Below are 164252 nucleotides of genomic sequence, written 5' to 3' on the forward strand. Positions count from 1 at the left end.
CCGGAGAGGACCCCCTCCGGCCCTCCGGGCCACCTCCCCCAGAGGGGGAGGATCTTCAGGTTACGCGACCTTCATTTGCATCGAGCCTCGATAACGACGATCCTTGGACAACATCGTTTTCCAAGGCTCAGCTTTCCTCGTGACCGACCTCGACACCTCCGTTCCTCCCGCCCTGCAGGACGACAAGACCCTGCCGGTCGTCGTCTATGTGCTGCACCTGGCGGGCCTGGTGACCGGCGTCACGTCGGTGATCGCCGTCGTGCTGGCCTATGTCAGCCGCAAGGGCGCGCCCGAGTGGCTGCAGAGCCATTACGCGTTCCAGATCCGCACCTTCTGGCTGGCCCTGCTGTTCGCGATCGTCGCCGGCGTGCTGACGGTGGTCGGCATCGGCTTCGTGATCCTGGCGGCGACCGGCGTGTGGATCGCCGTGCGCTGCATCGTCGGCCTGTCGCTTCTCCTGAAGGGCCAGGCCTATCCCACCCCCAAGAACTGGATGCTCTGACCCATGACCGACGCCACCGCTCCCGTCGCCCGCGCCGAAGAGGACAAGGTCCTGCCGGCCGTGGTCTACGGCCTCTACCTGCTGGGCTGCATGAACGGCCTGACCATCCTGGTCGGGCTTCTGGTCGCCTACGCCAACCGCGCCACGGCCGGGCCGATCAACGAGAGCCACTACACCTTCGCCATCCGCAGCTTCTGGCTGTCGATCGGCTGGTTCCTGATCGGCCTGACGCTGTTCATCCTGGGCCTGCCGCTGTCGCTGCTGCTGGTCGGCATCCCCGTGGTGGCCGCCGGCGCCCTGATCATGGGCGCCATCGGCCTGTGGTTCATCGCGCGCTGCTGCGTCGGAATCTATTATCTGGCCAGGGGTGAAGCGCATCCTCGCCCGCGTAGCTGGTTGATTTAGAGGCGCCTTGGGCGCCCGGCGCCCGTAGGAGCGTCGTCTTTCCGCACCCACTTCCCCCACCAGTTGAGACGTCTCGACGGCGGGGGCGGGGTCGGTTTGACCTGTCGCTCCTGGCGAATGGACGTCTTGGAGGGGGCGACATGCTGGCTCGCATCGTAGGGATCATCTTGGGGCTGATCCTGGCGACGTCGGGATACGTGGTCGCGGGTTGGGGCAAGCTGGGGAGCTGGGCCGCCAATCTCGACCTGGGACCGTTCGAGCCGCATAGACCATTCGCGGGCGGGGCGGCGGCGATACTCGGGGGAGTACTGCTCGTCGCCGCCCTGACGCCGCGACCCAAGCCCAAGCGGCGCAAGACGCCCTCCACGGCCCTGGGCTTCGAATTCGACCCGGCCGCCCTGGCGCCGGTCTCGGCCGAGGCCGACGCGCGCCCGCCGATCGCCCAACCCGCGATGGTTCAGCCCGCCGTCGTCCAGCCCAGCGCGCCGCCGCCCATGGCCACGCCGGTGCTCGAGGTCCGCGCCGCGCCGTCCGCGCCGGGGGCTCCGACGCCCGAAACCTTCGCTCAACTGCGCGAGCGCATGGTCTCGCTCAGCCGCGCCGAATCCTGGGCCGACGCCGCCCGGGCCCTGATGGCCATGAAGGCCGCCGCCCGCGGCGATCGCGAGCAGGCCATCGCCCATCGCGACCTGGGCGACTTCGCGCGCGGCCAGGGCCAGATGGACGACGCCGCCGAGGCCTATGAGACCGCCGTCTCCTACGCCCGCGACGCCCTGCGCGCGTCGCCCGGCGATCCGGCCGTCCTGGAAATGCTGGCCGGGACTCTGGCCGGAGTCGGCGACGTGGCCGAGACGGAAGGGCGCCTGGACGACGCCTTGTCGGCTTTCGAGGAATCCCTCGCCCTGCGCCGCTCCAGCGGCGGCCGCGAGGCCCAGGATCCCAACGCCCAGCGCGCGCTGTCGGTGTCGCTGGAGCGCCTGGCCGACCTGCGCGAGGATCGCGGCCACCGCATGCGGGCGCTGGACCTCTATCGCGAAAGCTACGACGTCGCCGCGCGTCTGGCCGCCGCCGACCCGGCCCGCTTCGGCCCCGACCTGGCCCTGACCCGCCAGCGCCTGGCCGAGCTGGAAGCCAAGGTCGGCGTCTAGAGGCGCAGCTAGCCTCGAAGGCCGCACGGCCGCCCCTCCCCAAGCGTCAACCTTGCCGGACGCCGGCTTTCCGTTAACGTCGCTCCCTAACAGAACAACGATAATCTGAGGGAGTGAGACCATGCCGCCAGCCGATGGCGCGTCGCCGCCGCGCGACGCCTCTACCGCACCCTTCAAGCCGTTGCCGATGAAGGGCCCCGACGTCAGCGTCGAGCGACGACCCGACGGCAGCGTGATCATCACCTCCAACCACGCGCCCGGCCAGGGCCCCCGCTCGATCGCCCACCTGCTGGCCCAGAAGGCCGGCGAGCATGGCGACCGGCCTTACATCAAGCAGCGCGAGCCCGGCCATGGCCCTTGGCGCGGCGTCACCTACGGCGAGGCGCTGCGGGCGGTCGAGGGCATCGCCCAGTGGCTGCTGGACCAGGGCCTGACCGCCGACGACAGCGTGATGATCCTGTCGGGCAACTCAATCGAGCACGCCCTGATGACCTTGGGCGCCTATACCGCCGGCGTCCCGGCCGCGCCCATCAGCCCGGCCTACAGCCTGATCTCGACCGACCACGCCAAGCTCAAGCACTGTTTCGACAAGGTCGCGCCGCGCGTGGTCTTCGCCCAGAGCGGAGCGCTGTTCGACAAGGCGCTGGCGACGCTGAAGGCGGTGGATCCGACGATCCAGGTGATCACCGCCGACGGGACGGGCGAGGGCGCGATCGCCTTCGCCGACGTAGCGGGGACGGTTCCCACGGCGGCCGTGACCGCCTCCCGCGAAATGGTGGGACCGGCCACCGTGGCCAAGTATCTGTTCACCTCCGGCTCGACCGGCATGCCCAAGGCCGTGCCCCAGACCCACGGCATGATGGCGGGCGTGATCGCCGGCCAGGACGGCATCAAGCTGGACGAGCCCGAGACCGGCGAGGTTCCCCAAAGCCTGGAATGGATGCCCTGGAGCCATATCTCGGCGGGCAACATCAGCTTCAACGGCGTGCTGTGGGCCGGCGGCACCCTGCACATCGACGAGGGCAAGCCGCTGCCCGGCATGTTCGAGACCACGATCAAGAACCTGTACGAGGTCTCGCCCGTCGTGTTCGGCTCGGCCCCGATCGCGTTTTCGATGCTGGCGGAGGCCATGGAGAACGATCCGGTGCTGCGGGCGTCGTTCTTCAAGAACCTGCGCTACATGGGCTATGGCGGCGCGACGTTGTCCAACGACGTCTACACCCGCATGCAGGCCCTGGCCGTGGCCGAGACCGGCCAGCGCATCCCGCTGACCACGATGTACGGCGCGACCGAAACCCAGGGCATCACCGTCACCCACTGGATCACAGAGCGGGTCGGGCTGGTCGGCCTGCCCCTGCCGGGCATCCAGCTGAAGCTGGCCCCCAGCGGGTCCAAGTTCGAGGTGCGGGTCAAGGGCCCGACGGTCGCCAGCGGCTACCACAAGGATCCCGAGAAGACCGCGGCGGCTTTCGACGAGGACGGCTTCTATCGCCTGGGCGACGCGGCGCGGTTCGTCGATCCGGAAGACCCGGCCAAGGGCCTGGTGTTCGACGGCCGGGTGACCGAGGACTTCAAGCTCGACAGCGGCACCTGGGTCAGCGTCGGCGTGCTGCGGCCCGACCTGGTGGCCGCCTGCACCCCCTATATCCAGGACGCGGTGATCTGCGGCCAGGACAAGCCGTTCATCGGCGCCCTGTTCTGGCCCTCGCCGGTCGGGCTGATGGCCCTGGTCGCCGACGAAGGGCCGGGCACGCCGCTGGAGAAGCTGACGGCGTTCCTGAAGGACCGGCTGGCGGCGTTCAACGCCACGGCCGGCGGCTCGTCGCGCCGGGTGGGCCGGTTCACGGTCATGACCGAGCCCCCCTCGATCGACGCCGGCGAGATCACCGACAAGGGCTACGTCAACCAGCGGGCCACGCTGGAGCGACGGGCGGCGTTGGTCGAGGCGTTGTACGCGAAGGAGCCGGGCGACGGCGTTGTGACGGTCTAGGCGAGAACTCGTAGCCCACTTTAAGTTCCGTCATTCCCGCCCTTGTGGCGGGAACCCCTGGTTCAGCTGACACGTGAAGCGCAGGCGGCGTGCCTGGCACGCCGCCCCTCCCGCACCTGCGGCGGATAGAGGGGTTCCCGCCACAAGGGCGGAAATGACGGCGGAAAAAGGAAGAGAGGGGGCTAGTTGCTCGCCTCTCGCTCCCCCGCCGCCCAGCTCAGTCCCGCGCGGACGATCACCGCAGTCTTGTCCGACATGCCGGTGGCCATCAGTTCGGCGGGTTTGGAGGACGGAGGCAGGGCCTCGACCGGCCAGCCGTCGCGATATTCCATCACCGCCGCGTCGAGCTTGCCGGGGGCACCGGCGGTGAAGCTGAGGGTCACGCCGTTCGGATCGGGGGCGTGATAGGTCAGGGTCGACCAGGCGCCCGGCTTGGCGGTCAGGGTGATCGGCCGACCGTTCAGGCGCGGATCGCTGAGCGCGGTGCTGGCCTTGACCTTCAGGGTCAGGAGCTCGGCGCCGGGACCGGGAATGACGCGCACCAGCAGGCGATCGCCCGACCGCTCGACGGTCAGGACCGGCGGCGTGATCGGCACCGGACGGGTCTCGGACGCCCAGATCGGTTCGCGGGTGAAGGGCGCGAAGGCCCGCTTCTTCGGGTCCAGCCCGCCGTCGGCGATCAGCACGGCGCGCGACCAGCTGTCGAGGTCGGGCAGGCTTGAGACCCGCCAGGCCTTGCCGCTGGCCGCGTCGGCCACGTGGTGAGCCTCGGTCAGGTTGGGGCGCTCGGCCGAGGCGTTGGGCGCGGCGGCGGCGATGGTCAGGCCCAGGCCGACGACCACCAGGGCCAGGGCGCCGCGCCAGCCCCAGGGCGACTCGGCGAAGTCGAAGGTGATCGGCACCAGGCAGGGCGTGGCCAGCAGCACGAAGATCGCCAGCACGGCCGGCTCCATCAGGCCGACGCCGGCGAAGGTCCAGGCGCCCCAGGCGGTCAGCTGGGCGATGCTCAGCACGGCCAGCAGGCCCATGACCAGGGTCACGGCCAGGGCGACGCGGCGATCGCGGGTGCCGCCCATGCCGATGGCGAGGCTGGCGCCCAGGGCCGCGACCAGCAGCGGCCAGGTCAGCATCACCGTCGCGCCGGGCGCCAGGACCTGCGCGACCAGGGCCAGCAGCAGCAGGGTCTTCAGACCGCCGATCCACACGCCCAGCACGCCGACCCGCGCGCCCAGCGCCGCCCAGGTCATCGCCGCCACCGCGACGCCGAGGCCCAGGCCGATCGGATCGAAGCCGCCGACCAGGCTGCAGGCCACGCCCAGGATCAGCGCGACCAGGCTGGGCCACAACCGCCGCGCGCCCCGCGCCTGGGCGGTGACCACCAAGAGGCCTGTCGCCACGCCCAATGCGCCCGCGCCCCACAGCAGCAGGTTGAAGCGGCCCAGCAGGTCGTACAGCCGCTGGCTGTCGCCGACGTTCAGCAGCCGGCCGGCCAGGTGCAGCACCAGGGCCGTGGCCAGGGTCAGCAGCAAAGCGCCGGCGAAGCCTCGGGCGATGTCCAACACCCGGGTCATGCCGCCGGCCAGGGCGCGCAAGGTGACGAAGCCCACCATCACGGCGGCCAGGACCAGCAGCGCCCAGCCGATGGCGGTCGAATAGCTGACCAAGGTCAGGCCCAGGATGTCGGAATAGATGACGTTGGGGCTCTTGCCCGGCAGGGTCGGGGCGCTGGCCAGGGCGCGGGCGGTCGGCAGGACCTGGTCGCCGATGTGCTGCAGGCTGCCCTGGTCCAGGCGGTCGGGCGTCGACAGCGGCGTGTGATAGGCCAGCTGGTTGTCGATGATCGCGAAGTTCAGCCCCGGCAGGCCCTTCTTCACCGCGTGGGTGAAGTCGGTGTCGTTGGGCATCTTCTCATAGACGGTCGAGGCCAGGGAGTTGGCCGACGGGCGCTTGGCCGAGCGGGCCATCAGGGTCATCAGCTGGCCGTTGTCGGGACCGGTCTGGAACATCGCCGCGCGGCCGGCGTCGCCCCGCGCCTCCATGTTCAGCACCACGCCCACATGGGCCAGCATCGGGTCGCGGGCGAAGAAGGCGTCGGCGCCCAGCAGGCCGGCTTCCTCGCCGTCGGTGAACAGGAAGATCACGTCGCGGGCCGGCTGAGGCCCCGCCTTCAGGGCGCGGGCGATCTCGAGCGCCGCCGCCGCGCCCAGGGCGTCGTCGGCGGCGCCGGGCGAGTTGTGGACCGAGTCGTAGTGGCTCATCACCAGCACGGCTGGCAGCTGGCGGTCTCGGCCCGGCAGGACGCCGACCACGTTCTGCACCGCCGCCACGCCCAGCGCGCGGCCGTCCTTGGAATAGGAGACGAAGCCCTCGCCGGGCCGCACCGAGACCTCCAGGCCCAGCTCGCCGATGCGGGCCAGCAGGTGGTCGCGGACCCGGGCGATGTCGGCCGAGCCGATCGGGTGGGGACGTTGGGCGATGGCGCGGACGTCGACCATGGCCCGGGCGGCCGAGAAGGCGTCGGCCGGCGCACCGGCGGCGACGGGCGCCGGGGTCTCCTGCGTCCAGGCGCCCAGACCCAGGCCGATCGCCAGGCAGATCCAGAAGCCCAGAATGCGGATCGTCTTCATGGCGGCCTCTTGTCGCGAATCCCCCATGGCAGGGTGCGTTGCTTGGCGCGCGATCGAAAGGCCGAAAACAAAAAGGGCGACCCGGTTTCCCGGATCGCCCCCCTCATCCGAAAGCCGGGAGCGGTCGAGCCGCTCCCAGATCCCCTCCCGGTTAGAACTTGCTCCGCAGGGTCACGCCGTAGGTGCGCGGCGCGCCGAGGAAGGCGTCGTAGGTGATCGTGTCGTTGGCCGGCACATAGGTGGTGCTGGTGGCGCTGAGACCCGACGAGCCTTGCAGGAAGCCGTTGAAGCCGACCTGCGTGTACTTTTCGTTCAGCAGGTTCTGGCTCCACAGTTCGACGGTCCACTTGTCGTCGGACGAGCCGACGCCGACGCGGGCGTTCACGACGGTGTAGGCGTCCTGCATCTTCGGCGGGAACAGGTCGGAACCGGTGTTGTATTCCGACGAGTACTTGGCGCCGACATTGAAGCGGGCCTTCAGGTTGTCGCCGACCGGGTGCTCATAGGTGAGCGAGCCGGACAGCGAGTACTTGGGAGCCAGCGACAAGGTCTGGCCCGGCAGCAGGGCCAGGGCGTTGGTCGGATCGTTGGGGATCTTCTGATCGCCGTACTGAGTCTTGGCGTAGGTGAAGCCGCTCTGCACGGTCAGGCCGCGCACCGGGGTGAACCACAGGAAGTCGGCGTCGACGCCCTGCGAGGTCACTTCGGGGATCGAGCGCACCGCGAACGAGGTGCCCAGGAAGGTGTTCAGCTGGAAGTCGGTGAACTTCTGATAGAAGATCGAGGCGTTCAGCAGGACGGTGCGGTTGAACAGGGTGTTCTTCACGCCGACTTCGTAGCTGTCGACGAACTCGCCCTCGAACGAGGTGTCGTAGATCGGCAGCACGCCCTGGCCGCCGCTCTGCAGGCCGTTCGACGACTGGGTGCGATCGAGGTTATAGCCGCCGCCCTTGTAGCCGCGAGCATACGAAGCATAGCTGAACACTTCGGGCGAGAAGCGGTAGGCCGCCTTGATCGTGCCCGACCATTCCTTGTCCTCGCGCGACTGGTTGGTGCCGCGGTTGTTGAACAGCGGGTTGGCCCAGGGCAGGCAGAGGTTGCCGACGACGGTCGGGGTGGCCGCCGCGCCGACGATGCCGGCGATGCGGGCCTGACCGGCGGCCGACAGGGCGATGCCGCAGCCGACGCCGCCATCGGTGATGGTCTGGTAGGTGTCCAGTTCCTTCTTGTCGATGCTGTAGCGCAGACCGGCGGTGATGCTGAAGGCGTCGGTGAACTGGAAGGTGTTGTTGGTGAACAGCGCGACGGTCTTGGCGCGCTGGTTGTAGCTGTCACGCAGGCCTTGGCCGGGCGTGAAGGTGGTGTTCGGCGCGCGGCCGGTCAGCAGCGAGATGAAGTTGGCGATGCCGGCCGGGTTGGCGGCCGAGCGCGACAACAGGCGGCCCAGATACTGCTCGTAGTCGTTGCCGTAGAGGAAGTTGGCCTTGGTATCGAGCTTCTCGTCGGCCAGGAACGTGCCGACCAGCCAGTCCAGCTTGCCGGTCTTGCCGGCCAGGCGCAGTTCCTGGGTGTAGGTGGTGAACTCGCTGTAGTTGGTGCCGTCCTTATTGCGATAGGCCAGGTCGGCGGTGGTGAAGTCGCTGTCCTGACCGTTGTCGGTGCGCCAGTTGCGGATGGCGGTGATCGAGGTCAGCGTGCCGATCGGCAGGTCGATATTGCCTTCCAGCGAGACGCCCTTGTCCTCGATCGACGACGGCGCGCCGCGGTTCGAATAGGCGACGCGGGCATAGGGATCGGCGGTGGCGGCCAGGGCTGTGCCGCCGGCCAGGGCGTTCAGGATCGGCGCGGTCGGGCCGGTGCGGATCTGCACGGCGCCGCAGCAGTTCTCGTCGCGCTTGGTGTAGTCGCCGATCAGCTTGAAGGTGGCCTTGTCGTCCGGCACGAACAGCAGCTGGCCGCGGATCGTGTAGAAGCCCTGGTCCTGGTCCTGGTCGCGATCGGTCGGACCCTTGCCGTTGACCACGTCGTTGTAGCCGTCGCGCTCGCGGGCGGCGACATACAGGCGGCCGGCCAGGGTCTCGCTGCCGAACAGCGGGCCGGTGACCGAAGCCGCGACGCCGTGGGCGTTGTAGTTGCCGATGGTCGCTTCGGCCGTCGCGCCGAAGCCGAATTCCGGCTCCTTGGTCACGACGTTGATGACGCCGGCCGAGGTGTTCTTGCCGAACAGGGTGCCTTGCGGGCCCTTCAGCACTTCGATGCGTTCCATTTCGCCGAGATCGCCGAACGAGACGCCGTTGCGAGGACGATAGACGCCGTCGATCACGACGCCGACCGAGCTTTCCAGGCCGGGGTTGTCGCCGACCGTGCCGACGCCGCGGACGCGGGCGGTGGTCGAGGCTTCCGACGTGGTCGAGGTGACGGTCAGGCCGGGAGTGAGGATCGTCAGATCCTTGATGTCCTTGACGCCCGTGTCTTGCAGCAGCTTGGCGCCGACGGCGGTCACGACGACCGGAACGTCCTGCAGGTTCTGCTCCCGCTTCTGGGCGGTGACGACGATGCTGTCGACGGTAAGGGTTTCAGCTTCTTGGGCCTGCGCGACGCTCGCGACGGACAGACCAGCGAGCACAACGGCGGACGCCGTGCCGCAAAGCACCTGGGTAAAGCGCATTTCCTACCTCGGTTGTTATGACGCGGACGCTTGCAACGCCCACGGGGATTTTTCATTGGCCCAGCCGAACGATTGTTCGAATGGACTAGCAACGGTTACGGACCGCCAGCGATAAGGGCAAGTGAAAACCCTTATGGGTAAAAGGATCGAAAAGGCCTGTTGCGGAGATGCGACAGCGTTCTCCGAGCATTCCCGAGGCTGGAAGCGATGGATTGGACGCTTGTCAGAGCGGCCCGGCGGCCTCATCTGCGAGGGCATGACCCTCTCGACCGCCTATCGCCCCGACCCGAAGTTCATGCTGCTGGGGCGCGATTTCGCCGATCCGGTCGATCCCGCCGACTTCCCGATGACCCGCCTACGCTACCGAAACGACCGCGCTGCGGCGACCGTCGGGCTGGACGGACTGTCGGACGCCGCGTGGATCGCAGCGTTCGGACGGTTCGAGCCCCTGCCGGACAACCAGCCCCAGCCGCTGGCCATGCGCTATCACGGCCACCAGTTCCGCAGCTACAACCCCGACCTGGGCGACGGACGCGGCTTCCTGTTCGCCCAACTGCGCGAGGCGGGGACCGACCGGCTGCTGGACCTGGCGACCAAGGGCTCGGGCCAGACGCCGTGGTCGCGGCAGGGCGACGGCCGGCTGACCCTGAAGGGCGGCATGCGCGAGATTCTGGCCGCCAGCCTGTTGGAAGCCCTGGGCGTGCCGACCTCGCGGGCCTTCTCGCTGGTCGAGACAGGCGAGGAACTGCAGCGCGGCGACGAGCCCAGCCCTACGCGCTCGGCGGTGCTGACCCGGCTGTCGCACAGCCACATCCGCTTCGGGACCTTCCAGCGCCAGGCCTATTTCGAGCGGCCGGACCTGATCACCGTGCTCGTCGACCACGCGGTCGAGACCTATTATCCGCACCTGGCCGACGCGCCCGACCGTCCCGCCGCCCTGATGAACGCGGTGGTCCAGGCCAGCGCCAGGCTCCTGGCCGGCTGGATGTCGGCGGGCTTCGTCCACGGCGTGCTCAACACCGACAACATGGTCGTGACCGGCGAGAGCTTCGACTACGGCCCCTGGCGGTTCCTGCCGCGCAACGATCCCAACTTCACGGCCGCCTATTTCGATCATTCGGGGCTCTACAGCTTTGGCCGTCAGCCCGAGGCGGTGTTCTGGAACCTGCAGCAGCTAGCCGCCTGCCTGACCCTGGTCACCGACCAAGCCGGCCTGCTGGCGGCGCTGAACGGCTTCTCGGACGCCTATCGCGACGCCCTGCGCGCGGCGATGCTGCGGCGGCTGGCGCTGAAGCCGCGCGGCCCCGAGGCCGACATCGAACTGGTCAATTCCGCCTTCAAGGCCCTGGCCTCGGGCGGGGAGGCGCTGCGCTGGGAGCCGTTCTTCTTCGACTGGTTCGGCGGCCGGGCCTCGGAGGCCCGGGCCATGGCCGGTCCCCGCGCCGCGCTTTATCGCGAGGAAGCCTTCGTCGACTTCCGCCGTCATCTGGCTGACGTCGAATCAGAGCAGCCTGAACGTCTCGAGCATCCGGTCTTCGCGCGTGACGAACCCGAAGAGCTGCTGATCGAGGAGGTCGAGGCCCTGTGGGCGCCGATCGCGGCCGAAGACGATTGGTCGCCGCTTTACGCCAAGCTCGAGCGCATCGAGGCGGCGCGTGTGGCTTATGGGTTCGGGTGCGCGAAAAAAAACGACGAGGACTGAACTTTTCCGTTCGGGCCCGGAACAAATGTCAAGCTTCCGTCTTAGTCCGGATGCACAATGCCGACGTCGAAGGCCTTGCGGAGAGACCCCATGCGCTTCTTCCAACCGATCACTTTGCTCTTCCAGCCGGTGATGCTGGTCGCCGCCGTCGCCATGTCGTTCGTCGGGGCCCTGGGGATTCCCGGTTGCGCCCGCGCGATCAGCGAGTGCCTGAACGAGCGCCGCGAACTGGCCTGAGCCGGATCGGCGCCCGGTCTGCCTGTCTCGCCTCTTGAAGAGGCGGGGCTTAGGCGTTCACCCCTTCATGCGACCGCTCGAAGGCGCGCTTGTAGGCGTCGCGGTTCGTAGTACGCGCGATGTAGGCCTGTTCGACGTCGCCGAGGCTGATCCCGCAGGTCCGTTGGCCCAGAGTCAGGGCGTAGGTCACTGAGATGTCGGCGGCCGTGAACGCCTCGCCGGCGAGGTAGGGCGAGCTGGCGAGCCGCTGGCTGACCAGCTTCAACCGCTTCTGGAACGACTTCAGACACCAGCCCGCGGCCCAGTTCTCGCGCTCGGTCTCGGGCGCGATGAAGCGGCTGACGATGACCGGCATCATCAGGGTCGCCAGGCCGGCTTCGCCCAGGTGCAGAAACTGCTGATAGGCGGGGAAGGTCGGATCCTGCGGCGCGGGCGCCAGCGGCGTCGGCCCGTAGCGGGCCATCAGGTACTCCATGATGGCGATCGACTCGACCATGACGACGTCGCCGTCCTGGATCGCCGGGATGTAGTTAGCGGGATTGATCGCCAGGAACGCGGGGTCCTGCTCGGCGGCCAGCATGTCCACCTGCCGCACCTGGTAGGGCAGGCCCATCTCCTCCAGCACCCAGACGACCCGCATCGATCGCGAGGTCTGTCCGCCCCAAACGGTGATCATGCGTTGGCCCTTTCTCTGTGTGGTTAGGGGAGCCTAGCGGACCTCATGTGACTTCGGCAGCACCTAGTTGATCCAGCCGCCGTCGATGATGTGGATCTGGCCGGTGGTGAAGGCCGACTCGTCGCTGGCCAGGTACAGGGCCAGCTGGGCCAGCTCCTCGGGCTGGCCCAGGCGGCCCATCGGCTGCCTTGCCGTGAAGGCCTTGCGGGCGGCGTCGTAGTCGCCGGTGTCAGCCAGGCGCTGGTTCAGCGACGGGGTGTCGACCGTGCCCGGACAGATGGCGTTGCAGCGCACCCCCTGGGCGACGAAGTCAGCGGCGACTGCCTTGGTCAGGCCGATGACGGCCGCCTTGGTGGCGCCGTAGGCGAAGCGGCCGGGCACGCCCTTGATCGAGCTGGCGACGGACGACATGTTGACGATCGAGCCCCGGCCCGCCGCCAGCATGGCCGGCAGGAAGGCGCGGATCATCCGGTACTGGGCGGTGACATTCAGGTCGTTGGCGAAGGCCCACTCGCGCTCGTCGCAGTCGAGGATGGTGCCCGAGTGGACCACCCCGGCGCAGTTGAACAGCACGTCGATCGCGCCCAGCTCCGTCGCCAGGGCCGTGATCGCCTCGGGGTCCAGCACGTCCAGCCGACGGGCCTCGCAGCCCTCGACCTTCGCCAGCAGATCGGCGTTGATGTCGGTGGCGATCACCCGCGCGCCTTCGCGGGCGAAGAGCTCGGCGCTGGCCTTGCCGATGCCTTGGGCGGCGGCCGTCACCAGGGCGGTCTTGCCTGACAATCTTCCCATCGACGCGCCCCTTAGCTGGCCCGCCGCAGCGGCAGGCAGGCCGGACCGATCGGGTCGAAGGCCTTGTAGGTGAGGATGAATTCCTGGTGGCCCAGGGCTTCGGACACCGTCCGCTGGCCGCCCGCCACGGCCAGGACCAGGTCGTGGATCTCGTCGCCGACCTCGGCCAGCGTGCCCCGGCCCTCCATGATCCGCCCGGCGTCGACGTCCATGTCGCCGGAGAGCTTGCGATAGGTCTCGGGATTGGCGCACACCTTGATGACTGGCGAGATGGCCGAGCCGACCACCGAGCCTCGGCCAGTGGTGAACAGGATCAGGTGCGCCCCGCAGGCGATCAGCTCGACGATCTCGGCGTTGTCGGAGATGTTGGGAAAGCCGAAGCGCGGCTCGCCGTCGGGCACCACGTCCAGCAGGTAGAGGCCGCCGGTGGGCGGCTGGTCGCCGGGCTTGAGGATCCCGACGATCGGGGCCGAGCCCGACTTGGAATAGGCCCCCATCGACTTTTCTTCCTGGGTCGTCAGCCCGCCCTCGGCGTTGCCGGGCGCGAAGCTGCCGTAGCCCATGATGGTGTAATAGGCCTCGGCCTTGCGGACGCTGGCTTCCAGCTCGCGGCCCAGCTCCGGCGTGATCGCCCGGTCGGCCATGATGGTCTCGCAGCCGACCAGCTCGCCGGTCTCCTCGAAGACACAGGCCGCGCCCGCCGCGCCCAGGCGGTCGAAGGCCCGGCCGACGGCGGGATTGGCGGTGATGCCGCTGGTGCCGTCCGAGCCGCCGCAGATGGTGCCGATGACGAGTTCGGAAACGTCCATCGGCACCATCGGCGTCTGGTCGGCGATCGCCTTCAGCCGGGCGACGGCCTCCAAGCCCTTCTGGATGGTCGAGGCGGTGCCGCCGCTTTCCTGGATCACCAGCGTCTCGACCGGCCGGCCGCTGGCCTCGACGGCGGCGCGCAGGGCTTCGCGGTTGAAGCTCTCGCAGCCCAGCGAGATCAGCAACACCCCGCCGACATTGGGGTGGGTCCCGATCGCCTGCATCACCTTCAGGGCGTAGGCGTTGGGATAGCAGCCGGGGAAGCCGATCAGCTGGACGTCGGGGTCGTCGCTCCTGGCCACGATGGCGCGGGCCACGTGGTGGGCGCACTCCACCAGATAGGCCACGGCGACCACGTTGCGGACGCCCTTGCGGCCGTCGGCGCGAAGATGGCCGCGCATGGTCAGGGCTCGTCCGCGCCCACGGCCCGCCGAGTGTGGCTGGCGATGTAGTCGCTCTTCATGTTGTGCAGGTGGACGTGCTCGCCGATCGTCGCCGGGGCGGTCATCGAGCCGATCGGCGCGCCGTATTTCAGCACCCGTTCGCCGGCCGCCAGGGCGCGGCGGGCCAGCTTGTGGCCGACCTCGACATCGGCCAAGGCGGTCACGGCCGCGCCGTCGATGGTCAGAGGCTGGCCCGCCCGGACCGAGGCCGACAGCACCAGCACATTGTCGTCGGGATGCAGCAGGATCAGGCTCATGCCGCGATCCTGGCGCTCGGCGTCGGCGCGTCGGGATGCAGCAGACCCTGGGACCGCAGGTCGTCCCACAGGGCGTCGGGGATGTCGGTGGCCAGCCAGGCGGCGGCTTGCCGCGCCTGGCCGGGGCTGTCCATGCCGGGGATGACGCTGGCCACCACCGGATGGGCGAGGGGGAAATGCAACGCCGCCGCCGCCAGCGGGACGCCATGGGCGGCGCAGACCGCCTCCAGCCGGCTGACCCGGGCGATGATCTCCGGCGGGGCAGGCTTGTAATTATAATGCGGTTGCCGGCCCGCGCCCTCGACCAGCACGCCGGAATTGAACGGCCCGCCGACGATGATCGACACGCCGCGCCGGGCGCACAGCGGCAGGAAGCCGTCCAGCGCCGTCTGCTCCAGCAGGGTGTAGCGGCCGGCCAGCAGGAAGAGGTCGAAGTCGCCCAGCGCCAGGGCCTCCTCGCAGACGGCCTGCTCGTTGACGCCCAGGCCGATAGCCCCGACCGCGCCGGCGTCCTTCAGCGCGCGCATGGCCCGGTAGCCGCCCTCGAAAAACTCCCGAAAGCGGGCGGGGTGGTCCTCGCCATGGGTGCGGACGCCCAGGTCGTGGGCCAGCAGGATGTCGATGCGGTCGCGGCCCAGGCGCGCGCGGCTGTCTTCCCACGAGCGCATCACCGCGTCGTAGCCATAGTCGAACACCGGCTCGAACGGGGCGGCGTCGACGAAGCCGTGGCGCTCGCCGGGCCCCGCGTCGGTGGGGACCAGCCGCCGGCCGACCTTGCTGGAGATCAAGACGTCGTCGCGTCCGGCCAGGGCCTGGCCCAGGCGGCTCTCGCCCAGGCCAAAGCCGTAGTGCGGGGCGGTGTCGAAATAGCGGACGCCCGCCTCATAGGCCGCGTCGACGGTCTGGCGGGCCTGGGCGTCGCTGATCGGGGCGTAGAGGTTGCCGATCGACGCGCCGCCGAACCCCAGGCGGGGAGGGGCGGGGATCGTCTTTCCGGCTGGCCCGATGCTGGCTGACGCCGCGCTCACTCTGTCCGCCCTAAATTCTTATATGTGAAAAAGCTATCCCTGATAAAATCTCGAAATCGGCCGCGCGTGTCAACCGGCGGGTGGTCGCAAGCGCGACTATCGGCAGGCGACGATCGTCTGGCCGAGGTTCCGCGCCGCGCAGGCCGCGTGGCTGAGCGGGCGATGATAGGTCAGGGGCGCCTCGAACGCGAAACTGGCCAGATGCAGCGCGGCGAGGACCGCCAGTCCGCGCCGCCAGATCCTCAGCTCCGGCCAGCGCTCGCGCGCCTCGGCGAAGGCCGCGGCCGCCAGCACGAAGCCCAGCAGCAGGCCCGGGAAGTAGTGATAGAGATACATCACCCGATGCTGGGCCAGGGCCACGTGCAAGGCCAGGAAGCCCGCATAGACGACCAGCAGCATCACGGTCAGGTCGCGACGGCGGGGATCGGTCCAGCTCCGGGTGAAGGCCAGGGCGGTCGCGGCGATCAGGCCCGTCAGGCTGACGGCCCAGCCTATACGGTTGCCGGCCAGCTGCAGGTAGCTTGTCGTGAGCCCGTCGGAGTCCCAGCGGTAGTTGATCGCGCCATGGTGCAAGGGCCAGCCCAGCGGGCTGGAGCCGTTGGCGTCGGCCTTGGCCATGCCGTCATAGTCGGCGGCGACATAGCGCCGGTAGTCGTTCGTCGCCGCCAGCACCACCTGCGGCGACAGGGGACGGCGGCCGGCCAGGTAGTCCGCATGGGCCGGCGAGACGAACGCCGCGTCGCGTTGGCCCGCCGGAGTCGACGGGTCGGGCGGATGGGTGCTGACCGCGACATGGACCGTCATCACCGCGACGGCGGCGAGCAGGAAGCCCACGGTCATCAGGAGGCCGTCGCGTCCGGCGCGCAGCCAGGCGGCGGGGCCTCCGCCGGCGCGCCACAGCCGGTGCGCGGTCAGCAGGACGGCCAGCGGAACCAGGAAGACGCCGTTCAGCCGGACCATGGCCGCCAGACCGCAGGCCAGGCCCAGGGCGAAGTCCCCGGGGCCGCTGGCCTTGCCTCGCGCGATTGCGCGCACGAACAGCAGCAGCGCCGCCAGCACGGAGGTCATCTGGAAGGCGTCCAGGTGGCCGGCCCGGACCTGAACGATGAAGGCGTTCTCGAAGATGTAGAGATTGGCCAGCAGCAGGGCAGCCAGGGTGCGGCCGGTCAGGGCCAGCATCAGCGCGAAGAACAGCACCGCGCCGACGACACCGAAGGTCGCCGAGGCCAGGCGGACGCGGAGATAGGCGTAGTCGGCCGGCACGTCCTCGCCGGCGACGGCCTTGGTCGCGGCCAGGTCGTGCGCGTCGACGCCGCGATGGTCGTCGCCCAGCGCCGCGCCGGCGGCGATCAGCATCAGGCCCAGCGGCGGGTGCGAGGCGAACTGCGCCGTGCGCTCCAGATAGCGCTGGGTCGAGGTGAGATAGTAGCTCTCGTCCCAGATCGGATGGGCCGGGGCGCCCAGGCCGATGAACAGGGTCAGGCTGGAGACGACCGCCACGAGGGCGGCCGCCAACAGGTTCTGTCGACGCGGCGAGCGCGTCCTAGCGGGCGACACCGACCACGACCGTGCCGGTATAGCCGGCCGAGACGCTGCCGGTGATGGTGGGCGTCATGGCGGCGATCTGGGCGCTGGTGTTGTCGCCGAACACATTGTCGCTGGCGAGGCTGATCGCCGCCTTGTTGGCGATGCTGGCGCTGTAGCCGGTGGCCCCGGCATAGACCGTGTCGCTGACGGCGCTGGGCATGGCGAACTGCGAGACCAGGGCGCGGTTGGCGTAGCCGGTGGCGGTGGCCAGGCTGGGATAGACCTCGAAGTGGATGTGCGGCCAGCGGCCCGAATAGGTGCCCGGATAGATGGTGGTGAAGGTCACCTGGCCGTTGGCGTCGGTCACCTGGACGCCGCGCAGATAGTTCTCGCCGGTGATGCCGCTGGAATAGAGCGAGTAGTTACCGTCGCGCGTGCAGTGCCAGATGTAGATCGCATAGCCCGACAGGGCCGGGCAGCCGGCGTTGGTGTTGACCAGGGTGATGGTCAGGGTCAGCGGCACGCCGGGCGCGGTGTTGGTCGAGGTCCCGAAGCTGGAGCGGATGTCGCTGCGCACCACGCCGCTGGAGGTCAGCACGTTGGAGATCACGCCGTTGACGCTGTTGGAGCCGTCGCTGGGATAGGGGCCGTTGGTCTCGGTCGGGTCGGCGATGCAGCTGCCGACCGAAGTCGCGCTGGACGAGCTGCTGCTGGAGCTCGACGAACTGGAGCTGCTGCTGGACGAGGAGCTGGAGCTGGAGGAGCTGGTCGAGCTCGTGGAGCTGGACGAACCGCCGCCGCCGCCGCAGGCCGCCACCAGGGCCGCCGTGGCGCCCGAACCCAGCCAGCCCAGCATCCGGCGACGTTCCACCAAGCGGGCCGAGATGACCTGCAGGTCGTGCTGCAAGCCCAGGTCATGATCGTCGATATGATCGCCGTCCCGCATGTTCGCGATTCCCTTTTCGCGCCCGTCGTCGCGGGCTTGCCGATCCGCGCGGTCATCCGGCGGAGACCCGGATGCGCGAGGCCTTCCGGGACCCGGGTGTTGAAACAATTCATTTCGCTGAAATTACGCCGCGCCTGTATGAGCGGCGTATCGGCGCGGCGTTTCGCGATACATTTCAAATACAAACCGTCAAATTGGCGACGAGTTGATCCAACAATACTGCATGCATGGGTCAGCTCCGGCAAAGAACAGGCAATCTCCAGCAGCATTCCCGGGTGCTGGCGGCGACCTGTGTTTGCGTTCTCGGCGCCCAGGGTGTCGCCCGGGCCCAGGTGCTGGAGATCGGCGACGACGGAACCGCCCGCCAGATCGGCCAGGGCTGGACCGCGCCGGTCGCGGCGCCAACCAAGTCTAAGGCAGGCCCGCCGCCCGCCTTCCGCGCCGCCATCGCCGCCGCCGCCGCGCGCTATGAGCTGAGCCCCGACTTCCTGGACGCCGTGGCGCGGTCGGAGTCCGGCTATGACCCCGACATCGTCTCGCCCGCCGGGGCCATCGGCGTCATGCAGTTGATGCCGGCCACCGCCCGCCAGCTGGGCGTCGATCCGCGCGACCCGGCCCAGAACATCATGGGCGGCGCGGCCTATCTGCGCACCCAGCTCGACCGGTTCGACGGCGCCGTTGACCTGGCCCTGGCCGCCTACAACGCCGGAAGCGGCCGCGTCGTCCGGTACGGCGGCGTGCCGCCCTTCCGCGAAACCCGCGCCTATGTCGCCGCCAATCTCGACCGGCTGGCCAGCGCTTCCGCCTCCCAATCCCTGACCTCCGGAGACCTCCCATGATCCCCGCCCGCGTCCGCTATCCCCTGGCCTCGCTGCTGATGGCCATGGCCGCCACCGCGCCGGCCAGCGCCGAGCCGCAGGGCTCCCAGCCGATCGCCAACGCCGTCGGCTGGATCCAGGACACCCTGCTGGGCAATGTCGCCACCGCCGTCGCGGTGATCGCCGTGGCCATGGTCGGCTTCATGATGCTGAACGGCCGGATCAACTGGCGGATGGGCGCCACCGTCGTCCTGGGCTGCTTCATCCTGTTCGGCGCCGCCACCATCGTCGGCGGCATCCGCGCGGCGGCGGGCTGAGCCGCGAGCATGGCCGAGCTCGCCTCGACCCCGATCTTCCGGGCCCTGACCCAGCCGCAGATGTTCGCAGGCGTGACCTACAGCTTCTTCGTCATCAATGGCGTGGTCACCACCGAGGCCTTCCTGGTCACCCGCTCGTTCTGGGCCCTGGGCCTGGCGATGGCCGTCCACGGGATCGGCTATGTCGCCTGCCTGCGCGAGCCACGCATCTTCGACCTCTGGCTGACACGGGTCAGCCGCTGCCCCCGCGTGCGCAACTGGCGTCGGTGGCGGTGCAACAGCTATGCGCCGTGAGCCCCTCATGACCAACTGGACCGGTTTCGCCGCCTGGACCAAGGGCGAGCAGCGCGCGGGCGACCGCCTGCCTTACGAGCGGATGCTGGACGAGCGCACCGTACAGTTGCGCGACGGCTCGCTGATGCAGGTGCTGCACCTGGCCGGCTTTTCGTTCGAGACCGCCGACACGCAAGACCTCAACCATCGCCAGGCCATGCGCGACGCCGCCCTGCGGGCGGTGGCCAACTCACGCTACGTCGTTCACCACCACATCCTGCGGCGGCGGGTGTCGGCCGGGCTGAAGAGCGCCTTCGCCGACCCGGTCTGCGCCGCCATCGACGAACGCTGGCAGGCCCGGATGTCCAGCCGACGGCTGTTCGTCAACGACCTGTTCCTGACCATCCTGCGCCGTCCGGCCAAGGGCAAGGTGGGGCTGGTCGACCGCGCGACGCGCTTCCTCACCAACGTCGGCGACGAGGCCAAGGCCGCCGCCCTGGCCCGCGAGGCCCGCGAACTGGACGGCGCGCGAGAGGCCTTGGTCGCCGCCCTGCAGGACTATGCGCCGCGCGTGCTGGCCGGCTATGAGACTCCGGCCGGTCGATGCTCCGAGCCGCTCGAATTCCTGTCGGCGGTGTTCAACGGCGAGCTGCGGCCGATGCTGTGGTCGGCCGGCGACCTGGGCCATCACCTGCCGTATCGCCGGATCAGTTTCGGCCTCGACGCCCTGGAGCGTAGCGGCGCGGGCGACAAGGACTACGCCGCCGTGCTGTCGCTGAAGGACTATCCGCCCTCGGCCACGCCGGGGATGCTGGACGCCCTGTTGCGCCTGCCGTTCGAGATGACCCTGGCCGAGAGCTTCGGCTTCGTCGACCGCCAGATCGGCCAGGAGCGCATCGACACCGCCCTGCGCCGCTTCCGCGCCGCCGACGATGACGCCGCCACCCTGCGGCGCGGCCTGGTCGAGGCCAAGGACGATCTGTCCTCCGGCCGTTCGGCCCTGGGCGAGCACCAGCTGAGCCTGGTAGTCCGGGCTCCCAGCCTGGCGGCCCTGGACAGCGCGGCGGCCGCCTGCCTGTCGACCCTCGCCGATCTCGGCGCGGTGGCGGTGCGCGAGGACATCGGCCTGGAGCCGGCCTTCTGGGCGCAGTTCCCGGGCAATGAGAGCTACGCCGCCCGCAAGGCGCTGATCTCGACCGGGGCCTTCGCCAGCCTGGCCTCCCTGCACGGCTTCCCGACGGGCCGGGCCAGCGGCAACCATTGGGGTCCGGCGATCAGCGTACTGGAGACCACCTCGGCCACGCCGTACTTCTTCAACTTCCACAACGGCGATCTGGGCAATTTCACCGTCATCGGCCCGTCGGGCTCGGGCAAGACGGTGGTGCTGAACTTCCTGGCCGCCCAGGCCCAGAAGAACGGTCCGCGCACCATCTTCTTCGACAAGGATCGCGGGGCCGAGATCTTCCTGCGCGCCATCGGCGGCCACTATGCGGTGATCCGTCCGGGCGAGCCGACCGGCTTCAACCCGCTGCAACTGCCCGACAGTCCGGGCAATCGCGCCTTCCTGCGCCAGTGGGTGGCGCGGCTGGCCGGCGAGGACCTGTCGGCCGAGGACGAGGCGACCATCGCCGCCGCCGTCGACGCCAATTTCGACCAGGATCCGGCCTTCCGCCGCCTGCGCTATTTCCGCGAACTGCTGGGCGGACGTCGTCGTCCGCAGCCCGGCGACCTGGCCGCGCGCCTGGCGCCCTGGTGCGGCGAGGGCGACCGGGCCTGGCTGTTCGACAACGATGCGGACCGCCTGGATCTGGATCGCCGCGTTCTGGGCTTCGACATGACCCAGGTGCTGGACGAGCCCACCTTGCGCACCCCGGCCATGATGTACCTGTTTCACCGCGTCGAGGAGCGGCTGGACGGCGAGCCGACCCTGATCCTGATCGACGAGGGCTGGAAGGCGCTGGACGACGCGGTGTTCGCCGCCCGCATCCGCGACTGGATGAAGACGCTGCGCAAGCGCAACGCCATCCTGGGTTTCGGCACCCAGAGCGCCCGCGACGCCCTGGACAGCCAGGTCTCGACCGCGATCATCGAGCAGTCGGCGACCCAGATCTTCATGCCCAATCCTCGCGCCCGGGCCGAGGACTACAGCGAAGGGTTCGGCCTGACCGAACACGAGCTGGGCCTGATCCAGGCCCTGCCGGCCCATGCCCACTGCTTCCTGGTCAAGCACGGCAACCACAGCGTCGTGGCGCGGCTGGACCTGTCGGACATGCCCGACCTGTTGACCGTGCTGTCGGGCCGCGAGACCAGCGTCCGGCGCCTGGACGACCTGCGCCGCCGCAAGGGCGACCACCCGGTCTATTGGTGGCAGGACCTGACGGGCACGCCCTATCCCGGTCCTACGCCGGTCATTCCGCCGGTCGCGGGCAAGCCCGTCCTGCGGAGCGTGGCGCTTTGAACGCCTGTCCCGCCATCCTGTCGGGCGACGCGGGCCTGGCGGCCGGCATGGGCGCGCTGGACTGCCAGATCAACGCGGCGGTGACGCTCGGCTATGGCCGGCTGTTCGCGCCAGGCGGCGTCTTTGGCGTCACGCTCACCAGCCTGCTGACGCTCTATATGGCCTTCATCGCCTTCGGACTGATCACCGGCCGCACGCGCCTGACCCTGCCGTCGATGACGCCCAAGGTCCTGACCCTGGGTCTGATCCTGACCTTCGCCACCGCCTGGCCGGCCTATCAGGCAGTGGTCTATGGCCTGCTGACCAAGGGTCCCGACCAGATCGCCTCGGCCTTCCTGGGCGGACAAGGCGGCGCGGCGAGAGCCTTCGCCGACCGGCTGGACGGGCTGTTCGGCCAGATGACCGACGTCGCCGAGGCGGTCTCCTCGCAAGGCCAGGCCAACGACCCCAAGATCCAGACCGCCATCAAGCTGACCTGGGCCAGCGCGCTGACCCTGCTGATCAGTACAGCGGGCCTGTTGATCGTCAGCCGCATCGTGCTGGCCGTGTTGCTGGCCCTGGGACCGGTGTTCATCGTGCTGGCCCTGTTCCAGCGCACCCGAGGCCTGTTCGAAGGCTGGCTGAAGACCGCCACGGCCCTGGCCTTCACGCCGATGCTGCTGGTCCTGGGCGGCTCGGGCGTGCTGGCGGCGCTGTCGCCGATCATCGCCAGCATCGCCGACGACCCCGCCGCCGCCGTGCAGGAAATGCAGCCGATCCTGACCCTTTTCCTGGGCGCGGTGATCTACGCGATGTTGCTGGTGGCCCTGGTCTGGACCGCCGTCAGCCTGACGCGGGGCTGGAGCCTGAAGCTGGGCGAGCGGTCCGAGCCGGAAGCCTCGCACACCGTCCTGGCGCCCGAGTCCGCGTCGAGCATCCAGCATGTCCTGACCTCGGCCTCGACCGACAGCCGGATCTCCAGCGTCACCGCCTCGGTGCTGCGCGAGGCCAGCGCCGGCGCGGATCGCCGCATCGAGGTCGTCAGTCCCCGGAGCGAACCCGCCGCCGCGACCGCGTCCGCCGCCGCGTCCCGTCCCCGGGGCGAAGGCCTGGGCCAGACCTTCCGCGCGCCCCGCGACACCCGCGCCCTGACCGGGACCCTTGGATCATGAAGACCGCCCTCATCCCCGTGCTCGCGGTCCTGGCCGCACCAAACCTCGCCGCCGCCGACGGCCGCATCCGCCTGATCGACTACAGCGACACCACGGTGGTGCGCCTGGACGGCTGCTTCGGCTTCCAGACCATGATCGAGTTCGACCCGTCCGAGCGCATCGAGAACGTCGGCCTGGGCGACGCCGCCCAATGGCTGGTCAGCCCCAACAAGCGGGCCAACATGCTGTTCGTCAAACCAGCCTATCGCACCAGCCACAGCAACATGACGGTCTCCACCGACCGCCGCCGCTACAGCTTCGAGCTCAGCGCCAGGCCGACCGCCGCCTGCGCCAGGGGCGACGTCGTCTACGACCTGCGCTTCCGCTACCAGGACGCCCCCCTAGAGGTCGCGGCCCTGGCCGGCGCGCCGGCCGCCCCCACCGAGCCGATAATCCCGGCGCCGGAGCAGCGAAACCTCGCCTACACCTTCACCGGCGCGCGCGACAACGTGCCGATGCGGGTGTTCGACAACGGCCGGGCGACCTATTTCCGCTGGGCCGAGGGCATTTCCGCGCCCGCCGTCTACGCCGTCGCCGCCGACAAGTCCGAGACCCTGGTCAGCTTCACCAGCCAGGGCGACTGGCTGGTCGCCGACCAGATCGCACCGACGTTCGTCTTGCGCCGCGGCGCCGCCGTGGCGGTGCTGCACAACGACGCCTATCAGACCCCGACGCTGGACGCCGCCTCGCCCCAGCCGCGCGCCGAGCCGCCGAAAAAGCCGCCTGGGAAGCCAATGGGCCTGGCCTGGTTCTCCTCGTCCCGGAGCAAGACCGATGTACGCTGAAGCCGACCTGTCGGGCCGCGACCCGCGTCTTTCGATGTCCGACGCCGACCTGCGGGCGGCCTCGCTGACCGCCGCGCCCGACGTCGCCCGTCCGGCCCGCGCGGGCGACGGCCTGGGCATGGCGGTGGGCGTGCTCGGAGCCCTGGGCCTGGGAGCGGTGACGATGATCAGCCTGTCCAACGGACGGACCCACAAGGCCGCCCCGCCGCCCGTCGCGGTCGCGGCGCCGCACGCGCAGGTCGACCCGCCGCTGCCGTTCGTCGCCCCGCTGGCGCCGCCGCTCCAGACCGCGCCGCCGCCGGTGACCGCCGCCCCGCAGCCGCCGTCGCCGAATGCGGTCGACCCCAACCAGTCGCGGGCCGGGCCGATGGTGATCGACAACACTAATGTCGAGACCGCGCCCAGGTCCTCGCCGGGGCCCGCCGGCGCCGCCAAGGCCGAGGGCGGCCCGCTGAGCCAGGACGAGCAGTTCGCCGTCCGGGCCGGAAGCGACGCCCCGCCGATCGCCCGCGCCTCCAGCCTGGCCGATCCCCGGACCATGGTGGTGCAGGGCACGATCATCCCGGCGGTGCTGGAGACAGCGCTGAACTCGGACCTGCCCGGCTACGCCCGCGCCATCGTCAGCCGCGACGTACGGGGCTTCGACGGCTCCGAGGTGGTGATCCCGCGCGGCAGCCGACTGATCGGCCAGTACAAGAGCGGCGTCGCCACCGGCCAGAGCCGGGCCTTCATCGTCTGGAGCCGACTGATCCGGCCTGACGGCGTCTCGGTGCAGCTGGCCTCGCCGGTCGCCGACGCCAGCGGACAGAGCGGCCTGTCGGGCAAGGTCGACCGCCACTTCGTCCAGCGCTTCGGCTCGGCGATCCTGCTGTCGGTGGTGTCGGGTCTGGCCAGTTCGATCGGCGACGGCTCTTCGAGCACGGTCGTCATCGGCGGGTCGGCCGACGCCCAGAGCGCGGCGGGCCAGGCCCTGGCGTCCGACAGCAAGATCTCGCCGACCATCCGCGTCCCGCAGGGCACGCCGATCCAGGTGTTCACCGCCCGCGACCTCGATTTCTCCGGGTACTGATGATGTCCGAGCCGATCCTGCTCGACGGCGTCTATCTGCGCACCTACCTGCGGCCGTTCGCGCCGTGGCTGGAGCGGGGCGACGTCAACGAGATCCTGGTCAATCGCCCTGGCGAAGTGTGGATCGAGGCGGCGGGTCAGCCCGGCATGCAAAGGATCGAGGTTCCCGAAGTCGACGACCTCTTGCTGGAGCGCCTGGCCGCCCAGGTGGCCCGCTGGGCGCACCAGGCGGTCAACCGCCAGAGTCCCCTGCTGTCAGCCACCCTGCCGGGCGGCGAGCGGGTGCAGATGGTCGGGCCGCCCGCCACGCGGCGTCACTGGGCGATGGCCATCCGCCGGCATCTGGTCGCGGACCTGGACCTCGACGCCTACGACAAGGGCCCGCTGGCCCCGCCGCAGGCCGAGCGGCTGCTGGCCGATGACACGGCCGATGCGCGGCGGGACCCCATCGCCTTCCTCAAGCGGGCCGTCGCTCAGCGGCGGACGATCCTGATCGCCGGCGGCACCTCGTCGGGCAAGACCACCTTCCTCAACAGCCTGCTGAAGCTGATGCCCGACGGCGACCGCGTGCTGCTGGTCGAGGACGCGCCGGAAGTGCTGGTCCGCCAGCCCAACGCCCTGGGCCTCGTGGCCGTGAAGGGCGACCAGGGCGAGGCGCGGGTCGATGTCGACGACCTCTTGCAGGCCGCGCTGCGCCTGCGTCCCGACCGCATCATCCTGGGCGAGCTGCGGGGACGCGAGGCGGCGACGTTCCTGCGGGCGGTCAACACCGGTCACCCTGGATCGTTGACGACGGTGCATGCGAGTTCGCCCGAGGGCGCGCTGGACCAGATCGCGCTGATGGTGATGCAGGCCGGCATGACCCTCTCGCGGCGGGAGACGGTCGACTATGTGAGCTCGCTGGTCGACGTGGTGGTGCAGCTGGGCCGCGCCGGCGGCGAGCGGCGGATCACCGACATCCTGGTGCTGCGGCCGTTGGCCCTAAACTGACGTCGCCTGCGTCCTTTTGTCTCAACCTCTCGTAGCTCTCGTCGGCGCGGTGACGGACCGCGCCCTCGGGACCTTCGACGACGGTGACTTCCATGAAGCGGATGATGTTCGCGGCCACGGCCGCCGCCCTGCTGGCCAGCGGCTCGGCCCATGCCCAGATGGCGGCTCAGGACTGGAGCGGCCCCTATGTCGGCGCGGTGTTCGGCTACGCCAAGACCGACAAGACCAAGGGCGAGACCGTGGTCTTCGACAAGAACCTGGACGGTCAGTTCAACGACACCGTCACCACGGCGGCCGGCGCCAACGCCTTCTCGCCCGGCTTCTGCGATGGCTTCGCCAAGGGCCCGACGGCCGCCGGCGGCTGCGACGGCGATGATGACGACAACTGGGAGCTGGGCCTGCGCGGCGGCTATGATTTCCAGTTCGGATCGTTCGTGGTCGGCGGCGTCGCCGAGATCGAGCGCCTGCACCTGCAGGACCAGGCGACCGCGTTCTCGACCACCCCGGCCTTCTACACCTTCGACCGCGAACTGCGCTCGCTGGCGGCCTTGCGACTGCGTGGCGGCTACGCAGCCGGGCCCTATCTGGCCTACGCCACGGGCGGCGTTGCGCGCGGCCGGATCAAGCACGACTTACGCACCAGCAACACGGCCAACACCTTCACCCGCACGGGCGGCGACGACGACGCCGACGGCTACCAATGGGGCCTGGGCCTGGAGCGCCAGATCGACGGCAAGGTGCGAGTGGGCCTGGAATATCTCTACACCAACCTGGAAGATGACGATTTCACGGTTCGCGCCCAGGGACCGGCGCCGGCCACCAATCCTTTCATCCTGACCAACGCGTCGGGCACGGACATGCGTCGCACCGAGAACGACATGAAGATCCACAGCGTCCGCCTGACCGCGAGCTACCGCTTCTAGTAACGCCACCTATCCTGTCATCCCGGAAGCCTCGCGGAGGCTGTCCGGGACCCAGGGGCAAATGCAGTGCGGTGACTCCTGGGTCCCGGCTCTCCCCCCGGCTTTCGCCGGGGTCCGGCCGGGATGACAAGCTTTGTTGCTTTAGCTCCCGAGCGCTTCGCCTAGCCGCCCCGCCAGATCCCCGCTCGGCTTGACCTCGACATCCCCCAGCCCCAGCCAGCCGGCCATCAGCCGCAGCTCCGCCGCCAGTTCCGCCGGCGTTTCGGCATTGGCGGCGGGCTCGGCGTGCGCCGCCTGGACCAGCAACCGTCCCGCCTTGCGGTCGGCCTTCAGGTCGACGCGAGCGGTGATCGTCTCGCCCTGCAGGAACGGCAGCACATAGTAGCCGTGGGTGCGCAAGGGAGCGGGGGTGTAGATCTCCAGCCGGATGCGGGCGTCGAAGATCCGCTCGGTGCGCTCGCGAAACCAGATCAGGTTGTCGAAGGGCGAGAGCAGGGCGCGGGCGGCGATCTTGCGCGGACGGGCCGCGCCGTCAGCGACATAGGCCGTCTGCCCCCAGCCCTCGACCTTGGCCGGGGTCAGCACGCCTTCTTCGACCAGTTCGGCGATGCGGGCGCGGCTCTCGGCCGGGCCCATGCGAAAATAGTCGCGCAGGTCGCGCTCGGTGGCCACGCCCATCGCACGGGCGGCGCGGGCGAGCAGGGCGCGGTGGACGTCCTCGCGGCTCGGCGTGGGCGTGTTCAGGATCGCGGCCGGCAGCACCTGCTCGGGCGTGCCATAGACCCGCTCGAAACCGCCGCGCCGCGTGGCGGTGGTCAGCTCGCCGGCCCAGAACAGGCACTCGACGGCGCGCTTGGACTCGCTCCAGCCCCACCAGCCGCCCGCGCCCTTCTTGGCCCCGATCTCCAGCTCGCCGGCCGACAGCGGGCCGCGTCGGCGGATCTCGTCCAGGGCCTTGGCGATCAGGTCGGGATGGGTGTCCAGGAACTTGGCCACGCCCTTCCAGACGCCGACCCCGGTGCGGGCGTCCTCCATCCGCCAGCGGAACAGCGGGTGCAGTTCACGGGGCATCAGCGAGGCTTCGTGGCCCCAGTATTCCGCCAGGGCTGGCGTCTTGCCCCAGGCGACGTCCTCCAGCAGGGCGCGCGGATAGTCGCCCAGGCGCGAGAACAGCGGCAGGTAGTGCGAGCGCGACACCACATTGACCGAGTCGATCTGCAGCAAGCCCAAGGTCTGGATGGTCGACAGCACGTGACGGCGGCCCGGCGCGGCGGGGCGCGGCTTGCCGAATCCCTGCGCGGCCAGCGCCATGCGTCGCGCCGCCCGGGCGGAGATCGTCTCGGTCATGGCCAGGATTGAGCATCGGCCGGCCCCGTCGCGCAAGGGTGGCGGATGGGAGCGTTACCAGGCGGGACTTGCCTCGGTTCGGGAAATGACCATACCGATGCGACCATGATCGTCCTGGAAAACGGCGCGGCGCGCCTCGAAGTTTCACCCGAGGTCGGCGGCGCCGTCTCGCGGTTCACGGTCGGCGGGCGGGACGTCATGCGACCCATGCCGGCGGGCGCGACCGACGCGCTGGACACCGCCAACTTCCCGCTGGTCCCGTTCTGCAACCGCATTCCGAACGGCAGGTTCGCGTTCGGCGGCCGGGAGGTGGTTCTGCCGCCGAATCTGGGCGACCACCCCCACGCGCTGCATGGCCAGGGCTGGCGCGCGGCCTGGAGCGTCGACAAGGCCGAGCGCGGCGAGGCAGTGCTGTCCTACGATCACGCGCCGTCGGCCTGGCCGTGGGCCTATCGCGCCGAGCAGCGCTTCGTGCTGGGCGAGGCCAGCCTGGGCGTGACCCTGTCGGTGACCAATACGGGCGATGCGCCGATGCCGGCCGGCCTGGGCTTCCACCCCTATTTCCCCCGCCGCCCGGGTGAGAGGCTGAAGGCGGCCGTCGACGGCGTCTGGATGATCGACGACCAGGTGCTGCCGACGGTCCATCACGCGGGCGTCTGGGGGCCGGACTGGGCGTCCGGCGCGGCGGTCGACGGCCGCGAGACCCTGATCGACCATTGCTACACCGGCTGGAACCAGCGCGCCTACCTGACCGCGCCGGACCAGCCGACCACCATCGTCACGGCCTCGCCGACCTGCCGCTGGCTGCACGTCTATGTCCCGCCAGGCGAGGACTTCTATTGCGTGGAGCCGTGCGCCAGCCGGCCCAACCCGTTCGGCGAGGGCGAGACGGGGATCGTGGTGCTGGCGCCGGGGCAGACACACAAGGTGTGGATGGAGATCGCGACGGGGTAGGGCGGGCTTCAAAGATCCTCCCCCTTTGGGGGAGGTGGCCCAGAGGGCCGGAGGGGGTCCTCTCCGGTCTATGCCGTTGATGACCCCCTCAGTCGCTCCGCGACAGCTCCCCCAAAGGGGGAGCATCTGGTTCTTAACTAGCTCAGCCCCGCCTGGGCCTTTAGCCGCTGCACGATGTCGCTCGACAGGTACCCATCCGCCGGCAGGCCGCGGTTCTGCTGCCAGGCGCGGAGGGCTTTGCGGGTGCCCGCGCCGATCACGCCATCGGGGGCGCCGGGGTCGAAGCCCAGGCGCGAGAGGGCGATCTGGGCGGCCATGCGGTCCGACAGCGACAGCGGCGTCTCGACCGGCCAGGCCGTGACCAGAGGACCGCCGCCGCCGAAGCGGTCGGCCAGCAGGCCGATGCCCAGGGCGTAGGAGGTCGAGTTGTTGTACTTGCGGATCGCGAAGTGGTTGGGCAGCGCGAGGAACGCCGGGCCCGCATAGCCGGCCGGCAGGATCAGGCCGGCGGGCGAGGCGGCGTCGGCGGCGGTCCAGGGCAGGCCGTCGGCGCGCTTGACGCCCTTGGCTTCCCACCACGATGGAACCTCACGCGGACCTTCGGCCAGGCCATAGTCGAAATTGGCCGGGAGGATGACCTCCTTGGCCCAGCCCACGCCGTGCTGCCAGCCGCCCTTGGCCAGCAGGTTGGCGGCCGAGGCCAGGCTGTCGGCGTCAGAGCCCCAGATGTCGCGGCGGCCGTCGCCGTCGGCGTCGACGGCGGTGGTGCGGTAGTTGCTGGGCAGGAACTGGGTCTGGCCCATGGCCCCGGCCCACGAGCCCTTGAGCTGGGCGCGGGTGACCTCACCCGAATCGATGATCTTCAGGGCGGCGATCAGCTCGCCCTCGGCCCAGCCGCGTCGGCGGCCGTCGGCGGCCAGGCTGACCATCGAGCGGACGACGTCGAAATTGCCCTGCAGCTGGCCGAAGGCCGACTCCATGGCCCAGACGGCCAGCAGGATGTCGCGCGGCACGCCGTACCGGCTCTCGATGCCAGGCAGGAAGGCCAGCTGTTCGCGCTTGGCGCGGCCCACGGCCACGCGGTCGTCGCTGATCACGCCCTTGATATAGTCGCCGACCGGCTTGGAGAATTCCGGCTGGCGGCCGTCCAGGCTGATGACCTTGGGATCGGGCGTCACGCCGCCCAGCTCGCGCTCGAGAAGCTGTCGCGTCAGGCCCTGTTGCTGGGCGCGGACCATGAAGTCGGCCAGCCAGGTGTCGAAGGCCAGCTCGCCCGTCGGCACCGGCGTCGCGGGCGAGGGCGGCGGGGCGCTGGGCTGGCCCTTCGGCGGTCCGGCGGGGGCGGCCGGAGCCAGCGGCGTCAGCGGTCCCTGCGGCGAGGTGTCGGCGCAGCCGGCGAGCAGAAGCAGAAGAAAAAGGCGACGATCCATGGGGTCAGGCTAGCGGCATCCGGGTAAACTCTTCAATCACAAGCCCGACAGAGCGGTGAAGTTCCGGTTCTGGCCGTCCGGGCGTTGACTCAACCGCTCGCCTTGCCTATACGCACGCCCTCCGAAACATCCCGGATGTTCCTTTCGCCACCATGGCGGCCGCGAACCTCTCCGCTGAGTACAGAGACGGTCATGAAGGTTCGTAGCTCGCTGAAGTCGCTGAAGTCGCGTCACCGCGACTGCAAGATGGTCCGCCGCAAGGGCGTCATCTACATCATCAACAAGACCGACCCGCGCTTCAAGGCCAAGCAGGGCTGATGACGGCTGCTCGTCATCCCAGGGCGCTGCTCTGGGACGTCGGCAATGTCATCGTGCGCTGGAACCCGCGCACGCTCTTCGCGAAGATCTTCAAGGAACCGGCCGAACTCGACCGGTTCCTTTCGCATGTCTGCACCATGGATTGGCACGGCGAGACCGACCGGGGCCTGACCTTCGAAGACAACATCGCGCGGCTGACGCCGGCGCATCCCCACTATGCCGAGCAGATCGCCGCCTGGTGGGGCCGCTGGCCGGAAATGTTCTCGGGCGCGATCCCCGAGACCGAAGGCGTGATGAACGAGCTGGCCGCCAGGGGCGTCCCGCAGTTCGGCCTCACCAACATGTCCAGCCAGACCTGGCCCGACGTGCAGGCCATGAGCCCGGTGTTCGGCCACTTCCAAGACGTGATCGTCTCGGCCGAGGAAAAGGTCATCAAGCCCGAGCGGCGGATCTACGAGATCGTGCTGGAGCGGACCGGCCTGGCCGCCGAGGACCTGCTGTTCGTCGACGACAACGCCGCCAATATCGCGGCCGCCGACGCGATGGGATTCCATACACATCTGTTCACAGATCCGGCGGCCCTGCGGCCCGTGATTCAGGCTCACGGCCTGTTGTGAGGGGAGGGCGTCGCGACTATGGTCCGCGACCCGATTTCCACTCCGACTGAGAGCTTTTCCGTCATGGCCGACGACGCCGCCCCCCACGCCGACGTTCTGAACTCCACCGCCCAAGGCCAACTGAAGAGCATCGTTGATCGCGTCGAGCGTCTCGAGGTCGAAAAGACCGAGATCATGGAGCAGATCAAGGAAGTCTATAACGAGGCCAAGGGTAACGGCTTCGACGTCAAGGTGCTCAAGAAGGTGGTCCGCCTGCGCAAGCAGGACCGCGCCAAGCGCCAGGAAGAGGACGCGATCCTCGACCTCTACCTGTCCGCCATCGGCGAGATCTGAAGCCTTTATTTTTGCGGGATGCGTCTTGGCGCGCGTTCGGGGATAATCCCTGTCGATGCGCGCCAAGCCCCCTGACCCCAGAGCTCAAGCCAAGAAGGCGGCGCTGAACGCGCTGAAGCGGGCGCAGCGCATGGCCGACAAGGCCGGCGTCGAGCTTTCCGACTGGGAGGGCGAGTTCCTGACCTCCGTCGCCCAGCGCGTCGAGACCTATGGCCGGGCCTTCGGCGATCCCGAAAAGGGCGGTCGCGACCAGGCCCTGTCGGGCAACCAGACGATCAAGCTCAAGGAAATCGTCGCCAAGGCCAAGGGCGAGAAGAAGCCCATGAAGCGCGGTCGCGGCTTCGGCCGCCGCGCGCCGCCGCCCCCGCCCGCCGAGGTCGAGACAGACGACTAGGACGCGATTGGCGGAACGGCGTTCCGCGAGCTAGGCTCTCCTAAGATCTCAAGGGGGAGACGCCATGACCGACACCGCTACGCCACCAAACCGGGACCTGCAGGCCATCCTGGTCGGCGGGCTGATCGCGGCCACCTTCGACATCGTCCAGGTCACCATCTTCTACGCGGTCAAGGGCGTGGGCTGGATGCGCATTCCTCAGTCGGTGGCGTCGGGCCTGCTGGGCAAGGCCTCGTTCAGCGGCGGGATCGGCACGGCGATGCTGGGCTACGGCCTGCACTACGCCATGTCCCTGGTGATGGCCGCCGTCTACGTGCTGTCGGCGCGGCGCCTGCCCGTCCTGATCAAGCGGCCCTGGCTGATGGGCGCGCTCTACGGCCTGGGGCTTTACGTCGTGATGACCTATGTCGTCGTGCCGCTGTCGATGGCCAAGAGCGGACATTTCAACTGGCCGTCCTTCATCGACGGCATACTGGCCCACACGCTGGCGGTGGGGATTCCGATCGCCCTGGCGGCTCGCTGGTCGCGCCGAGGTAGTCCACCCGCCAACTAAGTGGCTCAATCAAGGCGTTCGGACAACGTCAGGCTGAGTTTTTTCGGGCTTTAAGTATCTAAATCTTACTAAAAAACAACGTTCAACGAACTCCGTTAAGCTCTTGGTAACCGCCCGGGAGGACATTGGCGGGGTCAGTTGTTGCCGGTCTGAAACAGATCATTGCAGCACTGAAACATTAGAACGCCTCGTCCGGTGGGGGCGACGTTCCCCTCCAGCGCGCGCGGACTCCGAGTCTGCATCGGCGCAGGAACAACGCTGACAGACACGGACGAGCGCCATGGCGACGACATACGAGTATCTATTGCGAAGAAAGGCGGACCTAGAGGTCCGCATGGTTGAGGCCCAGAGACGCGCCGCAGCGCCTTTCGAGGGCGAGCTGAAAGCGATCAACCTGGCCCTCAGCGCGATCGAGCGCGCCGGTCTCGGCGAAGGTCCGATGGTGGGGGAGCCGGCCTCGTTCGCCGGCGTCGCCGCCACGGCCGCCGCCGCGCCTGGCCGTCGCGGTCGCCGCAGCCGCACCACCGGCGACATGATCCTGATGGCGCTGGAGCGCGGCGGTTCGGGCATGGCCCCGGCCGACATCGCCCAGCAGCTGGAACGGCGCTGGAACCGGTCGGTGCCGGTCTCGGTGGTCACGCTGGAGCTGCAGAACCTCGAGGCCGAGGGGCAGGCTGTCCGGGGACCGGCGGGCTGGATCCGCAGCGCGTCGGCCGCCGACGTCGGTCAGGCGACGGCGGACGACGGCGACATCGCCCACGTCGCCTAGGCTTGAGATCAGGTCTTTGAAGGCGCCGGACGCGGCGCCTTCGAGGGCCGGATCAGGGTCTTGAGGCGCTGTTCGCGCGAGGTCGGTCGCAGAACCAGGGTCATCAGCCAGCCTCCTTCATGTCGACGTCGATGCCCTGTTCGCGCACCTTGCGATAGAGGGTCGAGCGGCCGATTCCGAGGCGGCGGGCCACTTCGCTCATATGGCCGGCATAGACGTCGATGGCGTGCTGAATAAGGTCGCGCTCGATCTCTTCCAGCGTCCGCAGGTGGCCGCGGTCGTCGAGGATGCGCACCGGCGCGTCGCCCGGCGCGCTGGCCATCACCGCGTGGGTGGCCTGCAGCACCGACGGCAGGTCGGGCTGGGGCAGGCCGGCCAGGGCGGGCAGGGCCTCGATCGGAGCCTGCAGGCCCGAGATCGCCGGGAAGTCATAGGGTTGCAGGTACGGCGCGTCGGCCAGGATGATGGCGCGATAGACCGTGTTTTCCAGCTGGCGCACATTGCCCGGCCAGTCGAAGGCGGTCAGCAGGGCCAGGGTCTCGGGCGAGGCGCCGATGACGCGCTTGCCTTCCTCGACATTGAACCGGCGGATGAAGGCCTCGACCAGGGCCGGCACGTCGTCGCGACGTTCGCGCAGGGACGGGGCCTCGATCGGGAAGACGTTCAGGCGATAATAGAGGTCCTCGCGGAACCGGCCCTGGGCCACGGCCTGGGCGACGTCGCGATTGGTCGCCGAGACGATGCGCACATCAACCTTCTGCGAGCGCTTGGAGCCGATCGGATCGATCTCGCCTTCCTGCAACGCGCGCAGCAGCTTGACCTGCATGTCCAGCGGCAGTTCGCCGACTTCGTCGAGGAACAGGGTGCCGCCGTCGGCTTCCTTGAACTTGCCCAGGTGCTTGTCGGTGGCGCCGGTGAAGGATCCCTTCTCATGGCCGAACAGGATCGACTCGACGAGGTTCTCGGGGATCGCGCCGCAGTTGACGGCCACGAAGGGCTTGCCGCCGCGGTCGGACGAGCCGTGGACGGCGCGGGCGATCAGCTCCTTGCCGACGCCGCTTTCGCCGGTGATCAGGATCGGGATGGCGCTCTTGGCGGCGCGCTCGCCCATCCGCTTGACCAGGGTCATGGCGGGCGAGGTTCCGATCAGGTCGGCAAAGGTGGTCTTGCCGCCGGCGCGCTTGGTCAGGCGCTCGACCTCGCCCTTCAGGTCGCCCATCGACAGGGCGTTGCGGATCGACACGGTGATCCGCTCAGGCGAAGCCGGCTTGATGAAGAAGTCGGTGGCGCCGGCCTGCATGGCCTTGACCACGGTGTCGACGCCGCCGCTGGCGGTCAGCACGATCACGGGCTGAACGAAGCCGCGGGCGCGCATTTCCTTCAGGGTGTCCTGGCCGTTCAGGCCGGGCATCACCAGGTCCAGCAGGACCACGTCGACGGGCGCGCCGGAGGCCAGATGGGCCATGGCCGCGTCGCCGCTTTCGGCGTGCGAGACCGCGAACCCGTCGCGTTCCAGCACGGCTTGAATCAGGCGGCGTTGAGTCGGATCGTCATCGACGACGAGAACCGTCTTGGACATGGTCAGGCACCCACATGAACCGGCCGCGTCCAACGTGGGACAGGGCTCTTGTTGGTTCAGAGTGATACAGCAGCCGGGTAAACACCGGCTTTCGGAGAGGTGTCGCGAACCTTAAGCTTCAGGCTTAACAAGGCCTTGCCAGGAAGGAGTTTGGACCATGGTCGACGACGCCGAACTGCGCGTCCTGGCGCTGTCCCTGCCTGAGGCCGAGACTGGGCCTGACCATGGCCAGGCGGCCTTCTCGGTCGGCGGCAAGGGCTTCGCCTGGGGCTACATGGCCAGGCCCGCGCCCAAGGCCAAGCGCGTGCTTGTGCCGGGCGTGATCGCGATCCGCTGCCGGATGGAGACCAAGGAGCTGCTGATCGAGGCCGCCCCGGAACGCTTCTTCGACGACGACCACTATCGCGGCTACCCGGCGGTGCTAGCGCGGCTGGCCGAGATCGAGGCGGATGAGCTGATGGGGCTGCTGCGCGAGGCGTGGAAGATCGTGGCGCCGAAGGCGGTGGCGCGGAAATACGCGCTCTGAGGGGGAGCATCCGGCGTCCGTCCAGAACCGATTGCACACCCCCGCCACCGCCGCGCTAATCGCAGCCCCGTAACAACCTTGGGGGTATGGGCATTGCGTAAGGCTTGGCTTGTGGGGCTGGCGCTTCTGGTGGCGGGCGCCGCGCCCGCCGCCGCGGCGCCAGCGACGGACAGCGTCCTGGGACGCTTCGTCGGCGAATGGACGATCGGCGGAACGACGCGCGGCAAGCCGGCGGCGACCGGCGCTGAGGTGCAATCGCAATTTGGCGGCAAGTTCGTCGAGCTTCACATCAAGGACCCGGCCGGCAAGTCGCCCTACGAGGCGCGGGTCTTCTTCGGCCAGGCCGACGACGGCGCTGTGGTGGTCCACTGGCTGGACGCCACGGGCGGCGAAACCTCGCGAACCCTGGGTTCGGGGCGCCTGTCGGGCGACACGCTGGATGCGACCTTCGCCTATCCCGCCGGCGAGATGCGCAACCACCTCGAATATGACCGCGCCCGCGACCGGTGGCGGATGCTGATCGAGATGGGCCCCAAGGACCAGCCGCGCGTGTTCTCGGACTGGTATTTCGACCGGCGGGTTCCTTAAGGCGCAGAGGCCTTCGGCTCCGTACGGCAAGCTTGTGCGAGCCTACCTCCGTCCGTCATCCCCCGCTTCATGCGGGGGACCCAAGCCGAGCTCGCCGCTGCAGTCGCTGACCCTTGGCCGACGTCCGCCTCGGCTTGGGTCGCTCGGACAAGCCGGGTGATGACGGACTTTTTTGAGTCTCGAGGGCGGGGTGAGGGACACGGCCAGGCGACGTCACGCGGTCCGAGCCCCATTGCGCGTCACCCCGCCGGGGCCATATCGGTAGGACCATGAACGCCCCCTTCAAGACCGACGCCCTTCCCGAATGGAACCTCGCCGACCTCTATGCCGGCCGCGAGGACCCGCGCATCGAGACTGACCTGGCCGCCGCCAAGACGGCCAATGACGAGCTGGCCTCGCTGGAGGGCCTCTTCCTCCAGGCTCGCGCCGAGCCCGAGCGTCTGGGCCTGCTGATCGATCGCGGGATCAAGTTGTACGAGCAGGCCACCAATGGCCTTTGGGGCGTGGGCGCCTACGCCGCCCTGGCCGCCTCGACGGCGCGCGACGATCCGGCCTGGGCCAAGTTCGAGGGCGACCTGCGGGCTCGCTCGTCGCAGATCGCCGCCGAGAGCCTGTTCTTCACCCTCGAACTCAACAAGCTGGAGGACGGCGAGCTGGACGCGGCGCTGAAGGCCCGTCCCGCCGCCGAGCGCTGGCGGCCCTGGCTGCGCCGGGTGCGTCTGTCGCGTCCGCACGAGCTGTCGCCGGACCTGGAGCGCTTCATCGTCGACAAGAGCCCGGCCGTCGCCAACTGGGTGCGCCTCTATGACGAGACCCTGGCCAAGCTGCAGGCCAAGGTCGGCGACGAGACCTTGACCTTGCCCGAGGCCCTGAACCGCCTGTCGGATTCCTCGGCCGAGCGCCGCAAGGCCGCCGCCGATGGCTTGGCCGCCGCCCTGGCCGAGCGGGTCTCGACCCAGGCCCTGGCGCTCAACACCCTGGCCTTCGAAAAGCAGGTCGAGGACCGCTGGCGGCGCTATGCCGAGCCGGCCCAGTCGCGCCACCTGGCCAACGAGGTCGACGCCGACGCGGTCAACGCCCTGGAAGCGGCCGTGGTCGAGGCCTATCCGCGCCTGTCGCATCGCTACTACGCCCTGAAGGCCAAGGTCATGGGGCTGGACGCCCTGGACTACTGGGACCGCAACGCGCCGCTGACAGCCGCCGCGCCGCGCACCTATGGCTGGGAGGAAGCCCAGGGCGTGGTGCTGGACAGCTTCACGGCCCTGGCCCCGAAGTTCGCCGACGCCGCCAAGACCTTCTTCGTACAGCCCTGGATCGACGCGCGGCCCCGGGCCGGCAAGCAGTCGGGCGCCTATTCGCATCCGGTGACGGCCGAGCGGCACCCCTATGTCTTCATGAACTACATGGGCGAGCGGCGCGACGTGCTGACCCTGGCCCATGAGCTGGGCCACGCGGTGCACCAGACCCTGTGCGCGCCGCTGGGCACCCTGCTGGCCGACACGCCCCTGACCCTGGCCGAGACCGCCTCGATCTTCGGCGAGGGCCTAGTGTTCGACCGCCTGCTGGCCGAGGCGACGCCGCAGGATCGCAAGGGCCTGCTGGCCGGCAAGATCGAGGACGGCCTCAACACCGTGGTCCGCCAGATCGCCTTCCACCGCTTCGAGCGCCGCTTCCACGAGGCCCGCCAGGAGGGCGAGCTGTCGCCCGAGCAGATCGGCGGCCTGTGGCTGGAGGTGATGGGCGAGAGCCTGGGCCCGGCCGTACGGCTGAACGCCGGCTACGAGCACTATTGGGCCTATGTCAGCCACTTCTGCCACGCGCCGTTCTACGTCTACGCCTATGCGTTCGGCGACCTCCTGGTGCGCGGCCTGATGGAAAAGCGCCGCGAGGATCCCGAGACCTTCGCCCCGCTCTACGAGGAGCTGCTCGCCGCCGGCGGCACCAAGACCTATGTCGAAGCGCTCAAGCCGTTCGGGTTGAACCCGCGCGAGAAGGCGTTCTGGGCGGCGGGCTGCGCGCAGCTGGAGCGGCTTGTGGATGAGTTCGAGGCGTTGGTGTGACCTTGAAAACTGTCATCCCGGCCAAGGGCGAAGCCCGCCGAGCCGGGACCGCCGGAAGCGCTGGCGTATGCCGTGGTCCCGGGTCTTCGCTGCGCTACGCCCGGGATGACAGGTTTTGTAGGAAGGGGATCTAGATGGCTGACGACATCAGAGACCCCGAACGCGACCGCCTCTCCGGCCGCCTGAGCCGCTTCGCCAAGGTCGGCGCGGGCCTCTCCGGCGCGGCCGTATCCTACGGCGCCAACAGCCTGTTTGGCGGCGACAGCGCCGACGCCCGCAACGCCAAGGCCCTGCGCGCGGCGCTTGGCGGCCTGAAGGGGCCGCTGATGAAGGCGGCGCAGATGTTCGCCACCGTGCCGGACCTGCTGCCGCCCGAATTCGCCGCCGAGCTGTCCGAACTCCAGACCAACGCCCCGGCCATGGGCTGGCCGTTCGTCCGTCGACGGATGGCCGCCGAGCTGGGCCCCGACTGGCAGTCCAGGTTCCAGAGCTTCGAGCATGAGGCCGCCCACGCCGCCTCGCTGGGCCAGGTTCACCGCGCCGTGGCCCCCGACGGCCGCCCCATCGCCGTGAAGCTGCAGTACCCGGACATGCAGAGCGCGGTCGAAAGCGACCTGGGCCAGCTGAAGACCCTGTTCGCCCTGTTCAAGAAGATGGACGGCTCGATCGACCCCACCCAGATGATCGTCGAGATCGGCGATCGCCTGCGCGAGGAGCTGGACTACGGCCGCGAGGCCAAGCTGATGGCGCTCTACGGCGGCTTCTTCGGCGGCCGCGACGACATCCGCGTGCCTGAACCCGTGCCTTCGCTGTCGACCGGCCGGCTGCTCAGCATGACCTGGATGGACGGCCAGGGCCTGCTGGCCTTCAAGGACGCATCCCAGGAGACCCGCGACCGCGTCGCCGCGCTGCTGTTCGAGGCCTGGTGGAGCCCGATGACCAAGCTGGGCATCATCCACGGCGATCCGCACCTGGGGAACTACACCTTCGGCGGGGGCGGCGACGGCGCGGCGCACCTGAACCTGCTGGACTTCGGCTGCATCCGCATCTTCCCGCCGCGCTTCGTGGCCGGGGTGGTGCGGCTCTATCGCGCCCTGTCCAACGACGACCGCGCCGAACAGTACGAGGCCTATCGCAGCTGGGGCTTCGCCGGCCTGAACGACGAGCTGGTCGACGTGCTCAACGTCTGGGCCCGCTTCATCTATGGTCCGCTGCTGGACGACCGGGTGCGCACCGTCGCCGACGACGTGCCGCCCGGCGAGTACGGTCGGCGCGAGGCCTTCCGCGTGCGCCAGGCGCTGAAGTCGAAGGGGCCGATCACCATCCCCCGCGAGTTCGTGTTCATGGACCGCGCCGCCATCGGCCTGGGCGCGGCCTTCCTGCACCTGGGCGCGCGTCACAACTGGAAGGCCCTGTTCGAGGCCTCGCTGGAAGGCTTCTCCGAAGAGGGCCTTGCCGCGAAACAGGCGGCGGTCCTGGCGGCGGCGGGGGTGGCCTAGCGGCCGGTTTCGGTGTGAACTCGGGCCAAACCCACGAGAGGTCCGCGTCATGACCCTGCAGTCCCAGGTCCAGCTGAAGATCCGCAAGCCGGTCGCCCAGGTGTTCGACGCGGTGGTCGATCCGCGCAAGCTCAGCGGCTATTTTCTCGAGACCGGCAGCGGCTTCCTGGCCGCCGGGGCCACGGTGATGTGGAAGTTTCCGGAGCTGGACGAGGCCTTCCCGGTCACCGTCCGCGAGGTCGTTCCGCCCGAGCGCCTGGTCCTGGAGTGGGGCTCGATGACCGGCGGCGAAAACCGGGTCGAGTTCGTCTTCAAACCGATGAACGGAGAGGAGACCATGGTCCAGGTCACCGAGTCCGGCTGGCCCGACACTCCCGAGGGCGTGAAGGCCTCGCAGGGCAACGCCGGGGGGTGGATGTTCATGCTGACGGCGCTGAAGGGGTATCTGGAGTACGGGATCAATCTGCGGGCCGGCGGGTTGTTTTAGCCGCAAAATAGCTTGTCATCCCGGCCGTAGCGCAGCGCAGAGCCGGGACCCAGGGGCGACCGCACTGCATTGGCCCCTGGGTCCCGGACAGCCTCTGCGAGGCTTCCGGGATGACAATTTATATGATGCCTACCCCTCATACTCCGCCAGCAACCCCTCCAGCCGCTCGCCCTCGGGCTTGAGCACCCAGAAATACCGTCCCGTGTTCCAGCCGACGCTGGCGACCAGGGCCACGCCGAACACCAGCAGCATCTGCCAGCTGTCGCGACCGCTGGTCTTGCCCACGTCGTGCAGCTGGTCGACGGCGAACAGCATCGGGACCATGAACACCGGCAGGCTCATCCAGAAGATCCGGCAATTGGCCCGGGCCGAACGGTTGGCCGCCAGCATGGCCGCCAGGCTGTCGCGCACCGGCGATCCGCTCGCCCCGCGCCGCCGTCGCATCAGCACCCCGACGATCAGTACGGCCGCCAGCACGCCCCAGCAGACGGCCAGCATGCCCAGCGCGCCCCATTCGCGGACCAGGCTGGTCTGGCCGATCAGGATCGACCGCAAGGCGATGGCCGTGAACAGCGTCATGGCGGCGGTCGGGATCACGAACAGCAGCAGTTCCCCGCGACGGCGGGCTTTCAGGGCGTGCATCAGTTCCTCCATCAGATAGGCCTGGGCCTTGGCGTCGGGGGTGTTGGCCTCCGATCGCCAGGCCTGTTCGAGACGATCAAAGTCCATCGTCGTGGTCCTCCACGAGGGCGGCGATCCGCTGCCGGATCCGGGTCAGGCGAGCGCCGACATTGGTTTCGCTAAGGCCCTGCAGCCGGGCGATCTGCGCATAGGCCAGGCCGTCCAGCGACATCAGGATCAGCGAGCGATCCACCGGCGGCAGGGTGCGGATGGCCGCGTAGAGCCGCTCCAGCAGACCCGCCTCCGGCTCGGCGGCGTCCAGAGCGGCGCGATGGGCCATCTCGGCCTCGACCGCCTCGCGCCGCCGCCGCCGCCGGGTCTCGCCGCGCTTCCAGGTCAGGGCCGTATTGTGCGCCACCCGATAGACGAAGGTCGCCACCGCACTGCGATCCTGGAAGCTGGGGCGAGCGCTCCAGACCGCCAGCATCAGCTCCTGCATCAGGTCATGCTGATCGGCCGGCTCGGCGAAGGCGCGGCTGATCCGGCGCAGGGCGGCGAGATGCGGCGCCAGCCAGTCGGCGAAAGCCTCGTCCTGATGTCGATCCGCGCCCATGTCCCATCCCGTGTTCGAAGAGGTTAGACGCCGCTGGCCGGCTCGTCCTTACACACTCCGTTTTCGGGGCTGTCGGGGAAGGGTTCCGCTTTGTTCAAACGCTCGTTAGGATTTGTCCATGTCCGACGATCTCACAGACGCCCAGACCGCCGCCATTCCCGAAGGCTTCCACCAGCTGAACTGGTCGCGCGGGTTCGGCCGCCAGATCGGGCCGCTGTTCGAGCAGCGCTCCGCGCCCGGCGACGCGCGCCTGGCCTTCCGGGTTGAAGAGCACCACACCAACGGCCTGGGCAACTGCCACGGCGGCATGCTGATGAGCTTCGCCGACATGGCCTGGGGCCGGATCATCTCGCTGCAGAAGTCCTACAGCTGGGTCACGGTGCGGCTGATGTGCGACTTCCTTTCGGGCGCCAAGCTGGGCGACTGGGTCGAAGGGCAGGGCGAACTGATCGGCGAAGAGGACATGGTCTTCACGGTGCGCGGCCGGATCTGGTCGGGCGACCGCACGCTGATCACCGGCACGGGCGTGTTCAAGGGACTGTCGCCGCGCAAGCCGCGTCCCGGCGAGCTGGCCTTCAAGGACGAGGGCTGAAGCCATGGCCGACGACCAGACTCCCAGCGTGGCGCCGCTGCTGGCGCCCTTCAACGGCGAGCCGCCGTCCGCGCCCAAATGGTTCGGGGACGCCCTGGCCATCGCGCCGGAACGCTCGATGATCCCGGTCGACGGCGCCGACATCGAGCTCCTGACCTGGGGCGAGGTCGGCAAGCCGGGCCTGCTGTTCCTGCACGGCAACGGCGCCCACGCCGACTGGTGGAGCTTCATCGCGCCCTTCTTCGCGAAAGACTGGCGCGTGGCGGCGATCTCGTGGGCCGGCATGGGCGGTTCGGGCTGGCGTGAGGCCTATTCGGCCCAGTCGTTCGCCGCCGAGGTGTTCGCGGCGGTCGAGGCGGCGCAGCTGGAGGCCGGCGGGGTCAAGCCGATCCTGGTCGGCCACTCGTTCGGCGGTTTCCCCACCCTCTATTGCGGCGTCGAGCACGCCGACCGGCTGCGCGGGATCGTCATGGTCGACAGCAGCATCCAGCCGCCCGAGAAGCGCTGGAAGGGGCCGCCCAACCGTCCGGGTTTCGGCAACAAGGTCTATGCCACGCTCACCGAGGCCCTGGCGCGCTTTCGCCTGGCCCCGCCGCAGGCCTGCGAGAACCTCTACATCGCCGACTATATCGCCCGGCGGTCGCTGAAGGCGGTCGAGGGCGGCTGGACCTGGAAGTTCGACCCGGCCATCTGGCAGCGGTTCTCGATGCCGGACCTGGGCAAGCTGCTGCCGCGCATCGCCTGTCCGGCGGCGCTGATGTGGGGCGAGCGGTCCAACCTTATGCACGCCGAGACCTTGGACTATATGATCGGGGAAATGCCCAAGGACGTCCTGCTCGTGCCCATCCCCGACGCCGACCACCATGTGATGATCGACCAGCCCCTGGCGTTCGTGGCCGGCCTGCGCGGCCTGCTCGCCGCCTGGACATGACCGAGCCGTCGAGCCCGCCCGCCGGAATGATCATGGTCTACATGCCCGACCGGGGCGTGGGCGACCTGATGTGGCACCTGCCGACCCTGCGGGCCATCGCCGCCCGCGCCATCAACGGCAAGGTGCTGCTGGCCGCCCGTCCGTCCAGCCGGGCCCGCGAGCTGCTGGCGGCCGAGCCCTGCGTCGAGCATGTCGACTATCTGGACTATCGCGCCGGAACCTTCCGTCACCTGGTCGAGATCGCGGACTTCTACAAACTGTGCCGCCTGCGCCGGCCGCGCGCGGTGTGGATTCTGGAAAAGATCGACCGTCCCGCCATCGGCGCCGCCTTGGCCGGCGTGCGCGAGCGGCGCGGCTTTGGCCTGGGCCACGGCCAGGAAGCCTGGCTGACCCACGGCCCCTATCTGCCGCGCGCCCTGCGTCCGGGTCACCGCATCGAGAAGCTGGCCGCCTTCGAGGAGGCCCACGGCCTGAAGGTGGCCAGTCGCGAGCCGGCGCTGATTCCCGTTCCCGCCGCACTCGAGGCGGTCGAGCAGCGCTTTGGCCATTTGCCGCGGCCATGGATCGTCTACGGCGTCGGGGCCAGCGAGCCGCGCCGCTGCTGGCCGCTGGAGAACTTCCGCCAGCTCAGCGGGCAACTGAGCGACAAGGGGGGCACGCACTTCTGGCTCGGCGGATTCGGCGACCTGGCCGCCGTCGACGCGGCCCTGGCCCGCGATCCGGTGGGCGGGGTCAATGTCTGCGACCTGAAGCTGGACGTCGGGGCGGCCCTGCTGTCGCGCGCCGACGTTTTCATCGGCAACGACTCGGGGCCGCTGAATCTGGCCGCATCGGTGGGCGTTCCGGCCGTCGGGCTGTTCGGCGACAGTCCGCCCCTCGACTATTCTCGATTTTTGCGGCCGGTTGTCGGTCCGCGAAGCGGCATGACGGCCCTGACGGTCGAAAGTGTCGCGGGCATCGCCCGCTTGAGCCTTTAGGCGCGCCGTTGTAAGCGGCGGGACGATTTTCTCTTTCCTCTGAGGACGACGACATGGCCGGCGACTACCACCGCGGTGAGATGGACATTCACGAACAAGCCGCGACCTTCGTCGCCTTCGGCAAGATGGCCAAGTGGGGCTCGCTGGCGATCTCGGTTCTGCTGCTGACCATCACCCTCTGGTTCTGCACCACGGCCGGCTTCATCGGCGGCGTGATCCCCGGAATCGTGCTGGCGATCCTTGGTGTCGTGTTCCTTCGCGAAAAGCCCGCTTCCGCTCACTGACACCGGTAGACATCGGCATATTTTCTCCCCTGCGCGCTGTTAAAGCCTCGACAAGAGGCAAGACTATCCCTTAGACAGCGGCGCAGTCTGGTGAGCGAACAACGCTCTGGGGAGGGGTATGCCGATGGCCGTCATCGCCGTGACGAAAGAAACCCGCGGGGGCGAAACGCGGGTCGCCGCCACGCCTGAAACCGTCAAGAAACTGACCGCGGCTGGCTTCTCGGTGGTGGTCGAGGCGGGCGCGGGCGTCGCGGCGTCTTATCTCGACGCCGACTACGAAGCGGCTGGCGCCAAGCTGGCCAAGACCGCCAAGGACGCGGTCAAGGACGCGGACGTGCTGTTCAAGGTGCGCGCGCCCGAAGCCGCCGAGATCGCGGCCCTGAAGAGCGGCGCGATCGTCGCCGCCGCCCTCAATCCGCACCAGGACAAGGACACGCTCGCCGCCCTGGCCAAGGCCGGCGCCAGCGCCATCGCCATGGAGTTCATCCCGCGCATCACGCGGGCCCAGGTGATGGACATGCTGTCCAGCCAGGCCAACCTCGCCGGCTATCGCGCCGTGATCGAAGGGGCCGAGGCCTACGGCAAGGCCCTGCCGATGATGATGACCGCCGCCGGCACCGTCGCCGCGGCCAAGGTGTTCATCATGGGCGTCGGCGTCGCCGGCCTGCAGGCCATCGCGACCGCTCGTCGCCTCGGCGCGGTGGTCACCGCCACCGACGTGCGTCCGGCCACCAAGGAGCAGGTCGAGTCGCTGGGCGCCAAGTTCCTGGCCGTCGAGGACGAGGAGTTCAAGAACGCCCAGACCGCCGGCGGCTACGCCAAGGAGATGTCGAAGGAATACCAGGCCAAGCAGGCCGAGCTGGTCTCCTCACACATCGCCAAGCAGGACATCGTCATCACCACGGCCCTGATTCCCGGTCGCCCGGCCCCCAAGCTGGTCAGCGCCGAGCAGGTGGCCTCGATGCGCGCGGGCTCGGTGCTGGTCGACCTGGCCATCGAGCAGGGCGGCAACGTCGTCGGCGCCAAGCTGAACGAGACCGTGGTCACCGCCAACGGCGTCAAGATCCTGGGCGCGGCCAACCTGCCGGGCCGCATCGCCACCGACGCCTCGGCGCTCTACGCCCGCAACCTGTTCGCCCTGTCGGGCCTCTTCCTGAACAAGGAGGGCGCCTTCGCCCCCGACTTCGAGGACGAGATCCTGAAGGCCGCCCTGGTCACCCAGGGGGGCGAGATCGTCCATCCGTCTCTGAAGACCGCCTAAGCGCATAGAAAGGGAGGCTCCCATGGAAGCCGTCGACCCCACCGTGTTCCGTCTGGCGATCTTCGTGCTCGCCATCTTCGTGGGCTACTACGTCGTGTGGAGCGTGACGCCCGCCCTGCACACGCCGCTGATGGCCGTGACCAACGCCATCTCGTCCGTGATCATCGTCGGCGCCCTGCTGGCGGCCGCCGCCCACGGCGGTTCGGGCGAGGCCGCCACCGGCTCGGTCTGGATCTCCAAGGGCGCCGGAGCCCTGGCCGCGGCCTTCGCGGCCGTCAACATCTTCGGCGGCTTCCTGGTCACCAACCGGATGCTGGCCATGTACAAGAAGAAGGACAAGGCCAAGTGAGCGGCCCCGCCACCCTGACCCTGGCCGCGCTGATCGTGCTGATCCTCGCCGCCGGCGTGTCGATGGTGCTGCCTCGCAAGAAACCGACCGGAAACGGCGCGGCCTTCGCACCCGCCTTTGTCCTGATCGCTCTGGGTCTCAGCTCCAACGCCGTCGGCCTGCAGGCCGGGACGAGCGCCGCCGCTGACATCCTTCGCTGGCTCTCGCCCTTCGCCGTCGGCATGGGCGTGGCTCTGCTGCTCGCCAATCTGCGCGCCGACAAGGCGCCGCCGCCGTCCGGGGGGACCTCCGAATGAACGCCAATATCGCCGCCATCCTCTACATCGTCTCGGGGGTGCTGTTCATCCTGGCCCTGCGCGGCCTCTCCAGCCCTGTGACCAGCCAGGCGGGCAACCGCAACGGCATGATCGGCATGGCCATCGCCGTGGGCACCACCCTGGCCACCCTGTGGAGCCAGGGCGCTCTGGATACGGTGACCCTGGGCCTGATCGTCGCCGGCGTCGCCGTCGGCGGCGGGGTGGGCGCGATCATCGCCCGCAAGGTCGCCATGACCTCGATGCCGCAGCTGGTCGCCGCCTTCCACAGCCTGGTCGGCATGGCCGCCTGCCTCGTGGCCGTGGCCGCCATCTACACGCCGGCCGCCTATGGCATCGTCGGCGAAGACGGCGCGATCCACCTCAACAGCCTGATCGAGCTGTCGCTGGGCCTGGCCATCGGCGCCATCACCTTCACCGGTTCGGTCATCGCCTTCGCCAAGCTGAACGGCAACATGGGCGGCGCGCCGATCATGCTGCCGGCCCGCCACCTGCTGAACATCCTGATCGCCCTGGCCATCGTCGCCCTGGTGGTCGTGCTGGTCATCACCGGCGGCGAGGCCAAGTGGGCCTTCTGGGGCATCTTCGCGCTCAGCCTGCTGATCGGCGTCACCCTGATCATCCCGATCGGCGGCGCGGACATGCCTGTCGTGGTGTCGATGCTGAACAGCTATTCCGGCTGGGCGGCGGCGGCTCTGGGCTTCACGCTCGAGAACACCACCCTGATCATCACCGGGGCCCTGGTCGGCTCGTCGGGCGCGATCCTATCCTACATCATGTGCAAGGGCATGAACCGCTCGTTCGTGTCGGTGATCCTGGGCGGCTTCGGCGCCGACGCCGCGGCCGCCGGCCCCGGCGGCAAGGTCGAGAGCCGTCCCGTCAAGCAGGGCAGCGCCGACGACGCGGCCTTCATCATGAAGAACGCGTCCAAGGTCATCATCGTCCCCGGTTACGGCATGGCCGTTTCCCAGGCCCAGCACATCCTTCGCGAGATGTGCGACAAGCTGAAGGAAGAGGGCGTGGAGGTGAAGTACGCCATTCACCCCGTCGCCGGCCGCATGCCCGGCCACATGAACGTGCTGCTGGCCGAGGCCAACGTCCCCTATGACGAGGTGTTCGAGCTGGAGGACATCAACAGCGAGTTCTCGACGGCCGACGTTGCCTTCGTGATCGGGGCCAACGACGTCACCAACCCGGCCGCCAAGACCGACCCGACCAGCGCCATCTACGGCATGCCGATCCTGGACGTCGAAAAGGCCCGCACGGTTCTCTTCATCAAGCGCGGCATGGCCTCGGGCTATGCCGGCGTCGAGAACGAGCTGTTCTTCCGCGACAACACCATGATGCTGTTCGGCGACGCCAAGAAGATGGTCGAGGGCATCGTGAAGGGTCTCTGACCTTTCGCCTGTCACGATCTGGATAAAGCAAAGGCCTCAGGTTCCCCTGAGGCCTTTGTCGTTTTCGGGTCCGGGCTGTCTGGGGATCACCGGGCGGCGACCTCGACGGCCTTTTCGGCGCGGGCGGCCACTTGCAGGGCGTGGCGCTGGTGGCTCGACAGCTGGCGGCTGACTTCGCGTTCGACTTCCGAGACGCAGACGCCGAACGGCATGTCGCGGGGGTTCATGCGGCCCTTGGCGCGGCAGATGTTCTGGGCGGCCTGGTCGACGCGGGTCTTGAAGACGGCGGCCTGGGCGGGGTTGGAGAGGTTCAGGTCGCCGACCGAAACGCGGGCTTCGATCTCGGCGGCGTTGGCGGCTTGGGTCAAGCCCAGGACCGGAACGGCGGCCAGGCTCAGGCTGGCGACGGTGGTCAGGCTCATGATGAACTTGCGCATTTGAGTAATCCCTCGGTGTTGGTTTCTGTCCGGCGCGTCCCTGCGCCCCATGTCCAGAGGTTTACTTGCGAGTTCTGACGAAGTCCCGTTACGTCTCATTCATGACGTGTAATTTAAAGAATTACAGCCAGTTCATTGAATAAAAGTTCTGTAATGTTTGGGTCGATATTTGCTCGCCGTTCGGCCGGCGACTGAGCGACTTGCGGGTGCGGCAGGGTGTCGCGGGGCGGATGGCGCGCGGCGCCAAGAGCGCGCGGCTGTCGATCGTCTCCGCGCCAAGCGCTCGATGGCAGAGTCTTGATGTCGATCCAGGTCTCACCCGGATCACGAAATCATTCCGAAGATAAGTCGAGCTTTATCGGCCGATCATTTGGAATGATCAGCGCTGAAATAGAATGAAGCGTTTCGTGTATTCATCGATATGCCCGACCTTCGATGAGTAGGATGAGATCATTTGACGTGAAAATCATTGTAACGTCGCCTTGGAAAACCCTGTTCCGCAAGCGCTGCATTGACGAATGGTTAAGCTGCGCCCTGTTTTGGCCCCAGAGAGACTGCATCCACCCCGCCGATTCATCATCACGAAAGATCGATGTGGGACCAAGAGCGCCTTCGCGCGGTCCCCAGCCAGACCGATCGTCTGACAGGAAGCGGAAATTTGACGTCTCAGACCCTTGCCGCGCGGCCGCCCTATTCCCGTGTCGCCTTCCTCGCCCTGATCGGCGTGATCGCCACGGTGGGTGCGCTGAACGCGACCACGGCCCTGCGCGCCCTGGCCGGAGAACCCTCGGTCCAGGCCTCGGCGCCCGTCGTCGAGCCCGAACCCGCCGAGGTCGAGCCGCCGCCCCCGCCGCCGCCCGCCTTCGTCTTCGACACGCCCCTGCCGGGCCGGGTGGTCAATTCGCCCTTCGGCCTGCGCCAGCTGCCCTGGGAAGAGAACGGCCGCCTGCATGAGGGCGTCGACATCGCCGCCCCGGAAGGCTCGGCGATCCGCGCCGCCACCGACGGCGTCGTCGTCCGCTCGGGCGTCAGCGGCTCGTACGGCCGCTTCGTGGAGCTGGCCCACAAGGACGGCTTCCGCACGATGTACGCTCACTTGGGCGCCACGGCGCGGGGCGTGAAGACCGGCACGTACGCCAAGCGCGGGGCGACAATCGCCTATGTCGGCAGCAGCGGCCGCTCGACCGGCGCGCATCTGCATTTTGAAATCCGCCGCAAGGGCAAGCCGCTGAACCCGTCGTTCTTCCTGGGCCAGACCTTCGCGGAAGCCGGCGACCTGCCGCTGAAGGCCGCCGCCCGCGTGTCTCGCAAGGTGCGCGTGGCCACGGTGTCGAACTGGCCCGAGGGCGTGAAGACCACCAAGACCAGCGCCGGCCGCGTCCGCACGCGGATTATCGTCGCCGACAGCTAGAGATCGACGCTCGACGCGTCACGAACCGCCGGTAAGCTAAGGGCCATGCTGAAAGTCCTTGGTCGCGGTTTCGCCGGTGTCGTCGTCTTCTTCGTTTCCTATATCGCCGTGGGCGGGATCATGAGCGCCAAGGGCGCGCCGCGTCCTCGGGGCGAGATGGTCCAGATCGAACCGGGCCGCAGCCTCCGCCTGGTCTGCGAGGGGCCCAAGAGCGATCGTCCCGTCGTCTGGCTGGAGGCCGGCGCCTTCGGCTTCGCCGCCGACTGGGGCGCGACCCAGGAAGCCCTGACCGCCGCCGGCTGGCGCTCGTGCGCCTATGACCGCGCCGGCATGGGCTATTCGCCGGTCGGCCCCGCGCCGCGCGACGGCCTGGCCATCGTCTCGGACTTCGAGAAGCTGGTCGCCGCCTCGGGCGAGCCGGGCCCCTACATCCTGGTCGGCCACTCGATGGCCGGCCTGCGCCTGCGCCAATATGCGGGTCGCAACCCCGACAAGATCGCGGGCCTGGTCCTGGTCGACGCCGCCACGCCGGAGGCCGCCAGCAATCCGCGCCTGCAGGGCTTCATCAAGGCCTTCGCCTCGGCCTCGCGCTGGGCGGCGCGCGGCGCGTCGATCGGGCTCTACAAGCCGCTGGTCCACACCGGTCTCGGCGACAAGATCGGCCTGCCCAAGGCGGCCGGCGACGAGAAGCGCTGGGCCTTCGCCAATGGCCGCCACAACCGCGTCTCGGCCGACGAGGTGGCGCTGTGGCCCCAGGCCTCCGACCAGGCCGCCCTGCAACCCGCCTTCGACCCGAAGTGGCCCGTGGCCGTGGTCACCGCCGGACCGGTGGCGGGCCGCGAGTCGTGGAAGGCGATCCAGGCCGGTCCGGCCAAGGCCTCGCAACACGGCCTGGTCGACAATGTCGAGGCCGCCACCCACACGCGGCTGCTGGGCCACGGCTTCGCCGACCACATCGTCCGCGCCGTCGTCTTCGTGGCGGACGCGACCAAGGCTGATACAACTCAAAAGAGCGATTGATTCGGGAGCGCGCATGTCGACCGCCCTCAGCCTGGACGGCGTCAGCAAGCGCTATGGCGACTTCCACGCCGTGCGCGACGTCAGCTTCTCGGTTCCGGAGGGACGCATCTGCGGCTTCCTGGGCCCCAATGGAGCGGGCAAGACCTCGACCATCCGCATGGCCCTGGGCCTGATCGCGCCCACGGCGGGCAAGATCACCGTCCTGGGCAGCGACGACGCCCGCAAGGTGCGCGACCGCATCGGCTTCCTCCCCGAGGAGCGCGGCCTCTACAAGCGCATGACCCCGATCGACGCCATCGCCTTCTTCGCCGGGCTGAAGGGCGTGGCCGACGGCGAGGCCCGCAAGCGCGCCAAGATCATGCTGGAAGGGCAGGGCCTGGGTCCCTTCATGACCAAGCCGATCCAGGCGCTGTCCAAGGGCATGGCCCAGAAGGTTCAGCTGCTATCGGCCCTGGCGCACGAGCCGGAGCTGGTGGTGCTGGACGAGCCGTTCTCGGGCCTGGATCCCGTCAACCAGCAGGCGCTGGAGGCGATGATCCGCGACATCGCCGCCCGGGGGGCGACCGTCCTCTTCTCGACCCACGTGATGCAGCATGCCGAGCGGCTGTGCGACCGGGTGGTGCTGATGGCCCGGGGCCGCAAGGTGTTCGACGGCGACGTGGCCGAGGCCCGCTGCGCCGCGCCCCGCGCCTTGGTCCTGGAAGGCGACCTGACCGCCGAGGAGGTCGCGGCCCTGCCCGGGATCGGGTCGGTGGTCTCGGAAATCCTTCCGGACGGCTGCGCGCGCTATGTCGCCACACTGGAGCCGGGCGCCGACGGCCAGGCGGCGCTGAAGGCCGCCTTCGCCCGCGACCTGGCGCTCAAGCGGTTCGAGGCCCGAGAGCCCAGCCTGCACGACGCCTTCATCGTCCTGACCGGAGGCCAGGCATGAGCCGGCTGCTGCGCATCGCCCGCCGCGAATACCTGGCCTATGTCCGCACCGCCGGCTTCTGGCTATCGATCCTGGCCCTGCCGCTGGTGATGACCGTCTCGATCAGCGCGCCGATGCTGATGATGCGCTCGGCACAGCCCGAGCGGCTGGCGATCGTCGACCTGACCGGCCAGGGGATGGGGCAGGCCCTGGCCCAGCGCCTCGACGACGAGCAGGCCCGGGCCGTGGGCCGCGCCCTGCGCGCCGCCGCCGTGGCGGCCGGCGGACCCAAGGCCGGCGACAGGGTCAAGGCGGCGCACGACCGGGGCGGCGAGGCTGCGGGCCGCGCAGCCCTGGCCAGGATCAATCCGGCCGTCGCCGCGCGCTTCAAGTCGCCCAAGCCGCCGGCCGTGCTGCAGCCCCCGCCGGCCGAGGCCCTGAAGGATCCCCGCAACGCCGGCCAGGTGGTTCGCCAGGCGATCTCCGACCGTCAGCTCGACACCGGGCTGGTGCTTCTGGGGCCGCCGGACGCCATCGTGATGGACCTGTGGAGCCGCAACCTGGCCGCGCCGGTGCTGGAGAACCAGCTGCGCAACCACGTGCGCGACATCATGCGCCAGCGGGCCCTGGCCCGGGCCGGCGTCGACGCCGCCACCCTGGCGGCCGTCGAGGACCTCAAGCCCACGCTCAACAGCCTGTCGCCCAAGGCCGCCTCGGGCGCGAAGATCTCGCTGCGCGACCGCCTGCCCACCTATGTGGGCTTGGCCATGGGCTTCCTGCTCTGGTCGATGGTGATGACCGGGGCCGGCATCCTGCTCAACAGCGTCATCGAGGAGAAGTCGACCAAGATCCTCGAGGTCCTGCTGTCCTCGGCCTCGGTGCCCGAGATCATGGGCGGCAAGATCCTGGGCGTGGCGGGGCTCACGGGCACCGTCATCGGCGTCTGGGCCGTGGCGGGGACGGTGGCCATGCTGGCCTTCGCCCCGGGCCTGGCGGGCGACCTGGGGGCCGTGCTGGTGGGCAAGGGCCTGCTGCTCTACTTCGCCGCCTATCTGATCGGCGGCTACCTGATGTACGCCTCGCTGTTCGCCGGCATCGGGGCCTTCTGCGAGAGCCAGCGCGACGCCCAGACCCTGCTGGGGCCGATCATGCTGGTGATGAGCATCCCGGTGATCTTCATGAGCCAGGCGATCCGCACGCCCGATTCCCCGATCCTGAACGCTCTGTCCTGGATCCCGCCCTTCACGCCGTTCCTGATGCCCGCCCGCATCGCCAGCGATCCGCCCTTGGCCCAGGTGATCGGCACCACAGTGCTGATGCTAGCGACCACGGCCCTGATCGTCTGGGGCTCGGGCCGGGCCTTCCGCGCCGGGGCGCTGGCCACGGGCAAGGTGGATCTGAAGGGGCTGGTGGGGCGGATGGTTCGGCGTGACGCCGGCTGAGGCTTGCCCCCTCCGCGCCTTTGGCGCTCCTCCCCCATAGGGGGAAGATAGAGGTCGGCGCTGCTCATCTTCCCCCTATGGGGAAGGACGACCGCGAAGCGGTCAGGAGGGGGTGAGTCCCCCAAACCCAACCCCAGAAACGACGAAAGCCGCGCGGATCGCCGCGCGGCTTTCGAAATCTTCACGTCAGTGAGGCTGTGAAGCCTACCGCGCGCCGACCGGCTTCTTCGGCATCGGCAGCAGACCTTCGCGCTGAGCGCGCTTGCGGGCCAGCTTACGAGCGCGACGAACGGCTTCGGCCTTTTGACGGGCGCGCTTTTCCGACGGCTTCTCATAGTGCACGTGCCGCTTCATTTCGCGGAACGAGCCTTCGCGTTGCATCTTCTTCTTCAGGGCCTTGAGGGCCTGATCGACGTTGTTGTCGCGGACGAAAATCTGGACCAGGGGTCTCTCTCCATTCGACGGCCCGACCAATGTCCCGAGTCCCTCTCAGGGGCCGGGCGGGCGAACAAAACCTGATAAACCTGGAAGGGGGGCTTCCAGGAAACGAGGGGCGGCTGATAGCAGAGTGAATGGGCTCTGTCCATGCGCGACGCGGCCTAAACCACGGTGTAGACTCGGATTCATGAGCAATTTCGCCCAGGACGAAAACAAGACGGGAAGCCGCTGGGCCGAGGAGGCCGAGCAACGCGTGCTGGACGAGGCCGTTCGCCTGGCGCCGGCCGCCGGCTGGAACGCCCGCCTGACCGAGCGCGCCGCCCAGGCCGCGGGCCTTTCGCCCGGCGAAACCCAGCTGCTGCTGCCCGAAGGGGCGCGGGACCTGGCGGCCCTGCTGTCGCGGCGCCATGACGCGGTCGCGCTTGAGAATCTGGCCATCCACGACCCCAATGCGATGAAGATTCGCCAGAAGATCCGGGCCGGCGTCGTCGCGCGGCTGGACGCCGTCGCCGCCGATTCCGAGGTGATGCGGGCCCTGGCCGCCTTCCTGGCCTTCCCGACCAACCTGGCCCTGGCCCTGCGCCTGACGTGGGAAAGCGCCGACAAGCTGTGGCGCTGGGCCGGCGATACGGCCACCGACGAGAACCACTATTCCAAGCGCGCCATCCTGTCGGGCATCCTGGTCTCGACCCTGGCCGTCGACATGGCCTCGGGCCGCGACTCGGCCTTGGCCCACCTGGACGCCCGCATCGACAACGTCATGGCCTTCGAGAAATGGAAGGCTGGCCTCAAGCCCATGGACCTGGCCAGCGAGCTGGTCACCGCCCTGGCCAAGATGCGCTACGGCCGCGGCTAGCCTCCCAAGGCTCAGCTGCCTTGCTGGCGCCTCTTTGACGTCGGATAGCCGACATCGACGTCAAAGAGGCCGCATGCTCGAACAGGACAACAGCTTGGAAGTGCGCAAGCTCGGCGATCGCTGGGCCGTCGTCTCGGGCGACGATGTGCTCTTCTATTCCGACAGCTCGGCCGCCGCCCACGCGATGTGCGCCTCGGCCCAGTCCATCCTGAACGTGGGCGAGCGTATCCGCCGCCGCGAGGACGAGGCCCGGAGCTTCTCGGGCTTCGACGAGACCTAACCCGCCAGCGACCGCTCGACCGCCGCCAGGGCGTGGAGGGTGGTGGTGTCGAACACCGGCACAGGGCTGTCGTCTTGGCCCACCAGCAGCATGATCTCGGTGCAGCCCAGGATGATCCCCTCGGCCCCGCGCGCCACCAGGCGCTCGATCACCCCGCGATAGACCTCGCGCGAGGCGTCCAGCACCTGCCCGGCCACCAGCTCGCGATAGATGATGTCGTGCACGGCCTTGCGGTCGTCGGCGTCGGGGGTGAGCACCTCTAGGCCGAAGCGCTTTTCCAGGCGACCGCGATAGAAGTCGTGCTCCATCGTGAAGGCGGTGCCCAGCAGGCCGATCCTGCGGATTCCGGCGGCCTGGATCGCCTCGCCGGTCGGATCGGCGATATGCAGCAGCGGGATATGCACGGCCGCCTCAAGCGAGTCGGCCTCGCGATGCATGGTGTTGGTGCACAGCACCAGGAACTCCGCTCCGCCGGCCTCCAGGGCCCGGGCGGCGTCGGCCAGGCGGCGGGCCAGCTCCGGCCAGCGCCCGGCGTGTTGCAGGGCCTCGATCTCGGCGAAGTCGAACGACCACATCAGGCACTGGGCCGAGGCGACGCGGCCCACGCGCTCGCGCACCGCCTCGTTGATCAGCCGATAGTATTGGGCCGAGCTTTCCCAGCTCATGCCGCCGATCAGGCCGATGATCGCGGGCACGGTCAGTCCTTCAACGGCCGGAGCCGGTTCACGTGGCCCATCTTGCGCCCCGGCCGGGCCTCGCCCTTGCCGTAGAGGTGGACGCGGGTCTCGGGCTCGCCGGCCAGCTTCTTCCAGGCCTCGACATCGGCGCCTAGCAGGTTGGTCATTTCCACGTGGGCGTGGGGCTGGGTAGGGCCCAGAGGCCAGCCGGCCACAGCGCGGATGTGCTGCTCGAACTGGTCGACCTCGCAGCCGTCCTGAGTCCAGTGGCCGGTGTTGTGGACGCGCGGGGCGAACTCGTTGACCAGCAGCTTGCCGCCGGCCAGCTCGAACAGCTCCACGCCGATGACGCCGACATAGTCGAGGGCGGTGAGGATCTTGATGGCGATGGTCTCGGCCTGGTCGCGCGTCGCGGTCGTCACCTTGGCCGGGGCCGAGGTGCGCTTGAGCACGCCGCCTTCGTGGTGGTTTTCCGACAGGGGGTAGCAGGCGATCTCGCCGTCGCGGCTGCGCGCGGCGATCACCGAAAGCTCGCGTCCGAAGTCGGCGGGGGCTTCCAGGATGGCGGCCAGCTGGCCGATCTTGGCGAAGGAGGCTTCGGCGTCGCCGGCGCGCTGGATCCAGGCCTGGCCCTTGCCGTCATAGCCTTCGCGGCGGGTCTTCAGCAGCGACGGGGCGCCGATCTTGGCCACGGCGGCGGCAAGCGTCTCGGCGTCGTTGACGGCGGCGAAGGCCACGGTGGGCACGCCGATCTCGGCCAGGAAGCTCTTTTCCACCACCCGGTCCTGGGCGGCGGCCAGGGCCTTGGCGCCCGGAGCCACCACGCAACCCAGCGCGGCCAGCTCGGCGACGGTGTCGGCGGGAACGTTCTCGAACTCGTAGGTGACGACGTCGCAGGCCTCGGCCAGGCGCTTGAGCGCCCAGCGGTCGTCATAGGCGGCGACGATCTGGCGGGCGGCGACGCGGCCGGCGGGGCTGTTTTCCTCGGGATCGAGGATCACCACGTCGAAGCCCAGGCGCGCGGCGGCCAGGGCCAGCATGCGGCCCAGCTGTCCGCCGCCCAGGATGCCGATCGTCGAGCCGGGAACGAGAGGGAAGGCGGCGTCGGTCATGCGGATCAGTCCTCGACGCTTTCGGCGACGCTGTCGGTCTGGGCCTGGCGGAAGGCGGCCAGGCGGGCGGCGAGGGCGGGATCGGACAGGGCCAGGATCTGGGCGGCCAGCAGGCCGGCGTTCTTGGCGCCCGCCTCGCCGATGGCCAGGGTGGCCACGGGGATGCCGCCCGGCATCTGGACGATCGACAGCAGGCTGTCCAGACCGCTGAGCGCCTTGGACTGCACCGGCACGCCCAGGACGGGGAGGTTGGTCATCGAGGCGGCCATGCCCGGCAGGTGGGCCGCGCCGCCGGCCCCGGCGATCACCACCTTGAAGCCCGCGGCCTCCGCGCCCTTGGCGAAGTCGAACAGGCGCTCGGGCGTGCGGTGGGCCGAGATCACCTTGGCCTCGTAGGCGACGTCCAGGCTGGCGAGCGCGTCGGCGGCGCCCTTCATGGTCGGCCAGTCCGAGCGGCTGCCCATGATGATGGCGACTTGAGGCGAGGTGGCGGGCATGGCGTCGAGGTCCCCTTGGTCGGCGGCGGGCCTGAAAGCCGCCCCGTATGCGCGTCAATCGCGCGAGCGCAAGTCCAAAACGCCATGTCCGCCTTGGAAACGGGCGCCGCGACACCCCACCTGACAGGTGTGGCCACAAGCCCCTGCGACTAAAACGCGCCTGGATTGCGCCGAACGACGTTCCCGTTAAGACTTAACCATAGCTGCGTAACCGAACGATTCCCTGAGCTCATGAAGATTTCCGGCGCCCGGACCGAACCCTTCGCCGCCATCCGCAAGCGGGCGCTCGCCCGTGCGGGGGCGCAGGTCTCTTCGCGCGAGATCGCCGCGCCCGACGCCGCGTCGTTCCTGGGCCTGACCGAGGCCGACCTGACGCCCCAGGTGCAGGAAGCCCTCTCTACCCTGATGACCGAGATCGACGATCTGCGGAATGAGGTCTCGATCCTGAAGCTGCGCCTCAACGAGGCCCAGAACCAGGCCGACCAGGACGTGCTGACCCCGGTGCTGAACCGCCGCGCCTTCCTGCGCGAGATGAAGCGCGTCGCCGCCTTCGCCCAGCGCTACGGCTCACCGGCCAGCGTGGTGTTCTTCGATCTGGACGGCTTCAAGACCGTCAATGACCGCTTCGGCCACGCGGCCGGCGACGCGGCCCTGCAGGCCGTCGCCCGCCGCCTGCTGGCCAATGTCCGCGAGAGCGACGTGGTCGGGCGCATGGGCGGCGACGAGTTCGCCGTGCTGCTGGCCCAGGCCGACAAGGAAACCGCCCTCAGCAAGGCCGCCAGCCTGGCCGCCGCGATCACCGACACCCCGGTCGAGTTCGGCGAGTGGTCCGCGCCGCTGCACATCTCGTGGGGCGTGCGCGAGATCCAGCCGGGGTCCGACCCGGAAGCCGCCCTGGCCGAGGCCGACGCGGCGATGTTCGTGCGCAAGCGCCGCCAGGCCTGATTTCTTCCTAGGTGTAGTCGCACGGGGAATCACCCCTAGGTCTTGCGACGTTTCGCGCAGGGACTCCCGCCGATGTGCGCGGTACCAAGATTAACGGCCCGTTAAACATACGAGGGCCGGTTCTGGTGCGGGACGGCACGACATGCAGCGTATTCTGATCGCCGAGGATGATCCTCTGCTGGCGACCATCTACGAGATCACGCTCAGCGAGGCGGGGTTCGAGGTCATGGTCTGCCGTGACGGCGTTGAGGCTCTCGACAGCCTGGACGCGTTCGCCCCCGACCTGGTCATCACCGACTACTACATGCCGCGCATGACCGGCGGCGAGCTGATCCGCGCCATCCGCCAGCGTCGCGGCGGCCAGACGGCCACCTTGCTGGCCTCCGCCATCGACCCCGAGCGCCTCGACGCCGACCAGCGCGCCGACGGCCGCCTGGAAAAGCCGATCACCCCGGCGCGTCTGCTCAACGGCGTGAGGTCGCTGACCGACTGCCCTTTGGCGGCGTGAAAGGCTGAGCCCTAGATCCTCCCCACAGAGGGGGAGCATCTTCAAGCGATGATGTCCGGCATCAGGCGGTCTTCCAGCCGGCCGATCTGGTCCTTCAGGGCCAGCTTCTTCTTCTTCAGGCGCGCCACCTGCAGCATGTCGGGCTGGAAGCGCTCTTCGAGCGCGCGGATCGCGTCGTCGAGATCCTTGTGTTCCTCGCGCAGGACCGCGAGCTGGCGCTCGATGGCGACATCCGACTCGTCCGACGGATCGTCGTCATTGATGGACGTGCCATCGCTCATGGATGTTCCTCGACCGGCCCTTAAGGGGAGATAGATAGCAAAGGCTGACGGGCCGTAAAGGGATTCAACCCAGCGCCGCCGCCAGCCTTTCGAGGGCTCTGGTCCGGGGCGGATCGCCCGACGCCGCGGCGGCCGCCTTCAACCCCTCCAGAACGTCCGCCGGCGGGCCCGCGGGGCCGCAAAGCGCCTCCAGACTCTCCATCAGGACGCGCTCGCCGTGCAGCTCCACGCCCTTGATCGCCTCGCGCAGACCCTCGCGCCCGTCGTCGGCGACATCGGGCCGGGCGGGTTTCAGCGCGCGGCGCACGCCCCGCAGCGGCGCGCCGACCTCGCGGTCCCAGGTCTTCATCAGGCCGGCGGCCTGCTTGAGGTCGGCCGAGCGGCCCTCGCCGGCCGCCCAGGCGGCCCACAGCAGGTAGGGCACGTTCTGGCCGTGGGCGTCCTGCAAGTGCAGGCAGGCGTCCGCGACAAGCTGTCGCGCATAGACTTCGAGCGCCCAGTCCCAGAGCCGCATGGCGTTAACCTTCACTCTTTTCCGGCGATCGGCGCGATGTCCTCGCCCCACCGTTTGACAGGCGTCCAGGTGAAGTCGAACAGGTCCAGCACCCGGCCCACCGACTGGTCGACCATCTCGCCGATCGTTCGCGGCTTGGCGTAGAACGCGGGAAGCGGCGGGGCGATCACCGCGCCCATTTCCGACAGCTTGGTCAGGGTGCGCAGGTGGCCCAGGTGCAGCGGCGTCTCGCGCACCATCAGGGCCAGGGTCTTGCGCTCCTTGAGCACCACGTCGGCGGCCCGCGTCAGCAGCGAAGACGTTACGCCGCTGGCGATTTCGCTCATCGTCCGCACCGAGCAGGGGGCGATGATCATGCCCAGGGTGCGGAACGAGCCCGAGGCGATCGCGGCGCCCACATCGGCGGCGCGGTGCACGACATCGGCCTTGGCGTTGAGGTCGGCGACCGAAAGATCGGTCTCCTGCGACAGGGTCAGGGCCGCCGATTTCGACAGGACGAGGTGGCTCTCGATCCCCAGTTCGCGGCAGGCGTCCAGGGTCCGGACGCCGTAGATAACGCCCGAAGCGCCGGAGATTCCGACGATCAGTCGGGGGCGCCCTTGGGGCCGATCATCGGTCGTGGTCAGGTCCGACATGGTGAATTTTCGTCCGTCACGGGAGGAAGCGGAGCCAAGTCAAGCGGCGCCGCGTGCAACGATATGTGATCTGACAGCCGGACGCACCGGGTGTTCACTATCCTTCTCAACAGCAAGGAGCCGACAGCCATGGCGATCGAATCCCGTATCCGCGAGCTTGGGTCCCGTCACGAGACGCTTGATCGCTCGATCCAGGAAGAGACCAAGCGTCCCGCCAGCGATGGAACCCGACTTAGGGAGCTAAAGCGGCAGAAGCTCAGGCTGAAGGAGGAGATAGAGGGACTTCGAGCACAGCTGCATTGACGCCCTTCTAAAGTAGAAAAGGCCCATTCCGTGATCGCGGAATGGGCCTTTTTCGTTCGGGGCGAGCCCGGAGGCGAGGACTAGTCCTCGTCTTCCTCGTCGTCGGCCACGTAGGTCGACTTGCCGAAGACGTCCTCGGCCTTCGGCTCGGCGCGCGAGGCGCGGTAGTCGATTTCTTCCTCTTCCTCGACAGCCTCGACGGCGCCGGTCTCGGAGGCGGGGCGCAGGGTGGGGTCTTCCGGCAGGATGCCCTTCTTCAGGTCGTCCTTGGCCTTCTTCTCGGCCGCTTTCTTGACCAGGGCGTCCAGCTCCAGCTGGCCCACTAGGCCCAGGGTCACGGGATCGACCGGCTTGATGTTGGCCGCGTTCCAGTGCGTGCGGGCGCGAACCTGCTCGATGGTCGACTTGGTGGTGCCCAAGAGCTTGGAGATCTGGGCGTCGGTCACTTCGGGGTGGTGACGCAGGAACCAGGCGATGGCGTCCGGACGGTCCTGGCGACGCGACACCGGGGTGTAGCGCGGGGCCTTCTTCTGCGGCTTCAGCAGCTCGGCGTGGCGGCTGACCTGGGCCTTCATGCGATAGGCGTCGTTGGCCTGGGCCTTGTCCAGCTCTTCGCGGGTCAGCTGGCCATTGCCGATCGGGTCGGCGCCGCGGATGTCGCGCGCCACTTCGCCGTCGGCGATGCCGCGCACTTCCAGCGGGTGCAGATTGCAGAAGTCGGCGATCTGCTCGAAGCTCAACGACGTGTTGTCCACGAGCCAGACGGCCGTCGCCTTGGGCATCAGGATGTCGGACATGCGGTCCTCCAGAAATGACGGCGCCCGGCCTTTCGGCCGGGCGGGATGTTGGTGAACGCTATAATCCGGTTCACGGAAAAAGGGAACGGGCGACGTTCCCGAGGGCCATGCATATCGACATTCAGCCGGAGGGACCGAAAACCCCGTCCTTCGACAAGCTCAGGATGAGGTTTTCTACCGAGGCGATTACCGAGGCGGCTTTGAATTCGTCCTCACCCTGAGCCTGTCGAAGGGCGAGGACGGTCCCCGGGCTTGAATGTCGATCGGGTCTAGAACTGCAGGTTTGCGCCGATGAACACCGTGCGGCCGCTGGTGGTGTAGTTCCACAGGCGGGTGGCGCCGGTCTGGCCAAAGCCGTTGTTGTAGCTGTTGACCTGCTCTTCGCGCTCGTCGCTGAGGTTGATGGCGTCCAGCGACAGGCGGATGCGCGGGCTCAGCTGATAGAAGGCCGCCGCGTCGACATAGGTGGTGGCGTTGAAGCCGCCGCTGTCGATCGTGTAGTCCGAGCGGTAGTTCGACGACACCCGCGCGCCCCACTTGGCCGTCTCGTAATAGAGGGTGACGTTGTAGTTGCGGTCCGACAGGCCGTAGATCGCGCCCTTCTGGTTCTTGCCGTTGACGAGGTTGGTCGTCTCGGAGTCGATGAAGGTGGCGTTGGCCACGACGCCCAGGTTCTTCAGCGGGCCGGGCAGGAAGAAGAAGTCGCTCTGGGCGCTCAGCTCCAGGCCGGTCAGCTTGGCGTCGTTGAGATTGACCTGGCGGGTGTAGGTCGAGACGTTGGTCGAGCCGGTGACGCCCGCATAGAGGCCCTCGGCCAGGCCCGTGCTGGCGTAGCTGACATTGGTTGTGGTCTGGCTGACGACCAGGCCGTCGATGTCCTTGTGGAACACGCCCGCCGTCAGCATGCCCACGCTGCCGAAGTACCACTCGGCCGACAGGTCGTATTCGTTGGAGGTGTAGGGATCCAGGTTCGGGTTGCCGGTCGACACCGAGATGTTGGTCCCGTCGACACTGATCGTGCCGTTCATGGCGTAGGCGCCCAGCGACGGGCGGTTGATGTTCTGGGCCGCCGCGACGCGAACCTGGAACTGGTCGGACACTTCCAGCACGGCGTTGAAGGCCGGCAGGACGCCCGAATACTTCTTTTTGGCCGTGGTCGGGGTGTTGACGCCCTTGACCGCCATCACGCCCGACGAGGTCAGCTCGGTCTCGTAGGCCCGCAGGCCGGCGTTGCCGCGCAGGGGCTTGCCGAACAGCTGGGCCTTCCAGTCCAGCTGCAGATAGCCGGCGGTGGTGTCTTCCTCGACCTCATAGATCGACTTGGGCGCGCCCAGGGTGCGGGTGACGCCGTAGGCGGCCAGGGCCTTGTCCCAGTCGACATTCACCCACGACTGGTCGTGGTGCTGGTTGAAGATCGTGTAGTAGCTGGTGACGCGGTCATCCAGCGTGCCCTTTTCCCAGGCCGTCTTGTTCACGTCGTCGTTGGTCTGGGTGTAGCCCGCGTTCGTGAAGGCGCGATACGAGGCGCCGCCCTTCAGGGTGACGTCGTCGTTGAAGGCGTAGGCCCCGTTGAGCTCGGCGTTCTTCAGCTCGGTGCTCTGATAGGTGGCCGAGAAGTCGATCTCGTGGGCGCGGTAATTGTTCGGGTCGGTGGTGTTCCACTTGTAGGTGTTCTTGCCGGTGTCGCCGCGATAGTCGGTGATCAGGCCGCCGAACGCCTCGGTGTAGAACTTGTCCGAGATCGGGATGTCGTAGTCCGAGCTCTCCTGGCCGATGTGGCCGTCCACGGTCAGCTTGTCGGTGATCTTCCATTCGCCGGTCAGCACCAACTGGTCGAAGGTGTTCTTGGTCTGCTGGCGACGGGTCTCGGTGGCGAAGACGGTGTTGTCGACGTCGGCGTAGATCACCGTGTTGTACTGGTCGTACTGGATCGAGTTCAGCACCGGCGGGGCGCTGACCAGCGTGCCCGAGTGCGGCGTGGCCGCGCCCAGGATGGTCGAGTTCAGCGTGGCGCGGGTGGCCAGGCTGTTTTCGCTGCGGTGGTTGGTGAACTTGCCGTGCAGGGCGTCCAGGGTCAGGGTGACGTTCTCGACCGGGCGCCATTGCAGCGCCGTGGTCAGGCCCAGGCGCTCCTGGTCCGAACCCCACACCGTCAGGCGGTTGCCGCGCTGGAAGATCAGCTCGCCGTTCATCGCCTTGGCCTGGTCGGCGGCGCTGAGGTTGACGACATTGGCGGCCAGGGCCTTGGTCGTCGGGGCGGCGTAGGTGTTGTAGCCCTGCTCCTCGGTCTTGCGCTTGGAATAGGCGACCGAGACCAGGACGCCGAACGTGTCGTCCCAGGTCTTGCTGAACATCGCCGCGCCGCGCGGCTGGGTGTCCTTGGTGGCGCTGTTGGTGCCGGCCTGCAGCGACAGGGCGGCCTTGGTTCCCGAATAGTCGAACGGCTTGGCGGTGTAGAGGCCGACGGTGCCGGCCATGCCGCCTTCGTCCTGCTCGGCCGAGAACGACTTGCGCACGTCGATCTTCGAGAACAGCTCCGAGGCGAAGATGTTGAAGTCGAACGCGCGGTCGCGGGACGTCTGGCCCCGGCTGTCCATCGGCGAGTCGACGTTGCCCAGCACTTCCATGCCGTTCAGCTGCACGCGGGTGAAGTCGGGGCCCAGGCCGCGCAGGCTGACGCGACGACCTTCGCCGCCTTCGCGGTTGATGGCCACGCCGGGCAGGCGCTGGAGCGATTCCGCCAGGTTCAGGTCGGGGAACTTGGCCATGTCCTCGGCGACGATCACGTCGGCGACGATGGCGCTGTCGCGCTTCATCTGGCGGGCGACGCCCAGCGACTTGCGGAAACCGGTTACCACGACGGCGTCGACGGAGTCCGCGCTGGCGTCAGCGGACGTTTCGGCGGCCGGCGCGACCTCGGCGGCCTGGGCCGCGCCGAACAAGGCCAAGGCGATGACGGTCGACGCGGCGCTCATGGCCAGCGCCTTCTTGGTGGATGACATGGAAACCCCCTGCACTTGCGCCGGAAGGAGGAGGCCCTGTCGGGCGTCCGGCGCGTGGCCGGGCGTTAGGGGCGTTCAGTGACCCTGAGCTCTCGGTTCGATAAAGAGTTTGTGACGACGCAATCTTCGCGCGAAACTTGGTGTATGCGCACCGACTTGCCTTCGGGTGTCCGGTCCCGCCAAGCCGATGCCCGTCCTCGCCCTCTCGGCGACGATCAGGCCGTCAGCACCACCTTGCCCACGTGCTCGCCGGCCTCCAGGTGCGCGTGGGCCTTGGCGGCCTCTTCCAGCGGGAAGGTCGCGTCGATGATCGGCTTGAGCTGGCCCGCCGCGATCCACGGCCAGACCACGCGCTCGATCTCGGCGGCCAGGCGGGCCTTCTCGTCGGCCGGGCGCGGGCGCAGGGTCGAGCCGGTGATCACCGCCCGCTTCTGCATGATCTTCATGACCGGGACTTCCAGCACCGCCCCGCCCAGGCTGGCGATGTAGACGATGCGGCCGCCGATGTTCAGGGCCTCGAGGTTCTTGTCGAAATAGCTGGCCCCGACCATGTCGAGCACCACGTCGACCCCGCCGGCCGCCTTGGCGATCTCGGCGAAGTCCTCGGTCTTGGCGTCGACGGCGATGTCGGCGCCCAGCTCCAGGGCCTTGGCCTTCTTGTCGGCCCCGCGGCCGGTGGCGATGACCTTGGCGCCGGCGGCCTTGGCCATGGCGATCGCCGTTGTCCCGATCCCGGACGTCGCGCCGTGGATCAGCAGGGTTTCTCCCGCCTTCAGCGCGCCATGCTCGAACACATTCGCGTAGACGGTGAAAACTGTCTCGGGGAGAGCCGCCGCATGGACCATGTCGAAGCCGGCGGGGAGGGGCAGGGCGTGGCGGGCGTCGACCACGGCGTATTGCGCATAGCCCCCGCCGCCCAGCAGGGCGCAGACCTTGTCGCCCGCCTTCCAGCGTCCGGAGCCGACCACGACCTCGCCGGCGACCTCCAGGCCCAGGGTGGCCGGCGCGCCGGGAGGCGGCGGGTAATAGCCCAGGCGCTGCAAGAGGTCGGGGCGGTTCACGCCGGCGGCGGCGACCTTGATCAGGATTTGGCCGGGGGGCGGAACCGGACGATCGGCCTGGGTGGGAAACAGCGCCTCGGCCGGCCCCTTGCCGCCCTCGACGGCGATCACGGTCATGGCGTCCGACATGGTCTGATGTCCCTCAAGCTTGCCTTGGACCCTAGGTAGGCGTCAGATGGGCGATCGAAAAGGACGTTCTCAAGCCTTTCAGGGAGCCAGTCGATGTTCGAGGAACCCGTCGAGCCGCGCGCTTTCAATCGTGGCGCACTGAGCGAGACCACGCACGAAGACCTCGAAACCTATGGCGTGGCCGAGCTGGAAGAGCGGATCGAGGCCCTGCAGGCCGAGATCGTCCGCACCAAGGCCCAGCTGGACAAGAAGCGGGCCGGGCGCGACGCGGCCAATGCGCTGTTTGGTCGCCTCGACTAAGAACTCATTTACCGTAATCACTGTTTAAGGCGGTAAGCCGCCTTTGTTCGGATCGTGTCGAAAGTTCGAAGGGGGTGGGTCGCGAAACGGGACGGCTTCGTTTGGCACGAGGGTTGCAGCCCTGTCGCCAGGCGAGATGTTCTCGCGGCCTTTCGAAGGGGCATTGAGTACCTATGACCGATCTGAACGCATCCGCGGCGGCGCCTTGGCGCGCGGGGGTCATCCAGGACTTCGCGAAGTCGGAGCTCTTCGACCGCACGTTCGATGAGGGCATGATGCTGGTCGAGGAGACCGCCGCCTATCTCGACGGGGCCGGTCGCCATGACAGCAAGATCCTTTCCCGCAACGCGGCCCTCGCCTACGCCACCGAAAGCATGCGCCTGACCACCCGCCTGATGCAGGTGGCGTCCTGGCTGCTGGTCCAGCGCGCCGTGCGCGAAGGCGAGATGGCCGCCGAGGCCGCCTGCGCGGAAAGCTACCGCCTGGCCGAGGAAGCCGCCGGCGTCGGCTCGCCCGTCGAGGAACTGCCCTTCGGCCTGGTCAACCTGCTGCAGCGCTCGGAACGCCTCTACGAGCGCGTCCGTCACCTGGACCGCCGCATGTACGTCGAGGTCGCGGCCGAGGAAGCGCCCCGTCCCGTCCAGGCCCACTTCGACCGCCTCGCGGCGGCGTTCGGGATCTAGGCTAGCTTCGATCGATCAATAAAAAGCCCGCATGGCGATCGCCATGCGGGCTTTTTGACGCCTGAGGCGTCAGACACAGAAAAAGCCGGCCCGCGAACCGCGGAGCCGGCTTTTCGTCGCCCTTACGGCGAGAACGCTTACTTCTTGGCGGTGAAGCCAGCGAACTTGGCGTTGAAGCGCGAGACGCGACCGCCGCGGTCCAGCAGCTGAGCGTTGCCGCCGGTCCAGGCCGGGTGCACGCGCGGGTCGATGTCGAGCGCCAGCGTCGCGCCTTCTTTCCCGTAGGTCGAACGGGTCTGATAGCTCGTGCCGTCCGTCAGCGTAACGGTGATGAAGTGATAGTCGGGGTGAATGTCTTGTTTCATCGGGCGATCCAACCGACTTGAGGGCGGCGTTAGAATTGTGGGTGAGCGCCGCGACGTGCGGGTGGCGCTCGAAGACGCGCGGCTATAAAGAACCCGCGCGATTTTGGCAAGGGACAGTTGATGACCGACGTGAACGGCGGGGAAGTTTCGGTCGAGGGACGCCCCGGCGCCGGCGCTGAATTGGTTCAGGGAATGGCCGAGGCGGCCAACCGCAGACCGCGCCGCAAGGACATCCGTCCGCTGGCCCATCTGCTGCCTTTCGTGCGCGCCCACGTGGCCGACGCGTTGCTGGCCGGCTTCTTCCTGCTGTTTTCCACCGGGGCAACCCTGGGCCTGACGGCGGCCTTCAAGCAGGTGATCGACAAGGGCTTCGCGGCCGGCGAGTCGGGCGCGATCAACGGCGCCTTCCTGGCCCTGGGCGCGGTGGCGCTGGTGCTGGCCGTCGCCACGGCCATGCGATTCTTCTTCGTCACGCGGCTGGGCGAGCGGGTCGTCGCCGACCTGCGTCGAGCGCTCTATGGCCACACCCTGACCCTGGACCCTGCCTATTTCCTCAAGACCCGCACCGGCGAGGTGCTGTCGCGCCTGACCACCGACGTCACCATCGTCGAGCAGTTGGTCGGCTCGTCGGCGTCGATCGCCCTGCGCAACACGCTCAGTCTGCTGGGCGGCCTGGGCTATATGGCCGTGGTCAGCCCCAAGCTGGCCGGCTTCATCGTGCTGATGGTGCCGGTGGTGCTGGCGCCGATGTTCCTGCTGGGCCGCAACGTACGCAAGCTGTCGGTGACCGCCCAGGACCGCTTCGCCGACGCCGTGGGCTATGCCGGCGAGAGCCTGGACGCGCTCGACACCGTCCAGGCCTTCGGGCGTGAGCAGGCCTCGATGGGCCGGTTCGGAGCGGCGGTGGAGACCGCCTACCAGGCCTCGGTGCGCCGCATCAGCGCCCGGGCCCGGATGACCGGCGTGGTCATCGTCCTGGCCTTCGGCGGCATCACCCTGCTGCTGTGGACCGGCGCGCACCTGGTGCTGTCGGGCGAGATGACCGCCGGCACTCTGGCCCAGTTCGCCCTGCTGGCGATCATGGCCGCCGGCTCGATCGGCGCCCTGGGCGAGGTCTGGGGCGATGTCCAGAAGGCCGCCGGGGCCATGGAGCGGATCTCCGAGTTGCTCAATTCCCAGCCCGGCATCGCCGCGCCGGAAAAGCCCTCGACCCTGCCGACGCCCGCCACCGGCGCCATCGCCTTCGACAATGTCGTGTTCTCGTATCCGGGCCGTCCGGACCTGCCGGCCCTCAACGGCTTTGATTTGACCGTCAGGCCCGGTGAGACCGTCGCGCTGGTCGGGCCCTCGGGCGCGGGCAAGAGCACCGTCCTGCGCCTTCTCCTGCGCTTCTACGACCCCCAAGGGGGCGCCATCACCCTGGACGGGGTGAACCTGCGCGACGCCGACCCCGCCGAGGTGCGCCAGCGCATGGCCCTGGTGGCCCAGGACTCGCCGCTGTTCTCGGGCTCGGCCCTGGACAACATCCGTTTCGGTCGCGAGGACGCCACCGAGCAGGAGGCGCGCGACGCCGCCGAGGCCGCCCAGGCCTCCGGCTTCCTCAACGCGCTGCCGCAGGGCTTCGACAGCCCGGTGGGCGAGCGCGCCAAGACCCTGTCGGGCGGCCAGCGCCAGCGCCTGGCCATCGCCCGGGCCCTGGTCCGCCAGGCTCCGATCCTGCTGCTGGACGAGGCCACCAGCGCGCTCGACGCCGAGAACGAACGCCTGGTCCAGCAGGCCCTGCACGCGGCCATGAGCGGCCGCACCACCCTGGTCATCGCCCACCGCCTGGCCACCGTGCTGAAGGCCGACCGCATCGTGGTCATGGAGGACGGCAAGGTGGTCGAGCAGGGCACCCACGCCGAACTCTCGGCCCGCGGCGGGCTCTATTCGCGCCTGGCCAAGCTGCAGTTCGGTGTGGAGGCGGCTTAGCAATGGGCTATGATCCCGGCTGAAGTCTGGAGCTATCCATGGACACCACCGTCCTGCAAGACTCAGCTGCCCACGCCGCTCGCCGAAAAGGTCGATCGTCTGGCCAAGCGTCTTGACCGGTCTCGCGACTGGGTGGTCGAACAGGCGCTTGACGCGTGGATCGATCGCGAGGAGCGCCATCGCGCCATGACGCTCGAAGGCATGGCCGACGTGGACGCGGGCCGGTTCATCGATCAGTCCGAGATGGAAGCCTGGGTGGATGGCCTGGAGCCCGACAAGTCGGCGGCCACGCCCCGCTGATGCGGTTGGTCTGGACCAGCAAGGCGTCTTCGGACGTTGCGCGCCTGTACGATTTTCTCTCCGAGGCCAATCCGCCCGCCGCGATCGAAGTGGCGCGCAAGCTCGTGGTCGCGCCCAAGCGGCTTGAAGCGACGCCGCGTCTTGGCGAACGGCGCTGCGATACGAAATCCGCGACGACACGATCTATGTCCTGCGCATCTGGCGCACGCTCGAAAATCGCTAGGCGACCGAAACGAATGGTTTAGGCGCTTGCGTTAGGGTTGAGTGAGGGCGGGTCTTCCGCCGTCGCGAGGACGCCATGGCCGACGTGCTGCCGCTGCTCAATCCGTTCAAGCGCCTGGACACCGAGGAAGACGCGATCACCGCCGCCCAGGCCGGCGCGGTCGGCACGTTCGTGATGGCGGCGTCGTCGATCATCGACGCGCTGGTGGCGATCTCGACCAGTGCGACCGACCCGCAGGGCGTGCTGACCGCCGGCGTGATCCGGGCGCTGGTCCTGGCCGGGGTCGGCGGGTTTCAGTGGATCCGCATGACCAAGCTGATCCCGCTGGTCCTGACCGTCCTGGCGGCCTGGAACGTGTTCGAGGCCTTCTGGGCGGTGTTCCGGCGAATGCCGTCGGAGATGCCCCTCTGGTATCAGGTGGTGGGCGTGGTCTTCAACGTCATCGCCCTGCTGCTGTTCATGGCCGGCTATCGCGGCGGCAGCGAGCTGGCCAAGGCCTGATCGCCTATTTCGCCAGGTCGGCCGGCGTCGTCGGCTCGCTGATCACCGCCTCCATCGCCTTCCAGCGCGCCGCCTGGGACTTGCCCGCGCGGTCGACATGGGCGCGGACCATGTCCTGGCCCAGGTTGTAGTTGATCACGTAGGACCGGTAGGTCTCGATGAACGACACCCGCTTCTCGGCCCCGCCGCGCGAATAGAGGCCGTACTTCATCAGCGCCAGGACGGCGTCTTCCTTGCTCATCCGACCGGCCAGGTACTCGGCCGCCACGGTGTTGCCGGCGCTGCCCAGGGCGCCCTTGGCCTCCATCAGCTCGCCATAGGCCTTGGCGCTCGCCGGATCCAGGCCCGCCAGGGGATAGAGCTTGTCGCGCTCGAAGCCGGTCTTGGCCTGGCCAGGGAAGGCCAGCTCGATGCCGAAATTGGCCGAGCCCTCGGCGATCAGCGACTGCGGCGAAAACAGCGGATAGACGCTGAACTCGATCCAGCCCTTGCCCTTGGTCAGCTTCTCTTCCAGCAGGGCGTTGAGCACATGGTGGCCCGGATAGCCCTCGTGGCAGCCCAGATCCAGGGCGCGGCTGATATAGATCGGCAGGTCGGTATTGATCTCGATCAGGCTGTGGGCGCCGCCCTGATACCAGTTGTAGCCGCTCCAGGGCTTCTTGGTGACGAACGACAGGTCGAACTTCTCCCCGGCCGGCAGCTTGATGTGCTCCTGCGTCTTCGCCTTGCAGGCGGCGATGCCGGCCTTCATCACCGGCTCGAGCTTGTCGGTCGGGATGACATAACGGTTCTGGAAGGCGTCGACGCGGGCGGCGAGATCCCCCTGGCCGGGGACCAGCTTGTCGATCTTGGCCAGGATCGGGTCGTAGCTCTTCAGCGGCTTCAGCGGCGGGCGGACGCCGAACAGGCCCTCGGCCTCGTCCTGGAAGCTGAACTTCACCCCGTCCAGCATGGCCAGCCGGGTCTGGGCCGCTCGGACCTGGCCCTTCAGGAAGGCCTTGCGACGGACCTCGTCAGACGAAAGGCCCTTGGCCGGCACGGCGGCGAGGGCGGCGGCCAGGCGGTCGGCTTCCTGGCGCAAGGCCTTGACCTCGCGCGGGTGGGCCTTGGCCGCATCGGCCAGCACCTTGGGGCCGTAATAGGCGTCGACATAGCCGTCCTCGCGCTGGCCGGCCTCCAGGGTCAGCTTCACGAAGTCGACCGCGATCTGGTTCAGCTTGCCGGTGGAGGGGCCCGCCAGGACGGGGGAGGCAGCCCCCAGCAGCAGGGTGGCGGCGCTGGCCAGGGCGAGGGCGGCGTGACGGATCTTCATGGACTTTTCCAGCGGGTCGAGGGCGGTCACGCTGCACCGCCTCGCCCCGGTTCGGCAAGTCCGTGGGAAGACTTTCCCGCGATCAGCCGCGGGCGGCGACGGCCAGGCCCGGGAAGTCGCTGAAGATCCCATCGACGCCGGCGGCGTACAGCGCCTTGAACAGCGGCGCCACGTCGCCGTGCTGGGCCAGATAGGTCGGGCTCTGGGCGTCGCCGCGGCGCAGGCTGGCGGGCAGGAAGTAGTTCTCGGCCCGCACCGTCCAGGGGTGGACCTGCAGGCCGGCCGCGTGGGCGTCCTTGACCAGGCTGGTGGCCGGCAGCAGCTTTTCGGCGTCCTGCGGGATGACCATGGTTTTTTCCGGACCCAGCGCGTCGGCATAGGCGGCGACCGCCTTCAGGCCGTCCGGCGTGACCAGGTCGGCGTATTTGACGCCCGGCAGGTCGGGCGGGCCGCCTTCGCCGGCCACCAGCAACACCAGCTTGGCGCGGGTCTTGGGACGCAGCGTCTTCAGCGGCGTGACCTCGAAGCACTGCACGAACACCGGCGCGGCGGCCGAGTTCAGGTCGTTGCGCTTTAGGGCGTCCAGCATCCGCTCTTCGACCGGCAGGCCGATCGAGGCGAAATAGCTGGGGTGCTTCATCTCGGGATAGACGCCGATCACGCGGCCGGTGCGCTTGGTGGCGGCCTTGGCGATGGCGACCACCTCGTCGAAGGTCAGGACTTGCGCCTGGCCGTCGAAGGCGGCGCTGGTCGGGCGCAACTGCGGCAGGCGCTCGCGGGCCCGAAGGGTCTTGATCTCGGCGAGGGTAAAGTCCTCGGTGAACCAACCGGTCAGGCTCTGGCCGTCGATGGTCTTGGTGGTCTTGCGGTCGGCGAATTCGGGATGGCTGGCGACATTGGTCGTGCCGCCGATCTCGTTCTCGTGGCGCACGACGAGGTGGCCGTCCTTGGTGGGGACCAGGTCGGGCTCGATGAAGTCGCAGCCCTGCTCGATGGCGCGCTCATAGGCCAGCACCGTGTGCTCGGGCCGTTCGCCGCTGCAGCCGCGATGGCCGATGACGATGGGCTTCCTGCCCTGGGCGCGGGCGAGGCCGGGCAGGAAGGTGCCGGCGAGGGCGGCGGTGGTCATGGCGCGACGGGTCAGCAGGGTCATGCCGGCGATTTAGCGCGCGGATGTGACGGTTTGGCCAGCGCCCAATCCTGTCATCCCGGGCGAAGACCCGGGACCGCAAATAGCTCAGCGCTTCCGGCGGTCCCGGCTCGGCGCTTCGCTTGGCCGGGATGACAGTTTTTAACGGATCAGGCCGCCCGCAGCTTCTCCAGCACCAGCGGGTGCAGTTCCTGGTTGGCGGCCAGGATGGAGACGCCCTGCACGGGATCGCCGTGTTCATCGATCGTGGTGACCTTGCCGCCCGATTCCTGGACCATCAGCACGCCGGCGGCGACATCCCAGCTGTTGAGGTTGCGTTCCCAGTAGCCGTCGAAGCGGCCGGCGGCGACCCAGGCCAGATCGAGGGCGGCCGAGCCGAAGCGGCGCACGCCGGCGACCTTCTGGCTGACCTGGTGCAGCTCCTTCAGGAACTGGCCGTGGCCGGGCTTGCCCAGGAACGGCACGCCGGTGGCCAGCACGCTTTCGTCGAGGTGGCGGCGGGCGGCGACGCGCAGGCGCTTCTCGGCGCCCAGGAAGGCGCCCTTGCCCTTTTCGACCCAGAACAGGTCATTGGTGATGGGGTTATAGGTGACGCCGGCCACCACTTCGCCCTCGCGCTGCAGGGCGATGTTGACCGCGAAGTGCGGGATGGCGTGCATGAAGTTGGTGGTGCCGTCCAGCGGATCGACGATCCAGGTGTGGGTCTTGTCGGTGCCCTCGATCAGGCCGCGCTCCTCGCCCAGGAAGCCATAGCCGGGGCGGGCCTTTTCCAGGATTTCGAAGATCGTCTGCTCGGCCTTGAGGTCGGCGTTGGTGACGAAATCGGCCGCGCCCTTCTTGGAAACCTGCAGCTCGGTGACTTCGCCGAAGTCGCGAGCCAGGCCGCGAGCCGCCTTGCGAGCGGCGTCGATCATCACGTTCAGGAGGGCGGAAGGCGTGGCCAAAGCGGTTTTCCTCATAGGTCCCCCTGCGCAGCGTCCTGGAGGGACGGCGGGGGATATGCGAGCGGCGGTCAGAAAGATCGGGAAATTGGGCGCGGAACCTAGTCGCGGACGCATCCGAAAGCAAGACAGGCGGATTTTCCGCGCCGCCATGTCACATCCGGCCGTCCGGTCTCGTCCTGTTCGCGAAACGATGGAGGAGGGCGATCATGGTTCGCTGGACGTGCTGGTTTCTGGTCGTGCTGTTCGGACTGAACGGCCTGGCGATGCTGCTGGGGCCCTACGGATGGTTCATGGCCGTGCCGGGGGTGGTCGAGACGGGGCCGTTCAACGACCACTTCGTGCGTGACGTCGGGGCGACCTACCTGGCCTGCGCAGTCGGCATGGCGCTTGGGGCGCGCGATCTCTCCCGCCACGCCGGGGCGGTCACCGTGGCGGCGACCTTCCAAGTCGTCCACGCCGCGATCCACCTGATCACCCCCTTATGCGGCGGCGGACTGCCGTGGCCGTTGCTGGCGCGGGATTTCCCGGGCGTCTTCCTGCCCACCCTGCTGTCGGCCTGGGTCGCGGCGGCGGCGCTGCGGGGCTATGACGGACGCGGGACCGGAAAGGCGAGGGCGGCATGACCCCGGAGGCGATGTTCGAGGCGCGGCGGCCGGCCATGACCGGCCTGGCCTATCGCATGCTGGGCTCGCGCGCCGACGCCGAGGACGTGGTGCAGGACGCCTGGCTGCGCTGGCGCAAGGTCGAGACCGCCACGGTCGACGACGGCGCGGCCTTCCTCAACCGCGTGGTCGCCCGCCTGTGCCTGGACCGGCTGAAGTCGGCCCGCGCCCGCCGCGAGATCTATGTCGGCGAATGGCTGCCCGAGCCGGTGGTCGAGGAGGATTTCGAGGCGCCGATCGACGAGGACCTGTCGGTGGCCTTCCTGCTGGCCCTGGAGCGCCTGACCCCGCTCGAGCGCGCCGCCTTCCTGCTGCACGACGTCTTCGACACGCCCTTCGCCGAGGTCTCCAAGGCCCTGGGCCGGGGCGAGGCGGCGTGCCGGCAGCTGGCCGCCCGGGCCCGCCAGCACGTGCGGTCCGAGCGCCCGCGCTACAAGCCCTCGGCCGACGAGGAGCGGACCCTGACGGCGGCGTTCCTGGCGGCGGCCCTGACCGGCGACGAGGTCTCGCTGCGCAATCTTCTGGCTCAGGACGTGGTCATGCACGCCGACGGCGGCGGCAAGGTCTCGGCCACGATGAACCCGGTCTACGGGCTGGAGAAGGCCGTGCGGCTGCTTGTGGGCATCAACAGGAAATGGCCGCCGCCCCAGGACACGACGGTGCGCCTGGCGCGCATCAACGGTCACCCCGGCATCGTGATGTCGCACGAAGGCAAGGTGTTCCAGACCATGGGGCTGGAGATCGTCGAAGGTCGCATCGCTGCGGTCTACACGATGCGCAATCCCGACAAGCTGGCGCGGATAGATGCTCCCCCTTTGGGGGAGCTGTCGCGGAGCGACTGAGGGGGCTTCTGGGCCTAAGCGGAGCTACCCCCTCCGGCCCTCCGGGCCACCTCCCCTAGAGGGGGAGGATCGCTAAGGCAGATCCGCCTTGGGCAGACTGTCCTTGGTCTCGCAGGCCAGCTTGCCCGCGCCGCCGACGGCGCCGCTGATGTCGTCGATCTTCTCGCCCTTGCGCCAGCCCTTGGCGATGGGCTGGTCGCCGTTGAAGTCCATGCCCAGGTCGATCCACTTGTTGGCCGCGCAGTCGAGGGCGAACAGCATGATCGGGCCTTTGCTGGCCGGCCAGGACTTGTAGGGACCGTTGGGCTTGCCGTCGGCGATGCGCACCACGACCAGGCCCGAGGCGTTGTCGACCCGCATGAAGTCGGCGTCGTAGAAGGTCTTGGCCTCGCCGGGCGCGGGCTTCCAGGTCTCGGCCAGGGCGTAGGTCGCCACGGACACGGCCATTACGCTAAGCACACACAGCACGAGTCGCTTTTTCACAGCGCTCCTCCCCGTAACTTATCGTTGCGGGGACGCTATGCCTGTCGCCGAAGCTCGGCAATACCGTCGCGTCAGGCGCGGGCCGCCAGGCCTTCGGCGATCGCGGCGTTGAGAGCGCCCACCGCCTCCTCGGGGCCTTGCGGATAGGCCCAGACCCCGGCCGAGACGGCCAGGAAGTCGGCGCCGGCCGTGGCCAGGGGCGCGGCGTTGGCCACGGTGATCCCCCCGATGGCCACCGACGGGACCTCCATGGTCTCCTGCCAGATCGACAGGATCTCCGGATCGGCGGTGGTCGGGGCCTCTTTCGTCGTGGTCGGATAGAAGGCCCCGAAGGCGACGTAGTCGGCCCCGGCCTCGGCGGCCTCCATGGCCAGGTGGCGGCTGTCGTGACAGGTGACGCCGACCATGCGGTCCTTGCCCATCAGCTTGCGGGCCGCCGCGAACGGCATGTCGCCCTGGCCCACATGCACGCCGTCGCAGTCGAGCTGGGCGGCCAGGTCGGGACGGTCGTTGAGGATCACGGCCACATCGTATTGACGGGCCACGGGCGCGATGGCGGCCACGGCCTCGGCGATGGCGGCGTCCGACACGTCCTTGAGGCGGATCTGCAGCGCGGCCACGTCGCCGCCGCTCAACGCCTTGGCGAGGGTCTGGCCGAACGCGGCCAAGTCGGTCAGGGCGGGCGGGGTGATCAGGTAGAGGCGGCAATCGAGAGTCATGGGTGCGGAATAGCATGATCCTCTCCCTGTGGGAGAGGTGTCGGCGCACCCGACGGAGAGGGGCTGCCATGAACAGAGGTGACTTCCCCCTCCGGTCGCTTCGTGACCACCTCCCCCTTCGGAGGGAGGATCAGCCGCGACCACTCGCCGCTGCTAACCATAGTGAGAGTCAGTTGCAAAAGACTCCGGCCTTCGCTAAATGAGAATGACAATCATTCGGGTAGGGCGTGTTTCCTTGTACGTCTGCAACTGTAACGGCATCCGCGAGCGCGAAGTCCGCGCCGCCATCGACGCGGGCGCCAGCCGTCCGGCCGAGATCTTCCGTCACAAGGGCTGCCAGGCCCAGTGCGCCAAGTGCGTTTGCGAGATGCGCCAGATGATCGACGAAAGCCGTCAGGCCCTGGCTTACGCCGCCGAATAAAGCCCGTTTCCGGTCAAATCCTGAGAACGATTTGCGCTCGCGAAGATATCCGTGAAAGCGCGAAACACTTGCAGACATTGCGGTTGAAGCCTTGGTCGGCTTGCCTCACGGTCGCGCCGACTCAATTTTTAGGAGGCGCGCCATGCAAGGCGATCCTGGCATCATCCGCCTGCTCAACGCGGTGCTCACCAACGAGCTGACCGCTGTGAACCAGTACTTCCTGCACGCCCGGATGTACGACAACTGGGGCTTCAAGCGCCTGGGCAAGATCACCTATGACGAGTCGATCGGCGAGATGAAGCACGCCGACAAGCTCATCAACCGCATCCTCTTCCTGGAAGGCCTGCCCAACCTGCAGGACCTGCACAAGCTGAAGATCGGCGAGACCGTGCCCGAATGCCTGGCCTCGGACCTGGCCGTCGAAGTGGGCGGCCGCGAGACCCTGATCCCCGGCATCATCCAGTGCGAGCAGGTCCGCGACTATGTCAGCCGCGAGCTGCTGCGCGAGATCCTCAGCGACACCGAGGAGCACATCGACTTCCTCGAAATGCAGATCGGCCTGGTCAAATCGATCGGCGAGCAGAACTACCTACAGAGCGCCATGGGCGAGCTGCCGGCTTGATCTAGCCAACTCCAAAAGCTTGTCATCCCGGCCGCAGCGAAGCGGAGAGCCGGGACCCAGGGGCAACCGCAGTGCGGTTGTCCTGGGTCCCAGACAGCCTCTGCGAGGCTTCCGGGATGACAAGGGTGGGGAGCGGAGTTCTAGACCCCCCGCCCCATGAACGCCCGCTGGCTCTCGTCCAGCCCGCGCGCCAGATGCTCGCGCCGGATGTCCAGCAGGCCCGGCGTCAGAGCCTCGTCGGAAATTTCGATAAACCCCAGCCGCCGGTAATACGGCGCGTTCCAGGGCACGTCGCGGAACGTCGACAGCGTCAGGCGTCGACGGCCGAGGCTCCGCGCTCGTTCGGCCACGGCGTCGAGCAGGGCCGCGCCGATCCGACGGCCGGCAGAGGCGGGCAGCACGTCGATCTGTTCGATATAGAGACCGTCTTCCACCGGCCGGAACATCACGAAGGCGACGGGCTGATCGGCCTCGACGGCGACCAGCAGGCCGTCCGCCGCGAGGCGCGCGGCCAGCACCTTGGCGGGCGAGGGCTCGTCGGCCGCCAGGGCGTCCATCAGGCCGACGAACCTTTGCGCCGAGGCCCGCTCGATCGCGCGGATCAGCGGGATTTCAGCCGAAAGGGCGGGGCGGAGCGGGATCATGTGGCCATGCTGGCCCGATCCCGCGCCGATCACGAGTCCGGGTCTAGAACTCTTCCCAGTCCTGGCTCGGGGCCACGGCGACGGCCGTATTGCCCGGACGGGAGAAGCTGGCGATGCGGCTGCGGGCCTGGTCGAGGGCCGGGTTGGAGGCTCGAGGCGCGGGAGCCGAAGCCGGAGCGCGGGCCGGAGCCGGGGCGGCGCGGCGCGGCGCGCCGTCGCCGACGTCGAAGGCCGAGACCCGCTGGGCCAGGTCGCGCGCCTCGGTGCGGAGGTTGGCGGCGGCGGCGGTGGTCTCTTCCACCATGGCGGCGTTGCGCTGGGTCACCTGGTCCATCTGGTTGACGGCGGTGTTGACCTGGTTGAGGCCGGTGGCCTGTTCCTGCGACGACTGCGAGATCTCGATGATCAGGATGTCGATCTCGTCGACCTTGCCGACGATGCCGGTCAGGGCCTGGCCGGTCTCGCCGACCAGCTTGACGCCGCGATCGACCTGGGCGGTCGAGTTGGCGATCAGGGTCTTGATCTCCTTGGCCGCTTCCGCCGAGCGCTGCGCCAGCGCGCGGACTTCCTGGGCGACGACCGCGAAGCCGCGACCGGCTTCGCCCGCGCGGGCCGCCTCGACGCCGGCGTTCAGGGCCAGCAGGTTGGTCTGGAAGGCGATCTCGTCGATGACGCCGATGATCTGGGTAATCTGGCCCGAGCTCTTCTCGATCTCGCCCATGGCGGCGACGGCCTCGCGGACGACCTCGCCCGAGCGGGCGGCCTCGACCTTGGCGCCGGCCGCCATCTGGGTGGCCAGCTTGGCGCCGTCGGCGCTGCGGCGGACCGTGGCGGTGATCTCGTCCAGGGCGGCGGCGGTCTCTTCCAGCGAGGCGGCCTGCTGCTCGGTGCGCTTGGACAGATCGTCCGTGGCGATCGAGATTTCGTCGGTGCTGCCCTGCACGCTGGTGGCGTTGACGGCGATGGAGGCCATGGTCTCGCGCAGGCTGTCGATGGCGACGTTGAAGTCCTGCTTGATCTGGGCATAGCGGCCTTGCATCTCGGCCACGATGCGGGCCGTCAGGTCGCCCTTGGCCAGGCGCTGCAGGCTCTCGGCCAGGATCTCGACGACGCTGTTGTCGGCGTCGGCCTTGCGGCGGATCTCCTCGTTGGCGGCCCGCTCCTGCTCGATGGCGGTGATGTCGGTGGCGAACTTGATGACCTTGCAGGGCTTGCCGGCCTTGTCGAACACCGGGTTGTAGGACGCCTGGATCCAGATCTCGGTCCCGCCCTTGCCGACGCGGCGGAACTTGTCGGCGAAGAACTCGCCGCTGTTCAGGCGCCGCCAGAACTCGCGGTACTCGCCCGACTGGCCATAGGCCTGGTCGACGAACATGCTGTGGTGTCGGCCCTGGATCTCGGTCAGGCCGTAGCCCAGGGTCTTCAGGAAGTTCTCGTTGGCGGTGATGATCGTGCCGTCGAGGCTGAATTCGATGACCGCCTGCGAGCGATGCAGCGCCGCGATGGTGGCTTCGAGCTGTTCGACGTGCGCGGAGGCCTTGTCGTCGGCGCGGGGGCGAAGGAAGGGCATGACGAACGACGGTCCTTGTCGAGGTTTCGTGCGATGACTTGAACACCACCAAGGCGGTACTTCACGCTCGGCTCGTGATCAGGTTGCGCGTCGCTGCTCAACATATCCTTAATTGGCGGCGGCCAACTCGTCGCATTAGACTTTGGTCTATGGCGGAAAAAGATCATCATATTCAAGGGTATGGCAATTTTTTGGACTCGCTGGTCTAGTTAACGTCGCGACCTGCGTTGGAATGTCGCGGCAAAATCGACGCAACCTGAAGCTGGCGTCGCGCGCCGATCCCATCCATCGTGTCGGGCAGCCGACAAGGTGGAACCAAGGCCGGCTTCGTCGGTTAAGCAGCCGTGTTAGCGAGGAGTCCGGCATGAACATCTTGAACGGCAAATCTCACCGCGCCGCGCGGGCCGGCCGTGAAGCGTTCGAGGCCGAGCTCGCCGCCGAAAGCCATCCCGCCAGCCAGATCGCGCTCGGCGCCCTGCTGGCCGGCGGCGCGATCATCGCGGCCCTGGCCATGGGGCGTCGGCACGAGTCGGTGCTGGACGACGAGATGTACGCCGTCGAGTTCGCCGAAATGCACGAGCCGGTCGCCCATCAGCCCAAGCCGCTGACCAGCCTGATCCTGCCGCCCCTGTTCATCGCCATGACGCTGTCGGGTCTGCGCACCTGGAACGCGCCGTCCAGCCCGGCCCGCACTCGCGCGCTGACCCTGTGGAGCCTGACCCAGGGCTTCAACGCCCTGTGGCTGGGCCTGGGCGCGCGTCGCCTGGGCGGACAGGCCGCCGCCGCGACCGCCTCGCTGGCTGCCTCGACCGCCTACGCCATCGAAGCCCGCAAGGTCGGCGGCGGCACCGCGCCGGACCTGGGCTGGCTCGGCGTGGCCAACGCCATCACTGCTCAACTGTGGCGGCGGGGACCGGTCGCCGGTCCGACGCTGCATTAGGGCGGATCGAGGTCAACCGACCTCACTATTTCTTTCCGTCATTCCCGCCCTTGTGGCGGGAACCCCTCTGTCCGCCGCAGGTGAGGGGCATGCGAAGCGCGACGCGCGCTTCATGTCTCAGCTGAACCAGGGGTTCCCGCCACAAGGGCGGGAATGACGGAGCGTTAAATTGAGGCGCTCTTGTTGTGACGCTCCCGAAGGGCCAGCAACAGCGGCAATCCCAGCGACACGCCGACCAGGAACACCGCCGCGGCGGTGAGCCAGAATGCGCGTCCGCCGATCCGTCGGGCCTCGACCGCCGCGAAGGTCAGCAGCACGACCGCCGAGACGATCACGTCCCAGCCGAAGAACGCGCCGATCCGCGTCGAGAACAGCTCGGCGACGAACAGCGGCAGGTCCAGGCCATGCTCACGTAGCCAGGGCAGAAAGGCGCTGTAGGGCGCCAGCAGGCCCGGGACGCAGAGCGCCCAATAGATCTGGCCGCGTGACATGTCGCCGTCTCCCTCGATCCCTCGGGGAACTAGGCTCGGCGGGCGTCGAGACGTCAACGACCCCGGGGCTCAGGCGATCTTCAGCAGGCGATCCAGGCTGAACCTGCCGCCGCCCTTGGCGAGGATCAGCAGCAGCAGCCCCGCCCAGGACAGATGGGTGCTCCAGGCGTCGGGGTAGACGAACACCTCGATCACCAGGGTCATGCCCAGGAAAGCCAGGGCCGACAGGCGCGTGAACAGGCCCAGCACCAGCAGGATCGAAAACAGGTGCTCGCTATAGGTCGCCAGGTGGGCGGCGATCTCCGAGGGGATCAGCGGCAAGGCGTATTCGTCGGCGAACAGCGCATAGGTCCCGTCGGTGATGTGCAGCAGCCCATCGACCTTGGTGCGGCCCGACAGGAAGAACACCCCCGCCACCCCCAGGCGCGCGACCAGGGTCAGGACGTCGTCGGGCAGGATCTTGCCGGCGATTTCGCCGAAGCGGTCGAAGGGCCTGAGCAGGGCGGCGGTCATGGCGGGCTTCCGGAGTTGAGGCCGCTGAAGGCGCCGTCGGCGATCAGGGCGGCGAACAGGGTGCGAAGGTCGGCCTCGGGCGCGGCTTCGGTGGCGCGGTCGATGGCCTCGGCCAGCGAGCCGCCGGCGCGGCAGGCGGTCAGGAAGGCGATGTCGGCCAGCCCGACCACGCGATGGACCACGCGATCGGCGGGGCGGACCAGCAGCAGGCCCTCGGGCGTCTCCGAAAGCTCCAGCGCCTCGGCGCCGTCGCGCGAGGCCGCCCACAGGCTGGGCGCGCCGGCTTCGAAGGCGGCGAAACGGACCGAGGGATGCAGGGCGACGCGCGTCTGCGCCAGGGTGTCCAGCGGCAGCCGCACGAAGGCGTCGGGCGCCAGCGGCTCGGCCTCGGCGGCGAACAGGGCCTCGGTCCACAGCCGGTCCAGATGGGCCATGGCCGCCAGATAGGGCATGTCCAGCGCGGGCGGGAAGCGGTCCAGCCAGCTTGGAAAATCCTCGCCATAGTCCAGCAGGGCGGCGCTGGACGGCGGCGCCTCGCGGGCGAAGAGGGCGGCGGCGGCGCGGAACCAGTCCTCGCCGACCATGGTCCGCACGGTCGGGAAGTTGGCGGCCAGGGCGTCGACGCAACCCTTGGCGATGGTGTTGCGATAGACCGCCAGCCCGGTGTCCCCAGCCTCGCGCGACGCCAGCCACGGCGACAGGGCTGAGGGCGATCCGCCCAGCGCGGCGACGAAGGCGTCCTGGAAATCCAGCAGCTCAGACATGGGCCGGCTCCGGGCGACGCAGGCCGGCCCCGTCCAGCTCGACCTGGGCGCGGTCGCGCTCGGCCATCAGGGTCGCGAAGGCGGGGATGTCGTCGTCGCGCTCGATCAAGGTGGGACGCGGACCGATGCGGTCGATCAGGCGGCGATAGAGCGTCCAGACCGGCTCGGCCACCGGCGCGCCGTGGGTGTCGATCAGCAGGCCGGAGCCTTCCCCGCCCGGGCCGCCCTCGTCGCGACCGTGGCCGGCCAGGTGGATCTCGCCGATGGCGGCGGCGGGCAGGGCGTCCAGATAGGCCTCGGCGGCATAGCCGAGATTGTTGGCGCTGACGAAGACGTTGTTGACGTCGACCAGCAGGCCGCAGCCGGTCCGCTGGACCAGGGCGTCGAGGAACGCGGTCTCGTCCAGGTCATGGCCGGTCAGGGGCATATACAGCGAGGGGTTCTCGACCAGCACCTGTCGGCCCAGGGCGTCCTGCATGCGGCCGACATTGCCGGCGATGCGGGCCAGGGCGGCGCGGGTGCGGGGGAAGGGCAGCAGGTCGGGCTGGTGGAAGCCGCGATGGGTCGACCAGGCCAGGTGCTCTGAGACCAGGAACGGCTCGAAGCGGTCGACCAGGTCCTTCAGCGCCCGCAGGTGCGCGGGGTCCGGATCGGCGTCGGCCGCCAGGGACAGGCCCACTCCGTGCAGCGACAGCGGATGGCGCTCGCGCACCGCCGCCAGGGCCGACAGGCGGGGTCCGCCGGCCGACATGTAGTTCTCGGGATGAACCTCGAACCACAGGCCCGGCGCCGTCGCGGCCAGGGCCTCGTCGTAGTGCTGCGATTTGAGGCCGAGGCCGGCGGCGGGGGTCATTTTCAGTATCCAAAAATCATTGTCATCCCGGGCGAACCCCGGCGAAAGCCGGGGGCAGGCCCGGGACCACGGCAAGCTCATCGCTTCCTGCGGTCCCGGCTCGGCGCGCTTCGCGCTTGGCCGGGATGACAGTGACAGCAGCCTACATCGCCTTCGGGGTCAGCGAGCCCATGCCCTTGGGGGTCTTGATCGTGGTGCAGGCGCCCTTGGCGACGCTCTTCCAGGCGTCGCCCTGGTAATCGACCTTCGAGGTGCCGGCGCACGAGGTGCCCGCGCCGGCCTTGCAGTCGTTCTCGCCGGCCTTGGCGACGCCGTAGCATTTTTCCGTCTCGGCCTTCTTGGCGGCCATGTTGTCGGCCAGGGCGGCGCCGGCCGAGAGGGCGAAGACGGCGGCCAGGGCGGCGGCGGAAGCGGTGCGGTTCATGGGGTGGCTCCTTGGATGGACGTTTCCGACCGGCCTCGCTTGGCCGGTTCGAGAGGAAGTACGGCGGCGGGCGGCGGAAGGTTACACCGGTCGGCGAACAAAATATCCGACCTGTGTCGAGCAACGGTTTCAGCACGGACACGGGCCGTGTAACCATCGGCCGCCCACGCGCGAATAGGGGGAGGCGTGACGGACACCGAGACCCGAATGAAGGCGCTGATGCTGCGCGGGCTGGCGGGCGACGCCCCGGCCTATCGGGAGTGTCTGTCGCTCCTCGGCGTGCGGCTCCGCGCCTATTTCGCGCGACGAATGTCCGGCGCGCCCGGCGATGTGGAGGATCTGGTGCAGGAGACGCTGCTGGCGGTGCATATCAAGCGGGCGACCTGGGACACCGCCCAGCCGTTCACCGCCTGGGCGCACGCCGTGGCGCGCTACAAGCTGATCGACCATTGGCGTCGCCGGAAAATCCGCCAGACCCTGCCGCTCGAGGATCATGCCGAGTTCCTGGCCGCGGAGGAGCACGATCCCGGCGTCGGCCTTGAGCTGGACCGCGCCCTGGCCAGCCTGCCCGACCGCCAGCGGATCCTGGTCAGCGACGTCAAGCTGGCGGGCCTGAGCCTGGCCGAGGCCGGCGCGCGGGCCGGCATTTCCGAGGGCGCGGCCAAGGTCGCCCTGCACCGGGCCCTGAAGTCCCTGGCCGAGAGGATGCGCCATGCGGACCGATGAGCTGATCGACAGCCTGGCCGCCGACGCCGGCCCCGCGCCCGGCGGCGCGCCCGCCCGCAAGCTGGCCCTGACCGTGCTGATCGGCGCGGCGATCGCCGTCGTCCTGGTGCTGGGCTGGCTGCACGCGCGCCAGGACCTGGCCGAGGCGATGGGCACGCGGTTCTTCTGGATGAAGGCCGGCTACACCGCCCTGCTGGCGGTCGCCGCCTTCTGGGCCTGCGAACGCCTGGCCCGGCCGGGCGTGTCGGGGCGCAGGGCCGGGTGGCTGGGCGGCGCGGTGCTGGTCCTCTACATCGGGATCGCCCTGGCCAAGCTGGCCGCCGCCGAGCCCGAGGCGCGCATGCCGATGCTGATGGGCGGCTCCAGCCTGCATTGCCTGGCCTATATCGTCACCCTGGGCGCGCCGGTCCTGGTGCTGGCGCTCTGGACCCTGCGCGGCCTGGCGCCGACCCGGCCGACCCTTACGGGCTTCGCGGCCGGGGTGCTGTCGGGCGCGATCTGCGCCACCGTCTACGGCCTGCATTGCGGCGAGAGCACCATGGCCTTCGTCGGGGCCTGGTACACGCTGGGCGTGGCCCTGTGCGGCGGGCTCGGCGCAATTCTTGGGCGTTGGGCGCTGCGCTGGTGAGCGCTCGCGACCGGCGGGCTTTCGCCGTGGTCACGTCTCGTTACCGTTCCCATAACGCTGATTGACAAGCGCCCGGCAAGCTCATCAAGTGCGCGCGCCCTGATTGCGATCGATACGCAGACGCGGGGTTTTCATAATCGGTTCTGACGCCTTGTGGGGAGGGTCGCCCGTGACGATAGACGACGCGCTCGCCCTCCCCGGCGAGGCGCCGACGGCCATGCCAGCCTGGTCGACCGCGACGCTCCGGACCCGCCTCCTCGAGGTGGCGGCGGCGGGCGCGCTGGCCGCCGTGCTGCTGGTGCTGGTCTGGCTCCATCTGCGGCCCGATATCGGGACCGCGACGACGACCCCGTTCTTCTGGCTCAAGGGCCTCTACACCGCCGGCCTGGCCGCGACGGCCCTGGCCGCCGCGACGGCCCTGGCGCATCCCGGCGCCTCAGTCCGGCCGGCCCTGGCCGTGGGCGCCGCCCTGGTGGCGGCCATGCTGGCCATCGCCCTGATCGAGACGCCGCGGCTGAGCCCGGCCCTGTTCGCCCATGTCTTCGAGCCCGCCGGACTGGCCGCCTGCCTGTTCAACGTCGCCTGCCTGTCGGTTCCGATGCTGGCGATCGCCGGCATCGGCCTGCGACGGGTCGAGCTGGAGCGCCCAGGGTTGATGGGCCTGTTCGTCGGCCTGTTCTGCGGCGCGGTGGCGGCGACCATCTATGGCCTGCACTGCCAGGACTCGACCTTCGTCTTCGTCGCGCTCTGGTACACCGGCGCGATCCTGCTGTGCGGCGCGGTCGGGGCGGTCGGGCTGAAGCTGCTGCACCGGGGCCCGGACCCGGCCGGCGAGCCGATCGCGATCGACTAGGGCGGCCAAGAAAAAGGCCTCCCGGATCGCTCCGGAAGGCCCTTGGATCTTCGGTGGGCGAACGCCTATTCGGCGGCGACCTTGCCGGCCGCGACGCCGAACTTGGCGTGCAATTCGCCGGACGTGTAGCGCTTGGCCATCACGGCGGTCGAGATCGGCTTGATCTTGCTGGCGTGGCCGGCCGAGCCGAACTCGACGAAGCGAGCCTCGCAGACCTTGCGCATGGCTTCCTTGGCGGGCTTGAGATAGGCGCGCGGATCGAATTCCTGCGGCTTTTCCGTCAGCAGCTTGCGGATCGCGCCGGTGATGGCCATCCGGTTGTCGGTGTCGACATTGATCTTGCGCACGCCGTGCTTGATGCCGCGCTGGATCTCTTCGACCGGCACGCCCCAGGTCTGGGGCATCTCGCCGCCGTACTGGTTGATGATGTCCTGCAGGTCCTGCGGAACGCTGGACGAGCCGTGCATCACCAGGTGGGTGTTGGGCAGGCGGCGGTGGATCTCCTCGATCACGTTCATGGCCAGGACGTCGCCGTCCGGCTTGCGCGTGAACTTGTAGGCGCCGTGGCTGGTGCCCATGGCGATGGCCAGGGCGTCGACGCCGGTCTGCTGCACGAAGTCGACCGCCTGGTCGGGATCGGTCAGCAGTTCGTCATGGCTCAGCACGCCCTCAAAGCCGTGGCCGTCCTCGGCCTCGCCCATGCCGCTTTCCAGCGAGCCCAGCACGCCCAGTTCGCCCTCGACCGACACGCCGCAGCTGTGGGCCATCTGGACCACCTTGCGGGTGACCTCGACATTGTAGTCGTACGAGGCCGGGGTCTTGGCGTCCTCCATCAGCGAGCCGTCCATCATCACCGAGGTGAAGCCGTACTGGATCGCCGTGGCGCAGGTCGCCGGGCCGTTGCCGTGGTCCTGGTGCATGCACACCGGAATGTGGGGGTAGAGCTCGACCAGACCGTCGATCAGACGGGTCAGGATGATGTCGTTGGCGTAGTTTCGCGCGCCGCGCGACGCCTGGATGATGACCGGCGAGTTGACGGCGTCGGCCGCCTCCATGATCGCCAGACCCTGTTCCATGTTGTTGATATTGAAGGCCGGCAACCCGTACTCATGCTCCGCCGCATGGTCCAGCAACTGCCTCAGCGTGATCCTCGCCACGTATGTCTCTCCTGCAAGCTTGAAAGGTTTTGGGTCGTTTCTTGTTTTTGGGGCCCGGCGCTGAAGCGCTCTTTGCCCGGTCTTCCAATTTTCCTCGGGACCGACTTGGTCGCGGTCCTTCTCCTCCCACAGATCCTGTCGTTCCGCCCGGCGAGGCCGTCCTGTCCAGGAACGGCGCCGCCCGGCGTCAGGCTCGACCTCAGCTGTCCAGGGCTGACACACCCGGCAGGGTCTTGCCTTCCATCCACTCAAGAAACGCGCCGCCGGCGGTCGACACGAACGTCATGTCGCCCACCACGCCGGCGTGGTTCAACGCCGCCACAGTATCACCGCCGCCGGCGACGGCCACGATCTTACCGGATTTCGCCAAGGTTGCGGCGTGCTTTGCCGCCGAAACAGTCGCGTCGTCGAACGGAGGGACCTCGAAAACGCCCAAAGGGCCATTCCAGATCAGGGTCTTGCTGTCGTCCATGGCCGCCAGCAGACGCTTGGCGGTCTCGGGACCGGCGTCCAGGATCAGGTCGTCGGACTCAACTTCGGAGAGCGCGCGGGTCTGGGCGTCGACGCCCGGCGCGACCTTCTTGGCCACCACAACGTCGACCGGCAGCAGCAGTTCGCAGCCGGCGGCCTTGGCCTTCTCGATGATCTGGCGGGCGGTGTCGGCCAGGTCCTTCTCGCAGAGCGAGGCGCCGACGTCGTGGCCCTGGGCGTAGAGGAAGGTGTTGGCCATGCCGCCGCCGATCGCCAGGCGATCCAGCTTGGCGACCAGGTTGTTGAGCAAATCGAGCTTGGTGGAAACCTTGGAGCCGCCGACGATGCCGATCACCGGCTTCTGCGGATTGCCCAGCGCCGAGTCGAGGGCCTCCAGCTCGCGCTGCATGGCCAGGCCCGGATAGGCTGGCAGCAGACGGGCCACGCCCTCGGTCGAGGCGTGGGCGCGGTGGGCGGCGCTGAAGGCGTCGTTGACATAGAGTTCGCCCAGCTTGGCCAGCTGCGCGGCGAAGTCCGGATCGTTCTTTTCCTCGCCGGCGTGGAAGCGCACGTTCTCCAGCAGGGCGACGCCGCCCTTTTCCAGGCCTTCGATGATCTTGGCGGCCTTGTCGCCGACGCAGTCGCTGGCGAAGGCCACCTCCTGTTCCAGCAGCTTGCCCAGCGGCTCGGCCACGAAGGAGAGGCTCATCTCGGGAACCACCTTGCCCTTGGGCCGGTCGAAGTGGGCCAGCAGCACCACCTTGGCGCCCTTCGATGACAGGTAGTGGATGGTCGGCAGGGCCGAGCGCAGGCGGGTGTCGTCGGTGATCTTGCCGCCCTCGACGGGGACGTTGAAGTCCACGCGGACCAGGGCGATCTTGCCGGCGAGATCGGCGGTGTCGAGGGTGCGGAAGGTCATGGGTGCTCGTCCGTGCGTTGGCCCTCGCCCTTCGACGGGCTCAGGGTGAGGTCCAAGAGATCAGGCGTCGAATTAGCCCTCATCCTGAGCCTGTCGAAGGACGAGGGCGGCCCCGCGAGAGGCCAAGGAAAACCCCCGCGCCTCGGAGAGGGCGGGGGTTTTGGCAGGCTTTAGAGGAACTTCGCCATCACCAGAGCGGTGTCGCTCATGCGGGTCGCGAAGCCCCATTCGTTGTCGTACCAGCTGAGCACGCGGACCAGCTTGCCCTCGATGACCTGGGTCTGGGGCAGGGCGGTCGTCGAGCTGGCGGCGATGTGGTTGAGGTCCGAGGAGACCAGCGGCTCGGTGGTGGTGAAGAGCACGCCCTTCATGTCGCCGTCGGCGGCGGCTTGCAGCGCGGCGTTGACCTCGTCGACCGTGGTGTCACGCGAGGGCACGACCTTCAGGTCGATGACCGAGACGTTCGGCGTCGGGACGCGGATCGACGAGCCGTCCAGCTTGCCCTTCAGGGCCGGCAGCACCAGGCCCAGGGCCTTGGCGGCGCCGGTCGAGGTGGGGATCATGCTCAGGGCCGCGGCGCGGGCGCGGTAGAGGTCCTTGTGCATGGTGTCCAGCGTGGGCTGGTCGCCGGTGTAGCTGTGGATCGTGGTCATGTAGCCGCGCTCGATGCCGACCAGGTCCTGCAGGACCTTGGCGACGGGGGCGAGGGCGTTGGTGGTGCACGAACCGTTCGAGACGACGATGTCGTCGGCGGTCAGGGTCTCGTGGTTGACCTTGTAGACGATGGTCTTGTCGGCGCCGTCGGCGGGGGCCGAGACCAGCACGCGCTTGGCGCCGGCTTCCAGGTGCAGGGCGGCCTTGTCGCGGGCGGTGAAGATGCCGGTGCACTCGAACGCGATGTCGACGTTCAGCTCCTTGTGCGGCAGGTCCTTCGGATCACGGATCGCCGTGACCTTGATCTTGCCCGCGCCGACGTCGATCCAGTCCTCGCCCGAGGTCACCGTGCCGGGGAAGCGGCCGTGCACGCTGTCGTAGCGCAGCAGGTGAGCGTTGGTCTCGACCGGACCCAGATCGTTGATCGCCACGACCTCGATATCGGTGCGGCCGTGCTCGGCGATCGAGCGAAGAACCAGACGTCCGATACGGCCAAAGCCGTTGATGGCGACGCGAAGAGCCATGAGGTCTTTCTCCTAACGATCGGACGCGGCCAGAGGCGACCGGCGTTCCCTGATTTTGCAGCGCGTTTTGCGGGCGGTGGCCGGGAAGTCAACCCCAGCTCGGGTAACAACGCATGACGGAATACTGCTATGGGCGATTCCTCACCCAAATCTCGCCACGCCGGGTGGCGAAGCTGCTGCTGATCTATATGTTGCACCGCATGATTGGAACCCGCCGATGACCCTGGGCGAAACCAGCGCCCTCGACCTCGCCGCGCGTCGCCTCGAGCGCGCCGTGGCGCAGTTGGAGCAACGGCTGGCCGCGCGTCAGCCCGTGGCGGCCGCCGCCTCGGCCCCGGACCTGTTCGACGGCGACAGCGCGCGCCTGAAGGCCGAGCTGGACGCCGCCCGCGAGCGTGAGCGCGCCCTTGAGGAAGCCGGCGCCCAGGCCTCGGTGGCCCTGGGCCGCGCCATCGCCGAGATCCGCGCCGCCCTGGGTGACGAGGCCGGCACGGCCAATGACGACACGCCGGAAGGCGAGCCCGACTACGATCCGGAGACGGACGAACTGTTCGACGAGCCGGGGAAGGCCTGAGCATGGCGCAACTGACCATCCAGGTGAACGGCCGCCCCTACACCGTCGGCTGCGAGGACGGCCAGGAGGCCCACCTGCTGGAGATCTCGCGCCTGTTCGACCGTCAGGTCCGCCAGGTCAGCCAGGACGTCGGCCAGCTGGGCGAGACGCGCCTGTTCCTGATGGGCGCCCTGCTGCTGGCCGACGAGATGAGCGACCTGAAGCTGCGCCTGGCCCATGCGCAGAGCGAACTGGCCAAGCTTCAGAACGAAACCACCCGCGCCGAGATCCGCGCCATCAAAGCCTTGGACGCGGCGGCGGAGAAGATCGAGAAGCTGGCGGCGGAGTAACTTGCCCCTACCTGACCGCTTCGCGGTCATCTTCCCCCTATGGGGGAGGAGCGCGAAGCGCGGAGGGGGCGAGTGCCAATCTATTCGCCTTCCGCGACACCGCGGCGCTGGCGCCGGGGCTCCCGAGCGCCTATCTTGTTCAACGGCGGGTCTTGCTGTGGCCCTCGTCGAAGATTTCTATTCCCAGGGACCTTAATCTCTCTATCGGGACCTGTTCCCTCCCGTGGCCGTGGCTGCGGGAACACGGGGCCCACCTGTAACTAACAGGTTCGAGTGGATTGAAACGTCTTCACGGTTCTTCGCGGCGCCGCCACCTCATTCCATAGAAGCTGTCATCCCGGGCAAGCGCGCAGCGCGTAGACCCGGGACCACGGCAAGCGCAGGCGCTTCCTGCCGCCCCGGCTCGGCGCGACCTTGCGGTCGTGGGGCCGGGATGACAGTTCTAGGGCATGGTCATCGCCAACGCCGCCTCCGCCAAGACCGCCCTGCGGGTCCTGATCCGCGACCGCCGCAAGGCACTGGCGCAGGAGTTTCCCGACGCCGACCAGCGGGCCGCCGACATCGGCGCCGCGACGTTGGCCAAGCGCTTCCCCAATCCCACCGGCAAGGTGGCCGCCGTCTACCAGGGCTGGGGCTCGGAGCTTTCGCCGGCGATCCTGGCCGAGGCCCTGGCGCAGGCCGGCTGGACGCTGGCCCTGCCGTCGGTGGAGGGCAAGGCCGGGGCCATGGTGTTCCGCCGCTGGGACCGCGCCGCGCCGTTGGAGCGCGACGAGATCGGCATGCGGGCCCCGCCGCGCGACGCCGAGATTCTCCAGCCCGACCTCGTGATCGTGCCACTGCTGGCCTTCGACCGCGCCGGCCGGCGGCTGGGGCAGGGCGGCGGCTATTATGACCGCGCGCTGGCGGCCCTGAAGGCGCGGGGCGAGGTGTTTGTGCTGGGCCTGGCCTATGGCGGTCAGGAGACGGCGAATTTGCCGCACGAACCGCACGATCAAGCGCTGGACGCCATCCTCACCGAAAAAGAGTATATCGCGGTGAACGATACGGGACCGAAAGGGTCCTTCTAAGGAATTTCGATGCGTTTTGCTTTCTTCGGCGATGTCGTCGGCAAGTCCGGCCGCGACGGTCTGGCCGACCATCTGCCCGCCCTGCGCCGCCAGCTCGACCTGGAATTCGTGATCATCAACGCCGAGAACGCCGCGGCCGGCTTCGGCATCACCGAGAACACCGCGCGCGAGCTGTTCGAGGCCGGCGCCGACTGCCTGACCCTGGGCAATCACAGCTGGGACCAGCGCGAGGCCCTGACCTACATCGTCCGCGAGCCGCGCCTGATCCGCCCAGCCAACTATCCGATCCTGTCGGACGCGCCGGGCAAGGGCAGCCACCTGTTCCAGACTGAGCGCGGCCGCACCATCATGGTCATCAACCTCTTGGGCCGCGTCCACATGGACGCCATGGACGACCCCTTCGCCGCCGCCGACCGCGAGCTGGACAAGGCACCGCTGGGCCAGGTGGCCGATGCGGTGGTGGTCGACATGCACTGCGAGGCGACGTCGGAGAAGATGGCCATGGGCCACTATTGCGACGGCCGCGCTTCGCTCGTCGTCGGCACCCACACCCACGTTCCGACCGCCGACGCCCAGATTCTGCCCGGCGGCACCGCCTACCAGACCGACGCCGGCGCCTGCGCCGACTATGACAGCGTCATCGGCAACCAGAAGGAAGAGCCCCTGCGGCGCTTCACCACCAAGATCAGCGGCGGCCGCTACACCCCCGCCAGCGGCCCGGCCACGGTCTGCGGCGTGTTCGTCGAGACCGACGACCGCACGGGTCTGGCGGTGCGGGTCGAGCCGATCCGGGTGGGCGGGCGGCTGAAGGAGAGCGTGCCGGCCGTCTAAGAGTCGACAAGCCCGTTCAAGCCCCGCGACGGACTGCGGCCTAAGCCTGTGTCTCCAACAGGAGCCCGGTCATGAACGCCATCACGCCCACGCCCAGCGCCGTCAACGCGCCCACCCAATATGTCGAGGTCGAGGGGCGACGCCTGGCCTATCGGTCGATCGGGGCCGGCGTGCCGCTGGTGCTGTGCGTGCGCTTTCGCGGGACGATGGACGTCTGGGACCCGGCCTTTCTCGACGCCCTGGCCGGCCAGGGTTTCCGGGTCATCGTCTTCGACTACAGCGGCATGGGCGCCTCGACCGGCGAGAAGACCCTCAACCCGTTCGCCCTGGCCAAGGACGCCGGCGACCTGATCAAGGCCCTGGGCCTGAAATCGGCGGTGCTGGGCGGATGGTCGCTGGGCGGCCTCGCGGCGCAGGCGGCCCTGGCCCTGTTCCCCGACCAGATCAGCCATGTGGTGCTGATCGGCACGGGCCCGCCCGGACCGCTGGCCAAGATGGCCGAGCAGCTGTTCTACGACACCGCCCGCAAGGACAACGACTTCGAGGATGAGGTCATCCTGTTCTTCGAGCCGAAGTCGCCGGCCAGCCGCGCCGCCGCTCGCGCCTCGCACGACCGCATCGCCGCCCGGACGACGGATCTCAGCCCGCCCGTCCCGCGCGACTGGGCCGCCGACATGCTGGGCGGCGCGCCCAAGCCCAACCCGTTTCCCGCCCAGCCGATCCTGGACCTTCTGAAGACCACCGACGTCCCGATCCTGCATGTCGGCGGCGACCACGACATCAGCTTCCCGGTCGAGAACTGGTACGCGCTGAACCCGGTCCTGCCGACCCTGCAGCTGATCACCTTCCCCCGGGCCGGCCACGGGCCGCAGCACGAGCATCCGCAGGCCAGCGCCGAGCACATCGCCACCTTCGTGCGCACGGCCTCTCGGCCCGCTTAGGTCGGAATCGACAAGCCGGAGACGCTTGCGACTGTCACGCGTTGGAGCACAGTCTTTCCTCCAACTTTGACAGGAGCGCTCCCATGACCGACGCCATCTACACCGCCCACGCCCACGCCGTGGGCGGACGCCAGGGCACGGCCAAGTCCGACGACGGCCATCTGGACGTCAAGCTGGCCTTCCCCAAGTCGATGGGCGGCGACGGCAATGGCACCAATCCCGAGCAGCTGTTCGCGGCCGGCTACAGCGCCTGTTTCCTCGGCGCGCTGGGCCTTGTGGCCCGCACCCAGGGGATCAAGCTGGGCGAGCACAGCCTGGACAGCGAGGTCGACCTGATCAAGGACGACACCAGCTTCCATGTCGGCGTGCGCCTGACCCTGAACGCCCCGGAGCTGGACCGCGAGACCGCCGAGAAGCTGCTGCACGCGGCGCATGAGGTCTGCCCCTATTCGAAGGCGACGCGCGGCAATGTGGATGTGGTGCTGACGGTCGCCTGAGGCCGCTCCAATAATTCTTGTCATCCCGGAAGCCTCGCAGAGGCTGTCCGGGACCCAGGAGCCGGCGCACTGTGGTTGCCCTGGGTCCCGGCTCTCCGCTTCGCTCCGGCCGGGATGACAAGGTTGGGTCAGCCCGGGACTCAGCCCGGGAACATGTGGAAGTAGGGCTCGGCCTCGGCCAGCACCCGCGCCACCGACGGCCGCGCCTTCAGCCGGTCCAGATAGGCCGACACCGCAGGATAGTCTTGGCCCAGCGGCTGGACCTTGTCGGCGTAGAACAGGGCCGGCAGCGCCGCGCAGTCGGCCAGGCCGAAGGCCTCGCCCGACATCCATGTGCGTCCGGCCAGTTCCGCCTCCAGCAAACCATAGGAGGCTGTCAGCTGGTCGCGCGCCTGCCGCACGCCGAACGGGTCGCGATCGGCGTCGGACGGCCGGATGCGGTCGCCGACCACCTTCTGCATCGGGATCATCACATAGAAGTCGAAGAAGCGGTCCCACAGCCGGGTGCGCCAGGCCGCGTCCGGATCGGCGGGGGTGAAGCGCGTCGGGCCTGGATAATGCAGGTCCAGATAGTCGAGGATCACGCTGCTCTCGGGCACGGTCAGGCCGCGCGCCTCGTCGCGCACGACCGGGAACTTGCCCAGCGGCCACAGCGCCAGGAAGGCGGCCCGCGAGGCCTCGTCGCCCAGATTGACCACCAGCGGCGTGAACGGGGTGTCGTTCTCGTAAAGCCCGATCAGCGCCTTCCAGCAGAAGGACGACAGCGGGTGGAAATGCAGGGTCAGGGACACCGGCGACCTCGGCCTAAAACTGAAGTGATGGCTAAACTATAATCGACCTCTCTCGCTTGGCAAGCCGTCGGCGGATCAAGCCGGGGTGACAAAACCCCGTCTCAGCGGCTAGAAGCGCCCCCACTCCACCATCGTCAGATCAGAGAAGAGCCCCGCGAATGGCCGGCCACTCGAAATTCAAGAACATCATGCACCGCAAGGGCCGCGCCGACGCCGCGCGCTCCAAGCTGTTCTCCAAGCTGTCGCGGGAGATCACCGTGGCCGCCAAGGCGGGCCTGCCCGACCCGGCCATGAACCCGCGCCTGCGCCTGGCCGTCAACAACGCCAAGGCCGAAAGCCTGCCCAAGGACGTCATCGATCGCGCGATCAAGAAGTCGCAGATGGGCGACGCGGCCGACTATTCGGAAATCCGCTACGAGGGCGTCGCCGCCGGCGGCGTCGGCATCATCGTCGAGGTGCTGACCGACAACAAGAACCGCGCCGCCGCCAATGTCCGCTCCTACTTCACCAAGATGGGCGGCAACATGGGCGCCTCGGGCTCGGTGACGTTCAACTATGATCGCGTCGGCCAGATCACCTATCCGGCCAAGGCCGCGAGCGAAGACGACATGATGGAAGCCGCCATCGAGGCCGGCGCCGACGATGTCGTCTCCGACATGGACGAGGAAGGCGAAGGCCACACCGTCTACACTGCGTTCGAGGATCTCAACGACGTGGCCGCCGCCCTGGAAGCCAAGTTCGGCGCGGCCAACAACACCAAGATCGCCTGGCGTCCGAAGATGCAGGTGCCGGTCACCGGCGAGTCGGTGGCCACGCTGATGAAGCTGCTGGACCTGCTCGACGACGACGACGACGTCCAGGCCGTCTATTCGAACGAAGAGATCAGCGACGAAGACGCCGCGGCGCTGGGTTAGCCGCTAAAACTGTCATCCCGGCCAAGCGCGCAGCGCGCCGAGCCGGGACCGCAGGAAACGCATGAGCTCGCCGTGGTCCCGGGTCTACGCTGCGCTTCGCCCGGGATGACAGATCGGGCCAGGGAGCTTCACCGCCGTCTCGCCCGTTAAGTTCGTCATGCACGGGCTGGCTCCCTCCGACTATCTCCCCATCCTCGGCGCGCTGGTCGCCGGCGGCGCCATCGGGTTCGAGCGCGAGTATCGCAGCCGGCCGGCGGGCCTGCGCACCCACATGTTGGTCGCCCTGGCCTCGGCCTTGTTGATGCTGGCCGCCGTTCACCAGGTGAAGTGGATGACCGACACTCCGATGGACGTGATGCGTATCGATCCGGTGCGCATGGCCCACGGCGTTCTCACCGGCGTCGGCTTCCTGTGCGGCGGGGTGATCTTCCAGCAGGGGGTGTCGGTGCACGGCCTGACCACGGCGGCGTCGCTGTGGATCACCTCGGCGATCGGCACCCTGTTCGGGGTCGGGCTCTATGACCTGGCCGTCGGCGGCACGCTGCTGACCGTGGCCGTGCTCAGCGCCGCCCGTCTTCTCGACAAGCACATGCCGCAGAAGAACTTCGTCGAGATCGCCGTGCGCTCGCGCCGCGAGGCCCTGATCGACGAGGCCGAACTGCGCGGCGTCCTGGGGCAGTGCGATCTCCATGGCGAGCGGCTGAACCACCGGCTGCTGGACGGCGGCGCGACGGTCGAGCTGGCCGGACCGTTCTCGGGCAAGGGCGTCCTGCGCCTGACCGACCTGGCCGAACGCCTGCGCGGCGATCCCCGGGTGGTGGAGTTCGACATCCTGCCCCGGAAGGATTGAGCGGCTAGCGAATATCCGGCCCCGGGCGGCGCGGGCGCTGCTTGGCCGCGACCGACTTGATGATCAGCCGCCCCTGGCCGTCCGCCGGCAGAGGCGGCCGCGCGATGGTTAGCGCCTGGTCGATCAGCGCCGCGATCTCGGGGCGGTCCAGGTCGTCGGCGCCGGCCAGCACGATGTGGCGCATCACCGATCCCTCGCCCTTCAGCAGGCCGTGCGGATCGTTCAGCTCGGCCCCGCGGCCGAAGAACAGGCTGACCCAGCGCGGATAGAAGGCGACCGAGAAGATGGCGCTGGAGACCTTGTCGCCGGCGGCGAAGGCCACGGCCAGGGCGTTGTAGTTGTCGTAGACGAGGCGGTCGGCCTGGGGGATGCGCCGGATCATCCCGTCCAGGATCGCGGTCCCGCGCGCGGCGACCTCCGGCGTGAACCTGGCGATGAACGCGGCGAGTTGGTCGTCGGGCGTGCTCATGCGGTGAAGCTAAGGCCTGCGGCCGGCGCGGCGTCAACCGCCCGAGCGCCCCCTCCGCAATCACGGTCTTCTCCCCGTCACATCCCTTGCTCTACACTGGGCGAATGACGCTCCGCGTTCACATCGACACCGACTGCGGCGTGGACGACGCCCTGGCCCTGGCCATGCTGGCGCGGGCCCGCGACGTGGTCGAGGTGGGCTCGGTGTCGGCGGTGTTCGGCAACACCTATGTCGACCAGGCCGCCGCCAACGCCCGCGGCGTGCTGCGCCTGGCCGGTTGCGGGGCCGAGGTCTATATCGGCGCCGGTTCGGGTCTGGCCAAGCGCCGGGTCGAGCGCATGCGGCCGGCCCATGGCGTCGACGGGCTGAACGGGGTGGGCTTCTCGCAGCGCTGGAAACTGCCGGAGCTGGATCGCGGCCACGGGACCAGCCTCCTGGCCTTCGTCGCCCGCCGCAAGATCACCGGCCTGTTCCTGGGTCCCCTGACCAATCTGGCCCAGGGCCTGCTGGAGGATCCCGCCGCCTTCCGCGACTGGCGCCCGACGATCATGGCCGGCGCCTTCGCCGTCGAGGGCAAGGCCCAGGGCGGCGCCGACTTCAACAGCTGGAGCGATCCGGAAGCCCTGCAGCGGGTGCTGGAGGCCGGGGTCAGGCCGCGTCTGGTGCCGCTGGACATCTCTAGCCAGGTGACCCTGACCAAGGCGGCGCTGGAGGCGGGTTCGACCTGCTGCGGCTCGCCGCTGTCGGCGCGCCTGACCAGGGCGGCGGGGCCCTATATGGATTTCCACGCCCAGGCCTGGGGTGTCACCGACGCCTGCCACCCGCACGACGCTGTGGCCGCCGCGACGCTGGTGGCGCCCGAGGCCTTCGTGTTCGAGCCGGCCCGGCTGCGCGTGACGGTCGACGGCGTCCGCCAGGGCCGCATCGACCGCATCGACGGCGAGCCCAACGCCGAGGTCTGCGTGGGCCTCGAGGCCGGGGTGGTCGAGCGGCTGATCCTGGCGACGTTGTTTGGGGCCAAGGCGGTGGCGGCGTAAATCCTCCCCCTTTGGGGGAGGTGGCCCAGAGGGCCGGAGGGGGTCCTCTCCGGTCCATGCCGTTGAGGACCCCCTCAGTCGCTCCGCGACAGCTCGCCCAAAGGGGGAGCATCTAGATGGCGCGGCGAGCCCCTACTTCCCGCCCGCATAGTCCTTGATCAGCCCGAACAGGAAATCCCGACCGTCATAGAGCGACTTCACGCGGATGCGCTCGTTCAGCCCGTGGATGCCGTCCCCGTCCGAACCGCCGAACAGACCCGAAACGCCATAGGTCGGGATGCCCGCCGCGTTGGTGTGCACGCCGTCCGTGGCGCCGGTCAGCAGGATCGGCACGATCGGCACGCCGGGCCACAGCTTGGCGGCTTCCTTGGTGATCGGGCCCATGATCGCCGGCGTCAGGGGCGGCGGAGGCGAGGCGGCCTTGGCCTCGTGGGCCAGGGTCACGGCGACGGCCGGATCGGCGGCCAGTTCGGTCAGCTTGGCTTTCACCTCCTCGACCGGCGTGCCCGGCAGGATGCGGCAGTTGACGTTGGCCGTCGCGCGCTGGGGCAGGGCGTTGGGCGCGTGGCCGGCGCTGACCATGGTGGCGACGCACGTGGTGCGCAGCATCGAGTTCCACATCGGGTCCTTGGTCACCACGGCGAGCGCCGCCGGGTCCTCGACATTGGCCACCAGCGCCTTCATCGCCGCCGCCTGCTCGGCCGGCACGCGCGGCTGCATCTGGGTGAAGTAGCCCTTGGTGGCGTCGTTGAAGCGGGTGGGGAACCTGTAGTCGCCGATCCGGTTCAGAGCCGCCGTCAGCTGGTAGATGGCGTTGGCCGCGACGGGACGGCTGGAGTGGCCGCCCGGATTGGTCACCGTCAGGGTGAAGTCCTGATAGACCTTCTCGCCGGCCTGGACCTCCAGCACCACGGGCTTGTCGTTCTCGTCCAGCAGGCCGTCGGCGCCCTCGTTCAGCGCGAACTCGGCGTCGACCAGGGCGCGGTGGTTCTTCACCAGGTCCTCGATGCCGTTATAGCCCTCGCTCTCCTCGCCGCAGGTCAGGGCCATCTTGATGTCGCGCTTGGGCTTGAAACCCTGTTCCTTGAGCCGGACCATGCTGTCGGCCCAGATCGCCGCCTGGGCCTTGTCGTCCGACGTGCCGCGGCCGAAGAAATAGCCGTTCTCCTCGACCAGCTTGAACGGATCGCGGGTCCAGTCGGCGCGGTTGGCCTCGACCACGTCGATGTGGGCCAGGAGCAGGATCGGCCTGGACTTGGGATCGGTCCCGTGGAGGATCGCCACCAGCGAGCCCTCCTTGGGGTGCTTGGGCTCGACCACGATCTGGATGTCGGCGTCGGGATAGCCGGCGGCCTTCAGGCGCGCGCCCATGGCCTGCGCGGCCGTCGTGCAGCTGCCGACCGACAGCGTCGTGTTGATCTCGACCAGTTCCTTGTAGAGGTCGCGGAACTTCAGCTGGTCGGGACGGACATTGGCCGGCGGCGTTGCTGTCTGGGCGTTCGCGAGCACCGGCAAGGCGAGCAGAGCCGCCGTCGTCATCCATCCGACCATACGCATTATTTTTCTCTCCCAAGGAACTGAACCGGAGGAGAGCCCGCAAAGCCGCGCTGCGCAAGGGCCGGCGTTTACGAGTCGTTAGCGATACAGGGGCTTTTCCTCGGGCGCGGAACAGGCGATGTTGCGAGAACACATGATGAACATGAATCGCACTCCGATCCGGATCCTGGGCCTCGATCCCGGCCTGCGCCGCACCGGCTGGGGCGTGCTCACGGTCGAGGGCTCGCGCATGAGCCACGTCGCCCACGGGGTGATCGCCCCGGACGAGAAGGCCGACTTCGCCCAGCGCCTGCTGCATCTCTTCGAAGGCATCTGCGCGGTGATCGAGCAGCACAGGCCCGACGAGGCGGCGGTCGAGGAGGTGTTCCTCAACACCAACGCCCAGTCGACGCTGAAGCTGGGCCACGCCCGCGCCGCCGCCCTGATCGCGCCCGCGCGCGCCGGCCTGCTGGTGGCAGAATATTCCACGCGCCTGGTCAAGAAGGCGGTGGTCGGCACCGGCGCGGCCGACAAGGCCCAGATCGGCTTCATGATCGCCCGCCTGTTGCCGACGGCCGGCAAGACCACGGCCGACTGCGCCGACGCCCTGGCCGTCGCCATCACCCACGCCAACCTGCGCGTCGCCAACCGGAGAGTGGCATGATCGGTCGCTTGAGAGGCGCCGTCGCCGAGGTCGGCGAGGAAGAAGCCCTGATCGACGTCATGGGCGTGGGCTACGTCGTCCGCTGCGGCGGCCGCACGCTGTCGCGCCTGCCGGCCCTGGGCGAGGAGACCCTGCTGCACATCGAAAGCCAGTGGAGCGAAAGCGCTGGCCTGCGCCTCTACGGCTTCGGCACGCGCGAGGACCGCAAGGCCTTCGTGCTGCTGCAGGCCATCCAGGGCGTGGGCCCCAAGGCGGCGATGGCGGTGCTCGACATCCTGTCGCCGGCCGAGCTGGCGTCCGCGGTGGCGCGCGAGGACAAGGCCGCCGTCGGGCGGGCGTCGGGCGTGGGGCCGAAACTGGCCCTGCGGATCGTCACCGAGCTTAAGGACAAGCCGATCACCGACGGGCCGGTGCTGATGACCGCGCCGACCTCAAGCTCCGCGCCGGCCAAGGCCAAGCCCGCTCCTACCGGCGACGCCGTGGCGGCGTTGATGGGCCTGGGCGTGGCGGAAGTGAACGCCCGCCGCGTGGTCGAGGCGGCGGCCGCCAAGCTGGGTGAAGAGGCCAGCGTGCAGGCGCTGATCAAGGCGGGATTGCAGGAGCTGGGGCGATGAGGGCCAGCCACTTGCCCCCTCCTGACCGCTTCGCGGTCGTCCTCCCCCATAGGGGGAAGATGGACGGCGCTTACCTCTTCTTCCCCCTATGGGGGAGGAGGGCCGCAGGCCCGGAGGGGGCAAGTTCATGACCCGCATCATCTCCGGCGAGGCCGAACCGCACGAAGCCGCGCCCTTCGCCGCCGACAAGGCCCTGCGCCCCCAGACCCTGGCCGAGTTCGTCGGTCAGGAACAGGCCAAGGGCAATCTTCGGGTCTTCATCGAGGCCGCCAAGGGCCGGGGCGAGGCCCTGGACCATGTGCTGCTGTTCGGCCCGCCCGGCTTGGGCAAGACCACCCTGGCCCAGATCGTCGCCCGCGAGCTGGGGGTGAACTTCCGCGCCACCTCGGGCCCGGTGCTGAACAAGCCCGGCGACCTGGCGGCGATCCTGACCAATCTGGAAGCCAACGACGTTCTCTTCATCGACGAGATCCACCGTCTCTCGACCAATGTCGAGGAGATCCTCTACCCGGCCATGGAGGACCATGTTCTGGACCTGGTGATCGGCGAGGGGCCGTCCGCGCGCTCGATCCGCATCGACCTGGCCCCCTTCACCCTGGTGGCGGCGACCACGCGGGCGGGCATGTTGGCCACGCCCTTGCGCGACCGCTTCGGCATTCCGATCCGGCTGGAATTCTACACCCACGCCGAGCTGAAACACGTACTGATGGGCGCGGCCCGCAAGATGGGCGCGCCGCTGTCGGAAGACGGCGCCGCCGAGATCGCCGCCCGGGCCCGGGGCACGCCCCGCGTCGCCGGCCGCCTGCTGCGCCGCGTCCGCGACTTCGCCACCGCCGACGGCGCGGCGGTGATCGACCGCAAGGCCGCCAGCCTGGCCCTTGCGAGACTTGAAGTGGACGAGGTCGGCCTCGACAGCCTGGACCGCCGCTACCTGCGCGCGCTGATCGAGCACTATGGCGGCGGCCCGGCCGGGGTCGAAACCATCGCCTACGCCATCGCCGAGGCTCGCGACGCGGTCGAGGACGTCATCGAGCCCTATCTGATGCAGCAGGGCTTCATCCAGCGCACCCCGCGCGGCCGCGTCGCCTGCGGCAAGGCCTATCTGCACCTGGGCCTGAAGGCCCCGCCGCCGCCGCAAGGACAGGCGGGGTTGTTCGGGGACGAGTAGTCTGGTCACTTGCCCCCTCCGGGCCTGCGGCCCTCCTCCCCCATAGGGGGAAGATGAGGTCGGCGCGGTTCATCTTCCCCCTATGGGGGAAGACGATCGCGAAGCGATCCGTAGGGGGCAAGTCGAAGAGAGCTTATGAGATGACCACCCCCGCCCCCACCGCCGGCGTCTTTTCCGGCCGCGAGCACCAGTTGCCCGTCCGGATCTATTACGAGGACACCGACTTCTCGGGCATCGTCTACCACGCCAACTACCTGCGCTATTTCGAGCGGGGGCGGAGCGATTTCTTCCGGCTGGTCGGGATCTCGCACACCGAATTGGCCAAGGCCGACACCGCGTTCGCGATCATCCGCATGGAACTGGACTTCAAGCGTTCGGCCCGTGTCGACGACGCCCTGCTGGTGCGCACCACCTATGACCGCGTGAAGGGGCCGCGCCTCTATGTCAGCCAGAGGATCACCCGCGGCGAGGAGCTGATCTGCCAGGCGGCGGGCGAGGCGGTGTGCATCAGCCTGGACGGCCGGCCGCGAAAACCCACGGCCGAGATGCTGGCTCAGCTGTCGCCCTGGCTGGAGGGCTAGGGTTACCCCCTGCGTCATCCCCCGCTTCACGCGGGGGACCCAAGCGGCGGCGCCGAGAGTTACCTGTCAGCTCGGCTTGGGTCCCCCGAACAAGTCGGGGGATGACTCGGTTGGGTAGACGAAAACAACATCCCCCGACGATTGTCATAGTTTCACCAAAGCGCCGCTTCATGCCAGTAAGGCGCTACACCTCAGTACTGACGCCCGATACGGAGCAGGATTCCCGCATGGACGCCGCAGCAGCCGCCCCCGCCAATTTCTCGTTCGTCGCCCTGTTCATGCAGGCCGACTGGGTCGTCAAAGGGGTGATGGTCGGCCTGATCCTCGCCTCGCTGGGCTCGTGGGCGGTGATCTTCGACAAGCTGTTCCGTTTCTCGGCCCTGAACAGCGCCGCCGATCGCTTCGAGGGCCAGGTCAGCCAGGGCCGGTCGCTGGAGGAGGTGGCCGGCGAGGCCGGCGCCAATCCGCGCCATCCGCTGCCGCGCATGCTGCAGGCGGCCCTGAAGGAATGGCGCGACGCCAAGAGCCGGGGCGTGATCAACGAGAACCAGGCCGCTTTCCTGATCCAGCGCATCGATCGGATCATGGACACCATGATCGCCCGCGAGAGCGCGAAGGTCGAAGAGGGCCTGGGCAGCCTGGCCATCGTCGCCACCGCCAGCCCGTTCATCGGCCTGTTCGGCACCGTCTGGGGCATCATGCACGCCTTCCAGAACATCGCGATCCAGAAGAACACCTCGCTGGCCGTCGTGGCCCCGTCGATCGCCGAGGCGCTGTTCGCCACCGCCATCGGCCTGGTCGCAGCCATCCCGGCCTACATCGCCTACAACAAGTTCTCGACCGACGCGGGCAAGTATTCGGGCCGCCTCGAGGGCTTCGCCGACGACCTCTCCACCGCGATCCAGCGTCGCCTGGCCGAGAAGGTCTGACCCGATGGCCATGTCCGCCAACGACGCCTTCGCCACCGGCGGCCGTCGCGGCCGTCGTCGCGGCCGCCGCGGCAAGGGCGCCCTGTCCGAGATCAACGTCACCCCGCTGGTCGACGTGATGCTGGTGCTGCTGATCATCTTCATGATCAGCGCCCCGCTGCTGACCGCCGGCGTGCCGCTGGAGCTGCCCAAGACCGAGGCCGCCGCCCTGCAGAACCAGCAGGAGCCGATCACGGTGTCGATCCGCGCCGACGGCCACATCTTCGTGGGCGAGACCGAGGTCGCGTTCGAGAACCTGGCCCCGCGCATCACCGCCATCGCCGGCGACGGCTATGACAAGCCGCTGTTCGTGCGCGCCGACGGCAAGGCCACCTACGCCATCGTCGCCCAGACCATGGCCGCCCTGTCCAACGCCGGCTTCGGCAAGATCAACCTGATCACCGAGACGGGCGGCCCGTCCTCGGGCGCGGTGCCTCGCGACGCCCAGCCCGAGGGCTCGGGCGACCTGCGGCCCGCGCAATAGGCCGCGCATGAGCCAATCCAGAGACCCCGGATTCTCGCCCGCCCTGATCGGGTCGGTCGCCTTTCACGGACTGGTGGCGGCCGCGATCCTGATCGGCTGGCCGTGGAAGACGCCCAAGCCGATCACCCTGGGCGAGAGCGTGCCTGTGACCATCGTCACCGAGGGGCCGACCAATGTCCGGCCGGCCGAGGAAGCGCCGGTCGAGCAGACGGCCCAGGTCGAGGAGCCCACGCCCGAGGCGACGCCGCAGCCGCCGGCGCCCGTTCCCGCGCCCAAGCCGACGCCCGCCCCGACGCCGCCGGCCAAGGCTCCGCCGCCGCCGACGCCCAAGCCCAGCCCGCAACCCACGCCGGCCAAGCCGACGCCCGCCAAGCCCAAGGAGGACTTCTTCGCCTCCCTGGAAGCCTCGCTGGCCAAGACCAAGAAGTCGACCGGCAAGCCCACGGCCAACGCCGCCAAGGGGCCGGCCCGGCAGGAGACCTCGGTCTCGGCCCGACCCGCCGCCGGCGCGGCCACCGGCCTGTCGGCCGCCGCGCTCGGCCGCCTGCAGGGCGAGGTCCAGGACCGCTGGAATCCCAACTGCGAGGTCGAGGGCGGCGCCAACGTCAATGTGCGGGTGGTCTTCGTGATCGGCCCGGGCGGCCGCGTGGTCGGCCAGCCGGAGTCGCCGGGCACGTCGTCGCCGGATCCCGTGGTCAAGGCCGCGTCCGATCGGGCGGTTCGCGCGTTGCTACAGGCCTCGCCGTTCGCCTATCTGCCGTCCGACCTCTACGGTCAGAAAATCGCCCTGAACTTCAACGCTAAACAGGCTTGCTCCGGATGATGTCGCCGAAAGGAAACGTGATGCGCTTGAAGGCCTTGCTCCTGATGGTGGCCGCCCTGCTCGGCGGCGCCATGGCCTCGCCCGCCGCCGCCCAGATCGAGGTCGACATCAACGCCGGCGCGGTCAAGCCGCTGCCGATCGCGGTGCCGGCCTTCTCGGGCACGCCGCGCGGCGCCGAGATCGCCCAAGTCATCACCGGCAACCTGGAGCGCTCGGGCCTGTTCCAGCCGCTGAACGTCTCGGGCGTCGCCGACAAGCTCAACGACGTCAACGTCCAGCCGCGCTTCCCCGACTGGCAGGCCACCGGGGCCCAGGCCCTGATCAACGGCCAGGTCACGGTCGGCCCCGACGGCGGCCTGCGCGTCGACTTTCGCCTGTGGGACGTGTTCAGCCAGCAGCAGCTGCTGGGCCTGCAGTTCAGCTCCACGCCCGACAACTGGCGCCGCGTGGCCCACAAGATCAGCGACGCCGTCTATGAGCGCCTGACCGGCGAGAAGGGCTATTTCGACACCCGCGTGGCCTTCGTCGCCGAGAGCGGTCCGAAGCTGGCCCGCGTCAAGCGTCTGGCGATCATGGACCAGGACGGCGCCAACCCGCAGTTCCTGACCGACGGCTCCTACATCGTCATGACCCCGCGCTTCTCGGCCACCAGCCAGGAGCTGACCTTCATGGCCCTGCGGCCGACCGGCTCGTCGATCTACCTGCTGAACCTGGAGACCGGACGCCAGGAAACGGTCGGCAAGTTCCCGGGCATGGTGTTCGCCCCGCGCTTCTCGCCCGACGGCGCCAAGGTGGCCTTCTCGGTGGAGAAGGGCGGCAACAGCGACATCTACGTGCTGGACCTGCGCAGCCGCAGCTCGACCCGCATCACCACCGACCCGGCGATCGACACCTCGCCGTCGTTCTCGCCGGACGGATCGAAGATCGTGTTCAACTCCGACCGGGGTGGTCAGGCGCAGCTCTATGTGATGAACGCCGACGGCTCGGGCGTGCGCCGCATCTCGTACGGCGGCGGCCGCTACACGACGCCGGTCTGGAGCCCGCGCGGCGACTTCATCGCCTTCACCAAGCAGACCGGCGGCCAGTTCCACATCGGCGTCATGCGCACCGACGGCAGCGACGAGCGCCTGCTGACCACCAGCTATCTGGACGAAGGTCCGACCTGGGCCCCCAACGGCCGGGTGCTGATGTATTTCCGCGAAGTCTCCAGCGGCAATCCGCGCCTTTGGACCGTGGACATCACCGGCCGCATCCTGCGCCCGGCCGCCTATCAGGGCGCAGCGTCCGATCCGGCCTGGTCGCCGCTGCTGGACTGACCGAGGAAAACGACAATCGGTCGGGATTAGGAAACCCCGGCCGTGCGTAAGCGTTGCTGTCCCTGTTCGCCTTGCTCCGTTCGCCTTGCCCGCTCGCCTGGCAAGTGAATCAAGGTCCCGACGGGGGCATCTGACGCCATTGTGAGGTTTGGTCTGGCGTTTTCATTGTGCTGTCGAGGTCATCGGCGGCTATCCATCAGGTCCGAACCGAGGTTTTGAGGAGAAACTGGATGAACTTCGACACCAAGCGCGCCGCTAGACTGGCGCTGATCGGTTTGGCGGCCGCGTCTCTCGCCGCCTGCGCTTCGCGTCCGAAGCCCGCTGGTCCCGCTCCCGTCGGCCCGACGCCGACCGGCCCGAGCACCCCCTACACCCCGCCGACCCAGCCGCCCGTCGGCTCGAACATCCTGCCCGGTTCGGTGCAGGACTTCGTCATCAACATCGGCGAGCGCATCTATTTCGACACGGACGAATACACCGTCCGCAACGACGCCCAGCCGGTGCTGGCGGCCCAGGCCCAGTGGCTGAACCGCTACCAGGCCGTCCGCGTCCGCATCGAAGGCAACGCCGACGAACGCGGCACTCGCGAGTACAACTTGGCCCTCGGCGCTCGCCGCGCCAACGCCGTCCGTGACTTCCTGGTCGCCCAGGGCGTGTCGGGCGCGCGCATCGAGACCCTGTCGTACGGCAAGGAACGCCCGATCGACGCCGGCTCGTCGGAAGACGCCTGGGCCAAGAACCGCAACGCCCGCACCGCCATCACCGACGGCGCGCGCTAAAGCAAATCTTGTCATCCCGGAAGCCTCGCAGAGGCTATCCGGGACTCAGGGGCCACTGCATTGCGGTTGCCCCTGGGTCCCGGCTCTCCGCTTCGCTGCGGCCGGGATGACAAATTATTTTGGGGCGTGATGATCGCTGCCCTCGGTTGGCGCTTTTTCGTCGCCCCACTTTTGTCCGCAATCAGGGCATAATCGCCGACATGAAGCTGAAATCCGTCCTGTTCGCCGCCCTGCTGGCCTCGGCCGCCGTTCCGGCCCTGGCCCAGACGCCCATGCCCGAGGATCCGCTGGACGATCGCTCGGCCAAGCGCATCGAGCGCATGGAGAAGGTGGTGCGCGAGCTGCGGTCGATCGTCTTCCAGGGCCGCGACACCGGCAAGCCCGTCGTCGTGCAGCCGGCCGAGACCGACGCCCAGATCGCCAGCCTCAGCGAGCGCCTGGGCGATCTGGAGCAGACGCTGCAGAAGCTGAACGGCCAGAACGAGGTCCTGACCCACGACCTGGACCAGGCCCGCAAGGCGACCGGCGACCAGAAGGCCCGCGCCGACGCGCTGGAGACCCGCCTGGCCGCGCTGGAAAAGACGCTGGCCGACATGAACGCCGCCGCCCAGGCCCAGGCCGCGCAAGCCGCCGCCACGCCCGCGCCGCCGGCCCCGCCCGCCGACCCGGCCCTGGCCTTCAAGCAGGCCCGCCAGCTGCTGCTGGACGGCGACTACGTCAACGCCGAGGCCGCCTTCTCGGCCTATGTGAACAACTATCCCGACAACGCCAGGACGCCCGAAGCCCGCTACTGGCTGGGCGAAACCCTGTTCGTGCGCGAAGCCTATGGTGACGCGGCCGGGGCCTATCTGGGCGCCGTGCGCGGCTGGCCGCAGACTAGCTGGGCGCCCGACGCCACCCTGAAGCTGTCGCGCTCGCTGGTGGCCCTGAAGAAGCCTGCCGACGCCTGCAAGGCGCTGGACGAGCTGGGCAAGCGCTATCCCAAGGCCCCGCCGGCCGTCCTGTCGCGCGCGGCCTCGACCCGCGTCGCGGCCAAGTGCGCCTAGACAGCGTCCAGGCCGCCCTCGACCGGCGGCTCGACGCTGACAGCCTCGCCCCGGTCGTCGTCGGCTTCTCCGGCGGCGGCGACTCCCTGGCCCTGCTGCGCCTGACCCTCGCCTGGGCGAGGGCGCGCAGCCGCCCCGTGCTCAGCCTGACCGTCGACCACCAGCTGCAGCCGGCCAGCGCCGCCTGGACCCGCGACGCGGTCGCCAAGGCCGCCGCGCTCGGGGCGGACGCCCGCGCCCTGGCCTGGACCGGCGACAAGCCCGCCACGGGCCTTTCCGCCGCCGCCCGCCGCGCCCGCCACGCCCTGCTGGCCACCGCCGCCCGCGAGGCCGGCGCCAGGGTGCTGCTGCTGGGCCACACCGCCGATGACCGCGCGGAGGCCGCCGCCATGCGGGCCGAGGGCTCGACGGTGTCGGATCCGCGAGACTGGGCCCCGTCGCCGGTCTGGCCCGAGGGGCGGGGCGTGATGCTGCTGCGCCCTCTGCTCGACCAGCGCCGGGCCGAGCTGCGCGCCTGGCTGGCGGGGCAGGGCGAGACCTGGCTGGACGATCCGGCCAATGACGATCCCCGCTCGGCCCGCGCCCGGGCCCGGCAGGCGCTGGCGGGATCGGCGTCGGCGGCAACGCCCACGACCCAGATCCCGCCGCCGGCCTTCGAGGGCGACCCGCTGGGCGTCATCCAGCTTCGACGCGACGTCGCCGCCGCCCATCTCGCCGCGGCCTGCCTGTGCGCGGCGGGAACCGAGCGCCCGCCGCGCGGCGAGCGGCTGGAGCGCCTCGTCGTCCGCCTGCGCGCCGGCGAGGCTTTCACCGCCACCCTGGCCGGGGCGCGGGTCGAGGCCGAGGGCGACGCCGTCCGCGTCTTCCGCGACGCTGGCGAGACGGCGCGGGACGGCTTGGCGCCGCTGGGCCTGGCCCCGGGCGAGACCGGCGTCTGGGACGGCCGCTACGAAATCCGCGCCGCAAGCGCCCCGATTTCCGTCAAACCGCTGAAGGGCCTGGCCGCCAGCCTGCCGCCCGCGCAGCGCGCCGCCTTGAAGGCCGTCCCCGCCGCCGCACGCCCGGCCTTGCCTGCGATCATCGACGAAAGCGGGGCCGTAAGCTGTCCCATGCTGGACGGCCCGGCTTTTGCTATGAGCGATGGCGGGCTTGCAGGGCCTCTCTTTCTGGATCGGTTCAAGGCCGCGACCGGCTTCATCGACCAAGAATGCGTGACCTGACGACGCACGCGTGGCGCAAGCGCTCGCGACCCCCTATCTTGGGAGGTCGAAGGCTATCGTTGGGAAGACGACGCGTATGAATTTCAGGAACCTGGCCATCTGGCTGGTGATCGTGGCGGTGCTGGTCGGCGTGTTCGTCGTGAACCAGACCTCACACACCCAAAGCGGCGGCGAGATCAGCTATTCTCAGCTGCTCAAGAAGGTCGACGCCGGCGAGATCAAATCCGCCGACATCGCCGGCTCGGTCGTTTCGGCCAAGGACAACGGCGGCAAGGTGCTGACCGTCAATGCGCCGAACAACTCCGACGAACTGGTCAACCGCCTGGTGGCGCGCGGCGCGGACGTCAAGTTCAAGGGCGGCGGCATCAGCCTGTTCGCCATCCTGGTGAACCTGCTGCCCATCCTGCTGGTCATCGGCGTGTGGGTGTTCTTCATGCGTCAGATGCAGGGCGGGGCCAAGGGCGCCATGGGCTTTGGCAAGTCCAAGGCCCGCCTGCTGACCGAGAACAAGAACCGCGTCGTGTTCGACGACGTCGCCGGCGTGGACGAGGCCAAGGAAGAACTGCAGGAGGTCGTCGACTTCCTGAAGGATCCGGCCAAGTTCCAGCGCCTGGGCGGCAAGATCCCCAAGGGCGCGCTGCTGATCGGCCCGCCCGGCACCGGCAAGACCCTGATCGCCCGCGCCGTCGCGGGTGAGGCGGGCGTGCCGTTCTTCACGATCTCGGGGTCCGACTTCGTCGAGATGTTCGTCGGCGTCGGCGCCAGCCGCGTGCGCGACATGTTCGAGCAGGCCAAGAAGAACGCCCCCTGCATCATCTTCATCGACGAAATCGACGCTGTCGGCCGCCACCGCGGCGCCGGCCTGGGCGGCGGCAACGACGAGCGCGAGCAGACCCTCAACCAGCTGCTGGTCGAGATGGACGGCTTCGAGGCCAATGAAGGCATCATCCTGATCGCGGCCACCAACCGTCCCGACGTGCTGGACCCGGCCCTGCTGCGTCCGGGCCGCTTCGACCGCCAGGTCGTGGTGCCCAATCCGGACGTCTCGGGCCGCGAGAAGATCATCCGCGTCCACATGAAGAACGTGCCGCTGTCGGCCGACGTCGACGTGCGCACCCTGGCCCGCGGCACCCCCGGCTTCTCGGGCGCCGACCTGGCCAACCTGGTCAACGAGGCGGCCCTGACCGCCGCGCGCAAGAACCGCCGCATGGTCACCATGCACGACTTCGAGCACGCCAAGGACAAGGTGATGATGGGCGCCGAGCGCCGCTCGATGGCCATGAGCGACGCCGAGAAGAAGCTGACCGCCTATCACGAGGGCGGCCACGCCCTGGTGGCCCTGCGCGTCCCCGTCGCCGATCCGGTCCACAAGGCCACGATCGTGCCGCGCGGCCGGGCCCTGGGCATGGTCATGCAGCTTCCCGAGGGCGACCGCTACTCGATGAGCTTCGACATGATGACCTCGCGCCTGGCCATCATGATGGCCGGCCGGGTCGCCGAGGAGCTGATCTTCGGCAAGGAGAAGATCACCTCGGGCGCGTCCAGCGACATCAGCGCCGCCACCAGCCTGGCCCGGAACATGGTCACCCGCTGGGGCTTCTCCGACGAGCTGGGCACCGTGGCCTATGGCGACAACCAGGACGAGGTGTTCCTGGGTCACTCCGTAGCCCGCACCCAGAACGTCTCGCCTGAGACCATGATCAAGATCGACAGCGAGGTCCGTCGCCTGGTCAAGGGCGGCGAGGACGAGGCGCGCCGCATCCTGACCGAGGAGCTGGACAACCTGCACTCGGTGGCCAAGGCCCTGCTGGAGTTCGAGACCCTGAGCGGCGACGAGATCATCGGCGTCATGAAGGGCGTCGTCCCGGTCCGCGAGGTCGAGGACGACAAGAAGCCGGCGACCTTCGCCGCCTCGGTGCCGATCTCGCCCACGGGCGTTACGGCCTAGGGCTTTCGGGCTTTTGGAATGAGAAGAGCCGGTCCCTCGCGGGGCCGGCTTTTTCTTTGGGCGGTGGGCGGTGGGACGCCCCCTCCGTCACGATGCGTATCCGCATCGCGCCACCTCCCCCGTTTCACAGGGGAGGAGGGAGGCAGCTGATCTTCTCCTCTCCTGTGAAACGGGGGAGGTGGCATGGCGCGAATACGCGACATGACGGAGGGGGCGTCCGGCCGTAGAAGAAGACCCATGATCCACAACTCCCGCCCCCGCGTCATGGGCATCGTCAATGTCACGGCCGACAGCTTCTCGGACGGCGGCCGCTTTCTCGACGGCGGGGCGGCGCTGGATCACGCCCGCAGGCTGATCGCCGACGGCGCCGACATCCTCGACCTCGGCGGCGAGAGCACCCGCCCGGGCGCGGCGCCGGTGTCGGAGGCCGAGGAGCTGGCGCGGGTGGTCCCGCTGGTCGCGGCGATCCGCGCCGAAAGCGACATCGTTCTGTCGGTCGACACCATGAAGCCGGCCGTGGCCCGCGCCGCTGTCGCGGCGGGAGCCGATATCTGGAACGACGTCGCCGCCCTGCGTTTCGCCCCCGATGCGCCCGAGACCGCCGCCGAGCTGGGCTGCGAGCTGGTGCTGATGCACATGCTGGGCGAGCCGGGGACCATGCAGGACGCCCCGCGCTATGACGACGTCGTCGCCGAGGTCGAGGCCTTCCTGCTGGCCCGGGCCTTCACGGCCATGGCGGCCGGCGTGGCCAAGGCGAAGATCTGGCTGGATCCGGGCATCGGCTTTGGCAAGACCGTCGACCACAACCTGGCCCTGTTGGCCGCCCTGCCGCGCTTCGTGGCCCTGGGCTATCCGATCCTGCTGGGCGCCAGCCGCAAACGCTTCATCGCCGGCCTCGACGCTCAGGCCGCCGACGCCGCCGATCGCCTGGGCGGCTCCCTGGCCGCGCATCTGGCCGGCGCGGCGGCGGGCGTGGCGGCGGTTCGCGTCCACGACGTGCGCGAGACGACCCAGGCGCTGACGGTGTGGGCCGCGATCGAAGGAGCGGGGCGTGCGGGAGAAGCCCTTCCCCATAGGGAGAGGGGATAGATCGCCGTGAACACCGTGCGTTTTCAAGGTGAACCCCAACGATTTCAACGCCCTGAAACTTTCTCGCATCGCGCTTTCGAACGCACTCAGAACCACCCCCATACTCGATCTCACCTGACGGCACGGGAAGGGCGTCCGGCCGGCGACTGCGACGGCTGTCAGGGGTGATCGCGCGGGAGCGAGGATGGGGGACGTAAACCCATCCATCGGGGGAAAGCTAAAGCCCCCGCCCGTCCGAAGGTTCGCTCCGGGTCCCTCCGGAATCGGCGTGCTTGCAGCTTTCGAGCTGGGTCCGTCGCGAGGAGGACAAATCCGGGTGGGGCAAAGGGTTGAACCAGACCCGCGCGCCCCGGCCAGAGGGAAAACGGTCACGCGGAGCGTCTGTCTTCGTCGAAACGGTACTCACTATCCAATCTTCCGGGCGAGGCCCGGGCGCTCCGCGACCCCTCCCATGCCTTCAGCGGCGATCCGCGTGAAGCGGCGAAGCCGCGCGTCTGCGCCACAGGAGGCCCCGCGATGAAGTTGTGCGAAACTGACGCCCTGCCTGATTCTGCGAGCCCGACATGAATCCCGTGATCATCTTCCAGCCCGGCATGGCCGGCGATCTGCTGTTCGTTCAGAAGATCGCCAAGACCTACGCCGCCCAGGGCCGCCAGGTGATCATGCCGGTGCTGAAGCAGCACGCCTGGGTCTATGACGCCCTGGTGATGCCCGACAACATCGAGACGCCCCTGCTGGAGAGCGATTTCGAGTTCAAGGACGAGGTCCTGTTCCTGGGCGACAAGATCGCCATGAGCCCGATCGAGGGGCCCAACTACACCTATCTGTCGCTATTCTTCAGCTGGCGCTACGCCCCCGAGCAGACCATGGACCTGAAGTACCAGGTGGCCGGCATGGCGATGGACGACTGGGCCGACTATGTCGAGCTGCGGCGCGATCGGGAGAAGGAAGAGACGTTGTTCCGGCTGCTGGGCCTGGACGACGGCGAGCCCTACGCCCTGATCAACGAGACCTGCAGCAAGCGCACCATCCCGTTCCCGCACAAGGCGCCGGAGAAGGAGGTGCGGCTGCGCTATGTCGAGGGCTATTCGCTGATCGACTGGAGCACGGTGGTCGAGCGGGCCGCGCGGATCGCCTCGGTCGATACGTCCCTGGTGCTGCTGGTCGAGGTGCTGAAGATCCGCGACCGGCCGCTGCACGTGGTCTCGCGCTACGAGCCGCCCAGCTTCCGCGAGCTACAGAACGTCCTGAAGCTGGACTGGCGCTTTTACTTCCTGGCCGAGCACCTGGCCTACGCCTGACGCCGGCTCGGGCGGCGCCTGGATCTGCTCCAGGGTCAGGCCGCGCAGGATGATCGGGCCGAACATCGCGCAGATGCCGCAGGCGTCGGCCAGCAGGTCGCCCCACGAGGCGTCGCGGCCGACGAAGAACTGCAAGATTTCGATGGCCGCGCCGAAGCCCAGCAGCACCACGCCGATCCGCCAGAAGCGGCTGGCGGGCAGGGCGGCCATGCCCAGGGCGGTCAGCACGTAGAAGACCAGGAAATGCTTGGCCTTGTCCCACGGGATCAGGCCCAGGCCGCCATCATCGGGCAGCAGGGCGCGCCACAGGGTGAACAGCGCCGCCGCCGTGAAGACGACGAAGGCCAGACGGTTGACCCTGCGATTGCGAAACAGATCCATGCCCAACCTTGAAAGCGCTCGTCACCCCGGGAACAGCCAGTATGCCGCCCCGGGGTGACGAAATCGCAAAGCGCCTAGAAGGTCAGCGCGCGGGCTTCCTTGACGTGCGGCAGGGCCTGGATCTTGCCCAGCAGCTCGGCCGTCGGGGCCTGGTCGACGCCGACCAGGGCGATGGCGTCCTCGTCGGCCGAGACGCGACCCAGGTTGAAGGTGGCGATGTTGACGCCCGCCTCGCCCAGCAGCATGCCCAGCGCGCCGATGAAGCCCGGCTTGTCGAGGTTGTTGACGTACAGCATGGCCGGCGAGAAGGCCGCGTCCAGCTCCATGCCCTTGACCTCGACCACGCGCGGCGCGCCGCCGATCACCGTGCCGGCGAAGGCGCGCTTGCCCTTTTCGGTGGTGATGGTGATGCGCATCAGGCTGTCATAGGTGGGGCTGACTTCCTGGCGGCTCTCCGAGACGGTGATGCCACGCTCCTTGGCCACGGCCGGCGCGGAGACCATGTTGATCTCGGCCAGCATCGGCTTGAGGATCCCCGACAGGGCGGCCGAGGTCATCGGCTTGACGTTGAGGTTGGCGACCTCGCCCTCATAGGCGATGTCGATGGCCTTGATGCCGAAGTCGACCATCTGGCCGGCCAGGGCGCCGATCTTCTCGGCCAGGGCCACGAACGGCTTCAGCTTGGGGGCTTCTTCCGCCGTGATCGACGGGCTGTTCAGCGCGTTGGTGACGGCGCCGGTCAGCAGGTAGTCGCTCATCTGCTCGGCGACCTGCAGGGCGACGTTCTCCTGAGCTTCGTTGGTGCTGGCGCCCAGGTGCGGGGTGGCCACGACCTTATCCGAGCCGAACAGCGGGTTTTCCTTGGCCGGCTCGGTGACGAACACGTCGAAGGCCGCGCCGCCGACATGACCGTCGTCCAGCAGCTGGCGCAGGGCCACTTCATCGACCAGGCCGCCGCGGGCGCAGTTGACGATCAGCACGCCCTTCTTGGTCTTGGCCAGGTTCTCGGCCGACAGGATGTTGCGGGTCTTGTCGGTCAGCGGGGTGTGCAGGGTGATGACGTCGGCGCGGGCCAGCAGCTCTTCCAGCTCGACCTTCTCGACGCCGATCTCGACGGCGCGCTCCGGCGACAGGAACGGGTCGTAGGCGACGACCTTCATCTTCAGGCCCAGGGCGCGGTCGGCGACGATGCCGCCGATGTTGCCCGCGCCGATCAGGCCAAGCGTCTTGGCGTAGAGCTCCACGCCCATGAAGCGGTTCTTCTCCCATTTCCCCGCTTGGGTGCTGGCGTCAGCCGCCGGCAGCTGGCGGGCCAGGGCGAACATCATGGCGATGGCGTGCTCGGCCGTGGTGATCGAGTTGCCGAACGGGGTGTTCATCACCACCACGCCCTTGGCGGTGGCGGCGGGGATGTCGACATTGTCGACGCCGATGCCGGCGCGGGCGATGACCTGCAGCTTGTGGGCGGCGGCGATCACGTCCTTGTCGAGCTTGGCGCCCGAGCGGATGGCGATGCCGTCATAGTCGCCGATCACGGCGATCAGCTCGTCTTTCGACAGGCCGGTCTTGATGTCGAAGTCGACGCCGCGGTTCTTGAAGATGTCGACGGCGGCGGGGCTGAGCTTGTCAGCGATGAGGACGCGGGGAGCCATGTGCGGTGTTCCTTGCGGAGAATTGGGTGTGCGCCCTCGTCCTTCGCCAAGCTCAGGATGAGGGCTGCTGAAATGCGGCAGTCTGAAATCCTCACCCTGAGCTTGTCGAAGGGCGAGGATTTCAGCCGCAATGAGGCAGGTTTAGGCGGCGACCAGCTCGGCCGAGATCGTGGCGAACGCCCAGTCCAGCCAGGGAGTCAGGGCTTCCAGATCCGAAGCCTCGACCGTGGCGCCGCACCAGATGCGCAGGCCTGCCGGGGCGTCGCGATAGCCGCCGATGTCGAGGGCCGCGCCCTCCTTCTCGAGCAGGCTGGCCAGCTTCTTTGCGAAGTCGGCCTGGGCGTCGTCCGACAGGGCCGCGATCGTAGGATCGACGACCTTGAGGCACACCGAGGTGTTGGAGCGGATGTCCGGCGTGGCCGCCAGGAAATCGACCCACGGGGTCTTGGCCACCCAGTCGGCCAGCACGGCCAGGTTCTGGTCGGCGCGCGCTTGCATGCCGTGCAAACCGCCGATGGACGAGGCCCACTTCAGGGCGTCCAGGGCGTCTTCCACGCAGAGCATGGAGGGCGTGTTGATGGTCGCGCCCTCGAAGATGTCGAGGGAAACCTTGCCGCCCTTGGTCATGCGGAAGAGCTTGGGCATCGGCCAGGCCGGCGTGTAGCTCTCGAGGCGCGCCACGGCGCGGGGCGACAGGATCAGCACGCCGTGCGCGCCCTCGCCGCCCAGGGCCTTCTGCCAGGAGAAGGTCACGACATCGAGCTTCGTCCAGTCCAGGTCCTGGGCGAAGGCGGCGCTGGTGGCGTCGCAGATGGTGATGCCTTCACGGTCGGCCGAGATGAAGTCGGCAGTCGGAACGCGGACGCCCGAGGTCGTGCCGTTCCAGGTGAAGACCAGATCCTTGGCCGGATCGACCTTGGAGGTGTCGGGCAGCTGGCCGTACGGGGCGTCGAGCACCTCGACGTTCGGCAGCTTCAGTTGCTTGGTGACGTCCGTGACCCAATCCTTGCCGAAGGACTCGAAGGCCATCAGTTGCACGGGGCGAGCGCCCAGCATCGACCACATCGCCATTTCGACGGCGCCGGTGTCCGAGCCGGCGACGATGCCGATCAGGAAGTCGGCCGGCACTTCCAGCACTTCGCGCGTCTGGTCGATGGCGGCCTTCAGGCGCGCCTTGCCCAGCTTCGAGCGGTGCGAACGGCCCAGCACGGCGTTTCTGAGATTTTCGGGGGACCAGCCGGGGCGCTTGGCGCAGGGGCCGGAAGAGAACTCGGGACGAGCCGGGCGTTGCGCCGGCTTGGCGAGGGTAGTCATAGCGATGTCTCCCATCCTTACAGATGGACAGCGCCCCGTTGGGGGGGCGTGGCCCGCCGGCGAGAAACCGCGTTTGCGATCGAAAGGCAAGGAGAGAATTGTCGCGGCGGGCGGATATTTTCGCCTCGACGGCAATTATTTTGCGGCGCGTGTCCGCTTGCGCCACGCCAGCAGCGTGCCGACCAGGATGCAGGCCAGGACGCCTAAGGTGTCGATATTGTTGATCACCGCGTAGACGTAGTCGCGAGGTAACTCGCCGACCAGATAATAGGCATGCAGGCTGAACTGGACGGCCTGGAATAGCATCGCGCCGCCTAGCCAGGGACTGGCGTAGCGCAGCGCCAGAACTAGGAACGCCGCGCCGATCGCGCCCTCCCCGGCCAGAAGCATAAAGGCCTGCAAACCCTGCGGCGCGAACATGTGGGTCAGGAAGGCGAAGGCCGCGCCCAACAGGACGATGATGACGCCGTATCGCTCGGACACGCCCCCCTTGACCCACGCCAACGCCAGAATGGCGATCAGCACGGTCCAGCCGATAATCGGGGCGAGCGAAGTATACATGAAAAAGGCCTCTAACCGAGATTAGAGGCCTTAGGTGTTAAACTATTGCAATGTTCGTCAGCTGACGCTGCGAAGGCCCGCCGTGTCCTTGGCGGAACCACGCGTTTCCGCGGGTTTATCTTCGAAGCCGATCATCTTGGTGCGAACACCGATGCGGAGCTTCACGTCGTTCAGCTCATTGTGCATCTCGACCATGGCCGAGCGCGCTTCGCCAAGCGCGGCAAGGGCTTCGACGAGCTTGGCGCTGGCGCGATCGCCGACAACCGCCGAGAGGCCGATATCCTTGCGAGCCTTCAGCATGTCCGCCATCAGTTCGGCGGCTTCAACCATAGCTGCGTCCACCGCGTTCTCCGTCGCGAACAACTTGGTCGCGACGCGTTGTGCAACGAAAACCTTTTCCACGCCCATCTCCCGTTAAGAAACTGTCAACCAAGGTAAACGAAGTCTTAAGGGGCAGGCAATGAGAAACACGTCTTAGCGTTGTTTTGTCGCGCTCGATCCGGTCCTTGGAAGCGAAGCGTTAGGGACATGCCCGCACAATGGACGCTGGATTTCACCCGGACGGCCCATGCCTGAACCGATCCGCAATTCCGACACCCCGACGCACGCGCCGCTTCAGGCGCGGATTGCGGGGGTCGCGCTCGTCACGACGGTGATCGCGCTGATCGCCGCCTGCGCCTGTTTCATGGTGCAGCAGTGGAGCGTGGCGCGTCAGGAGGCCCGCGCCAATCACCTGGTCCTGGCCCAGATGGTCGCCGCCGGCGCCGCCGCGCCGCTGGCCGCCGGCGACGTTCAGGGCGTGCGCAACGCGCTCGAGGCCGTAGCCAAGGCTCCGCACGTAGCGGGGATCCAGATCTCGGATCTGCAGGGCAAGATCATCGCCCGGGTCGGCGAGTCGCCGCGCGACGAGGGTGTCGGCAAGGCCACCCAGACCCTGAATCGCAAGATCGTCCTGGAAGGCCGCCGAATCGGCAATCTGGCCCTGGTGGCGCGCGAGCCCCGCCTGGAGCAGATCCTGGCCCGCGACCTGGCCCTGACCGGCACCCTGTTCTTCGGCTCGGCCGGCCTGGCCATCCTGTTGGCCAACAGCCTCGCCCGTCGCATGACCCGCCCGATGCAGCGCCTGACCGAGGCCATGCAGGCCGTCGCCGCCGACGGCCGCTTCAAGCCCGTCGAGCAGACCAGCGACGACGAGGTCTTCCAGAGCCTGACCGACAGCTTCAACCACCTGGTCGCCCGGCTCGAGCACAACGACCACGACCTGCGCGGCGCCATGGCCGAGCTGGTTCGGGCCCGCGACGACGCCAACGCCGCCAACGTCCTGAAGTCCCACTTCCTGGCCAATATGAGCCACGAAATCCGCACGCCGCTGAACGGGGTGCTGGCCATGGCCGAGGTCATGGCGATGGACGACCTCAAGCCCGCCCAGCGCGAGCGCCTGTCGGTGATCCGCGAATCGGGCGGCCTGCTGCTGGCCGTGCTCAACGACGTGCTGGACCTGTCGAAGATCGAGGCCGGTCGCCTGGACCTGGCCGCCGAGGACTTCGACTTGGCCAATCTCGCGGTCTCGGTCCGCGACAGCTTCTCGGCCCAGGCGCGCGACAAGGGCCTGGCCTTCGAGGTCGCCGTGGCCCCCGAGGCCCAGGGCGTCTGGCGCGGCGACGTCGATCGCCTGCGGCAGATCCTCAACAACCTGGTCTCAAACGCCCTGAAATTCACGCTGCAGGGCGCGGTGGCCGTCCGCTTCGCCTCGGCCGAGGACGGTTCGGGCCTGCGAATCGACGTGGCCGACACCGGCATCGGCATCGCGCCCGACATCCTGCCGCGCCTGTTCGACAAGTTCGTCCAGGCCGACAGCTCCACGACGCGCCAGTTCGGCGGCTCGGGCCTGGGCCTGGCGATCTGCCGGGAGCTGGCCACCCTGATGGGCGGCGGCGTCGCCGTGCAGAGCCGCGAGGGCCAGGGCTCGACCTTCACGGTCCTGCTGGCCATGCCGCGCGGCGAAGGCGCCATGCCGGTCGCCGCTCAGGCCGAGGAGCCCGTCACCGCTTCGGCTCCGAGCCTGCGCGTGCTGGCGGCCGACGACAATCCGACCAACCAGAAGGTCATCACGGCCGTGCTGGCGCCCCTCGGCGCCGAGGTCGAGCTGGTCGCCGACGGCGCGGCCTGCGTGGAGGCCTGGAAACGCGGCGGCTGCGACATCATCCTGATGGACATCCACATGCCGGTCATGGACGGCGTCGAGGCCGCCCGCAGCATCCGCGAGCTGGAGCGGGCCGAGAACCGTCCCCGCACGCCGATCGTGGCGGTCACGGCCAACGCCTTGGCCCACCAAGTCGAGGGCTATATTGCCGCCGGCATGGACGGCCATGTCGCCAAGCCGATCGAAGTGACCAAGCTCTACGCGGCGATCGAGGCGGCCATGACCGCCGCGCGCCTCGCCGACGCGGCCTGATCGACTTTCTTCAAACCTGAACGCCAGACAACGAGCGGCTCAGAACCGCTTCAGGCTGAACGTGTTCTCTTGTCTTCAACGTCGTCAAACGGGGCGACGGAATGAGTTCAAGAGGAACCGAACCGATGAAAAAGATCATCCTGTCGATCACCGCGGTCACGGCCCTGGCGGCCGCCGCTGTCCCCGCCATGGCCTCGGCCCAATCGATCAACCAGCGCCAGGACATGCTTGAGCGCCGCATCGACCAAGGCCAGCGCAACGGCTCGCTGGACCGTCGTGAAGCCGCCCGCCTGCGGTCCGAACTGCGCGAAACCGCCCGCCTGGAGTCGCGCTATCGCCGCGGCGGCCTGAGCGGCTGGGAGCGCGCCGACCTCGACCGTCGCTTCGACCGCATCAGCGCCGCGATCCGCTACGAGCGTCACGACCGCGACTACGGCTCGGGCTATGGCCGCGACCGTGACCACCGCGACGACTACCGCCCGCGCTGGTAAGCCCTGATGCGGATCAGGCCGGCTCCAACCGGAGCCGGCTCTCCACAACCGTGAAGCCGCGGCCGCGCAGCAGAGTGCGCGCGCCGCGGTTTTCGCATTCCAGGTCCCCGCCTCGGCCGGGATAGGCCTGATGGAAGTGCAGAACCTCGCGGCCCAGCTTGTCGCCGAACAGCGGCATGAGCAGGCAGTGGGCCGAGCCGGTCGTCGGATCCTCGGCGATGCCGCAGCCCGGCGCGAAGAAGCGGCTGACCACCTGATAGGGCTGGCCGGGGTCCGCCAGGGCCGCAGCGATCACCTGGCCCGGCGCGCCCGTGGCCTCGCCGCCGATCGGCAGCACCTTGGCCGTGTCCGGGGTCAGGCCGCGCACCGTCGCCTCGTCGGCCATCACCACGATCAGATAGGCCCCGGCCCAGACCTCGACCGGCTCGGCGCCGAGCGCCTCGGCGAGACCGTCGGGGATCGAGGTCCGGTGCGGCGGATCGGCGGGGAAGTCCATTTCCAGCCGCGCGCCGTCGCGGCGCACGGTCAGCTCGCCCGACATCGTCTCGAAGGTGATCAACGGCGCGTCGACCCCCATCTCATTGAACAGCGCGTGCCCCGACGCCAAAGTGGCATGGCCGCACAGCGGCACCTCGGTGGCCGGGGTGAACCAGCGCAGGTCGAAGCGGGCCGGATCGGCGGTCTTCAGCAGGAAGGCGGTCTCGGCCTGATTGTTCTCGGCCGCCAGCGCCTGCATCCAGGACGTGGACGGCCAGGCGTCGAAGGGTTCGACCACGCAAGCGGGGTTGCCCTTGAAGGGTGCGGCGGCGAAGGCGTCGATGGTCCACTGGCGCATGGCGCAGATCCTTGAAGAGACTGACGCCGAACCAGATATTGCCGATTGATATGCGGATCAAAGATTTCATTGTCATGGTGACAATGATCTTCAAGCGCCTTCGATCGTGATCTCCGGCCAGCGCGCCTTGGCCGAGGCGGTGGTGCGCTCCCAGCCGCCCGCGCCCTTCACCCGCAGGGGATTCGGCCGAAGATGCAGGGCGAACAGGTCTTCCAGCCCGAACGGCGCGAAGACGCTCAAGCTGTCGTCAGCCTCCATGCGCACGCCGACGCAGAAGGCGGTGGCCACGAAGCGCTTCAGGGCGGCGGCGCTGTTCTCCAGCGGCGGATAGGGCTCGTCGGCCCCGAACTTCTTTTCAAACCACAGGTGGACGCGGGCCTGGTTGCGGACCTCGACCAGTTCGCGCAGCGGCGGCTCGAAGGCGGCGGCCACGCGCCGGATCACCACGTCCTCGGCCTCGTACGAGGTGTCCGAGGCGTCGTGATAGGCGACGTCGTAATCCTTGATGCCGTAGTCCGGCGCGCGGCCGGTCAGGTGGTTCCAGACTGGCTGGTAGATCGCCCCGGAGAAGATCATCGCGTCGGGCAGGCCAAGGTCGCGCACCTTGCGCAGCACCTCCATGGTCGTGGGCACGCCATGGACGATGTCGATCAGGCGGGTCTCGAGCGAAGCCGTCATTTCCGCAGCATCCAGCCGTGATCCAGCGGGCCATGGCCGGCCCCGAAACCTGGCGCGCGCAGCATGGCCTCGTGGACATAGTTCCAGGCCTGAGCCACCGCCTGCTCCAGCGGCAGGCCCTGGGCCAGGCCGGTCGCACAGGCCGAGGCCAGGGTGCAGCCGGTGCCGTGGGTATGACGGGTGTCGATGCGCTCGCCCTCGAAGGTCGTCTCGCCGGCCGAGGTCATCAGCACGTCGACCACGCGGTCTCCGGTCACATGGCCGCCCTTCATCAGCACCGCCTTGGCGCCCATGGCCAGCAGGGCCTCGCCGGCCCGGCGCAGGTCGTCGGTGGTCTCGACCGGCAGGTCGGTCAGGGCCGCGGCCTCGGGGGCGTTGGGGGTCAGCAGCGCGGCGCGCGGGATCATCAGGCTCTTCACCGCGCCGATCGCGCCGGAGGACAGCAGGCTGGCCCCGCCCTTGGCCACCATCACCGGATCGACCACGACGGGCACGCCGCCCTCGCGCGACCGGTTGGCGTAGTCCAGCGCCGTCGCCACGGTCTCGACCACGTCGACATCGCCCAGCATGCCGGTCTTGATGGCGTCGGCGCCGATATCGTCCAGCACGGACCGCGCCTGGGCGGCGATGATCTCCAGCGGGATCGGATGCACGCCGGTGACGCCCAGCGTGTTCTGCACGGTGACGGCGGTGATGGCCGTGGCCGCGTAGCCGCCCAGCATGGTGACGGTCTTGATGTCGGCCTGAATGCCCGCCCCGCCGCCGGAATCCGATCCGGCGATGATCAGCACGCGGCCGCGATGTGCAGGTGCGGTCATGGTCTTCAGCTCCGTCCCGACAGGTCCCGCGCGGCGCGGAAAACCCGATCCTTCAACGCCGACCGCCGGCGGATCGTCGCCGCCTTGCCGATAGGGCGCGGACCCGGTCCTGTCCATGGGGAAAGGGCGGGACAGTCGCTGGCCGCCGCGCGTTCCGCTGGCTACCAGCTGTCGACCCGCACGGACCACGGGCGCGTCGATCCCGTCGCCGCGTCGAGACCGCCGAGGATCCAGCGGCGGGTGTCGGCCGGGTCGATGACCGCGTCGATCTCGAGGGCCGCGGCCATGCTGGCGGCCTTGCCAGCGGCATAGAGGCGGGCGACCAGCTGGTCGTAGAGCGCCTTCTGCTTTGCAGGATCGGTCTCGGCCTCCAGCTCCTTGCGGTAGCCGAGCTTGACCGCCCCTTCGAGCCCCATGCCGCCGAACTCTCCCGTCGGCCAGGCGGCGATGAAGGCCGGCGAGTGGAAGGACCCTCCCGCCATGGCTTGCGCGCCCAGGCCATAGCCCTTGCGGGTGACCACGGTGAACAGCGGTGAGCGCAACTTGGCGCCGGCGATGAACTGGCGGCTGACCCGGCGCACAGCGGCGGCGTCCTCGCTATCCGGTCCCACCATGAAGCCGGGCGTGTCGCACAAGCTCAGCACCGGCAGGGCGAAAGCGTCGCACAGTTGCAGGAACCGCGCGGCCTTCTCGGCCCCGTCGCAGTCGATGGCGCCGCCCAGATGACGCGGATCGTTGGCGATCAGCCCCATGGGTCGGCCCGCGATGCGGATCAGGCCGGTGACCATCCCGGCCGCAAAGCCGCCGCGCAGCTCCAGGAACGAGCCCGCGTCGACCAGGCCGGCGATCAGGGCGCGGACGTCGTAGACCCGCAGGCGGTTCTCCGGAATCGCATGGCGCAGCCGCCGCTGATCCGGGGCGGTCCAGTCGCTCAGCGTTCCCTGAAAATAGGACAGCGCCTGCTTGGCCAGCCGCGTGGCGTGGGCCTCGTCGTCGGCCAGGATGTCGATGACGCCGTTGGCCCACTGGTGCGCCGAGGGACCGATCTGTTCGGGCTTGAAGACGCCCAGGCCGCCGCCCTCGATCATCGCCGGACCGCTCATGCCGAGGTTGCTGTCCTTCGTGGCGATGATGATCTCCGACAGACCGGCGATGGCGGCGTTACCGGCGAAGCAGCGGCCGGCGACGACGGCGATCTTGGGCACGAGGCCCGACAACTGGGCGAAGCTCCTGAAGGTCGGCACGTCCAGCCCGGCTACCGCCGTGGTGTCGGTGTCGCCCGGCCGCCCGCCGCCGCCCTCGGCGAACCAGACGACCGGCAGCTTCTGGTCGGCGATCACCGCCATCAGCCGGTCGGACTTGCGGTGGTTCATCGCCCCCTGTGTGCCGGCCAGCACCGTGAAGTCGTAGGCCAGGGCCGCCGTCCGCGCCCTATCCGGCGGGAAGAGGGCGCCATTGACCGTGCCAATCCCGGTGATCAGCCCGTCGGCGGGGGTGTTGGCGATCAGGTCCTCGGTCGAGCGCCGCCGCTTCTGCGCGGCGATGGCCAGGGCGCCGTATTCGAGGAAGCTGCCGGGATCGACCAAGTCGTCGATGTTCTCGCGCGCCGTGCGGTGGCCGGTCTTGCGGCGCTTGGCGACGGCCTCGGGCCGAGCCTCGTCCAAGGTGAAGCGGTGGCGGGCGATGACCTCCGCCAGGTCGGGACGGATGGCGTCGAGATCCTCGACGCCGGCTTCGGCGGCGACCGCGGCTTCGATCGCGACCGGCTCCAGGAAGATCAGCGGCTGACCCTCCGCGACGGCCTGGCCCTTGACGGCGGCCACCCGCAGCACACGGCCGCCCGACGTGGTGTGGACCAGATGCTCCATCTTCATCGCCTCCAGCACGGCCAGGGCCTGGCCGGGGCGGACGAGGTCGCCTTCCGACACCTCGATCGCGCCGACCACGGCGGCCAGGGGCGCGGCGATGGCGACCGAGCCGTCCAGGGTCTCGAAGGTTTGAGCGGTGTCTTCCGAAGGCAAAGGTATCGAGGCGACCAGTTCGGCGGCGTGGTCCTCGATGAACCGTGTGCTCGGCGTCTCGGGCGCGGCGGCCAGGATCGCCCGGACCAGCGGTGCGGTGGTCGCCATGCCGGTGATCGTGAACTCGGCCAGGGCCCGGTCCAGCCGGGCTGTGGCTTCCGCCTGGGTGCGGCCCCGCGCGATGACCTTGGCCAGCAGGCTGTCATAGGCCCCGCCGACCGCCAGCCCGACCGCGCCGGCGCCGTCCACGCGGATGCCGGGCCCGCCCGGCGGCGCATAGGCGGTCAGGGCGCCGGACGACGGCTTCACCTGGCCGTCGACGGTCAGAGTTTCGGCGTTGATCCGCGCCTGGACGGCGACGCCGAAGGCGGGCGGAGCGGCGGTCACGCCCAGGGCCTTCAGGCTGGTTCCGGCCGCCAGCTCGAACTGCAGCCGCACCAAGTCCAGGCCCGTGACCTCCTCGGTCACCGTGTGCTCGACCTGCAGGCGCGGATTGACCTCCAGGAAGAAGGCCTCGCCCGTCGTCGCGTCGAGCAGGAACTCGACGGTGGCCAGCCCCCGGTAGCCGGCGCACAGGGTTCGCGCCCACCGGGCCAGTTCGGTCCGGACCGTGTCGGAGAGGTCGGGGGCGGGGGCGATCTCGACCAGTTTCTGGTTTCGCCGCTGCAGGGAGCAGTCGCGATCGCCGACCGCCAGCACGCGGGTCCCGTCGCCGACGACTTGCGCCTCGATATGACGAGCCCGGTCGATCAGCGTCTCGGCATAGAGGCCGTCGTCGCCGAACGCGGCCTGGGCCTCGCGGGCGCAGGCGGCGAAGGCGGCGTCCAGGTCGTCGGGACCTCGCACCGCACGCATGCCGCGCCCGCCGCCGCCGGCCCGGGCCTTCAGCATGATCGCGCCGTGCTGGACCAGGAAGGCGCGGGCGGCTTCCAGGTCGATGGCGCCGGTTCCCGGAATCAGCGGAACGCCCAGGCGCTCGGCCAAGGCCCGTGCGGCGGCCTTGTCGCCGAAGGTCTCCAGATGCTCGGGCGAGGGGCCGACGAAGACGATCCCGGCCGCCGCGCAGGCCCTCGCCAGGCCGGCGTTCTCCGAGAGGAAGCCGTAGCCGGGATGCAGGGCGTCGCAATCCGCGCCTTTGGCGGCCGCGACGACGGCGTCGATGTCGAGATAGGCGCGCGGGCCGGAGCCGGGCAGGGCGACCGCCTGGTCCGCCGCGCCGACATGCGGGCCGGCCGCGTCGTCCTCGGCGAACACCGCGACGGAGCCGATCCCCAACTCGGCCGCGGCCCGGGCAATGCGGATGGCGATCTCGCCGCGATTGGCGATCAGCACGCGCTTGAAGGACATGGGCTCTCCGGGCTCACGGTTCATACGACCGTTTGACGCACAATGACCGCCCCGGCTTGACTCTCCAAGCCTGCAAGATCAGAACATAAAGGGAACGAAAGGTTGGAGTGATGGCCGGATCGCGCGAGGCGCGCCTCACGGCTTTGAAGGGCCGGATCGCTGCTCTGGAAGCAGGGACTCGGACTCCGACTCCGGTCCTGAGCTTTGGGGATCCTGGCGTCGACGGCTGTTTTCCGGCCGGCGGCCTGCCCTCGGGCTGCTGGCACGAGGTGATGGGCGCGGGGCTGGAGGATGAGACCTCGGCCGCGCCCGCCGCCTTCGTCGGCCTGCTGACCCGGCCGCTCCTGAAGATCGGGGCAGTGGTCTGGGTGACGCGGCGTGACGACCTGCATGCGCCTGGATTGGCGGGGTTGGGCTTCCCGACCGACCGGCTGATCCAGGTCAAGGCCCGCGACGAGGCCGAGGTGCTGTCGGTGCTGGAGGACGCCCTGTCCACCGTCGGAGTCGCCGCCGCCATCGGCGAGGCCGAGGCTCCGGAGCTGAAGGCCGGCCGTCGCCTGCAGCTGGCCTGCGAGAAGCGCGGCTCCTTCGGAGTATTGCTGCACCGGCGGCCCTATGGCGGGCCGGTCGGCAAACCCCGGACGGTGTCGGGCTCGTCGGCCTTCAGCCGCTGGCGCATCGCCGGCGCGCCCAGCCAGCCGCCGCCCGATACGCCGGGCTTGGGCCCGTCGCGCTGGCGGGTGGAGCTGGAACGTTGCCGGGGCGGACGTCCCGGGTCCTGGATTTTCGAGCAAGAGGAGGCCGGCCATGGCCCGCATCCTTTCCGTCTGGTGTCCCAACTGGCCGATCACGACGTGGCGGCGGCGCAATCCTGGCGGAAAGTCAGTTGAGGACCCCCTCCGGCCCTCCGGGCCACCTCCCCCGAAAGGGGAGGATCTATCGGCGGGCAGATGCTCCCCCTCTGGGGGAGCTGTCGCGGAGCGACTGAGGGGGTCCTCCCCGACCTCTCCTCCCTTCGCCCTCCTCGTCTCCGAAGCCGGGACCCGCCGGCTGGCCGCCGTCGACGAAGCGGCCATGGCCCTGGGCCTGCGCGCCGGCCAGAAGGCGGCCGACGCCATGGCCCTGGTTCCCAACCTCGTCACCACCGACCATGACCCCGCCGCTGACCGCGCGGCGCTGGAGGCGCTGAGCGACTGGTGCGTGCGGTTCTCGCCGGCCGTGGCGATTGACGGCGACGACGGCCTGTTCCTGGACATCACCGGCGCCGACCACCTGTGGGGCGGCGAGGCGGCGATGTTGGCCGACCTCTTGGCGCGACTGGCGCGCTGGGGTGTGCCGGCCCAGGCGGCGATCGCCGATACGCCCGGCGCGGCCTGGGGCCTGGCTCGGTTCGGGGGATTGGGCGCGATCGCTCCGCCCGGCGGACAGCGCGCCCTGCTGGCCGCCCTGCCGGTCGCCGCCCTGCGGCTGGACGAGACGGCCATCGCCCAGCTGCCGCGCCTGGGTCTCTACCGCGTCGAGCAACTGCTGGGCCTGCCCCGCGCCCAGCTGGCCAAGCGGTTCGGCCTGGTCCTGACCCAGCGCCTGGACCAGGCCCTGGGGGCGGCGGGCGAGGCCCTGGTGTTCCGCCGCCCGGCCACGCCCTGGTTCGACCGCCTGGCCTTCGCCGAGCCGATCAGCGCGCCCGAAGACCTGGCCCGGGCGACCGGCGACGCGCTGGACCTGATCTGCAAGCGGCTGGAGGTCGAGGGGCAGGGCGCGCGACGCTTCGAGGTCGTCTTCCACCGCCTGGACGGCAAGGCCTATCCGGTGCGGGCCGGGTTGGCGCGGATCGGTCGCGACGCCCGGCGCCTGACCCGGCTGATCGTCCCCAAGCTGGATCGCGTGGATCCGGGCTTCGGCGTCGAGGTGGTCACCGTCCACGCCGCCGGCGTCGAACCCCTGGCCGCCGCCCAGGCGCGCCTTGACGCGGAAGTCGGCGCGGGTCTGGACGAGACCCTGGCCCCGCTGGTCGACCGGTTGGTCAACCGTCTGGGCGAGAACCGCGTCTGGCGCGCCGATCCGCATGAGAGCCACGTGCCCGAGCGCGCCGTGATCCGCGTCGCGCCGCTGACGCCGTCGTCCGGCAAGACCTGGGATCCGGACCGTCCCCGGCCGGTGCGGCTGTTCAAGCGGCCCGAGCCGATCAGCGCCCTGGCCGAACTGCCCGACAAGCCGCCGGTGCAGTTCACCTGGCGTGGCCGCTCGCACCGCGTGCGCCGGTCCGAAGGCCCCGAACGTATCGGCCAGGAATGGTGGCGCACGACGCTGGACGAGACCGGACCGGGCAAGATCCGCGACTATTACCGCGTCGAGGACGAGGCCGGCGGCCGGTTCTGGATCTATCGCCAGGGCCTGTTCGGGCTGGGCGAGGACCCGAAGTGGTGGATCCATGGATTGTTCGGCTGATGGCCTATGCCGAGCTCCAGACCACCAGCAACTTCTCGTTCCTGCACGGCGCCTCACACGCCAAGGAGCTAATGCCGACGGCCGAAGGCCTGGGTCTGACCGCCGTGGGGATCACTGATCGCAACACCCTGGCCGGGGTGGTGCGGGCCTGGACGGCGGCCAAGGACCTGAAGGTTCGCGCCCTGACGGGTTGTCGTCTCGACTTCGTCGACGGGACGCCGAGCCTGCTCTGCTATCCGTCCGATCGCGAGGCCTTTGCTCGTTTGACCCGGCTGCTGACCGTCGGCCAAAGGCGGGCCAAGAAGGGCGAATGCGAGCTGTCCTGGCGCGACTTCCTGGAACATTCCGAAGGCCAGCTGGGCCTGATCGTGCCGCCCGCCCAGCTGGACGAGGCCTTCGAGCGCGATCTGATCCGGATGGCGGGCGACCTGCGCGGCCGCTCATGGCTGGCCGCCAGTCGCCCCTATGCGGCCCAGGATCTCAAGCGCCTGGCGCGCCTGGACACGCTGGCCCGCGAGGCCGGCGCGCCGATGGTCGCCACCAATGACGTGCTCTACCACGCCGCCGAACGTCGCCCCCTGCAGGACGTCATCACCTGCGTGCGCGAGCACTGCACGATCCAGGAGGCGGGTTTTCGGCTGGAGGCCAACGCCGAACGCCATCTGAAACCCCCCGGCGAGATGGCTCGGCTGTTCGAGCGCTGGCCGCGCGCGATCGAGCGGACCATCGAGATCGTCGAGCGCATCGCCTTCGACCTGGGCGATCTTAGGGAGGAATATCCCGACGAGCCTGTGCCGCCGGGCAAGACCTCGATGCAGCATCTCACCGACCTGACCTGGGCGGGGGCGGCCTGGCGCTATCCCGGCGGCGTGCCGGACAAGGTCGCCGCCCAGCTGGCCGAAGAGCTGCGGTTGATCGCCAAGATGGACTATCCCAACTACTTCATCACCGTGCACGACATCGTCCGCAAGGCGCGGGAGATGGGCATCCTCTGTCAGGGGCGGGGATCGGCGGCCAATTCCTCGGTGTGCTTCTGCCTGGGCGTGACGGCGATCGACCCCACCGAGCACCGCCTGCTGTTCACCCGTTTCATCTCCGAGAACCGGGGCGAGCCGCCCGACATCGACGTCGACTTCGAGCACGAGCGGCGCGAGGAGGTGATGCAGTATGTCTACGGGCGCTACGGCCGCGACTACGCCGCCATCTGCGGAACCGTGATCCACTATCGGCCCCGCAGCGCCATCCGCGACGTCGGCAAGGCGCTGGGTCTGACCGAGGACGTCACCTCGCTGCTGGCCGGCACGGTCTGGGGCAGTTGGGGTTCGGGTCTGCCGGAGGAGCACCTGCGCAACGCGGGCCTGGACCCCGAAGCGCCGGAGATCGCCCGGGCCGTGACCCTGGCCACCGAGCTGATGGGATTTCCGCGCCACCTGTCCCAGCACGTCGGCGGCTTCGTGCTCACCAAGCGTCGGCTGGACGAGACCGTGCCGATCGGCAACGCGGCGATGAAGGACCGCACCTTCATCGAATGGGACAAGGACGATATCGACAGCCTGGGCCTGATGAAGGTCGACATCCTGGCGCTGGGCATGCTGACGGCGATCCAGCGGGCTTTCGGCATGTTGCGGGCCGATCACGACGAGGCGATCACCGATCTGGCCAACGTGCCCAAGGAGCTGTCGGGAGTCTACGACATGCTGTCGAAGGCGGATTCCGTCGGGGTGTTTCAGGTCGAGAGCCGAGCGCAGATGTCGATGCTGCCCAGGCTGAAGCCGGCCGAGTTCTATGACCTCGTCATCGAGGTGGCGATCGTCCGCCCCGGTCCGATCCAGGGTGACATGGTTCACCCCTATCTGCGACGCAGGCAGGGGCTGGAGAAGGAAGACTTTCCTGAGCCTTTGAACGAGCCGAAATGCAAAGGTGAGCTAAGGGGCATACTCGGCAAGACCTTCGGCGTACCGCTGTTCCAGGAACAGGCGATGAGCCTGGCCATCGAGGCGGCCAAGTTTACGCCCGACGAGGCCGACGGCTTGCGCAAGGCCATGGCCACTTTCCGCAATCTCGGCGATCCGGCCGAGTATCGCGACAAGTTCGTCGAGGGGATGGTGCGGCGCGGCTATGAGCGCGACTTCGCCACGCGGTGCTTCAAGCAGATCGAGGGTTTCGGGTCCTATGGGTTCCCCGAAAGCCACGCGGCCAGCTTCGCCAAGCTGGTCTATGTTTCGGCCTGGATCAAATGGGCTTGGCCGGACGTGTTCTGCGCGGCCTTGATCAACTCCCAGCCGATGGGCTTCTACCAGCCGGCCCAGCTGGTGCGGGACGCCCGCGAACATGGGGTCGAAGTGTTGCCGCCCGACGTGATGGCCAGCGATTGGGATTGCACGCTGGAGCCCATGTCCGCCAATTTTCGCGCACCGAAGATCCGTGACGACAAGATCGCCTGCCAGGACACGCGGCCCCGGTGGAAGGCGCTCCGGCTGGGGCTGCGCCAGATCAAAGGCTTCAAGGAAAAGGGCGACTGGTTGCCCTTCCAGAAGGCCCGCGACGAAGGCGCGCGCTTGCCGGTCGAGTTCGCCCAGGCCGGCGTGCCGCAGCGGGCGCTGGAACTGTTGGCCGAAGCCGACGCCTTCGCCTCGGTGGGGCTGAGCCGTCGCGAGGCCTTGTGGGCGGTCAAGGGCGTGAAGGGCGAGAACAAGGCGCCGGTCCAGGCGCCGCTGCTGGCGGGGCTGCCGCTGTTCGAGGACACGGTGGCCCTGCCGGGCATGGCGGCGACCCAGGAGGTGGCAGAGGATTACCGCACCACCAGTCTGTCGCTGAAGGCGCATCCGGTGGGTTTCTACCGCTCGATGCTGCGTGAGCGCGGGGTGATCACGGCCGACCAGCTGCCGTCGATCAAGGACGGCAAGCGGGTGGCCGTGGCGGGAATCGTGCTGATCCGCCAGCGGCCGGGCACCGCCAAGGGCGTGGTGTTCGTCACTCTGGAGGACGAGACCGGCGTGGCCAATGCGGTGGTCTGGAAGGATCGCTTCGAGGCCGACCGCAATGTGGTGATGACCGCCTCGTTCCTGGTCGTGCATGGCCGAGTGCAGGCGGCCGATGGGGTGATCCACGTGGTGGCCGAGCGCTTCACCGACCTGTCGGCGGAGCTGGGACGGCTGAAGGAGGATCCAAGCGCCCCGCCGCCGCGCGTCCGCCACCGGACGTCAGGACGCCTGCAGCGAAGCCGGGACTTCCATTAGGATGGGATCAGGCCCGCGTGCGGGTCTTGGTCGGGACGGCCAGCTCGGTTCCGCGGATGCGGTCGACCATGGCGAAGAGCTGGGTGCGCACGCCGAATTCGTCGCCGGCGATGGCCGAGGCTTCCAGGGCGGTCAGGAGCTCGGCCTCGATGACCGGCGGCGGGGTGAGCGGCGCGGCCTCGATCACGCCGGGGGCCTTGGGGCGCGCGGCCTCGTTGCAGTCGACCAGCACCTCGGTGAGCTTTTCGCCGGGGCGAAGGCCGGTGATCTGGATCTGGATGTCGCGGTCGGGAACCAGGCCTTGCAGCTCGATCATCCGGCGGGCCAGGTCGATGATCTTCACCGGCTCGCCCATTTCCAGTGTCAGAACCCCGGCCGGCGGTTCGGTCGAGCCGGCCGACAGGGCCACGGCGCGCAGAACCAGCTGCACGGCCTCGGGGATGGTCATGAAGAAGCGTTCGACATTGGCGTCGGTCAGGGTGATCGGGCCGCCCCGGGCGATCTGGTGCTGGAACACCGGCACCACTGACCCCGCCGAGCCCAGCACGTTGCCGAAGCGGACGATGCTGACCCGGGTCTCGTGGCTGGAGCCGTACTGGCGGGCCAGGGTCTCGGCCACCCGCTTGGTGGCGCCCATGACGCTGCTGGGAGCCACGGCCTTGTCGGTCGAGATCAGGGCCATGTGCGCCGCGCCGAAGGCCTTGGCGGCCATGGCGACATTGCGGGTGCCCAGCACATTGGTGCGGGCGCCCTCGCAGGGGTGGTTCTCGACCAGGGTGACGTGCTTGAGCGCGGCGGCGTGGAAGACGATCTCAGGACGCTCGGCGGCGAAGACGCGGTCGACGCGCGAGGCGTCGCGCACATCGCACAGCACCTCGCGGCGGGGCAGGGTGGGCCAGGCCTCGCCGATCTCGCGATCGATGTGGAAGAGGTTGACTTCGGAGGCGTCCAGCAGGGTCAGCTGGGCGCAGCCGCTGGCGGCGATCTGCCGGCACAGTTCCGAGCCGATGCTGCCGCCGGCTCCGGTGACCAGCACGCGACGACCCGCGACCAGGGCCCGCACGGGCTCCAGGTCCAGGCGGACGGGCGGGCGGCTGAGCAGCTCCTCGAGGCTGATCTCGCGCAGGGCGGCGGCCGAATGACCCATCTCGATCACGGCGTGGCGGCGCAGCAGGCGCACCCCCTCGCTCTTGAGCCGGCCCAGGCGCTCGGCGCCAAAGGCGGTCATCGGTCCGTCGGTCAGGAACAGGATGGCGGCCGGATAGAGCCCGCCTTCGCGCAGCTGGGCCATCACGTCGTCGAAGGCGTTGATGGAGCCCAGCACGCAGACGCCGCGCAGCTCGTCGCCGGTTTCCTTGTCCAGCGGCGAAACCACGCCGACCGGCGCATAGCGCTCGCCCAGGGTGGTGGGGGTGCGGAGGAACTCCTCGGCCTCGGCGGTGCCGCCGACGATCAGCAGGTGGGGCAGGGCGGGGTGGGCCGGAACCGGCCGCAGCCGCAGCATGGCTTCCAGCAGGCCGCGCTCATGCAGGCCCCGGCGGATGACGCGGATGCCCGACAGCAGGAAGACCTGGATCACGAAGGCGCAGGTCAGGGCGCGAAGGCCCTCGAACTTGGACGAGACGAGCGAGCTGAGAATGACGAACACCAGGGCCGTCGCCAGGGCCGAGCGCACCAGCCGCAGGATGTCGCTGGCCGCCACGAATCGCCAGGGCGTGCGCTCGACCTTGAGGACCAGTTCGACCCCCAGCGCCGCGACGGCGAACAGCGAGGCCTGGACGAGAACATGGGTGTTGATGGCCGGAACGGCGGCCAGAATCCAACCCGTCAGGAACGCCAGGAAGGCTAGCAGCACATGCGCTGCGATCTTTCCGGCGCGACCCATCAGGCGAAACCTCTACAGCAACCACCCGGGCTAAACCCGGAGTCGAACCGGGCTTAGCATGCTTGCTAGCCGCCGTCGCCCGCTCAGCCCCGACCTAGGGGTAGAACATCGACGATGTCGCCTGCAAGAGCCGCCCCCCCGCCTTTGGGCCGCCGGATGAGAGCATCCGCCCGCGAGAACACGCCGACCAGCGAAGAATCCTGGTCGGGGAATGCCGAGACGATCACTCGCCCCTCTGCGTCGATGGAAAGCGCCGCGCGCATCCAGTGTTCGCGAGGGCCGGTGGGCGACAAAGGCGCGGCCAGCCGTGCGGCGATCAGGGGCAGGGCGGGGTCGCGTCCGATCAGGGCGGCCAGCAGCGGGCGCAGGAAAAGCTCGGCGCAGACCAGGGCCGAAGCCGGGTTGCCAGGCAGGCCCAGTACGCGGCGGTCATCCCCCAAGGTTCCGAACCAGGTCGGCTTGCCGGGGCGCACGGCGATGGTCTCGACACGCAGCGTCAGGCCCAGGCGGCTCATGGCCGGCTTGACCAGGTCATGGTCCCCCACCGAGGCGCCGCCGATGGTGACGATCAGGTCGGCCTCGACCCCGGCGACGGCCCGGGTGATGGCCTCGACGTCATCGGCAGCCGCGGTCAGCCGCGTGGCCGATCCGCCCCAGGTCTCGACCAGGGCGGCCAGACTGATGGAGCCGGATTCGAAGATCTGGTCGGGCGCGGGATCGCCGCCGGGCTGAACCAGCTCGTCGCCGGTGGCCAGGATGGCGACGCGAGGCCGCCGGGCGACGGTCAGGACGGCGCGACCCGCCGCCGCGGCCAGGGACAGTCGCCAGGGATCCAGGCGGACCCCGGCGTCCAGCAGGCGGTCGCCGAACCGGAAATCGCCGCCGGCCGGGCGGATATTGGACCTGGGATCGTCTTCGGTCGTGAAGCGCACGACGTCGCCGTCGCGCGTCGCCTCTTCCTGGATGATCATCATGTCCGCGCCGGCCGGCAGCGGCGCGCCGGTGAAGATGCGGACGGTCTCGCCCGGTCCGACGACGCCGGAATAGGCCCGTCCGGCGGCGCTTTCGCCCACGATCGTGAAGCGGGCGTCCGGCGACAGGTCCGCGCGACGGATCGCCCAGCCGTCCATGGCCGAGGCCGCGAACGGCGGCTGGTCGCGCGTGGCGTCGACCGGTTCGGCCAGCACTCGGCCCAGCGCCTTTTCCAGCGACACGGTCTCGACGCCGAGCGGTGCGGCGTCAGCGAGCATCCGGGCCCGCGCCTCCTCGACGGAGAGATTCTTCAGCCTGGTAAGATCAGTCACGCCACACCTTTGCTGTCATCCCGGCCGCAGCGAAGCGGAGAGCCGGGACCGCCGCAAGCGCCACGTTCCCGGCGGTCCCGGATCGGCGCGCTTCGCGCTTGTCCGGGATGACAGTCTATAGGGTCAGCCGACGAAGGCCCGCTCGATGACGAAGTCGCCCGGCTCGGCGTTGGAGCCTTCCTTCAGGCCATGGGCCTCGAGCAGGGCGGCGGTGTCCTTGATCATGGCCATCGAACCGCACAGCATGGCGCGGTCGTGCTCGGGATCGAACTTGCCGCCCTCGACGCCCAGGTCGGCGAACAGCTTGCCGCTCTCGATCAGGTCGGTGAAGCGGCCCTGGCGCTCGAACGCCTCGCGGGTCACGGTCGGATAATAGACCAGCTGGGCCTTGGCCTCGTCGCCGACCAGCGGATCATCGTGGATCTCGCTGGTGAAGAGGTCGCGATAGGCCAGCTCCTGCACTTCGCGCACGCCGTGGGCGACGATCACCTTCTCGAAGCGGCTGTAGGCGTCGGGATCGCGGGCGACCGACAGCCACGGTGCCAGGCCGGTGCCGGTGCCGAACAGGAACAGGCGCTTGCCGGGCCGGACGGCGTCCAGCACCAAGGTGCCGGTCGGCTTCTTGCCCAGCAGGACCTGGTCGCCGGCCTTGATCTGCTGCAGGCGCGAGGTCAGCGGACCGTCCGGAACCTTGATCGAGAAGAATTCCAGTTCCTCGGCGAACGAGGGCGAGCCGATCGAATAGGCGCGCAGGATCGGCTTCTTCTCGCCCAGCTCCTCGCGGGGCGGCAGGCCGATCATCACGAACTCGCCCGAGCGGAAGCGGAAGCTGGCCGGGCGGGTGATGGCGAAGCTGAACAGGCGGTCCGTCCAGTGCTTCACCCACAGCACGGTCTCGGTGTGCTGGGCGGCTTCCTTCACGGGGGCGGTGGTCTCGGTGGCCGTCATCTCTGGTCTCGTCCTCGGCGCGTCATACGCGCGACAATACTGGGGCGCCGCCACGGCCCTGAGGCGACAGGGACCTCATGTGAGAAGAGTGGGGCGTCTGTCAACTTCGCCGCTCAGAACAGGGTCTGGGAAAATATTTCACGAACTCGTCAAAACTCATCGTTCGCTTTTTTGAAATGCGTCAAAAATGTGATTGCCGCCCACTGAAACGGGGCGCACAGTCGTATTTGCTTCGTTCGCGGAGCCAACGATACGGAGGAACGTATGCGGGTATGGTTCGTAGGAGCCGCCGCGGCGGCCAGTTTAGTAGCGTTTGGTTTGGCCGGTTGCACCGAAGGCGGCGCGAAGACGACGAAAGTCGCCCAAGCTCAACAAGTTGTTCTAGAGCCGAAGGCCGTCACGGCGTCCGGTTGCGTGCGGCCGGTGGCCACCACGTCTTGCATCGTCGTGCGCGGTCGCGCCGGCGGATATTACGACATCAGCAGCGCGAGCCCGGCCCCGGATCCGTCCAAGGGCGTGGCGATTTCGCTGCAAGGCAAGGACCTGGGCAAGAACACCCAGTGCGGACGTCAGCTGACGGACGTGACCTGGTCGTATCTCAGCCTGCAATGCGCGCCGCCGCAGACCTCGGCCTCGGCCGACAAGGCCGACAAGAAGGCGGGCTAAGAGGCGTCGACGATCTCCCCGGAGACGCGAGAGCGCCTCCGGACGGGATCAGCCTTCGCCCGATCCAGGATCCGTGCGGGTCTCGGACGAGTCGGTGCTGCCTTCCCCGCCAGGGGGCTCCGTGGCGGGACGCGGGGCCTTGCCGTCGCGCGTCGGTCGCAGGTTCTCGTCCTCAACCTCGCGGTTGGAGGGGCGGGATTCGGTCGGGCTGTCGGTCTTGTCCTGGCTCATCGTCTAGCAACGCGATTCTCTCGGGATTCGATCCCCGCCGAGCGGTTCCAGGCGAAGCGACGCCTCGGCTTGCCCCTGATTCATCCGCCGTTTCCGCCGCTCAACCGCTTGAAGTCCTTTGCGGGCCTGTCGCCGCTTGCCCGGCGAGGGCGACCCTGCTAAATGGCGCGGCTCTGGCGATTGGACCCAGCGCGCCGACGGGCCTTGAAGGCCTTTGACGCGCCGCCATTTGTCCAGAGACCGCGACCCGAAAGGGTTATGGTCTGCAGGAGTGTAGCTCAGCTGGTAGAGCGTCGGTCTCCAAAACCGAAAGTCGTGGGTTCGAGTCCCCCCACTCCTGCCACTATATGTCTTCGATGGGTCCGGTTCCGGTCCTGTCGTTATGGAAAGTCGTGAGCCTCAAGAGCATGGCCAGGAAACCGGGTTCGAGCCCGTCCGCGATCAAGAGCCGCGCCGCCAAGACGGCGGCTGCGCTCGCGCCCGCTGGCGGCGCCCCTGTCGCGGCCGCCGCCGCCCCCAAGAAGCGCACGAACCCCGTGCAGTTCTTCCGTGAAGTGCGCGCCGAAGCTCGCAAGATCACCTGGACCACCCGCAAGGAGACCTGGATCACCTCGGTGATGGTCTTCATGATGGTGGTCATGGCGTCCCTGTTCTTCTCGGCGGTCGACGGCCTGCTGGGTGTCGGCGTCCAGGCGCTCCTCAAGTTCGCCGCGGGATAAGAAAAGACGATGAGCACCGAAACCGCGTCCAACCCGAACCACAAGTGGTACATCGTCCACGCCTACTCGAACTTCGAGAAGAAGGTGGCCGAGAGCATCCGCGAGCAAGCCAAGAGCCAAGGGCTCGAGGACAGCTTCTCCGAGATCCTGGTTCCGACCGAGGACGTCGTCGAGATCCGCCGCGGCCGCAAGGTCAACGCCGAGCGCAAGTTCTTCCCGGGCTACGTGCTGGTGAAGATGAACCTCTCGGACGAAGCCTATCACCTGATCAAGAACACCCCGAAGGTCACCGGCTTCCTGGGCAGCGGCTCCAAGCCGATGCCGGTGTCGGAAAAGGAAGTTCAGCGCATCGTCGGCGCGATCGAAGAGGGCGTCGAGCGTCCCAAGACGGTCGTTCTGTTCGAAGTGGGCGAGAACGTCCGCGTCACCGACGGTCCGTTCGCCAGCTTCAACGGGTCGGTCGAGCAGGTCGACGAAGAGCGGGCTCGCCTGCGCGTCACCGTCTCGATCTTCGGCCGCGCGACCCCGGTCGAGCTGGAATACAGCCAGGTCGAAAAGATCAGCTGATCCTCGCTGGATGTGAGATTTCGAAAACCCCGCGTCGGAAACGGCGCGGGGTTTTTGCTGTCTGCAATCTCCCGCTGTCATCCCGGCCAAGCGCGTAGCGCGCCGAGCCGGGACCGCCGGAAAGCTCGGAGTGTCCGGCGGTCCCGGGTCTTCGCCCGGGATGACAGGGTGTGGTCGTTATTCGGGCTCTCACTCTTCCCAGGCGGGCAGGATCGAACTTTCTAACCGAAGGTCGATCAAGTCCGAAACTGTCCGACCACGCCTGAACTTCCCATTTCTCACTTCTCCTCGGCCCGCGGAGGCGCCGCCTCCCTGAACGCGGGCGAAGGGGGATGCATGAACAGGACTTGGCTCTTGGCCGGGGCGGCGCTGCTCGTCGCCACGCCCGCCGCCGCCCAGGTCGCGGCTCCGGCCGGCGACGTCACGGCGGTCGAAACCGTGGTGATCACCGCCCGCAAGCTGTCGGAGAACGTCCAGGACGCGCCGGTCTCGGTGGGCGTGCTGACCGGCCGCCAGTTGGAGGCGCGCGGGATCGACGACCTGAAGGGCGTGGCCGCGCAGACCTCGGGCCTAGCCTTCGAGAACTATGGCGGCCCGTTCGGCACGCCGGTGATCCGGGGCCAGAGCCAGACCCGCCTGACCAACCCCGTGCAGAACGTCGCGGCCTTCTACAACGGCGTCTATCTGCAGAAGGGCTACCAGGTCGACGCCAACTTCCTGGATCTTGCCCGGGTGGAGGTGCTGCGGGGCCCGCAGTCGGCGGCGCTCGGTCGCAACGCCTTCGCCGGCGCGGTCGACTTCGTCACCGAACGGCCCAGCCAGACGCCGACCGCCAAGGCCTCGGCCGCCTTCGGGGCGGACGATTATCGCCAGTATCTCGTCAGCCTGTCGGGACCGCTCGCCGGCGAAAAGCTGACGGCGCGCGTGGCGGGAACCTACGGCTCCTATGACGGCGGCTGGATCAACAGCCACCCGCAGGCCAACGCCGGCGGCAAGACCGACGGCCATCTGGGCGGCTACACCGCCAAGGGCTTCCTGGCGGCGCTGGATTTCAAGCCGGTCGAGGCCTTCACCCTGGCGCTGACCTATTCCGACACCCATCGCGACCAGGAAGCCGCGGCCAGCTACACGCTGAGCCAGAGCGTGCTGGAGAGCATCAACACGATGAACTGCTCGACGGTGGCGGGCGCGCGGAAGCTCTATTGCGGCACGCTGCCGACCCAGCCGGTGATCGTGGCCGGCGAGACGCGCGCGCCGGGACTGATCATCGATCCGCGAAGCAGCGGCGGGGCGGTGCGCAGCACGGTCTTCACGGCCGCCGCCGACTGGAAGGTCAATGAGACGACGACGCTGAGCTATCTTTACGGCCGCACCGACGCCGGCTTCCAGGGCGGCGGCGTCTCGGCCCGCAACCAGGCGACGGGCTATACGGGTCTGTTCGCGGGGCTGTTCGGCCTGGCGGGCTCGAACCTGTTCGATCTGTCCGGCAACGGCGAGATCGTCGGCCAGTCGCACGAGGCGCGGGTGACCTTCGACGGGGAGGGGCCGTTCCGGGCCTTCCTGGGAGGCTACTATTCCACGACCGACGACATCACGCGCTACCAGTCACGCGCGGCGACCGCCCAGACGTCCGGACCCCTGGCCGCGACAAGGGCCCTGTCGGGCGTCGCCTTCCAGGCCGACAGCACGACCTCCACGACGATCAAGGCGGTGTTCGGCCTGGTCGAGGCCGACTTCCCGCGCTGGAAGGTGTCGCTGGAAGCGCGCCAGACCCATGAGGCGCAGGAGATCGCCGACCGCTATCCCGCGGCCGCCCGCGCCAAGACCGACTTCGACTATTTCACGCCCCGCGCCACGGCCACCTGGAAGATCGCGCCGACCAGCAGCCTCTATGTGTCGGCCGCGCGCGGAGTGAAGTCGGGCGGCTTCAACGTCGCCGACGCCTCGACGCTCTACGACAAGTCGCAGGCCTCCTATCAGCCTGAGACCAACACCACGGTGGAACTGGGCTCCAAGAACCAGTTCCTGGATCGCCGGCTGACCGTCAACGCCGCCGTCTATCGGATCGAGGCCGAGGACATCCAGATCACCGAGGGGCGGCGAGTGGCCGCTCCGGCGGCGTCGACCACGACCGTAACCGGCAATCTCGGCTCCACCGAGACCACCGGCTTCGAGCTGGACGCGGCCCTGCGCGCCAGCCGCCATTGGACCGTCCACGGCTCGGCCAGCTACAACGACGCCCAGTACGGCGACGGGGTGATCTCCAAGGCCTTCGCCGCCAGCGCCACCGCCACCTATTGCGACGGCTTGGTCTGCGCGGCCAATGGCGATATCAGCGGCAAGTCGCTTGAGCGTTCGCCCCGCTGGACCGGACATCTGGGCTTCGACTACCAGCGGGCCCTGGCCAACGGCTACGCGGTCTACGCCCACGGGACCGCGTCCTATGTCGGCGAGCAGTATGTGGATCCGACCAACCTGGCAAAGATCGCCGACCGCACCGTCGCCGATCTGTCGCTGGGCGTGACCAAGGGCGCCTTCGACCTGAAGCTCTGGTCCGACAACGTCTTCGACGAGAAATATGTCTCCAGCGCCTTCCTGCTGCTGGTGACCGGCGGAACGACCTATATCCCGATCCTGGGCGATCGGCGGAAGACCGGGGTGACGCTGTCCTATCGCTACTAGGACGTCGCGACGGGAGGGAGCCGGCTTTGACTCTCTCCCGTCCGCCTGCTACACGCCGCGCCTCGCTCCAGGACACCGTCCCGGGGCGTGTTCGTCGTTATCGGTTCGAGACCGGCGAATTCAAATCCGTGGAAGGGACGCCAAGCCCGCACCACGGCTCACCAGCGAGGGCGTCAGCCCTCACGAGAGGATATCATGGCTAAGAAGATCCTGGGCTATATCAAGCTCCAGGTGAAGGCTGGCTCGGCCACGCCTTCGCCCCCCATCGGCCCGGCTCTGGGTCAGCGCGGCGTCAACATCATGGGCTTCTGCAAGGAGTTCAACGCGCGCACCGAGAACGTCGAAAAGGGCACCCCCCTGCCGACCGTCATCACCGTCTACCAAGACAAGTCGTTCACCTTCGTCACCAAGACCCCGCCGGCGACGCACTACCTGAAGCAGGTCACCGGCCTGAAGTCGGGCGCCAAGCTGACCGGTCGCGAGACCGTCGGCGAAGTGACGCGCACCCAGCTGCGCGACATCGCCGAGAAGAAGATGAAGGACCTGAACGCCAACGACATCGAGGCCGCCGCCAAGATCATCGAAGGCTCCGCCAAGGCCATGGGCCTGAAGATCGTGGAGGCCTAAGATCATGGCTAAGCAACCCAAGCGCATTCAGGCCTGGACCGGCGACCGTGACGCCACCCACGCCCTCGCCGACGCCATCGCTCTGGTGAAGGCCAACGCCAAGGCCAAGTTCGACGAATCCGTCGAGATCTCGGTCAACCTGGGCGTCGACCCGCGTCACGCCGACCAACAGGTCCGTGGCGTCGTGAACCTGCCCTCGGGCACCGGCCGTGACGTCCGCGTCGCCGTCTTCGCCAAGGACGCCAAGGCGGCCGAAGCGACCGCGGCGGGCGCTGAGCACGTCGGCGCCGAAGACCTGTACGAAAAGATCGCCGGCGGCTTCATGGACTTCGATCGCGTCATCGCGACCCCGGACATGATGGCCCTGGTCGGTCGCCTCGGTAAGGTGCTGGGCCCGCGCGGCCTGATGCCGAACCCGAAGGTCGGCACCGTGACCCCGAACGTCGGCCAAGCCGTGAAGGACGCCAAGGGCGGCGCCGTCGAGTTCCGCGTCGAAAAGGCCGGTATCGTTCACGCTGGCATCGGCAAGGTTTCGTTCACCGACGAAGCCCTGCTGGTCAACGTCAAGGCGCTGATCGAAGCCCTGAACCGTTCGAAGCCGACCGGCGCCAAGGGCATCTACGTGAAGCGTATCGGCCTGTCCTCGACGATGGGTCCGGGCTTCAAGGTCGACACCTCGACCGTCGCCTAAGCCTTCAAAAGCTTCTGACTATCGGAACGGGCGCTGGAGCGATCCAGCGCCCGTTTTGCGTTTTGGCGCCGCGTTGTGAGGTCGGCTAGCCGGTGTTATGTTTCGGCTAGACGGAGGCGGTCCATGGCGTTTCACATCAGAGATCCCGAAACCGATGCGCTGGTGCGTGAACTGGCGGAAAAGGCGCATGTCGGTATCACCGAAGCGGTGAAGCTGGCGGCGGCCGAAGCCTTGGCCACGCGGGAGAAGGCGCGGGAGGAGAAGCTGGCCAAGGCCCGGGCGATCTGCGCCGAGGTCGCCAGCTGGCCGCGCACCGGGTTGAAGGCCGACAAGGCCTTCTTCGACAGCCTGAACGACGAATAATGTTTATCGACGCTTCGGCCTGGACGGCCATGCTGCTGGAAGAGCCCGAAGCCGAAGCTTTCAGGGCCAAGTTGGCTGACGCGCCCATCGTCCTGACATCCGCCATCGCCGGTTGGGAAACCGTGCGAGCCGTCACGCGTGCAACCGGTCATGGTCAGGGGGAAGCCGCCAGGAGACTTCAGGATCTGCAATGGATCTTCGGCGCGGTGTCGGTTCCCATTGCGGCGAACGAGCAGGCTCTGGCCCTCGAAGCCCACGCTCGCTTCGGCAAGGGCGTGCATCCCGCGAAATTGAACCTGGGCGACTGCTTCGCCTATGCCTGCGCCAAGACGCACGGCGTGCCGCTGCTGTTCAAGGGCGACGACTTTTCCCTGACCGACATCGAGTCCGCGTGAGCGCCGAGCCGACGCTCGACGTCGCCGTGATCGGCGGCGGGCCGGCCGGGCTGATGGCGGCCGAGGTCTTGAGCGCGGCCGGGCGATCTGTGGCGGTGTTCGAGAAGATGCCGACCTTCGGGCGCAAGTTCCTGATGGCGGGGCGCGGCGGACTCAATCTCACCCATTCCGAGGATTTCGCGCGGTTCGTGGGTCGCTATGGCGCGGCCAGTCCGACCCTGCGGCCGATGCTGGAGGCTTTCAGCCCGGCCGATCTGATCGCCTGGGCCGAGGGGCTGGGGCAGGCGACCTTCGTCGGGTCCAGCGGCCGGGTGTTCCCCAAGGCGCTGAAGGCCTCGCCTCTGCTGCGCGCCTGGCTGGCGCGGCTGGAGGGGCAGGGCGTCTCGCTGAGGATCCGAGCCGAGTGGCGCGGTTGGACCGAGGACGGCGCGCTGCAATTCCACACACCGGACGGCGTCGAGGTCGTACGGCCTCGCGCGACGATCCTAGCCCTGGGCGGCGCCAGTTGGGCCAAGCTCGGCTCGGACGGCGGCTGGACTCCGCTGCTGAAAGCGCGGGGCGCGGCGGTCGCGCCGTTCGCCGCCGCCAACAGTGGTTTCGACGTCGCCTGGAGCGCGGTGTTCAAGGACCGTTTCGCGGGCGAGCCGCTGAAGAACGTCGGGTTGAGCCTCGGCGAGGTCACGGCGCGGGGCGATGCGATGATCGCCGTCTATGGCCTGGAAGGCGGCGCGGTCTACGCGTTGGGCGCGGCGCCGCGTGAGGCCATCGTGGCGACAGGGCGGGCCGTCGTCGAGATCGACCTGCGACCCGACCTTTCCGTCGAGGCCCTGGCGGCCAGGCTGGCCAAGCCGCGCAACGGCCAGTCGCTGGCGAACGTCCTGCGCAAGGCCGCGCACCTGTCGCCGGTCGAGGTCAACCTGCTGCGCGAGGCCCACGGTCTGGATCTGCCGGCCGAGCCCTTTGCCCTGGCGAAGGCGATCAAGGCTGCGCCGATCAGTCTGACCGGCGTCCAGCCGCTGGACCGGGCGATCTCGTCGGCGGGCGGTCTGACGTTCGACAGCCTTGACGGCCTGGCGCTCAAGGGCGCGCCGGGCGTGTTCGTCGCCGGCGAGATGCTGGACTGGGAAGCCCCGACCGGCGGCTACCTGCTGCAGGCCTGTTTCGCGACCGGCGTGGCGGCGGCGAAACAGGCGCTGGCCAGTCTGGGCTAGGGCTTGATCGCCGCCCGCAGCCTGGCGGCCATGGCTTCCAGATCCTTGGGATCGGCCGGCTTGTTGTCGACCAGATAGGCCTGCTTGCCGGCGACGCGCGGAATGACATGGACGTGCAGGTGCGGCACGCTTTGACCGACGCCGTTGTTCTGGATGACCATGAAGCCGTCGATCCCCAGGGCGTCGACCTCGGCCTGGCCGACCTTCTGGGCGACGGCCATGACCGCCGCCAGGTCCTTGGGGTCCACGTCCAGCAGGTTGCGGGCCTTGGAGGTCTTGGAGATCACCAGCACGTGGCCGGGCTCCATCGGCGCGCGATCCATGAAGGCCAGCACCCGGTCGTCCTCGTAGATCTTGTAGGCCGGCAACTCGCCCCGGATGATCCGGGCGAAGGGGTTCTGAGGGTCATAGGCGGCGGTCAGCGGCACGCGGGCGCCGGCTGGCTTGGCCGAGGCCGGCTCGAAACGGCCCAGCCAGCGGATCACCTCGGCCTCCAGCGCGATGCGGGCGTCCGAGAAACTGTGATCGGTGGGCATGTAGGTTTCGGTCAGGGCCTTGGCCCCGGCGGCGCGGGCGGCGGCGGCCAGCTTGCGGCTGGTCGGCGCGCCGGCGAATTCGGCGCCGATCACCAGCAACGGACGGTCCGAGACCTTGGCGCTGAGCGCTTCCAGGTCGAGCTTGGCGGTGTCGGCCTGGATCTCGGCGATCAGCGCTTCGGCGCTGGTTCCGGCCAGCGGCAGGGTGTCGGGACGCATGGCCTCGGCGGCGGCCTTGCGGGCCTCGGGACCGGTGATCTGGGCGGCTTCCTTGCCGATGTCCCAGGCGTCGATCAGGACCGTTCCGGCGACCTTGGGCTCTGCGGCGGAGGCGTCGGCGGCCATGAAGCCGCCCATGCTGTGGCCGGCCACGACGATGCGAGCGGGATCGATGCGGTACTTGGCGACGTTGGCCGGGTCGCGCAGGAAAGCGACGGCCGCCTCGCCGTCGGCGCGGGCGTTGGCGAAGCTGAACTTGCCCGGGCTGCCCCACGAGCCGCGATAGTTGATCTTCAGCACGTTCCAGCCGGCCCGGCGCACGGCCTGCAGCAGGTCGATATTGGTTTCGTTGCCGGGGAAGCCGTGCAGGAACAGCATCGTCGGGTGCGGTTGGTCGCCCGAGGCCAGGTACATCAGCGCGTTGACGCCCACGCCGCCGGTCGGGACCGTGAAAGCGGCCATGTCGGCCGGGGTCTTGGGATCGCGCGCCGGATCGGCGACCACGGCGCGGGGCACCGGCGGGACCAGGGGCTCGGCCAAGGCGGGAGCGACGGTCAGCGCGCTCAGGAGCAGGGCGCAGGCCCCGGCGATCAGCTTGAGGTTCATGGCGGCCCCGTCCTTGTTCTCAGGTCCGGGCGATAATCCAGAAAAGCGCGGCCGCGAGAAGGGGAAGCTTGCATTGCCAGCGACTTTCAGCGCCTGCCGCGCCATCTGGGCGGCCGACGTGCCGCCGACGCCGATACGATGGGGCAGGGGCAGGGGCAGGGGCAGGGCTGGAGGCGGTGAAGGGCCGGCTGGGAACGGCCTGACGCCCTATCGCGCGGCGAGCGGTTGAAATCCTTCCCCAAACCGTCTATACGCCGCGCCTTCTCCATTGGGTTCGCCCGACGGAGACCTGTTTGTGAACAGCGGGGCGTGGGGTCACCAACGCCATAATCGAGGAAGAGCCCTTCCTCGCCGTCGGGAGACAGGGATGGACAAGCCCACGCAATTCCTCCTGCAACGGATGGGACGCGCGGCTGACTTTCCTTGGAACAGGCTGATGTCACTCGCATGCGGGAGCGATCCCGCACGTTCGTGGCGTTTGGCTGCCGGAATGGTCCGGCCGCTGTAATTGAGTAGGAGACCGCAATGGACCGCGCTCAAAAGCAGGAGTCGATCGAGGCGCTGAAAAGCGTGTTCGCCGGCGCCGGCGCTGTCGTCGTGACCCACTATTCGGGCATGACCGTTGCGGAAATGACTGAACTTCGTGCTCGCCTCCGCAAGGAAGACGGCACGTTCCAGGTGGTGAAGAACACCCTGGTCCAGAAGGCTCTGGACGGCTCGATCGGCGAAAAGGGCGATGCCCTGTTCACCGGCCCGGTCGCCATCGCTTTCGGCAAGGATCCTGTCTCCGCCGCCAAGATCGTTACCCAGTACGCCAAGGAAAACGACAAGCTGAAGCTCGTCGGCGGCATCCTGGGCCAGACGACGGTTCTGGACGAAAACGCGGTGCGGGCTCTCGCCACGCTGCCGTCGCTCGACCAGATCCGTGGCAAGCTCATCGGCCTCATCCAGGCTCCGGCGACCAAGATCGCTGGCGTCCTGCAGGCCCCGGCTGGCCAACTGGCGCGCGTCTTCAACGCTTATGCGACCAAAGACGCCGCGTAACCGGTCATCTCCGCGTACATCCCTCATTCGTTATAGGAACTGAACATGTCCAAGCTCGAAAAGCTGGTTGAAGAACTGTCCACCCTGTCGGTCCTGGAAGCCGCTGAGCTCTCCAAGCTGCTGGAAGAAAAGTGGGGCGTCTCGGCCGCCGCTCCGGTCGCCGTCGCCGGCCCCGCCGCCGCCGCTGCTCCGGCTGAAGCCGCCGAAGAACAAACCGAATTCACCGTCGTCCTGACGGACGGTGGCGACAAGAAGATCAACGTGATCAAGGAAGTCCGCGGCGTCCGTCCGGACCTCGGCCTGAAGGAAGCCAAGGACCTGGTCGAAGGCGCTCCGCAGAACGTCGTCGAAAACGTCTCGAAGGCTCAAGCCGACGAAGTCGCCAAGAAGCTGACCGAAGCCGGCGCCAAGGTCACCGTGAAGTAAGAATTCCACTCGCTTCGGCGATTGGAGTTTTCCCCGGCCTCGGCCTGGGGATCACGACCTAAAGAGCGGCCCTGGAGGGAAACCTCCGGGGCCGTTTTCTTTTGGGCGGGCCTGGCGAGGCAACCGACCGCCACGCGCCGCGTTTCCCCGACATGCTCAAGCTCGCCGGCGTCCTGCTCGTTCTGATGATCATCTTCGGCGTCCTCGGCTTCGTCGTCGACGTGGCCGGCGGCCTGGCCAAGATCGCCTTCTTCATCTGCCTGATCGGGGCGGGCGTGTCCTTGGTCGCCAAGGCGGTCCGCAAGACCTGACGCCAAGCCGGGGGCGGCGAGGCCGGCCTGTCTCGACCATCGTCCGTTGCGAACGGACCGGCTTTGTCGCACGGTCGACACTCGCGCTTGGTGGGGGCGCGGGGGAGTGTCGTCGATGACGATCTGGGACTGGCTGATGAACCCTTCGGGGCTCACGCCTCATGGCTTCTGCCTGAGCTGGGCGCCGGGCCTGGTGGCGACCCACGTGATCGCCGACGGCATCATCGGCCTGGCCTATTTCTCGATCCCGCTGGCCATCGCTTCGTTCATCAAGCGCCGGTCCGACCTGCAGTACGGATGGGTGGCCTATCTGTTCGTCGGCTTCATCCTGGCCTGCGGCACCACCCACCTGTGGGCCATCGTCACGCTGTGGTACCCGGCCTATGGCGTCGAGGGCGTGATCAAGGCGATCACGGCGGTGCTGTCGATCGCCACCGCCGGCCTTCTGTGGCTGCTGATCCCCAAGGCGGTCGCCCTGCCGTCGGCCGCGTCGCTGGAACGGCTGGTCGCCGCCCGCACGGCCGAGCTGGAGACCGTCAACGCCCAGCTGGTCCAGGCCCTGAGCGAGCGCACCAAGGCCCTCGCCCAGCGCGACCTGCTGCTGCGCGAGGTCTATCACCGGGTGAAGAACAACCTGCAGATCATCGACGGCATGCTGGTGATGCAGGCCCGGCGATTGCCCGATCCCGACGCCAAGCAGGCTCTGGCGGCGATGCGGAGCCGAGTCTTCGCCCTGGGCCTGGTTCATCACCAGCTGATGGAATCGCATGACCTTGAGACCTTCGACATCGCGCCGTTCCTGGAGGAGCTGTCGCGGAACGTTCTGCAGAGCGGCGGCGCGCCTGAGGTCAGTCTTTCGGTGCGCGCCGCGCCGCTGACCGTGGGGCTGGACCTCGGCATTCCGCTGGGCCTGATCGTCACCGAGCTGGTCACCAACGCGCTCAAGCACGCCTTTCCGGACGGCCGGGGTGAGATCGAAGTGGTGCTGGAGCGCGGCGCCGACGGCTGGATCACCTTGGTGGTGGCCGACAACGGCAAGGGCTTCGACGCCGACGCCGGGGCCTCGCTCGGTTCGACCATCATCGCCGGCCTCGTTCGGCAGCTGGACGGGACAATCGCCACGAACCGTGAGAACGGTGTGCGGACCGAGATACGAGCGCCGGGACCCGCGTCGACATGAGCGAACTGCAAAACACCGTGCTGGTCGTCGACGACGAATTCCTGATCGCCGAGGGGCTGTGCCTGCAGGTCGAGGACATGGGCCTGCAGGTCTGCGCCACGGCGGCGACGGCCGACGACGCTATCGCTCTCACCCGCCAGCATCGTCCGGCCGTGGTGCTGATGGACATGCGGCTGCGCGGCCAGAAGGACGGCGTCGACGCGGCCCTGACCATCCATCACGACGTCGGCTCCAAGGTGATCTTCATCACCGGCTCGCGCGAGCAGGCCACGATCGACCGCATCGCGCTGGATCATCCGGCCGGTGTGCTGTTCAAGCCGGTCTCGGATCGTCAGCTGCGCGCCGCCATCGAGACGGCGCTGGCGCTGTAGGGCGGTCAATCGGCATGCGATCTCCAGTTTCCAATCGTCGGGAGATGCTGGCCGGAACGGTCGCGGCCCTGGCCTCGCCCGCGCTGGCGCTCGGCGGCGGTCATGTCGAATTGCTCGCGCCTGGCGCGGACAGCGAGTTGCGTGGTCTGTCTATGTTCAAGCGCGGCTTCTGGGCCTCCGGGTCGAAGGGCGTGCTCTATCGTTGCGAGGGGCGCGCGCTGACGGTGTCGCGACCAAGCGGGGCCGAGGCGCTCGACTTTCGCGGTCTGCACGCCTTTAGCGCCGACCATGTGCTGGCGATGAGCGCCGGGCCGGGCGGCGCCTCGCAGCTGTGGCGGACCCGCAATGGCGGCCGCGACTGGACCCTGGCCATGACCAACCAGGATCCCGAAGGGTTCTGGGATGCTCTGGTCTTCGCGCCGGACCAGCGCTCGGGCTTCATCCTGGGTGATCCGACCGAAGGACGCTTCACCCTGCTCGTCACCCGGGATGGCGGTGCGCGCTGGACACGGGCGCCCGAGACGGCCCTGCCGCTGGCGGCCAAGGACGAGGCGGCGTTCGCGGCCAGCAACGGATGCCTGGCGCTGGGGCCCAAGGGGCGGGCGGCGTTCTGCACCGGCGGCGCGGGCCGGGCGCGGGTCTATCTGTCACGAGACGGCGCCCGCCAGCTGTTCAAGGTGTTCGAGGCGCCGATCCCGGCCGATGCGCCCACACGCGGAGCCTTCGCCCTGGCCTTCGGACCGCGGGGCGAGCTCTGGGTGTGCGGCGGCGACTACAAGGACCCGACCGCGTCAGGCGTGAACCTGGCGCGACTGGCGCCCAGCGGCGATGCGTTCGAGGCGGTCGACGCGCCGGCGGGCTACCTGTCGGGGATCGCCGCCGTTGGTGACACGGTGCTGGCCACCGGCTTGGCGGGCACGATCGTCAGTCGCGACGGCGGCCCCTTCGAGCGGGTCTCCGCCCAGCCGTTCAACGTCGCGCGCCTGAGCGGGCCCAAGTCCGGCGTGCTGGCAGGGCCAAAGGGCTCGATCGGGCTGTGGTCGGCGTGAGGACGCGACACGGTTGAGCGGGCAGGGGAAGGTTTTGTTGATAAACCCCCTTTCCATCGCCGTTCCGTTGGCCTATATCCGCCCGTTCACGAAGACATTTCGGCGGAACGCGCACGCGCGTGTCTGCATCTAACGCCCCGAGGCGCGGTCAGCCGCCCTCCGATCTGCGCGAAGGGGCGCCCGTCAGGCTTCCGATCCCGGTCGCCCGACAGGGGAATTCCAGTGTCCAGCGTTCCCTCCAGGAGGGAACGGCGAGGGTGGACGCTAAGGCATTCGAAATTCACGCGCGGAGTCCGTCCGCGCCCAGGGAAAAAACATGGCGCAATCCTTCACCGGCAAGAAGCGGATCCGGAAGTCTTTCGGCCGCATCCCCGAAGCTGTGCAGATGCCGAACCTGATCGAGGTTCAGCGCTCTTCCTATGAGCAGTTCCTTCAGCGCGAGGTCCGTCCGGGCCAACGCCGCGACGAAGGCATCGAGGCGGTCTTCAAGTCCGTCTTCCCGATCAAGGACTTCAATGAACGCGCGGTGCTCGAATACGTCTCGTACGAATTCGAAGAGCCCAAGTACGACGTCGAAGAGTGCATCCAGCGCGACATGACCTTCGCGGCGCCGCTGAAGGTCAAGCTGCGCCTGATCGTGTTCGAAACGGAAGAAGAAACCGGCGCCCGGTCCGTCAAGGACATCAAGGAGCAGGACGTCTACATGGGCGACATCCCGCTCATGACCGACAAGGGCACCTTCATCGTCAACGGCACCGAGCGCGTCATCGTCTCGCAGATGCACCGTTCGCCGGGCGTGTTCTTCGACCACGACAAGGGCAAGACCCACGCCTCGGGCAAGCTGCTGTTCGCCGCCCGCGTCATTCCCTATCGCGGCTCGTGGCTGGACTTCGAGTTCGACGCCAAGGACGTGGTCTATGTCCGCATCGACCGTCGCCGCAAGCTGCCGGCCACGACCTTCCTCTATGCCCTGGGCATGGACGGCGAAGAGATCCTGACGACGTTCTACGACGTCGTCCCGTTCGAGAAGCGCGGCGACGGCTGGGCCACCCCGTACAAGCCCGAGCGCTGGCGCGGCGTGAAGCCGGAAGTCGCCCTGGTCGACGCCGACACCGGTGAGGAAGTCGCCCCGGCCGGCACGAAGATCACCGCCCGCCAGGCCAAGAAGCTGGCCGACAACGGTCTGAAGACCCTGCTGCTGGCTCCGGAAGCCCTGACCGGCCGCTACCTAGCCCGCGACGCCGTCAACTTCGAGAACGGCGAGATCTACGCCGAGGCCGGCGACGAGCTGGACGTCACCTCGATCCAGGCCCTGGCCGACCAAGGTTTCAGCACCATCGACGTGCTGGACATCGACCACGTCACGGTCGGCGCCTACATGCGCAACACCCTGCGCGTGGACAAGAACGCCGTCCGCGAAGACGCGCTGTTCGACATCTATCGCGTCATGCGTCCGGGCGAGCCGCCGACCGTCGAAGCCGCCGAAGCGATGTTCAAGTCGCTGTTCTTCGACGCCGAGCGCTACGACCTGTCGGCCGTGGGCCGCGTGAAGATGAACATGCGCCTGGAGCTGGACGCTTCGGACGAGATGCGCGTGCTCCGCAAGGAAGACGTGCTGGCCGTCCTGAAGCTGCTGGTCGGCCTGCGCGACGGTCGCGGCGAAATCGACGACATCGACAACCTGGGCAACCGTCGCGTTCGCTCGGTCGGTGAGCTGCTGGAAAACCAGTACCGCGTCGGCCTGCTGCGCATGGAACGCGCCATCAAGGAACGCATGTCGTCCGTCGATATCGATACCGTGATGCCGCACGACCTGATCAACGCCAAGCCGGCCGCGGCCTCGGTGCGTGAATTCTTCGGCTCCTCGCAGCTGTCGCAGTTCATGGACCAGACCAACCCGCTGTCGGAGATCACCCACAAGCGCCGTCTCTCGGCGCTTGGCCCGGGCGGTCTGACCCGCGAGCGCGCCGGCTTCGAAGTCCGCGACGTTCACCCGACCCACTACGGCCGCATCTGCCCGATTGAAACGCCGGAAGGCCCGAACATCGGTCTGATCAACTCGTTGGCCACGCACGCGCGCGTCAACAAGTACGGCTTCATCGAGAGCCCCTACCGTCGCGTCGCCGACGGCAAGCCGCTCGACGAGGTCGTCTACATGTCGGCCATGGAAGAGTCGAAGCACGTCATCGCGCAATCGAACATCAAGGTCGCCAACGGCGAGATCGTCGAGGACCTGGTCCCCGGCCGGATCAACGGCGAACCCACCCTGCTCCAGAAGGAACAGGTGGACCTGATGGACGTGTCGCCGCGCCAAGTCGTGTCGGTGGCCGCGGCCCTGATCCCCTTCCTTGAAAACGACGACGCCAACCGCGCCCTCATGGGCTCGAACATGCAACGTCAGGCCGTGCCGCTGGTGCAGTCCGACGCGCCGCTGGTCGGCACCGGCATGGAAGCCGTGGTCGCCCGCGACTCCGGCGCCGTGGTCGTGGCCAAGCGCACCGGCGTGGTCGAGCAGATCGACGGTACCCGTATCGTCGTCCGCGCCACGGAAGAGACCGACAGCGCCCGTTCGGGCGTCGATATCTACCGTCTGTCGAAGTTCCAGCGTTCGAACCAGTCGACCTGCATCAACCAGCGCCCGCTGGTGAAGGTGGGCGACAAGATCAGCGCCGGCGACATCATCGCCGACGGTCCGTCGACCGAGCTGGGCGAACTGGCCCTGGGCCGCAACGCGCTCGTCGCGTTCATGCCCTGGAACGGCTACAACTTCGAAGACTCGATCCTGATCTCCGAACGCATCGTCCGTGACGACGTCTTCACCTCGATCCACATCGAGGAATTCGAAGTCATGGCCCGCGACACGAAGCTGGGTCCGGAAGAAATCACCCGCGACATCCCGAACGTCGGCGAGGAAGCCCTGCGCAACCTCGACGAAGCCGGCATCGTGGCGATCGGCGCCGAAGTCCAGCCGGGCGACATCCTGGTCGGCAAGGTCACGCCGAAGGGCGAAAGCCCGATGACGCCGGAAGAAAAGCTGCTGCGCGCCATTTTCGGTGAAAAGGCTTCGGACGTTCGCGACACCAGCCTGCGGCTGCCCCCGGGCGTCGCCGGCACGATCGTCGACGTGCGCGTGTTCAACCGTCACGGCGTCGACAAGGACGAACGCGCCCTGGCCATCGAACGCGCCGAGATCGACCGTCTGGGCAAGGACCGCGACGACGAATTCGCGATCCTGAACCGCAACATCTCGGGTCGCCTGCGCGAACTGCTGATCGGCAACGTCGCTCTGTCGGGCCCCAAGGGCCTGTCGCGCGGCGCGATCACCGCCGAGGGCCTGGCTGAAGTCCAGCCCGGCCTGTGGTGGCAGATCGCCCTCGAGGACGAGAAGGCGATGGGCGAACTGGAAAGCCTGCGTCGTCTGTTCGACGAGAACCGCAAGCGTCTGGACCGTCGCTTCGAAGACAAGGTCGACAAGCTGCAGCGCGGCGACGAACTGCCCCCGGGCGTGATGAAGATGGTCAAGGTCTTCGTGGCCGTGAAGCGCAAGCTTCAGCCCGGCGACAAGATGGCCGGCCGTCACGGCAACAAGGGCGTCATCTCGCGCATCCTGCCGATCGAGGACATGCCGTTCCTCGCCGACGGCACGCACGTCGACGTCGTTCTGAACCCGCTGGGCGTGCCTTCGCGCATGAACGTCGGCCAGATCTTCGAAACCCACCTGGGCTGGGCCTGCGCCAATCTCGGCAAGCAGATCACCGCCCTTCTGGAAGACTGGCAGGCCGGCGGTCAGAAGCAGGCCCTGGTCGAGCGTCTGACCGACATCTACGGCCCGGACGAGGAACTGCCGGACACCGAGGAAGGCCTGATCGAACTGGCCAAGAACCTCGGCAAGGGCGTTCCAATCGCCACCCCGGTCTTCGACGGCGCGCGCATGAGCGATATCGAGGACCACCTCGAAATGGCCGGCGTGAACCGCTCGGGTCAGTCGATCCTGTTCGACGGCCAGACCGGCGATCAGTTCAAGCGTCCGGTCACGGTCGGCTACATCTACATGCTGAAGCTGCACCACCTGGTCGACGACAAGATCCACGCCCGTTCGATCGGTCCGTACTCGCTCGTCACGCAACAGCCGCTGGGTGGTAAGGCCCAGTTCGGCGGTCAGCGCTTCGGGGAAATGGAAGTGTGGGCTCTGGAAGCCTACGGCGCGGCCTACACCCTGCAGGAAATGCTGACGGTGAAGTCCGACGACGTGGCCGGCCGGACCAAGGTCTACGAGTCGATCGTCCGCGGCGACGACACGTTCGAAGCCGGTATCCCGGAAAGCTTCAACGTGCTGGTCAAGGAAATGCGCTCGCTCGGCCTGAACGTGGAACTCGAGAACTCATAAACGCGGTGCGGTGAAATCCTCGTCCTTCGACTGAGCTCAGGATGAGGATTTCACCAGCGTCGCAGTAGCCCTCATCCTGAGCTTGTCTAAGGACGGGGCGGTATCTCAAGAATTTTCGCGGGAAGTCCCGCAGAAGGAACCAAGATGAACCAGGAAGTCCTGAACATCTTCAATCCGGTCCAGGCCGCTCCGACCTTCGACCAGATCCGCATTTCGCTGGCCTCGCCGGAAAAGATCCGCTCGTGGTCGTTCGGTGAGATCAAGAAGCCGGAAACCATCAACTACCGCACGTTCAAGCCCGAGCGTGACGGCCTGTTCTGCGCCCGTATCTTTGGCCCGACCAAGGACTACGAATGCCTGTGCGGCAAGTACAAGCGCATGAAGTACAAGGGCATCATCTGCGAAAAGTGCGGTGTTGAAGTCACCCTGGCCCGCGTCCGTCGCGAGCGCATGGGCCACATCGAACTGGCCTCGCCGGTCGCCCACATCTGGTTCCTGAAGTCGCTGCCGTCGCGTATCGCCATGATGCTCGACATGCCGCTGAAGGACATCGAGCGCGTCCTGTACTTCGAATACTACATCGTCACCGAGCCGGGCCTGACCCCGCTGAAGCAGCACCAGCTGCTGTCGGAAGACGACTACATGCGCGCCCAGGAAGAGTACGGCGACGACAGCTTCACCGCCGAGATCGGCGCCGAGGCCGTCCAGAACCTGCTCAAGGCGATCGACCTCGACAAGGAAGCCGAGAAGCTTCGCGAAGAGCTGGCCGGCAACCCGTCGGACATGAAGCAGAAGAAGTTCTCCAAGCGCCTGAAGATCCTCGAGGCGTTCTCGGAGTCCGGCAACCGTCCCGAGTGGATGGTCCTGACGGTGGTTCCGGTCATCCCGCCGGAACTGCGTCCGCTGGTGCCGCTGGACGGCGGCCGCTTCGCCACGTCCGACCTGAACGACCTCTATCGCCGGGTCATCAACCGCAACAACCGCCTCAAGCGCCTGATCGAGCTGCGCGCGCCCGACATCATCATCCGCAACGAAAAGCGGATGCTGCAGGAGTCGGTCGACGCCCTGTTCGACAACGGCCGTCGCGGTCGCGTCATCACCGGCGCCAACAAGCGTCCGCTGAAGTCGCTGGCCGACATGCTGAAGGGCAAGCAAGGCCGCTTCCGTCAGAACCTGCTCGGCAAGCGGGTCGACTATTCGGGCCGTTCGGTCATCGTCGTGGGTCCGGACCTGAAGCTGCACGAGTGCGGCCTGCCCAAGAAGATGGCTCTGGAGCTGTTCAAGCCGTTCATCTACGCGCGCCTGGACGCCAAGGGCCTGTCGGGCACCGTCAAGCAGTCCAAGCGCATGGTCGAGCGCGAACAGCCCCAGGTGTGGGACATCCTCGAAGAGGTGATCCGCGAGCACCCGGTCCTGCTGAACCGCGCGCCGACGCTTCACCGTCTGGGCATCCAGGCGTTCGAGCCCAAGCTGATCGAGGGCAAGGCCATCCAGCTGCACCCGCTGGTCTGCGCCGCCTTCAACGCCGACTTCGACGGCGACCAGATGGCCGTTCACGTCCCGCTGAGCCTCGAGGCCCAGCTGGAAGCGCGCGTCCTGATGATGTCGACCAACAACATCCTGTCGCCCGCCAACGGTCGCCCGATCATCGTGCCGTCGCAGGACATCGTCCTGGGTCTGTACTACCTGTCGGTCGCCCGCGACGGCGAGCCGGGTGAAGGCAAGATCTTCGCCGACCTCGGCGAAATCGAAGCCGCCATGGACGCCGGCGTCGTCAGCCTGCACGCCAAGATCAAGTCGCGCTTCACGGAAATGGACGCCGACGGCGTCATCCGTCGTCGCGTGATCGACACCACGCCGGGCCGGATGAAGATCGCCGCCCTGCTGCCGCGTCACACCGCGATCGGTCACCGACTGATCGAGAAGGCCCTGACCAAGAAGGAAATCGGCAACCTGATCGACGTCGTCTACCGCCACTGCGGTCAGAAGGCGACGGTGATCTTCGCCGACCAGATCATGGGCCTGGGCTTCAAGGAAGCGGCCAAGGCCGGCATCTCCTTCGGCAAGGACGACATCATCATCCCGAAGCGGAAGGAGGCGATCGTCGCCGAAACCCGCACCCTGGCTGAAGAGTACGAGCAACAGTACGCCGACGGCCTGATCACCAAGGGTGAAAAGTACAACAAGGTCGTTGACGCCTGGGCCAAGGCCACCGACCGCGTCGCCGACGAGATGATGGCCGAGCTTCAGATGAAGCATAAGGACGAGAACGGCCGCGAGAAGGAAATCAACGCCATCTACATGATGGCCCACTCCGGCGCTCGTGGTTCGCAAGCCCAGATGAAGCAGCTCGGCGGGATGCGCGGCCTGATGGCCAAGCCCTCCGGCGAGATCATCGAGACCCCGATCGTCTCGAACTTCAAGGAAGGCCTGACCGTTCAGGAATACTTCAACTCGACCCACGGCGCTCGTAAGGGCCTCGCGGACACCGCGCTGAAGACCGCCAACTCGGGCTATCTGACCCGTCGTCTGGTCGACGTGGCGCAGGACTGCATCATCGTCGAGGAAGACTGCGGCACCACGCGGGGCATCACCCTGCGCGCCGTCGTCGAGGGCGGCGACGTCCTCGTCTCGCTGGGCACCCGCGTCCTGGGCCGCTTCTCGGCCGAGGACATCAAGGACCCGGCGACCGGCGAATTGGTCGTTCCCGCCGACACCTATCTCGACGAGAACATGGCCGACGCCATCGAAGCCGCTGCGGTGCAGTCGGTGAAGGTGCGCTCGGTCCTGACCTGCGAAGCCAAGATCGGCGTCTGCGGCGCCTGCTACGGCCGCGACCTGGCCCGTGGTACGCCGGTGAACATCGGTGAAGCGGTCGGTGTCATCGCCGCCCAATCCATCGGCGAGCCCGGCACCCAGCTGACGATGCGGACCTTCCACATCGGCGGCACCGCCCAGGTGGCCGAGCAGTCGTTCTTCGAAAGCAGCAACGACGGTACGGTCCGCGTCACCGGCGCGACCGTTGTCGGTTCGGACGGCCAGCTGGTCGTCATGAGCCGCAACACCGCCGTCAGCGTCCTGGTCGAAGGCAAGGAACGCGAGAACTACAAGCCGCCGTACGGCGCGCGCCTGAAGATCAAGGACGGCGATAAGGTCAAGCGCGGCCAGCGCCTGGCCGATTGGGACCCCTACACCACCCCGATCATCACCGAAGTCGCCGGTCGCATCCGCGCCGAAGACCTGGTGGACGGCTTCTCCGTCCGCGAGGAAACCGACGAAGCCACCGGCATCGCGCAACGCGTGATCGCCGACTGGCGGACCTCGGCCCGCGCGTCGGACCTGCGTCCGGCCATGGGCGTGCTGGGTGAAGACGGCGCCTATGTCCGTCTCGCCAACGGCGGCGAGGCTCGCTACCTGATGTCGGTCGGCGCCATTCTCTCGGTGGCCGACGGCGACATGGTCAAGCCGGGCGAAGTCATCGCGCGGATCCCGACCGAAGGCGCCAAGACCCGGGACATCACCGGTGGTCTGCCGCGCGTCGCCGAACTCTTCGAAGCCCGCCGTCCCAAGGACTGCGCGGTCATCGCGGAAATGGACGGCCGTGTCGAATTCGGCAAGGACTACAAGAACAAGCGCCGGATCAAGATCACGCCGGAAATCGACGCCGACGGCAACCAGCCCGAAGCGGTCGAATTCCTGATCCCGAAGGGCAAGCACATCGCGGTGCACGATGGCGATTTCATCGCGCGCGGCGAGTACATCATCGACGGCAACCCGGATCCGCACGACATCCTGCGCATCCTGGGCGTCGAAGCCCTGGCCAACTTCCTCGTGGACGAAATCCAGGAGGTCTATCGACTGCAGGGCGTGCCGATCAACGACAAGCACATCGAGACGATCGTTCGTCAGATGCTGCAAAAGGTCGAGATCCTCGAGCCCGGCGACACCGGCCTGATCAAGGGCGATCACCTCGATAAGCCCGAGTTCTACGTCGAACAGGACAAGGCCATCGCTCGCGGCGGCCGCCCTGCCACGACCCAGCCGGTGCTGCTCGGCATCACCAAGGCCTCGCTGCAAACCAAGAGCTTCATCTCGGCCGCGTCGTTCCAGGAAACGACCCGCGTCCTGACCGAAGCCTCGGTGCACGGCAAGACCGACACCCTGGAAGGCCTGAAGGAAAACGTCATCGTGGGTCGCCTGATCCCCGCGGGTACGGGTTCCTACCTGCGCAGCCTGCAGCGCGTCGCCGCCAAGCGCGACGAGCAGCTGGCCCAGCAGCGCGAAGATGCGATGGAGCCTCTGCCCGAGGCCATCGCCCTCGCCGACGCCGAATAGGCTTTGACGACCTGAACTGACGGAAAGGCCCGGGAGCGATCCCGGGCCTTTTTCGTTGCGCGATCGGTGCTCGCCGTCCGACGATGTTCCCGGCTGGAAAAAAGTCGCAACGTCCGGGAACCCTTTCCGGGGTTCCGCATTGGCTCCCCGGGCGTTCAATCGGGAGTGAAGATGGGTCTGACCTCGGACCATGTGGCCAAGCTCCGCGAGCTGGTGGCCAACGCCGACCAAATGTCCGAGACGGAGCTGCTCGGCAAAGCTCTGATGAACAGCGTCAAGTGGCGCACTCGGCTGTGGGTCAACACCCTGGCGAACGAAAACCTGCTGGTGCGGTCCGGTCCCTTCAAGGGCATGGACTATGTGGTCAACGCCGCCGAGGGCGCGCTGCTGCCCAGGCTGTTGGGCGTCTATGAGCGCGAGCTGCACCCCGATCTGATGGCCTTCGCCGAGGCGGGGCTGGATCACGTGATCGATATCGGCTGCGCCGAGGGCTACTACGCCGTCGGCCTGGCGCGCTTGATGCCGGGCGCGGTGATCAACGCCTACGACATCGACGAGACCGCCCGCCGGCGTTGCGGCCTGCTGGCCGAGGCCAATGGCGTCGCCGACCAGGTCATCGTGCGCGGCGAGTTTCGCGGCGAGGACTTCGAGACCTTTAGGGACAAGGGTCGCGTGCTGGTGTTCATCGACGCCGAAGGCTTCGAGGACGATCTCCTGCGGCCCGACCTCTATCCGGCCCTCGCCGGCTTCAACCTCGTGGTCGAGACCCATCCGGACCATCGCGCGGGCGTCACCGAGCGGGTGATGGAGCGGTTCGCCGCCACCCACGACATCCGGCGGCTGGACCCCAGCATCGAGAAGGCGGATTTGCCCGATCAGCTGACCGGCCGCAGCCACCTGGACATGATGCTGGCGTGCTGGGAGTGGCGGGCTGGACCGACCCCGTGGCTGGTCATGAGGCCAAAGGCGCCCAATTCGGCGGCTTAAGGTCGCGGTTTCATTATAAAGCCGTGTTCTTTCAAGATATTAAGTCTTGGTTCACGAGCGTTAGGCATGTGGGAGGTCTCGGCTTCTCCACGGATCCCATGCGCTCGGACATTTCCACCAAGGTCAGCCTGACCATCGCCGCCGCCTTCCTGGTCCTGACCGTCGCGGTCCTGGCCATCGTCGCCAGCGGTTCGCTCGGCTTCGCCAAGCAGCAGGCCAAGGCCCAGCAGGAATCCAGCATGCGGGTGGCGTGGGACGTCATCGGCCAGCGCGGCCAGGTCTTCCATCGCGACGGCGACAAGCTGCTGGTCGGCGACCACGCCCTGAACGGCGACTTCGACGGCGTCGATCGGGTCAAGGCCCTGGTCGGCGGCACGGCCACCGTGTTCATGGGCGACACGCGCATCACAACCAATGTCACCAAGCCTGACGGCAGCCGCGCGGTCGGCACGCCCCTGGCCAAGGGCAAGGTCTATGACGCGGTGCTGGGACGCGGCGAGCCCTATCGCGGCGAGGCCAAGATCCTGGGGCGGCCGTTCTTCGTGGCCTATGACCCGATCAAGGACGCCAGCGGCCAGGTGATCGGCATCCTCTATGTCGGCGTGCCGCAGGCCGACTACTTCCAGCCGGTCTACAAGCAGTTGGGTTTCCTGGCGGCCGCGTGCCTGCTGCTGGGCGCGGCCGGGGCCGCGGCTTCGGTGCTGATGGCGCGCGGCCAGCTGAAGCCCCTGTCGACGCTGCGCGACGCCATGAGCAAGCTGATGGCCGGCGACCTGACGGTCAGCCTGCCCTTCGCCGGTCGCCGCGACGACATCGGCCTGATGGCCGACGCCGTCCACGCCTTCCGCGACGACGCGCGCGAGAAGCAGAACATCCAGGCCGAGGCCCAGGCCCGCGACGGCCGCGAGCAATCCGAGCGCCTGGCCGCCCAGGACCGCGACGCCCGCCAGGCCGCCGCCCAGGATCTAGTCGTCTCCAGCCTGGCCGAGGGCCTGGGCCGTCTGTCCGACGGCGACCTGACCGTGCGCCTCAACACGCCGTTCGCGACCGACTACGAAGGCCTGCGCGCCGACTTCAACCAGACCGTGGCCCGCCTGCAGGAGGCCATGGGCGCGGTGATCGACGCCGTCGGCGGCCTCAACGCCGGGGCCGGCGGCATCGCTCACGAAGCCGGCGACCTGTCGCGCCGCACCGAGCAGCAGGCCGCCTCCCTGGAAGAGACCGCCGCGGCGCTCGACGAGATCACCGCCACGGTCCGTCGCACCGCCGACGGCGCGCGCGGCGCCCGCGAGGCCGTCCGCGAGGCCCAGGCCGAAGCCGACCGCTCGCGCCGCGTGGTCAGCGAGACCATCGACGCGATCAACGGCGTCGAGACCTCGGCCGCCCAGGTGGCCCAGATCATCGGGGTGATCGACGAGATCGCCTTCCAGACCAACCTCCTGGCCCTGAACGCCGGCGTCGAGGCGGCGCGGGCGGGCGAGGCGGGCAGGGGCTTTGCAGTCGTGGCGCAGGAAGTGCGGGCCCTGGCCCAGCGCTCGGCCGAGGCCGCCAAGGAGATCAAGACCCACATCGGCGACTCCACCCGTCAGGTCGAGGCCGGCGTCCTGCTGGTCGGCCGCACGGGCGAGGCGCTGCAGAAGATCGCCGCCCAGGTGGCGTCCATCGACGGCATCGTCTCGGAGATCGCCGCCAGCGCCCAGGAACAGGCGGCCGGCCTCAGCCAGGTCAACACCGCCGTCAACCAGATGGACCAGGGCACGCAGCAGAACGCGGCCATGGTCAACCGCTCGGCCGACGCCAGCCGCACGCTAGTCTCGCAGGCCAACGGTCTGGCCGACATGGTCGGACGCTTCCAGGTCGGCGCGCCGTCAGCGAGCGCGCGCCGGGTTGCCTAGACCGGGTCAGCGCTGCTCGGAGTCCCGCTTGGCCTTCTTGCGCTTGGCCTCGACCTCCTGGGCCTTGCCGATCAGATAGAGCTCCTGGCCGACCTCGGACCTGGAGCGGCCCAGACCGTCCTGCTCCAGTCCGCCGACGAAGGGGATGGCCTTGGCCTGGCCAGGTCCTCCATGGTCGCGATGATCGACGCCGGGGCCCATGGGCGCGGTCTTGTAAGCGCGATAGGCCTCCTGCTGTAGCGCCTGGCGCCGGAAGTCGCGGCCCGCTTCGACGCTGACCGGCGCGTTGGCGTAGACCGGCGCGGTCCGCGCCGCCTCGCCCCAGCGCTCATGGCACTTCTCGATCTCGCGACGGTTCAGACCCACGGCCAGTGCGTTGGCGCAGCCGACGCCGCTGCCGCGCAGGGCCGCCTTCAGGTCGCCCTTGGGACCTTCCGGGAGAGGCGCGGGGTGCGGCGCGGTCCCCGCCGAGGCCGACGGGGCGATTCTCAGCGGCGCGACGGTCGAGGGCGGAACCAGGCGCGGCGCGCGCGGCTGGATCGTCGACGGCGCGGCCGCGATCGATCCGGCGGACGGAGCCGGGGCCTGGGCGATTGGCCGCCGGGGCCGCTCCAGCGTGACCGTCAGGGCGTCCTCGTCATTGGAGCGATCCGGGAAGGTCTCGATGTGCGGCAGCGCCAGCAGGGCCAGCACCACGCCGTGTGCGGCCAGCGACGCGGCGGTGACGGCGGTTCGTCTCGAAAGGCGCGGGCGCGCCGTTGACAGGGTCACCAGGAACTCGACAAAAGAGGGATCGCATCGCCAGCCTCTCGACCGGAAGTGGCGAAAGCGTGGCCTTTAAGGCGCCGTTAACCGACGCAAACACCGTCGTTGACGCGGATCGACTTCGCGAGTAAATACCGCGCTCTTTTCAAGGCGGGTCTTGCGCCCGTTCTGATAGACGCCCGTCGCCTACCGACGGTTAGCCCGCCGGAACGCTTTCCGCGTCCCGGCGAGTTTCGTGTTTATCGGGTCTCCAAGCGGAGCCTTGAAAGCCGGAAGAAAAATGACAAGGACCTGAAGCGCCCCGGCCGAAAGGCACACGCTTCCATCAGAGCAGAGACTTAATGCCTACCGTCAACCAGCTCATCCGTAAGCCGCGCTCTCCGAAGCCGGTCCGGAACAAGGTGCCCGCCCTGAAGGGCTGCCCCCAACGTCGCGGCGTTTGCACCCGCGTCTACACGACGACCCCGAAGAAGCCGAACTCGGCGCTTCGTAAGGTCGCCAAGGTCCGTCTGACCACCGGCATCGAAGCCGTTTGCTACATCCCGGGCGAAGGCCACAACCTGCAGGAGCACTCGGTGGTGCTCATCCGCGGCGGCCGCGTCAAGGATTTGCCCGGCGTCCGCTATCACATCCTGCGCGGCGTCCTCGACACCCAAGGTGTCAAGGATCGTAAGCAGCGTCGTTCGCTCTACGGCGCCAAGCGTCCGAAGTAAGGAAAAGAAGAATGTCCCGCCGCCGTCGCGCCGAGAAACGCCAAGTCCTGCCGGATCCCAAGTTTGGAGATCTGATTGTCACGAAGTTCATGAACTACGTGATGTACGAGGGCAAAAAAGCCGTCGCCGAAAACATCATCTATGGTGCTTTCGACATCCTGGAAAACAAGCGCAAGGACCAAGGTCCGCTTGAGACCTTCCACTCCGCCCTGGACAACGTCGCCCCGGCGATCGAAGTCCGGTCGCGTCGCGTCGGCGGCGCCACCTATCAGGTGCCGGTGGAAGTCCGTCCGGACCGTCGTCGCGCCCTGGCCATCCGCTGGCTGGTGACCGCTGCGCGCAAGCGCGGCGAGAACACCATGACCGAGAAGCTGGCCGGTGAACTGCTCGATGCTTCCAACAACCGCGGCACCGCGGTGAAGAAGCGCGAAGACACCCACAAGATGGCTGAAGCCAACCGGGCGTTCTCGCACTACCGCTGGTAACCTTTCTTACCAGCACTCTTTCAGGCGCGGGCGGTTTGCGATAAACCGCCCGCGCCGCACGTTTAAATGTCCCTGCCTCACGGCAGCGCTACGCAGAGCTCCATCATGGCCCGCCAGCATAAAATCGAAGACTACCGTAACTTCGGCATCATGGCGCACATCGACGCCGGTAAGACCACGACGACCGAGCGGATCCTGTATTACACGGGTAAGTCGCACAAGATCGGCGAAGTCCACGATGGCGCGGCCACCATGGACTGGATGGAGCAGGAGCAAGAGCGCGGCATCACCATCACGTCGGCCGCGACGACCGCCTTCTGGAACGGCAAGCGCCTGAACATCATCGACACCCCCGGGCACGTCGACTTCACCATCGAAGTCGAGCGCTCGCTGCGCGTTCTCGACGGCGCCGTGACGGTGCTGGACGGCAACGCCGGTGTCGAGCCGCAGACGGAAACCGTCTGGCGCCAGGCCGACAAGTACAAGGTTCCGCGGATCGTGTTCGTCAACAAGATGGACAAGATCGGCGCCGACTTCGACAAGTCGGTCGAGTCAATCCGCGATCGTCTGGGCGCGAAGGCCGTTCCGATCCAATTTCCGATCGGCGCCGAGTCGAACCTGACCGGCCTGGTGGACCTGGTCCGCATGAAGGCCGTCATCTGGGACAACGACGCCCTGGGCGCGAACTTCCGTGACGAAGAAATCCCCGCCGACCTGATGGACAAGGCCGTGGAGGCCCGCGCCTATCTGGTCGAGAACGCCGTCGAAATGGACGACGACGCGATGGAAGCCTATCTGGGCGGCGAAGAGCCCTCGGAAGAGGTCATCAAGAAGTGCCTGCGCAAGGCCGTTCTGACCGGCGCCTTCTATCCGATCCTCTGCGGCTCGGCCTTCAAGAACAAGGGCGTGCAGACGCTCCTGGACGCCGTCGTCGACTACCTGCCGTCGCCTTTGGACATCCCGCCGACCAAGGGCATCGACTTCAAGACCGAAGAAGAAGTGGTCCGCAACGCTTCGGACGAAGAGCCCCTGTCGGTTCTGGCGTTCAAGATCATGGACGACCCCTTCGTCGGTTCGCTGACCTTCTGTCGCATCTATTCGGGCAAGCTGGAAACCGGCATGGGCCTGCTGAACGCCACGCGCGACAAGCGCGAGCGCGTCGGCCGCATGCTGCTCATGCACTCCAACAACCGCGAAGACATCAAGGAAGCCTATGCCGGCGACATCGTCGCCCTGGCCGGCCTGAAGGAAACCCGCACGGGTGACACCCTCTGCGATCCGCTGAAGTCGCCGGTCATCCTGGAGCGCATGGAATTCCCGGCTCCGGTTATCGAAATCGCCGTCGAACCCAAGTCGAAGGCCGACCAGGAAAAGCTGGGCGTCGCCCTGCAGAAGCTGGCCGCCGAAGATCCGTCCTTCACCGTCTCGACCGACTTCGAAAGCGGCCAGACGATCCTGAAGGGCATGGGCGAACTGCACCTGGACATCAAGATCGACATCCTGAAGCGGACCTACAAGGTCGAAGCCAACATCGGCGCGCCGCAGGTGGCCTATCGCGAAAGCCTGGGTAAGAAGGTCGACATCGACTACACCCACAAGAAGCAGACCGGTGGTACGGGCCAATTCGCCCGCGTCATGATCACCTTCGAGCCGGGCGAAGCCGGTTCGGGCTTCATCTTCGAAAACGCCATCGTCGGCGGCGCGGTGCCCAAGGAATACATCCCGGGCGTCCAGAAGGGCCTGGAGTCCGTCAAGGACAACGGTCTGCTGGCCGGCTTCCCGCTGATCGACTTCAAGGCGACCCTGACGGACGGCAAGTTCCACGACGTCGACTCGTCGGTCCTGGCCTTCGAAATCGCCTCGCGCGCCGCCTTCAAGGAGCTGCGCGAAAAGGGCGCTCCGAAGCTGCTCGAGCCGATCATGAAGGTCGAGGTCGTGACCCCGGAAGAGTATCTGGGTTCGGTCATCGGCGATCTGAACAGCCGTCGCGGCATGATCCAGGGTCAAGACATGCGCGGCAACGCGACGGTCGTGAACGCCTTCGTCCCGCTGGCCAACATGTTCGGCTACGTGAACACCCTGCGGGGCATGTCGCAAGGCCGCGCCCAGTTCAGCATGGTCTACGATCACTACGAGCCGGTGCCGCAACACGTCGCCGACGAAGTGATCAAGAAGTACGCCTAACTACACCCCAGATCTTCCCATTAATTTGAGGCCCCTCTGGGGTCCTAAGGTAGAGAAAAATGGCCAAGGAAAAGTTCGAACGCACTAAGCCGCACTGCAACATCGGCACGATTGGTCACGTTGACCACGGCAAGAC

The 164252-nt window shown here is 68.4% G+C and carries 169 protein-coding genes, 1 tRNA gene and 5 pseudogenes; 112 read left to right on the top strand and 63 right to left on the bottom strand.

Features of this window, described 5'->3' with window-relative positions; all coding sequences use genetic code 11:
• The first annotated feature begins 139 nt into the window (after window positions 1–139).
• The 4 genes from AC1RUS_RS20965 to AC1RUS_RS20980 all read left to right on the top strand — a co-directional run bounded on the left by AC1RUS_RS20965 (window position 140) and on the right by AC1RUS_RS20980 (window position 4045).
• Window positions 140–502: a DUF4870 family protein gene (locus tag AC1RUS_RS20965; RefSeq protein ID WP_492918566.1), complete on the top strand. Its 363-nt coding sequence runs from the start codon at window positions 140–142 to the stop codon at window positions 500–502.
• A gap of 3 nt (window positions 503–505) precedes the next feature.
• On the top strand, window positions 506–907 hold the full coding sequence (locus AC1RUS_RS20970; protein WP_492918567.1) for a DUF4870 family protein: 402 nt from the start codon (window positions 506–508) through the stop codon (window positions 905–907).
• 140 nt (window positions 908–1047) lie between these two features.
• On the top strand, window positions 1048–2055 hold the full coding sequence (locus tag AC1RUS_RS20975; protein WP_492918568.1) for a tetratricopeptide repeat protein: 1008 nt from the start codon (window positions 1048–1050) through the stop codon (window positions 2053–2055).
• Between the two features lie 121 nt (window positions 2056–2176).
• The gene (locus tag AC1RUS_RS20980; protein ID WP_492918569.1) at window positions 2177–4045 is read left to right on the top strand and encodes an AMP-binding protein; all 1869 of its coding nucleotides are present in this window, start codon (window positions 2177–2179) and stop codon (window positions 4043–4045) included.
• Between the two features lie 182 nt (window positions 4046–4227).
• Here the strand turns inward: AC1RUS_RS20980 and AC1RUS_RS20985 are convergent, their stop codons facing one another.
• Both AC1RUS_RS20985 and AC1RUS_RS20990 read right to left on the bottom strand, forming a co-directional pair.
• Window positions 4228–6672, bottom strand: a complete 2445-nt coding sequence (locus tag AC1RUS_RS20985; RefSeq protein WP_492918570.1) for a M20/M25/M40 family metallo-hydrolase — start codon at window positions 6670–6672, stop codon at window positions 4228–4230.
• Window positions 6673–6823: 151 nt separating this feature from the next.
• Complete coding sequence (locus AC1RUS_RS20990; RefSeq protein ID WP_492918571.1) at window positions 6824–9340, bottom strand: TonB-dependent receptor; 2517 nt, start codon at window positions 9338–9340, stop codon at window positions 6824–6826.
• A 256-nt stretch (window positions 9341–9596) separates the two neighbouring features.
• Between AC1RUS_RS20990 and AC1RUS_RS20995 the strand changes: the two genes are divergently transcribed.
• Window positions 9597–11042 (top strand): protein adenylyltransferase SelO, encoded by a 1446-nt coding sequence (locus AC1RUS_RS20995; protein WP_492918572.1) that lies wholly within the window; start codon window positions 9597–9599, stop codon window positions 11040–11042.
• A 90-nt stretch (window positions 11043–11132) separates the two neighbouring features.
• Window positions 11133–11279: a hypothetical protein gene (locus tag AC1RUS_RS21000; protein ID WP_492918573.1), complete on the top strand. Its 147-nt coding sequence runs from the start codon at window positions 11133–11135 to the stop codon at window positions 11277–11279.
• 49 nt (window positions 11280–11328) lie between these two features.
• Here the strand turns inward: AC1RUS_RS21000 and AC1RUS_RS21005 are convergent, their stop codons facing one another.
• From AC1RUS_RS21005 to AC1RUS_RS21035, 7 genes are all read right to left on the bottom strand, one after another.
• Window positions 11329–11955: a glutathione S-transferase family protein gene (locus tag AC1RUS_RS21005; RefSeq protein ID WP_492918574.1), complete on the bottom strand. Its 627-nt coding sequence runs from the start codon at window positions 11953–11955 to the stop codon at window positions 11329–11331.
• 63 nt (window positions 11956–12018) lie between these two features.
• Entirely contained in the window at window positions 12019–12747 is a 729-nt protein-coding gene (locus AC1RUS_RS21010; protein WP_492918575.1) for an SDR family oxidoreductase, read from the bottom strand.
• 11 nt (window positions 12748–12758) lie between these two features.
• Entirely contained in the window at window positions 12759–13958 is a 1200-nt protein-coding gene (locus AC1RUS_RS21015) for a UxaA family hydrolase (protein WP_492918576.1), read from the bottom strand.
• Between the two features lie 2 nt (window positions 13959–13960).
• On the bottom strand, window positions 13961–14257 hold the full coding sequence (locus AC1RUS_RS21020) for a UxaA family hydrolase (protein ID WP_492918577.1): 297 nt from the start codon (window positions 14255–14257) through the stop codon (window positions 13961–13963).
• On the bottom strand, window positions 14254–15285 hold the full coding sequence (locus tag AC1RUS_RS21025; RefSeq protein WP_492918578.1) for an aldo/keto reductase: 1032 nt from the start codon (window positions 15283–15285) through the stop codon (window positions 14254–14256). Before AC1RUS_RS21025 ends, AC1RUS_RS21020 begins: the two co-directional genes overlap by 4 nt.
• 96 nt (window positions 15286–15381) lie before the next feature.
• Window positions 15382–16800 carry a phospholipid carrier-dependent glycosyltransferase gene (locus AC1RUS_RS21030; RefSeq protein WP_492918579.1) on the bottom strand — a complete coding sequence of 473 codons (1419 nt, stop codon included), beginning with the start codon at window positions 16798–16800 and terminating at the stop codon, window positions 15382–15384.
• A 28-nt stretch (window positions 16801–16828) separates the two neighbouring features.
• Entirely contained in the window at window positions 16829–17758 is a 930-nt protein-coding gene (locus tag AC1RUS_RS21035) for an intradiol ring-cleavage dioxygenase (RefSeq protein ID WP_492918580.1), read from the bottom strand.
• Window positions 17759–17829: 71 nt separating this feature from the next.
• Here AC1RUS_RS21035 and AC1RUS_RS21040 point away from each other — a divergent pair, with 71 nt between their 5' ends.
• The 10 genes from AC1RUS_RS21040 to AC1RUS_RS21085 all read left to right on the top strand — a co-directional run bounded on the left by AC1RUS_RS21040 (window position 17830) and on the right by AC1RUS_RS21085 (window position 26580).
• The gene (locus AC1RUS_RS21040) at window positions 17830–17967 is read left to right on the top strand and encodes a hypothetical protein (protein WP_492918581.1); all 138 of its coding nucleotides are present in this window, start codon (window positions 17830–17832) and stop codon (window positions 17965–17967) included.
• Between the two features lie 18 nt (window positions 17968–17985).
• The gene (locus AC1RUS_RS21045) at window positions 17986–18597 is read left to right on the top strand and encodes a lytic transglycosylase domain-containing protein (protein WP_492918582.1); all 612 of its coding nucleotides are present in this window, start codon (window positions 17986–17988) and stop codon (window positions 18595–18597) included.
• Complete coding sequence (locus AC1RUS_RS21050; protein WP_492918583.1) at window positions 18594–18893, top strand: TrbC/VirB2 family protein; 300 nt, start codon at window positions 18594–18596, stop codon at window positions 18891–18893. The genes AC1RUS_RS21045 and AC1RUS_RS21050 overlap by 4 nt, the downstream gene beginning before the upstream one ends.
• Window positions 18894–18902: 9 nt before the next feature.
• Window positions 18903–19187 (top strand): VirB3 family type IV secretion system protein, encoded by a 285-nt coding sequence (locus AC1RUS_RS21055; protein WP_492918584.1) that lies wholly within the window; start codon window positions 18903–18905, stop codon window positions 19185–19187.
• A 7-nt stretch (window positions 19188–19194) separates the two neighbouring features.
• Entirely contained in the window at window positions 19195–21624 is a 2430-nt protein-coding gene (locus AC1RUS_RS21060) for a VirB4 family type IV secretion/conjugal transfer ATPase (RefSeq protein WP_492918585.1), read from the top strand.
• Window positions 21621–22775, top strand: a complete 1155-nt coding sequence (locus AC1RUS_RS21065; RefSeq protein ID WP_492918586.1) for a TrbL/VirB6 family protein — start codon at window positions 21621–21623, stop codon at window positions 22773–22775. Before AC1RUS_RS21060 ends, AC1RUS_RS21065 begins: the two co-directional genes overlap by 4 nt.
• Window positions 22772–23599, top strand: a complete 828-nt coding sequence (locus AC1RUS_RS21070) for a TrbG/VirB9 family P-type conjugative transfer protein (RefSeq protein WP_492918587.1) — start codon at window positions 22772–22774, stop codon at window positions 23597–23599. The genes AC1RUS_RS21065 and AC1RUS_RS21070 overlap by 4 nt, the downstream gene beginning before the upstream one ends.
• Window positions 23589–24668: a TrbI/VirB10 family protein gene (locus AC1RUS_RS21075; protein WP_492918588.1), complete on the top strand. Its 1080-nt coding sequence runs from the start codon at window positions 23589–23591 to the stop codon at window positions 24666–24668. The genes AC1RUS_RS21070 and AC1RUS_RS21075 overlap by 11 nt, the downstream gene beginning before the upstream one ends.
• A gap of 2 nt (window positions 24669–24670) precedes the next feature.
• Window positions 24671–25657: a P-type DNA transfer ATPase VirB11 gene (virB11, locus tag AC1RUS_RS21080; protein WP_492918589.1), complete on the top strand. Its 987-nt coding sequence runs from the start codon at window positions 24671–24673 to the stop codon at window positions 25655–25657.
• Between the two features lie 92 nt (window positions 25658–25749).
• Entirely contained in the window at window positions 25750–26580 is an 831-nt protein-coding gene (locus tag AC1RUS_RS21085) for an outer membrane protein (RefSeq protein WP_492918590.1), read from the top strand.
• A 141-nt stretch (window positions 26581–26721) separates the two neighbouring features.
• Here the strand turns inward: AC1RUS_RS21085 and AC1RUS_RS21090 are convergent, their stop codons facing one another.
• On the bottom strand, window positions 26722–27927 hold the full coding sequence (locus AC1RUS_RS21090) for a winged helix-turn-helix domain-containing protein (RefSeq protein ID WP_492918591.1): 1206 nt from the start codon (window positions 27925–27927) through the stop codon (window positions 26722–26724).
• Between the two features lie 105 nt (window positions 27928–28032).
• Here AC1RUS_RS21090 and AC1RUS_RS21095 point away from each other — a divergent pair, with 105 nt between their 5' ends.
• Entirely contained in the window at window positions 28033–28881 is an 849-nt protein-coding gene (locus tag AC1RUS_RS21095) for an aldose 1-epimerase (RefSeq protein WP_492918592.1), read from the top strand.
• A 137-nt stretch (window positions 28882–29018) separates the two neighbouring features.
• Here the strand turns inward: AC1RUS_RS21095 and AC1RUS_RS21100 are convergent, their stop codons facing one another.
• Window positions 29019–30311, bottom strand: a complete 1293-nt coding sequence (locus AC1RUS_RS21100) for a lytic murein transglycosylase (protein WP_492918593.1) — start codon at window positions 30309–30311, stop codon at window positions 29019–29021.
• A 192-nt stretch (window positions 30312–30503) separates the two neighbouring features.
• On the opposite strand from AC1RUS_RS21100, the gene ykgO reads away from it, so the two are divergent.
• From ykgO to AC1RUS_RS21130, 6 genes are all read left to right on the top strand, one after another.
• Complete coding sequence (gene ykgO / locus AC1RUS_RS21105; protein WP_018061125.1) at window positions 30504–30629, top strand: type B 50S ribosomal protein L36; 126 nt, start codon at window positions 30504–30506, stop codon at window positions 30627–30629.
• Complete coding sequence (locus AC1RUS_RS21110) at window positions 30629–31246, top strand: HAD-IA family hydrolase (RefSeq protein ID WP_492918594.1); 618 nt, start codon at window positions 30629–30631, stop codon at window positions 31244–31246. Before ykgO ends, AC1RUS_RS21110 begins: the two co-directional genes overlap by 1 nt.
• Before the next feature lie 63 nt (window positions 31247–31309).
• Window positions 31310–31579 carry a nucleoid-associated protein GapR gene (gene gapR, locus AC1RUS_RS21115; protein WP_492918595.1) on the top strand — a complete coding sequence of 90 codons (270 nt, stop codon included), beginning with the start codon at window positions 31310–31312 and terminating at the stop codon, window positions 31577–31579.
• Window positions 31580–31634: 55 nt separating this feature from the next.
• Window positions 31635–31973 carry a hypothetical protein gene (locus tag AC1RUS_RS21120; RefSeq protein WP_492918596.1) on the top strand — a complete coding sequence of 113 codons (339 nt, stop codon included), beginning with the start codon at window positions 31635–31637 and terminating at the stop codon, window positions 31971–31973.
• Window positions 31974–32037: 64 nt separating this feature from the next.
• Window positions 32038–32526, top strand: coding sequence for a hypothetical protein (locus tag AC1RUS_RS21125; RefSeq protein ID WP_492918597.1), 489 nt, complete (start codon window positions 32038–32040; stop codon window positions 32524–32526).
• A 334-nt stretch (window positions 32527–32860) separates the two neighbouring features.
• Complete coding sequence (locus tag AC1RUS_RS21130) at window positions 32861–33295, top strand: hypothetical protein (RefSeq protein ID WP_492918598.1); 435 nt, start codon at window positions 32861–32863, stop codon at window positions 33293–33295.
• 8 nt (window positions 33296–33303) lie between these two features.
• Here AC1RUS_RS21130 and AC1RUS_RS21135 read toward each other — a convergent pair whose 3' ends face one another.
• Together AC1RUS_RS21135 and AC1RUS_RS21140 are read right to left on the bottom strand one after the other, a co-directional pair.
• Window positions 33304–33399: a hypothetical protein gene (locus AC1RUS_RS21135; RefSeq protein ID WP_492918599.1), complete on the bottom strand. Its 96-nt coding sequence runs from the start codon at window positions 33397–33399 to the stop codon at window positions 33304–33306.
• A complete protein-coding gene (locus tag AC1RUS_RS21140) occupies window positions 33399–34874 on the bottom strand; it encodes a sigma-54-dependent transcriptional regulator (RefSeq protein ID WP_492918600.1) in 1476 nt (491 codons plus the stop codon). Before AC1RUS_RS21140 ends, AC1RUS_RS21135 begins: the two co-directional genes overlap by 1 nt.
• A gap of 157 nt (window positions 34875–35031) precedes the next feature.
• Here AC1RUS_RS21140 and AC1RUS_RS21145 point away from each other — a divergent pair, with 157 nt between their 5' ends.
• The 5 genes from AC1RUS_RS21145 (at window position 35032) to AC1RUS_RS21165 (ending at window position 40034) form a co-directional block, all read left to right on the top strand.
• Window positions 35032–35400: an MmcQ/YjbR family DNA-binding protein gene (locus tag AC1RUS_RS21145; RefSeq protein WP_492918601.1), complete on the top strand. Its 369-nt coding sequence runs from the start codon at window positions 35032–35034 to the stop codon at window positions 35398–35400.
• 93 nt (window positions 35401–35493) lie between these two features.
• A complete protein-coding gene (locus AC1RUS_RS21150; RefSeq protein ID WP_492918602.1) occupies window positions 35494–35988 on the top strand; it encodes a hypothetical protein in 495 nt (164 codons plus the stop codon).
• Window positions 35989–36257: 269 nt separating this feature from the next.
• Window positions 36258–38048 carry a M3 family oligoendopeptidase gene (locus tag AC1RUS_RS21155; protein ID WP_492918603.1) on the top strand — a complete coding sequence of 597 codons (1791 nt, stop codon included), beginning with the start codon at window positions 36258–36260 and terminating at the stop codon, window positions 38046–38048.
• 134 nt (window positions 38049–38182) lie between these two features.
• A complete protein-coding gene (locus AC1RUS_RS21160; RefSeq protein ID WP_492918604.1) occupies window positions 38183–39547 on the top strand; it encodes an ABC1 kinase family protein in 1365 nt (454 codons plus the stop codon).
• A gap of 49 nt (window positions 39548–39596) precedes the next feature.
• A complete protein-coding gene (locus tag AC1RUS_RS21165) occupies window positions 39597–40034 on the top strand; it encodes an SRPBCC domain-containing protein (RefSeq protein WP_492918605.1) in 438 nt (145 codons plus the stop codon).
• Between the two features lie 129 nt (window positions 40035–40163).
• Here the strand turns inward: AC1RUS_RS21165 and AC1RUS_RS21170 are convergent, their stop codons facing one another.
• Window positions 40164–40763 (bottom strand): hypothetical protein, encoded by a 600-nt coding sequence (locus AC1RUS_RS21170; protein ID WP_492918606.1) that lies wholly within the window; start codon window positions 40761–40763, stop codon window positions 40164–40166.
• On the bottom strand, window positions 40753–41268 hold the full coding sequence (locus AC1RUS_RS21175; protein WP_492918607.1) for an RNA polymerase sigma factor: 516 nt from the start codon (window positions 41266–41268) through the stop codon (window positions 40753–40755). The genes AC1RUS_RS21170 and AC1RUS_RS21175 overlap by 11 nt, the downstream gene beginning before the upstream one ends.
• 118 nt (window positions 41269–41386) lie before the next feature.
• On the opposite strand from AC1RUS_RS21175, the gene AC1RUS_RS21180 reads away from it, so the two are divergent.
• The 8 genes from AC1RUS_RS21180 (at window position 41387) to AC1RUS_RS21215 (ending at window position 47373) form a co-directional block, all read left to right on the top strand.
• Entirely contained in the window at window positions 41387–41860 is a 474-nt protein-coding gene (locus tag AC1RUS_RS21180) for a PaaI family thioesterase (RefSeq protein WP_492918608.1), read from the top strand.
• A 4-nt stretch (window positions 41861–41864) separates the two neighbouring features.
• Window positions 41865–42791: an alpha/beta fold hydrolase gene (locus AC1RUS_RS21185; protein WP_492918609.1), complete on the top strand. Its 927-nt coding sequence runs from the start codon at window positions 41865–41867 to the stop codon at window positions 42789–42791.
• Window positions 42788–43768: a glycosyltransferase family 9 protein gene (locus tag AC1RUS_RS21190; protein ID WP_492918610.1), complete on the top strand. Its 981-nt coding sequence runs from the start codon at window positions 42788–42790 to the stop codon at window positions 43766–43768. The genes AC1RUS_RS21185 and AC1RUS_RS21190 overlap by 4 nt, the downstream gene beginning before the upstream one ends.
• Window positions 43769–43821: 53 nt before the next feature.
• Window positions 43822–44052: an aa3-type cytochrome c oxidase subunit IV gene (locus AC1RUS_RS21195; protein WP_492918611.1), complete on the top strand. Its 231-nt coding sequence runs from the start codon at window positions 43822–43824 to the stop codon at window positions 44050–44052.
• Window positions 44053–44170: 118 nt separating this feature from the next.
• Window positions 44171–45313 (top strand): Re/Si-specific NAD(P)(+) transhydrogenase subunit alpha, encoded by a 1143-nt coding sequence (locus AC1RUS_RS21200; protein ID WP_492918612.1) that lies wholly within the window; start codon window positions 44171–44173, stop codon window positions 45311–45313.
• Between the two features lie 22 nt (window positions 45314–45335).
• Window positions 45336–45662 carry an NAD(P) transhydrogenase subunit alpha part 2 gene (locus AC1RUS_RS21205; protein ID WP_492918613.1) on the top strand — a complete coding sequence of 109 codons (327 nt, stop codon included), beginning with the start codon at window positions 45336–45338 and terminating at the stop codon, window positions 45660–45662.
• Window positions 45659–45958: a hypothetical protein gene (locus AC1RUS_RS21210; RefSeq protein ID WP_492918614.1), complete on the top strand. Its 300-nt coding sequence runs from the start codon at window positions 45659–45661 to the stop codon at window positions 45956–45958. Before AC1RUS_RS21205 ends, AC1RUS_RS21210 begins: the two co-directional genes overlap by 4 nt.
• Window positions 45955–47373: an NAD(P)(+) transhydrogenase (Re/Si-specific) subunit beta gene (locus AC1RUS_RS21215; protein ID WP_492918615.1), complete on the top strand. Its 1419-nt coding sequence runs from the start codon at window positions 45955–45957 to the stop codon at window positions 47371–47373. The genes AC1RUS_RS21210 and AC1RUS_RS21215 overlap by 4 nt, the downstream gene beginning before the upstream one ends.
• 86 nt (window positions 47374–47459) lie before the next feature.
• Here the strand turns inward: AC1RUS_RS21215 and AC1RUS_RS21220 are convergent, their stop codons facing one another.
• Window positions 47460–47810 carry a UrcA family protein gene (locus AC1RUS_RS21220; protein ID WP_492918616.1) on the bottom strand — a complete coding sequence of 117 codons (351 nt, stop codon included), beginning with the start codon at window positions 47808–47810 and terminating at the stop codon, window positions 47460–47462.
• A gap of 658 nt (window positions 47811–48468) precedes the next feature.
• Between AC1RUS_RS21220 and AC1RUS_RS21225 the strand changes: the two genes are divergently transcribed.
• Genes AC1RUS_RS21225 through AC1RUS_RS21240 form a run of 4 tightly spaced genes read left to right on the top strand, consistent with a single transcriptional unit; the run spans window position 48469 to window position 52593 of the window.
• Window positions 48469–49221 carry a M23 family metallopeptidase gene (locus AC1RUS_RS21225; RefSeq protein ID WP_492918617.1) on the top strand — a complete coding sequence of 251 codons (753 nt, stop codon included), beginning with the start codon at window positions 48469–48471 and terminating at the stop codon, window positions 49219–49221.
• A gap of 45 nt (window positions 49222–49266) precedes the next feature.
• Window positions 49267–50241 (top strand): alpha/beta hydrolase, encoded by a 975-nt coding sequence (locus AC1RUS_RS21230; RefSeq protein WP_492918618.1) that lies wholly within the window; start codon window positions 49267–49269, stop codon window positions 50239–50241.
• Window positions 50242–50254: 13 nt separating this feature from the next.
• Window positions 50255–51172 carry an ABC transporter ATP-binding protein gene (locus AC1RUS_RS21235; protein WP_492918619.1) on the top strand — a complete coding sequence of 306 codons (918 nt, stop codon included), beginning with the start codon at window positions 50255–50257 and terminating at the stop codon, window positions 51170–51172.
• Window positions 51169–52593, top strand: coding sequence for an ABC transporter permease (locus AC1RUS_RS21240; protein ID WP_492918620.1), 1425 nt, complete (start codon window positions 51169–51171; stop codon window positions 52591–52593). The genes AC1RUS_RS21235 and AC1RUS_RS21240 overlap by 4 nt, the downstream gene beginning before the upstream one ends.
• Before the next feature lie 204 nt (window positions 52594–52797).
• On the opposite strand, the gene rpsU is transcribed toward AC1RUS_RS21240, so the two are convergent.
• Window positions 52798–53037 carry a 30S ribosomal protein S21 gene (gene rpsU, locus AC1RUS_RS21245; RefSeq protein ID WP_155856916.1) on the bottom strand — a complete coding sequence of 80 codons (240 nt, stop codon included), beginning with the start codon at window positions 53035–53037 and terminating at the stop codon, window positions 52798–52800.
• A 181-nt stretch (window positions 53038–53218) separates the two neighbouring features.
• Between rpsU and AC1RUS_RS21250 the strand changes: the two genes are divergently transcribed.
• Together AC1RUS_RS21250 and AC1RUS_RS21255 are read left to right on the top strand one after the other, a co-directional pair.
• A complete protein-coding gene (locus AC1RUS_RS21250; protein WP_492918621.1) occupies window positions 53219–53887 on the top strand; it encodes a COQ9 family protein in 669 nt (222 codons plus the stop codon).
• A gap of 73 nt (window positions 53888–53960) precedes the next feature.
• Window positions 53961–54167, top strand: a complete 207-nt coding sequence (locus AC1RUS_RS21255) for a hypothetical protein (RefSeq protein WP_492918622.1) — start codon at window positions 53961–53963, stop codon at window positions 54165–54167.
• Here AC1RUS_RS21255 and AC1RUS_RS21260 read toward each other — a convergent pair.
• From AC1RUS_RS21260 to purE, 3 genes are read right to left on the bottom strand one after another with little or no spacing between them, the layout of a single operon-like run.
• Window positions 54164–54868, bottom strand: a complete 705-nt coding sequence (locus AC1RUS_RS21260) for an aspartate/glutamate racemase family protein (protein ID WP_492918725.1) — start codon at window positions 54866–54868, stop codon at window positions 54164–54166. The two genes, AC1RUS_RS21255 and AC1RUS_RS21260, sit on opposite strands and share 4 nt — an antisense overlap.
• The gene (locus tag AC1RUS_RS21265) at window positions 54865–55956 is read right to left on the bottom strand and encodes a 5-(carboxyamino)imidazole ribonucleotide synthase (protein WP_492918623.1); all 1092 of its coding nucleotides are present in this window, start codon (window positions 55954–55956) and stop codon (window positions 54865–54867) included. Before AC1RUS_RS21265 ends, AC1RUS_RS21260 begins: the two co-directional genes overlap by 4 nt.
• Before the next feature lie 5 nt (window positions 55957–55961).
• Complete coding sequence (gene purE, locus AC1RUS_RS21270) at window positions 55962–56453, bottom strand: 5-(carboxyamino)imidazole ribonucleotide mutase (RefSeq protein ID WP_492918624.1); 492 nt, start codon at window positions 56451–56453, stop codon at window positions 55962–55964.
• A 231-nt stretch (window positions 56454–56684) separates the two neighbouring features.
• On the opposite strand from purE, the gene AC1RUS_RS21275 reads away from it, so the two are divergent.
• Window positions 56685–57398, top strand: coding sequence for a GGDEF domain-containing protein (locus tag AC1RUS_RS21275; protein ID WP_492918625.1), 714 nt, complete (start codon window positions 56685–56687; stop codon window positions 57396–57398).
• Window positions 57399–57540: 142 nt separating this feature from the next.
• Window positions 57541–57906 carry a response regulator gene (locus AC1RUS_RS21280; RefSeq protein ID WP_492918626.1) on the top strand — a complete coding sequence of 122 codons (366 nt, stop codon included), beginning with the start codon at window positions 57541–57543 and terminating at the stop codon, window positions 57904–57906.
• A gap of 41 nt (window positions 57907–57947) precedes the next feature.
• On the opposite strand, the gene AC1RUS_RS21285 is transcribed toward AC1RUS_RS21280, so the two are convergent.
• The 3 genes from AC1RUS_RS21285 to AC1RUS_RS21295 all read right to left on the bottom strand — a co-directional run bounded on the left by AC1RUS_RS21285 (window position 57948) and on the right by AC1RUS_RS21295 (window position 59336).
• Complete coding sequence (locus AC1RUS_RS21285) at window positions 57948–58187, bottom strand: YdcH family protein (protein WP_492918627.1); 240 nt, start codon at window positions 58185–58187, stop codon at window positions 57948–57950.
• A gap of 64 nt (window positions 58188–58251) precedes the next feature.
• Complete coding sequence (locus tag AC1RUS_RS21290; RefSeq protein ID WP_492918628.1) at window positions 58252–58701, bottom strand: TIGR02444 family protein; 450 nt, start codon at window positions 58699–58701, stop codon at window positions 58252–58254.
• Between the two features lie 11 nt (window positions 58702–58712).
• The gene (locus AC1RUS_RS21295) at window positions 58713–59336 is read right to left on the bottom strand and encodes a UbiX family flavin prenyltransferase (protein ID WP_492918629.1); all 624 of its coding nucleotides are present in this window, start codon (window positions 59334–59336) and stop codon (window positions 58713–58715) included.
• 129 nt (window positions 59337–59465) lie between these two features.
• Here AC1RUS_RS21295 and AC1RUS_RS21300 point away from each other — a divergent pair, with 129 nt between their 5' ends.
• A complete protein-coding gene (locus AC1RUS_RS21300; protein WP_492918630.1) occupies window positions 59466–59639 on the top strand; it encodes a YdcH family protein in 174 nt (57 codons plus the stop codon).
• An 80-nt stretch (window positions 59640–59719) separates the two neighbouring features.
• On the opposite strand, the gene AC1RUS_RS21305 is transcribed toward AC1RUS_RS21300, so the two are convergent.
• The 4 genes and pseudogenes from AC1RUS_RS21305 to AC1RUS_RS21320 all read right to left on the bottom strand — a co-directional run bounded on the left by AC1RUS_RS21305 (window position 59720) and on the right by AC1RUS_RS21320 (window position 64628).
• Window positions 59720–60436: a DUF1013 domain-containing protein gene (locus AC1RUS_RS21305; RefSeq protein WP_492918631.1), complete on the bottom strand. Its 717-nt coding sequence runs from the start codon at window positions 60434–60436 to the stop codon at window positions 59720–59722.
• Window positions 60437–60573: 137 nt separating this feature from the next.
• Window positions 60574–60683 (bottom strand): annotated as a pseudogene (locus AC1RUS_RS21310) (hypothetical protein); the annotation flags it as partial.
• 22 nt (window positions 60684–60705) lie between these two features.
• Window positions 60706–63562 (bottom strand): annotated as a pseudogene (locus AC1RUS_RS21315) (TonB-dependent receptor).
• Between the two features lie 91 nt (window positions 63563–63653).
• Window positions 63654–64628: an NAD(P)H-quinone oxidoreductase gene (locus AC1RUS_RS21320; RefSeq protein ID WP_492918632.1), complete on the bottom strand. Its 975-nt coding sequence runs from the start codon at window positions 64626–64628 to the stop codon at window positions 63654–63656.
• Window positions 64629–64721: 93 nt separating this feature from the next.
• On the opposite strand from AC1RUS_RS21320, the gene AC1RUS_RS21325 reads away from it, so the two are divergent.
• Together AC1RUS_RS21325 and rcdA are read left to right on the top strand one after the other, a co-directional pair.
• Complete coding sequence (locus AC1RUS_RS21325; RefSeq protein WP_492918633.1) at window positions 64722–64928, top strand: DUF1192 domain-containing protein; 207 nt, start codon at window positions 64722–64724, stop codon at window positions 64926–64928.
• Between the two features lie 173 nt (window positions 64929–65101).
• On the top strand, window positions 65102–65611 hold the full coding sequence (gene rcdA, locus AC1RUS_RS21330) for a protease adaptor protein RcdA (protein WP_492918634.1): 510 nt from the start codon (window positions 65102–65104) through the stop codon (window positions 65609–65611).
• Between the two features lie 137 nt (window positions 65612–65748).
• Here rcdA and rpmE read toward each other — a convergent pair whose 3' ends face one another.
• A complete protein-coding gene (gene rpmE / locus AC1RUS_RS21335; RefSeq protein WP_492918635.1) occupies window positions 65749–65976 on the bottom strand; it encodes a 50S ribosomal protein L31 in 228 nt (75 codons plus the stop codon).
• A 117-nt stretch (window positions 65977–66093) separates the two neighbouring features.
• On the opposite strand from rpmE, the gene AC1RUS_RS21340 reads away from it, so the two are divergent.
• The 4 genes from AC1RUS_RS21340 to AC1RUS_RS21355 are packed head-to-tail and all read left to right on the top strand — an operon-like array spanning window position 66094 to window position 68971.
• Window positions 66094–67947 carry an ABC transporter transmembrane domain-containing protein gene (locus AC1RUS_RS21340; protein WP_492918636.1) on the top strand — a complete coding sequence of 618 codons (1854 nt, stop codon included), beginning with the start codon at window positions 66094–66096 and terminating at the stop codon, window positions 67945–67947.
• Between the two features lie 9 nt (window positions 67948–67956).
• Window positions 67957–68247 carry a CopG family ribbon-helix-helix protein gene (locus AC1RUS_RS21345; protein ID WP_492918637.1) on the top strand — a complete coding sequence of 97 codons (291 nt, stop codon included), beginning with the start codon at window positions 67957–67959 and terminating at the stop codon, window positions 68245–68247.
• Entirely contained in the window at window positions 68247–68492 is a 246-nt protein-coding gene (locus tag AC1RUS_RS21350; protein WP_492918638.1) for a type II toxin-antitoxin system RelE/ParE family toxin, read from the top strand. Before AC1RUS_RS21345 ends, AC1RUS_RS21350 begins: the two co-directional genes overlap by 1 nt.
• A gap of 53 nt (window positions 68493–68545) precedes the next feature.
• A complete protein-coding gene (locus AC1RUS_RS21355; protein ID WP_492918639.1) occupies window positions 68546–68971 on the top strand; it encodes a hypothetical protein in 426 nt (141 codons plus the stop codon).
• Window positions 68972–68975: 4 nt separating this feature from the next.
• On the opposite strand, the gene AC1RUS_RS21360 is transcribed toward AC1RUS_RS21355, so the two are convergent.
• From AC1RUS_RS21360 to AC1RUS_RS21370, 3 genes are all read right to left on the bottom strand, one after another.
• Window positions 68976–70283, bottom strand: a complete 1308-nt coding sequence (locus tag AC1RUS_RS21360; RefSeq protein WP_492918726.1) for a hypothetical protein — start codon at window positions 70281–70283, stop codon at window positions 68976–68978.
• Between the two features lie 82 nt (window positions 70284–70365).
• Window positions 70366–71436 carry a glycerophosphodiester phosphodiesterase gene (locus AC1RUS_RS21365; RefSeq protein WP_492918640.1) on the bottom strand — a complete coding sequence of 357 codons (1071 nt, stop codon included), beginning with the start codon at window positions 71434–71436 and terminating at the stop codon, window positions 70366–70368.
• A gap of 146 nt (window positions 71437–71582) precedes the next feature.
• A complete protein-coding gene (locus tag AC1RUS_RS21370; RefSeq protein WP_492918641.1) occupies window positions 71583–72377 on the bottom strand; it encodes an inositol monophosphatase family protein in 795 nt (264 codons plus the stop codon).
• A gap of 206 nt (window positions 72378–72583) precedes the next feature.
• On the opposite strand from AC1RUS_RS21370, the gene AC1RUS_RS21375 reads away from it, so the two are divergent.
• Both AC1RUS_RS21375 and AC1RUS_RS21380 read left to right on the top strand, forming a co-directional pair.
• Window positions 72584–73000, top strand: coding sequence for a hypothetical protein (locus AC1RUS_RS21375; protein WP_492918642.1), 417 nt, complete (start codon window positions 72584–72586; stop codon window positions 72998–73000).
• Window positions 72997–73881, top strand: coding sequence for a sigma-70 family RNA polymerase sigma factor (locus AC1RUS_RS21380; protein WP_492918643.1), 885 nt, complete (start codon window positions 72997–72999; stop codon window positions 73879–73881). Before AC1RUS_RS21375 ends, AC1RUS_RS21380 begins: the two co-directional genes overlap by 4 nt.
• Before the next feature lie 72 nt (window positions 73882–73953).
• Here AC1RUS_RS21380 and AC1RUS_RS21385 read toward each other — a convergent pair whose 3' ends face one another.
• Together AC1RUS_RS21385 and thiE are read right to left on the bottom strand one after the other, a co-directional pair.
• Window positions 73954–74364 (bottom strand): hypothetical protein, encoded by a 411-nt coding sequence (locus tag AC1RUS_RS21385; RefSeq protein WP_492918644.1) that lies wholly within the window; start codon window positions 74362–74364, stop codon window positions 73954–73956.
• 71 nt (window positions 74365–74435) lie between these two features.
• Entirely contained in the window at window positions 74436–75083 is a 648-nt protein-coding gene (gene thiE, locus AC1RUS_RS21390; RefSeq protein ID WP_492918645.1) for a thiamine phosphate synthase, read from the bottom strand.
• 235 nt (window positions 75084–75318) lie between these two features.
• Between thiE and AC1RUS_RS21395 the strand changes: the two genes are divergently transcribed.
• Window positions 75319–75504, top strand: a complete 186-nt coding sequence (locus AC1RUS_RS21395; protein WP_492918646.1) for a (2Fe-2S)-binding protein — start codon at window positions 75319–75321, stop codon at window positions 75502–75504.
• Window positions 75505–75646: 142 nt separating this feature from the next.
• Window positions 75647–76126 (top strand): bacterioferritin, encoded by a 480-nt coding sequence (gene bfr, locus AC1RUS_RS21400; protein WP_492918647.1) that lies wholly within the window; start codon window positions 75647–75649, stop codon window positions 76124–76126.
• Window positions 76127–76266: 140 nt separating this feature from the next.
• Here the strand turns inward: bfr and AC1RUS_RS21405 are convergent, their stop codons facing one another.
• Window positions 76267–76770, bottom strand: a complete 504-nt coding sequence (locus tag AC1RUS_RS21405; protein ID WP_492918648.1) for a GNAT family N-acetyltransferase — start codon at window positions 76768–76770, stop codon at window positions 76267–76269.
• A gap of 43 nt (window positions 76771–76813) precedes the next feature.
• The gene (locus AC1RUS_RS21410) at window positions 76814–78340 is read right to left on the bottom strand and encodes a methyl-accepting chemotaxis protein (protein WP_492918649.1); all 1527 of its coding nucleotides are present in this window, start codon (window positions 78338–78340) and stop codon (window positions 76814–76816) included.
• Window positions 78341–78704: 364 nt separating this feature from the next.
• Between AC1RUS_RS21410 and AC1RUS_RS21415 the strand changes: the two genes are divergently transcribed.
• Together AC1RUS_RS21415 and AC1RUS_RS21420 are read left to right on the top strand one after the other, a co-directional pair.
• Complete coding sequence (locus tag AC1RUS_RS21415; protein ID WP_492918650.1) at window positions 78705–79280, top strand: tryptophan-rich sensory protein; 576 nt, start codon at window positions 78705–78707, stop codon at window positions 79278–79280.
• A gap of 5 nt (window positions 79281–79285) precedes the next feature.
• Window positions 79286–79439 (top strand): annotated as a pseudogene (locus AC1RUS_RS21420) (hypothetical protein); the annotation flags it as partial.
• A gap of 5 nt (window positions 79440–79444) precedes the next feature.
• Here AC1RUS_RS21420 and AC1RUS_RS21425 read toward each other — a convergent pair.
• The 5 genes from AC1RUS_RS21425 to AC1RUS_RS21445 all read right to left on the bottom strand — a co-directional run bounded on the left by AC1RUS_RS21425 (window position 79445) and on the right by AC1RUS_RS21445 (window position 82325).
• Window positions 79445–79771, bottom strand: a complete 327-nt coding sequence (locus AC1RUS_RS21425) for a DUF2834 domain-containing protein (RefSeq protein WP_492918651.1) — start codon at window positions 79769–79771, stop codon at window positions 79445–79447.
• Window positions 79772–79840: 69 nt separating this feature from the next.
• Complete coding sequence (locus AC1RUS_RS21430) at window positions 79841–80284, bottom strand: DoxX family protein (RefSeq protein WP_492918652.1); 444 nt, start codon at window positions 80282–80284, stop codon at window positions 79841–79843.
• Window positions 80281–81048, bottom strand: coding sequence for an HvfC/BufC family peptide modification chaperone (locus tag AC1RUS_RS21435; RefSeq protein WP_492918653.1), 768 nt, complete (start codon window positions 81046–81048; stop codon window positions 80281–80283). The genes AC1RUS_RS21430 and AC1RUS_RS21435 overlap by 4 nt, the downstream gene beginning before the upstream one ends.
• Entirely contained in the window at window positions 81041–81901 is an 861-nt protein-coding gene (gene bufB, locus AC1RUS_RS21440; protein ID WP_492918654.1) for an MNIO family bufferin maturase, read from the bottom strand. The genes AC1RUS_RS21435 and bufB overlap by 8 nt, the downstream gene beginning before the upstream one ends.
• Window positions 81902–82043: 142 nt before the next feature.
• Entirely contained in the window at window positions 82044–82325 is a 282-nt protein-coding gene (locus AC1RUS_RS21445) for a BufA1 family periplasmic bufferin-type metallophore (protein ID WP_492918655.1), read from the bottom strand.
• 186 nt (window positions 82326–82511) lie between these two features.
• On the opposite strand from AC1RUS_RS21445, the gene AC1RUS_RS21450 reads away from it, so the two are divergent.
• From AC1RUS_RS21450 to AC1RUS_RS21460, 3 genes are all read left to right on the top strand, one after another.
• Window positions 82512–83051: a sigma-70 family RNA polymerase sigma factor gene (locus AC1RUS_RS21450; protein ID WP_492918656.1), complete on the top strand. Its 540-nt coding sequence runs from the start codon at window positions 82512–82514 to the stop codon at window positions 83049–83051.
• On the top strand, window positions 83038–83679 hold the full coding sequence (locus AC1RUS_RS21455; RefSeq protein WP_492918657.1) for an NrsF family protein: 642 nt from the start codon (window positions 83038–83040) through the stop codon (window positions 83677–83679). Before AC1RUS_RS21450 ends, AC1RUS_RS21455 begins: the two co-directional genes overlap by 14 nt.
• 169 nt (window positions 83680–83848) lie before the next feature.
• Window positions 83849–84532, top strand: a complete 684-nt coding sequence (locus tag AC1RUS_RS21460) for an NrsF family protein (RefSeq protein WP_492918658.1) — start codon at window positions 83849–83851, stop codon at window positions 84530–84532.
• A gap of 65 nt (window positions 84533–84597) precedes the next feature.
• Here the strand turns inward: AC1RUS_RS21460 and fba are convergent, their stop codons facing one another.
• The 3 genes from fba to gap all read right to left on the bottom strand — a co-directional run bounded on the left by fba (window position 84598) and on the right by gap (window position 88257).
• A complete protein-coding gene (gene fba, locus AC1RUS_RS21465; RefSeq protein ID WP_492918659.1) occupies window positions 84598–85689 on the bottom strand; it encodes a class II fructose-bisphosphate aldolase in 1092 nt (363 codons plus the stop codon).
• Window positions 85690–85888: 199 nt separating this feature from the next.
• Window positions 85889–87079 (bottom strand): phosphoglycerate kinase, encoded by a 1191-nt coding sequence (locus tag AC1RUS_RS21470; protein WP_492918660.1) that lies wholly within the window; start codon window positions 87077–87079, stop codon window positions 85889–85891.
• A gap of 170 nt (window positions 87080–87249) precedes the next feature.
• Window positions 87250–88257: a type I glyceraldehyde-3-phosphate dehydrogenase gene (gap, locus tag AC1RUS_RS21475; RefSeq protein ID WP_492918661.1), complete on the bottom strand. Its 1008-nt coding sequence runs from the start codon at window positions 88255–88257 to the stop codon at window positions 87250–87252.
• Between the two features lie 217 nt (window positions 88258–88474).
• Between gap and AC1RUS_RS21480 the strand changes: the two genes are divergently transcribed.
• The 6 genes from AC1RUS_RS21480 to AC1RUS_RS21505 all read left to right on the top strand — a co-directional run bounded on the left by AC1RUS_RS21480 (window position 88475) and on the right by AC1RUS_RS21505 (window position 92496).
• Window positions 88475–88831 carry a DUF4164 family protein gene (locus AC1RUS_RS21480; protein ID WP_492918662.1) on the top strand — a complete coding sequence of 119 codons (357 nt, stop codon included), beginning with the start codon at window positions 88475–88477 and terminating at the stop codon, window positions 88829–88831.
• A gap of 2 nt (window positions 88832–88833) precedes the next feature.
• Window positions 88834–89160, top strand: coding sequence for a cell division protein ZapA (locus AC1RUS_RS21485; protein WP_492918663.1), 327 nt, complete (start codon window positions 88834–88836; stop codon window positions 89158–89160).
• A gap of 449 nt (window positions 89161–89609) precedes the next feature.
• Window positions 89610–90227, top strand: coding sequence for a 5-formyltetrahydrofolate cyclo-ligase (locus tag AC1RUS_RS21490; RefSeq protein WP_492918664.1), 618 nt, complete (start codon window positions 89610–89612; stop codon window positions 90225–90227).
• 9 nt (window positions 90228–90236) lie between these two features.
• The gene (locus tag AC1RUS_RS21495) at window positions 90237–91058 is read left to right on the top strand and encodes a TIGR00282 family metallophosphoesterase (protein ID WP_492918665.1); all 822 of its coding nucleotides are present in this window, start codon (window positions 90237–90239) and stop codon (window positions 91056–91058) included.
• 71 nt (window positions 91059–91129) lie between these two features.
• Window positions 91130–91999: an alpha/beta fold hydrolase gene (locus AC1RUS_RS21500; protein ID WP_492918666.1), complete on the top strand. Its 870-nt coding sequence runs from the start codon at window positions 91130–91132 to the stop codon at window positions 91997–91999.
• A gap of 83 nt (window positions 92000–92082) precedes the next feature.
• Entirely contained in the window at window positions 92083–92496 is a 414-nt protein-coding gene (locus AC1RUS_RS21505) for an organic hydroperoxide resistance protein (protein WP_492918667.1), read from the top strand.
• A 140-nt stretch (window positions 92497–92636) separates the two neighbouring features.
• On the opposite strand, the gene AC1RUS_RS21510 is transcribed toward AC1RUS_RS21505, so the two are convergent.
• Entirely contained in the window at window positions 92637–93287 is a 651-nt protein-coding gene (locus AC1RUS_RS21510) for a glutathione S-transferase family protein (protein ID WP_492918668.1), read from the bottom strand.
• A gap of 158 nt (window positions 93288–93445) precedes the next feature.
• Between AC1RUS_RS21510 and AC1RUS_RS21515 the strand changes: the two genes are divergently transcribed.
• Both AC1RUS_RS21515 and AC1RUS_RS21520 read left to right on the top strand, forming a co-directional pair.
• Window positions 93446–94201 carry a YebC/PmpR family DNA-binding transcriptional regulator gene (locus AC1RUS_RS21515; RefSeq protein ID WP_492918669.1) on the top strand — a complete coding sequence of 252 codons (756 nt, stop codon included), beginning with the start codon at window positions 93446–93448 and terminating at the stop codon, window positions 94199–94201.
• Window positions 94202–94358: 157 nt separating this feature from the next.
• Window positions 94359–95051: an MgtC/SapB family protein gene (locus tag AC1RUS_RS21520; RefSeq protein WP_492918670.1), complete on the top strand. Its 693-nt coding sequence runs from the start codon at window positions 94359–94361 to the stop codon at window positions 95049–95051.
• 4 nt (window positions 95052–95055) lie between these two features.
• Here AC1RUS_RS21520 and AC1RUS_RS21525 read toward each other — a convergent pair whose 3' ends face one another.
• Window positions 95056–95520: a hypothetical protein gene (locus tag AC1RUS_RS21525; protein ID WP_492918671.1), complete on the bottom strand. Its 465-nt coding sequence runs from the start codon at window positions 95518–95520 to the stop codon at window positions 95056–95058.
• 104 nt (window positions 95521–95624) lie between these two features.
• Between AC1RUS_RS21525 and AC1RUS_RS21530 the strand changes: the two genes are divergently transcribed.
• Complete coding sequence (locus tag AC1RUS_RS21530) at window positions 95625–96557, top strand: nucleoside hydrolase (RefSeq protein ID WP_492918672.1); 933 nt, start codon at window positions 95625–95627, stop codon at window positions 96555–96557.
• Between the two features lie 132 nt (window positions 96558–96689).
• Here the strand turns inward: AC1RUS_RS21530 and AC1RUS_RS21535 are convergent, their stop codons facing one another.
• Complete coding sequence (locus tag AC1RUS_RS21535) at window positions 96690–98114, bottom strand: M20/M25/M40 family metallo-hydrolase (RefSeq protein ID WP_492918673.1); 1425 nt, start codon at window positions 98112–98114, stop codon at window positions 96690–96692.
• Window positions 98115–98235: 121 nt separating this feature from the next.
• Here AC1RUS_RS21535 and ruvC point away from each other — a divergent pair, with 121 nt between their 5' ends.
• The 9 genes from ruvC to pal all read left to right on the top strand — a co-directional run bounded on the left by ruvC (window position 98236) and on the right by pal (window position 105490).
• Window positions 98236–98757, top strand: coding sequence for a crossover junction endodeoxyribonuclease RuvC (gene ruvC, locus AC1RUS_RS21540; protein WP_492918727.1), 522 nt, complete (start codon window positions 98236–98238; stop codon window positions 98755–98757).
• Window positions 98754–99371 carry a Holliday junction branch migration protein RuvA gene (gene ruvA, locus AC1RUS_RS21545; RefSeq protein WP_492918674.1) on the top strand — a complete coding sequence of 206 codons (618 nt, stop codon included), beginning with the start codon at window positions 98754–98756 and terminating at the stop codon, window positions 99369–99371. The genes ruvC and ruvA overlap by 4 nt, the downstream gene beginning before the upstream one ends.
• A 127-nt stretch (window positions 99372–99498) precedes the next feature.
• Complete coding sequence (gene ruvB, locus AC1RUS_RS21550) at window positions 99499–100539, top strand: Holliday junction branch migration DNA helicase RuvB (protein WP_492918675.1); 1041 nt, start codon at window positions 99499–99501, stop codon at window positions 100537–100539.
• Window positions 100540–100679: 140 nt separating this feature from the next.
• Entirely contained in the window at window positions 100680–101120 is a 441-nt protein-coding gene (locus AC1RUS_RS21555) for a YbgC/FadM family acyl-CoA thioesterase (RefSeq protein ID WP_492918676.1), read from the top strand.
• 227 nt (window positions 101121–101347) lie between these two features.
• Window positions 101348–102049, top strand: coding sequence for a protein TolQ (tolQ, locus tag AC1RUS_RS21560; RefSeq protein ID WP_492918677.1), 702 nt, complete (start codon window positions 101348–101350; stop codon window positions 102047–102049).
• A gap of 4 nt (window positions 102050–102053) precedes the next feature.
• Window positions 102054–102572, top strand: a complete 519-nt coding sequence (locus AC1RUS_RS21565) for an ExbD/TolR family protein (RefSeq protein WP_492918678.1) — start codon at window positions 102054–102056, stop codon at window positions 102570–102572.
• Between the two features lie 7 nt (window positions 102573–102579).
• Window positions 102580–103395 carry a cell envelope integrity protein TolA gene (gene tolA, locus AC1RUS_RS21570; protein ID WP_492918679.1) on the top strand — a complete coding sequence of 272 codons (816 nt, stop codon included), beginning with the start codon at window positions 102580–102582 and terminating at the stop codon, window positions 103393–103395.
• Between the two features lie 20 nt (window positions 103396–103415).
• Window positions 103416–104711, top strand: coding sequence for a Tol-Pal system beta propeller repeat protein TolB (gene tolB / locus AC1RUS_RS21575; protein WP_492918680.1), 1296 nt, complete (start codon window positions 103416–103418; stop codon window positions 104709–104711).
• Window positions 104712–104926: 215 nt separating this feature from the next.
• Window positions 104927–105490: a peptidoglycan-associated lipoprotein Pal gene (pal, locus tag AC1RUS_RS21580; RefSeq protein WP_492918681.1), complete on the top strand. Its 564-nt coding sequence runs from the start codon at window positions 104927–104929 to the stop codon at window positions 105488–105490.
• A gap of 37 nt (window positions 105491–105527) precedes the next feature.
• On the opposite strand, the pseudogene AC1RUS_RS21585 reads toward pal, so the two are convergent.
• Window positions 105528–105608 (bottom strand): annotated as a pseudogene (locus AC1RUS_RS21585) (hypothetical protein); the annotation flags it as partial.
• An 82-nt stretch (window positions 105609–105690) separates the two neighbouring features.
• Between AC1RUS_RS21585 and ybgF the strand changes: the two are divergent.
• The 3 genes from ybgF to ftsH all read left to right on the top strand — a co-directional run bounded on the left by ybgF (window position 105691) and on the right by ftsH (window position 109704).
• Window positions 105691–106536 (top strand): tol-pal system protein YbgF, encoded by an 846-nt coding sequence (gene ybgF / locus AC1RUS_RS21590; RefSeq protein WP_492918682.1) that lies wholly within the window; start codon window positions 105691–105693, stop codon window positions 106534–106536.
• The gene (gene tilS / locus AC1RUS_RS21595; RefSeq protein WP_492918683.1) at window positions 106527–107756 is read left to right on the top strand and encodes a tRNA lysidine(34) synthetase TilS; all 1230 of its coding nucleotides are present in this window, start codon (window positions 106527–106529) and stop codon (window positions 107754–107756) included. Before ybgF ends, tilS begins: the two co-directional genes overlap by 10 nt.
• Window positions 107757–107832: 76 nt before the next feature.
• Window positions 107833–109704, top strand: a complete 1872-nt coding sequence (gene ftsH, locus AC1RUS_RS21600; RefSeq protein WP_492918684.1) for an ATP-dependent zinc metalloprotease FtsH — start codon at window positions 107833–107835, stop codon at window positions 109702–109704.
• Here the strand turns inward: ftsH and AC1RUS_RS21605 are convergent.
• Window positions 109701–109919: pseudogene (locus AC1RUS_RS21605) on the bottom strand (hypothetical protein); the annotation flags it as partial. The gene ftsH and the pseudogene AC1RUS_RS21605 sit on opposite strands and share 4 nt — an antisense overlap.
• A gap of 22 nt (window positions 109920–109941) precedes the next feature.
• On the opposite strand from AC1RUS_RS21605, the gene folP reads away from it, so the two are divergent.
• Window positions 109942–110793: a dihydropteroate synthase gene (folP, locus tag AC1RUS_RS21610; RefSeq protein ID WP_492918685.1), complete on the top strand. Its 852-nt coding sequence runs from the start codon at window positions 109942–109944 to the stop codon at window positions 110791–110793.
• Between the two features lie 563 nt (window positions 110794–111356).
• Window positions 111357–112094 carry a hypothetical protein gene (locus AC1RUS_RS21615; RefSeq protein ID WP_492918686.1) on the top strand — a complete coding sequence of 246 codons (738 nt, stop codon included), beginning with the start codon at window positions 111357–111359 and terminating at the stop codon, window positions 112092–112094.
• Here AC1RUS_RS21615 and AC1RUS_RS21620 read toward each other — a convergent pair.
• From AC1RUS_RS21620 to AC1RUS_RS21640, 5 genes are all read right to left on the bottom strand, one after another.
• Window positions 112029–112475, bottom strand: a complete 447-nt coding sequence (locus tag AC1RUS_RS21620) for a VanZ family protein (RefSeq protein ID WP_492918687.1) — start codon at window positions 112473–112475, stop codon at window positions 112029–112031. The two genes, AC1RUS_RS21615 and AC1RUS_RS21620, sit on opposite strands and share 66 nt — an antisense overlap.
• Before the next feature lie 74 nt (window positions 112476–112549).
• Window positions 112550–114127 (bottom strand): phosphoglycerate dehydrogenase, encoded by a 1578-nt coding sequence (serA, locus tag AC1RUS_RS21625; RefSeq protein WP_492918688.1) that lies wholly within the window; start codon window positions 114125–114127, stop codon window positions 112550–112552.
• A gap of 141 nt (window positions 114128–114268) precedes the next feature.
• Complete coding sequence (locus tag AC1RUS_RS21630) at window positions 114269–115441, bottom strand: phosphoserine transaminase (protein ID WP_492918689.1); 1173 nt, start codon at window positions 115439–115441, stop codon at window positions 114269–114271.
• Window positions 115442–115576: 135 nt separating this feature from the next.
• A complete protein-coding gene (locus AC1RUS_RS21635) occupies window positions 115577–116002 on the bottom strand; it encodes a hypothetical protein (RefSeq protein ID WP_492918690.1) in 426 nt (141 codons plus the stop codon).
• Between the two features lie 57 nt (window positions 116003–116059).
• Window positions 116060–116404, bottom strand: a complete 345-nt coding sequence (locus AC1RUS_RS21640) for a hypothetical protein (protein ID WP_492918691.1) — start codon at window positions 116402–116404, stop codon at window positions 116060–116062.
• A gap of 166 nt (window positions 116405–116570) precedes the next feature.
• Here AC1RUS_RS21640 and AC1RUS_RS21645 point away from each other — a divergent pair, with 166 nt between their 5' ends.
• On the top strand, window positions 116571–118457 hold the full coding sequence (locus AC1RUS_RS21645) for an ATP-binding protein (RefSeq protein WP_492918692.1): 1887 nt from the start codon (window positions 116571–116573) through the stop codon (window positions 118455–118457).
• A gap of 125 nt (window positions 118458–118582) precedes the next feature.
• Entirely contained in the window at window positions 118583–118948 is a 366-nt protein-coding gene (locus AC1RUS_RS21650; RefSeq protein WP_492918693.1) for a hypothetical protein, read from the top strand.
• 13 nt (window positions 118949–118961) lie between these two features.
• Here the strand turns inward: AC1RUS_RS21650 and AC1RUS_RS21655 are convergent, their stop codons facing one another.
• From AC1RUS_RS21655 to AC1RUS_RS21670, 4 genes are all read right to left on the bottom strand, one after another.
• The gene (locus AC1RUS_RS21655; protein WP_492918694.1) at window positions 118962–119783 is read right to left on the bottom strand and encodes a PhzF family phenazine biosynthesis protein; all 822 of its coding nucleotides are present in this window, start codon (window positions 119781–119783) and stop codon (window positions 118962–118964) included.
• A gap of 90 nt (window positions 119784–119873) precedes the next feature.
• Window positions 119874–120461 carry a nucleotidyltransferase family protein gene (locus AC1RUS_RS21660; RefSeq protein ID WP_492918695.1) on the bottom strand — a complete coding sequence of 196 codons (588 nt, stop codon included), beginning with the start codon at window positions 120459–120461 and terminating at the stop codon, window positions 119874–119876.
• Window positions 120458–121279, bottom strand: a complete 822-nt coding sequence (gene thiD / locus AC1RUS_RS21665; RefSeq protein WP_492918696.1) for a bifunctional hydroxymethylpyrimidine kinase/phosphomethylpyrimidine kinase — start codon at window positions 121277–121279, stop codon at window positions 120458–120460. The genes AC1RUS_RS21660 and thiD overlap by 4 nt, the downstream gene beginning before the upstream one ends.
• 161 nt (window positions 121280–121440) lie before the next feature.
• A complete protein-coding gene (locus tag AC1RUS_RS21670; RefSeq protein ID WP_492918697.1) occupies window positions 121441–124647 on the bottom strand; it encodes an acetyl-CoA carboxylase family protein in 3207 nt (1068 codons plus the stop codon).
• Window positions 124648–124757: 110 nt separating this feature from the next.
• Here AC1RUS_RS21670 and AC1RUS_RS21675 point away from each other — a divergent pair, with 110 nt between their 5' ends.
• From AC1RUS_RS21675 to AC1RUS_RS21685, 3 genes are read left to right on the top strand one after another with little or no spacing between them, the layout of a single operon-like run.
• A complete protein-coding gene (locus AC1RUS_RS21675) occupies window positions 124758–125537 on the top strand; it encodes an ImuA family protein (RefSeq protein ID WP_492918698.1) in 780 nt (259 codons plus the stop codon).
• Window positions 125455–127095 carry a Y-family DNA polymerase gene (locus AC1RUS_RS21680; protein ID WP_492918699.1) on the top strand — a complete coding sequence of 547 codons (1641 nt, stop codon included), beginning with the start codon at window positions 125455–125457 and terminating at the stop codon, window positions 127093–127095. The genes AC1RUS_RS21675 and AC1RUS_RS21680 overlap by 83 nt, the downstream gene beginning before the upstream one ends.
• Window positions 127095–130334, top strand: coding sequence for an error-prone DNA polymerase (locus tag AC1RUS_RS21685; RefSeq protein WP_492918728.1), 3240 nt, complete (start codon window positions 127095–127097; stop codon window positions 130332–130334). The genes AC1RUS_RS21680 and AC1RUS_RS21685 overlap by 1 nt, the downstream gene beginning before the upstream one ends.
• A gap of 7 nt (window positions 130335–130341) precedes the next feature.
• Here the strand turns inward: AC1RUS_RS21685 and AC1RUS_RS21690 are convergent, their stop codons facing one another.
• From AC1RUS_RS21690 to AC1RUS_RS21700, 3 genes are all read right to left on the bottom strand, one after another.
• A complete protein-coding gene (locus AC1RUS_RS21690) occupies window positions 130342–132219 on the bottom strand; it encodes a polysaccharide biosynthesis protein (RefSeq protein WP_492918700.1) in 1878 nt (625 codons plus the stop codon).
• 83 nt (window positions 132220–132302) lie between these two features.
• Window positions 132303–133523 (bottom strand): molybdopterin molybdotransferase MoeA, encoded by a 1221-nt coding sequence (locus tag AC1RUS_RS21695; RefSeq protein WP_492918701.1) that lies wholly within the window; start codon window positions 133521–133523, stop codon window positions 132303–132305.
• Between the two features lie 123 nt (window positions 133524–133646).
• Window positions 133647–134471: a ferredoxin--NADP reductase gene (locus tag AC1RUS_RS21700; RefSeq protein ID WP_492918702.1), complete on the bottom strand. Its 825-nt coding sequence runs from the start codon at window positions 134469–134471 to the stop codon at window positions 133647–133649.
• 264 nt (window positions 134472–134735) lie between these two features.
• Here AC1RUS_RS21700 and AC1RUS_RS21705 point away from each other — a divergent pair, with 264 nt between their 5' ends.
• A complete protein-coding gene (locus tag AC1RUS_RS21705) occupies window positions 134736–135137 on the top strand; it encodes a hypothetical protein (protein ID WP_492918703.1) in 402 nt (133 codons plus the stop codon).
• Window positions 135138–135185: 48 nt separating this feature from the next.
• Here AC1RUS_RS21705 and AC1RUS_RS21710 read toward each other — a convergent pair whose 3' ends face one another.
• Window positions 135186–135368, bottom strand: a complete 183-nt coding sequence (locus AC1RUS_RS21710) for a hypothetical protein (RefSeq protein ID WP_492918704.1) — start codon at window positions 135366–135368, stop codon at window positions 135186–135188.
• A gap of 267 nt (window positions 135369–135635) precedes the next feature.
• Here AC1RUS_RS21710 and AC1RUS_RS21715 point away from each other — a divergent pair.
• From AC1RUS_RS21715 to AC1RUS_RS21755, 9 genes are all read left to right on the top strand, one after another.
• Window positions 135636–135711: transfer RNA gene (locus AC1RUS_RS21715), tRNA-Trp, on the top strand.
• Between the two features lie 64 nt (window positions 135712–135775).
• On the top strand, window positions 135776–136087 hold the full coding sequence (gene secE, locus AC1RUS_RS21720; protein ID WP_492918705.1) for a preprotein translocase subunit SecE: 312 nt from the start codon (window positions 135776–135778) through the stop codon (window positions 136085–136087).
• 9 nt (window positions 136088–136096) lie between these two features.
• On the top strand, window positions 136097–136654 hold the full coding sequence (gene nusG, locus AC1RUS_RS21725; protein WP_492918706.1) for a transcription termination/antitermination protein NusG: 558 nt from the start codon (window positions 136097–136099) through the stop codon (window positions 136652–136654).
• A 336-nt stretch (window positions 136655–136990) separates the two neighbouring features.
• Window positions 136991–139336, top strand: coding sequence for a TonB-dependent receptor (locus tag AC1RUS_RS21730; protein ID WP_492918707.1), 2346 nt, complete (start codon window positions 136991–136993; stop codon window positions 139334–139336).
• 195 nt (window positions 139337–139531) lie between these two features.
• On the top strand, window positions 139532–139963 hold the full coding sequence (rplK, locus tag AC1RUS_RS21735; protein WP_492918708.1) for a 50S ribosomal protein L11: 432 nt from the start codon (window positions 139532–139534) through the stop codon (window positions 139961–139963).
• A gap of 4 nt (window positions 139964–139967) precedes the next feature.
• On the top strand, window positions 139968–140654 hold the full coding sequence (rplA, locus tag AC1RUS_RS21740; protein ID WP_492918709.1) for a 50S ribosomal protein L1: 687 nt from the start codon (window positions 139968–139970) through the stop codon (window positions 140652–140654).
• Between the two features lie 123 nt (window positions 140655–140777).
• Entirely contained in the window at window positions 140778–141017 is a 240-nt protein-coding gene (locus tag AC1RUS_RS21745) for a type II toxin-antitoxin system VapB family antitoxin (protein ID WP_492048834.1), read from the top strand.
• Complete coding sequence (locus tag AC1RUS_RS21750; protein ID WP_492918710.1) at window positions 141017–141412, top strand: type II toxin-antitoxin system VapC family toxin; 396 nt, start codon at window positions 141017–141019, stop codon at window positions 141410–141412. Before AC1RUS_RS21745 ends, AC1RUS_RS21750 begins: the two co-directional genes overlap by 1 nt.
• Entirely contained in the window at window positions 141409–142623 is a 1215-nt protein-coding gene (locus AC1RUS_RS21755) for a TIGR03862 family flavoprotein (RefSeq protein WP_492918711.1), read from the top strand. Before AC1RUS_RS21750 ends, AC1RUS_RS21755 begins: the two co-directional genes overlap by 4 nt.
• Here the strand turns inward: AC1RUS_RS21755 and AC1RUS_RS21760 are convergent.
• Window positions 142620–143984, bottom strand: coding sequence for an alpha/beta fold hydrolase (locus AC1RUS_RS21760; protein ID WP_492918712.1), 1365 nt, complete (start codon window positions 143982–143984; stop codon window positions 142620–142622). The two genes, AC1RUS_RS21755 and AC1RUS_RS21760, sit on opposite strands and share 4 nt — an antisense overlap.
• Before the next feature lie 525 nt (window positions 143985–144509).
• On the opposite strand from AC1RUS_RS21760, the gene rplJ reads away from it, so the two are divergent.
• The 10 genes from rplJ to AC1RUS_RS21810 all read left to right on the top strand — a co-directional run bounded on the left by rplJ (window position 144510) and on the right by AC1RUS_RS21810 (window position 159969).
• On the top strand, window positions 144510–145028 hold the full coding sequence (gene rplJ, locus AC1RUS_RS21765; protein WP_492918713.1) for a 50S ribosomal protein L10: 519 nt from the start codon (window positions 144510–144512) through the stop codon (window positions 145026–145028).
• Between the two features lie 45 nt (window positions 145029–145073).
• Window positions 145074–145454, top strand: a complete 381-nt coding sequence (rplL, locus tag AC1RUS_RS21770; protein WP_492918714.1) for a 50S ribosomal protein L7/L12 — start codon at window positions 145074–145076, stop codon at window positions 145452–145454.
• Between the two features lie 152 nt (window positions 145455–145606).
• A complete protein-coding gene (locus tag AC1RUS_RS21775) occupies window positions 145607–145765 on the top strand; it encodes a hypothetical protein (protein WP_492918715.1) in 159 nt (52 codons plus the stop codon).
• Between the two features lie 115 nt (window positions 145766–145880).
• Window positions 145881–146945, top strand: coding sequence for a sensor histidine kinase (locus AC1RUS_RS21780; RefSeq protein WP_492918716.1), 1065 nt, complete (start codon window positions 145881–145883; stop codon window positions 146943–146945).
• The gene (locus AC1RUS_RS21785; RefSeq protein WP_492918717.1) at window positions 146942–147316 is read left to right on the top strand and encodes a response regulator; all 375 of its coding nucleotides are present in this window, start codon (window positions 146942–146944) and stop codon (window positions 147314–147316) included. The genes AC1RUS_RS21780 and AC1RUS_RS21785 overlap by 4 nt, the downstream gene beginning before the upstream one ends.
• A 14-nt stretch (window positions 147317–147330) precedes the next feature.
• On the top strand, window positions 147331–148365 hold the full coding sequence (locus tag AC1RUS_RS21790; protein ID WP_492918718.1) for a WD40/YVTN/BNR-like repeat-containing protein: 1035 nt from the start codon (window positions 147331–147333) through the stop codon (window positions 148363–148365).
• A gap of 316 nt (window positions 148366–148681) precedes the next feature.
• Complete coding sequence (gene rpoB / locus AC1RUS_RS21795) at window positions 148682–152752, top strand: DNA-directed RNA polymerase subunit beta (RefSeq protein ID WP_492918719.1); 4071 nt, start codon at window positions 148682–148684, stop codon at window positions 152750–152752.
• A gap of 144 nt (window positions 152753–152896) precedes the next feature.
• A complete protein-coding gene (gene rpoC / locus AC1RUS_RS21800; RefSeq protein ID WP_492918720.1) occupies window positions 152897–157087 on the top strand; it encodes a DNA-directed RNA polymerase subunit beta' in 4191 nt (1396 codons plus the stop codon).
• A gap of 171 nt (window positions 157088–157258) precedes the next feature.
• Window positions 157259–158074 carry a class I SAM-dependent methyltransferase gene (locus AC1RUS_RS21805; RefSeq protein ID WP_492918721.1) on the top strand — a complete coding sequence of 272 codons (816 nt, stop codon included), beginning with the start codon at window positions 157259–157261 and terminating at the stop codon, window positions 158072–158074.
• Window positions 158075–158172: 98 nt separating this feature from the next.
• On the top strand, window positions 158173–159969 hold the full coding sequence (locus AC1RUS_RS21810) for a methyl-accepting chemotaxis protein (protein ID WP_492918722.1): 1797 nt from the start codon (window positions 158173–158175) through the stop codon (window positions 159967–159969).
• A gap of 6 nt (window positions 159970–159975) precedes the next feature.
• Here the strand turns inward: AC1RUS_RS21810 and AC1RUS_RS21815 are convergent, their stop codons facing one another.
• On the bottom strand, window positions 159976–160740 hold the full coding sequence (locus AC1RUS_RS21815) for a hypothetical protein (RefSeq protein ID WP_492918723.1): 765 nt from the start codon (window positions 160738–160740) through the stop codon (window positions 159976–159978).
• 335 nt (window positions 160741–161075) lie between these two features.
• Here AC1RUS_RS21815 and rpsL point away from each other — a divergent pair, with 335 nt between their 5' ends.
• The 4 genes from rpsL to AC1RUS_RS21835 form a co-directional block, all read left to right on the top strand.
• On the top strand, window positions 161076–161447 hold the full coding sequence (rpsL, locus tag AC1RUS_RS21820) for a 30S ribosomal protein S12 (RefSeq protein WP_058350131.1): 372 nt from the start codon (window positions 161076–161078) through the stop codon (window positions 161445–161447).
• A gap of 11 nt (window positions 161448–161458) precedes the next feature.
• Complete coding sequence (rpsG, locus tag AC1RUS_RS21825; RefSeq protein WP_007661568.1) at window positions 161459–161932, top strand: 30S ribosomal protein S7; 474 nt, start codon at window positions 161459–161461, stop codon at window positions 161930–161932.
• Between the two features lie 105 nt (window positions 161933–162037).
• Entirely contained in the window at window positions 162038–164116 is a 2079-nt protein-coding gene (gene fusA, locus AC1RUS_RS21830; protein WP_492918724.1) for an elongation factor G, read from the top strand.
• A gap of 59 nt (window positions 164117–164175) precedes the next feature.
• Window positions 164176–164252 (top strand): hypothetical protein (locus AC1RUS_RS21835; protein WP_007443273.1); only part of this gene is annotated, 77 nt, incomplete at its 3' end.

It is taken from the genome of Caulobacter sp. GW821-FHT10F06, assembly GCF_058809215.1.

What these genes read in the sequence shown, in the direction of transcription:
- AC1RUS_RS21215 (WP_492918615.1), top strand. Translation starts at nt 45,955, where the DNA reads ATGAACGCCAATATCGCCGCCATCCTCTACATCGTCTCGGGGGTGCTG.
- bfr (WP_492918647.1), top strand. Translation starts at nt 75,647, where the DNA reads ATGCAAGGCGATCCTGGCATCATCCGCCTGCTCAACGCGGTGCTCACC.
- AC1RUS_RS21005 (WP_492918574.1), bottom strand. Translation starts at nt 11,955, where the DNA reads ATGATCACCGTTTGGGGCGGACAGACCTCGCGATCGATGCGGGTCGTC.
- AC1RUS_RS21685 (WP_492918728.1), top strand. Translation starts at nt 127,095, where the DNA reads ATGGCCTATGCCGAGCTCCAGACCACCAGCAACTTCTCGTTCCTGCAC.
- AC1RUS_RS21165 (WP_492918605.1), top strand. Translation starts at nt 39,597, where the DNA reads ATGACCCTGCAGTCCCAGGTCCAGCTGAAGATCCGCAAGCCGGTCGCC.
- AC1RUS_RS21410 (WP_492918649.1), bottom strand. Translation starts at nt 78,340, where the DNA reads ATGCCCTTCCTTCGCCCCCGCGCCGACGACAAGGCCTCCGCGCACGTC.
- AC1RUS_RS21675 (WP_492918698.1), top strand. Translation starts at nt 124,758, where the DNA reads ATGGCCGGATCGCGCGAGGCGCGCCTCACGGCTTTGAAGGGCCGGATC.
- AC1RUS_RS21015 (WP_492918576.1), bottom strand. Translation starts at nt 13,958, where the DNA reads ATGCGCGGCCATCTTCGCGCCGACGGCCGCAAGGGCGTCCGCAACGTG.
- AC1RUS_RS20970 (WP_492918567.1), top strand. Translation starts at nt 506, where the DNA reads ATGACCGACGCCACCGCTCCCGTCGCCCGCGCCGAAGAGGACAAGGTC.
- serA (WP_492918688.1), bottom strand. Translation starts at nt 114,127, where the DNA reads ATGGCTCCCCGCGTCCTCATCGCTGACAAGCTCAGCCCCGCCGCCGTC.
- AC1RUS_RS21635 (WP_492918690.1), bottom strand. Translation starts at nt 116,002, where the DNA reads ATGTATACTTCGCTCGCCCCGATTATCGGCTGGACCGTGCTGATCGCC.
- AC1RUS_RS21120 (WP_492918596.1), top strand. Translation starts at nt 31,635, where the DNA reads ATGCGCGCCAAGCCCCCTGACCCCAGAGCTCAAGCCAAGAAGGCGGCG.
- AC1RUS_RS21110 (WP_492918594.1), top strand. Translation starts at nt 30,629, where the DNA reads ATGACGGCTGCTCGTCATCCCAGGGCGCTGCTCTGGGACGTCGGCAAT.
- thiE (WP_492918645.1), bottom strand. Translation starts at nt 75,083, where the DNA reads ATGACTCTCGATTGCCGCCTCTACCTGATCACCCCGCCCGCCCTGACC.
- AC1RUS_RS21265 (WP_492918623.1), bottom strand. Translation starts at nt 55,956, where the DNA reads ATGACCGACGCCGCCTTCCCTCTCGTTCCCGGCTCGACGATCGGCATC.
- AC1RUS_RS21415 (WP_492918650.1), top strand. Translation starts at nt 78,705, where the DNA reads ATGAACATCTTGAACGGCAAATCTCACCGCGCCGCGCGGGCCGGCCGT.
- AC1RUS_RS21345 (WP_492918637.1), top strand. Translation starts at nt 67,957, where the DNA reads ATGATCCCGGCTGAAGTCTGGAGCTATCCATGGACACCACCGTCCTGC.
- secE (WP_492918705.1), top strand. Translation starts at nt 135,776, where the DNA reads ATGGCCAGGAAACCGGGTTCGAGCCCGTCCGCGATCAAGAGCCGCGCC.
- AC1RUS_RS21325 (WP_492918633.1), top strand. Translation starts at nt 64,722, where the DNA reads ATGTTCGAGGAACCCGTCGAGCCGCGCGCTTTCAATCGTGGCGCACTG.
- AC1RUS_RS21285 (WP_492918627.1), bottom strand. Translation starts at nt 58,187, where the DNA reads ATGAGCGATGGCACGTCCATCAATGACGACGATCCGTCGGACGAGTCG.
- AC1RUS_RS21430 (WP_492918652.1), bottom strand. Translation starts at nt 80,284, where the DNA reads ATGACCGCCGCCCTGCTCAGGCCCTTCGACCGCTTCGGCGAAATCGCC.
- AC1RUS_RS21750 (WP_492918710.1), top strand. Translation starts at nt 141,017, where the DNA reads ATGTTTATCGACGCTTCGGCCTGGACGGCCATGCTGCTGGAAGAGCCC.
- AC1RUS_RS21785 (WP_492918717.1), top strand. Translation starts at nt 146,942, where the DNA reads ATGAGCGAACTGCAAAACACCGTGCTGGTCGTCGACGACGAATTCCTG.
- AC1RUS_RS21100 (WP_492918593.1), bottom strand. Translation starts at nt 30,311, where the DNA reads ATGGATCGTCGCCTTTTTCTTCTGCTTCTGCTCGCCGGCTGCGCCGAC.
- AC1RUS_RS20980 (WP_492918569.1), top strand. Translation starts at nt 2,177, where the DNA reads ATGCCGCCAGCCGATGGCGCGTCGCCGCCGCGCGACGCCTCTACCGCA.
- AC1RUS_RS21290 (WP_492918628.1), bottom strand. Translation starts at nt 58,701, where the DNA reads ATGCGGCTCTGGGACTGGGCGCTCGAAGTCTATGCGCGACAGCTTGTC.
- AC1RUS_RS20990 (WP_492918571.1), bottom strand. Translation starts at nt 9,340, where the DNA reads ATGCGCTTTACCCAGGTGCTTTGCGGCACGGCGTCCGCCGTTGTGCTC.
- bufB (WP_492918654.1), bottom strand. Translation starts at nt 81,901, where the DNA reads ATGACCCCCGCCGCCGGCCTCGGCCTCAAATCGCAGCACTACGACGAG.
- rpsL (WP_058350131.1), top strand. Translation starts at nt 161,076, where the DNA reads ATGCCTACCGTCAACCAGCTCATCCGTAAGCCGCGCTCTCCGAAGCCG.
- AC1RUS_RS21565 (WP_492918678.1), top strand. Translation starts at nt 102,054, where the DNA reads ATGGCCATGTCCGCCAACGACGCCTTCGCCACCGGCGGCCGTCGCGGC.
- rpmE (WP_492918635.1), bottom strand. Translation starts at nt 65,976, where the DNA reads ATGAAACAAGACATTCACCCCGACTATCACTTCATCACCGTTACGCTG.
- AC1RUS_RS21360 (WP_492918726.1), bottom strand. Translation starts at nt 70,283, where the DNA reads ATGAAGATCCGTCACGCCGCCCTCGCCCTGGCCAGCGCCGCCACCCTG.
- gapR (WP_492918595.1), top strand. Translation starts at nt 31,310, where the DNA reads ATGGCCGACGACGCCGCCCCCCACGCCGACGTTCTGAACTCCACCGCC.
- AC1RUS_RS21145 (WP_492918601.1), top strand. Translation starts at nt 35,032, where the DNA reads ATGGTCGACGACGCCGAACTGCGCGTCCTGGCGCTGTCCCTGCCTGAG.
- AC1RUS_RS21375 (WP_492918642.1), top strand. Translation starts at nt 72,584, where the DNA reads ATGGTTCGCTGGACGTGCTGGTTTCTGGTCGTGCTGTTCGGACTGAAC.
- rplL (WP_492918714.1), top strand. Translation starts at nt 145,074, where the DNA reads ATGTCCAAGCTCGAAAAGCTGGTTGAAGAACTGTCCACCCTGTCGGTC.
- ykgO (WP_018061125.1), top strand. Translation starts at nt 30,504, where the DNA reads ATGAAGGTTCGTAGCTCGCTGAAGTCGCTGAAGTCGCGTCACCGCGAC.
- rpoC (WP_492918720.1), top strand. Translation starts at nt 152,897, where the DNA reads ATGAACCAGGAAGTCCTGAACATCTTCAATCCGGTCCAGGCCGCTCCG.
- AC1RUS_RS21295 (WP_492918629.1), bottom strand. Translation starts at nt 59,336, where the DNA reads ATGTCGGACCTGACCACGACCGATGATCGGCCCCAAGGGCGCCCCCGA.
- ruvA (WP_492918674.1), top strand. Translation starts at nt 98,754, where the DNA reads ATGATCGGTCGCTTGAGAGGCGCCGTCGCCGAGGTCGGCGAGGAAGAA.
- AC1RUS_RS21495 (WP_492918665.1), top strand. Translation starts at nt 90,237, where the DNA reads ATGCGTTTTGCTTTCTTCGGCGATGTCGTCGGCAAGTCCGGCCGCGAC.
- AC1RUS_RS21380 (WP_492918643.1), top strand. Translation starts at nt 72,997, where the DNA reads ATGACCCCGGAGGCGATGTTCGAGGCGCGGCGGCCGGCCATGACCGGC.
- AC1RUS_RS21775 (WP_492918715.1), top strand. Translation starts at nt 145,607, where the DNA reads ATGCTCAAGCTCGCCGGCGTCCTGCTCGTTCTGATGATCATCTTCGGC.
- AC1RUS_RS21530 (WP_492918672.1), top strand. Translation starts at nt 95,625, where the DNA reads ATGACGCTCCGCGTTCACATCGACACCGACTGCGGCGTGGACGACGCC.
- AC1RUS_RS21195 (WP_492918611.1), top strand. Translation starts at nt 43,822, where the DNA reads ATGGCCGGCGACTACCACCGCGGTGAGATGGACATTCACGAACAAGCC.
- AC1RUS_RS20975 (WP_492918568.1), top strand. Translation starts at nt 1,048, where the DNA reads ATGCTGGCTCGCATCGTAGGGATCATCTTGGGGCTGATCCTGGCGACG.
- AC1RUS_RS21485 (WP_492918663.1), top strand. Translation starts at nt 88,834, where the DNA reads ATGGCGCAACTGACCATCCAGGTGAACGGCCGCCCCTACACCGTCGGC.
- AC1RUS_RS21275 (WP_492918625.1), top strand. Translation starts at nt 56,685, where the DNA reads ATGAAGATTTCCGGCGCCCGGACCGAACCCTTCGCCGCCATCCGCAAG.
- AC1RUS_RS21780 (WP_492918716.1), top strand. Translation starts at nt 145,881, where the DNA reads ATGACGATCTGGGACTGGCTGATGAACCCTTCGGGGCTCACGCCTCAT.
- AC1RUS_RS21650 (WP_492918693.1), top strand. Translation starts at nt 118,583, where the DNA reads ATGAAAAAGATCATCCTGTCGATCACCGCGGTCACGGCCCTGGCGGCC.
- rcdA (WP_492918634.1), top strand. Translation starts at nt 65,102, where the DNA reads ATGACCGATCTGAACGCATCCGCGGCGGCGCCTTGGCGCGCGGGGGTC.
- AC1RUS_RS21300 (WP_492918630.1), top strand. Translation starts at nt 59,466, where the DNA reads ATGGCGATCGAATCCCGTATCCGCGAGCTTGGGTCCCGTCACGAGACG.
- fusA (WP_492918724.1), top strand. Translation starts at nt 162,038, where the DNA reads ATGGCCCGCCAGCATAAAATCGAAGACTACCGTAACTTCGGCATCATG.
- virB11 (WP_492918589.1), top strand. Translation starts at nt 24,671, where the DNA reads ATGTCCGAGCCGATCCTGCTCGACGGCGTCTATCTGCGCACCTACCTG.
- AC1RUS_RS21230 (WP_492918618.1), top strand. Translation starts at nt 49,267, where the DNA reads ATGCTGAAAGTCCTTGGTCGCGGTTTCGCCGGTGTCGTCGTCTTCTTC.
- AC1RUS_RS20985 (WP_492918570.1), bottom strand. Translation starts at nt 6,672, where the DNA reads ATGAAGACGATCCGCATTCTGGGCTTCTGGATCTGCCTGGCGATCGGC.
- AC1RUS_RS21555 (WP_492918676.1), top strand. Translation starts at nt 100,680, where the DNA reads ATGACCACCCCCGCCCCCACCGCCGGCGTCTTTTCCGGCCGCGAGCAC.
- AC1RUS_RS21000 (WP_492918573.1), top strand. Translation starts at nt 11,133, where the DNA reads ATGCGCTTCTTCCAACCGATCACTTTGCTCTTCCAGCCGGTGATGCTG.
- AC1RUS_RS21425 (WP_492918651.1), bottom strand. Translation starts at nt 79,771, where the DNA reads ATGTCACGCGGCCAGATCTATTGGGCGCTCTGCGTCCCGGGCCTGCTG.
- AC1RUS_RS21235 (WP_492918619.1), top strand. Translation starts at nt 50,255, where the DNA reads ATGTCGACCGCCCTCAGCCTGGACGGCGTCAGCAAGCGCTATGGCGAC.
- AC1RUS_RS21220 (WP_492918616.1), bottom strand. Translation starts at nt 47,810, where the DNA reads ATGCGCAAGTTCATCATGAGCCTGACCACCGTCGCCAGCCTGAGCCTG.
- AC1RUS_RS21500 (WP_492918666.1), top strand. Translation starts at nt 91,130, where the DNA reads ATGAACGCCATCACGCCCACGCCCAGCGCCGTCAACGCGCCCACCCAA.
- AC1RUS_RS21710 (WP_492918704.1), bottom strand. Translation starts at nt 135,368, where the DNA reads ATGAGCCAGGACAAGACCGACAGCCCGACCGAATCCCGCCCCTCCAAC.
- AC1RUS_RS21040 (WP_492918581.1), top strand. Translation starts at nt 17,830, where the DNA reads ATGCGCGAGGCCTTCCGGGACCCGGGTGTTGAAACAATTCATTTCGCT.
- rpsG (WP_007661568.1), top strand. Translation starts at nt 161,459, where the DNA reads ATGTCCCGCCGCCGTCGCGCCGAGAAACGCCAAGTCCTGCCGGATCCC.
- ybgF (WP_492918682.1), top strand. Translation starts at nt 105,691, where the DNA reads ATGAAGCTGAAATCCGTCCTGTTCGCCGCCCTGCTGGCCTCGGCCGCC.
- folP (WP_492918685.1), top strand. Translation starts at nt 109,942, where the DNA reads ATGATCCACAACTCCCGCCCCCGCGTCATGGGCATCGTCAATGTCACG.
- AC1RUS_RS21125 (WP_492918597.1), top strand. Translation starts at nt 32,038, where the DNA reads ATGACCGACACCGCTACGCCACCAAACCGGGACCTGCAGGCCATCCTG.
- AC1RUS_RS21350 (WP_492918638.1), top strand. Translation starts at nt 68,247, where the DNA reads ATGCGGTTGGTCTGGACCAGCAAGGCGTCTTCGGACGTTGCGCGCCTG.
- AC1RUS_RS21175 (WP_492918607.1), bottom strand. Translation starts at nt 41,268, where the DNA reads ATGGGCGCGGATCGACATCAGGACGAGGCTTTCGCCGACTGGCTGGCG.
- AC1RUS_RS21525 (WP_492918671.1), bottom strand. Translation starts at nt 95,520, where the DNA reads ATGAGCACGCCCGACGACCAACTCGCCGCGTTCATCGCCAGGTTCACG.
- AC1RUS_RS20995 (WP_492918572.1), top strand. Translation starts at nt 9,597, where the DNA reads ATGACCCTCTCGACCGCCTATCGCCCCGACCCGAAGTTCATGCTGCTG.
- AC1RUS_RS21305 (WP_492918631.1), bottom strand. Translation starts at nt 60,436, where the DNA reads ATGTCCGACATCCTGATGCCCAAGGCGACGGCCGTCTGGCTCGTGGAC.
- AC1RUS_RS21805 (WP_492918721.1), top strand. Translation starts at nt 157,259, where the DNA reads ATGGGTCTGACCTCGGACCATGTGGCCAAGCTCCGCGAGCTGGTGGCC.
- gap (WP_492918661.1), bottom strand. Translation starts at nt 88,257, where the DNA reads ATGGCTCTTCGCGTCGCCATCAACGGCTTTGGCCGTATCGGACGTCTG.
- AC1RUS_RS21160 (WP_492918604.1), top strand. Translation starts at nt 38,183, where the DNA reads ATGGCTGACGACATCAGAGACCCCGAACGCGACCGCCTCTCCGGCCGC.
- AC1RUS_RS21255 (WP_492918622.1), top strand. Translation starts at nt 53,961, where the DNA reads ATGCTCGAACAGGACAACAGCTTGGAAGTGCGCAAGCTCGGCGATCGC.
- ftsH (WP_492918684.1), top strand. Translation starts at nt 107,833, where the DNA reads ATGAATTTCAGGAACCTGGCCATCTGGCTGGTGATCGTGGCGGTGCTG.
- AC1RUS_RS21250 (WP_492918621.1), top strand. Translation starts at nt 53,219, where the DNA reads ATGAGCAATTTCGCCCAGGACGAAAACAAGACGGGAAGCCGCTGGGCC.
- AC1RUS_RS21090 (WP_492918591.1), bottom strand. Translation starts at nt 27,927, where the DNA reads ATGACCGAGACGATCTCCGCCCGGGCGGCGCGACGCATGGCGCTGGCC.
- AC1RUS_RS21615 (WP_492918686.1), top strand. Translation starts at nt 111,357, where the DNA reads ATGAATCCCGTGATCATCTTCCAGCCCGGCATGGCCGGCGATCTGCTG.
- AC1RUS_RS21185 (WP_492918609.1), top strand. Translation starts at nt 41,865, where the DNA reads ATGGCCGACGACCAGACTCCCAGCGTGGCGCCGCTGCTGGCGCCCTTC.
- AC1RUS_RS21050 (WP_492918583.1), top strand. Translation starts at nt 18,594, where the DNA reads ATGATCCCCGCCCGCGTCCGCTATCCCCTGGCCTCGCTGCTGATGGCC.
- AC1RUS_RS21205 (WP_492918613.1), top strand. Translation starts at nt 45,336, where the DNA reads ATGGAAGCCGTCGACCCCACCGTGTTCCGTCTGGCGATCTTCGTGCTC.
- AC1RUS_RS21490 (WP_492918664.1), top strand. Translation starts at nt 89,610, where the DNA reads ATGGTCATCGCCAACGCCGCCTCCGCCAAGACCGCCCTGCGGGTCCTG.
- AC1RUS_RS21095 (WP_492918592.1), top strand. Translation starts at nt 28,033, where the DNA reads ATGATCGTCCTGGAAAACGGCGCGGCGCGCCTCGAAGTTTCACCCGAG.
- AC1RUS_RS21470 (WP_492918660.1), bottom strand. Translation starts at nt 87,079, where the DNA reads ATGACCTTCCGCACCCTCGACACCGCCGATCTCGCCGGCAAGATCGCC.
- AC1RUS_RS21445 (WP_492918655.1), bottom strand. Translation starts at nt 82,325, where the DNA reads ATGAACCGCACCGCTTCCGCCGCCGCCCTGGCCGCCGTCTTCGCCCTC.
- nusG (WP_492918706.1), top strand. Translation starts at nt 136,097, where the DNA reads ATGAGCACCGAAACCGCGTCCAACCCGAACCACAAGTGGTACATCGTC.
- AC1RUS_RS21405 (WP_492918648.1), bottom strand. Translation starts at nt 76,770, where the DNA reads ATGATCCCGCTCCGCCCCGCCCTTTCGGCTGAAATCCCGCTGATCCGC.
- AC1RUS_RS21505 (WP_492918667.1), top strand. Translation starts at nt 92,083, where the DNA reads ATGACCGACGCCATCTACACCGCCCACGCCCACGCCGTGGGCGGACGC.
- AC1RUS_RS21660 (WP_492918695.1), bottom strand. Translation starts at nt 120,461, where the DNA reads ATGACGGCTTCGCTCGAGACCCGCCTGATCGACATCGTCCATGGCGTG.
- AC1RUS_RS21170 (WP_492918606.1), bottom strand. Translation starts at nt 40,763, where the DNA reads ATGGACTTTGATCGTCTCGAACAGGCCTGGCGATCGGAGGCCAACACC.
- AC1RUS_RS21455 (WP_492918657.1), top strand. Translation starts at nt 83,038, where the DNA reads ATGCGGACCGATGAGCTGATCGACAGCCTGGCCGCCGACGCCGGCCCC.
- tolA (WP_492918679.1), top strand. Translation starts at nt 102,580, where the DNA reads ATGAGCCAATCCAGAGACCCCGGATTCTCGCCCGCCCTGATCGGGTCG.
- AC1RUS_RS21670 (WP_492918697.1), bottom strand. Translation starts at nt 124,647, where the DNA reads ATGTCCTTCAAGCGCGTGCTGATCGCCAATCGCGGCGAGATCGCCATC.
- AC1RUS_RS21045 (WP_492918582.1), top strand. Translation starts at nt 17,986, where the DNA reads ATGGGTCAGCTCCGGCAAAGAACAGGCAATCTCCAGCAGCATTCCCGG.
- purE (WP_492918624.1), bottom strand. Translation starts at nt 56,453, where the DNA reads ATGCCCGCCACCTCGCCTCAAGTCGCCATCATCATGGGCAGCCGCTCG.
- AC1RUS_RS21655 (WP_492918694.1), bottom strand. Translation starts at nt 119,783, where the DNA reads ATGCGCCAGTGGACCATCGACGCCTTCGCCGCCGCACCCTTCAAGGGC.
- tolQ (WP_492918677.1), top strand. Translation starts at nt 101,348, where the DNA reads ATGGACGCCGCAGCAGCCGCCCCCGCCAATTTCTCGTTCGTCGCCCTG.
- AC1RUS_RS21620 (WP_492918687.1), bottom strand. Translation starts at nt 112,475, where the DNA reads ATGGATCTGTTTCGCAATCGCAGGGTCAACCGTCTGGCCTTCGTCGTC.
- AC1RUS_RS21705 (WP_492918703.1), top strand. Translation starts at nt 134,736, where the DNA reads ATGCGGGTATGGTTCGTAGGAGCCGCCGCGGCGGCCAGTTTAGTAGCG.
- AC1RUS_RS21810 (WP_492918722.1), top strand. Translation starts at nt 158,173, where the DNA reads ATGCGCTCGGACATTTCCACCAAGGTCAGCCTGACCATCGCCGCCGCC.
- rpoB (WP_492918719.1), top strand. Translation starts at nt 148,682, where the DNA reads ATGGCGCAATCCTTCACCGGCAAGAAGCGGATCCGGAAGTCTTTCGGC.
- AC1RUS_RS21070 (WP_492918587.1), top strand. Translation starts at nt 22,772, where the DNA reads ATGAAGACCGCCCTCATCCCCGTGCTCGCGGTCCTGGCCGCACCAAAC.
- AC1RUS_RS21700 (WP_492918702.1), bottom strand. Translation starts at nt 134,471, where the DNA reads ATGACGGCCACCGAGACCACCGCCCCCGTGAAGGAAGCCGCCCAGCAC.
- AC1RUS_RS21190 (WP_492918610.1), top strand. Translation starts at nt 42,788, where the DNA reads ATGACCGAGCCGTCGAGCCCGCCCGCCGGAATGATCATGGTCTACATG.
- AC1RUS_RS21055 (WP_492918584.1), top strand. Translation starts at nt 18,903, where the DNA reads ATGGCCGAGCTCGCCTCGACCCCGATCTTCCGGGCCCTGACCCAGCCG.
- AC1RUS_RS21790 (WP_492918718.1), top strand. Translation starts at nt 147,331, where the DNA reads ATGCGATCTCCAGTTTCCAATCGTCGGGAGATGCTGGCCGGAACGGTC.
- AC1RUS_RS21010 (WP_492918575.1), bottom strand. Translation starts at nt 12,747, where the DNA reads ATGGGAAGATTGTCAGGCAAGACCGCCCTGGTGACGGCCGCCGCCCAA.
- rplA (WP_492918709.1), top strand. Translation starts at nt 139,968, where the DNA reads ATGGCTAAGCAACCCAAGCGCATTCAGGCCTGGACCGGCGACCGTGAC.
- ruvB (WP_492918675.1), top strand. Translation starts at nt 99,499, where the DNA reads ATGACCCGCATCATCTCCGGCGAGGCCGAACCGCACGAAGCCGCGCCC.
- AC1RUS_RS21690 (WP_492918700.1), bottom strand. Translation starts at nt 132,219, where the DNA reads ATGGGTCGCGCCGGAAAGATCGCAGCGCATGTGCTGCTAGCCTTCCTG.
- AC1RUS_RS21680 (WP_492918699.1), top strand. Translation starts at nt 125,455, where the DNA reads ATGGCCCGCATCCTTTCCGTCTGGTGTCCCAACTGGCCGATCACGACG.
- AC1RUS_RS21480 (WP_492918662.1), top strand. Translation starts at nt 88,475, where the DNA reads ATGACCCTGGGCGAAACCAGCGCCCTCGACCTCGCCGCGCGTCGCCTC.
- rplJ (WP_492918713.1), top strand. Translation starts at nt 144,510, where the DNA reads ATGGACCGCGCTCAAAAGCAGGAGTCGATCGAGGCGCTGAAAAGCGTG.
- AC1RUS_RS21520 (WP_492918670.1), top strand. Translation starts at nt 94,359, where the DNA reads ATGCACGGGCTGGCTCCCTCCGACTATCTCCCCATCCTCGGCGCGCTG.
- AC1RUS_RS21730 (WP_492918707.1), top strand. Translation starts at nt 136,991, where the DNA reads ATGAACAGGACTTGGCTCTTGGCCGGGGCGGCGCTGCTCGTCGCCACG.
- AC1RUS_RS21200 (WP_492918612.1), top strand. Translation starts at nt 44,171, where the DNA reads ATGCCGATGGCCGTCATCGCCGTGACGAAAGAAACCCGCGGGGGCGAA.
- AC1RUS_RS21085 (WP_492918590.1), top strand. Translation starts at nt 25,750, where the DNA reads ATGAAGCGGATGATGTTCGCGGCCACGGCCGCCGCCCTGCTGGCCAGC.
- tolB (WP_492918680.1), top strand. Translation starts at nt 103,416, where the DNA reads ATGCGCTTGAAGGCCTTGCTCCTGATGGTGGCCGCCCTGCTCGGCGGC.
- AC1RUS_RS21060 (WP_492918585.1), top strand. Translation starts at nt 19,195, where the DNA reads ATGACCAACTGGACCGGTTTCGCCGCCTGGACCAAGGGCGAGCAGCGC.
- AC1RUS_RS21035 (WP_492918580.1), bottom strand. Translation starts at nt 17,758, where the DNA reads ATGCGGGACGGCGATCATATCGACGATCATGACCTGGGCTTGCAGCAC.
- AC1RUS_RS21365 (WP_492918640.1), bottom strand. Translation starts at nt 71,436, where the DNA reads ATGACCCTGCTGACCCGTCGCGCCATGACCACCGCCGCCCTCGCCGGC.
- AC1RUS_RS21760 (WP_492918712.1), bottom strand. Translation starts at nt 143,984, where the DNA reads ATGAACCTCAAGCTGATCGCCGGGGCCTGCGCCCTGCTCCTGAGCGCG.
- AC1RUS_RS21280 (WP_492918626.1), top strand. Translation starts at nt 57,541, where the DNA reads ATGCAGCGTATTCTGATCGCCGAGGATGATCCTCTGCTGGCGACCATC.
- AC1RUS_RS21745 (WP_492048834.1), top strand. Translation starts at nt 140,778, where the DNA reads ATGGCGTTTCACATCAGAGATCCCGAAACCGATGCGCTGGTGCGTGAA.
- AC1RUS_RS21630 (WP_492918689.1), bottom strand. Translation starts at nt 115,441, where the DNA reads ATGACTACCCTCGCCAAGCCGGCGCAACGCCCGGCTCGTCCCGAGTTC.
- AC1RUS_RS21075 (WP_492918588.1), top strand. Translation starts at nt 23,589, where the DNA reads ATGTACGCTGAAGCCGACCTGTCGGGCCGCGACCCGCGTCTTTCGATG.
- AC1RUS_RS21515 (WP_492918669.1), top strand. Translation starts at nt 93,446, where the DNA reads ATGGCCGGCCACTCGAAATTCAAGAACATCATGCACCGCAAGGGCCGC.
- AC1RUS_RS21435 (WP_492918653.1), bottom strand. Translation starts at nt 81,048, where the DNA reads ATGTCTGAGCTGCTGGATTTCCAGGACGCCTTCGTCGCCGCGCTGGGC.
- AC1RUS_RS21020 (WP_492918577.1), bottom strand. Translation starts at nt 14,257, where the DNA reads ATGAGCCTGATCCTGCTGCATCCCGACGACAATGTGCTGGTGCTGTCG.
- AC1RUS_RS21535 (WP_492918673.1), bottom strand. Translation starts at nt 98,114, where the DNA reads ATGCGTATGGTCGGATGGATGACGACGGCGGCTCTGCTCGCCTTGCCG.
- AC1RUS_RS21130 (WP_492918598.1), top strand. Translation starts at nt 32,861, where the DNA reads ATGGTTGAGGCCCAGAGACGCGCCGCAGCGCCTTTCGAGGGCGAGCTG.
- AC1RUS_RS21180 (WP_492918608.1), top strand. Translation starts at nt 41,387, where the DNA reads ATGTCCGACGATCTCACAGACGCCCAGACCGCCGCCATTCCCGAAGGC.
- AC1RUS_RS21135 (WP_492918599.1), bottom strand. Translation starts at nt 33,399, where the DNA reads ATGACCCTGGTTCTGCGACCGACCTCGCGCGAACAGCGCCTCAAGACC.
- AC1RUS_RS21645 (WP_492918692.1), top strand. Translation starts at nt 116,571, where the DNA reads ATGCCTGAACCGATCCGCAATTCCGACACCCCGACGCACGCGCCGCTT.
- AC1RUS_RS21140 (WP_492918600.1), bottom strand. Translation starts at nt 34,874, where the DNA reads ATGTCCAAGACGGTTCTCGTCGTCGATGACGATCCGACTCAACGCCGC.
- AC1RUS_RS21320 (WP_492918632.1), bottom strand. Translation starts at nt 64,628, where the DNA reads ATGTCGGACGCCATGACCGTGATCGCCGTCGAGGGCGGCAAGGGGCCG.
- AC1RUS_RS21155 (WP_492918603.1), top strand. Translation starts at nt 36,258, where the DNA reads ATGAACGCCCCCTTCAAGACCGACGCCCTTCCCGAATGGAACCTCGCC.
- rplK (WP_492918708.1), top strand. Translation starts at nt 139,532, where the DNA reads ATGGCTAAGAAGATCCTGGGCTATATCAAGCTCCAGGTGAAGGCTGGC.
- AC1RUS_RS21355 (WP_492918639.1), top strand. Translation starts at nt 68,546, where the DNA reads ATGGCCGACGTGCTGCCGCTGCTCAATCCGTTCAAGCGCCTGGACACC.
- thiD (WP_492918696.1), bottom strand. Translation starts at nt 121,279, where the DNA reads ATGACCGCACCTGCACATCGCGGCCGCGTGCTGATCATCGCCGGATCG.
- AC1RUS_RS21240 (WP_492918620.1), top strand. Translation starts at nt 51,169, where the DNA reads ATGAGCCGGCTGCTGCGCATCGCCCGCCGCGAATACCTGGCCTATGTC.